At 61.4% G+C, this 230,686-nt stretch carries 202 protein-coding genes, 9 tRNA genes and 1 pseudogene (2 of these 212 running past the window's edge); 120 read left to right on the top strand and 92 right to left on the bottom strand.

Annotated elements, in window-relative coordinates; all coding sequences use genetic code 11:
• The 3 genes from I6L38_RS07795 to I6L38_RS07785 form a co-directional block, all read right to left on the bottom strand.
• On the bottom strand, positions 1-541 hold the 5' end (the start) of the coding sequence (locus tag I6L38_RS07795) for a DUF262 domain-containing protein (protein WP_216989370.1). 1,142 nt of this gene lie to the left of the window's left edge; only the first 541 of its 1,683 coding nucleotides appear in the window; it begins with the start codon at positions 539-541; its stop codon lies beyond the left edge, outside the window.
• A gap of 97 nt (positions 542-638) precedes the next feature.
• Entirely contained in the window at positions 639-860 is a 222-nt protein-coding gene (locus tag I6L38_RS07790; protein ID WP_216989369.1) for a hypothetical protein, read from the bottom strand.
• A 57-nt stretch (positions 861-917) separates the two neighbouring features.
• Positions 918-1,580 (bottom strand): LexA family transcriptional regulator, encoded by a 663-nt coding sequence (locus tag I6L38_RS07785; RefSeq protein WP_216989576.1) that lies wholly within the window; start codon positions 1,578-1,580, stop codon positions 918-920.
• A gap of 118 nt (positions 1,581-1,698) precedes the next feature.
• Here I6L38_RS07785 and I6L38_RS22775 point away from each other — a divergent pair, with 118 nt between their 5' ends.
• The 13 genes from I6L38_RS22775 to I6L38_RS07720 all read left to right on the top strand — a co-directional run bounded on the left by I6L38_RS22775 (position 1,699) and on the right by I6L38_RS07720 (position 9,019).
• Positions 1,699-1,983 (top strand): Cro/CI family transcriptional regulator, encoded by a 285-nt coding sequence (locus tag I6L38_RS22775; protein ID WP_216989368.1) that lies wholly within the window; start codon positions 1,699-1,701, stop codon positions 1,981-1,983.
• Between the two features lie 39 nt (positions 1,984-2,022).
• Positions 2,023-2,292, top strand: coding sequence for a DNA-binding protein (locus I6L38_RS07775; protein ID WP_213387180.1), 270 nt, complete (start codon positions 2,023-2,025; stop codon positions 2,290-2,292).
• A gap of 37 nt (positions 2,293-2,329) precedes the next feature.
• Positions 2,330-2,839 carry a phage regulatory CII family protein gene (locus tag I6L38_RS07770; protein ID WP_216989367.1) on the top strand — a complete coding sequence of 170 codons (510 nt, stop codon included), beginning with the start codon at positions 2,330-2,332 and terminating at the stop codon, positions 2,837-2,839.
• 8 nt (positions 2,840-2,847) lie between these two features.
• Complete coding sequence (locus I6L38_RS07765) at positions 2,848-3,072, top strand: ogr/Delta-like zinc finger family protein (RefSeq protein ID WP_005351998.1); 225 nt, start codon at positions 2,848-2,850, stop codon at positions 3,070-3,072.
• 49 nt (positions 3,073-3,121) lie between these two features.
• Positions 3,122-3,574 carry a hypothetical protein gene (locus I6L38_RS07760; protein ID WP_216989366.1) on the top strand — a complete coding sequence of 151 codons (453 nt, stop codon included), beginning with the start codon at positions 3,122-3,124 and terminating at the stop codon, positions 3,572-3,574.
• Positions 3,575-3,639: 65 nt separating this feature from the next.
• Positions 3,640-3,828 carry a hypothetical protein gene (locus tag I6L38_RS07755; RefSeq protein WP_058056131.1) on the top strand — a complete coding sequence of 63 codons (189 nt, stop codon included), beginning with the start codon at positions 3,640-3,642 and terminating at the stop codon, positions 3,826-3,828.
• Positions 3,829-3,830: 2 nt separating this feature from the next.
• Entirely contained in the window at positions 3,831-4,091 is a 261-nt protein-coding gene (locus I6L38_RS07750; protein WP_005352009.1) for a DNA-binding transcriptional regulator, read from the top strand.
• Positions 4,092-4,284: 193 nt separating this feature from the next.
• Positions 4,285-4,491: a hypothetical protein gene (locus I6L38_RS07745; RefSeq protein ID WP_129503801.1), complete on the top strand. Its 207-nt coding sequence runs from the start codon at positions 4,285-4,287 to the stop codon at positions 4,489-4,491.
• Positions 4,488-4,688 carry a hypothetical protein gene (locus I6L38_RS07740; protein WP_216989365.1) on the top strand — a complete coding sequence of 67 codons (201 nt, stop codon included), beginning with the start codon at positions 4,488-4,490 and terminating at the stop codon, positions 4,686-4,688. The genes I6L38_RS07745 and I6L38_RS07740 overlap by 4 nt, the downstream gene beginning before the upstream one ends.
• Positions 4,666-4,977 carry a hypothetical protein gene (locus tag I6L38_RS07735; RefSeq protein ID WP_201889344.1) on the top strand — a complete coding sequence of 104 codons (312 nt, stop codon included), beginning with the start codon at positions 4,666-4,668 and terminating at the stop codon, positions 4,975-4,977. The genes I6L38_RS07740 and I6L38_RS07735 overlap by 23 nt, the downstream gene beginning before the upstream one ends.
• The gene (locus I6L38_RS07730) at positions 4,974-5,231 is read left to right on the top strand and encodes a hypothetical protein (protein ID WP_019445400.1); all 258 of its coding nucleotides are present in this window, start codon (positions 4,974-4,976) and stop codon (positions 5,229-5,231) included. Before I6L38_RS07735 ends, I6L38_RS07730 begins: the two co-directional genes overlap by 4 nt.
• Entirely contained in the window at positions 5,228-7,531 is a 2,304-nt protein-coding gene (locus I6L38_RS07725; RefSeq protein ID WP_216989364.1) for a replication endonuclease, read from the top strand. The genes I6L38_RS07730 and I6L38_RS07725 overlap by 4 nt, the downstream gene beginning before the upstream one ends.
• Before the next feature lie 591 nt (positions 7,532-8,122).
• On the top strand, positions 8,123-9,019 hold the full coding sequence (locus tag I6L38_RS07720) for an RES domain-containing protein (protein ID WP_216989363.1): 897 nt from the start codon (positions 8,123-8,125) through the stop codon (positions 9,017-9,019).
• 250 nt (positions 9,020-9,269) lie between these two features.
• Here I6L38_RS07720 and I6L38_RS07715 read toward each other — a convergent pair whose 3' ends face one another.
• The 4 genes from I6L38_RS07715 to I6L38_RS07700 all read right to left on the bottom strand — a co-directional run bounded on the left by I6L38_RS07715 (position 9,270) and on the right by I6L38_RS07700 (position 14,288).
• On the bottom strand, positions 9,270-9,677 hold the full coding sequence (locus I6L38_RS07715; RefSeq protein ID WP_302055697.1) for a DUF4113 domain-containing protein: 408 nt from the start codon (positions 9,675-9,677) through the stop codon (positions 9,270-9,272).
• 107 nt (positions 9,678-9,784) lie between these two features.
• Positions 9,785-11,047, bottom strand: a complete 1,263-nt coding sequence (locus tag I6L38_RS07710; RefSeq protein WP_236269737.1) for an acyltransferase — start codon at positions 11,045-11,047, stop codon at positions 9,785-9,787.
• A gap of 470 nt (positions 11,048-11,517) precedes the next feature.
• Positions 11,518-12,522 (bottom strand): phage portal protein, encoded by a 1,005-nt coding sequence (locus I6L38_RS07705; RefSeq protein WP_216989362.1) that lies wholly within the window; start codon positions 12,520-12,522, stop codon positions 11,518-11,520.
• A complete protein-coding gene (locus I6L38_RS07700) occupies positions 12,522-14,288 on the bottom strand; it encodes a terminase ATPase subunit family protein (RefSeq protein ID WP_058056121.1) in 1,767 nt (588 codons plus the stop codon). Before I6L38_RS07700 ends, I6L38_RS07705 begins: the two co-directional genes overlap by 1 nt.
• A 149-nt stretch (positions 14,289-14,437) precedes the next feature.
• Between I6L38_RS07700 and I6L38_RS07695 the strand changes: the two genes are divergently transcribed.
• From I6L38_RS07695 to I6L38_RS07565, 28 genes are all read left to right on the top strand, one after another.
• The gene (locus I6L38_RS07695) at positions 14,438-15,241 is read left to right on the top strand and encodes a GPO family capsid scaffolding protein (protein WP_201889349.1); all 804 of its coding nucleotides are present in this window, start codon (positions 14,438-14,440) and stop codon (positions 15,239-15,241) included.
• A gap of 12 nt (positions 15,242-15,253) precedes the next feature.
• On the top strand, positions 15,254-16,312 hold the full coding sequence (locus tag I6L38_RS07690; protein WP_216988486.1) for a phage major capsid protein, P2 family: 1,059 nt from the start codon (positions 15,254-15,256) through the stop codon (positions 16,310-16,312).
• A gap of 9 nt (positions 16,313-16,321) precedes the next feature.
• Positions 16,322-17,083 carry a phage terminase small subunit gene (gpM, locus tag I6L38_RS07685; protein ID WP_201889351.1) on the top strand — a complete coding sequence of 254 codons (762 nt, stop codon included), beginning with the start codon at positions 16,322-16,324 and terminating at the stop codon, positions 17,081-17,083.
• Between the two features lie 108 nt (positions 17,084-17,191).
• Positions 17,192-17,668, top strand: a complete 477-nt coding sequence (locus I6L38_RS07680) for a head completion/stabilization protein (RefSeq protein WP_201889352.1) — start codon at positions 17,192-17,194, stop codon at positions 17,666-17,668.
• On the top strand, positions 17,668-17,871 hold the full coding sequence (locus tag I6L38_RS07675; RefSeq protein WP_201889353.1) for a tail protein X: 204 nt from the start codon (positions 17,668-17,670) through the stop codon (positions 17,869-17,871). The genes I6L38_RS07680 and I6L38_RS07675 overlap by 1 nt, the downstream gene beginning before the upstream one ends.
• 28 nt (positions 17,872-17,899) lie before the next feature.
• Positions 17,900-18,130, top strand: coding sequence for a TraR/DksA C4-type zinc finger protein (locus I6L38_RS07670; protein ID WP_013723872.1), 231 nt, complete (start codon positions 17,900-17,902; stop codon positions 18,128-18,130).
• 9 nt (positions 18,131-18,139) lie between these two features.
• Entirely contained in the window at positions 18,140-18,511 is a 372-nt protein-coding gene (locus I6L38_RS07665) for a putative holin (RefSeq protein ID WP_071911234.1), read from the top strand.
• Positions 18,508-18,849 (top strand): phage holin family protein, encoded by a 342-nt coding sequence (locus I6L38_RS07660; protein WP_139746580.1) that lies wholly within the window; start codon positions 18,508-18,510, stop codon positions 18,847-18,849. Before I6L38_RS07665 ends, I6L38_RS07660 begins: the two co-directional genes overlap by 4 nt.
• Positions 18,846-19,667 (top strand): N-acetylmuramidase family protein, encoded by an 822-nt coding sequence (locus tag I6L38_RS07655; protein WP_216989361.1) that lies wholly within the window; start codon positions 18,846-18,848, stop codon positions 19,665-19,667. Before I6L38_RS07660 ends, I6L38_RS07655 begins: the two co-directional genes overlap by 4 nt.
• Positions 19,657-20,130, top strand: a complete 474-nt coding sequence (lysB, locus tag I6L38_RS22600; RefSeq protein ID WP_254204194.1) for an Rz-like lysis system protein LysB — start codon at positions 19,657-19,659, stop codon at positions 20,128-20,130. The genes I6L38_RS07655 and lysB overlap by 11 nt, the downstream gene beginning before the upstream one ends.
• Entirely contained in the window at positions 20,015-20,263 is a 249-nt protein-coding gene (lysC, locus tag I6L38_RS07650; protein WP_236269755.1) for an Rz1-like lysis system protein LysC, read from the top strand. Before lysB ends, lysC begins: the two co-directional genes overlap by 116 nt.
• Entirely contained in the window at positions 20,238-20,714 is a 477-nt protein-coding gene (locus tag I6L38_RS07645; RefSeq protein ID WP_213387159.1) for a phage tail protein, read from the top strand. Before lysC ends, I6L38_RS07645 begins: the two co-directional genes overlap by 26 nt.
• The gene (locus tag I6L38_RS07640) at positions 20,690-21,325 is read left to right on the top strand and encodes a phage virion morphogenesis protein (protein WP_213387158.1); all 636 of its coding nucleotides are present in this window, start codon (positions 20,690-20,692) and stop codon (positions 21,323-21,325) included. Before I6L38_RS07645 ends, I6L38_RS07640 begins: the two co-directional genes overlap by 25 nt.
• A 232-nt stretch (positions 21,326-21,557) precedes the next feature.
• Positions 21,558-22,493 (top strand): FkbM family methyltransferase, encoded by a 936-nt coding sequence (locus I6L38_RS07635; RefSeq protein WP_216989359.1) that lies wholly within the window; start codon positions 21,558-21,560, stop codon positions 22,491-22,493.
• A 193-nt stretch (positions 22,494-22,686) separates the two neighbouring features.
• Positions 22,687-23,259 carry a phage baseplate assembly protein V gene (locus I6L38_RS07630; protein WP_213387156.1) on the top strand — a complete coding sequence of 191 codons (573 nt, stop codon included), beginning with the start codon at positions 22,687-22,689 and terminating at the stop codon, positions 23,257-23,259.
• Positions 23,256-23,615, top strand: a complete 360-nt coding sequence (locus I6L38_RS07625) for a GPW/gp25 family protein (protein ID WP_216989358.1) — start codon at positions 23,256-23,258, stop codon at positions 23,613-23,615. Before I6L38_RS07630 ends, I6L38_RS07625 begins: the two co-directional genes overlap by 4 nt.
• The gene (locus tag I6L38_RS07620; RefSeq protein ID WP_216989357.1) at positions 23,612-24,493 is read left to right on the top strand and encodes a baseplate J/gp47 family protein; all 882 of its coding nucleotides are present in this window, start codon (positions 23,612-23,614) and stop codon (positions 24,491-24,493) included. Before I6L38_RS07625 ends, I6L38_RS07620 begins: the two co-directional genes overlap by 4 nt.
• Before the next feature lie 10 nt (positions 24,494-24,503).
• A complete protein-coding gene (locus I6L38_RS07615) occupies positions 24,504-24,905 on the top strand; it encodes a hypothetical protein (protein WP_216989356.1) in 402 nt (133 codons plus the stop codon).
• A 179-nt stretch (positions 24,906-25,084) separates the two neighbouring features.
• Positions 25,085-26,320 (top strand): phage tail protein I, encoded by a 1,236-nt coding sequence (locus tag I6L38_RS07610; RefSeq protein WP_254204193.1) that lies wholly within the window; start codon positions 25,085-25,087, stop codon positions 26,318-26,320.
• A 1-nt stretch (position 26,321) separates the two neighbouring features.
• On the top strand, positions 26,322-27,725 hold the full coding sequence (locus I6L38_RS22595; protein ID WP_254204192.1) for a glycine-rich domain-containing protein: 1,404 nt from the start codon (positions 26,322-26,324) through the stop codon (positions 27,723-27,725).
• 33 nt (positions 27,726-27,758) lie between these two features.
• Complete coding sequence (locus tag I6L38_RS22590; protein ID WP_236660672.1) at positions 27,759-28,115, top strand: tail fiber assembly protein; 357 nt, start codon at positions 27,759-27,761, stop codon at positions 28,113-28,115.
• Between the two features lie 200 nt (positions 28,116-28,315).
• Positions 28,316-29,488, top strand: a complete 1,173-nt coding sequence (locus tag I6L38_RS07595; RefSeq protein WP_367948970.1) for a phage tail sheath protein — start codon at positions 28,316-28,318, stop codon at positions 29,486-29,488.
• 9 nt (positions 29,489-29,497) lie between these two features.
• The gene (locus I6L38_RS07590; RefSeq protein WP_108541146.1) at positions 29,498-30,016 is read left to right on the top strand and encodes a phage major tail tube protein; all 519 of its coding nucleotides are present in this window, start codon (positions 29,498-29,500) and stop codon (positions 30,014-30,016) included.
• Between the two features lie 66 nt (positions 30,017-30,082).
• Positions 30,083-30,367, top strand: coding sequence for a phage tail assembly protein (locus I6L38_RS07585; protein WP_108541147.1), 285 nt, complete (start codon positions 30,083-30,085; stop codon positions 30,365-30,367).
• A gap of 8 nt (positions 30,368-30,375) precedes the next feature.
• Positions 30,376-30,507 (top strand): GpE family phage tail protein, encoded by a 132-nt coding sequence (locus I6L38_RS07580; RefSeq protein WP_108541148.1) that lies wholly within the window; start codon positions 30,376-30,378, stop codon positions 30,505-30,507.
• Positions 30,504-32,939, top strand: a complete 2,436-nt coding sequence (locus I6L38_RS07575) for a phage tail tape measure protein (RefSeq protein ID WP_216989353.1) — start codon at positions 30,504-30,506, stop codon at positions 32,937-32,939. The genes I6L38_RS07580 and I6L38_RS07575 overlap by 4 nt, the downstream gene beginning before the upstream one ends.
• 12 nt (positions 32,940-32,951) lie before the next feature.
• Positions 32,952-33,443 carry a phage tail protein gene (locus I6L38_RS07570; protein WP_216989352.1) on the top strand — a complete coding sequence of 164 codons (492 nt, stop codon included), beginning with the start codon at positions 32,952-32,954 and terminating at the stop codon, positions 33,441-33,443.
• On the top strand, positions 33,443-34,603 hold the full coding sequence (locus I6L38_RS07565; RefSeq protein ID WP_216989351.1) for a phage late control D family protein: 1,161 nt from the start codon (positions 33,443-33,445) through the stop codon (positions 34,601-34,603). The genes I6L38_RS07570 and I6L38_RS07565 overlap by 1 nt, the downstream gene beginning before the upstream one ends.
• Positions 34,604-34,728: 125 nt before the next feature.
• On the opposite strand, the gene rplT is transcribed toward I6L38_RS07565, so the two are convergent.
• From rplT to I6L38_RS07540, 5 genes are all read right to left on the bottom strand, one after another.
• Positions 34,729-35,085, bottom strand: coding sequence for a 50S ribosomal protein L20 (rplT, locus tag I6L38_RS07560; RefSeq protein WP_005300683.1), 357 nt, complete (start codon positions 35,083-35,085; stop codon positions 34,729-34,731).
• Positions 35,086-35,100: 15 nt separating this feature from the next.
• On the bottom strand, positions 35,101-35,298 hold the full coding sequence (gene rpmI, locus I6L38_RS07555; protein WP_005300673.1) for a 50S ribosomal protein L35: 198 nt from the start codon (positions 35,296-35,298) through the stop codon (positions 35,101-35,103).
• Positions 35,299-35,384: 86 nt separating this feature from the next.
• On the bottom strand, positions 35,385-35,915 hold the full coding sequence (gene infC, locus I6L38_RS07550; protein WP_185219337.1) for a translation initiation factor IF-3: 531 nt from the start codon (positions 35,913-35,915) through the stop codon (positions 35,385-35,387).
• A 21-nt stretch (positions 35,916-35,936) separates the two neighbouring features.
• Complete coding sequence (thrS, locus tag I6L38_RS07545; RefSeq protein WP_216989350.1) at positions 35,937-37,865, bottom strand: threonine--tRNA ligase; 1,929 nt, start codon at positions 37,863-37,865, stop codon at positions 35,937-35,939.
• A gap of 236 nt (positions 37,866-38,101) precedes the next feature.
• Complete coding sequence (locus tag I6L38_RS07540; RefSeq protein ID WP_216989349.1) at positions 38,102-38,689, bottom strand: tetratricopeptide repeat protein; 588 nt, start codon at positions 38,687-38,689, stop codon at positions 38,102-38,104.
• 174 nt (positions 38,690-38,863) lie between these two features.
• On the opposite strand from I6L38_RS07540, the gene I6L38_RS07535 reads away from it, so the two are divergent.
• The gene (locus I6L38_RS07535; protein ID WP_216989348.1) at positions 38,864-39,919 is read left to right on the top strand and encodes a PA0069 family radical SAM protein; all 1,056 of its coding nucleotides are present in this window, start codon (positions 38,864-38,866) and stop codon (positions 39,917-39,919) included.
• Here I6L38_RS07535 and I6L38_RS07530 read toward each other — a convergent pair.
• Positions 39,916-40,092, bottom strand: coding sequence for a hypothetical protein (locus I6L38_RS07530; RefSeq protein ID WP_216989347.1), 177 nt, complete (start codon positions 40,090-40,092; stop codon positions 39,916-39,918). The genes I6L38_RS07535 and I6L38_RS07530 overlap by 4 nt on opposite strands.
• 198 nt (positions 40,093-40,290) lie before the next feature.
• The gene (gyrA, locus tag I6L38_RS07525) at positions 40,291-43,038 is read right to left on the bottom strand and encodes a DNA topoisomerase (ATP-hydrolyzing) subunit A (protein ID WP_201899352.1); all 2,748 of its coding nucleotides are present in this window, start codon (positions 43,036-43,038) and stop codon (positions 40,291-40,293) included.
• 201 nt (positions 43,039-43,239) lie between these two features.
• Between gyrA and ubiG the strand changes: the two genes are divergently transcribed.
• The 5 genes from ubiG (at position 43,240) to yfaE (ending at position 49,073) form a co-directional block, all read left to right on the top strand.
• The gene (gene ubiG, locus I6L38_RS07520; RefSeq protein WP_005300640.1) at positions 43,240-43,956 is read left to right on the top strand and encodes a bifunctional 2-polyprenyl-6-hydroxyphenol methylase/3-demethylubiquinol 3-O-methyltransferase UbiG; all 717 of its coding nucleotides are present in this window, start codon (positions 43,240-43,242) and stop codon (positions 43,954-43,956) included.
• On the top strand, positions 43,956-44,642 hold the full coding sequence (locus I6L38_RS07515) for an HAD family hydrolase (protein WP_017782904.1): 687 nt from the start codon (positions 43,956-43,958) through the stop codon (positions 44,640-44,642). The genes ubiG and I6L38_RS07515 overlap by 1 nt, the downstream gene beginning before the upstream one ends.
• A 647-nt stretch (positions 44,643-45,289) precedes the next feature.
• Positions 45,290-47,557 (top strand): class 1a ribonucleoside-diphosphate reductase subunit alpha, encoded by a 2,268-nt coding sequence (gene nrdA / locus I6L38_RS07510; RefSeq protein WP_026139081.1) that lies wholly within the window; start codon positions 45,290-45,292, stop codon positions 47,555-47,557.
• A gap of 65 nt (positions 47,558-47,622) precedes the next feature.
• On the top strand, positions 47,623-48,756 hold the full coding sequence (nrdB, locus tag I6L38_RS07505) for a class Ia ribonucleoside-diphosphate reductase subunit beta (protein WP_010634046.1): 1,134 nt from the start codon (positions 47,623-47,625) through the stop codon (positions 48,754-48,756).
• Positions 48,753-49,073 carry a class I ribonucleotide reductase maintenance protein YfaE gene (gene yfaE, locus I6L38_RS07500; RefSeq protein ID WP_206220006.1) on the top strand — a complete coding sequence of 107 codons (321 nt, stop codon included), beginning with the start codon at positions 48,753-48,755 and terminating at the stop codon, positions 49,071-49,073. Before nrdB ends, yfaE begins: the two co-directional genes overlap by 4 nt.
• Positions 49,074-49,206: 133 nt before the next feature.
• On the opposite strand, the gene mltA is transcribed toward yfaE, so the two are convergent.
• Positions 49,207-50,358: a murein transglycosylase A gene (gene mltA / locus I6L38_RS07495; protein WP_117405863.1), complete on the bottom strand. Its 1,152-nt coding sequence runs from the start codon at positions 50,356-50,358 to the stop codon at positions 49,207-49,209.
• A gap of 150 nt (positions 50,359-50,508) precedes the next feature.
• Here mltA and I6L38_RS07490 point away from each other — a divergent pair, with 150 nt between their 5' ends.
• Positions 50,509-50,760 carry a DUF1289 domain-containing protein gene (locus tag I6L38_RS07490; RefSeq protein WP_005300622.1) on the top strand — a complete coding sequence of 84 codons (252 nt, stop codon included), beginning with the start codon at positions 50,509-50,511 and terminating at the stop codon, positions 50,758-50,760.
• Positions 50,761-50,855: 95 nt separating this feature from the next.
• On the opposite strand, the gene fruA is transcribed toward I6L38_RS07490, so the two are convergent.
• Genes fruA through fruB form a run of 3 tightly spaced genes read right to left on the bottom strand, consistent with a single transcriptional unit; the run spans position 50,856 to position 54,669 of the window.
• A complete protein-coding gene (gene fruA, locus I6L38_RS07485; RefSeq protein ID WP_216989346.1) occupies positions 50,856-52,583 on the bottom strand; it encodes a PTS fructose transporter subunit IIBC in 1,728 nt (575 codons plus the stop codon).
• Positions 52,580-53,569, bottom strand: coding sequence for a 1-phosphofructokinase (gene pfkB, locus I6L38_RS07480; RefSeq protein ID WP_024941831.1), 990 nt, complete (start codon positions 53,567-53,569; stop codon positions 52,580-52,582). Before pfkB ends, fruA begins: the two co-directional genes overlap by 4 nt.
• Entirely contained in the window at positions 53,569-54,669 is a 1,101-nt protein-coding gene (gene fruB, locus I6L38_RS07475) for a fused PTS fructose transporter subunit IIA/HPr protein (RefSeq protein ID WP_024941832.1), read from the bottom strand. Before fruB ends, pfkB begins: the two co-directional genes overlap by 1 nt.
• Before the next feature lie 305 nt (positions 54,670-54,974).
• On the opposite strand from fruB, the gene cra reads away from it, so the two are divergent.
• Together cra and I6L38_RS07465 are read left to right on the top strand one after the other, a co-directional pair.
• The gene (gene cra / locus I6L38_RS07470) at positions 54,975-55,961 is read left to right on the top strand and encodes a catabolite repressor/activator (protein WP_019838764.1); all 987 of its coding nucleotides are present in this window, start codon (positions 54,975-54,977) and stop codon (positions 55,959-55,961) included.
• Positions 55,962-56,267: 306 nt separating this feature from the next.
• Positions 56,268-57,461, top strand: coding sequence for an aromatic amino acid transport family protein (locus I6L38_RS07465; RefSeq protein ID WP_005300609.1), 1,194 nt, complete (start codon positions 56,268-56,270; stop codon positions 57,459-57,461).
• A 238-nt stretch (positions 57,462-57,699) separates the two neighbouring features.
• Here I6L38_RS07465 and I6L38_RS07460 read toward each other — a convergent pair whose 3' ends face one another.
• Positions 57,700-60,801, bottom strand: coding sequence for a hypothetical protein (locus I6L38_RS07460; protein ID WP_216989345.1), 3,102 nt, complete (start codon positions 60,799-60,801; stop codon positions 57,700-57,702).
• Positions 60,802-61,318: 517 nt separating this feature from the next.
• Here I6L38_RS07460 and I6L38_RS07455 point away from each other — a divergent pair.
• Positions 61,319-62,248 (top strand): LysR family transcriptional regulator, encoded by a 930-nt coding sequence (locus tag I6L38_RS07455; RefSeq protein ID WP_126881897.1) that lies wholly within the window; start codon positions 61,319-61,321, stop codon positions 62,246-62,248.
• Between the two features lie 106 nt (positions 62,249-62,354).
• On the opposite strand, the gene I6L38_RS07450 is transcribed toward I6L38_RS07455, so the two are convergent.
• Positions 62,355-63,761 (bottom strand): DEAD/DEAH box helicase, encoded by a 1,407-nt coding sequence (locus tag I6L38_RS07450; RefSeq protein WP_216989344.1) that lies wholly within the window; start codon positions 63,759-63,761, stop codon positions 62,355-62,357.
• Between the two features lie 324 nt (positions 63,762-64,085).
• Here I6L38_RS07450 and I6L38_RS07445 point away from each other — a divergent pair, with 324 nt between their 5' ends.
• Positions 64,086-64,907 carry an ABC transporter substrate-binding protein gene (locus I6L38_RS07445; RefSeq protein WP_216989343.1) on the top strand — a complete coding sequence of 274 codons (822 nt, stop codon included), beginning with the start codon at positions 64,086-64,088 and terminating at the stop codon, positions 64,905-64,907.
• A gap of 87 nt (positions 64,908-64,994) precedes the next feature.
• On the opposite strand, the gene aroC is transcribed toward I6L38_RS07445, so the two are convergent.
• Together aroC and prmB are read right to left on the bottom strand one after the other, a co-directional pair.
• Positions 64,995-66,083 (bottom strand): chorismate synthase, encoded by a 1,089-nt coding sequence (gene aroC / locus I6L38_RS07440; protein WP_010634057.1) that lies wholly within the window; start codon positions 66,081-66,083, stop codon positions 64,995-64,997.
• 12 nt (positions 66,084-66,095) lie between these two features.
• Entirely contained in the window at positions 66,096-67,031 is a 936-nt protein-coding gene (prmB, locus tag I6L38_RS07435) for a 50S ribosomal protein L3 N(5)-glutamine methyltransferase (RefSeq protein WP_005300587.1), read from the bottom strand.
• 65 nt (positions 67,032-67,096) lie between these two features.
• Here prmB and smrB point away from each other — a divergent pair, with 65 nt between their 5' ends.
• Complete coding sequence (gene smrB / locus I6L38_RS07430; protein ID WP_017764564.1) at positions 67,097-67,621, top strand: endonuclease SmrB; 525 nt, start codon at positions 67,097-67,099, stop codon at positions 67,619-67,621.
• Positions 67,622-67,733: 112 nt separating this feature from the next.
• On the opposite strand, the gene I6L38_RS07425 is transcribed toward smrB, so the two are convergent.
• Positions 67,734-68,144, bottom strand: a complete 411-nt coding sequence (locus I6L38_RS07425; protein WP_065017657.1) for an SRPBCC family protein — start codon at positions 68,142-68,144, stop codon at positions 67,734-67,736.
• A 210-nt stretch (positions 68,145-68,354) separates the two neighbouring features.
• Between I6L38_RS07425 and I6L38_RS07420 the strand changes: the two genes are divergently transcribed.
• On the top strand, positions 68,355-69,650 hold the full coding sequence (locus tag I6L38_RS07420) for a diguanylate cyclase (RefSeq protein WP_017780146.1): 1,296 nt from the start codon (positions 68,355-68,357) through the stop codon (positions 69,648-69,650).
• Positions 69,651-69,679: 29 nt separating this feature from the next.
• Here the strand turns inward: I6L38_RS07420 and I6L38_RS07415 are convergent, their stop codons facing one another.
• From I6L38_RS07415 to I6L38_RS07395, 5 genes are all read right to left on the bottom strand, one after another.
• Positions 69,680-70,327 (bottom strand): histidine phosphatase family protein, encoded by a 648-nt coding sequence (locus I6L38_RS07415; RefSeq protein ID WP_216989342.1) that lies wholly within the window; start codon positions 70,325-70,327, stop codon positions 69,680-69,682.
• 49 nt (positions 70,328-70,376) lie between these two features.
• Positions 70,377-70,775, bottom strand: a complete 399-nt coding sequence (locus I6L38_RS07410; protein ID WP_017788011.1) for a GFA family protein — start codon at positions 70,773-70,775, stop codon at positions 70,377-70,379.
• 135 nt (positions 70,776-70,910) lie between these two features.
• Positions 70,911-71,039, bottom strand: a complete 129-nt coding sequence (locus I6L38_RS07405; RefSeq protein WP_216989341.1) for a glyoxalase — start codon at positions 71,037-71,039, stop codon at positions 70,911-70,913.
• Positions 71,040-71,496: 457 nt separating this feature from the next.
• Positions 71,497-72,945, bottom strand: a complete 1,449-nt coding sequence (locus tag I6L38_RS07400; RefSeq protein ID WP_201883137.1) for a chitinase — start codon at positions 72,943-72,945, stop codon at positions 71,497-71,499.
• Between the two features lie 316 nt (positions 72,946-73,261).
• A complete protein-coding gene (locus I6L38_RS07395) occupies positions 73,262-74,491 on the bottom strand; it encodes a methyltransferase (RefSeq protein ID WP_201883135.1) in 1,230 nt (409 codons plus the stop codon).
• A gap of 237 nt (positions 74,492-74,728) precedes the next feature.
• Between I6L38_RS07395 and I6L38_RS07390 the strand changes: the two genes are divergently transcribed.
• Positions 74,729-75,307 carry an alkylphosphonate utilization protein gene (locus tag I6L38_RS07390; RefSeq protein ID WP_216989340.1) on the top strand — a complete coding sequence of 193 codons (579 nt, stop codon included), beginning with the start codon at positions 74,729-74,731 and terminating at the stop codon, positions 75,305-75,307.
• Positions 75,308-75,707: 400 nt separating this feature from the next.
• Here I6L38_RS07390 and I6L38_RS07385 read toward each other — a convergent pair whose 3' ends face one another.
• A complete protein-coding gene (locus I6L38_RS07385) occupies positions 75,708-76,592 on the bottom strand; it encodes a PhzF family phenazine biosynthesis protein (protein ID WP_216989339.1) in 885 nt (294 codons plus the stop codon).
• A 199-nt stretch (positions 76,593-76,791) separates the two neighbouring features.
• On the opposite strand from I6L38_RS07385, the gene I6L38_RS07380 reads away from it, so the two are divergent.
• A complete protein-coding gene (locus I6L38_RS07380) occupies positions 76,792-76,995 on the top strand; it encodes a hypothetical protein (protein WP_005300545.1) in 204 nt (67 codons plus the stop codon).
• A gap of 64 nt (positions 76,996-77,059) precedes the next feature.
• Here the strand turns inward: I6L38_RS07380 and I6L38_RS07375 are convergent, their stop codons facing one another.
• From I6L38_RS07375 to cmoM, 13 genes are all read right to left on the bottom strand, one after another.
• The gene (locus tag I6L38_RS07375) at positions 77,060-77,890 is read right to left on the bottom strand and encodes a hypothetical protein (RefSeq protein WP_216989338.1); all 831 of its coding nucleotides are present in this window, start codon (positions 77,888-77,890) and stop codon (positions 77,060-77,062) included.
• A gap of 46 nt (positions 77,891-77,936) precedes the next feature.
• Complete coding sequence (locus I6L38_RS07370; RefSeq protein WP_216989337.1) at positions 77,937-78,422, bottom strand: GNAT family N-acetyltransferase; 486 nt, start codon at positions 78,420-78,422, stop codon at positions 77,937-77,939.
• Positions 78,423-78,487: 65 nt separating this feature from the next.
• Positions 78,488-79,099 (bottom strand): DJ-1/PfpI family protein, encoded by a 612-nt coding sequence (locus tag I6L38_RS07365; protein WP_216989336.1) that lies wholly within the window; start codon positions 79,097-79,099, stop codon positions 78,488-78,490.
• 64 nt (positions 79,100-79,163) lie between these two features.
• Positions 79,164-79,664 carry a peptide deformylase gene (def, locus tag I6L38_RS07360; RefSeq protein ID WP_024942521.1) on the bottom strand — a complete coding sequence of 167 codons (501 nt, stop codon included), beginning with the start codon at positions 79,662-79,664 and terminating at the stop codon, positions 79,164-79,166.
• A 12-nt stretch (positions 79,665-79,676) separates the two neighbouring features.
• Positions 79,677-80,147 carry an N-acetyltransferase gene (locus I6L38_RS07355; RefSeq protein WP_024942520.1) on the bottom strand — a complete coding sequence of 157 codons (471 nt, stop codon included), beginning with the start codon at positions 80,145-80,147 and terminating at the stop codon, positions 79,677-79,679.
• 288 nt (positions 80,148-80,435) lie between these two features.
• On the bottom strand, positions 80,436-80,747 hold the full coding sequence (locus tag I6L38_RS07350) for a putative quinol monooxygenase (RefSeq protein ID WP_024942519.1): 312 nt from the start codon (positions 80,745-80,747) through the stop codon (positions 80,436-80,438).
• A gap of 252 nt (positions 80,748-80,999) precedes the next feature.
• Positions 81,000-81,485 (bottom strand): GNAT family N-acetyltransferase, encoded by a 486-nt coding sequence (locus I6L38_RS07345; RefSeq protein ID WP_024942518.1) that lies wholly within the window; start codon positions 81,483-81,485, stop codon positions 81,000-81,002.
• A gap of 16 nt (positions 81,486-81,501) precedes the next feature.
• Positions 81,502-81,975 (bottom strand): cupin domain-containing protein, encoded by a 474-nt coding sequence (locus tag I6L38_RS07340; RefSeq protein WP_024942517.1) that lies wholly within the window; start codon positions 81,973-81,975, stop codon positions 81,502-81,504.
• A 419-nt stretch (positions 81,976-82,394) separates the two neighbouring features.
• Positions 82,395-82,793 (bottom strand): septal ring lytic transglycosylase RlpA family protein, encoded by a 399-nt coding sequence (locus tag I6L38_RS07335; protein WP_024942516.1) that lies wholly within the window; start codon positions 82,791-82,793, stop codon positions 82,395-82,397.
• Positions 82,794-82,963: 170 nt separating this feature from the next.
• Entirely contained in the window at positions 82,964-87,391 is a 4,428-nt protein-coding gene (gene mukB, locus I6L38_RS07330) for a chromosome partition protein MukB (RefSeq protein WP_024942515.1), read from the bottom strand.
• 2 nt (positions 87,392-87,393) lie between these two features.
• Positions 87,394-88,113 carry a chromosome partition protein MukE gene (gene mukE / locus I6L38_RS07325; protein ID WP_024942514.1) on the bottom strand — a complete coding sequence of 240 codons (720 nt, stop codon included), beginning with the start codon at positions 88,111-88,113 and terminating at the stop codon, positions 87,394-87,396.
• A complete protein-coding gene (gene mukF / locus I6L38_RS07320; RefSeq protein ID WP_005300519.1) occupies positions 88,094-89,413 on the bottom strand; it encodes a chromosome partition protein MukF in 1,320 nt (439 codons plus the stop codon). The genes mukE and mukF overlap by 20 nt, the downstream gene beginning before the upstream one ends.
• Before the next feature lie 76 nt (positions 89,414-89,489).
• A complete protein-coding gene (gene cmoM, locus I6L38_RS07315; RefSeq protein ID WP_010634083.1) occupies positions 89,490-90,266 on the bottom strand; it encodes a tRNA uridine 5-oxyacetic acid(34) methyltransferase CmoM in 777 nt (258 codons plus the stop codon).
• Between the two features lie 101 nt (positions 90,267-90,367).
• Here cmoM and elyC point away from each other — a divergent pair, with 101 nt between their 5' ends.
• The 4 genes from elyC (at position 90,368) to I6L38_RS07295 (ending at position 95,578) form a co-directional block, all read left to right on the top strand.
• Entirely contained in the window at positions 90,368-91,138 is a 771-nt protein-coding gene (gene elyC / locus I6L38_RS07310) for an envelope biogenesis factor ElyC (RefSeq protein ID WP_005300514.1), read from the top strand.
• 135 nt (positions 91,139-91,273) lie between these two features.
• A complete protein-coding gene (gene tpiA, locus I6L38_RS07305; protein ID WP_005300511.1) occupies positions 91,274-92,029 on the top strand; it encodes a triose-phosphate isomerase in 756 nt (251 codons plus the stop codon).
• Positions 92,030-92,176: 147 nt separating this feature from the next.
• Positions 92,177-93,148 (top strand): 6-phosphofructokinase, encoded by a 972-nt coding sequence (pfkA, locus tag I6L38_RS07300; protein ID WP_005300508.1) that lies wholly within the window; start codon positions 92,177-92,179, stop codon positions 93,146-93,148.
• A gap of 1,173 nt (positions 93,149-94,321) precedes the next feature.
• The gene (locus I6L38_RS07295) at positions 94,322-95,578 is read left to right on the top strand and encodes a M20 family metallo-hydrolase (protein ID WP_024942513.1); all 1,257 of its coding nucleotides are present in this window, start codon (positions 94,322-94,324) and stop codon (positions 95,576-95,578) included.
• An 83-nt stretch (positions 95,579-95,661) separates the two neighbouring features.
• On the opposite strand, the gene yjjG is transcribed toward I6L38_RS07295, so the two are convergent.
• From yjjG to I6L38_RS07245, 10 genes are all read right to left on the bottom strand, one after another.
• Entirely contained in the window at positions 95,662-96,342 is a 681-nt protein-coding gene (gene yjjG, locus I6L38_RS07290; RefSeq protein WP_017764584.1) for a pyrimidine 5'-nucleotidase, read from the bottom strand.
• An 8-nt stretch (positions 96,343-96,350) separates the two neighbouring features.
• Complete coding sequence (locus I6L38_RS07285; protein WP_017787987.1) at positions 96,351-97,847, bottom strand: leucyl aminopeptidase family protein; 1,497 nt, start codon at positions 97,845-97,847, stop codon at positions 96,351-96,353.
• Positions 97,848-98,018: 171 nt separating this feature from the next.
• A tRNA-Met gene (locus I6L38_RS07280) sits at positions 98,019-98,095 on the bottom strand.
• 95 nt (positions 98,096-98,190) lie between these two features.
• Positions 98,191-98,267, bottom strand: a tRNA-Met gene (locus I6L38_RS07275).
• Between the two features lie 95 nt (positions 98,268-98,362).
• Positions 98,363-98,439, bottom strand: a tRNA-Met gene (locus I6L38_RS07270).
• A gap of 95 nt (positions 98,440-98,534) precedes the next feature.
• A tRNA-Met gene (locus I6L38_RS07265) sits at positions 98,535-98,611 on the bottom strand.
• 94 nt (positions 98,612-98,705) lie between these two features.
• Positions 98,706-98,782, bottom strand: a tRNA-Met gene (locus I6L38_RS07260).
• A gap of 94 nt (positions 98,783-98,876) precedes the next feature.
• Positions 98,877-98,953: transfer RNA gene (locus I6L38_RS07255), tRNA-Met, on the bottom strand.
• A 94-nt stretch (positions 98,954-99,047) separates the two neighbouring features.
• A tRNA-Met gene (locus tag I6L38_RS07250) sits at positions 99,048-99,124 on the bottom strand.
• 92 nt (positions 99,125-99,216) lie between these two features.
• Positions 99,217-99,293, bottom strand: a tRNA-Met gene (locus tag I6L38_RS07245).
• 196 nt (positions 99,294-99,489) lie between these two features.
• Between I6L38_RS07245 and glgX the strand changes: the two genes are divergently transcribed.
• Positions 99,490-101,553, top strand: a complete 2,064-nt coding sequence (gene glgX, locus I6L38_RS07240) for a glycogen debranching protein GlgX (protein ID WP_024943379.1) — start codon at positions 99,490-99,492, stop codon at positions 101,551-101,553.
• A gap of 82 nt (positions 101,554-101,635) precedes the next feature.
• On the opposite strand, the gene I6L38_RS07235 is transcribed toward glgX, so the two are convergent.
• From I6L38_RS07235 to I6L38_RS07225, 3 genes are all read right to left on the bottom strand, one after another.
• A complete protein-coding gene (locus I6L38_RS07235) occupies positions 101,636-102,355 on the bottom strand; it encodes a hypothetical protein (protein WP_024943378.1) in 720 nt (239 codons plus the stop codon).
• A gap of 117 nt (positions 102,356-102,472) precedes the next feature.
• Positions 102,473-104,110, bottom strand: coding sequence for an ATP-dependent endonuclease (locus I6L38_RS07230; RefSeq protein WP_017780171.1), 1,638 nt, complete (start codon positions 104,108-104,110; stop codon positions 102,473-102,475).
• A 261-nt stretch (positions 104,111-104,371) separates the two neighbouring features.
• Positions 104,372-105,259: a helix-turn-helix domain-containing protein gene (locus tag I6L38_RS07225; RefSeq protein ID WP_216989335.1), complete on the bottom strand. Its 888-nt coding sequence runs from the start codon at positions 105,257-105,259 to the stop codon at positions 104,372-104,374.
• A gap of 167 nt (positions 105,260-105,426) precedes the next feature.
• Between I6L38_RS07225 and I6L38_RS07220 the strand changes: the two genes are divergently transcribed.
• Together I6L38_RS07220 and I6L38_RS07215 are read left to right on the top strand one after the other, a co-directional pair.
• Complete coding sequence (locus I6L38_RS07220; RefSeq protein WP_216989334.1) at positions 105,427-106,344, top strand: DMT family transporter; 918 nt, start codon at positions 105,427-105,429, stop codon at positions 106,342-106,344.
• 52 nt (positions 106,345-106,396) lie between these two features.
• Positions 106,397-107,260, top strand: a complete 864-nt coding sequence (locus I6L38_RS07215) for a LysR family transcriptional regulator (protein ID WP_216989333.1) — start codon at positions 106,397-106,399, stop codon at positions 107,258-107,260.
• Positions 107,261-107,319: 59 nt separating this feature from the next.
• Here the strand turns inward: I6L38_RS07215 and I6L38_RS07210 are convergent, their stop codons facing one another.
• Both I6L38_RS07210 and I6L38_RS07205 read right to left on the bottom strand, forming a co-directional pair.
• Positions 107,320-108,099, bottom strand: a complete 780-nt coding sequence (locus tag I6L38_RS07210) for a TSUP family transporter (protein WP_216989332.1) — start codon at positions 108,097-108,099, stop codon at positions 107,320-107,322.
• Between the two features lie 207 nt (positions 108,100-108,306).
• Positions 108,307-109,068 carry a tRNA-uridine aminocarboxypropyltransferase gene (locus tag I6L38_RS07205; RefSeq protein WP_216989331.1) on the bottom strand — a complete coding sequence of 254 codons (762 nt, stop codon included), beginning with the start codon at positions 109,066-109,068 and terminating at the stop codon, positions 108,307-108,309.
• A 167-nt stretch (positions 109,069-109,235) separates the two neighbouring features.
• On the opposite strand from I6L38_RS07205, the gene I6L38_RS07200 reads away from it, so the two are divergent.
• A complete protein-coding gene (locus tag I6L38_RS07200) occupies positions 109,236-109,649 on the top strand; it encodes a VOC family protein (protein WP_206865248.1) in 414 nt (137 codons plus the stop codon).
• A gap of 62 nt (positions 109,650-109,711) precedes the next feature.
• On the opposite strand, the gene I6L38_RS07195 is transcribed toward I6L38_RS07200, so the two are convergent.
• Positions 109,712-110,701 (bottom strand): D-alanine--D-alanine ligase, encoded by a 990-nt coding sequence (locus I6L38_RS07195; RefSeq protein WP_216989330.1) that lies wholly within the window; start codon positions 110,699-110,701, stop codon positions 109,712-109,714.
• A gap of 200 nt (positions 110,702-110,901) precedes the next feature.
• The gene (locus tag I6L38_RS07190; RefSeq protein WP_162518857.1) at positions 110,902-111,510 is read right to left on the bottom strand and encodes a 2OG-Fe(II) oxygenase; all 609 of its coding nucleotides are present in this window, start codon (positions 111,508-111,510) and stop codon (positions 110,902-110,904) included.
• Between the two features lie 265 nt (positions 111,511-111,775).
• Between I6L38_RS07190 and I6L38_RS07185 the strand changes: the two genes are divergently transcribed.
• A complete protein-coding gene (locus I6L38_RS07185) occupies positions 111,776-112,252 on the top strand; it encodes a glutathione peroxidase (RefSeq protein ID WP_010634097.1) in 477 nt (158 codons plus the stop codon).
• Positions 112,253-112,412: 160 nt separating this feature from the next.
• Positions 112,413-113,792 (top strand): DEAD/DEAH box helicase, encoded by a 1,380-nt coding sequence (locus I6L38_RS07180; protein WP_216989329.1) that lies wholly within the window; start codon positions 112,413-112,415, stop codon positions 113,790-113,792.
• A gap of 51 nt (positions 113,793-113,843) precedes the next feature.
• Here the strand turns inward: I6L38_RS07180 and I6L38_RS07175 are convergent, their stop codons facing one another.
• The 3 genes from I6L38_RS07175 to I6L38_RS07165 all read right to left on the bottom strand — a co-directional run bounded on the left by I6L38_RS07175 (position 113,844) and on the right by I6L38_RS07165 (position 115,747).
• Entirely contained in the window at positions 113,844-114,308 is a 465-nt protein-coding gene (locus I6L38_RS07175) for an acetyltransferase (protein WP_010634099.1), read from the bottom strand.
• 7 nt (positions 114,309-114,315) lie between these two features.
• Positions 114,316-114,807: a GNAT family N-acetyltransferase gene (locus I6L38_RS07170; RefSeq protein ID WP_139430788.1), complete on the bottom strand. Its 492-nt coding sequence runs from the start codon at positions 114,805-114,807 to the stop codon at positions 114,316-114,318.
• A gap of 94 nt (positions 114,808-114,901) precedes the next feature.
• A complete protein-coding gene (locus tag I6L38_RS07165; RefSeq protein WP_019838804.1) occupies positions 114,902-115,747 on the bottom strand; it encodes a DUF5718 family protein in 846 nt (281 codons plus the stop codon).
• A 358-nt stretch (positions 115,748-116,105) separates the two neighbouring features.
• On the opposite strand from I6L38_RS07165, the pseudogene I6L38_RS07160 reads away from it, so the two are divergent.
• The 5 genes and pseudogenes from I6L38_RS07160 to I6L38_RS07140 all read left to right on the top strand — a co-directional run.
• Positions 116,106-116,663, top strand: a pseudogene (locus tag I6L38_RS07160) (class IV adenylate cyclase); the annotation flags it as partial.
• 18 nt (positions 116,664-116,681) lie between these two features.
• On the top strand, positions 116,682-117,074 hold the full coding sequence (locus tag I6L38_RS07155; protein WP_024943370.1) for an NUDIX domain-containing protein: 393 nt from the start codon (positions 116,682-116,684) through the stop codon (positions 117,072-117,074).
• A gap of 168 nt (positions 117,075-117,242) precedes the next feature.
• Positions 117,243-117,749 carry a GNAT family N-acetyltransferase gene (locus I6L38_RS07150; protein WP_005300445.1) on the top strand — a complete coding sequence of 169 codons (507 nt, stop codon included), beginning with the start codon at positions 117,243-117,245 and terminating at the stop codon, positions 117,747-117,749.
• 238 nt (positions 117,750-117,987) lie between these two features.
• A complete protein-coding gene (locus I6L38_RS07145) occupies positions 117,988-119,106 on the top strand; it encodes a glycerol dehydrogenase (RefSeq protein WP_024943369.1) in 1,119 nt (372 codons plus the stop codon).
• A gap of 116 nt (positions 119,107-119,222) precedes the next feature.
• A complete protein-coding gene (locus I6L38_RS07140) occupies positions 119,223-119,555 on the top strand; it encodes an antibiotic biosynthesis monooxygenase (RefSeq protein WP_024943368.1) in 333 nt (110 codons plus the stop codon).
• Between the two features lie 181 nt (positions 119,556-119,736).
• Here the strand turns inward: I6L38_RS07140 and pdxY are convergent, their stop codons facing one another.
• Positions 119,737-120,600 carry a pyridoxal kinase PdxY gene (gene pdxY / locus I6L38_RS07135; protein WP_024943367.1) on the bottom strand — a complete coding sequence of 288 codons (864 nt, stop codon included), beginning with the start codon at positions 120,598-120,600 and terminating at the stop codon, positions 119,737-119,739.
• 176 nt (positions 120,601-120,776) lie between these two features.
• Between pdxY and I6L38_RS07130 the strand changes: the two genes are divergently transcribed.
• On the top strand, positions 120,777-121,049 hold the full coding sequence (locus tag I6L38_RS07130) for a hypothetical protein (protein WP_216989328.1): 273 nt from the start codon (positions 120,777-120,779) through the stop codon (positions 121,047-121,049).
• 54 nt (positions 121,050-121,103) lie between these two features.
• Here I6L38_RS07130 and I6L38_RS07125 read toward each other — a convergent pair whose 3' ends face one another.
• Together I6L38_RS07125 and I6L38_RS07120 are read right to left on the bottom strand one after the other, a co-directional pair.
• The gene (locus tag I6L38_RS07125; RefSeq protein ID WP_216989327.1) at positions 121,104-121,859 is read right to left on the bottom strand and encodes a DUF429 domain-containing protein; all 756 of its coding nucleotides are present in this window, start codon (positions 121,857-121,859) and stop codon (positions 121,104-121,106) included.
• A gap of 78 nt (positions 121,860-121,937) precedes the next feature.
• Positions 121,938-122,501: a hypothetical protein gene (locus I6L38_RS07120; protein WP_017765419.1), complete on the bottom strand. Its 564-nt coding sequence runs from the start codon at positions 122,499-122,501 to the stop codon at positions 121,938-121,940.
• Positions 122,502-122,816: 315 nt separating this feature from the next.
• Between I6L38_RS07120 and I6L38_RS07115 the strand changes: the two genes are divergently transcribed.
• From I6L38_RS07115 to ybcJ, 4 genes are all read left to right on the top strand, one after another.
• The gene (locus tag I6L38_RS07115; RefSeq protein WP_024942620.1) at positions 122,817-123,167 is read left to right on the top strand and encodes a phasin family protein; all 351 of its coding nucleotides are present in this window, start codon (positions 122,817-122,819) and stop codon (positions 123,165-123,167) included.
• 93 nt (positions 123,168-123,260) lie between these two features.
• Complete coding sequence (locus I6L38_RS07110) at positions 123,261-125,045, top strand: class I poly(R)-hydroxyalkanoic acid synthase (RefSeq protein ID WP_216989326.1); 1,785 nt, start codon at positions 123,261-123,263, stop codon at positions 125,043-125,045.
• On the top strand, positions 125,042-125,446 hold the full coding sequence (locus tag I6L38_RS07105; RefSeq protein WP_216989325.1) for a MaoC family dehydratase: 405 nt from the start codon (positions 125,042-125,044) through the stop codon (positions 125,444-125,446). Before I6L38_RS07110 ends, I6L38_RS07105 begins: the two co-directional genes overlap by 4 nt.
• A gap of 188 nt (positions 125,447-125,634) precedes the next feature.
• Positions 125,635-125,868 (top strand): ribosome-associated protein YbcJ, encoded by a 234-nt coding sequence (ybcJ, locus tag I6L38_RS07100; RefSeq protein WP_005300419.1) that lies wholly within the window; start codon positions 125,635-125,637, stop codon positions 125,866-125,868.
• A 45-nt stretch (positions 125,869-125,913) separates the two neighbouring features.
• Here the strand turns inward: ybcJ and I6L38_RS07095 are convergent, their stop codons facing one another.
• From I6L38_RS07095 to I6L38_RS07080, 4 genes are all read right to left on the bottom strand, one after another.
• Positions 125,914-126,387 (bottom strand): DUF4442 domain-containing protein, encoded by a 474-nt coding sequence (locus tag I6L38_RS07095; protein ID WP_005300417.1) that lies wholly within the window; start codon positions 126,385-126,387, stop codon positions 125,914-125,916.
• A 145-nt stretch (positions 126,388-126,532) separates the two neighbouring features.
• Entirely contained in the window at positions 126,533-128,284 is a 1,752-nt protein-coding gene (locus I6L38_RS07090) for an ABC transporter transmembrane domain-containing protein (RefSeq protein WP_216989324.1), read from the bottom strand.
• Positions 128,281-130,017 carry an ABC transporter transmembrane domain-containing protein gene (locus I6L38_RS07085; protein ID WP_216989323.1) on the bottom strand — a complete coding sequence of 579 codons (1,737 nt, stop codon included), beginning with the start codon at positions 130,015-130,017 and terminating at the stop codon, positions 128,281-128,283. The genes I6L38_RS07090 and I6L38_RS07085 overlap by 4 nt, the downstream gene beginning before the upstream one ends.
• A gap of 139 nt (positions 130,018-130,156) precedes the next feature.
• Positions 130,157-132,958: a response regulator gene (locus tag I6L38_RS07080; protein ID WP_214453836.1), complete on the bottom strand. Its 2,802-nt coding sequence runs from the start codon at positions 132,956-132,958 to the stop codon at positions 130,157-130,159.
• 155 nt (positions 132,959-133,113) lie between these two features.
• Here I6L38_RS07080 and trxC point away from each other — a divergent pair, with 155 nt between their 5' ends.
• Positions 133,114-133,554, top strand: a complete 441-nt coding sequence (trxC, locus tag I6L38_RS07075; protein WP_017782654.1) for a thioredoxin TrxC — start codon at positions 133,114-133,116, stop codon at positions 133,552-133,554.
• Between the two features lie 154 nt (positions 133,555-133,708).
• Positions 133,709-135,097, top strand: a complete 1,389-nt coding sequence (locus I6L38_RS07070; RefSeq protein ID WP_216989322.1) for a DASS family sodium-coupled anion symporter — start codon at positions 133,709-133,711, stop codon at positions 135,095-135,097.
• Between the two features lie 332 nt (positions 135,098-135,429).
• Here the strand turns inward: I6L38_RS07070 and I6L38_RS07065 are convergent, their stop codons facing one another.
• The gene (locus tag I6L38_RS07065) at positions 135,430-137,904 is read right to left on the bottom strand and encodes a glycogen/starch/alpha-glucan phosphorylase (RefSeq protein ID WP_005300394.1); all 2,475 of its coding nucleotides are present in this window, start codon (positions 137,902-137,904) and stop codon (positions 135,430-135,432) included.
• A gap of 384 nt (positions 137,905-138,288) precedes the next feature.
• The gene (locus I6L38_RS07060; RefSeq protein ID WP_005300391.1) at positions 138,289-138,486 is read right to left on the bottom strand and encodes a DUF4250 domain-containing protein; all 198 of its coding nucleotides are present in this window, start codon (positions 138,484-138,486) and stop codon (positions 138,289-138,291) included.
• Between the two features lie 233 nt (positions 138,487-138,719).
• On the opposite strand from I6L38_RS07060, the gene I6L38_RS07055 reads away from it, so the two are divergent.
• The gene (locus tag I6L38_RS07055) at positions 138,720-139,205 is read left to right on the top strand and encodes a cell division inhibitor (protein WP_017765430.1); all 486 of its coding nucleotides are present in this window, start codon (positions 138,720-138,722) and stop codon (positions 139,203-139,205) included.
• 512 nt (positions 139,206-139,717) lie between these two features.
• Here the strand turns inward: I6L38_RS07055 and I6L38_RS07050 are convergent.
• On the bottom strand, positions 139,718-141,241 hold the full coding sequence (locus I6L38_RS07050) for a fumarate hydratase (protein ID WP_010634118.1): 1,524 nt from the start codon (positions 141,239-141,241) through the stop codon (positions 139,718-139,720).
• 247 nt (positions 141,242-141,488) lie between these two features.
• Here I6L38_RS07050 and pabB point away from each other — a divergent pair, with 247 nt between their 5' ends.
• From pabB to I6L38_RS07035, 3 genes are all read left to right on the top strand, one after another.
• Positions 141,489-142,823 carry an aminodeoxychorismate synthase component 1 gene (gene pabB, locus I6L38_RS07045; RefSeq protein WP_181969427.1) on the top strand — a complete coding sequence of 445 codons (1,335 nt, stop codon included), beginning with the start codon at positions 141,489-141,491 and terminating at the stop codon, positions 142,821-142,823.
• Between the two features lie 50 nt (positions 142,824-142,873).
• A complete protein-coding gene (locus I6L38_RS07040) occupies positions 142,874-143,440 on the top strand; it encodes a CoA pyrophosphatase (protein ID WP_005300376.1) in 567 nt (188 codons plus the stop codon).
• A gap of 216 nt (positions 143,441-143,656) precedes the next feature.
• Positions 143,657-144,955: a serine/threonine transporter gene (locus I6L38_RS07035; protein ID WP_017782660.1), complete on the top strand. Its 1,299-nt coding sequence runs from the start codon at positions 143,657-143,659 to the stop codon at positions 144,953-144,955.
• 441 nt (positions 144,956-145,396) lie between these two features.
• On the opposite strand, the gene sstT is transcribed toward I6L38_RS07035, so the two are convergent.
• Entirely contained in the window at positions 145,397-146,647 is a 1,251-nt protein-coding gene (sstT, locus tag I6L38_RS07030; protein WP_010634121.1) for a serine/threonine transporter SstT, read from the bottom strand.
• Positions 146,648-146,986: 339 nt separating this feature from the next.
• Between sstT and I6L38_RS07025 the strand changes: the two genes are divergently transcribed.
• The 4 genes from I6L38_RS07025 (at position 146,987) to I6L38_RS07010 (ending at position 154,227) form a co-directional block, all read left to right on the top strand.
• The gene (locus tag I6L38_RS07025; protein ID WP_024941548.1) at positions 146,987-148,915 is read left to right on the top strand and encodes an ATP-dependent DNA helicase RecQ; all 1,929 of its coding nucleotides are present in this window, start codon (positions 146,987-146,989) and stop codon (positions 148,913-148,915) included.
• A gap of 566 nt (positions 148,916-149,481) precedes the next feature.
• Complete coding sequence (locus I6L38_RS07020; protein WP_005300364.1) at positions 149,482-151,404, top strand: PrkA family serine protein kinase; 1,923 nt, start codon at positions 149,482-149,484, stop codon at positions 151,402-151,404.
• Positions 151,405-151,427: 23 nt separating this feature from the next.
• Positions 151,428-152,699 carry a YeaH/YhbH family protein gene (locus I6L38_RS07015; RefSeq protein WP_010634123.1) on the top strand — a complete coding sequence of 424 codons (1,272 nt, stop codon included), beginning with the start codon at positions 151,428-151,430 and terminating at the stop codon, positions 152,697-152,699.
• Positions 152,700-152,709: 10 nt separating this feature from the next.
• Positions 152,710-154,227: a SpoVR family protein gene (locus I6L38_RS07010; protein WP_010634124.1), complete on the top strand. Its 1,518-nt coding sequence runs from the start codon at positions 152,710-152,712 to the stop codon at positions 154,225-154,227.
• Between the two features lie 65 nt (positions 154,228-154,292).
• Here the strand turns inward: I6L38_RS07010 and fadR are convergent, their stop codons facing one another.
• Complete coding sequence (fadR, locus tag I6L38_RS07005; protein WP_010634125.1) at positions 154,293-155,006, bottom strand: fatty acid metabolism transcriptional regulator FadR; 714 nt, start codon at positions 155,004-155,006, stop codon at positions 154,293-154,295.
• Positions 155,007-155,339: 333 nt separating this feature from the next.
• On the opposite strand from fadR, the gene nhaB reads away from it, so the two are divergent.
• Positions 155,340-156,920: a Na(+)/H(+) antiporter NhaB gene (gene nhaB / locus I6L38_RS07000; RefSeq protein ID WP_005300353.1), complete on the top strand. Its 1,581-nt coding sequence runs from the start codon at positions 155,340-155,342 to the stop codon at positions 156,918-156,920.
• An 86-nt stretch (positions 156,921-157,006) separates the two neighbouring features.
• On the top strand, positions 157,007-157,528 hold the full coding sequence (dsbB, locus tag I6L38_RS06995; RefSeq protein WP_005300350.1) for a disulfide bond formation protein DsbB: 522 nt from the start codon (positions 157,007-157,009) through the stop codon (positions 157,526-157,528).
• A 249-nt stretch (positions 157,529-157,777) separates the two neighbouring features.
• On the opposite strand, the gene I6L38_RS06990 is transcribed toward dsbB, so the two are convergent.
• From I6L38_RS06990 to uvrB, 3 genes are all read right to left on the bottom strand, one after another.
• A complete protein-coding gene (locus tag I6L38_RS06990) occupies positions 157,778-158,431 on the bottom strand; it encodes a DedA family protein (RefSeq protein WP_010634126.1) in 654 nt (217 codons plus the stop codon).
• 166 nt (positions 158,432-158,597) lie between these two features.
• Positions 158,598-158,855 (bottom strand): YkvA family protein, encoded by a 258-nt coding sequence (locus I6L38_RS06985; RefSeq protein ID WP_010634127.1) that lies wholly within the window; start codon positions 158,853-158,855, stop codon positions 158,598-158,600.
• Positions 158,852-160,864 carry an excinuclease ABC subunit UvrB gene (gene uvrB / locus I6L38_RS06980; RefSeq protein WP_216989321.1) on the bottom strand — a complete coding sequence of 671 codons (2,013 nt, stop codon included), beginning with the start codon at positions 160,862-160,864 and terminating at the stop codon, positions 158,852-158,854. Before uvrB ends, I6L38_RS06985 begins: the two co-directional genes overlap by 4 nt.
• A gap of 135 nt (positions 160,865-160,999) precedes the next feature.
• Here uvrB and I6L38_RS06975 point away from each other — a divergent pair.
• The 6 genes from I6L38_RS06975 (at position 161,000) to I6L38_RS06950 (ending at position 168,507) form a co-directional block, all read left to right on the top strand.
• Positions 161,000-161,075 (top strand) — tRNA-Asn (locus I6L38_RS06975).
• A gap of 774 nt (positions 161,076-161,849) precedes the next feature.
• Positions 161,850-163,535 carry an aspartate:alanine antiporter gene (locus I6L38_RS06970; protein WP_010634129.1) on the top strand — a complete coding sequence of 562 codons (1,686 nt, stop codon included), beginning with the start codon at positions 161,850-161,852 and terminating at the stop codon, positions 163,533-163,535.
• 196 nt (positions 163,536-163,731) lie between these two features.
• Positions 163,732-165,249, top strand: a complete 1,518-nt coding sequence (locus I6L38_RS06965; protein ID WP_024941552.1) for a lytic transglycosylase F — start codon at positions 163,732-163,734, stop codon at positions 165,247-165,249.
• A gap of 231 nt (positions 165,250-165,480) precedes the next feature.
• Entirely contained in the window at positions 165,481-166,446 is a 966-nt protein-coding gene (locus I6L38_RS06960; RefSeq protein WP_024941554.1) for a tripartite tricarboxylate transporter substrate binding protein, read from the top strand.
• Between the two features lie 57 nt (positions 166,447-166,503).
• Complete coding sequence (locus I6L38_RS06955) at positions 166,504-166,965, top strand: tripartite tricarboxylate transporter TctB family protein (protein ID WP_024941555.1); 462 nt, start codon at positions 166,504-166,506, stop codon at positions 166,963-166,965.
• Between the two features lie 9 nt (positions 166,966-166,974).
• Positions 166,975-168,507: a tripartite tricarboxylate transporter permease gene (locus I6L38_RS06950; protein ID WP_024941556.1), complete on the top strand. Its 1,533-nt coding sequence runs from the start codon at positions 166,975-166,977 to the stop codon at positions 168,505-168,507.
• A gap of 78 nt (positions 168,508-168,585) precedes the next feature.
• On the opposite strand, the gene I6L38_RS06945 is transcribed toward I6L38_RS06950, so the two are convergent.
• The 4 genes from I6L38_RS06945 to I6L38_RS06930 form a co-directional block, all read right to left on the bottom strand.
• Positions 168,586-169,251 carry a response regulator gene (locus tag I6L38_RS06945; protein WP_017780091.1) on the bottom strand — a complete coding sequence of 222 codons (666 nt, stop codon included), beginning with the start codon at positions 169,249-169,251 and terminating at the stop codon, positions 168,586-168,588.
• A complete protein-coding gene (locus I6L38_RS06940) occupies positions 169,252-170,835 on the bottom strand; it encodes a sensor histidine kinase (protein ID WP_024941557.1) in 1,584 nt (527 codons plus the stop codon). It abuts the gene before it with no gap.
• Positions 170,832-172,043 (bottom strand): ROK family transcriptional regulator, encoded by a 1,212-nt coding sequence (locus I6L38_RS06935; RefSeq protein ID WP_005300317.1) that lies wholly within the window; start codon positions 172,041-172,043, stop codon positions 170,832-170,834. The genes I6L38_RS06940 and I6L38_RS06935 overlap by 4 nt, the downstream gene beginning before the upstream one ends.
• Positions 172,044-172,173: 130 nt before the next feature.
• A complete protein-coding gene (locus I6L38_RS06930) occupies positions 172,174-173,841 on the bottom strand; it encodes a methyl-accepting chemotaxis protein (protein WP_005300314.1) in 1,668 nt (555 codons plus the stop codon).
• A gap of 119 nt (positions 173,842-173,960) precedes the next feature.
• On the opposite strand from I6L38_RS06930, the gene I6L38_RS06925 reads away from it, so the two are divergent.
• From I6L38_RS06925 to glpC, 4 genes are all read left to right on the top strand, one after another.
• Entirely contained in the window at positions 173,961-174,428 is a 468-nt protein-coding gene (locus I6L38_RS06925; RefSeq protein WP_322111627.1) for a YchJ family protein, read from the top strand.
• Positions 174,429-174,615: 187 nt separating this feature from the next.
• Positions 174,616-176,295, top strand: coding sequence for an anaerobic glycerol-3-phosphate dehydrogenase subunit A (gene glpA / locus I6L38_RS06920; RefSeq protein ID WP_206219947.1), 1,680 nt, complete (start codon positions 174,616-174,618; stop codon positions 176,293-176,295).
• Positions 176,285-177,565 carry a glycerol-3-phosphate dehydrogenase subunit GlpB gene (gene glpB / locus I6L38_RS06915; protein WP_216989320.1) on the top strand — a complete coding sequence of 427 codons (1,281 nt, stop codon included), beginning with the start codon at positions 176,285-176,287 and terminating at the stop codon, positions 177,563-177,565. Before glpA ends, glpB begins: the two co-directional genes overlap by 11 nt.
• A 51-nt stretch (positions 177,566-177,616) precedes the next feature.
• A complete protein-coding gene (glpC, locus tag I6L38_RS06910) occupies positions 177,617-178,819 on the top strand; it encodes an anaerobic glycerol-3-phosphate dehydrogenase subunit GlpC (RefSeq protein WP_042049377.1) in 1,203 nt (400 codons plus the stop codon).
• Positions 178,820-178,930: 111 nt separating this feature from the next.
• Here the strand turns inward: glpC and I6L38_RS06905 are convergent, their stop codons facing one another.
• A complete protein-coding gene (locus I6L38_RS06905; protein ID WP_216989319.1) occupies positions 178,931-189,598 on the bottom strand; it encodes a retention module-containing protein in 10,668 nt (3,555 codons plus the stop codon).
• 720 nt (positions 189,599-190,318) lie between these two features.
• On the opposite strand from I6L38_RS06905, the gene nrfA reads away from it, so the two are divergent.
• From nrfA to pbpG, 9 genes are all read left to right on the top strand, one after another.
• Positions 190,319-191,764, top strand: a complete 1,446-nt coding sequence (gene nrfA / locus I6L38_RS06900) for an ammonia-forming nitrite reductase cytochrome c552 subunit (RefSeq protein ID WP_024941562.1) — start codon at positions 190,319-190,321, stop codon at positions 191,762-191,764.
• A 51-nt stretch (positions 191,765-191,815) separates the two neighbouring features.
• Entirely contained in the window at positions 191,816-192,415 is a 600-nt protein-coding gene (gene nrfB / locus I6L38_RS06895; protein WP_216989318.1) for a cytochrome c nitrite reductase pentaheme subunit, read from the top strand.
• Complete coding sequence (gene nrfC / locus I6L38_RS06890; RefSeq protein ID WP_024941564.1) at positions 192,412-193,104, top strand: cytochrome c nitrite reductase Fe-S protein; 693 nt, start codon at positions 192,412-192,414, stop codon at positions 193,102-193,104. Before nrfB ends, nrfC begins: the two co-directional genes overlap by 4 nt.
• A gap of 90 nt (positions 193,105-193,194) precedes the next feature.
• A complete protein-coding gene (gene nrfD / locus I6L38_RS06885; RefSeq protein ID WP_216989317.1) occupies positions 193,195-194,148 on the top strand; it encodes a cytochrome c nitrite reductase subunit NrfD in 954 nt (317 codons plus the stop codon).
• A 162-nt stretch (positions 194,149-194,310) separates the two neighbouring features.
• Entirely contained in the window at positions 194,311-196,272 is a 1,962-nt protein-coding gene (nrfE, locus tag I6L38_RS06880; RefSeq protein WP_024941566.1) for a heme lyase NrfEFG subunit NrfE, read from the top strand.
• Positions 196,269-196,844: a DsbE family thiol:disulfide interchange protein gene (locus tag I6L38_RS06875; RefSeq protein ID WP_024941567.1), complete on the top strand. Its 576-nt coding sequence runs from the start codon at positions 196,269-196,271 to the stop codon at positions 196,842-196,844. Before nrfE ends, I6L38_RS06875 begins: the two co-directional genes overlap by 4 nt.
• Positions 196,841-198,031 carry a heme lyase NrfEFG subunit NrfF gene (gene nrfF, locus I6L38_RS06870; protein WP_041204644.1) on the top strand — a complete coding sequence of 397 codons (1,191 nt, stop codon included), beginning with the start codon at positions 196,841-196,843 and terminating at the stop codon, positions 198,029-198,031. The genes I6L38_RS06875 and nrfF overlap by 4 nt, the downstream gene beginning before the upstream one ends.
• 137 nt (positions 198,032-198,168) lie before the next feature.
• Complete coding sequence (locus I6L38_RS06865; protein WP_024941569.1) at positions 198,169-198,624, top strand: NUDIX pyrophosphatase; 456 nt, start codon at positions 198,169-198,171, stop codon at positions 198,622-198,624.
• A gap of 402 nt (positions 198,625-199,026) precedes the next feature.
• A complete protein-coding gene (gene pbpG / locus I6L38_RS06860) occupies positions 199,027-199,947 on the top strand; it encodes a D-alanyl-D-alanine endopeptidase (RefSeq protein ID WP_017782682.1) in 921 nt (306 codons plus the stop codon).
• Positions 199,948-200,054: 107 nt separating this feature from the next.
• Here the strand turns inward: pbpG and I6L38_RS06855 are convergent, their stop codons facing one another.
• Positions 200,055-201,440, bottom strand: a complete 1,386-nt coding sequence (locus I6L38_RS06855) for a tryptophanase (RefSeq protein WP_024941570.1) — start codon at positions 201,438-201,440, stop codon at positions 200,055-200,057.
• A gap of 470 nt (positions 201,441-201,910) precedes the next feature.
• Between I6L38_RS06855 and I6L38_RS06850 the strand changes: the two genes are divergently transcribed.
• The 3 genes from I6L38_RS06850 (at position 201,911) to I6L38_RS06840 (ending at position 205,000) form a co-directional block, all read left to right on the top strand.
• Positions 201,911-202,075, top strand: a complete 165-nt coding sequence (locus I6L38_RS06850) for a DUF2256 domain-containing protein (protein WP_080689380.1) — start codon at positions 201,911-201,913, stop codon at positions 202,073-202,075.
• On the top strand, positions 202,075-203,595 hold the full coding sequence (locus I6L38_RS06845) for a cryptochrome/photolyase family protein (protein WP_024941571.1): 1,521 nt from the start codon (positions 202,075-202,077) through the stop codon (positions 203,593-203,595). Before I6L38_RS06850 ends, I6L38_RS06845 begins: the two co-directional genes overlap by 1 nt.
• Before the next feature lie 151 nt (positions 203,596-203,746).
• Positions 203,747-205,000, top strand: coding sequence for a D-amino acid dehydrogenase (locus I6L38_RS06840; RefSeq protein WP_017765456.1), 1,254 nt, complete (start codon positions 203,747-203,749; stop codon positions 204,998-205,000).
• Between the two features lie 131 nt (positions 205,001-205,131).
• Here the strand turns inward: I6L38_RS06840 and I6L38_RS06835 are convergent, their stop codons facing one another.
• A complete protein-coding gene (locus tag I6L38_RS06835) occupies positions 205,132-206,253 on the bottom strand; it encodes an HPP family protein (protein WP_216989316.1) in 1,122 nt (373 codons plus the stop codon).
• 284 nt (positions 206,254-206,537) lie between these two features.
• Between I6L38_RS06835 and I6L38_RS06830 the strand changes: the two genes are divergently transcribed.
• A complete protein-coding gene (locus tag I6L38_RS06830; protein ID WP_216989315.1) occupies positions 206,538-207,659 on the top strand; it encodes a glycosyltransferase family 9 protein in 1,122 nt (373 codons plus the stop codon).
• A gap of 72 nt (positions 207,660-207,731) precedes the next feature.
• Here the strand turns inward: I6L38_RS06830 and I6L38_RS06825 are convergent, their stop codons facing one another.
• Both I6L38_RS06825 and metE read right to left on the bottom strand, forming a co-directional pair.
• Positions 207,732-208,397 (bottom strand): ABC transporter substrate-binding protein, encoded by a 666-nt coding sequence (locus I6L38_RS06825; RefSeq protein WP_216989574.1) that lies wholly within the window; start codon positions 208,395-208,397, stop codon positions 207,732-207,734.
• Positions 208,398-208,825: 428 nt separating this feature from the next.
• Positions 208,826-211,090 carry a 5-methyltetrahydropteroyltriglutamate--homocysteine S-methyltransferase gene (metE, locus tag I6L38_RS06820; RefSeq protein ID WP_216989314.1) on the bottom strand — a complete coding sequence of 755 codons (2,265 nt, stop codon included), beginning with the start codon at positions 211,088-211,090 and terminating at the stop codon, positions 208,826-208,828.
• Between the two features lie 182 nt (positions 211,091-211,272).
• Here metE and I6L38_RS06815 point away from each other — a divergent pair, with 182 nt between their 5' ends.
• Positions 211,273-212,193 (top strand): LysR substrate-binding domain-containing protein, encoded by a 921-nt coding sequence (locus tag I6L38_RS06815; protein WP_024941575.1) that lies wholly within the window; start codon positions 211,273-211,275, stop codon positions 212,191-212,193.
• Positions 212,194-212,366: 173 nt separating this feature from the next.
• Here the strand turns inward: I6L38_RS06815 and I6L38_RS06810 are convergent, their stop codons facing one another.
• From I6L38_RS06810 to I6L38_RS06800, 3 genes are all read right to left on the bottom strand, one after another.
• The gene (locus tag I6L38_RS06810) at positions 212,367-213,173 is read right to left on the bottom strand and encodes a siderophore ferric iron reductase (protein ID WP_024941576.1); all 807 of its coding nucleotides are present in this window, start codon (positions 213,171-213,173) and stop codon (positions 212,367-212,369) included.
• 38 nt (positions 213,174-213,211) lie between these two features.
• The gene (locus tag I6L38_RS06805) at positions 213,212-215,356 is read right to left on the bottom strand and encodes a TonB-dependent siderophore receptor (protein ID WP_216989313.1); all 2,145 of its coding nucleotides are present in this window, start codon (positions 215,354-215,356) and stop codon (positions 213,212-213,214) included.
• A gap of 253 nt (positions 215,357-215,609) precedes the next feature.
• Positions 215,610-216,509 (bottom strand): AraC family transcriptional regulator, encoded by a 900-nt coding sequence (locus I6L38_RS06800; RefSeq protein ID WP_216989312.1) that lies wholly within the window; start codon positions 216,507-216,509, stop codon positions 215,610-215,612.
• Positions 216,510-216,773: 264 nt separating this feature from the next.
• Here I6L38_RS06800 and I6L38_RS06795 point away from each other — a divergent pair, with 264 nt between their 5' ends.
• Complete coding sequence (locus I6L38_RS06795; RefSeq protein ID WP_010634159.1) at positions 216,774-217,514, top strand: SDR family oxidoreductase; 741 nt, start codon at positions 216,774-216,776, stop codon at positions 217,512-217,514.
• Between the two features lie 130 nt (positions 217,515-217,644).
• Here the strand turns inward: I6L38_RS06795 and I6L38_RS06790 are convergent, their stop codons facing one another.
• The gene (locus I6L38_RS06790; RefSeq protein ID WP_005300262.1) at positions 217,645-218,550 is read right to left on the bottom strand and encodes a LysR family transcriptional regulator; all 906 of its coding nucleotides are present in this window, start codon (positions 218,548-218,550) and stop codon (positions 217,645-217,647) included.
• Positions 218,551-218,651: 101 nt separating this feature from the next.
• On the opposite strand from I6L38_RS06790, the gene I6L38_RS06785 reads away from it, so the two are divergent.
• From I6L38_RS06785 to I6L38_RS06775, 3 genes are all read left to right on the top strand, one after another.
• The gene (locus I6L38_RS06785; RefSeq protein ID WP_216989311.1) at positions 218,652-219,290 is read left to right on the top strand and encodes an NAD(P)-dependent oxidoreductase; all 639 of its coding nucleotides are present in this window, start codon (positions 218,652-218,654) and stop codon (positions 219,288-219,290) included.
• A 451-nt stretch (positions 219,291-219,741) separates the two neighbouring features.
• Positions 219,742-220,812 (top strand): isopenicillin N synthase family oxygenase, encoded by a 1,071-nt coding sequence (locus I6L38_RS06780; protein ID WP_025201803.1) that lies wholly within the window; start codon positions 219,742-219,744, stop codon positions 220,810-220,812.
• 93 nt (positions 220,813-220,905) lie between these two features.
• Complete coding sequence (locus tag I6L38_RS06775) at positions 220,906-222,069, top strand: PLP-dependent aspartate aminotransferase family protein (RefSeq protein WP_216989310.1); 1,164 nt, start codon at positions 220,906-220,908, stop codon at positions 222,067-222,069.
• A gap of 93 nt (positions 222,070-222,162) precedes the next feature.
• Here the strand turns inward: I6L38_RS06775 and I6L38_RS06770 are convergent, their stop codons facing one another.
• Together I6L38_RS06770 and asd are read right to left on the bottom strand one after the other, a co-directional pair.
• Positions 222,163-224,940 (bottom strand): pitrilysin family protein, encoded by a 2,778-nt coding sequence (locus tag I6L38_RS06770; RefSeq protein ID WP_216989309.1) that lies wholly within the window; start codon positions 224,938-224,940, stop codon positions 222,163-222,165.
• Between the two features lie 569 nt (positions 224,941-225,509).
• Positions 225,510-226,625, bottom strand: coding sequence for an aspartate-semialdehyde dehydrogenase (asd, locus tag I6L38_RS06765; RefSeq protein ID WP_017782697.1), 1,116 nt, complete (start codon positions 226,623-226,625; stop codon positions 225,510-225,512).
• Between the two features lie 339 nt (positions 226,626-226,964).
• Between asd and sugE the strand changes: the two genes are divergently transcribed.
• The 4 genes from sugE to pflB form a co-directional block, all read left to right on the top strand.
• Positions 226,965-227,279, top strand: a complete 315-nt coding sequence (sugE, locus tag I6L38_RS06760) for a quaternary ammonium compound efflux SMR transporter SugE (RefSeq protein WP_010634166.1) — start codon at positions 226,965-226,967, stop codon at positions 227,277-227,279.
• 127 nt (positions 227,280-227,406) lie between these two features.
• Positions 227,407-229,167 carry a 30S ribosomal protein S12 methylthiotransferase accessory factor YcaO gene (ycaO, locus tag I6L38_RS06755; protein WP_024941585.1) on the top strand — a complete coding sequence of 587 codons (1,761 nt, stop codon included), beginning with the start codon at positions 227,407-227,409 and terminating at the stop codon, positions 229,165-229,167.
• A gap of 381 nt (positions 229,168-229,548) precedes the next feature.
• Entirely contained in the window at positions 229,549-230,397 is an 849-nt protein-coding gene (gene focA / locus I6L38_RS06750) for a formate transporter FocA (RefSeq protein WP_005300246.1), read from the top strand.
• 41 nt (positions 230,398-230,438) lie between these two features.
• Positions 230,439-230,686: the start of a formate C-acetyltransferase gene (gene pflB / locus I6L38_RS06745; RefSeq protein WP_005300244.1), read on the top strand. It continues 2,035 nt past the right edge of the window; the window shows 248 of its 2,283 coding nt (coding positions 1-248); its start codon is at positions 230,439-230,441; its stop codon lies beyond the right edge, outside the window.

The following is a 230,686-nucleotide window of genomic DNA, read 5'->3' as shown; positions in this document are numbered from 1 at the left end:
TTTTCCCATAATTCATATCACAAAAATAAGAAAAACATCTTTTTATTAATTTATTTGTTGCTGTTATACCTCTAGAGTTAGAAACCTCTAGCTTTGAACATATTAATTGAAAAAATCTATCATTATTTCTATTTAACTCTAGCTTACTTGTTACCCTTAATGAAATGAGGCTTTTGTTACCAACAAATCTTTTCGTAATCTCATCGAGTCGCTCTTTATTTTGGACCTCATCTTCGCCATTATCTATCAAATTCTTAATAGCCTTCATAGCTGCCAAGACAATGATAGATAAAGTAACTAATCGTTGCTGCCCATCAATTACTTCATATTGGTATTGCTCTTTCTGCTGCAGAACAATATATCCCATATAATGAAAACTTTCACTATTAAGAGAGTTTATGTCATTCCAAAGATCTTCCCACTGCTCAGAATCCCAAGCATAGTCACGCTGAAATCTTGGCACAATATATTTACTAGACCCACCTAATAGCTCATTGAAATTTTCATTCTTAGGCTCCATCAACACAAATTGTTTTGCCATAAAATTTTCTCCTAGGAAAAATCCCACATAAATAATAAAAGGGCGCTGAGAGCCCTTTTATTATTCATGGTTGTATAAGGGATGGTTATGCATAACCTTACTCTTGATGCACCAAGCCATATTCTTCAACCAAGGCATACCATTGAGTATTATCTAGTTCATCACCGAGTGCGGAATAGTCATTTTGACTAGATTCATCTATCAGATTTACAAGGAAAAAATCATCGCCTTCCTCACCAAATATATCTTCGACAACAAGGCGCATCCCTTCCACTTTTTTTGTAGAAATATATAATCCTGTTTTTGGTAAAGTAGCCATCATCATTCTCCATAAAGCTCTAATTAATAAAGCGCGATATCAAACCAAAATCACAACTTAGCGCCCTGTTTGTCTTTTCCTATATGATCTGTGTTCTACCATCACGCCGATGATCTGGATGTGCTGTCGGTCGGAATGCATGGTGGGGTAATCATCATTGAGGGGGACCAGTTCAAACACCTCTTGACCGCTCTCGTCTATACCGCGGGGCCGATACTTTTTGAATGTGGCCTCGTCGCTGCCATTCTTGGCCACAACGTAATCCCCTGGCTGGGGTGACTCGTCAGGGTCAACGATGATGAGATCCCCTTCCTTAAACTGCGGCAACATGGAATCACCACGCAACCACAGGCCAAAGCCGTAAGGGCCGATCTCGCCGCCTACCGATACATATTCGACATTGCCATCAAAGGCGGTGGCCTGCTCACACATCTCACGCCAATTGCCGGCTTGGACATAGCTGAGAATCGGCACTCTATTCCCTTGCGGTATCACCGCAGGCTCTACATTCGATATCTCTGGCGAACCTTTCCCAGTGGAAAGCCAGTGTGCTGAAACGCCAAACACCCTCGCCAGCGCGACCAGATAGTCCGCGCTCGGGGAGACATCTCCACTTTCCCATTGAGATACCGAAGCTCTACTTGCGCCAATGCGCTCACCCACCTGTTGTTGGGTAAGTCCATGCTTTTTACGAAGTTCTTTGATGCGTTCACTTTTCATAGTTGGAAACTTTAACACCGACGCGCGTTGGATCTTTTGCATTTTAGCGTTGACATTCCAAACAAAGGATCGTAAAAACTCCAACACCAATGTTTGAATATCCAACGCAAGGGCTTTCATGAAGAAGCAAGATGTACTTAGCCACTTCGGTGGCGTTACCAAGACGGCTAATGCCTTGGGCATTAACAGAGCAACGGTTTCCTGTTGGGGTGAAGTCATTCCAAAAGGCCGAGCCTACCAGATCGAAGTGATGACCGGCGGTCAGCTTAAGGCTGACGCCACCGCTCTGCCTGGCCAAGAGCGGGACACACAACGCGTCGCAACAACGGCTACCACGGCTGATTTTCCGTGTGTGAAGCGAGCCATTGCCGCGGCAAACGCTCTATCTGGCAACGCTTCCTGACAATCCCCCTGTGTTTGAACCCCCTAAGAAGGATTCATCATGACAACTCGAATCAAACCCATCCGCATCCCCAGTGATGTGAGCCAACTACCGCTTGATTACCCGTTTGGTGATCGGGTCAGCGAAAGCCTAGAGGAGTACGCCAAGCGCCAAGGCTTGACGATTGGAGCCGTTAAAAAGCGTGCCGACCGCGGCCAGTTGCCCATTTTGCAAGACGGCCCGGGCGCACCTCGCGAGGTCAATCTTTACGCCCTGTTCCTGAAAGCCCGTTATCAGGCTGAGCGCTACGTCACCATGACGCTCGCGTGAACCTGCAAACACCATAACGGGTCAAGGAGAACCTCGCATGTTTACCGAATACGCCAGCAAACATCCGCACTGGATCAGCGCCTGCCAACGCTTTGCGGCCAGTCATAACATGGCCGAGATCGCCCAGCGAGTTGGCATGAATCCGCAGATCCTGCGCAACAAGTTAAACCCCGACCAACCCCACGAGCTGACGGTTGCCGAGTTGATTGCCATTACCCAGGCAAGTGAGAGGGATGAAACCCTGTTCGACGGTGCCCTGTTCTGCTGTGGCCTGACGGCCATTGCCATCCCCGAGCGAGAGAAGGGCCCGAGCCTGGCCCATCAGGTGATTGACACCACGGCCAAGGTGGCCGGACTCGGCGCACAGGCGCTGACAGTGGTGGAGAGCGGCCGCGTCACCAAAGGGCAGCGCAATGCGCTGGTCGGTGCTGCAACGGCAGCCATGGGCAACCTCGCCCTGCTGATCACCGAGATCGAGCACAAATACCAAGCCATTCCCTCTCTGTCTTGTGCGCTGGATATGGCGCGCATGGCGGCCGGGGCTTAGGAGAACCCATGAGACTGATTTGCCCCCACTGTGGTGCCCGCGCCAGCACTCGCACATCCATCCGGATGAGCCCGCTTTGCGGCATCGCCACTTATCAATGCAGCAATGTGGATTGCGGCCACACCTTCAAGGCGGGGTTCGAAATCATCGCAACCATCAGCCCCAGTGCCATGCCCAATCCGGCCATTGTGCTGCCCATTGTCCCGCGCAGGGTGAAAGAGGTGGCCCAGTGACCCCCTCACTGGCCGCCAAATTCTGCGCACAGGTGAAGGAGAAACCAGCATGCAACACACCCAGCCAGAGCCCCGCAACATCGCCGGTCTGACCGCCGAGGAGCAGGTGTTGATGAATACCGCAGGCATTGCGCTGTTGCGGGAGCACCTCAACCGGGCTGGTTCAAACCTCGACGGTGATTGGCTTAATGCGCCCAAGACCAAGCGAGTCGCCATTTGCGCCATCGCTCGCCAGCCGTGGGATTCGCTGATGATGGCGACCCTCTCTGCCCTGCCCTATCAGCAGCGTGAGGCGATCCGCCTTGCGGTGATTGCGCTGGATTATCAGTCGCTGTTTCACAGCGGGTGTGATCCGAAGGTGTGGCACCCATCGGTGAAGGTGACCCCGGCTGAAGTGGCCGAGCGGAAGAAGAGAGAACAGGCCAAACGCCGGCAACTGGATCATGCGGTGAATGTCGCTGGCCAGATTGGCCAAGAAGGCCCGAGAGCAATCGGGCACTAAAAAGCCCGCTTAACGGAGCTGCAACTCCAAGCGGGCCTTTATCAACAACGTATGAGGAAGTCGACATGGCAACTTTAGCGATCCCCTGCGCACTGCGCAACCTTCGCATCCAGCAACGCAAGCTGACGGGCCGATATGGCGCCCGTCTGAGCCAACACCCGGACGGTGTGGCGCTGCTCGAGCGTTCCACCGCACTGGCTTGGGCTTCTCTGTTCAGCCGCATCAACCCCTGCACACCTCAACAAGGAGCCTGACCATGACCGCACAACCGACCCAAATCAATCTGCTCAACCACCATGCCGCCAAGCGCCTGCGCCAGTTGCGGGAACAGTTGAAGCTGAGCCGCCCGAAGTTTGCCGATCTGCTGGGTATTCCGCCCACCACGCTCAAGAACTACGAGTTGGGGTACCGCGAGATTGGCGGCGGTTTGTTCCTGCTGATTGCCAACCACCCGGAGCTGAAACGGCACATCGACTGGCTGCTAACCGGTATCGCCACGCCGGAGGTGCAGCCATGAGGCAGATCTTCCACCCCATATCCGAGCAAGAGGCGCTGGCAGAGTTGCCGCGCCTTCAACAACGGCTGACCGCCAAAGCTCGCCCTGCCTCTTTTACCTATCGGGGGTCAGAGGGCAAATCCCTGTTAGTCCAGGCGCAGCAGTCATTGCGCTGGCACCAGCTGTTTCACCATCTCAATCGGAGGGCCCGCCCATGAGTGACGCCATCAAGATTGCCAACCAAGCACCCAAGGTGATCGAGGGTCTGCTAGCCGAGATGTTTGCCGCACGCGCCGAGGATAACCGCATCGCCCTGGGCGCACTCTACTCGGGGAATGAATACATCCAGGTGCAACTGGTGGTGACCAGCAAGCCTGCGGATCTACTCGATGACGATTTGGTGATGGGGGATGAGGCATGAGCACCACGCTGTTCACCCTGGCCAGCCTGAAAGAGTGGCTGGCCCAGAACGAACCGAAACTGCTGCCGACAGCCCCGCTTTGCTGTGGTGGTGAACTCGGTATCTCGATCCGCATCGAGGCAGGCCATATCGCCATCGATGAGCCGGACTTTCAGGCAATAGATGAGGCATGCGATGAGCAACTTCGAACTGTTTGAGCTGGACGCCCAACAAGAGCAGAGCGAAGCCGGCCCTGCTCATATGCAACCCACCACACCGGTCAGCCAACTGACCACCCACTGGTTTGCCGCCCGCGCCGAGTTTATCGCTGCGGGCAGCGATGCCAGAGGCAACCGGGATCAGGTGGCCGAGCTGCTGGCGCTGGGTGCAATGCGCACCGTCTACTGGTTGGCCGCTGCAAATCTGGAGTTGGCACTAGCCCGGGAAATTGCCGAGTGGTGGGCCGAGTGCGCACCACTGCATGGACAGGGGGAGATCATCAAATGAGCCATGGACTGCAATGGGAGCTCACGCTCCTGCAAGATCGCTGGCAAGCCACCTACCGGGAAGACGAGGCACGGCTGCGCCTTTATCAGCGAGAGCTGGCCCATGCGCGCCGGCTACCTGCCCGCCCCCACGCCAGCATCAAACAGTTGCTGCGCCAATGTGCGGCCGCCCGCCGATTAAAAGAGCATGCCCAAATGAGCGTTCGTGGCTGCCAATCCCACATCAAACAGCTATCCGGTTATCTCTCTGCATGACCAGCAAGACCAAACGCCTGCCGCTGTCGAAAAGAACACTGCGGCAGCGCATCGATACCCTTTGCAACTCTCTGCCCGGCGTCAACTTTGACGCCGCTTTTGCTGGTGACCGCGGCCAGTACGATCTGATCTGGGCCATGCAACTGCTCGATGGCCTCTCCACCGAGTTGACCAAGAACCTGTTCAAGCAGTACATCCGCCGCCGCAAGGATTGCAGCTTTGCCCATTGCCGCTCCGCCAATATCTGGTTGAGGGAGCGAACCAAGTGGGTGCGGATGCAGCTCCAGGCCATCCCGGTCGATCCGAAACAGATGCGCGATGACTCCGGCCGCAAACAGATTGCCCACCAGTTCGCCAACCAGACCGCGGCCATTTACAAGAACATTGAACGAGGCATCAAAGAGGGTGCCGAAGCGGATCTGCTGCAGACCTGGAAGCTGATGCGCCAGCCTGCCGACCAGTGGGGATTTATCGGCGAGCTGCCCAAGTTCAAATCCGACGAGGTGCGGGATAACTGGATCCTGAGCGTGCTGGTGCGTCTGCTCTCTGCCAAGTGGTGGGAGAAGCGCGTCAACCGCTGCTGGGACAGGCTGCAAGAGCACATCAATATCCTGCTCGGCAAGGTACGCAAGGGCGTGTCGGCTTATGTATCGAACGCCACCATGAAGGTGGTGCGCGAACGCAAGCGGGCCATGATGCGCTGGCTGGCCGAGTCGGAAGTGGTCAACGAGCAGTATGACCTGGTCGTGTCGATGAAAGATTGCTGGGAGGCCAGCAACGCCAACCCGGTGAACCGCCGCAACGAAATGATGGTGCGTGCTCGGGGGTTCAATGACTATGCCGAGGAGCAGGGTCATGTGGGGGTCTTCTTCACCTGGACAGCCCCTAGCCGCTTTCATGCCTGGACACAAAAGCACAACGGCAAAGCGGTAGAGAACAAACGCTATCAAGGGGCCACGCCGCGGGAAACCTGCGCCTATCTGGCCAGGCTCTGGAGCCGTGCCCGAGCCGCCCTCAAACGGTGGAACGCCCCCGTTTATGGATTTCGTGTTTGCGAGGCTCACCATGACGGCACCCCGCACTGGCACCTGCTGCTATTTATGCGCCCGGAAGATCGCAACCGGGTGATCGGCATCCTGCAACGCTATGCCCTGACCGATGACCACGAAGAGCTGGTACGGGATATCAAGGGCGCCCCACCCTTTACCGACTTTACTCCCCGCTTTGACTGGAAAGAGATAGACCCGGCCAAGGGGGATGCCGCGGGCTATCTCGCCAAATACATTGCCAAGAACATCGACGGCGCCTACCTGGACGATGACGAAGAGGCTGGCACCGCGGCTGATGAAGGCGCCCTGCATGCCGTGGCCTGGGCCAGTTGGTGGGGCATTCGCACATTCCAGCAGATCGGAGGTGCCCCGGTTGGGGTATGGCGCGAGCTGCGCCGCATCAGCAACGCCAAGAAGAATGCCGATCTGGTAGGCCCACCCAAGCCAGTGCTGCAAGACCCGCGCTTTGAGGCGGCCCGCTTTGCCGCAGATAACGGCATCTTTCGCTGCTACCTGCACGCCATGGGTGGCGCACTGGCGACCCGCGCCGAACATCCCATCAAACTGGCCCACCTTATCGAGGAGCAGGCCAACAGCTATGGCGAAGACATCAAACGCCTGATGGGCATTACCTCCGCTCGCCTTGGCATCAAGACCCGCCTGCAAGGGTGGGAAATTGTGCCCGCCGGCACCCATGAAGCCAGGAAAGCCGCCGAGGCTGCAGCGAGGGGGGTTGGGGTTAAGACGGGCGACAGCCCGGCACCTTGGAGCTCTGACAATAACTGTACGCGGCCGGATCCTGCGGCCTTCGCAGACCAGATCATGAGGGAACAATGGGGGTTATCGCCCTTCTCCATCGACCGATTACGGGCTGGTTCCAGCGTCACGATTGACGGTTACACCCTTTGGCTGGAGAACGGGCAGGTACAGTCGAGCCGCTTGACCCCATCGGGCGGTGACGACCCCTTTATCGAGCAGGAATGGCTGCGTGCCATAGTAGGTGTACCAGAGCCGAACGAACAGCCCGACACGATTCCTCCCGATGATGAGCATTGGCCGACGTTGGTGATGGATTGCTACGAGCTGTTCAACGCCTGCGGATTCGCGGTATGCCAGCTGTGGATCGCAGCGCTGCCCAATCCATATCGGTGTGAGCTATGGCGCGTGCTGGATAAGTTGGACCGGGCCGAGCAACACGACGTGCCAAGCCCATTGTTTGATGAACTGATGAGCGAGGTAGTGTGTGACTGATCTCTTTGCCAGGCTGGAAGCCCTGCAGGGCGAACTGCCCGCCACACGTCATGCCTACAGGCCGTTGACGGCGCCGCAGTTCGAGGTACTGGAGGGTCAGATATACCGGATGGGGCCCCAAATTAACGGCAGCCCGGCATGGCCGCCTGAGAAGCTGCTTGAATGGCTGCAACAGCGACCGCCTCATATCAGAGGGGTGGCCATCGCTATGATGCGCCGGGTATACCGTCTGGAACGGGTGGGGATCCCTCCCCTACCTCAAGCCATTCCAGGCCGCCAGAAAGCCCCCAAGCAGAAGGCTAAACTCCCCCCATCCCAGCCGACACTCCCTCTGCTTTCCGCAGATGGCCGCCCCGTGGGCAAGCACCACCTCCATTCCGGAACCATACACCTAGGTGTGAGTGGGAGCGCCACAACTAAAAGACTTTAACGGAACCCACCCAAATGGTAGGCTATAATGATTTGATTTAATAAAAACAACGTTATTATACATAAGCCATCAATTACATGCTCTATAGATATTACATCTTAAATATAGTATTCATAACATGAAAAATAAGAGTTAAACTCTTCAATGACGAGATCTAAAAGATGACGAACCAAGGCATAAAAAAACTGAAGAGAAACATTGATAGGTTTTATGCAGAGCATAAAAAACTGGATAAAGACCAAGTTACAGAACTACTAAATGACATTGTTTTTTATGATAACAGAACTTATGGCATCGGCATTAAAAACAAAAGCAATTACATTTTTGAAGAACCTAGAATGACAGAGATACCGCTAAAAGCTATCACGCTATTAGCTGGGTCATATATCTTTCGAACAAGAAAAGTCGCTCCTGAAACAATCTCAAAATTACAGTATGGTGATTTTTTTGAGCCCCCTAAAGAATATGTAGTTTCTAAAGGAAGACTAAATAAAGAGCGTCAATCATTGCTCTACTCCAGTGAAAGCTTTTACGCTGCAGTAGATGAAACAAAGATAATTAATGGTGATACATTTATATTATCAGTTTTTCATGTAAAAGAGAACATGGACTTTACTGAAATAGGAGCCACAAGCAAAGACAATACCCTCAGCAAGGGCGATTTATATAGGAGTGCTTTTCTTAATAAAATATTCCGAACCCCTCATGAATATATATATGAAATCAGTGCATTAATCGCTAATAAATTCCTGAACTTAGATAGTCTTGATGGATGGGCATATCCATCAATTGCGTCCCAAGGCCATGAGATGAATTACTGCATTCTACCTTCATCAAAACCTAAATTGTCATTACAAACATCTTATGCTTTTCATAAGGACATAAATGGCTTGAATATAACATGCGGCTTCTTGTTTTTAGATGGTAAATTAGAAAAAATAATATCCCAAAGCGATGCAATAGAGAGTTTTGTGAAACTCCAGTCATCATTTAGAGAAATTAAATTCAATACTGATATAGCACCATTGAAAAAACATCATGTTGTAATGGTGGGATGAGTTTGAAAACGAGTTCCTTGTTAAAGAAAGATATGAGCAGTCTAAACGGCGGCTACGTTATAGTTGCTCATTGGAGGTTCGGGGGCACTATTTCGCCCCAATCCTTTCAGTACCATCTGCCGCCCCTCTGGCGTTAGCGAGCCCATTAAGCTCAACTGGTGGTCTTGGCTGAGGTGCTTAGCGACAAGGAGCTCCCCAGCTGTGGCTACATCCGGTATTGGTGCATTGGCAAAGATAGATATCGAATAACTCACTTAACCACTGGCAGCTCGCCAAGTGCGGTGGTATAGCGGGGGCTTAACTGCTCCCGCTTCATCATCCACTCCCGAGTGTCGCGGCCACGGGCCGCGAAGTAGACCTTCCCCAGCCGCCCCTGGTTGATCTTGTCGATGACCTGCATCAGCGCCTCGCTGCGCGGGGATTGCTGCTGTGCGGCGAACAGGTCGCCCTGCTGCATGTTGGTGGGGGTGAAGTCGGCCAGCATGACGCCCCCTTTCTGGTAACGCTGCTCGTCGCGCCAGATGCGGGGGAGCAGCTCCGGGATCAGGGCCAGCAGCGCCCGGGTGTCATGGGTGGGCATGGCCAGCTTGGTACTCACCTGGTTGCCGTAATAGGGCTCCCGGTCGCTGAACGAGATAGTGAGAATGAACAATGTAATATACCGACAAAAACATACTGCTAGCGCTTAGTCCTAGTAATAAAAGAGCAAGGGGTGCGCTCGCCCCCTTGTTCAGTAGTTATATTATACATAACAGCGTAATGAAATTAATTTGAATTACTGACAGCTACATCGGTACTAACTCTGCCCTCATCTTTTTTGATAAAAAAGTAGCCCGCTAACTTTTTACCAACTCGTTGGGATGGTTTTTCTACTAGCTTATGTAAAACCCAAGATAGAAATATACACCCACTGGTCACAATTAAAAGGGAGACCCAAGCTTTCATGCCAAGATCGAGTAAGATTCTAAGTGCTACATAGCCAGCGACGCCATGAATCACATAGAGTGGATAGCTTATATCTGCAAGAAAATCGAAGAATTTGTTTGACTTGAAAAAATCCTGGTATGTAAATGCAAAAATAAAGGTCAGCAATGCAAATGCATAACTCCACGCCACCGTTATTCCGGCAGCAGCGGGGCCAATGTACCAGTGTAAACAGAAAAGGCAAAAAATCACCCCAATTAATAGATATGCTTTATCTCTTTCAATACGACCACGTTGAACATAGTGAAACACCACACCAATGAACATATAAATAATATATTGTGACACTGTCATGAAAGTCATTGCCAGCTGCCATAACCTTGCGTCCGACTTACCCCAATCAGGAATGTACCTATTAATAACAACCGATGCTATAAAAATAAATATAGGAGCCAAAAACACCATGGTTGATTGCTTTCGAAATAGCACTATCAATAGAGCACAGACAAAATAAAACTTCATTTCAATCTCTAGCGTCCACACTATTCCATCAATGCCTCTTGACCATAAAACATCTCTAACGCCAGGTATGTAATGAATCAATACTTCTTGAACAGTAAACGGCCACTCCCTTGAAAAATAATGGGAGCTAATTAAAATAGCACCCAACGTAATACTAAAACCGACAATATATGTTGGCACAATTCGCAACATTCGATTGATAGTAAAACCTAACCAAGTTGTTTTTTGCAAAGAAAATGGAATTACGAAGCCACTAATGATAAAAAATAACGCTACGCCATATGCCCCCCAATTAAATAATGGAAAAAAATTTAACAATGAAACATAAATAGGAATTGCATGCGTTTCAAAGGGAAGCATTGGAGCATTTGTTAAAACCTCAACAGCTGCACGGCTTGACCAAAAAACGCCATAATAATGTGAAATGACTACAGCTAATGCAGCAAAGCCTCTTAGAGTGTTTGCGAAATCAATCCTATTGCTTCTCTGGTTTTGCATATGGTTGAAGTAGGTAGATAGTGAAACATTCGAAAATAGTAACATGAACTTAAGCACAGTCTTTAACTTTTCGTTGACAACCATATGCTTAGCCCCTCTTTCTTTCGTATGACAAGCATTGCAGCCCCACACGTACCCCCAACCTACAACGCTACTGTCAATAACATTTCAACAGCGAAATTTTTTGAACGATAGTGAAGGATCCGAAAAAGGATCCGTTATCCCCCGCGCAGCCAGTGCTGGCGCGGGGAGCCGATACCCGCCCCCAGTCGTTCACCCGCATGATTTTCAACACATAAAGCGCGCAGGCGAGGCGGGGTCCCGATTGCGCGCACTGGGTGTTGAGGGGCCTTTCGAGGCTGCGCTCATGCTCGCAGGTGCGTGTGAAGGATCTTGGGAATATGGTTGCGAAGGGATGGCTGGCGATAGCCTGTAACGCGACAGGTGGGCTCTGGCTGGATGGGATCCCGGCCAAAACAAAGCCCCCATGCAAGTGGGGGCTTTCTCTTAAACACTCAGGAACGAGGAAATCTATTTGAGATTAGCCAAGGTTTTCAGCTTTTCACTGTCAAATCTGACAGTCGATAAGAAGTGAATCGGATTATCTCCTCCCCTGCCCACTCGTTGAACTGCGCAAAGTTCGCCTTCATGCTGTCGATCTCGTTGACGTCAAACACCTGGGCCGCCTTGGTCACATCCCCAAACCCGCCCGTATTGTTCGGCACCACCCCCATCAGTTGAGGTGGTACCCGATGGGCTGCGAGCTGGTCATCCCGGCTCACCCCCTTGATGGACAGGAAGTCATCCTTGGCCGCAATCTCGGCCACCGGGATCAGCTTCACCGAATCCGCCTTGCCACCCGGGGTGTAGAGCAGCAGGTTGCGAAAGTTGCCCGGCCCCTTGCTGTTTTGCAGCGCCGTCTTGAGCGCGGTGATATCGCCCTCGTTCTGCAGGGCATCGCTGATGTGCAGGATGAACCCCGCATGGCTGCCGTTCTCGTAGTAGCGACGGCGAAACAGGGTGGCCGACTCGTTGAGCAGCGCCGAGTTCAGGCTGGCCACATAGTCGGGGATGCCGTAAATCTCCTGGTTAACGTCCGCCTCCATCACATGCCCAACATCACCGGAGGGCAACTCCACTTCATCCCCTGGCCTTGGCACCCACCAGTAGCGATCCAGGTTGAGAGAGCGACGAGTGTACTTGGCCGGCATCTGGTCATAGCGCAGCGTGCCACCCAGCCGGTTACGTACCCGCTGCAGGTGAGCGTTGCCGAAGATCTCGTAGTCCATCACCAGCCCGGTGAAGGCGGCCAGGCTCAGTTTCGGATGAGGGATGAAACAGCCGCGCAAGATATTGCGCTTCACCTGGATGGCCGAGGCATGATGCACCGCTGCCCGATAGACCCGCGCCAGCCCGTGCAGGCTCAGGGGATGCTCATACCAGCGGCCGTTGTGCATCGACTCGAGGTAATCGAACACCTCCCGCTGGGACAACACCGGGATAGCCTCCCCAAACGTAAACGCCTGCACACCGGCAGGCGAGTTGATCTGCTCACTCATCAGTAAATCTCCATAAAGCCGGAATTGGTGCCGGTCTGCCCCTCAAGGGGCTCGTGTAACAGGGCTTGCATGGTTGCCCAGGCAATATCGGCGTGGCTGGTCTCATCGGAGCGGCTGGCCTCGAAGGTGGGCAGCTTGCCGCTTTGGGTCACGGCGCGCCGAATGCTCATGAACGCCTGAGCCAAGTCGGTCCAGCCGCTGTCGAACTCCAGCCGCCCCTTGTTCATCACATCCTGTGCCTTCATCACCATCCGCATCTTCACGTTGGGGTTGTACTGGATGGCGGTCACCGCCGGGTAAAACTGCTTCACCAGCTGATAAACCCCCTCCCCGATCCCGGTGGTATCGATGCCGATATAGGCGACGTTGTAGCGATCGCAGATGGCGCGAATGGATTTGGCCTGGGCGTCAAAGTCCATCCCCTGCCAGCGGTGGCGCTCCAACACCCGAAACTTACCACCCGGCACCAGTGGCGGGGCCAGCACCGCGCAGCCGGCGCTGTCACCTTTGCCCCCCTTGGCCGGGTCATAGCCGATCCACACAGCCCGGTTGGCCAGCGGCCGCAAGGTGTGGGGCTTGTAGTCCTCCCACACCAGCCAGCTGTCGACCATGCAGCGCTGCAGCGTCGCCAGCGGAAACAGGCTCTCGGTGTCATCCATGAATTCGCACATCAGCAGGTTGCGGTATTCATCCTCGGAATACTCACTGCGCAGCTGATCCAGGTCGAACAGGTTGCAACCGCCGCGCACCGCATCTTCCACGGTGACGATCTGCCGCCATTGCCCATCGGCGCACAGCTTGCCGGCAGACAGGTTGGCGTGGCTCAGGTCAATCTCGACCCGGTCGGCCTTGGCCTTGCCGCGGTTAAAGTTGGCGCCAGACCAGAATCCATAAGCGGGATGAGAAAGGCTGGAGGGGGTGGAGATGTAGGTCTGGCGCCACTTCTTGTGCATCGCCATGCCGGAGGCCACCTTGCGGAACTCCAGAAAGCCGTGGATCCAGAAATACTCGTCCATGTAGATATTGCCGTGATAGCTCTGGGCGGTGCGGGCGTTGGTGCCAAGGAAATAAAGGTGCGCCCCGTTCGGCAGCACCATGGGGTCACCTTTGAGCTCAACCCCCTCCTCCTTGGCGAACTGGATGATGTACTGCTTGAACATGTGGGCCTGCGCCTTGCTGGCTGACAGGAAAATCTGATTGCGCCCGGTCACCAGGGCATCAATGAACGCCTCGAAGGCAAAGAAGTAAGTCGCCCCGATCTGGCGCGACTTGAGCAGGTCGCGGATCCGATACTCCTGTCCTGCCTGATACCAGACCCGCTGGTAATCGAACATGGTCGACTCAAACCGCTCGATGAGCCGTTCTTGCTGCTCGGGCTCCACCACGTTGCGCTCGGGCGCCTTCTTCGGCCCCTTGTTGCGGTTGGCCACCTTGGGGTTGAGGTCGGCCTCGTTGCCGCCGTTGCTGTACTTGTTGACCCGGGCAATACGCTCGAGCTGGCGACCCAGCAGGTCAATCTCCTTGAAGTCACCGCCACTCTTGGTCTCCTTCATCACCAGCTGGATCATGCGCGCCTCGATGGCGCTATCCACCCGGTCTATCGGTTTGATGTCCTCCCAGCCGTCGCGTTTCTTCCAGGTCGAGACGGTACCCTCCGGCGTTTGCAGCAACTCGGCAATGGCGCGCAGCGGGTACCCCTGAAAGAACAGGTACATGGCCTGCCGTCTGGGGTCGAGATGAGGAAAGATGATGGGTGCTGTTGTCATGGCGCCAGTCTACCCAGCCGCTACCACCCCAAACGCCCCACTGCCAGTGTGTAGCGCCACCACACACTGGCCCCAGATTGCACGATCCCGCCGCTCACCCAGACCATAACCGCGACATCACTACCCAATTACCAAAGGGATCTCAGCACATGCCTAAGTCCAAATTCTTCCGTGTTGCGGTTGAGGGGGGCACCACCGACGGTCGCGCCATCACCCGCGAATGGATTGAGCAGATGGCCCAGCGCTACAACCAGGCCACCTACGGCGCACGGGTCAATATGGAGCATATCCGGGGCCTCGACCCCAACGGCTTGTTCAAGATGTACGGCGACATCACCGCCGCCAAGACCGAAGAGGTCACCATCGAAGGGGAACAGCGGCTAGCCCTGTTCGTCCAGATTGACCCGACCCCTGAGCTGATCGCGCTGAACAAGAAGCGCCAGAAGGTCTACACCTCCATCGAGATCCACCCCAACCTGAACGAAAAAGGGGCCTACATGATGGGGCTGGCCGTGACCGACAGTCCGGCGAGCCTTGGCACCGAAATGCTGCAGTTCTGCAGCAAGGCCGCAGTCAACCCGCTGGCCGACCGCAAATACCATCCGGAATGCCTGTTTACCGAAGCCCTCGAAACCGTCATCGAGTTTGAAGATGAGCAAGAGAAAGGCCCGGGCCTGCTGGAACGGATCAGCGCCATTTTCACCAGTCACAAGCAGCAATCGACCGCCGATTTCAGCGAGGTGCATCAGGCCATCGAAGCCGTCGCCAAAGAGGTGACCAGCCTCGATACCGACCTGCAAAACAGGTTCAACGAACTGACGGCCCGGCAAACGGCGACCGCCAACGCCCTGGCCGACCTGACCACCCAGCTCGAGCGCCAGGAAGATTTCAGCCACAAGCGCCAGCCTGCCACCGGTGACGATGGCACCAAGCCAACCAACACCGATTTTTAAGGGACCCCGATAATGCGCAACGATACCCGTCAGCAATTCGAGCAGTACACCAGCCAACTGGCGAGCCTGAATGCCGTCAGCTCGGCCATGGTGCAATTCAGTGTCGAGCCCAGCATCCAGCAAAAGCTGGAAACCAAAATGCAGGAGTCCGTCGACTTCCTCGGCATGATCAACATCGTGCCGGTGGATGAACTCAAAGGGGAAAAGGTCGGCATCGGTATCAATGGCACCATCGCCTCTCGCACCGATACCAGTGGCGGCAAGGCCCGCGTCCCGTTCGACCCGACCGGACTGCAAAACACCAAATACGAGTGCGAAAAGACCAACTACGACACCAGCATCGGTTACGCCAAGCTTGATGCCTGGGCCAAGTTCAAAGACTTCCAGATCCGCATTCGCGATGCCATCGTCAAGCGCCAGGGCCTGGACCGCATCATGATCGGCTGGAACGGCAAACTTGCCGCGAAAGACACCGATCGCGTCCAGTTCCCTATGCTGCAAGACGTCAACATCGGCTGGATTGAGCACACCCGCCATGATGCTCCCGCCCAGGTGATGAGCGAAGGGGATGCGGGCACCGGCCATATCTACATCTACCAGCCCAAGAGTGAAGCCGACACCAAAGAGGGTGATTACGGCAACCTCGACGCCCTGGTGTTCGATCTGGTCAACAGCAAGATCAAACCCTGGTACCAGGACGACACCGATCTGGTGGTGATCTGCGGTCGCAAGCTGCTGGCCGACAAATACTTCCCCATCCTCAACGAGACCCGTGACAACCAGAACAAGCTGGCCGGTCAGGTGCTGGTGAGCCAGAAACAGATTGGCGGTCTGCTGGCGATCCGCGTCCCCTTCGTCCCGGAAGACACCCTGATCGTCACCCGCCTCGACAACCTCTCCATCTACTGGCAGATCGGCGGCCGCCGTCGCCACCTGGAAGAGCAGCCGAGCCTCGACCGCATCGTCAACTGGGAATCCTCCAACGATGCCTACGTGGTCGAGGATTACGACTGCATCGCCGTCGCAGAAAACATCACGCTGTGCGCCAAACCTGCGCCTGCAGGCGGTTAAGGAGCCACGATGACACCTGCACAACGACACACCGCCCGCATCATGGCCGCCCTGCAAGGGGCGGCCAACCCCGAGCAGGATCGCGCCGCCGCCAACCAGTACGAACTCCAGCTGATGCAGCTGGCCGAGCACCGCCGCACCCTCAAGGGCATTCAGAGCCTCGAACGCAAGATTGACGCCAAACGCACCATGCTGGCCACCTACACACCGTGGATTGATGGCCTGCTGGCCGCCGATCGCGGTGGTCAGGATGACGTCATGGTGACCGTGATGCTATGGCACCTCGACACCGGCGATCTGGCAGGCGCCCTGCCGATGGCTGATTACGTGATCCGCCACGGCCTCAATACCCCGGACCAGTACGAACGCACCGCCCCCACCCTCATCGCCGAAGAGGTGGCCGACACCGCCATCAAGCTACAAGAGGCGGGCAATGGCCCGTCCCTACCATTGCTCAGCAGCTACATGAACATGCTGGCTGACTGCGACATCTTCGACCAGGTGCGCGCCAAGTTGCACAAGGCGGTGGGCCGCGCCTGTTATGCCGAAGGGCTCAAGGAGCAAGCGGCCGACCACTACCGCCGCGCCATCGAACTGCACGACAAGGTGGGTATCAAGCGAGAGCTGGAAGATCTGCTGCGCGAGATCAAAAAGGAGAAAGCCACCTCCGGCCAGCCGGCCAACGAACCGGCACAGCAGCCGGGCGCTGAGCCCCAATCCGAATCACAGCCACCCGAACAGCCTGACCCCGCCCCCGGCGAGGCCAGCTAACCGAGCGAACCCCGCACCCTGGGCGGCTCGGGCCTGACGAATGCCAGCGGCATACCAGACGGCCCGACCACCGCCCAACATGCGGCGCCACCTCACATCAGGAGCACCATGAGCACCGGATTTTTAGCCACCAACCCGACACCGGCCGCCACAGAAGAGGGCGACATCACCAGCGCCCCCTTCTGGCCGGCCATCTCGCTTTGCGCGCTGCGCGACACCGTCCGGCTCGATGGCACCGTCACCACCGCCCGCCTCACCCATGCGGTGATCGACGCCATCACCAGCGTCAACCGGGATCTGGCCCAGTGGCGCAGCGCCCGAGAAAGTGAAGGTCACGCCACCCTGGCCGCCGTGCCCACAGAGCCCATCAACGGCGAATCGATATACCTGCACAGCTACCGGCGCGCCGTCTACGCCATGACCCGCGCCAACCTGCTGGAGCGCTACACCGACTACAGCGCCACCGGTGACGGCATCAAAGGGGCCGAAGCCAAAGAGCTAAGTTCGGATGACCTCTACCGCGATGCCCGCTTTGCCATCCGCGACATCATCGGCACCACCCACACCACGGTGGAGCTCATCTGATGCAACTGCGCAGCCTGCAGGGCGACACCCTCGATCTCATCCTGTTTCGTCACTACGGCTACACCGCAGGCATCACCGAGCAGGTGCTCAACCTCAACCCCGATCTGGCAGCGCTCGGCCCCATCCTGCCAACCGGCACCCTCATCAACATGCCAGCGGCCCCCACGCAGGCCGAACAGCCGCTGATCCAGCTATGGGACTGACTGTCATGCGACAAAAGAGAACACCGACATGAGCCGCCTCGACGACGAACTCGAACGACTGGCCAGCATCAGCGAGCAGCAACTCGCTGCCCGCATCCATGCCGCCCGCATCGCGGGCACTGGCCCCCACTACTGCATCGACTGCGACGACCCGATCCCGCAGGAGCGCCGCGAGGCGATCCGGGGTTGCGAGCGCTGCGCCGACTGCCAGACCATCCACGAATTCCAACTCGCCCGCCACTGCGGCAGCAAACGATAGGAGAGCACGATGCCAGAACCGATTTCCTCCAGCGCCGCAACCAGCACCCTCACCGGTCTGGCCTTGCTGTTCACCCTGCCCGGGGTGGATCCCTCCGTCGTACTCGGCGCGCTCACCGGCGCGGTGCTGTTTATCTCGGCCGCCGAAGAGCAGGGGCGCCTGCGCCGGATTGCCCTGTTTGTCGCCTCGTTTATCAGCGGCCTGCTGCTGGCCGGCTTTACCTGCCAACTGCTGGAGGTACTGCTGCCCGCCAGCGTCCAGGTCAGCAATGCGATCGGCTCGCTGATCGCCTCCGCCATGATGGTGCGCCTGCTGCAGCTCATCATGCGCAATCAAGATCGGCTACTTGAAGCCTTGTTTAACAAAAGGGGGCAACCATGATCCCGACGACTCCTACCGGTGTGTTTATCTACACCGCCCTTTACGCCCTGATCTGCGCCGCCATCTTCCTGCGGGTCATGCTGTTTGACCGCAAAGGTGGCGAGTATCGCGCCCTGCCCGCCTGGATGGCGTGGCTGCTCTGCGTGCTGTCAGGCTCCATTCCGCTGCGCTTTCTGTTCGGCGGCATTCCAGTGCCAGATCCGGCAGCCTTCGGGCTCGCTCTCTTCCTGCTGTGCGCCGTGCTCAACACCGGCGGCTCTGTGCACCACCTGCTGCCCCGGGGCAAACCATCCAGCACCGACCATGCCCGGGATATTTACCGGAGGTACCAGCCATGAGCCTGAAAAAAGGGGATACCGGCACCGCCGTGGCAGACCTGCAACGCCGCCTCACCGCCGCCGGTTATCCGGTGGCTGTCGATGGCTGGTTTGGTGAGGCAACCGAGCAGGCGCTGATAGCCTTCCAGCGGGATTACATGATTGCCGCCATCGGTCAGGCGGGCCCGCGTACCCTGGCCGCCCTGCTCGGCAGTGAGCGCGGCAACCAGCTGACCATCAACCACATGCAGGCCGGGGCCGATCTGCTGGCAGTGCCGCTGGCCACCATGGCCACCGTTGCCCAGGTCGAGAGCATCGGCGAAGGCTTCACCCAAGCCATGCGCCCGGTGGTGCTGTTCGAGCGGCATGTGTTCTACCAGCAGCTCACCAAACAACTGGGCAAAGCGGCTGCCGACCAACTGGCCGCCCATTACCCCAACCTGGTCAACCCCAAACGCGGCGGCTATGCGGGCGGCGCAGCCGAGTGGGAGCGGCTGCAACTGGCCATCAGCCTGCATCGGGATGCGGCCATCGAGTCGGCCAGCTGGGGCATGTTCCAGATCATGGGTTACCACTGGCAGCCGCTGGGCTTTACCTCCGCCAGCGACTGGCAGGCGGCCATGCAGCGCAGCGAGGTCGAACACCTCACCGCCCTGTGCCGCTTTATCCAGCAAGACCCCGCCATGCACAAGGCGCTGCAGGGCCGAAAGTGGGCAGATTTCGCCCGCCGCTATAACGGCCCGGCATTTAAGGAGAACGACTACGACACCAAGCTGGCCAAGTGGTTTGCGCACTTCACCAAGGTCTATCAGGTGCAGGAGGTAGCCAATGTGGCGTGAGCTGCTGGGCTCGCCCCTCAGCTGGTTGCTGCTTGCGTTGGCTGTCGCCCTTGGTGGCTGGGGCTGGTCAGCCCGCTCGGCGGCCAAGGCCAAAGGGGACGTCACCACCCTGCAAACCAGTCTCAAGGCAGCCGAAGAGAAAACCAAAGAGGCTGAGCGGCGCGAGCAGCTTAAAGAGACCGCCATCGCCACCCTCACACGGGAACTGACCACCCAGGCACAAGCGGCGCAGCAGCTGCAGGGCCAGCTCGACCAGCTGGCTCAGTCAGCCGCCACCCGCGCCGACACCATCAAGAGGCTTAAACGTGAAAATGCCGAACTCAGAGCTTGGGCTGATCGCCCTCTGCCTGACCCTGTTATCAGGCTGCTCCAGCGCCCCGCCCTCACCGGCGCCGCAGATTATCAGGCTCACCTGTCCAGCCCCGAGCCCCTGCCAGCTGCCGCCGGCGGCACCACGCAATAACGGCGACTTGCTCGACCAGCTGAGCCAGACCGAGGCCGCCTGGGCCAGTTGCGCCGCCAAGGTCGATAGCCTCATCTCCTGCCAGACACGACAACAAGGAAGGGAAGATGGAAAAGCCAAAACAGATCCGTGAGGTGCTGCAAAAGTGCATCCCGCTGCTGCGCCAAAACCCTGACCACATGATGATATTCGTCGACAAGGGCAAGCTGGTTGCCACGGGGGCCAAAAGCCTGTCGTTTGAATACCAGTACGAACTGACCATCATCATTGCCGACTTTGCCCAACATGCGAACACCATCATGGTGCCGCTGCTGGCGTGGGTTCGGCAGTATCAACCGGAACTGATGATGAACCCTGACAAGCGTGAAAATAGCGTCAGGTTCGAAGTCGAGATCCAAAACAACGACACCTGTGACATCGAAATCAAGCTACCGCTCACAGAACGGGTAAGGGTATGGCAAGACGAGCAGGGCCTGCATTATGAGCATCTGCCAGAACCACCCGAAGACCCTTATGACGGCATCACCTGGGAATTGTTTATCAACGGGGAATATCAGCCATGGCCGCCGACATCGACAAGCTAACCCGTTTTGCAGAACGGGCAGAGCTGATCCGGGCCAGACTCTCGGACAGGGAGCTGGCCAAGTTCGCTGACAAGATGGCCAAAGAGATGCGGGAAAGCAACGCCAACCGCATCAAGGCCAACGTCACCCCGGAAGGTGACAAGATGGATCCGCGCAAGTCACAGCGGGGCAACCGCGAAATCAAATTTATCTACACCACCAGTGACAAAGAAGTACGTCACCTCAAAAGCTGGCGTGGCACCCGTAGCTATATCATTGGGTTCGATATCATGCGCGGCGGCATTCGCACCTTCAAACGCTCCCGCATCAAGCGTTTTATCAAGCTCGATACCAGCAAGGGCGACTCCATCAACAAAAACTCACTCAAGCGTAAGATGTTCTCTCGTCTGATCAAATCAAAATGGCTCAAAGCCAAGGGATACCGCGATCGCGCCGAGGTCTCGTTTGCCAGCACCGCCGACAAGGTGGCCAACATTCACCACCACGGCCTGAAAGACAAAGGTAGCAAAGGGCAGGATATCCAGTATCCCAAACGCCACCTGTTAGGAATGGATGAAAAAGATATCGATAGGTTAGAAACAATGCTACTTCATTCGTTACTCTGTGAATAACTGATGAGCAATCTGTCACAATAATCTATCTGCAAATGACTTGTAAACAGTTAAATAATTGCAGCTGTACAACTGTGATCTGAGGTCGATTTTGGGGGGGAACTATGCAATTTATATATAGACGAAGGTCAATATCTAACTTACATTATCGTTGTGATTTACAACCGTTACTCATTAAAAACAGTCAATATAGTCAAGATAACTTACCATATTAAACGCCAAAGGAATTAAAATGGAAAAGTTTTACGGTCAATTCGACCCACCCTTGGATAAATTTATATTTGAACGATATTTCCCAAACAAGGACACTCTAGGTGTCTTTATAGAGTGTGGTGCTTTTGATGGCTTAACGGAAAACTCATGTAAGTTTTTTGAAGAAACTATGAATTGGAAAGGTTATAATATTGAACCTGTCCCTTGGATTTATGAAAAATTATGTAAAAATCGCCCTGAATCAAAGAACTTCAACTTTGCACTGTCCAATAAAAATGGTGAAGCCATTTTTAAAGCCGTAGATCACCCAACATTCGGGGTGGATTGTACAAATGGCTCATTAAACCATACTCAAGCTCACAGTTCGCTCCTCAAAGAAATTGGTTGCCAAATTGTTGAAACAAAAGTGCAAGTTAAAACTTGGCACGACTTCATTGCACAAGAAAACATAACCCACATAGACCTACTAGTTCTAGATGTTGAAGGACATGAATTATCTGTAATTGAGGGGATGAGAGGCTCTGCTGTACTTCCCGATATTATATGCATTGAAGTAGGTCATTTATGCTTCGATGACATTCGCAGAGAGTTACATGGGATTGGGTATACATACGATGTATCTTCGCATGTAAACGCATTTTTCATAAAAAATGACAAGTTACCTTTATTCTGTATTCGTAGGACCGATTACATACTACAACAAACAAGTCCTTTGAATGACATTAAAAAAAGATTGTCTGATTTGTCATTATCCATTGAAGAATTTAAGAGCGAGCAAGCTAGTATTTACTCTATACCTAAAGAAGATGACATTGATATCTGTGCATTAAAAGAAGAAAATTTAAAGCTTAATGAGCATTTATTGTCTCTTCAAAAGATACACCATGACATTACAAATTCAAAAGGGTGGAAGTTTGTCGAAACAATAAGAAAAGCCAAGCAACTATTTAAATAAGCTCCAAGCTTAATTAAAAGGCTTTAAGTTTTAAATAACTTACAGTATGGGGCTAATTATTAGCCTCATATCTCCGATACAGGTCCAACAAGAAGCTAACCTAATATCAATTTTAGCTTTGATTGAATTGTGCAAACTCTCCACACACTAACACTTTCTCGTTTTCCCCGCCATTGCCCAAAACAATGGCCTCATGCAACCGACCCCAACCGAACTCAAACGCCTGATCGACAACCTGATCCGCATTGGCACCGTCACCGCCGTGCGCTCCGGAGAGTGTCGCGTCAAAACTGGCGATATCACCACCAACTGGCGGCCCTACACCACGGACAGGGCCGGGGCTAACCGTACCCGCCATCGCCTGAGCCAGGGCGAGCAGGTGATCCTGCTCTCCGTCAGTGGCGATCTGCGCAATGCCTATATCGTCGGACGCCTCAATGCTGACCAGTACCCCGAACCGCTGGCCGAAGATGACAACCCGGATCTCGACCGCACCGAATACAGCGATGGCGCCGTCATCGAATACAACCCTGAAACCGGAGCACTCAACGCCACCGGCATCAAGTCCGCCACTATCTCGGCATCGGTAACCGTCAAGCTGATCACCCCGCTGGTCGAATGCACCAAGGCGCTCAAGGTTGGCACCACCATCAGCGCAGGGGGCAAGATTACCGCCCCCAGCGCAACCATCGGCGGTATAGAAGTCACGACCCACAAACACAAAGACACCATGCCGGGCAGCGGCACATCAGGGGGCCCGGTATGAACTGGCTCGGCATGAATGCCGCCAATGGCTGCGCCATCAGTGCCACCGACCACATCATCCAGTCGGTGCGCGACATCCTGCTCACCCCGGTGGGTTCGCGGGTGATGCGCCGCGACTACGGCAGTGAGCTCTTTTACCTCATCGACATGCCCCAGCATCAGGCCACCCGCCTGCGCCTGATGGCCGCCACCGTGCAAGCCCTTATCAACTGGGAGCCCCGCATCACCGTCACCCGCGTCGATGTGCTGGGCAGCGGCATGGATGGCGCCTTAACCATCGAGCTCACTTGGCAGCGCAAAGATGGCGGCGTGTTGGAGTCTGCAACCATCCCCATTCCGACAGGAGCCACCCAGTGAGCACTGTAGACCTGACCCAGCTCCCGCCACCTGAAGTCGAGGAAACCCTCGACTTCGAGGCCATCCTGGCCAAGCGCAAAGCCATCCTGATCAGCTACTACCCGGCAGACCAGCAGGCGGCTATCGCTGCCACGCTGGAACTGGAATCCGAACCGCTCAACAAGCTGCTACAGGAGAATGCATACAACGAAATGATCCTGCGGGCCCGCATCAACGATGCCGCCAAGCAGACCCTGCTCGCCTTTGCCAGTGGCACCACCCTGGACCATGTGGCCGGTGAGTACGAACTCGAACGCCTGCTGGTCACCCCAGGCAATCCATCAGCAACCCCGCCCATCGAGCCGGTGTATGAATCTGATGACCGCCTGCGCATGCGCTGCCAAATGGCTTATGAGGGCATGGCCACAGCGGGCCCGGTCAATGCCTACAAGTTTCACGCCCTCTCGGCCAGTGCCGAGGTGGCCGATGTCGCCGTCGATAGCCCCACCCCGGGCACCGTCAGAGTGACCATCCTCTCACCGGCAGGCCAGCCGAGCGCCGACACCCTCAATCTGGTCGAGCTGGCGCTATCTGCCGAAGACGTGCGCCCGCTCTGCGATCTGGTGGCGGTCGAACCCGCCCAGATCAAGCCCTATGCCGTCGATGCCACCCTCAACGCCATCGGTCTGGGTAAAGAGCAGGCCATTGCCGCCGCGAAAGATGCCATGACCAAGACGGCAGCCGCTTACTACCGGGTCGGGACCACCGTCCCGCTTTCCGCCATCTATGCCGCCCTGCACCAACCGGGGATCGACAGCGTCACCCTGCGCGCGCCGCTGACCGATGTCACCTGCAGCGCGCAGCAGGCCGCCAAACTCACCGCCCTCCACCTCGACTAAGGACACCACCATGGCAAACGCCCTCTATGACAAAGGCCGCGAGAAGTTTCTCACCGGCACCATCAATGCCAGTGCCGACACCCTCAAGTGTGCCCTGCTCAAAAGCACCTATTCGCCGACCCTCGCCAGCGACGAGTTCTACAGCGGGATCTCGGCCCATGTAGTCGGCACACCGCAAACCCTCACCAGCAAAACCGTGGCTGCTGGCGTGCTCGATGCGGCCGATGTCACCTTCACCGCCGTGCCAACCGCCAACGTGAACTACTGCGCCATCTACAAAGACACCGGCAACGCCGCGACCAGCCCGCTGATCGCCCTGTTCGATACGGCGGCGGGCCTGCCGGTCAGCACCAACGGCGGCGACATCATCATCGCCTGGGATAACGGCCCCAATAAGATCTTCAAGCTCTGATGGCAACCCTCTATCCCGTCTGGCGCGGGTCACTCACCTATCACGACGGCACCCTGTCACATGACGGGGCAGCTCTCTATCGGGGCACAGTGCAAGGCCCGGATGATCCGGTGCCCGACGCCATTGCCGGGGTCAGAGTTGGCTTGACAGTGGCAGGGATAGAAGCAGGCCAAGTCGGGATGGCATCGCTCATTCAACGCGCCAAGCCAACCGGGATCAGCCAGTTTGCAGCCGGGGCCAACAAGCTGACCAGCCGCACCAAAGCCATCGCTATCAGCGATGGCGCACAGGGCGCTCCGGCAACGACCATCCGGGCCACGGTTGCAACAATGGGCGACCTGCTCGCCATGGGGGCGGCTGACATGTCAACACAGATAACCCTTGTCGGGCTTGATGCCGGAATTGTCGGCACGGCGGGAGTCAGAACCCGGCTCGGTACTGGCGGATTACAACCTGATGCCATCGAGGTGCCGACCATTCAGCAACGGCTGGCTCCTGCAGGATTCGCTCTCGGCGTCATCGGCAGCCACAAAGCCAAGGTACGACAGACCATCGGTGATCTGGCTGACGGTCAGCAAGGTGCGCTATTGCTGAAAACCAAACTGGCGCAGGCGGCAACCGCCTTTACCGGCGCCATGGGCACACCGATCGCCAAGTACGCCCAGATCATCTACCCGATAGCGCCAGCCCTGCCAACAGCAACCCAGCCAGCCCTGACCATCACCCTGGCACACGATGGACTAGCTCCCCCATTGGTAGGCCCGTTCACCACCATCACTCGCTTGGCGAGCCAAGGGGTCGATGCCGGTGGCATGGGGTCGCACAAGGTGCATCGCCTGCCACTGGCAATCCCGGCAACCCGGGATCTGTTGCCACCCTCTGCAACCCGTCTGGAGCACCTGACCGCCGCCGCGCTGGCCTACAACCTGACACCAGAAGTCATTACCTCCACCCGCTTTGCCGACACCTGCCCGACGCCGTTGCTGCCCTGGCTGGCATGGGCCCGCTCGGTGGACTGGTGGGAACTGGCGGAATCGGAAGACCAGCAGCGGGCGCTGATCAAAGCCTCGTTCAGGTTGCATCAGCGCAAGGGAACCCCATGGGCCATCAAGGAAGCGCTGAACGTGCTGGGCTTTGGTGACAGCACCATCATCGAGCGCGCCACCGGCCGCCGCTATGACGGCACCCTCAGCTACAACGGCAACGAACCCCATGGCGACCCGACCCGCTGGGCAGTCTATCGGGTCATCCTGACTCGCCCGGTCACCACCGAACAGGCCAACCGCATCAAGCGCCTGTTGGCAGAGATGGCCCCAGCCCGCTGCCACCTCTCTGCGCTCGATTACACCCGGGCGCCCGTTACCTACAACGGCGCCGCAACCTACAACGGCAACTACAACCACGGAGCCTCGTGATATGGCGAATTTACAAGAGGTCGTCAGCTGGGAGGCTGGCATCTACCAACTCGAAACCGGTGATCCGGTGCTGGGCGGCCCGGGCGGCATCTCCAACAAGCAAGCACAAGCGCTTGCCAATCGTACCGCCTACCTGAAAAAACACGTCGATGATATCGAAGGGGGCAACACGGCGGCGGGCAAGGCCAACAAGCTCAGCACCGCCCGCAATATCGCCCTGGCTGGTGATGTGACCGGTCAGGCGGCATTTGATGGCAGCGGCAACATCACCATCACCGCCACCTATAAAAACTCGGGGGTGGTGGCGGGCACCTATCGCTCGGTCACCGTCGATGCCAAGGGCAACATCACCGCCGGCAGCAACCCCACCACCCTGGCGGGCTATGGCATCACCGATGCGGTTCCCATCGCACAAAAAGGCGCAGCCAATGGGGTGGCGACGCTCGATGGCAGTGGCAAGGTCCCCGTTAACCAAATCCCGGCCACGGCCATCACCGACACCTTTGTGGTCAACACCCAGGCCGCCATGCTGGCCCTGACCGCCGAAGTCGGGGATATAGCCGTACGTACCGACCTCAACAAGAGCTTCATCCTGCGGATTGCGGGCGCCGCCACTCTGGCCAACTGGCAAGAACTGCTCACCCCGACCGACTCGGTGCAATCGGTGGATGGCATGACCGGGGCGGTAACCATCGCCACCGCCAGTGAAGCCGTGAAGGGTAAGGCACAGATCGCCACCCAGGCAGAGGTGAACGCCGGTACCGATGACGCCAAATTCGTCACTGCCTTGAAACTGGCAAAGATGGGCATTCAAAAACAGATTGCAACCTTCAAACAGGTGGGCGTGACCCACTGGGTGGTTCCAACCGGCGTGTATAAAGTCCTGGTCACAGTGGTCGGAGCCGGCGGCGGTGGGGGGGGAGCAAACTCATCGACCAATTACAACGCCAGTGGTGGCGGGGGTGGCGCAGGGGGATATGCCAAAAAGTTGGTCAATGTGTCACCTGGAGACAGCATTCCTATCACTGTCGGAAGCGGTGGAATAGGGGCAACAAATGGATTGAATATCGCTTTACCGGGACAAACCAGCTCGTTTGGGTCGTTTTGTAGTGCAACCGGCGGTAACCCGGGGAACTCCGCCATAGGCGGAACAACCTCTTCGATGTGTGGAGCTGGAGGCAGTGGTGGATTAGGTTCTGGCGGCGATATTGATGGCTATGGTGGCCATGGTTCTGCCGGAATTGCTGCAACACCGACCACAGCAGGAGGCTCGGTGGGACGGGGACTAGGAGGGGCAACTATCACTTCATTAGGTAGCGGTGGCAATGGTGGCGCAACAGTCACAGGAAATCAGGTTTCCGCCGGTCAACATGGGTTAAACGGTATGGTCATTGTGGAGTGGTAAATTATGTGGGCACGAATCGAAAAGAATGTCGTCATGGAAACCACCGAGGTTGACCCCTCTGGCCGCTATTATGAAGCGCTTGACTGGATGGCATGCAGCGATGATGTGATGCCTGGATGGGTCGTCTCAGGTAACAACATCACACCACCCTCAGTAACGGAAGTCTCTCCTGAAAATAGCGCGCAAGCGCGCCTGTCAGACTGCCTCACGTTGGCAAATCAGACCATTGCTACCCTTCAGCCCGCAGTCGATGGCGGCTATGCCAAGCCAGAGCACACCCAGTTGCTGGCCGACTGGCAGCGTTACCGCTACGAGCTGACGCTGGTGTCGGAGCAAGCCGGCTGGCCAGAGTCGCCGCAGTGGCCAACCGAACCGGACAAAATCATCTAACGAAACACCCCGCCTTGTGCGGGGTGTTTCGTTACTGCCGTCCGTTACCCCGTTGTCACCGCCCATCCAGTGTATCCACGCCAGATACACTGGCCGCCGCTCGCCTGCGATCCCCTGCCCCTGCATCCTGACCCTGTTCACATCACCTGCATTACCTACGCAAAGAATGCTCCGTCCGGACAACAGGAGAACCTATGGCACTGGACCAATTCCACCACGGCGTGCGCGTCGTCGAAGCGACCGAGGGTACCCGTACCATCCGCACCGTCGCCACGGCGGTGATCGGCATGGTCTGCACCAGCGAAGACGCCGACGCCACCTATTTCCCCCTCGACAAGCCTGTGCTGATCGCCAACCTGCCAGCGGCCATCGCCAAGGCGGGCAGCGAGGGGAACCTGAAACGCTCACTGCAAACCATCTATGACACCGTCAACACCATCGTTATCGCCGTGCGTGTGGCCAAAGGCGCGGATGCGGCAGCGCTGACCAGCAACATCATCGGCACCATCAAGCCCGATGGCAGCTATACCGGCCTCAAGGCGCTGGAGCGGGCCACCCCGGCTACCGGCGTCAAGCCACGCATCCTCTGCGTGCCGGACAACTGCACCCTGCCGGTATCCACTGCGCTGGCGGGCATGGCCAAGAAGCTGCGCGCCTTTGCCTACGTGCCGACCATCGCCGAGACCGTCGAAGCCGCGCTGGCCTACCGTGAAAACTTCTCCAGCCGTGAGTTGATGCTGGTGCATGCCGACTGGATCGCGTGGGACGTTGCCACCAATGCCAGCATCAAGCTCGATGCCTGCCTCAAGGCTGCCGCCATGCGGGCACTGATCGACAAAGAGATTGGCTGGCACAAGACCCTGTCGAACGTCGGCGTGACCGGGGTCGATGGCATGACCAAAAACCTGTTCTGGGATCTGCAAGACCCCGACACCGAGGTCGGCCTGCTCAACGCCAACGAGGTCACCGCACTGATCCGCTCTGACGGCTTTCGCTACTGGGGCAACCGCACCTGCTCAGATGATCCCCTGTTCGCCTTCGAGAACTACACCCGCACCGCCCAGATTCTGGCTGACACCATGGCCGAGGCGCACATGTGGGCCAACGACAAGCCGCTGCACCCGTCCCTGGTCAAAGACATCGTCGAAGGGATCAAGGCCAAGGGCCGCGAGCTGGTGAACGGCGGATATTTGCTCGGGTTTGACTGCTGGTACAACGAGGAGCTCAACGACAAGGACACCCTCAAGGCGGGCAAGCTGCGCATTGATTACAACTACACCCCGGTGCCGCCACTCGAAGACCTCGGTTTCATCCAGCGCATCACCGATTCCTACCTCATCGACTTCGGCGCCCGCGTCGCGGCCGCAGCATAAGGAGCCACCATGGCACTGCCAAGAAAAGTCAAACAGCTCAACATGTTCACCGACGGCACTAACTGGGTGGGTGAAGCGGAAGACTTCACCTTTGCAAAACTCTCCCGCAAGTTCGAAGCCTATCGCGGCGGCGGCATGGGCGGCGCCGTCAACATCGACATGGGGCTGGATGACAGCGCTCTCGATACCTCTTTCACCATGGGCGGCTACAGCGCCGAGATCCTGGGCAAGATGGGCAATGGCAAGATCGACGGCATCGCCCTTCGCTTTGCCGGTTCCATCCAACGTGATGATGTCGTCGGTGTGCAGGCCGTAGAAGTATTCACCCGAGGCCGCTTCAAAGAGATCGACTGGGGCACCGCCAAGGTCGGCGATAACAGCCAGGCCAAGGTCACCATGGTTAACACCTACTACAAAGTGACCATTGACGGGGCCGTCATCCACGAAATCGACTTGCTCAACATGATCGAGATCGGCCCCGATGGCGTCGACCGCATGGCCGAGCACCGCAAAGCCATCGGCCTCTAACCCATTCACCCATCCAACGGGTGGCACACTGCCGCCCTCACCACATCAACAACAGGAACCTACACCATGGAACAGAAAGAAATCACCCTCGACACCCCGATCCAGCGCGGCGAGAGCACCCTCAATAGTCTGACCATCCGCAGCCCCAAAAAGGCAGGCCACCTGCGCGGGCTCAACACCATGGACATCGTCCAGATGAACGTCGATACCCTCATCAAACTGCTGCCCCGCATCACTGACCTGACCGAAAAAGAAGTGAACGACATGGATCCGGCTGACCTGCTCAAAGCCGGAGTCGTGGTGGTCGGTTTTTTGATGGGCTCGCAGCAGGAGGCTTACCTCACTGCATAGATGACCTGATGGCCGAGATTGCCATCATCGCCCACTGGCCGCCGTCCGAGATGGCGGCCATGGAGATCAGCGAGCTGATGGGCTGGCACCAACGCCTCGTTGAGACTCACAACCGCATCAACGGGGCAGAACAACAATGAACCCTCTCAAACTGCAAATCCTGCTTAACGGGATCGACAAACTCACCGCCCCCCTCAAGGCAGCCAGCGGCCAGAGCCGCATCACCGCCAAAGACCTGGTCGACACGAAGAAGCGCATCAAGGAGCTGGAAGCCCAGAGCGGCCAGATTGATGGCTATCGCACCCTCGGCCAGCAGATTGGCGCAACCCGCGCCCAGCTGACCCAAGCCCAGCGCGACGCCCAGCAGATGGCCCAGCAGTTTGCCAAGGTCGAGCAACCGACCAAGGCCATGTCCCGTGCCATGGAGCAAGCCAAGCAGAAAGTGCGCGACCTCTCCCAGCAAGAGCGGGAAATGGTCGCCCGCCACGGCAGCCTGAAACGGGCCATGAGCGAGGCAGGCATCAACACAAAACAGCTGGGCCAGCACCAGCGCCAGCTCAAGAGCGATCTGGCCTCCGCCAACAGCCAGCTCGACCAGCAGCGGGCCAAGCTGGGGCAACTGGCCGACCAGCAAAAGCGCCTTAACCAGATCAAAGCCAACTACGACAAAACCATGTCCATGCGCGGCACGCTGGCAGGCTATGGCGCTGCAGGGATGGCCACCGGGGCCGCCGCCATCTACAAGGGCACCAATATCGCGGGCAAGGCGATGGGCTTTGATGTCGATATGTCCAAGGTGCAGGCGATCACCCGGCTGAGCAAAGAGAGCAGCGAACTGGCCGCCCTGCGGGCTCAGGCACGGGAGCTCGGCGCCAATACCGCCTTCACGGCGGGCGAAGCGGCGCAGGGTCAGGGCTTTCTGGCCATGGCCGGTTTCACCCCCAAGGCAATCCGTGACGCCATGCCCGGGGTGCTCGATATCGCCAAGGCGGGCGGCGTCGAGATTGCTGCCGCCGCTGACATCGGGTCCAACATCCTGACCGGCTTCAAGCTGCCGGCCAACCAGATGACCCGCTTGGGGGATGTGATGGTCGGCACCTTCACCCGCGCCAACGTCGACTTGCAGATGCTGGGTGAAACCATGAAATACGTGGGGCCGGTGGCGGCAGGGCTCGGGGTTGACCTTGAAACTGCCTCCGCCATGGCGGGCAAGCTGGGGGATGCGGGTATTCAGGGCAGCATGGGCGGGACTGCCATCCGCGCCATTCTCGGCCGCTTGGCCTCCCCGCCCAAGGCGGCGAACGATGCGCTGGCCGCCCTCAACGTCAAGACCGCCGATGCGGCGGGCAACCTGCGCTCGCTGCCAGATATCCTGGACGAGCTCTATAAGAAAACCAGCAAGATGGGGGACGCCACCCGCTCGGGCTACTTCAAGGCCATCGCCGGCGAAGAGGCATTTGCCGCCCTGACCGTGCTGACCGAGCAGGCTGGTTCCGGCAAGCTGCAGGAGCTAATCGCCACGTTGAAACAAACTCAAGGGGAAGCGGGCAAGGTTGCCAAGGTGATGGCCGATAACGCCATCGGCGATCTGGACAACCTCACCTCCGCCTGGGATGACGTAGGGATCCAGATGATGGAGACCGAGAACGGCCCACTACGCGGCATTATCCAGCGCGTCACCGAGATCATCCAGGTCACTGGCGACTGGATGCGGGCCAACCCAGAGCTGACCTCGACCCTGACCCGTATCGCGGCGGTCACCGCCGTAACGGCTGCTGCTGGCGGATCGCTGCTGCTGATTGTGGCCGGTCTGCTGGGGCCACTGGCCGCCATCAAAATGGGGCTTTCCACCCTGCTGGTCTATGGCGGCCCGCTGCTGACCTTCATCAAGGCGCTGACCATGGGCATGGTCAGGCTCGGCATTGCCATGCTTACCACCCCGATCGGCTGGTTCATCATGGGGATTGTGGCAATCGCGGCCGGGGCCTACCTGCTCTACAAAAATTGGGATGGGGTCACCAAGTGGTTCAGCGACCTATGGGCCCAGTGCAAGGCCTCTGCTCTCGCCTTCTGGGAACTCCTGAAAGAGCTCTTCTCATGGACCCCCATCGGCATGCTGATCATGCACTGGAACGAGATCTGGACCTTCTTCGATACCCTGCCTGCGGGCGCCGCCAACAAGGGTAAGGCCATCATCGATGGCCTGATTGGCGGCATCAGTGCCAAGTGGGAGAGTTTGAAGAACAAGATCAAAGCCCTCACCGACCTGCTGCCGGATTGGATGAAGGGGGGCGACTCGGTCACCGCCAACGTCAATCCGTCCGGCTACCTCACCGGCAACTACAACACCCCGGCCATGGCGGGCGGTTCGGGATACGGCCCGCGCATCGTCACCCCGGTGCGACCAGTGGCCCGAGGCAACAGCATCACCCAGATCCACGCCCCGATCAGTATCACCCAGCAGCCGGGACAATCAGCCACCGATGTGGCGCAAGAGGTGCGCCGCGAACTGGACCGACGCGAACGGCAGGCAGCTGCCAGTGGCCGCGCCTCCCTGACCGACCGCAACTAAGGAGCAACCACCATGATGATGACCCTGGGCTGGTTCGTGTTTATGCGCTCGACCGTGGCCCCGCAATCTCAACAAGACGAAAAAACATGGCGCCACCCGGGCAATAACCGGGTCGGCGCCCGCCCCTCATATCAGTACCTCGGGCCAGATGACGAGCTCAGTCACTTAAGCGGGGTGCTCTATCCAGAGCTCACCGGCGGCCCAGTCTCCCTCGATATGCTCAATAGCATGGGTGACAGCGGCCAAGCCTTCCCCTTAATCCAAGGCGATGGCGTGATGCGCGGCTCGTTCGTGATAGAGGGGATCAGCACCACCCGCAGCGAGTTCTTCCTGGATGGCAGCGCCAGAAAAATCGAGTTCAGCATCAAGCTCAAGCGGGTCGATGACAACGACAACTCCCTCGGCAATACCTTGCTCGGGCGCACCGCGGGCAACCTGCTCGGTAGATTGGGCGTTGGCAAGCTGCTGAACACGGTGGGCGGCAAACTCGGGGGGCTGCTCTGATGGGAGCATTCGACCTGTTCGGTACCCGCTTGACTGAAAACCTTGGCATCACCAGCCAGCTGGATGCCCTGAGCCAACAACATCCGGCGCCCGCCTATCAGGTGCGGGTCGATGGCAGCGATGTCTCGGGCACTCTGCGCCCACGCTTGATGCACATGACCATCACCGATAACCGGGGCTTTTCGGCCGACACCATCGAGATCGCCCTCGATGACAGCGATGGCAAGCTGGCCATGCCGCGCCGTGGGGCCACCCTCCAAGCCAGCATCGGGTGGCAAGGCGGCCCCCTGGTCGATAAAGGCACCTTCAAAATTGACGAGGTGGAACACGGCGGCGCACCGGATTTACTCACCATCAGGGGAAAGTCGGCTGATCTGCGCGGGGGCATGAATAAACTGCGCGAGCGCAGCTGGCACTTCGAAACCATTAGCGCCATCGTCGAACAGCTTGCCGCCCGCTATGGCCTAACACCGAGCGTTGGCGACGCTTTCAAGGGGATGGTGATCGACCACATCGACCAGACCAACGAGAGCGATCTGGCCTTTCTCACCCGCTTGGCCACCGAGCAGGATGCCATCGCCACCGTCAAATCTGGCCGCCTGATGTTTATCAAGGCGGGCAACGGCACCACCGCAAGCGGCAAGCCACTGCCAGCTGTCACCATCACCCGCCAGGACGGCGATCAACACCAGTTCTCGGTGGCAGACCGCGACGCCTACACCGGCGTCATCGCCTACTGGCAAGACAACAAGGCCGCCGAGAAGAAGAAAATCGAGGTGAAGCGCAAGTGGAAGACCAAACCGAAAGAGGAACGGCCGCTACCACCGGGGGTGGTAGTCAACAAGAAGGAGAACGAGCTGCTGGTTGGCGACAGTGAGAACGTCAAAGAGCTGCGCCACGTTTACGCCAACCAGAGCAACGCCATGCGCGCCGCCCGGGCTGAGTGGGAAAAGCTGCAGCGCGGCGTGGCCGAGTTTCAGATCACCCTGGCCAAAGGCCGACCAGAGCTCTACCCGGAGCAACCCACCACGGTCAGGGGCTTCAAACCGCAAATCGACGAAGCAGACTGGCTACTCACCCAGGTCGTCCACGACCTCACCGATCAGGGCTACACCAACCGCTTGCAACTCGAAGTAAAACTGGCAGAGCTGCCGGAGTGACCACATAGATAAAAAAGCGTGGACAGAATGTGGACATAAGAAATGAAAAACTGATGTAAAACAGATGGTTATAGATACAAAAAAGGAGGCCTAGGCCTCCTTTTAGCATTTATAACAGAACCGGATTAAACCAGAGCTGCTTTGGCCTTTTCAACCAGGGCGGTGAAAGCCAGCTTGTCGTGAACGGCGATATCGGACAGGATCTTGCGATCGATCTCGATGGAAGCCTTCTTCAGACCGTTGATCAGACGGCTGTAGGACAGACCGTTCTGACGGGCTGCTGCGTTGATACGAGCAATCCACAGTTGACGGAACTGACGCTTTTTCTGGCGACGGTCACGGTAGGCATACTGACCAGCTTTGGTTACCGCTTGTACCGCTACGCGGTAGACACGGGAACGGGCGCCGTAGTAACCCTTGGCGGCTTTCATTACTTTCTTGTGACGAGCGCGAGCGGTCACACCACGTTTAACTCTTGGCATTTTTCACATCCCCCCTTATGCGTACGGCAGACAAGCGACAACACGTTTGTGGTCGGCAGCGGAAACAAAGAACTTCGGTCCCAGCTGACGCTTACGCTTACTACTCTTCTTGGTCAGGATGTGACGCAGGTGGTTGTGCTTGCACTTGAAGCGACCTGAGCCAGTCTTCTTGAAGCGCTTTGCGGCGCCCCGGTTGGTTTTCATCTTCGGCATTTCATACTCCGCATTGTGAGTGACAACAAAATCGCAAGGCGAACCGACTCATGGGGCTGGCCCCATGAGTCAATTTCTTGTGGGCCTTAAGATTTCTTCTTGGGTGCGAGGACCATCACAGCTTGACGGCCTTCGACTTTCGGGAACGATTCGACTACGGCCAGCTCTTCCAGGTCGTTCTTGACACGCTCCAGAACCTTGATACCAAGATCCTGGTGGGCCATTTCACGACCACGGAAGCGCAGGGTGACCTTTGCCTTGTCCCCGTCTTCCAGAAAGCGAACCAGGTTGCGTAGTTTTACCTGATAGTCGCCTTCGTCGGTGCCAGGACGGAATTTGATTTCCTTGACCTGGACGACTTTCTGCTTTTTCTTCTGTTCTTTGGTGGTTTTGCTCTTTTCGTAGAGGAATTTGCCGTAATCCATGATCCGGCAAACGGGCGGCTCAGCGTTCGGACTGATCTCGACCAGATCCACTCCGGCCTCAAGGGCCAAGTTCAGAGCATCCTGGATGGAGGTGATGCCAATGGCTTCACCATCCAGGCCAGTCAGACGAACTTCTTTCAGACGGATCTCTTCGTTGATCCGGTGAGCGCGGGCTTGCGGTTGCTTGCCCAGTTTTTTTCCGCCTTTTATAGCTTATTCCTCCACTTTCTTTTGTCCGCGGGTCTGAACTTCCTGGGTCAACAGAGCAATCAGCTCTTCAACAGGATAAGAGCCCAGGTCAGCCCCTTTACGGGTACGTACTGCAATCTTGCCGGCTTCTACTTCTTTATCGCCGCAGACCAGCATAAAAGGTACCCGCTTCAAAGTATGCTCGCGGATTTTAAAGCCAATCTTCTCATTTCTCAAGTCCGCTTTTGCGCGAAGGCCCGCATCATTCAATGCTTTGGCTACTTTCACCGCATAATCGGCCTGATTGTCGGTAATATTCATGACCACGGCCTGGCTAGGTGCCAACCAGGTCGGGAACAGTCCGGCGTACTCTTCGGTCAGGATCCCGATGAAACGCTCCAGCGAGCCCAGAATGGCGCGGTGGATCATCACGGGGACGTGACGCTCGTTGTCTTCGCCCACATAAGTGGCACCCAGACGGCCCGGCAGGGCAAAATCGAGCTGCACGGTACCACATTGCCAGGCACGGTCAAGGCAGTCATGCAGGGTGAATTCGATCTTGGGACCGTAGAAGGCCCCCTCGCCCGGCTGCAGGTCGTACTTCAGACCGTTCAGCACCAGCGCTTCGGCCAGCGCGGCCTCGGCGCGATCCCAGGCTTCATCGGAGCCGATACGCTGTTCCGGACGAGTGGAGAGCTTGACCACGATATTCTCGAAACCGAAGGTGCCGTAGACGTCGTAGACCATGCGGATGCACGCAGACACCTCTTCCATGATCTGCTCTTCGGTACAGAAGATGTGAGCATCATCCTGAGTGAAACCCCGTACCCGCATCAGGCCGTGCAAGGAGCCTGACGGCTCGTTGCGGTGGCAGGAGCCGAACTCGGCCATGCGCAGCGGCAGGTCGCGGTAGGATTTCAGGCCCTGGTTGAAGATCTGCACGTGACCCGGGCAGTTCATCGGCTTGATGGCGTACTCGCGGTTCTCGGACTGGGTGGTAAACATGGCCTGGGCGTACTTCTCCCAGTGACCTGAACGCTCCCACAGCACGCGATCCATCATGAAGGGACCCTTCACTTCCTGATAGTCGTACTCTTTGAGCTTGCCGCGGATGAAGGTTTCCAGCTCGCGGAAGATGGTCCAGCCGTCGTTGTGCCAGAACACCATGCCAGGCGCTTCTTCCTGCATGTGGTACAGGTCGAGCTGCTTGCCGATCTTGCGGTGGTCGCGCTTGGCGGCCTCTTCCAGACGCTGCAGATAGGCCTTGAGCTGCTTCTTGTCGGCCCAGGCGGTACCGTAGATACGCTGCAGCATCTTGTTGTTGGAGTCGCCGCGCCAGTAGGCGCCGGACATTTTCTGCAACTTGAAGTGGTGGCAGTGACGCATGTTGGGCACGTGCGGGCCGCGACACATGTCGATGTACTCTTCGTGATGATAAAGACCGGGCTGGTCATCACGGGCAATGTTCTGATCCAGGATCTCGACCTTGTAGGTCTCGCCACGGGCTTCGAACACATCGCGTGCTTCCTGCCAGGAGACCTTCTTCTTGACGACGTCGTAATCCTTGGCGGCCAGCGCCAGCATGCGCTCTTCCAGGGCAGCCAGATCTTCATCGGTCAGGGTGCGGTCGAGATCGATGTCGTAGTAGAAACCGTTGTCGATGACGGGACCGATGGCCATCTTGGTCTGGGGCCAGAGTTGCTTGATGGCATGACCCAGCAGGTGAGCACAGGAGTGGCGCAGAATGTCCAGACCTTCTTCGTCTTTGGCGGTGATGATGGCCAGGGAGGCATCGGCTTCGATCAGCTCGCAGGCATCCACCAGTTCACCGTTTACCCGACCGGCAATGCACGCCTTGGCGAGACCGGGACCGATGTCCGCGGCCACATCCATGACGGAAACGGCGTGGGCAAATTGACGTTGGCTGCCATCAGGCAGAGTAATGATTGGCATTGTGTGTTTCCTTATACAGTGGTGCCCCCTACCAAAGGGCACATGCGGGATGGAAAGATTCATTCAAAAATGGGTGATGTTCTGGCTCTCCACAGCACTTTGCGAAGACGCCCCGTGACGCAAACAACCCGTTCAACGTCGCAAGACAAACCAAAAACCGGACCATGCTACCAGAAGTAGGCGGAGCTGTATCGGGTTTGCTGAGATTTTCTACAACCAGATGAACCGCTTGGAGGTTATTCCCCTAGCAGAGGTTGCCAGTTGAAATCGAACGTGGAGCTCCCCTCCTGGGCCAGTTCCAGCTCCTGCAGCACCTTGAGCGCCAGCTGGTTGCCCTGCCTGGCGGCCTGATAGAGCCACGCTTTGGCACGGGGCAGATCGACCCGCCCGCTGCCCCCCATCAGATGCAGCACCCCCACCTTCAACATGGCGGGCACATCGCCGTTCCTGGCTGCCAGCTCCATCCAGTGAAACGCCTCGCGCAGATCCCGCTTCACCCCGGTGCCACGCAAATAGAGCTCCCCCAGCCGGTATTGGCCGAAGGCGTCCCCCGCCTGCGCCGCCTGACGATAGAGGCTGATGGCGCGATCCATATCCTGCTCGCTCCCCTGCCCCATTTCATGGCTCCAACCCATCAGCGCCTGCGCCCGTGGCTGGCCCTGATCCGCCAGCGGCGACCAGATCCGGGTTGCCTCATCGAAGTGGCCGGTGCGCCAGGCGCGGTTGGCCGAGGCCAGCTCCTGCTCGGTGGAGAGCGGGATCAGGCGCCAGATAACCAGCGCAATGACAGCGATGAAGAGCCAGCGGGAGGTGATGGGTGCCATGATGATTTCCGTGATCCAGTTCGCATTTCGTCTATGTAAACGAAATGTAGCGCCGCGATCAAGCAAGAGATCCCTTTGACATGCTTTTTATGGCCGGCTGGGTCGGCAGGGCTTGCATTCGGCAATGAGGGTCAGCATGATAACTGTATATATAAACAGTATTGGTGCGGCACCATGGCAGGACGAGGCAGTTCCCACAACGTTGATCACCGTTTCAGCGGCCCGCAGGTCGATGCGGTCGACGACGGCTGGTCCCAACCCGAGTGGGAAGCGGCATTTGCCGCCAGCGATCCCCGCACCGAGGTGACGGAGATCAGCGCCCGCAGCATCATCAGTTACAACAGCTCTCCCGACGTTCCCTTCGGCCGCTCCATCAATCCCTATCAGGGGTGCGAACACGGTTGCATTTACTGTTATGCCAGACCGAGCCACGCCTATCTCGAGCTCTCCCCCGGCCTCGACTTCGAAACCAGGCTGTTTGCCAAACTCAACGCCGCCGAGCTGCTGCGCCGGGAGTTTGCCAGACCCGCCTATCAGCCGCAGACCATAGTGCTGGGGGCCAATACCGACCCCTATCAACCTATCGAGCACCACTATCGCCTCACCCGCCAGTTGCTGGAAGTGATGCTGGCCCACCGCCATCCGGTGGGGATCATCACCAAGAGTGCCATGATATTGCGCGACCTCGATCTGCTGACGGAGCTGGCCCAAGAGGGCCTCTGCCAGGTGATGGTGTCGGTCACCACCTTGAATGAAACCCTGCGGCGACAACTGGAGCCAAGAGCAAGCACGGGGGCCGGCCGGCTCAAGGTGGTGGAGAGACTGGCCCGCGCCGGCGTGCCGGTCGGCGTGCTGGCGGCCCCCATGATCCCGCGGCTCAACGAACCCGAGCTCGAGCAGATCATCAAGAGCGCCGCCGAGGCCGGCGCCCACTGCGCCGACTATATCCTGCTGCGACTGCCCCACGAGCTGGCACCGCTGTTCAGTGACTGGCTGGAACAATACTACCCAGGCCAGAAGGAGGCGATCCTCAACCAGCTGCGAGCCAGCCGGGACGGCGCCCTCAACAGTCCCGCCTTCGGGACCCGGATGCGGGGAGAAGGCCAGTTTGCCGATCTGCTGGCCCAGCGCTTTCGCTTGATCGCCAAGCGGCTCGGGCTCGGCAAGCGCCACTTTCAACTGCGCCAGGATGCCTTCATCCGCCCGGGCGAGCAGCTGCGGCTGTTTTAATTCCCGTCATGACGCCAGTCAGCCTCTGGGACGCGCTCGCGGGCAATCAGCTCGACCGGCAGCCTCGCCGGTTCATGGGCCACTTCCAGCTCCTGTTCGTGCTGCGCCTCGTCCCTCCCGGCTTCGCCCCATACCCGGCTCCACCAGATCTCCCACATCACCCAGCTGGTCATAAGATGCTCCTGTGCGGCAGAGGCCGCCGTTGTGATCGCCGACGCAGGCAAGATGCCCTGCCCCCATGACAGAGGCATGACGCCCCGATGACATCTCGGTTGCCGCTCTGGCGGCAGCCTGGCTGGGGCGGCCAACGGCAGGCATAAAAAAAGAGCGACCTGAAGGTCGCTCTTTCGTATCGGGCAAAGGGGGAACGCTTACTCGTCGCCCGCCTCCCCTGCATCGACAGCACCTGTGTCTGCGGCGGTATCGGTGCCTTCAGACACCTCACCCTCGACGGCCAGTGCCTCGGTTTCCTCTTCGTCGCTCTCGGCAACGCGCTGCAGACCGACCACGGTTTCGTCTTCACCGGTACGGATCAGACGCACACCGCCGGTGTTGCGGCCGATGACGCTCACCTCGGCAACGCGAGTACGTACCAGGGTACCGCCGTTGGTGATCAGCATGATCTGGTCGGTATCCTCGACCTGGATCGCATCGATCACCTTGCCGTTGCGCTCATCCACCTTGATGGAGATGACGCCCTGGGTGCCACGGCTCTTGGTCGGGTATTCGTCCAGCGCGGTACGCTTGCCGTAACCGTTCTCGGTTGCGGTGAGGATGGCACCATCGCCACGCGGCACGATGAGGGAGACCACCTTGTCACCGGCGCCCAGCTTGATGCCGCGCACACCGGCAGCGGTACGACCCATGGGACGCACGCCCTTGAAGGTGCCCTTGCTTTCGGTGCCTTCGCCGTTGTCGCTGCCATCATCGTCGTTGCCGGCGTCGTCGTCGGTGTCGACCTCGTCAGTGGCATCGGCATCGGCGCGACCGCTGCCTTCCGCGAAGCGAACAACCTTGCCCGCATCGGAGAACAGCATGATCTCGTTGCTGCCATCGGTGATGTCCACCCCGATCAGCTCATCACCCTCTTTGAGGTTGATGGCACGAATACCGGAGGAGAGCGGACGGCTGAAGTCGGACAGGCTGGTCTTCTTCACGGTGCCGTTGGCGGTGGCAAAGAACACATACTTGTCGGCGTCATACTCTTTAACCGGCAGAATGGCGGTGATGCGCTCACCCTCATCCAGCGGCAGCAGGTTGATGATCGGACGACCGCGGGCGCCACGGGACGCCTCCGGCAGTTGATACACCTTGAGCCAGTAGACCTTGCCACGGGTGGAGAAGCACAGAATGGTGTCGTGGGTGTTGGCCACCAGCAGACGCTCCACAAAGTCCTCTTCCTTGATCCGGGTGGCCGACTTGCCACGACCACCGCGGCGCTGGGCCTCGTAGTCGGAGAGCGGCTGATACTTCACGTAACCCTGGTGAGACAGGGTAACGACCACGTCTTCCGGGGTGATCAGATCTTCGATGTTGATCTCGGCGCTGGACATGCTGATCTCGGTACGACGCTCGTCGCCATACTGTTCGCGCACGGCCAGCAGTTCGTCGCGGATCACTTCCATCAACCGCACCGGGCTTGCCAGGATGAACAGCAGCTCGGCGATGAGATCCAGCAGAGATTGGTACTCTTCCAGGATCTTCTCGTGCTCGAGGCCGGTCAGCTTGTGCAGACGCAGGTCAAGGATGGCCTGGGCCTGCTGCTCGGTCAGGTAGTAGTGACCCTCGCGAATACCGAACTCGGGCTCCAGCCACTCGGGGCGGGCCGCGTCGTCGCCGGCTTTTTCCAGCATGGCAGCCACGTTACCGAGCTCCCAGCCTTTGGCAACCAGGCCCGCTTTCGCGTCGGCCGGGGTCGCGCTATGGCGAATGAGCTCGATCACCGGATCGATGTTGGCCAGCGCTACCGCCAGACCTTCCAGGATGTGGGCCCGATCCCGCGCCTTGCGCAGTTCGAACACAGTCCGGCGGGTCACCACTTCGCGGCGGTGCAGCAGGAATGCATCCAGGATCTCTTTGAGGTTCATCACCTTGGGCTGGTTGTTGTCCAGCGCCACCATGTTGATGCCGAAGGTGGTCTGCATCTGGGTGTGCTTGTAGAGATTGTTCAGCACAATCTCGCCGGACTCGCCGCGCTTGATCTCGATGACGATGCGCATGCCGTCCTTGTCGGACTCATCGCGCAGGGCGCTGATGCCCTCGATCTTCTTCTCTTTGACCAGCTCGGCAATCTTCTCGATCAGGCGAGCCTTGTTCACCTGATAGGGGATCTCGTGGACGATGATGGTCTCGCGACTGGTCTTCTCGTCTACTTCCACCTCGGCCTTGGCACGCACGTAGATGGAGCCACGACCGGTACGGTATGCCTGCACGATGCCGGAACGACCGTTGATGATGCCACCGGTGGGGAAATCCGGGCCAGTGATGTAGGTCATCAGCTCGTCGATGGTGAGGTCGCCGTTCTCGATCAACGCCAGACAGCCGTTGACTATCTCGGTGAGGTTGTGAGGCGGAATGTTGGTCGCCATGCCCACCGCAATACCGGAGGAGCCGTTGACCAGCAGGTTGGGAACCTTGGTGGGCATGACAGCCGGGATCATCTCGGTGCCGTCATAGTTCGGCACCCAGTCCACGGTCTCTTTGTCCAGATCGGCCAGCAGCTCGTGGGAGATGCGGGCCATCCGCACTTCGGTATAACGCATGGCCGCGGCGCTGTCGCCATCGACCGAACCGAAGTTGCCCTGACCGTCGACCAGCATGTAACGCATGGAGAAATCCTGCGCCATGCGGACGATGGTGTCATACACGGCAATGTCGCCGTGCGGGTGATATTTACCGATTACGTCACCGACCACACGGGCCGATTTTTTATAGGGCTTGTTCCAGTCGTTCCCCAGCTCGTTCATTGCATACAGAACGCGGCGGTGAACCGGTTTCAAGCCATCACGCACATCCGGCAGAGCTCGTCCTACGATCACGCTCATGGCGTAATCAAGATAGGAACTCTTGAGCTCTTCTTCGATGTTGACCGGCGTGATCTCTCTGGCCAGATCGCTCATAGAAAGCCTTAATCCCTAATTAGTTGTTCTTTGGCTTAAACAGCGCGACATGGTAACACACTGAGCCAAATATCTTAAGCCACAAATCCGGTAACAAGTCGGGCTGGTGTGACAAAGTCCGTCCGTTATAATGCCCGCCAGGACAATAGATTGCGCGCGCACTCCCCTGCCTGCGCGCCCTTGCCACAGGATCATCAAAAAATGCACAGTGATGCCAATGTCGATCTGACAGAAATCGCCAAATTCGAAGCCATCGCCTCCCGCTGGTGGGACATGGAGGGAGAGTTCAAGCCGCTGCATCAAATCAACCCGGTGCGCCTTGACTGGATCACCGACAAGAGCGGCGGCCTGTTTGGCAAGCGCATCCTCGACATCGGTTGCGGCGGCGGCATCCTCGCCGAGAGCATGGCCCGCCGGGGTGCCCAGGTCACCGGCATCGACATGGGCAAGGAGCCCCTGGGCGTCGCTCGCCTGCATGCGCTGGAAGCGGGGGTGGAGCTCGAGTATCGCCAGATCACCGCCGAGGCTCACGCCGATGAAGCCCCGGGCCAGTATGACGTGGTCACCTGCATGGAGATGCTGGAACACGTGCCGGACCCCGCCTCCGTGCTGCGCGCCATCGCCACCCTGGTGCGCCCGGGCGGCAAGGTGTTCGTCTCCACCATCAACCGCAACCCGAAAGCCTATCTGATGATGATCCTCGGCGCCGAGTACCTGATGAAGATGGTCCCCAAGGGTACCCACGACCACAAGAAGTTCATCACCCCGGCCGAACTGTGTCGCATGGGTGAGGCGGCAGGCCTGCTGGTACGGGACATGAGCGGCGTCCACTACGCACCGCTCTCCAACAGCTTCAAGCTTGGTCGCAACGTAGACGTCAACTACATGGTGGCGTTCGAGCGCCCGGAGCAAGGCTGATGACGACTCACCCTGCTGCGCCCCTTGGCTGCGTGCTGTTTGATCTGGACGGTACCCTGCTCGACACCGCGCCGGATCTCGGCGCTGCCGTCAACCATGTGCTGATAAGCGAAGGCTTTGCACCGCTCTCTGACGACATCATCCGTCAGACCACCTCTCACGGGGCCCTGGGGCTGCTCAGGGCCGGTCTTGGTGACGAGCTGCTGGAGGAGCTGGGCGCCACCCGCCTTCGCACCGCCCTGCTCGACTACTACGCGGCCAACCTCTGTGTCGGCACCCGCCCCTATGAAGGCATGGTGGATCTCATCGAGTGGCTCGACGAGAAAAAGCTGCCTTGGGGCATCGTCACCAACAAGCCGGGCTTTCTCACCGAGCCGCTGCTGGCTGCGCTGCCGGCGCTTGCCAGTTGCGGCGTCACCGTCAGCGCCGACACTCTGCCGGTGCGCAAGCCCGACCCCGCCCCCATGTTCTTTGCCTGCGAGCAACTTGGCGTCGCGGCCAGCCACTGCCTCTATGTGGGGGATCATGTGCGCGACATCGAGGCCGGACGCAACGCCGGCATGCGTACCGCCGTCGCCGGTTGGGGTTATCTCAATGACGACGAGGATCCCGCCCAGTGGGGCGCCGATCTTCACTTTGATACCGTGCAGGCTCTGCATCACTGGCTGCGCTACGAGCTGGATTAGCGGCCGCCGCCTGCCTGAGCAGTCGGGCAAGACTGCCGTGGATACATATAAAAGTGGATGATCAGGGGGAGCTCCACGCCTGGGTTCTCTTGGATAACGCAGCAGGTGGATAACACAAGAGATGGATATCAGACGCAGCTTTGCGACCATCCCTTGAGCTGAGCGGTGAAAATGACGCCCATCTGGTCACTCGCGCAGCAAAACGGAGGATCGGCAATTGATCCCCCGTTTTGCCGGTTTGACAAGCAGCGCGGCAGCGGGATCGGACACCTTTTGACCCTTGCTGCACAAGGGATAATCAGGCTGAATTTGCTAGTAAAAACACCCCGTTTTCGCAAGCAAAAAAAGTTATTTAAATTTTCCATGTTCGATCATCAGACTTGCATTTACCGGATCGGACGGATGAAAACCCGTTCGCTGTGAGCGTCCACTAACTCCATCGACAACACCCACAATTTATCCACAGCAATTGCCTTATCCACAGATTGCAAAGCCGGGCAGACCTCACTATCTTGTAGCTCGAATTCAAAATAACACTATATCTTGTGATTCATCGCACAATAGGTACCCACCTCCATCGCCCTTCCCGGGCCGGAGGCCAACGCCGTGCGATGGTTTTTCGGGAATCAACTAAAGGTCATCAGCCAATGAACTTGTTTGTGACGAAGCGTAACGGCCACAAAGAACCCATCGATCTGGATAAAATTCACCGCGTGCTCGACTGGGCTGCCGAGGGTCTCGACAACGTGTCGGTCTCCCAGGTGGAACTCAAGTCCCACATCCAGTTCTATGACGGCATCCGTACCGCCGATATCCACGAAACCGTCATCAAGGCCGCTGCTGACCTGATCTCCGAGCAAAGCCCGGACTACCAGTACATGGCAGCCCGTCTGGCCATCTTCCACCTGCGCAAGAAGGCCTACGGCCAGTTCGAGCCGCCCCACCTCTACCAGCACGTCGCCAAGCTGGTGGACATGGGCAAGTACGACAAGCACCTGCTGGAAGACTACAGCCAGGCCGAGTTCGAGGAGCTGAACGCCCACCTCGACCACTGGCGCGACATGGACTTCTCCTACGCCGCGGTCAAGCAGCTGGAAGGCAAGTACCTGGTCCAGAACCGCGTCACCGGCGAAATTTACGAGAGCCCGCAGTTCCTCTACATCCTGGTAGCGGCCTGCCTCTTCTCCAAGTATCCGAAAGATACCCGTCTGGACTACATCAAGCGCTTCTATGATGCGGTCTCGACCTTCAAGATCTCGCTGCCGACTCCGATCATGAGCGGCGTGCGCACCCCGACCCGCCAGTTCAGCTCCTGCGTGCTGATCGAGTGCGACGACAGCCTGGATTCCATCAATGCTACCGCCAGCGCCATCGTGCGTTACGTCTCCCAGCGCGCCGGCATCGGCATCAACGCCGGTCGCATCCGGGGTCTGGGCAGCCCCATCCGTGGCGGTGAAGCGTTCCACACCGGCTGCATCCCCTTCTACAAGTACTTCCAGACTGCCGTGAAGTGCTGCTCCCAGGGCGGCGTGCGCGGCGGGGCGGCCACCCTGTTCTACCCGCTGTGGCACACCGAGGTGGAGAGCCTGCTGGTACTGAAGAACAACCGCGGCGTGGAAGAGAACCGGGTCCGTCACATGGACTACGGCGTGCAGATCAACAAGCTGATGTACCAGCGCCTGATCAAGGGTGGCGACATCACCCTGTTCTCCCCGTCCGATGCGCCGGGTCTGTACGATGCCTTCTTCGCGGATCAGGACAAGTTCGAAGAGCTCTACGTCAAGTACGAGCAGGATCCGAGCATTCGCAAGAAGACCCTCAAGGCGGTGGATCTCTTCTCCCTGATGATGCAGGAGCGCGCCGGCACCGGTCGCATCTACATCCAGAACGTGGACCACTGCAACACCCATAGCCCGTTCGATCCGAGCGTGGCGCCGGTGCGCCAGTCCAACCTCTGCCTCGAGATTGCGCTGCCCACCAAGCCGCTCAACAACGTGGATGACGAGGATGGCGAGATCGCCCTGTGCACCCTCTCGGCCTTCAACCTGGGCGCCATCGAGAAGCTGGAAGATCTGGAAGAGATGGCCGAGCTGGCCGTGCGCGCCCTGGATGCCCTGCTCGACTATCAGGACTACCCGCTCAAGGCCGCCAAAAAGGGCAGCATGAACCGTCGCACCCTGGGGATCGGCGTCATCAACTACGCCTACTACCTGGCGAAGAACGGTGCCCGCTACTCCGACGGCTCTGGTCTCGCGCTGACTCACCGCACCTTCGAGGCGATCCAGTACTACCTGCTGAAGGCCTCCGTGCAGCTGGCCCGCGAGTTCGGCCCCTGCCCGGCCTTCAACGAAACCACCTATGCCCAGGGGATCCTGCCCATCGATACCTATAAAAAGGATCTGGACAACCTGTGCAACGAGCCGCTGCACCTGGACTGGGAAGCGCTGCGCGAAGAGATCCGCACCGTGGGTCTGCGCAACTCCACCCTGACCGCCCTGATGCCGAGCGAGACCTCCAGCCAGATCTCCAACGCCACCAACGGCATCGAGCCGCCGCGCGGTCTGGTCTCTGTCAAGGCCTCCAAGGACGGCATCCTCAAGCAGGTGGTGCCCGAGTATGACCGTCTGAAGGATCAATACGAACTGCTCTGGAAGCAACCGAGCGTCGATGGTTACCTGCAGCTGGTCGGTATCATGCAGAAGTTCGTGGATCAGGCGATCTCCGCCAACACCAACTATGATCCCGCCCGTTTCGAAGGCAACAAGGTACCGATGAAGCAGCTGCTCAAGGACTTGCTGACCGCCTACAAATACGGCCTCAAGACCCTGTACTATCACAACACCCGTGATGGTGCGGACGATGCCCAGACCGATCTGCAAGATGACGGTTGTGCCGGCGGCGCCTGCAAGATCTGATGAACCGGGCGGGAGCGACAAGCTCCCGCCCTCCTGTTTCCCCTACTTCGCGATATTCGACAACCATGGCCTATTCAACTTTCTGCCAGACCCAAAACGACCAGCTCAAGGAGCCGATGTTCTTCGGCCAGTCGGTCAACGTGGCCCGTTATGACCAGCAAAAACACGAAGTGTTCGAGCGCCTGATCGAGAAGCAGCTCTCCTTCTTCTGGCGCCCGGAAGAGGTGGACGTCTCCCACGACCGCATCGACTTCCAGGCGCTGCCGCCCCACGAGCAGCACATCTTCATCTCCAACCTGAAGTACCAGACCCTGCTGGACTCCATCCAGGGTCGCAGCCCCAACGTGGCGCTGCTGCCTCTGGTCTCCATTCCGGAGCTGGAAACCTGGATCGAGACCTGGGCCTTCTCCGAGACCATTCACTCGCGCTCCTACACCCACATCATCCGCAACATCGTCAACACCCCTGCCCAGGTGTTCGACGACATCGTCACCAACGAGCAGATCCTGAAGCGCGCCGGCTCCATCAGCCACTTCTACGACGATCTGATTGAAGCGACCGCGCTCTACCACCTGCACGGTGAAGGTACCCATCAGGTGGCCGGCCGCGAGGTGACCATCACATTGCGCGAGCTGAAGAAGAAACTCTACCTGTGCCTGATGAGCGTCAACGCACTGGAAGCGATCCGCTTCTACGTCAGCTTCGCCTGCTCCTTCGCCTTCGCCGAGCGCGAGCTGATGGAGGGCAACGCCAAGATCATCAAGATGATCGCCCGCGACGAAGCGCTACACCTGACCGGTACCCAGCACATGCTGAACCTGATGCGCAGCGGCCAGGACGACCCCGAGATGGCCGAGATCGCCCGCGAGTGCGAGCAGGCCTGCTTCGATCTGTTCAAGGAAGCCGCCATCCAGGAGAAGGAGTGGGCCGAGTACCTGTTCCAGGACGGCTCCATGATCGGCCTGAACAAGGACATCCTCTGCCAGTACGTGGAGTACATCACCAACCTGCGGATGGCCGCCGTTGGCCTGCAACCGGCCTTTGCCGGCGCCAAGCAGAACCCGATCCCCTGGATCAACACCTGGCTCTCCTCCGACAACGTGCAGGTCGCCCCGCAGGAAGTGGAAGTGAGCTCCTACCTGGTGGGTCAGATCGACAGCGAAGTGAACGCCGAAGACCTGGGTGATTTCGAGCTGTGAGTGACGCCACCGGCACGCTGACCGAGCCCCTGCACACCGCCCCCGCCAAGAGCGAGACGGGCGCACCGCAGGTACACACCCGGGATGGCGTGCTGCACGCTCACCCCGGCGAGAGCGTGCTGGAGACCCTGGAGCGTCACGGTCATCACGTGGAGTTCCAGTGCCGCAGCGGCTATTGCGGCGCCTGCCGTACGCCGCTGCTGGCAGGCAAGGTGCACTATGCCGCCGTGCCGCTCGCCTTTGTCTCCCAGGGAGAGTGCCTGCCCTGCTGCTGCAAACCGGTGGGCGCCATCCGGCTCGACATCAAGAAGCGCTGAGACCTCCCTCTCTTGATATGTCCAAGCTCACCTCGCCAAACAAAAAGCCGCCGGATTGCTCCGGCGGCTTTTTTACATCCATCTTTATGCCTCATGGGCTGCTGGCTGATACGCCACCCGCCCCCACAAGGCATTACAGCCAGGGCGCGGCGGTCGGCCCATGGTGCAGGCCCAGCTTCCAGACCCGGCCAAAGTGCTTGTAGTGACCGGCCGCGACACCGGCCTTCTCGCCCATGCCGTGGTAGAGGTCGAGGTGGCCCTTCTTCACCGCCCCGCCCACATCCAACGCAATCAACAGCCGCAGCTGATGCTTGCCGGTCCAGTTGCCCTCTTTGTCCAGCAGAGGTACCTCCGCCAGGATCGGCGTGCCCATCGGCAGCAGGGTCTTGTCGGCGGCCACCGCAGCCATCGGCAACAGCGGGATGCCGGCGGCCCCGATCACATCGTTGGTGGGGCGACGCTCGAAGAAGACATAGGAGGGGTTCTGCTCCACCAGCTCCTTGACGCTCTCCTCCGGCTGACGGTTCGCCCACTCCTTGATGGCCTTCATGGACATCTGCTCCCTGGGCACCTCGCCGCGGTCGATCAGCACCCGGCCTATGCTCACATAGCCGTGACCGTTCTTGCCGCTGTAACCCAGATACTGCAGCCTGTCGTCATCACCATAGTGAACAAAGCCCGAGCCCTGCACGTCCATCAGGAAGTTGTCGATGAGAGACTTGCTGTAGCCAAGCTCCAGCCCGCGGTTGGCCAGCGCCCCCTGATGGATCTGGGCCCGGGTCGGACAACGGCTGCCGCAGTTGGGCATGGCGTAGATGGGGTACTTGTATTTCGCATCCGGGCGGTGGCGCACCTCCAGCACCGGCGAGTAGTAACCGGTGAACAGCACGTTGCCCATCCGATCCGAGCCCCCCAGCTGGGCCAGGCTGATGCCGTAGCGGGTAATGTCGGCGGGATTGCCGCCGTTCGCCACCCAGCGGGAGAGCTGGTGATAGAGTTCGCCATAGCGGCGGGTCATCTTGCCGGAGCGTTCCAGCACCAGCCGGCTCTGGGGGCCGAACTTGCTGTAGTCGGCGCGGGCGCGACTGTTGACGCGCTCAACCCGCACCAGATCGTCGGGCAGCATGCCGTCCAGATACTGCTTGCCCAGATTTTCCGGCACCTCGCAGTTGAGAAAACATCTGGCATCGGGTTTGTTTTTGGGCACCTGGGCTTGCTCAGAGTTGCCCGCACAACCGGCCAACCCCAGCACAGCGGCGGTCAGCCAGTACGCGTGTTTATTCATATGTCCTCATATAACACCAAGCGTCATGTTCGGCGGGGAAGATGCCAAATTTGCAGGGGGAAAGCAAACGCCTTCAAGCCTGCGACGACGGATTTCTCCAAAGGGGATCTTCTGGGTTATAACAAGGTAACAAGGTGTGAGGGGCCATGGATGGAACAGCTCGAGATCTTCCCGCTGCAGAGCCCCTGCATCGGGGTCTGTGAAGTGAACAACAAGGGCTACTGCAAGGGGTGCCTGCGCAGCCGCGAAGAGCGTTTCAACTGGCTCACCATGACCCCGGCCCAGCAGCAGGAAGTAATGCGCCTGTGCCGGGGCCGCAAGGCGCGGGTGGAAGCCGCCCGCCGCAAAGCGCTGGAGGGGGCCCAGAACGAGCCGCAAGAGCAACCGGGTTGGGATTTCTAGTTTCTCCCCCTCCTCCTTTCACGACAAACATAAAAAAGCGGCCCGCAGGCCGCTTTTCTTTTATGACACTATGAGATGTTGCCGGATGGCAAGGCTTATGCCGTGGCCAGCTTGGCCTGCTCTTCACCGCGTTTGAGCATGGCGTAAGCCACCCCGGTCAGCAGCGACCCTGCCGCAATCGCCACGATATACATCATGACGTTGCTGATGGCGTTCGGGATAAACAGCACGAACAGACCACCGTGGGGGGCCATCAGCTCGCAGCCGAACAGCATGGAGAGAGCACCGGTCAGGGCGCCGCCCGCCATGCAGGCCGGGATGACGCGCATCGGATCCTTGGCGGCAAACGGAATGGCCCCCTCGGAGATGAAGCACAGACCCAGCACGAAGGAGGCCTTGCCCGCTTCCTGCTCCGCCTTGATGAACTTGGTGCGGGCCAGGAAGGTGGCAATCCCCATCCCCAGTGCCGGCACCATGCCGGCGGCCATCACGGCTGCCATGGGGGCGTAGGTCTTGGAGGCCAGCAGGCCGACCCCGAAGGCGTAGGCCGCCTTGTTGACCGGGCCACCCATGTCAAAGCACATCATGGCGCCGATGATGACACCCAGCAGCACGGCGTTGGCAGAGCCCATGTTGTTGAGGAACTCGGTCATGGCATTCATGATGCCGGCCACCGGGCCGCCCACCACGTAGATCATCACCAGGCCGGTAAACAGGCTGGCAAAGAGCGGAATGATCAGGATGGGCTTGAGCGCTTCCAGGGTCACCGGCAGGCGCACCTTGTCGCTCAGGTACTTGGCGCTGTAACCGGCCAGGAAACCGGCCACGATGCCGCCAAGGAAACCGGCGCCCAGCGAGCTTGCCAGCATGCCGCCGATCATGCCGGGGGCGAGGCCAGGACGGTCAGCGATAGAGTAGGCAATGTAGCCGGCCAGCACCGGGATCATCAGGGCAAAGGCGGAGCCGCCACCGATCTTCATCAGGGCCGCGGCCAGGGTGCCTTCCACCTTGAACGCCTCGATGCCGAACACGAACGAGAGCGCGATGATGAGGCCGCCCGCCACCACCATGGGCAGCATGAAGGAGACCCCGGTCAGCAGATGCTTGTAGGGGCCCGCTTTCTCCTCTTTCTTGGGTTGGCTGGCGCCGCTGTGACGATAGGTTTTCGCCTCGTTCCAGGCCTTGTCGAGCTCGGCACGGGTCTTCTTGAGGGCAGCCCCTGTGCTGGTGCGATAGACCGGCTTGCCGTCGAAGCGAGCCATGTCCACTTCGATGTCGGTGGCGAGGAATACCAGATCGGCGGATGCAATCTCCTCGGCAGTCAGGGCGTTCTGGGCACCGACCGAGCCTTGGGTCTCGACGCGGATCTGATGACCCAGCTGTTTGGCCATGGTCTCCAGCGCTTCTGCCGACATGAAGGTGTGAGCCACCCCGGTCGGGCAGGCGGTCACCGCGACGATGCGCTTACCAGCGGCGGCCGGTTTGGCGGCAGCAGCGGGCGCGGCTTGATGGCGATAGACGCTGGCGCCGCTGGCGGCGGCTTCCAGCAAGGCTGCCGGATCCTGCAGGGCGAGATCCATGCTGCCCTGATAGACCCGCTTGCCGTCATAGGCGGCGAGATCTACCGGGGCGCTGGCGACAACCAGCACCAAGTCGGCCGCGGCAATCTGCTCCTTGCTTGGTACCTGGCGGGGCTGCACGCTGGAGCCGACGTCGAGGGTGAGCTCCCAACCTGCCAGTTTGGCCTGCTGTTCTATCCGTTTTGCAGCGAGAAAGCTGGTGGCAATGCCCGCCGGGCAAGCCGTAACCAAGATTGCTTTCATTGGGCATCTCCTGAGTTTTCCATTGAGGGGGTATGGCATTGAACCGGTGCCAGCGCATCCAGACGCTGTACGCGCACCTGTTCGAGCAAGGGGTCGAGGACCTTGATATCGTCAAAGCCGACCGCCACCTGGCTGACCGCCAGCGCCGAGACGGCGGTGGCGAGGCGCAGGGTCTGCTCCGGCGTCCAGCCGAGGCTGAGACCATGGGCGAGACCTGCCACCAGAGAGTCGCCGGCACCGACCGTGCTGACCACCTGCATGCGCGGCGGAATGGCCTGCCAGACGGCATCGGGTGCAAACCAGATGAGACCGTCGGCGCCGTTGGAGATCACCACGTTGGGGATCCCGCTGGCCTGCAGCGCGCGGGCACACTCGGCCTGCTCGCTCAGGGTCTTGATGGGGCGGCCGGCCCACTGGCCGAGCTCCTCCAGATTGGGTTTGACCAGGGTCGGTGCCGCTTTGATCCCTTCGCTCAAGGCCGCGCCGCTGCAATCGAAGATCACCTGCTTGCCTTTGGCCTTGAGCAGGCGAATGAGGCGGGCGCAGTAATCGGGGGCCACCCCTTTGGGCAGGCTGCCCGCCAGCACAAACCAGTCGGCGTGAGGGGTCAACTGGTCGATGGCCTGCTCCAACGCGCCCACTTCCCCTTGGTGGATGGTGAGCCCCGGCAGATTGAGATCGCTGACCCGGCCGGATTGCTCGGAGATTTTGACGTTGATGCGGGTGCTGCCCGCCACGCGCACGAAGTGATCGGCCAGAGCACGCTCCGTAAACAGGGAGACGAAGCTCTGCTGGTTATCGGCGCCAAGCCAGCCGGTGACGCCTACGTCGCGGCCCAAGTCCTTGAGCACCATGGCCACGTTGATGCCCTTGCCCGCCGCACGCAGGTTGGCCTCGTTCACCAGGTTCACCTCGCCCAGGCTCATCGTCTCCAGACGGGCGGTGAGATCGAGCGCCGGGTTGAGGGTGATGGTCACTATGTCCATCAGTGCGCCCCCTCGCCCAGCCCGGCCGCAATGGCGGCGCCTATGCCCTTGAGGGCCGCTTCGGCGTCAGCCCCTTCGGCGCGAAACGCCAGACGATGGCCACACTTGACGCCCAGACCGATCACCTTCATCAGGCTCTTGGCGGAGACCGCCTCGCCGCTGCCATCCAGGTTCGCTACCCGGATGTCGGATTCATACTCCTTGGCCACCTTGACCAGCATGGCGCCCGGACGGGCGTGCAACCCGTGGGGGTTGATGATGGTGAAGGTTTCACTAAGACCGCTCGCCGGGCCCGCTTGCAGCATGGCCAGCCCCTCGCTACCTGCCAAGGTGGCGAGCTGACCGGCAGCCGCCAGTTTGGCCAGATTCTCCAGTTGCGCCAGATGGCCGCTATCTGCGGCGCACAGCAGCAGCAGGGCGCTGACCGGTTGCTCCCCGGCGTTCAGTGCAGTGCTAGGCGTGGCCAGCACCCAGCCGGTCTGGGCAGCTTGCGCGCGGGCCAGCCAGATGCCCTCGCCCAGATAGGCGGGTTCGCTTGCCAGCAGGGCGCTTACCATGGCGGCATCGCCCCAGCCGGCGGATTTGGCGCGGGCGGCGGCGCCCAGCAGCAGCTGGTCGCGATCGTCCGCCGGGAAGTCGGCCAGGGCCAGGAACTGCACCTCTTTGGGCGCCGTGGCACCGGTCAGGATATTGATGATGGTGTCGGCATCGGTGGCCTCTTTCAATTGCGCTGCCGCCTGCTCGTCACCCAGCACGTGGGTGAGTTGGCGCAAAATGCCCAGATGTTCGTCTGATTTGGCGGCGATGCCGATGGCGACGTAGGCGATCTGCCCCTCATCCCATTCGATGCCATTGGGGAACTGGGCCACTATGACGCCAGTGCTCTTCACCAGATGCCGGGTGTCAGTGGTACCGTGGGGAATGGCGATGCCGCTGCCAAGATAGGTGGCGTGCTGCGCTTCGCGGGCTAGCATGCCATCTACATATCCCGCCTCCACCAGACCGGCTTCGGCCAGTTTGCCTGCCAACAGGGCGATGGCTTCGGCCTTGGTCGCCACCGACTGCCCCAGCAGGATCTGCTGTCGCGCCAACTTCAACATAGAGATTCTCCATCAGGTGCCGGGCGGCCTGACCGTACCGGCGCATCAAACATAACCATTCGTGCCACTCGCCTGCTGACAATAGACCGGATTGCATCCCTTCGGGAGCCATGCCGGGTTTTTATGCCCGGCCATCGATTGTCTGCTGACAAGCTGAATCGTTTCACCTACACTCAGACTGAATCGTTTCAGCGAATTGATCAAGTACCCACAAAGAGTGGTTTTCAATGATATGATCCCGCGCACACTTTTCGGTGCCCTCACCAGGCAGTGCCCGTGGGCCTAGCAACTCAAACAGAGCCAATATGATGAAACTGGATGAAATCGCCGCCCTCGCCGGTGTCTCGCGCACCACGGCCAGCTATGTGATCAACGGCAAGGCCGACCAATACCGCATCAGCCAGGCTACCCGCGACAAGGTGATGGCGGTGGTCACCGCCCACAACTACCAGCCGGACAGCCGCGCCGCTTCCCTGCGCGGTGGCCAGACCAGGACCCTGGGCTTCATCCTGCCCGACCTTGAGAACGCCAGTTACGCCAAGCTCGCCAAACGGCTGGAGCAAGGGGCGCGGGTACAGGGTTATCAGCTGCTGATCGTCTGCTCGGAAGATGACCCCGCCACCGAGAAGGAGCTGGCCGAGATGCTGGCCAGCCGCCACGTGGATGCGCTGCTGGTGGCCAGTTGCCTGCCGCCCGAAGATCCCTTCTACCTCGGCCTGCAGACGCGCGGCATCCAGGTGCTCGCCATCGACCGGGCCATGGCGGCCGACAAGTTCGTCACCGTCGCCAGTGAAAACCAGAAGGCGAGCTTTGATCTCACCGCCTCCCTGCTCTCGCCGGCAATCACGCACATCGCTTTGATCACCGCGCTGCCGGTGCTCACGATCAGCCGTGAACGCAAAGCGGGCTTCGAGCAGGCTGTTGCCAGCCACAGCACGGCTTGCCATCTGTGTGAAGGGGCCCACTTCTCCCGCGCCGAAGGCTATCGCCTGATCAAGACGCTGCATCAACAGCTCGGCCAGCTGCCCCAGGCACTGGTGGCCACCTCCTACATCCTTATGGAGGGGGTGCTCGACTATCTGCTTGAGCAGGAGACCGACATGAGCCGGCTCGCCATGGCCACCTTCGGCGATGATCGTCTGCTCGATTTCCTCCCCTTTGGCATCAACTCCCTGCCCCAGCAGCACGATGCCCTCGCCAGCCAGGCGCTGGAGCTGGCCCTCAAGGCGATTGGCGGCGAATACCAGTGCGGCCTCCACTATGTGAGCCGCACCCTCAAACGCCGCCGCTGATCCCCTCTCCATGGCGCACCGCTGCGGCCCAGTTCGCAGCGGCGCGTTTTTTTCACTAGCCTAAAACCATATCTGTCATCATTTATTTCCACATATTCTGCCAACCCAGTACAAAATCCGCTTTTTCAGGCTTGTTTCCACCATTTTGATCCGTTAACTTGGCAACCAACTTTTACAACCACAGGTTTTTCGTAACGATGGGTTCACTCCGATATTGCTAGCCTCCGGTCTCGACCCCGGAGGCGCCTTGCCAACACCTCATATGCCTGCTGTGCACCGCGCAGTTTCTCGATTCGGATGGACACCATGAACACCAAAACCCTGGGATGTACCCTGTTGATTGCCGGCACCACCATAGGCGCCGGCATGCTGGCCCTGCCGCTGGCCTCTTCGTCGCTCGGCGGCCCCGCCACCCTGCTGCTGATGATCGGCCTCTGGGCCCTGATGGCCTTTACCGCCATGCTGCAGGTGGAAGCCAGCCTCAACACCGGCAAGTGGTACCTGCACCAGCTGGCGGATCACTTGCTCGGCCCCTGGGGCAAGCGCATCGCCTCCTTCTGCATCCTGATGCTGTTCTACTCGCTGGCCTCCGCCTACATCAGCGGCGGCAGCAGCCTGCTGGCTCAGGCGCTGGCCGATGCCGGCCTCCCCCTCAGCCAGGAGCAGGCGGCCTGGGCCTTTACCCTGTTGTTTGGCGGCATGGTCTGTGTCGGCACCAAGCAGGTGGATTACCTCAACCGGCTGATGTTCACCGTCAAGCTGGTGATCATGGTGGCGGTGCTGGCGCTGCTGCTGCCGCGCACCGAAGGGCAGCACCTGCTCTCCCTGCCACTGGGTCAGGGGCTGCTGCTGGCAGGTCTGCCGGTCATCTTCACCTCGTTCGGTTTTCACGGCTCCATCCCGAGCGTGATGCTCTACCTGGGGGACTGCCCCAAGCAGCTGCGCCGGGTCTTCGTGTGGGGCTCTGCCCTGCCGCTCATCCTCTACGTGCTGTGGCAGGTCGCCATCCTGGGTCTGCTGGGTCAACAGGCCCTGCTGCAGAGCGGTGGCGCGCTAGACACCCTGCTGGCCAACGTCGGCAAGCTGGTGAGCTGGCCCGCTTTCAACCAGGCCATGCACCTGTTTGCCGATCTGGCGCTGGCCACCTCCTTCCTCGGGGTGACCCTGGGGCTGTTTGACTTCATGGCCAAGGTGACCCGTCGCAAGGACAACTGGCAGGGTCGCACCCAGACCGGCCTCATCACCTTCGTACCGCCCCTGCTGTTTGCCCTCTACTTCCCGCAGGGCTTCATCATGGCGCTCGGCTACGCCGCCATTGCGCTGGCGATACTGGCGGTACTGCTGCCGGTGGCCCTGGTGTGGCAGAGCCGCAAGCAGGCCGAGACGCACCACTACCGCGCCCCGGGTGGCGTGCTGGCCCTGGGCCTTGCCGGTGCCATGGGCGTGCTGATCGTCGGGGTGCAGGTGAGCGTCAGCATGGGACTGCTGCCGGCGCTCTAAGCCATAGCCGGTATTGAATCCCCCAATGACAAGGCCCCGCCAACGGATGTTGACGGGGCCTTGTCATTTCCGCTGCGGCCATCGCAGTGGCGCCTTCTCCCCGCAACAGTCAGGGCACGTTCCAGGCTTGGGCTGAGCCACCACCAATACAGCAAAGCCCTGCCAGAGTGGCAGGGCTTTTTGCACTCTTCAGCGGGACAAGTCCGGGCCACAAGCCCGGCTTGTCCGCTGAGTTGGCTTAACGAGCCGAGACAGTGATGCTGGCCAGATCGATCAGGTTGACCGGCCCGCCCCGCCCGCCGGCATCGTTGTAGGTATCGTTCGCCTTCAGATAGCTCATGTTATAGAAGTCGCTCACCAGGATGTCGTACTGCCCTGCCGGCACGTTAACGATGACAGGGGTCGAGTCTCGCAGCGGTTTGATCTCTCCCTCCTTCATTACATGGGGCATCTGCACAGTGCCACCTGCGACCACCTGGCCCTTGCTGAGCACGGATATCCGCTTCACCCCGTTGGTCACCCCCAGATTGATGGCGTGCTGGGCATTGCTGTACTGCAGGCGAATGGCACGCTGACCATCCAGTGTGACATTGCGCACCAGGACGGTATCTTCCGGGCGGCCCCAATCTTTCAGATAGGGCATGGAGATGGCCGCATCGGCCGCCGTGAGGGTGCCGGTATGCGACACCGTGACAGCATCGACCGCGATGCGCCGGGTCTCTGGCTGGTAGCACACCGGCTTGGCATGATGGGAGCGGTTACCGGACTCGGGATAGATGGCCTCCGCGCTGTAGCAATAGGCCATGCCAGGTTGCAGCCGCAGGTCGTCGACCCACTCCCCCGCCGTCTCGAGTCCCTTGGCGACCAGCTTGCCATCGCGATACAGGTTGTAACTGAGCGCCCCTTTATTGACGCTGTCCTGCCATGTGACGACCAGCTTGCCAGCTTGCTCGGTCACTCCCAGCAGGGTGGGCTCGGTCGGTGCGAATACCTTGCGGTTTTCCACGTCCAGCGGTGCCACGTCCTCGATCAGGCGGATCCCCTGTTCATCGGCGATGCCGGCCCCCAACTGGACCTCGATCTGGTTGTTGGCAGCCAGCATATCCTCGCTGATCAACTCCCCTACGGGGGCACCGTTGAGCATGATGCCGCGCACCGGGTAGTAACTGCCCTCCTCCCCGACATCCGGAAGCAGCAGCTTGATCTCGATCTGCTTGCCACGGTAATTCAGCCCCTTGAGCACGGCCTCGGGTCTGGCGCCCATCAGCCTGTGCAGGTGACTAGTGACAAAGGGCAAGACACGGATCCCCTGCTCTTCCACGTTGTAGCCAAACAGGGTGTTGGTCACCATGCCGAGATAGCCACCAACGGACCAGAGCTGGCGCTGGGAGTTGATGACAGGCCCCGTCAAGTCGGGTTGAGCCAGATCCATCAGAGAGGGTTGGCCCGAGAGCCATTCCAGATTCTCCATGTTGGAGAGGTTGAGCGCGGCCCCGCGCATCATGGAGTCGACATGGCGATCGGCCACGGCCACGTTCTGCACCCTGGCCGCCGCCTTCAGCCCGTAGGCGGAGACAAAGGGCCAGATGGCACGGTTATGGTAGACCGGCATATCGGGCTGCTGCGGGAAATAGACAGGGGCACCATAAGGCCCAATGGGATAGCGGCTGACGATCTCCCTGGCCTGCGCCTCATCGGCAATGCCCGCCAGAATGGCAAGGGACTCCCCCAGCAGATCGAACTTGTAGGCCGGGCTCGGATCCGTGGCGGTATTGATCAGGCTGGCATACATCTTCTCATCTACCAGCCAGAAGGCCCGATTGATGGCCTGCTTGAGCGCGGCGGCCCATTGGCTGTAGCGAGTCACCAGTTCATCCTGGCCCAGCTCGGCGGCCAGGTGTGCTGCCAGCATCAGACCCTGGTAGTGGAGGACATTGGTGGAGAGGGATTTACTCATGCCGATGTGGGCGATATCGGTCTTGATCCACTTGGCATAGGTCTGGTCACGCCAGTCAAGGAAGGATTGCTCCCCGCCATAGAGGCCATCGCCATTATCGAAGGCCGCCAGGCGATCGCTCTCAATGGTATTGCGCAGCCCCTCAAACGCCTCGGGCAGGAAGGCGCTGCGCTCCTCGGTGGGCAATGCCGCCAACACCTGCTCGGCCGCCAGCGCCCACCCCATGCGATCGGTGCTGATGGGCCAGCTGCCCCCCGTGCCCGTATCCTGAATGATCTGGCGCCCCTGCGGGATCAGGCCGTCGAGACCCTGCTTCAGCTCGGTTCTGAAATCGGAGAGCTTGAACTGCAGGGAGTTACGCGCCCGCTGCGGATCCAGCACCCCCAGCCCCAGATCGGTGGCGTAAGAGAGATCCCGCGTCCAGACATAATGCCACTTGGCCCCCGTTTCGAAGCAGTCGCAGGGGATCGCCTGACCGCCGCCGTAACTGCCATCCTTGACCTGGGACACGCTGTTTTGCCGCATCTCGTGTGTCGCCAGCGTAAACAAGGCGTCAAACACCATGTTGCCCGAACGCAGCCGGGGCAGATCGGCCTGCTCCTGATAGGTGGTGAAGCTATCCCCCGGATCCCGCAGCTCCTGGGTCGTCGACTGGGCATAGCTGCGATAGTCGGCCCCGGCCTGCTTGACCGAGAAGGTGGCAACCTCCTTGACCCCGGGTATATGGGTCTGGTATTCCCGCTTCTCGATAAGCTCATGCCCCTCATGAGGATTGATCAAGCGCAGATCCTCGTCCGTCGCGGCATTGATCAGCAACACAGGGGCCTTTTCATCCTCACTGGCATCGAGGACAAACTTGTAATATCCCGCCTGTGACACCGACAGGGATGCCAGCTGGCAACTGCTGTCACAGCGCTGCATCCTGGCGGGATCATTCAATGACAGGGTGCCGCTGGTACCAAAGCCGATCCCGTCCTGGGCAGAGGCCATCTTAATCTTGTGCTCTCCGGGAGCCAGCCTGGCCACCACCACATAGCGTTTGTCGCCCTGGTAGATCATCTGCAAGAGCGGTTCGAGATTGCCGTCTATGCCCTTCAGATAGAGGTTTTCAGCGTAATTGGGGTCATCACGCACCATGGTAAATTCGACGACGGGGGCCGCCAGATCGGCATTGGTCACCTTGACCTGAATATCGAGCAGCCCTTTTTCGGTCACCACCAAGCGATTGTTCTGTCCGTTATTCTGGTAGTACATGGGATAGCGCCGTTCGGGGAAGATGCTGGTCTCGTTGCGGCTATCGGCAGAAAAGTCAGGATATTTCGTCCATTCGGGGCCCGCGACCTTGAACGGTGACATGCCTGAATTCATCTTCAGGTTGTCCAATCGATATATTCCATCTTTGAAGACCAGTTTGAACTTCTCTTCACGATCCCAACCGCTGAACTCCCCGACCAGATAGAGATCAAAATCCCAGGGGGCTTTCGCCTCAATAGTATTATCACTTGCAGATGAACTATTATCGTTGCAACCGGACAAGAGCATTCCGCCGCACAACAATGACACGGATAAAGCCAATGGATGGATTTTCATATATTCCCTTCGTTACTTTATTTATTATTTCGTTATTCTAATGACAGCCATAAGCTGTATTTTCTAGCCTACACCAGCAGGCCTTGAAAAACACATAGACGACCATAATGGCGGGATAGCCATCATCTATAACCAGGCTGTATTGCGTGATCCCATTCACAAAATAAACTCGGTTACCGGTCAACTCGAATAGAAAACAACGTGAGGAGACACACACAAAAACTGTTGCGGCGACACGGAGGCGATTGACAGTCACCCATGCTTGCACTAGCGTGGCGCTCCGCTTGATCCTGAACGTACGTTATTTCCCGTGGACAAACACCTCAGACAATTCATTGAAGTCGCGACCCACAAAAGCGTGAGTCTCGCCGCCAGGCACATGGGGCTGAGCCAGCCAACGCTGACCCACAACATGAAGAAACTGGAAGAGAGTCTGGGTACGCCCCTGCTCATCAGACAGGCTGGCGGTGTGGCGCTGACGGCAGCCGGCGAGTTGTTGCTGACCCAGGCCCGCATGATGCAACGGATCTACGATGACACCCTCAGACGACTCGCCATCCTGCGCGAGCGAGCAGCCCAGCCCCTGAGAGTGGGAACCGGTCACGCCTGGTGGCAGCATGTGCTGCAACCTGTCACCCTGCATTACCGCGCAGCCAACCCGTCTTGCGCCATCAATATCGAAGTCGGTAATCATCTGCGACTGCTGGACTTGCTCCTGGGCAATCATATCGACCTGTTCTTGGGGCATGAAATCCATGGTCTGGATAAACATTACAGCCTGATATTCATCCCGCTCTTTACCGCCAGCGATGCCGTATTTGTCAGAGCTGGACATCCCCTCTCAGGGAAAATTTGCAGCAAGCAGGATCTGGTTTATTACCCCAGCCTGTTGATTACCACGGATGAACCTAAATATCTTCATCTGGTCGAGGATATGGCAATCAAAAAGCAAGAGCATGAAGAGATGCAGCTCAATGACAAAATCATTTACAGCTCCAATTCGTTGATGGCCGCCATCGATCTGGTGAATACCAGCAATGCGGTCATGCCGTATCCAGGCAGCATGGGAGAATACTTCTCAAAATTCGGTATCGTCCCACTCGAGATGGCGGAGGAATATAACAGAGGCACGGTTGGCATCTATATTTCCCGTGAGAAAATGGATGAACCGAATATTCAAACGCTATGTCAACAGATCCAGACGCAGGTCGGCAAGCGTCGCCATTTGCTTGCAGCCTGAGCCACCTCTTTTCATCCTGCTGCAAACCGCAGGCACAAAAAACCCCGCCAACTTGGCAGGGTTTTCTATTCAACCGTTGAGCGTGGGAGAGAAGCTCCCTAACCGCTTACTGGTTATGGGTAGAACGGCGCGGACGACGAGCCTGGGCCGGTTTGCCGGCACCATCGGCCGGACGCTGACCGCCCTGGGGCTTGGGCTTGCCGCCGTTGCCAGGGCGATTGCCACCACCGTTACCACCGGCGCCATTGCCGGAGCGACCGGCTCCCTGACGCTGGCCTTGACCTTGCGGACGTGGCGCACGGCGCTGCTCGCTCGGATCGCGCGGCTCTTTGCGCAGCGGCGCACCGATACCACGGGCGATGTTATCGAGCGTCTCGCGGGAGGCTTCGAAGCCCGCCACCTGCTCGCAGGGGATGCTCTGCTTGGTCAGCCGCTCGATGGCCTTGATGAGCTTGCCCTCGTCTGCCGCCACCAGGGAGATGGCGTGACCGGCGGCGCCGGCACGGCCGGTACGGCCGATACGGTGCACGTAATCTTCCGCCACGTTCGGCAGCTCGAAGTTCACTACCTGGGGCAGCTTGTCGATGTCGAGGCCGCGGGCAGCGATGTCGGTCGCCACCATGACGCGCACGCTGCCGTCCTTGAAGCCGGACAGGGCGCGAGTACGGGCCCCCTGGCTCTTGTTGCCATGGATGGCGGCGGCGCTGATGCCGTCTTTCTCAAGCTTCTCGGCAACCCGGTTGGCGATGTGCTTGGTGCGGGTAAACACCAGCACCTGCTGCCAGTTGTTGCTGGAGATGAGGTGGCTCAGCAGGGCAATCTTGTTGGCCTTGTCGCACGGGTGCACCAGCTGCTCGATGCGCTCGGCGGTGCTGTTGCGCGGGGTCACTTCGATCACCGCCGGGTTGTCCAGGAGGCCAGTGGCCAGCTCGCGAATTTCGTCGGCGAAAGTGGCGGAGAAGAGCAGGTTCTGACGCTTTTTCGGCAACAAAGCCAGGATGCGGCGGATGTCGCGGATAAAGCCCATGTCGAGCATGCGGTCCGCTTCGTCCAGCACCAGAATTTCCACTTCGTCAAACTTGACGGCGTTCTGGTTGTAGAGATCCATCAGGCGGCCCGGGCAGGCCACCAGCACGTCCAGACCACGGCGGGTCGCCATCATCTGTGGGTTGATGCTCACGCCGCCAAATACCACGTGGCTGCGGATCGGCAGGTGCTTGCCGTAGTTGCGCACGCTCTCGCCCACCTGGGCGGCCAGCTCGCGGGTCGGGGTCAGCACCAGGGCACGGATGCGATTCGGGGAGACCTTGCGCTTGCTCTCGGTCAAGCGTTGCAGCATCGGCAGGGTGAAACCTGCGGTCTTGCCGGTCCCGGTCTGGGCTGCCGCCATCAGATCACGGCCAGCCAGTACCGCCGGGATCGCTTGTTGCTGAATGGGGGACGGGGTGTCGTAGCCTTGCTCGGCAACGGCACGCAACAAGGGTTCGGCCAGACCGAGGGAAGTAAAACTCATAGTTACCTGCTAGGGATAGGGGCGCCGGGGATCCGTGATGGGGCTCCTCTGCTGAGCCGATGCCATCTCGCCAGATCCGGGCCTGTTGAGAACACAACGATTTCCCCGGGGAGCAGAGCAAAGGGGAAAGAATAGGGGCGCAGTCTAACGGAGTTATTGAAGAGAAACGAGAAAAATGTGATGTTCATCCCAGCATGTTTGCCAAAAGCCGGTCACCGTCCCGCCGAGAAAAGCCGTTCAAGAACTCATTCGAATCAGGCTATGCTTGATGCCAGACCATGGCGACGCCGCCGCGGCGATCCTGCAACAAGGAGGTTCAGATTCATGCGTGTTCATTTTCTGCCTGCCGGCCGCTACTGGCTGTTTCTGCTGATGCTTGCCCTCACTCTGCCGCTGCAGGCCAACCCCAGGTTGTCCGTCGCCTGGGGCCACTGGCCACCGTTCAGCTACATCAATGCCCAGGGGACGCTGGATGGGCTGGACGTGAGCCTGACCCGCCAGATCCTGGCCCAGGCGGGGCTCACGCCCCGCTTTCGCAACCTGCCCTGGGCCCGGGCCCTTCATCTAATAGAGCAGCAGCAACTCGATCTCGCCATGGGGGCGCTCGATACACCGGAGCGGCGCGCCTTCGCCCGTTTCTCGGCCCCCTATCGGCGCAGCACCTTCGTTCTGCTGAGCAGCGATCCCATCCCGGGCCAGCGCGAGCCCTGGCAGGATGTGCAGAGCCTGCAGGGGCTCTGCCAGCAAAGCCAGCTGCGCCTTGGCAAGCTGCGCGGCACCCGGCCGACCCAGCTGATGGCATCCTGCCCGGCCCTGAAACAGGCGAGTGAATACAACAGCGACGATCGGTTGATCGATCTGCTGCTGGCCCGCCGCCTCGACGGCATCATCGTCGAGTGGCAATACGCCCGTTATCGCTTGCAGCAACTGGGGGCCGACGGTTTTATCCACTGCCAGCTGCTGCTCCACCACCAGCCGGTCAGCCTGATGTTTGCCAACAGCACCATCGATGACGACACCCTGGCCCGGGTCGATGCGGCGATCGCCAACCTGCCGCCGGCAAGCGGCAACCCCACCCCGCCCACCTGCCGGCTCGACAACCCGGCGGCCGACATGTCCCCCGGCCCAATCGCCAAGAGGGGGTGAATGGCCATCAAAAAGGCGACCCTGAGGTCGCCTTTTCATTGTGTCTGCGGTAGCGCCACTCGATCAGCCGAGTGGTGAACAGGCCGATCAGCGCAGCTGCGGAGTATGCGTCAGCACACCCTGGTTCTGGGCACGGTGGCGCAGCAGGTGATCCATCAACACCAAGGCCAGCATCGCCTCGGCGATGGGCACGGCGCGAATGCCAACGCAAGGATCGTGGCGACCCTTGGTGATCATCTCGATGGCCTCGCCTTCGGTATTGATCGTTTTGCCCGGCACCGTGATGCTGGAGGTCGGTTTGAGCGCCATGCTCACCACGATATCCTGACCCGACGAGATGCCGCCCAGAATGCCGCCCGCATGGTTGCTGGCAAAGCCGGCCGGGGTCATCTCGTCGCGATGCTCGGAGCCTTTTTGTTCCACCACCGCAAACCCGTCACCGATCTCCACCCCTTTCACCGCATTGATGCCCATCATGGCGTGAGCGATGTCGGCGTCGAGACGATCGAACACCGGCTCCCCCAGGCCCACTGGCACATTGCTGGCGATGACCTGTACCTTGGCACCGATACTGTTGCCCTCTTTCTTCAGATCGCGCATGTATTGATCGAGCGCTTCCAGCTTGCCCGCATCGGGGAAGAAGAAGGGATTCTGCTCGATCTGCGCGGCGTCGAAAGCTTCGGCCTTGATGGGACCAAGCTGGGAGAGAAAGCCGGTGATCTCGATGCCGTGCACCTGTTTCAGGTACTTCTTGGCAATGGCCCCCGCCGCCACCCGCATCGCGGTTTCACGGGCGGAGGAGCGACCGCCGCCACGATAGTCGCGCTGGCCGTACTTCTGGTGATAGGTGTAATCGGCGTGGCCCGGACGGAACAAGTCCTTGATGTCGGAGTAGTCCTTGGAGCGCTGATCGGTGTTCTCGATGAGCAGTCCGATGGAAGTGCCTGTGGTCTTGCCCTCGAACACCCCGGAGAGGATCTTCACCTCGTCCGGCTCGCGGCGCGGCGTGGTGTAGCGGGAGGTGCCGGGCTTGCGCCGGTCCAGATCCCCCTGCAGATCCGCCTCGCTTATCTCAAGCCCCGGCGGGCAGCCGTCGACCACGGCGCCCAGCGCCAGGCCGTGGCTCTCGCCGAAGGTGGTAACCCGAAAGAGTTGGCCGAAACTGTTCCCTGCCATGCTTGCTCCTGCTTAGCTCTTGTAAATCGCGAAATGGTCCTGGTACTGCACCAGCTCGGCACGGGTCATCACGAACACGCCGTGACCACCGTTCTCGAACTCCACCCAGGTGAAGGGCACGTCAGGGAACTGGGCTTCCAGATGGATCATGCTGTTGCCCACCTCGACCACCAGCACGCCATCGTCTTTCAGGAAATCGGCGGCATTGGCCAGCAGGCGCTTGGTGAGCTTGAGGCCGTCGGAGCCGGAGGCCAGTGCCAGCTCGGGTTCGTGGCGAAACTCGTCCGGCAGATCCGACATGTCTTCGGAATCCACGTAGGGCGGGTTGGAGACGATGAGATCGTACTTGTCGCCGACCGGCAGATCGCGGAACAGATCGGAGCGGATCGGAATGACCTGCTGCTCCAGTCCGTGATCGTTGATGTTGCGCTCGGCCACGTTGAGGGCGTCGACGCTGATGTCGATGGCATCCACTTCCGCTTCCGGGAACTCGTGGGCCATGATGATGGCGATGCAGCCGGAGCCGGTGCAGAGATCCATGATCCGGGTCGGTTCATCTTTCAGGAAGGGGGCGAAGCGGTTGGCCACCATCTCGGCGATGGGGGAGCGGGGAATGAGCACCCGCTCGTCCACGTAGAACTCCCAACCGGCATACCAGGCCTTGTTGGTCAGGTAGGGGGCGGGAATGCGCTCCTGCACGCGGCGGATGATGAGCTCGGCGATACGGTGCCGTTCGCTGGTGGTCAGGCGGGAGTGGCGCATGGCCGGATCCACGTCCGGCGGCAGATGTAGCGCGGGCAGTACCAGCTGCACGGCCTCATCCCAGGCGTTGTCGGTACCATGTCCGTAGAAGATCCCGGCGTCGTTGAAACGACTCATGGCCCAGCGCAACATGTCCTGGATGGTGTGCATCTCGGCAACCACCTCATCGATAAATATCTTGTCCAAATCCACCTCCAAGTCGAGTAATATCCGGCCCGAGAATTCTATACAGCGAGCAAGACGAGTACCTGATGAAAAAAACGCCCTCACCGACAGACGAGGAAACCCTGCTGTTCCGCGATGCGATAAAAGGTACCCGGAAAATCAAGCAAGATACCATAAGGGCCGAGTTACGCCCGGTCAAGCAGAAACGCGAAATGCGTGAGAGCCGCGAATCCCTTGGGGTTGACCACTATTTCAGCGATGAATACCAGCCCCATCTGGAAGAGGATGGACCGACCCGTTACGTGCGCGAAGATGTGTCGAAATTCGAGCTGAAAAAGCTCAAGCGCGGCAGCTATCCGCCGGAGATCTACCTGGACCTGCACGGCATGAACCAGCAGCAGGCCAAACAGGAGCTGGCGGCCCTGCTGACCCTCTGCCGACGCGAGAACATTCACGTCGCCTCGGTGATGCACGGCATCGGCAAACACATCCTCAAGCAGCGCATCCCGAGCTGGCTGGCCCAGCATCCCAATGTGCAGGCGTTCCATCAGGCCCCCCGCGAGTGGGGCGGTGACAGCGCCATCCTGGTGCTGCTGGATATCGAGGAGTAACGCCTTCGCACCACCCGCCGGCAACGCCAGCGATATCAGCCCCGCAATCAAGGCGCAATAAAAAACCACCGACGTCTGGTGGTGGTTTTTTATTGGTACTGGCACCTCTCCCCTAGCCTGCCGCCTCCACGTAGCGCTTGAAGTTATCGAGGATCCCCTGCCAGCCCGCCTGCTGCTGGGCCGGGGTGTGGCTCGACTCGGCATCGAAGGTCTCCTGCACCCGGGTGCCGCCCGCCTCGCTCGCAAACCGCACATCCACCTCGCGCCCGTCATCCATCAAGAACGAGAGGCGGGTCGGCGCCTCCACCCGGGTAAAGGTACCGGTAAAATCAAAACCGGCGCTGCCATCCTTGGCGGCCATGTGATGGCAAAAACGCCCACCCACCACCAGATCGACCCGGCTGCTGGTGGTGTGCCAGTCGCTGGAGGCCGCATTCCACCTGGCAATGCAGTCCGGATCGTTCCAGGCCCACCAGACCGCCTCTATCTCCTGCTCGATATGAGCCTCGATGCTGATCTTCATCTCGCCCTCCCTGCTTCATTGCGCTGACCAGACCGCTGCGCCGGATCCGGTGCCGTTTGTAGATGCCCGCAAGTAAAGCCCAATCCGGGCCGACCGGCCAGTTTGCCAGAGCGGACGCTCTGTGGCCGGCCCCTGCCCGGCTCCGTCAACCGGGCATCAAAGCGGCCGCACTATACTGAATATCAATATGTTATTCGCCATGGAGGTTGCATGTTCACACAGGGTTCCCACGCCGATATCAAGTCCTCTCTCGATGCCATCGGTGCCGCCGTCGCGGTGTTTTCCCTCGACAAGGACGATCGCTTTACCCTCATCTCCGCCAACGACACCTTTGCCCAGGCTTTCGAGCTGGATGTGCTGGGCTGCATCGGCAAGCGCCTGGGCGAGATGTTTCCCCGCTACATCACCGGCAGCATAGAGCAGCCGATGCACGAGTGTGTGAGCCAGCAGACGGGGCTTGAGAGCGAGCTGCCCATCGATACCCTGTCGCGCACCAGCTGGTGGCGCTTTGTCATCTCCCCCATCATTCCCGAGCAGTCCCGCATCACCCGCATCATGGTCACCGCCATCGACATCACCGCCAAAAAACAGCTGGAGGAGGCGCTCAAAATGAGCCGCAAGCGCTTCGAGGCGGTGGTCAACTCCGCCTATGACGGCATCATCAGCGTCAGCAGCGAGTCGCGCATCGAACTTATCAACACCGCCGCCTGCGAGATGTTCGGGGTGGACGAAAGCTACCTCGGCAAGCGGCTGGAGACCCTGCTGCCCCAGCGCTTTCGGGCCAACCACGACGGCTATTTCAAGGCGTTCAGCAACTCCCCCATCAACTCGCGCCCCATGCACGCCCGCGCCTCCGTGATGGGGCTGCGCCGCGACGGCAGCGAATTTCCGCTGGAGGTGACCATCGCCAAGATCAACCTGGGTCAGACCACCGAGATGACCGCCATCCTGCGGGACATCTCGGAGCGGGCCAAGCTGGTGGAGGAGCTCAAGGTGGCGGCCACCACGGATCCCCTCACCGGGATCGCCAACCGACGCCGCTTCGATGAACTGGTCAAGCTGGAGATGCAGCGCTGCCAGCGTTTCAGTCACACCATGAGCCTGCTGCTGATCGACATCGATCACTTCAAGCAGATCAACGACACCTATGGCCATCAACAGGGCGATCAGGCCATCCTCAGCCTGGTCAAGCGGGTTGCCAAACAGCTGCGGGAGGTGGACATGCTGGGCCGCTGGGGCGGCGAGGAGTTCATCGTGCTGCTGCCGGAAACCTCGCTGGAGCTGGCCTGGGCCAGTGCGGAGCGGATCCGCCTCGCCGTCGAGTCGCAGCTGCATCAGCTGGGCGCAGGCACCGAGGTACCGCTCACCATCAGCGTCGGCATCAGTGCCAGTCTGGGCCCGCAGGATACGGTGGAGCGCATGGTGCGCCGGGCCGATACCGCCCTCTATCTGGCCAAGAAACAAGGGCGCAACTGCTCAAGGAAGGCGCTGCCAGATTCCCCCTGATAGGCGACGCCAAGCCTGATAGACAATCATCAGGCCTGGCGCCTTCCTTCATTCAAGGTAGCGAGACCATGTTCACTGCCCGGCCGGGCAAAGAGACTCAACGGCCCGCCAGCGTCGTCACATGCCAGCGACACCTCCAGCACGGCCCCGTTGGCCAGCTGCCACTCGAAGAAGTCGTCAAATCCCGCCACGGTCAGCGCCCGGATCACCTTGGCCACCACGCCGTGCGCCACCAGCAACACCCGCTCCTGATGGCCGCTCTGCGCCAGTTCTGTCAGTCCCTGCCCGACCCGGGCAATGACTTCGTCCAGCGATTCGCCGCCGGGCGGCGCCTCGGCCCAGCGCCGGGTGATGTTGCGGGCCCACAGCGCAGGGTAGCTCTCCCTCGCCTCTTGCTGGGTCAGCCCCTCGAACACCCCGACATGGCGCTCGCGAAACGCGGGGGCGAGCGTCACCGGCAGCGCCAGCTCGTCCGCCACCAGGGCCGCGCTCTGCCGTGCCCGCAGCAAGGGGGAGCTCAGCAGCCGCTGAAACGGAGCCTGCGCCAAGGCTAGCGCCCTTGCCTGGGCGCTGATCTGGGCCACGCCGGTGTCGCTCAGACCGATATCCAGCGCCCCCTGATAGCGCTCCTCGGCATTGGCCGGGGTTTGCCCGTGGCGCATCACTACCAATTGCATGGTCTGTTCCTTTCATGTTGCCAGCCGCGCTCGCGGCCTCCCTTCGCGTTCACGGTTTGGGCGCAAACTGTTCGAACACCTGCTGACCGGTCAGGGTAGGTGTCTCGTTTTTCAGCTCGTAGAAATCAGGTTTCTCGTCGATGAAGATCTGGCTCGCCAATTGGAAAGATTCGTTTTGAAACAGACCGGCCGGCACTATGTACTCATCCGTCGGCAACAGGTGATAGAAAAGGTGGGTGCCGCAGGTGGGACAAAAGCCCCGCTCCGCCCACTCCGAGGAGCGATAGGCCACCGGGGTGAGTCCGCTAAAGTGCACCTCCTTGCCGCAGTGCACCGCAAACAGCGGGCCGCCCGACCAGCGCCGACAGGTGCTGCAGTGGCACAACCCCACCTCCTTATGATCGCCGGCCGAGACCTCAACCCCGCCACACAGACAATGTCCCTTCATCACTGCTCCTTGCATCTTGTTGTCGCTTGTCGTCGCTGACCTGACCGAGTCATTGCAGCCACTGCCGGATCAGATGAGTACCATGTTGCGCCCTCGTCGGCCACCATCCCCATCACAAAACCGGCTGCGAGATGACTAACAAAGCCGCCGGCCAGCGCTCCTTAATGCAATCCGGCTGCCTTCCGGGTCCTGAAATTTGGCCACCTTGATGCCCTCCCCAACCTCTGTCAGCGGGATTTCGAAATGCACGGCAATAGTGAACATGGGGTTGCTCCCTGATGTTGACTCATTTACGCATACGCAGTGATGCCTTATGACGGGATGGCGGCCAATCCTTTTAACTCTTGCATGTGATCGCCCGATAAAATATCGGCTGGGTGAGGCATGCCTGATGGATTAAATAAGGGGCATTTCAATAAGGCAACACATCATCAATGCCAAACTGAATAAATCTCAGCTGACGGCTCCCCAAGATAAAAAACTGAGTCAGTCCGATATAGATGACTGACTTACTGCATCAGCATCGGCAGCTGTCGGCTATTACCCCCCCTCATTGGGCCCTCATATAAGTGATAAGGGCCGGAGTATCACCCTCTCTTGCCAAATTAAATGCAAGCTCAATTTTTCCATATCGGATATGGAACAAGGGGGACAATATGTCCCCCGAATGGGCTGTAAAAATGTATCAACCGCCTAGCGAATTGATACAGGCCGCTTTGCTTTATTTCGCCGGCACCAGCACCCAGGGATCCCCCTTGCCCGGTTCATTGCCCTGGGTCCACCACTTGGCCTGATAGATGGCCCCCTTGTAGCTCACCTGATTGCCTGCGGTATAGACCTTGCTGGCACTCCAGGCAGGTACATCGCCCACCGAGGGATCGGTCGGGTCAACCGGCGCAGGATCCAGCTTGGCCACCACTCTCACCTTGGGCCAGTTGGCGTGGGAGCCGTAGAAGTTGGTCACGCACTTCTCGTAATCTCCTGGCACCAGCGCCGAGTAGGCGGTCTGGAACCCCACCAGCTCACACTCGAACGAGTAGCCACCTGGCCGATCCGGGTAGTATTTCCAGTTGCCGTCCCAGTTGGTGTAGAGCACGTCGGTGGCGCCGTTGAGGTTGAGGCTGCCATAGGGAGTCTGCTGCCAGCAGGTGTTCTTCTCGTCGGCCTTGAGCGGGATCTCGTAATGCTTGGCCAGCCCTTCCCAGTAGCGGATGCGGTTGACCGGCTGACCCTTGTCCTTGTTCTGCTCGCCGCACTCGATGCCGCCGTTGATGACGTTGATGGTGGTGCCAAAGCCGTAGCCGATGCCGGCGGCGATCTCGCGCTGGGAGGGCACCCAGGTGCGGTCAATCACGTGCAGCATGGCGGGCTTGGGAGCCTGCGGGGTCAGGAAGAACCAGATGGCGGAGGCGAGGTTGAGCCAGGAGTCCGCCACCAGCCCTGGGTTGTTGAGCAGCACGGACGCATCGCCGTCAAACATCGCCTCGGAGAAGGCGCCGTAGTTGAAGTGGTAAGAGAGCTGCTTGGCGCCGCGGCCGAAATAACCCTGCCCTGTGCTGCAGGGCCACTTCTTGTTCTGCCAGTCGTTCTGGCCGCAGCCTGTGGTGTAGCCGGTCTGCCCCTCCGACCAGCCCATCTCGCGCACGTGCACCAGCGCCTGTTGCCACTCCTCCAGTGCCAGCGGGTTGTCGGAGATATTCTCCTTGGCTATGTGGCCACCGGTCTCCTGGGCAAAATGGGCAAAGGCGGTGATGATGGATTTTTTGCAGATGGCATCGGCATCGCGACCATCGGTATATTCACCGCAAAAAGCTGGGAATTTACCGACCGCCCGCAAGAAACGCTCGTAGGTATATTCCGGCGCCGCCATCTGGGTTAAATAATCCCAGTCCGATTCGGTGAATACCCGCTCGACCCGTTTGACGTTATCCGGATTGCTCGCTGCCCTCGGTTTGATGGCATCGACAATGGTATTGGAACGGGTCGCCAACGCCTTTGCCCAAATCCCGTACATGGGATTGGCCGTCTTGGTTTTTTCAACCGCGGCCAGATCCGGTGCGGCGATCACATATCCACCGGCATTTTGTGGGTCGGGTTGAATATTCATGGCATGACTTGGCAATGCGCAGGCAGCCGCAACCAGCCAGGCACAATGTGTAGGCTTGAACATAACAGACAGTCCTTATGTCAGAATAACGTCGGGATAAGAGTCGCCTCGAGAGTAATATTATTGGCCACTAAATTCACGATGAAAATTAAGAATGTTATCGGAACTGTGAGCCAATTCACTCTGTCGGTCGGCCGCCATAAAATGCATTGTGAACCGATGTTTTGACGCGGCGGCCTGATATATGTAAATAAACCGAAGAAAAATGAAAAAATAGCGATAAAGCCGCTCTTTCAACGAAACAAACGCCCCAATCGGCGACCTCGAAGGGTAAACAGCAAGCCGCTGCAACAGACCCCGCAACGACGGGGCCCGCCGCTTATTTTTCTGGCGTTCGCACCGCACGGATCAGGATATTGCGGGGGGTCATGGGTTTGTCGCAAAACTCGCCCACCTCCACCCGGTAGCCCTGCTCCTGCAGGAAGAGGGCGCGATCCAGCACCAGCCAGAGCTCCAGCGGACGGCGAAACAGGTGACGCACCAGCTCCATGCGGGCGACATCGCCATAACGCGCCTCCCCTTTTGCCAGAAACCCGGCGTAGTCGAGGCCGGCCGGCAACAACAGTCCCTTTCGCTCGGCCGCCCAGCCACAGAAATCCTCGAAGGTGCCGGTCAGCAGGCTCTTTTGCATGTTGGGCACCGGCAGATACTCATCTACCCCGCGCACCTGGCGCTGCAGGCAGTCAAAGGCCAGCCGCCAGGCTACCTCCTGCTCGCGCAGGCGAGCGATGCGGGCGCCGCCGGTGACCGTCTCCTGCAACGGCAGCTTCAGATCGCTCTTGGCAAGCTGCAGCGCACTGGCCTTGGCCGGGCCGGAGAGCGGGCGGTAGTGGCTGGTGCGGATCAGGTGATAACAGCAGGGGGAGAGGGTCACCCCCTCGGCACCGCGCGCCGCCACCTGTTCAATCAGATGGGTGTGCAGCTCGCCGCAGGCGTGCAGCGCCATGGCGTGATGGGCCGGTGCAATCAGCTGGGCGGTCTCATCGGCGAAGGCATCTGCACAGACAAATGCCATCCGGGCACCGTCGCGGGCGGCCAGCAGGCGCCCCTCTTCGCACAGGGGCGCCTGCAGCTCCAGGCTCAGCACCTCGGCCTGACGGTGCAGGGAGACCAGCCGCCCCAGGTGGCCCTTGCCCGCACACCATTCCAGATAGGGGCCACGATGGGCGGGTAGGCAGGCGGTGAAGGCTTCAATCTGGGCCTGCTTGCGCCCCGGCATGTACATCGCCATGGTCCGCTCGCACGGGATGGGCTCGCCCGTCAGGGTCGGCAACGCGCTCAGGGCATGCAGCGCCGAGCCCTGCGGGATCCAGGGGGCCAGCAGCTCGCACAGGGCTGGCATGTCGCCATCGAGCCGCTCAATCTCGACCAGCGACAAGGCATTGAGCCGCTCAGCCAGCGCCGGCGCCGTCTTGGCAAAGGCGAGGTCAAGGTGATGATAGGGTTGGTATTGCCACCAGTGCCGGGCTTCGCTCAGCAGTCGATCCAGTTGTTGAAAACGTTGAGCCAGCACGCGCGCCCCTGTTCTGCCGTCAAAATGGAGGCTCATTCTAGCGATCCCGCGCCAAAAAGCACTCTCATCCATGCTGCGCCGGCGTGGTTGTGCCACCATCACCGGGCTTCAGCACGGGCAAAGAGAGTCCCTTAGGTCAATCCCTCCGGCCCGCCATAGGCCTGCGGCGGGGCTTAGCCTGACAAAGAGCGGGGTTTTGTGGTATATTCCGCCCCTTCATTATCTTGGCCTGCCCAGCGCGGGCCATTTTACCAACGTGAATGGAACCAAAACATGACCATCAATGCCATCCTGCAAGCGCGCGCGGGCGCCAAGTGTGAACTGTGCGGTGCCGAGCAGGCGCTGACTGCCTTCGCGGTCCCCCACTCTCCGGCCAGCGATGATGATCACAGCGTTGCCCTGTGCGACACCTGCCGTGGCCAGCTGGAGCAGCCAGAAACCACAGTGGTCAACCACTGGCGCTGCCTGGGTGACAGCATGTGGAGCCAGGTCCCTGCGGTACAGGTCATGGCGTGGCGCCAGCTGAAAAACCTCTCCACCCAGGGCGAGGTGTGGGCCCAGGACATGCTGGACATGATGTACATGGAAGACGAGACCAAGGCCTGGGCCGAAGCGGGCATGGCCAGCGACGATGACGACAGCGTACCGACCGTCGACTCCAACGGCGCCGTACTGGTCGAAGGTGACTCGGTAACCCTGATCAAGGATCTGGACGTCAAGGGGGCGGGCTTCACCGCCAAGCGCGGCACCCTGGTGAAGGGCATCCGCCTCACCAACAACCCACTGCACATCGAAGGCAAGGTCAACGGCGTGCAGATCGTGCTGGTCGCCGCCTACCTGAAAAAGGCCTGATCGTCCTCACGCACCGATAGCAAGAGCGCCCCGCGGGGCGCTTTTTTTATGGCTGCCAATTGCCCTGCAGCGACCCTGTTCTGGCTTCGTAGCGTCGCAGCACAAGGCCCTACGCCGGCATGCTGTCTGCCGTTATTTTGAGCGAAAGGTTGGTGTCATCAGCTACCCTGTGGCACTCTGGGGGTTCATGGACTGACCTACCCCGACACCGCGAGTGTCATCATTGCAAAAGGAGCACGCCAGATGGCCAAAGTCAGCAAGAAAGAGATCAAGAAGAAGATCGCCACCCGCCTCGAGAAAATTGCCAAGCACGAGAGCAAGATCAAGAAGCTGAAGAAAGCCCTGAAATAAGGGCCGACACAATAAAAAACCGCCAGTTGGCGGTTTTTTATTGGCTGGGTTACATCAGACGGGCCCGACCAAATACCCGGATTGAACTGCCGGGCTCGGGGGGGATCTCGGCGTGCAAGTGCGATGCCATCCCCATCTCCTCCCCCTGCAAGAGATCGATGATGCCACCGTGGGGCCAGTGCAGGTCCCGCAGGTAACCGGCAAAGGCCGCGGTGGCCGCACCGGTGGCGGGATCTTCATAGACGCCGCCATAAGCAAAGGGGTTGCGGGTATGAAACAGCTGCTCGCGGGCGGCATGAACCAGCAAGATGGTGACCAGCCCCTCTTGCTGCATCAGGGCGCGCCCCTCGGCCATCTCGTAGTGCATGGCCGCCAGGGCGGCGCGACTGTTGAGCGCCAGCACCAGGTGATCGGCGCCGCCATGGATAAAGGCCGGCGGAATGCGGGGATCCAGATCTGCCTGGGTATAACCAAACAGCGCCAACGCGGCGCTCACCAGTTCGGCAGGGGCTGGCTTGCTGCTGGTGGGGGGCGATTGCAGCGCCGCCTGCCACTCCCCTTCCCCATCCAGCCAGCTCGATACCGAAATGGTGGCCTGATTGAGCTGCAACCCATACTCACCGGGACCAACCCGGCGACCCAGCGCCACCCCAAGGGCAATGGTGGCATGGCCGCAAAAAGGCACTTCGGCCAGTGGAGAGAAGTAACGCACCCGCCACTGCGGTGCCGTCCCGGCCGGCCCATCGGCAACGGCGAGCGGCGCGGCAAAGGCCGTCTCCGAAAAGCCCACCTCGGCGGCGATGCGCTGCATCTCCTCGGTAGCGGGCAGCTGAGCTCCAAGCCAGACCCCGGCCGGATTGCCTCCCGTCTCTCCAGAAGAGAAGGCGGCAATACGCACCAACTCGGGTTTCCACTGTGCTGCTGGCTCTGTCATGACTTGCTCCTGACGATGGCTGATAACCCTGGTCTGCCGACTGTGCTTGCACATGCCGCAGGCCGCTTTCCATAAGATAGCGAGCCCGCCGTGGCCGGTAAATTAAATGGTACACGGGTGCCGCTTGGGCGCCGCAGAGCCGGGCGGCAGCAACTACCTTTGAGGCGTGTCTGTATAAGGTCCTGCAGTGGAGCACCCTATGTATTCTTACACCCTCACCTTCAAGGAGGAGGTCGACAAGCTGACCGCCCCCGAACATGAGATCAGCCTGCACAGCCCCGCCCAGGCCGGTGATTTCATCATCCTCTCCGATGGCAGCCGTCATCAGGTGATGTTCGTCACCCATCGCGCTCACTACAGCAGCCTCTACCTCGACAAGGGGGTCAGGATGCCGCAGGGCTAATACCGTCAGCCCGTTGAAGATGACCACCGCACAGGGCCGGGCTGCGCGTTGAACGCTCGGAATCTCAGAGCACCTTGATCACCGGCTGGTGCATGATGGCGATCTCGTTCTGATAGACCACCAGCTCGCCCGGCGGCATGCCCTGCTCACCCAAAACGGTCACGGCGCACTCGTAGCGGTAAGGGCCGCTGGTGAATTGAAAGGTGTGGTTGCCTCCAGAGCCCTCCATCCTGACGGTACCATTTTTCAGCACCAGATCCGGCTTGTCGCTGAGTGCCTTGCCCTTGGCCCAAGAGGCGTAGCGATAGCGGCCATCCCCCAGCTCGTCGATGCGGATGGTAAATTTCTCGGTCAGCCACATCAGCTCGGGGCGTTTGTACTCCCGCAGGCCGGGATAAAGATCGCTTGTCTGTTTGGCGACAAGCTCAGCCTTGCGTTTTGCTGCCTGCGCCGTCTGATGATTGATGCCGCTCACCTTGCCATCGAAATCCAGCCACACCTCGCCACTGCCCAGCATGATGCCGCGCCAGCCCATGGCCTGCCAATCCTGCCCGGCCCGGGAGCTGGCGATTCGCTTTAAAATGACCTCATCAAACACCTCGTCGAAACGGGCCACCATCTCGGCCGGGCTCTTGATGGCGGGGATGGGATACTCCCGCTTGAAGGGATACTTGATCTGGCGGGCCAGCGCTTGCTGATCCCGCGCCTTGGCGGCATCGATCACCTTTTGTACCAAGGGTTGATACTCGGCGGCGAGCAGCGGCTCCTCGGCGTGGGCCGGCATCATAGCCAGCAGCCAGCCCAGCATCGACACCTGCACCAGACTCCCCCAGCGAAACACCATTTTCCCCGGCGCTTTGCCTTTCCCACCAACAGCCCACTGCACCTTGTTCATCTCATCTCCTTCAGTGGCTTGCAGCCTGCCCTGTTCATATCGTCATTCAGGGCGCATCCGGTAACCAATATTCATAGAAATCTGTTTCAGCATGCTTGGGGTTTGGCCCAAGATAGTGCCACCCGCAGCGTCGATAGAAACGCAGCGCACGCAGGTTGAGGCGGCTGACCGACAGCACTGCCCGCCGGCAACCGGCCTGCAGCATTGTGTGGGCAACGTGCTGGAGCAGCAATACGGCCAGGCCCTGTCCGCGCGCCTGCGGCGTCAAATAGATCAGGTGAACGTAGCCGCTATCCGGCTCGGATGAAGAGGTACGAAATTCCAGCTGCCCTACTATTTCGCCACCGCGCCATACATGCAGATAATGCCACTCCCGGCTGGTCAGCCTCGTCGTCATCCGCTCCCGATAGCCCGCCAGGAACGCGTCAAATCCATCGTCGCGATGGAAGCTGCACACATAGGCGTCCCGGCGCGCTGCTACACAAAACTCATAGTCACGGGCCAGATTGACCCTGTTGAACGCGAGGTTCATTCACCATCCTTGTCATAGCGCTTGCTTATCATGGTCTGAACCGAGCTCAGGAGCATTGGATGACATCAGTCAAATGCATTCTCAGCATCTCTGATGGTGGAAGATATCAGTTCTTCGAAGATTTCCATTTGTCCGGCAGGAATAAGTTGAGACTGGATCAACCTGCGCTTCTCCGGACCAAAACACCGTTCGGCCACCCAGCCAATCAAATAAACCAAGGAGAGGCAGCCGCCTGCCGTTGCAATATTTTCTTGCACTACCAGGGGAGAGTCTTGAACATCTCCCCCCATCTCCAGCAACCGGGCTTTGGCTGCAGGGTTGGTTGTCAATTTCTTTCCCTTCAGCAAACCCAGTTCATGCAATATGAATGAACCTGCGCATATTGAGCCAATCAGCTGCCGCTGCGGCTCCAGTCGCAACGCGGACATGAACTCATGGTCCTGCAACGCGGCAGGGATGCCACGCTGCCCGCTGGTGATCAGCACCACATCCTGATCACGGGCTTCCGTCACATGTCCATCCGTCTTTACGTTGATACCCAGTGCAGAGCCATGCTCCGGTTTGGTTCCCAGTATTTTCACCGACCAGCTCTCTTTGCTTCTCCCAAGCAGGTCATACATCAAGAAAAAATCCACATCGGTGAAATCATCAAATAAAACAATACCAACCTTGTACATGGTTACCCCGTCATCCTGTGCAGATAATCAAATGGTTATGTAACGTGCCGCATGAAATATCGCGTCATGTCGCCTTGAGGTGCTTTTTTACCTTCTTCAACGCCATAGTGCGCTTGAGCGGCGAGAGATAATCGATAAACAGATTTCCCAGCAGGTGATCGATCTCATGCTGCATCACGATGGCCAGGAAATCGCTGCTCTTTACCGTGATCGGGGCGCCATGACGATCCACTGCCGACACCACCACTGTGCTGTAACGTTCGACGTCGGCGTAATAATCGGGAACGGACAGACACCCCTCTTGCCCAAGCGCTGGGTCAGTGCCGCTTATCACTTGCGGATTGATCAATACCAGCGGCTGATCCCTGTTCTTTGACAGGTCGATGATGACGATGGCCTCCTTGCGCCCCACTTGCGTGGCGGCGAGACCAATACCATTGTCGGTGGCATAGAGGGTCTCCAGCATGTCATCGATCAGGCCTTGCACGGCCGCAATATCCTCAACCCGCTCGGCCTTGACTCTCAACCTGGGGTCGGGAACCGTTAAAATATCCAGCCTTGCCATCAATACGCTCCCTCAACCATGGGCACCCCATGACTCTTCCCTCGTCACCGGTCGGGACAAGGAGACGAACGCCGGCTCCTCCGCCACCACCTGATAACCGAGGCGCCGATAAAACCGCAGCGCCCCCTGATTGGCGGTAAAACTCGACAGGGTCACCCGCACCCTCCCCTCACATGCCGCTTCCCGTTGCAGCCGCGCCATGACGGCAGAACCAAGCTGCCGGCCCTGATGGCGAGGGAAGATGATCAGCAGATGGACGTGCAGCGCATCCTCGTATGGCTTGCAGCAGAGCAGGCCGACTCGCTCACCCTCTACCAGGATCCACGAAAACCAGTGCGGCTCATATTCGCTGGTCAACCGCTCACGCTGCATCTCGTCATCCCAGCCAAACACAGCCTCGACATAGGGAAAGATCCCCTCTTTGACGGCCGCAAAGCGCTGTTCAAACTCACTTGGCGGGATCCCTGCCAGTGTTATCTCCATTTCATCCCTCTGATCTGTTCGGCGCCATGACGGCCAATACCCACATCACAGCCCCCGCGATGGTGACGATGCTGCGGGGTTTGGCCCCAATATTGATTTTCATTTGGGTATCTTACTAAACAATCTGGAGATGAAAAGGTTGCAGGTACAAACAGGTGGCATAAGTGTGATGAGACGTCCCTCGTCGGAGGATGGAGGAAAGCAAATCAAGGGGAAGATGACGGGGGATAGCGTCTGGTGCGGCACCGGGCATGGGAAGAAATCGGGCCGACCTTGGGCCCGATGGGTTTAAGGGAGGCTCACCTCCTCCATAAAAATCAGCCGCAGCGGCTCTGCCAGCAGCACCTCGGCCTGGGCGGCAAAGGCCTGGAAATAGTCCGTCTGGCAGTGGCTGTCCAGCGCGGCCTGATTGACGAACGCTTCGCGCATGTAGAAGGTGCCCGGCTCCTCCTGCAATTCAAACAACACGTAATCCAGGTTGCCCGGCTCGCGCCGCGTCGGCGCAATGAGCTTGAGCAGCTCGCGGCGCAGTTGCTCTCTCATACCGGTGCGGGCCTTCAGCACGGCGATCGACACCAGTTTGTCTGTCTCTTTTTTCATCCATCCTTCTCCGTTTTACATCGTCAACACACTAGAGAGTGCAGCCTGGACAGCTATTTATAGTGCCGGATGCCCCCCATCAGAAGTTGCCCAGTGTAGGCAGGACGGTGGGTGCCATATAGGGGAGCAGAATGAACACAGTGTTCACCACGCCGTGCACAGAGGAACAAACGAGCGGGAGGGATCATTGTGCAAAGGGTGGCAACGTGACCCGCCAGGAGGCGGCACGGCTTGCAACCCCCTGGCTAAGGGCTAAGGGTCTGCAGACCAGGATTCAACATCAAGGCAATAGGTGGTGAAAGGGTGTTCGCCCAGACGTGTTTTCCTCACCCAGATGGCCCGTCTGGCGAGGGAGCGGTAAGGCGGGCGGGTATCCAGCAGGTGAAAGAGGATAGACCGATGGCCAAGCTCCCTCGCCCACCCCATCATCTCGTTGAAAATCGCCACGCCGCTTCCCCAGCCGGCCCTGGCGAGCACAATGGCAAGCTCCACCCCCTCGTCATCGGGCTGGATGCCGCACCACCCAACCAGGGTGCCGTCGAGGAAGATAGCGCGCACGCGGCAACCTGGCCGGGCGTCGACTCTCAGCTTGTGCGCCATCCAGTCGCGCACCCCGGCAACATCGAAAAGCGGGTGAGGGATCAGGTGCTTTCGCAGCGTCTCGTCGTTGAGCAGCGGCAGAAAATCCTCTGCCCTGACAGCAGAGAAGGGGCTGAACACCATGGAAGTCTCTCTCATTGCGCGAAAAGGCACTCTAGTAGGGGCTGCCATCCTTGTGTCTGGCTGACCAGGCGCCATCGGCACCCTGTATCAGGGCCAGATCGTCATCGGGATAGTCGACGGTGTCCCCTGGTAGCCTGTCCCCCACCTCGAGATAGACGGCGTCCACTTCACCGTGGTTGAGCAACTGGTGGGCCAGGCCGCTGCCACCCTTGAAGCCGATGCACTCCCCTGGCGACATCCGGTACTCCTCCTCCCCGTGGCGCAGGGTGGGATTGCCCGAGAGCACATAGACGAACTCGTCCTGCAGGCCGTGATGGTGCTTGAGCGCCGAGATGGCCCCCGGTGCCAGGGTCGTCAGATTGACCCCGAAATTGGCGAGGCCGAAATGATCCCCCAGCCTGCGCCGGGTGCGGTGCTTGACCAAGGAGGCAAAGGGCTCCGGATAAAGGGACTTTGCCTTGTGCTCGGGGATGGCCGCTGCCTGAATGGCGCGCTTGTCAGTCATGTTCTGATCCTCCCTGTGAATGACGTCTCTCTTTATAGCCTGCTCCTTAGCGGAGAAACATGGGCAGTGGGTTGAAGGGGTGTCTCACACACCATGCCATGCCCGGTTGCAGCAAACGCCAGTGAAATCCTCCCCTGTCACCCCTTTGAAGGGAGACATGATCGCCTCCACCCACGGCAAGGGGTGTTCCATATGCATTCAACCTCCCCTGCTCCTGCCCGATACCCGCCTGACCGATTGCCGCCAGATGGCAAAGACTCCCTGATTTTCGTTTGGCTATCTTAATGGCACACCGGAAAATGGGAAGTCGTGTTGGCAACATCACCAATGGAATGAAGAAGATGGCCCGCGATCACTGGGAAGCGCCCTCTTCCAGCGGCCCGGGTATGGAGGGGTACCAGTACATGCAGACCCGGTGACTAGAGCACCTCAATCCTGACCTTGATAAGCCCGGATCGGGGATTGCCGATGGCGCTGAAGGCCGCCTTGGAGAGATCGATGATGCGCCCGCGCGGGAAATTCCCCCTGTCGTTGACCCTGACCACCACGCTCTTGCCGTTGGCAAGGTTGGTGACCTGCACCATGGCGCCGAAGGGCAACTCCATGTGGGCGGCGGTGTTGGCGTGGCGCTGATAAGGCTCGCCGCTGGCGGTGCGCTTGTTGTGGTAGCGATCGGCGTAGTAGGAGGCGAGCCCCGTCTCGCTATAGCCGCGCCAGCTACCGCCGTGGCTCTCGTCATAGCGACTGCTGCAGGCGGCCAGCAGCACGGTGAGCGACAGCAGCAGCCCCTTTCGCAAAAATTGCCCCTTTTCAACCATGTGCCTTGTCCTTGCTCCCCTGCGGGGTTGTCGTGCCAATGAAGCGGTAGTGGGCGTGAGCAAACCGGCGTGGTGCCGGCCTGCCATGGCCGCGCCGCTACTTTGCCATAGTTTCCAAACAAAACGGGAGGCCAAGCCTCCCGTTTTCATACCTCGTCCGTCAGCCTCTGTCAGGCGATGAGCTTGTCGTCGGCGAAGCCAAAGCCGCGCAGACCCACCACATGCACGTGTTCGTGCTTGCCCTGCACCTTGCGGATGAGCTTGTAGGTGGTGCCCTTCTCGGGGCTGATGTTCTCGGGCGCGGCGATAAGCAGCTGCATGTCCTGCCGCTCGCACAGCTCGAACAGGGTGGCGATGGATTTGCCATCAAGCCGCGCCGCTTCGTCGAGGAACAGCAGGCGGCAGGGGGCGATGTCCTTGCCGCGCAGACGGCGGGACTCCTCCTCCCAGCTGATCAGCACCATCAACAGGATGGCCTGACCGGTACCGATCGCCTCGCCGGTGGAGAGCGCGCCGCTCTCGGCCCGCAGCCAGCCATCGGCGCCGCGCTGCACCTCGATCTCCAGCTCCAGATAGTTGCGATAGTCGAGCAGCACGTCGCCCATCACCTGATAGCTGCGATCCCCCTGCTCCACTTGCGGGTTGAGGCGCTGGAACAGCTTGGCCATCGCCTCGGAGAAGCTGAGCTCCTTGTCGGCGAACAGATCGTTGTGCATGGCGGTTTGATCGGCCAGCGCGGTCAGCAGACGGGTGTGGGCCTCGCGGATATTGACGTTGAGGCGCACCCCGCGCACCAGACCGAAGGCAATGTTCTGCAAGCCCTGGTTGAGCACCCGGATGCGGTTCTGCTCGCGGCGGATGATGTTGGTGATCTTGGCCGCCACCTCGTGGGAGGAGAGCGACAGATGGGTTTCCCGCTGCTTGAGCTCGTCGGCCAGACGGGCCAGCTCGATCTCCATCTCCTCGATGGCCTCCACCGGATCATCGGAGCGGATGATGTCGTTGCGGATGCGATCTTTCAGGTAACGGTAGACCTGCACGTAGAAGGCCACCTTCTGCTCGGTGCTGCGGTTGCCTTCCGACAGTCGCAGCGCATCGCGCAGGGCCTCGTCATGGGCCACCGCCACCCGCAGGGCGCCGAGGGCCTTGTCTGACATGGAGCGCAGCTCATCGCTGTCAAGGTAGGCCAGCTCGCGCTTGTTGAGGCGCTTCTCGACGTCGGTCTCCCGCGCCAGCCGCACCACCCGCGACCAGCTCGCCTTGTGACCCACCAGGGATTTGCGAGCGCCGTAGTAATCCTTGCCCTCCAGCTTGAGACGGCCGCCAAGGGATTCGATCTCGCGCTTGGTCACCTGCAGCTGGGCCTCGGCGCTGGTGCGACGGGAGCGGGTACGGATCAGCAGCTCTTCGATCTCTTTCTTGTGGGCGCGCGCCTTCTCTTCCATGTCGTCAGAGAGGGTCAGCCCCATGGCCGCCAGCTCCTGCTCGAACTCGGTCAGGGTCTGGCGCTTGGCCTCGACGCTGGAGTTGAGCGCGGTGCGCAGCTGCAACGCCTCGGTGTGACGCTGGGCAATCTGCTTGTGCTGCTCGCCAGCGGTGCGGGCGGCAAGCTCGGCCGCCTTGAGCTTCTCTTTGAGTCGCTCGCTCATCTCGGAGGCCTTGCCCAGCAGGTCTTGTGCATCCTGATAGGCAAAGTGCGGCAGGCGGGCCACCAGCTGATCGAGGGCGTAGCAACGGCGCTTCTGCTCGGCCAGCAATTCGTTGGCCTCGTCAAACGCCGCCTGTAGGGCAGAGAGATCCTGCGGATCCTGACGCAGCACCTGCACCATGGTTTCCAGCTTCTCGAGCGACTTGCCGTGCTTGGCGATAAAGGCTTCGGCCTGTTTCAACGCTTCCACATCGGCGTGAGCCGCCTCGAGGCGGGCAGCCAGCTCTGTCTCGGCAAACAGGTGGGCAAAGGGCAGCATCCCCTGCACCAGCTGGATATGGCGGGTCAGCTGGGCGGCGGCCGCTTTGGCCTCGGTCAGCTGCTTGTTGCATTCGGCGATGGTCTCTTGCAGCTTGCGCTGCTCGGCCTGTTTGGCCTGCACTTCCGCTTCCGGGTCGGGGCGGAAGGCGATATCCAGATGCTGGCCGATAAAGTCGCGGAAGTGACCGTAGAGGCGGTGGTACTTCTGCTGCTCGAAGGCGGCCTTGGCGTAACCCTCGATCAGCTCTTCGCGCTCAAGGTCGAGTTGTTCGATCCGCTTTTCCCGGGCGGCGCGGCCAAACAGCGGCAGCTCGGGGTAGCGGGAGAAACGCACCTGACGCTTGCTGGTGCGCACCAGCACGGCGTCACCCAGCTCGTCGGCCTCCACCAGATCCTCGTCAAAGGAGTCGGGGTTGCCCTGGATGAGGTAGATATCCTCCGGGCAATCTTCCAGCTTTTTCAGCCGCTCGATGGCGCCTTCGAGATCGAGCACCACCAGGGCGCTGCGAGCCGGGCCATAGAGTGCGGAGTAGTAAGGGGCATCGTCGATGGAGATGTCGTCGTAGACATCGGAGAGCAGCACGCCCCCCACCTGTTCGGCGATGCGGGCAAGACGGGGATCCGCCTCACCGGCCCCCAGCTGCAGGTTGCGAATTTGCAGCTCCAGCGCCTGTTTCTGCGCCGCGATGCGGTTGCTCTCCTGCTCGAACTCGCGCTCCTTGTCGAGCACGCTCTGCATGCCGGAAGAAAGTTCTTCGGCGGTGGCGAGCGCCAGCCCACTCTGCTCGCGCAGCTGCTCAAGTTTTTCTAAGGATTTCAGCCAGCGCGGGGCCAGCTTGGTGAGCTCCGCGATATCGCGGCCAAGCTGAGTGCCCTGATGCTCGAGGCTGGCACGGCGCTGATTGACCTCGGCCTGTTGCTCGGCCAGCTCCTCCTGACGGGTGCGCTGGGCTTCGAGGAAGATCTCCAGCTCATCGCTGCTGGCAATCAGCTGGCCAGAGGCCTGCTGCAGCTCGTCACGCAGCTTGAAGAGACTCTTCTGGCTTTCGCTCTCTTTCTCGAGGCGAGCCAGCGCGGCGCGCAGCCCCTGCCCCTGGGCGATGCGAGCCTTGTCTTCGATGTGACGCTTGAGCAGCGCCTGTGCGGTGGGCCAGGCGGCCTCGCGCACTGTCTCGGGGGCGATGCTCAAAAGCAGCGCCAGCGCAGCTTCGTGCTCGGCCACCGCCGCCTTGGCCAGCGCCAGCTGCTGCTCGGCCCCCAGCACCCGGCTGGTGAGGCTCTGCTCGGCGGCGCGGAACTGGTGCAGGGTGTCGCTCGCCTGTTCGGCGGTCAGCCCCGGCAGCTCGCACTGCTCGCGGGCGTTTTCCAGGGCCTGCACCGCCTGACGGTACTGGATGGCGCGGGTCTGCTGGATATCCAGCGCCTGCTGGTAGTCGGCCAGCTGGGTCTTGAGGCTGTCTACTTCTGCCTGGGCCAGCTCCTTGCGCTCTTCCACCTCCAGCAACTGGCCGTGGATCTCCTCCACCACCGCCTGTTGCTGTTCGAGTTTGTCAGAGAGATCCGCCAGATCGGCGCGATACATCTCGATCTTCTTTTGCAGTGCCACGGCAGCCAGCACCTTGGCCAGGTGCTCGGCGGCTGACTCCAGCTCGTCGGTCAGCAGCTTCTCGCGGTTGGTGAGCTGCTCCACCTCGTCGGCCAGATAGATGGCACGCTGCTTCTCTTCGGCCAGCAGGCGACGCTTGCCTGCCAGCTCCTGGCGGGCCTTGAGGGCCAGCTCGGAGAGACGGTTCTTCTCGGCGGCGTTGCGCACATAATCCGCCGCCACATAGTGGGTGGTCTCGGTAATGAGGTTCTTGAACAGATCCCGCTGGCCCTGAGTCTCTTTAATAGCCTCAAGGGTGCGGCGGTTCTCGTAGATGGCCGCCTCCATGTCCTGGAACGCCTTGCGCACCCCGGAGTTTTCCGGCAGCAGGTATTCGCGCAAGGAGCGGCTGATGGACGAAGAGATACCGCCGTAGAGGGAGGCCTCGATCAGACGGTAGAACTTGCCGCGATCTTTTTGATCACGCAGCTTCTTCGGGGTGATGCCGAACTCGAACATGAAGTTGTGATAGTCGGTCACCGTATTGAACTTGGCGACCTTGATGGCGCCAAGCTCGGCCGCCGCCCCTTTCAGATCGGCGAAGGCACGTACCCGGCCCTTGCCGTCGTCGAGCTTCTCCAGCAGCAGATCGGTGGGCGCCAGATTCTCCGGCACATCCACCAGTGCAAACGGGGTGATGTTGACCTTGTTGTCACGGTTGGCCACCTGCTCCAGGTGCACGCCGACCCAGATCCGCTGCTCGCGGCTGTTCATCACTTCCAGCACCGAGTAGCAGTGACCGCGCTGCAGCTTGCCGTAGAGCCCCTTGTCACGGGACGCGCTGGATGAGCCTGCCTCCGTGGTGTTGCGAAAGTGAAGCAGGGACTGGTCGGGGATGAGGGCAGCGATAAAGGCCGCCATGGTGGTGGACTTGCCCGCACCGTTGCCGCCGGAGAGGGTGGTGACCAGCTGGTCGAGATCGAAGGTCCGGGCGAAGAAGCCGTTCCAGTTGACCATGGTCAGGGATTTGAACTTGCCTCGCACCTTTATACCTCCAGATCCAGTTGTTCTTCATCGAGGTCCGCCTCGATGTCATCAAACAGCGAGTCGCTGCTCGGCATTTCGTCGTCGTGGAAGATGGCCTCCCCCTCCTGGATCATCCGCAGCTGCACCGCGCGCGGATCCTCATCGGAGCGCACGTCCGCGGCGAAGCGGAACACTGACTCGTTGACCCGGAATTTGTCGCTGTTGCCAAGGGCGGTGATCATGCCAAGGCGACGCAGGCGGCGCATGGAGGTACGGATCTTCTCCAGCAGTTTCTTCTTGTCCAGATCGGTGCCACCGGAGCGGCTGTTGACCATCCGCAGCAGCTGCTTCTCGTCGGCCAGGCTCAGCACCTCCTCCTGCAGCTCGCCCATGGCGAACACTCCTTCCGAGGCGAGCCGATCCGGGCTCAGGTAGAGGTAGCAGAGTACCTTGCCCACCAGCATGTCGAGCTCGGAGAGGACTGTGGTGCCAATGTCGGCGCTCGGGCGCGGGCGCAGGTAGAAGAAGCCTTCCGGCGCCTTGATGAGTTCCACCTGATAGCGGCCGTAGAAGATCTCCAGCTCCTGGTGGTATTCCACCAGCGCCGAGTGCTGCTCGAACTCGTCGGCACTGATGTGGCGGCCGGAGCGCAAGGCAGTGTCGATGCGCGGAAACAAGGGGTTGGCAATCGCCTCTGCGAGCCGCTGCGGCAAGGGAAATTCAGTATTGATCAATGACATAGGCCTGAACCTTGGATCCAGCTTGGTTAATGGGTTTCCATGCGGGCTGACGATGCAGCTGGTGCTCGCCGCTGGCATGGCCCAGGCGCACGGCCTGGTCGATCAGAAGACGCGCCACATCGAAGTGGGCATGGGCCGGGTAGTCCAGCAGGTATTCGCGCAGCACATCGGCCAAGTCCAGCTGCTGGCCCTGCTCGGGGTAGCGGGCCAGATAGCGCTCGATCCGCTCGGCCAGCTCCTGGTTGATGTCCACCATCTCCATGTACTCCATCTCGAGGGGCACCTCGCCGGTCACCTCCTCGTCGTGGATGGCGATGGTCTCGTCGCGCAGCTCCAGCAGGCGGGGCTCTTCGGCCACCCGCAGCTGCCAGTTGTGCTGATCGAAATTGCGGATGGATTCCCGCAGCCGCTGGCTGAAGGCGCGGTTCTTGTCCATGTCGATGGCGTTGCGGATGAACTTGTGGACGTGCCTGTCGTAGCGGGCCCACAGCTCGATACACTGCTGGCCCCAGCTGGTGATGACGTCAAGGCGCCCCTGCAGGGCGTGAGTCAGCTCCTCGACGTGGAACAGATCCTCGCGCCCCTGGGCTGCTTCCTGAATGTTGAGCAGGCCCGCCTGCAGACGGTGGCCGGCGGCGTCCAGGGTATCCTGCAGCTCGCGCAGGGTCTGGCCGGTCTCGTGCAGCAGTTTTTCGCAGCTGTGGATGGCATCGACCCAGTTCTGGGTCAGCAGGGCCGCGATCTCGCTTTTGACCTGATTCTGCTGCTCATCCATGGCGCGCTGGGTGAGATCGATGCGTCCCAGCGTCTCTTCCAGGGAGAAGGTGAGCCGTGGCAGCACCTCGGCATCCCACTGCTCGCGGGTATTGGTCTCGAGCGCCGCCTTGCGGGCGGTGTCGAGCTCGGCCGCCAGGTGCTCGAGCAGGATGGAGAGCTTGATGGAGTCGACCTGGCGCTGATCCATGAAGAAGTCGACGATGCTCATGCCAAGACGCGACAGGCGATAGAGGCTCTCCCCCGCCACCATGTCGGTGTTGAAACGCGACAGCAGCTGCTGGCGAATGAGATCGTTGATGGCGTTGTTGGCGCGACCGGTGAGGGTCTCGTCCATCTGGCCGAAGGCGTTGCTGACGTAGCCGAAGGCATCGTGCAGGGCCGCTTCCGACAAGTCCGACTCATCTTCGGACAGGGTCTTGATTGCAATCAGAAAGGCCAGCCGGTCGGTGGGCAGGCTCAACGCCAGCCCCTCCTGCCTGACCCATCCCACCATCTCTGGCAGGGTACGGGATGTACTCATCATGACGTTGTCATCTCGTTGTTGTATTGGGCGCAAAGCCTTGCGCGCGGCTACATCCGGTAGCATCGAAAAAAGGGGCTCAGCCAGCGGGTTTCTGCGCCATCACGTGGATATAGCGCCCCAGGGAGATAAACGGCTCCTGCCGGCAATATTGCTGCTCCATGGCCAGCAGATCGTCGAACTTCTCCAGCTGATCCTGCTTGTGGCGCATGTAATCGTGGATCACCCGCACCCCGGTCTTGCCGATTATCTTGAGCCCGCCCCGGCCAATCCAGTCATACACCTGCTCCGGCAGCTGGGGATTGGTGGGGGTCAGCGCCGTCTGCCGTTTCTTGCGAAGACCCAGGCGCACATAATCGAAATTGCCCACCACCAGGCTCTGGAACAGCAGGCCGTGGCGGTTGTAGAAAAGCAGCGACAGTATGCCCCCGGCATTGACGAAAGGGAACAGACCGAGCAAGGTCTGGCGCGGCTCGGCGAGCCACTCCAGCACCGCGTGACAGAGCACCAGATCGAAGGTGCCGGTCACGTGTGCTTTAAGATCCTGAATGGGGCAATGGATGAGACGAATTCTGTCTTCCAGCCCCTTCTCGGCGATCTGGCTGCGGGCCAGTGCCAGCATCTCGGCGGAGAGATCGCACAGCTCCACCTGATGGCCCATGGCCGCCAGCTTCTGGGCAAAGTAGCCAAAGCCGCCGCCCGCATCCAGGATGCGCAGGGGCCGGTTGCCAAGGCGGGCCAGGCAGGCTTCGATGTCGCTCCACACCACTGTGGTGCGGATGCGCCCCTTGGTGGAGTCATAAATGTTGCGGGCGAACTTGTCGGCCCGCCCGTCGAAACTCTGATCGTGCTTCAAGGAGAAACTCAACTTTTGCGCCACAGGCTTGTGGCCATCCCAAAAAAGAGAGGTATTCTGTCACATCCCGAATTTGCTGAAAACTCAAGGAACTCTCTGCCGTGTTTGTGCTTAAAAAGTGGCTAGGTCAGCTGCTGATGCCGCTCCCCTTCTCCGTCACCCTGCTGTTGCTGGCGCTGCTGCTGCTCTGGTTCACCCGTTTTCAGAAAACCGGCAAGCTGCTGGCGACCCTGGCCCTGCTCATCGTCGCCCTGATGGGGATGCGGCCAGTGAGCTACCAGCTGGCCCGCCCTCTGGAGCAGACCTTCCCCCCCTTCGAGGTGAGCCAGCATCCGGACATCCAGGCCATCGTCGTGCTCGGCAACGGCCATGTGAGCGACCCGGCCGTCCCTGAGCGCAGCTGGCAAAACAACATCGCCCTGGCCCGCACCCTGGAGGGGGTACGGCTGGCCCAGGCCTATCCCCAAGCGGAGCTCATCTTCTCGGGCTATGTGTCGGGGGATCCCCTCTCGAACGCCGAGGTCAACGCCCGCATGGCGGCAAGCCTCGGCATCCCTCGCTCGCGGATGACGTTGTTTGAAAACAACAAAGACACCCACGACGAGGCGGTCAGCATCAGCCGCCACCTGCAGGGCAAGCGGGTGGCGCTGGTGAGTTCGGCCACCCACCTGCCGCGGGCCATGGCGCTCTATCAGGGTCAGGGACTCAATGCCGTACCGGCTCCCACCGACTACACCGCCAAGCAGAGCCAGGTGGTGCAACCCCTCTACAGCTACCTACCCAAGGGGCGCTATCTGATGTATTCCGAGGCTGCCATTCACGAATGGATTGGGGTATGGTGGGCCCGTCTGCGGGGTCAGGTCACCGATTGAGCGATCGAGCCTTTCATTCCTGATTTGGATCAGGAAAGCGAAAAAAAATTACGTCATTTGCCGCCGGGTCAGCTATCTTGGGCTCGGTTCAATTCATATAATGTCGCGCAATCAAATGCCTAGGAGATATAGAAGATGAGACAGCACCTGGTAATGGGTAACTGGAAACTGAACGGCACCAAGGCTTCCGTCGAAGCACTGATCAAAGGACTGACCCCGGCGGCTGCCGCTCATCCTTCTGTACAAGTCGCCGTCTGCCCGCCGGTTATCTTTTTGGGTCTGGTTGAGCAGCTGACCGCCGGCAGCAAGATTGCCTACGGTGCCCAGAACGCCGACGTTCACGAGTCTGGCGCCTTCACCGGCGAAAACGCTCCGTCCATGCTCAAAGCCTTCGGTTGCACCTACTCCCTGGTCGGCCACAGCGAGCGTCGTACCCTGCACGCAGAGACCGACGAGGTGGTTGCTGCCAAGTACGAAGCCATCCAGAAAGGCGGCCTGATCCCCGTGCTGTGCATCGGTGAGACTCTGGCCCAGTTCGAAGCCGGCACCACCAACTCCGTGGTCGAAACCCAGCTCAAAGCCGTGATCGATCGTTGCGGTATCGCCTCCTTCGAGAACGCCGTCGTGGCTTACGAACCGGTATGGGCCATCGGCACCGGCAAGACCGCTACCCCGGAAATCGCACAGGCCGTGCACGCTCACATCCGCCAGTACCTGGCTGGGTTTGATGCCGCCGTGGCTGCCAAGGTACAGATCCTGTACGGCGGCTCCGTGACCGGTGCTACCGCTGCCGACCTGTTCGGTCAGCCGGACATCGACGGCGGCCTGGTGGGCGGTGCGTCCCTGAAAGTGGACGACTTCTCCCAGATCATCGCTGGCGCGGCCAAGTAATCGGCTGCCTTGGAGGGGGCGCTTGCCCCCTCCTGCGTATCGCTTTTCCTATGGCAGCCAGCGCATCCCATATGAAAGCCGATATAGTAAAAGTGGCTTGTCTCATTTAACCCTTTCGTATTCGACAACTCAGATCCAGAGGCACTCATGACCAAACAAATCAAACGTATTGGTGTTTTGACCAGTGGTGGCGACGCACCGGGTATGAACGCAGCCATTCGCGCCGTGGTGCGCGCCGGCCTGCATCATGGCCTGGAAGTCTACGGCATCTATGATGGCTACCTCGGTCTGCACCAGGACCGTATCGTCAAGCTGGAGCGCCACAGTGTCTCCGACGTGGTCAACCGTGGCGGTACCTTCCTCGGCTCCGCCCGTTTCCCGGCCTTCAAAGATCCGAAAGTGCGCGCCGAAGCGATCGAGAACCTGAAAAAGCACGGCATCGACGCCCTGGTGGTGATCGGCGGTGACGGCTCCTACATGGGCGCCAAGAAGCTGACCGAAGAGGGTTTCCCCTGCATCGGCCTGCCGGGCACCATCGACAACGACATCGCCGGTACCGACTTCACCATCGGCTTTGACACCGCCCTCAACGTGGTAGTGGATGCCATCGACCGTCTGCGCGACACCTGCAGCTCCCACCACCGCATCTCAGTGGTCGAGATCATGGGTCGCCACTGCGGCGACCTGGCCATGTCTGCCGCCGTCGCCGGCGGTGCCGAGTACGTGATCGTGCCGGAAGTGGCCTTCGACAAAGAGAAGCTGCTGCAACAGATCAAGGAAGGGGAAGCCAAAGGCAAGCGCCACGCCATCATCACCATCTGTGAGCATGTCACCGACGTGAACGCCCTGGCCAAGGACATCGAGGCCATGACAGGTCGCGAAACCCGCGCCACCATCCTGGGCCACATCCAGCGCGGTGGCTCCCCGACCGCCCGCGATCGCATCATGTCCAGCCGCATGGGCGCCTTCGCCGTCGAACAGCTGCTGGCCGGTCAGGGTGGCCGCTGCGTCGGTATTCAAGGCAACGAGATGGTGCACCACGACATCATCGACTGCATCGAGAACCTGAAGCGTCCCTTCAACCAGGAGCTCTACGATCTCTCCACCACCCTGTTCTAAGCCCCGCTTGTTCAGGCTGTTGTGACAAAAAACCCTCCGATGGAGGGTTTTTTATTGGCGCGGGCTACCTGCCGGCACGCCCGCTCCCATTCCACCCTCTGGCATGTCTGCCGTTATCCCCTCCCATGGCTCCCTGCCTTCCCCTCGCCTCTTCAGGCAGCCCGGTCAGGGCGATGCAGCCAGCAAGCCTCCCCACCTGCCATTGACTCACAGCGAAACCAGGGCTATCGCGCTGTGCAGTCAGCTCACCCTCCTTGTCATCAAGTGGTCATGTACCTGCCATCAGCAGCCCCCATCGAGCCGCCAACATGCCGTGAAAAGAGTCGAACAGGATCGGTTAAATGGTTGCACGACTGTCATCAATCACAGGATTTCTGCAAATTTGCGAGCGTGCTGCCGCCAGAAGGTGGCGTCACGACAGGGAAAAATCCCCGGAGCACGACAAGAAATGCTGGGGGTAGGGAAAATGGGGCTGACAGCAGTCCAAACCATGCCAGACTCACTCCATCGCCAGCAAAACTGTCTGCTTTTGCCGACAAAATTTTAAAAAACCAAAAAAGCCTCATATAAGACCCTGAGTGGGACACAACAAGAATAAAGATAATGCATTGATTTAATTAAATAAAAACAACATCAAATCCTAGTGCATGCCCAACACCCATCTTGAAGCTGATAAAACAGCCTTAGATTTATAAAAATGACGCTTTCGAGCGCTACGCGACAACTATGGCCACATAAATACACTTTACTATTGTTTTACTGCGCAATTGTGGTATCTTGGTTCCATCATCAGTCAGCCAAGGGAGACAATAATATGAAAGAGTTTGTGGTTACTGCCGTTTTCACCGTGTTTTTCACTCTGGTTGCCGTCTCTCTGCCGTCGCTGTCACAGCTTTGAGCCGGTTGGTTGCCCACTTCGTGATCCGCATGGGCAACGATAGGCACCAGTGCGCTGGTTAATTCACCGCATTCAGTCATTTTTGGTCGTTTCATCGAAAATGAGTGCAGACAAGGTGGTTAGCACCAGTCGGTGTATATAAACAGAGCTGTCGTGCCACGGCAGCGTAAACAGGGGGAGCCAGTGGCTCCCCCTGTTGCATTTGTGTCTGCGGGATTTACTCTTGCCCCCCTGCCCGTCACAATATCCGCTGGATTCGCCATGCAGGAATTACCATGACACAGGATGCGCTAAGCCATTGGCGTCGTGATCTTCATCGTCTGCCCGAAGCGGCCTGGTGTGAATTTCGTACCAGCTCCCTCATCGCTCACCACCTCAATGAACTCGGTTTCTCCATCATGCTGGGTGACAAGCTGCTGGCCAGCAACCTCATCATGGGACGCAACATAGACGTGCAAGCCCAGAAGGAGCGAGCCCTGCGCCAGGGCGCCCATCCGGACTGGCTGGGCCGGATCGAAGAGATAACGGGGGTGATGGGACTGTGGGACAGCGGCCGACCGGGCCCGACCCTGGCCTTTCGCTTCGACATCGATGCGGTGGAGGTCGAGGAGAGCCAGGATGAACTGCATCCCCCCAGCCAAGAGGGGTGGCACTCGCGCAACCCCGGCTGGATGCACGCCTGCGCCCATGACGGCCATACCGCCATCGGGCTGGTGCTGGCCGAGCGGATCGCCGCCCTCGCCGATCGACTGAACGGCCGTATCAAGCTCTTCTTCCAGCCCGCCGAAGAGGGGTGTCGCGGCGGCAAGGCGCTGGCCGCCGGTGGCCAGCTCGACGACGTGGATGCCCTGCTGGCGCTGCACATCGGCATTCATGCCAACAGCGGCGAGCTGGTGGTCAATCCTACCGAGTTTCTCTGCTCCACCAAGTTCGACGTGGAGTTCATGGGACGCGCCGCCCATGCGGGGCTCGAGCCCAACGCCGGCAGCAATGCGCTGGCGGCGGCCTGCATGGCCACTACCGCCATGCTCGGCATCGCCCGCCACCGCGACGGCATGACCCGCATCAACGTCGGCCAGCTCCATGCGGGCAGTGGCCGCAACGTGATCCCGGGCCATGCCCTGCTGCAGGGAGAGACCCGGGGCGCCACACCGGCCCTCAACGACTACATGTTCAGCCAGGTGCAGCAGATGGTGGAAGGGGCGGCCATGATGCAGGGTGCCACCTACCTCATTCGCAAGCAGGGCGAGGCCATCGGCATCGACAACAGCCCGGCCCTGCTCGAGGAGATCATCCCGCTCGCCCAGGCGCTCAAGCTGGAGACCATTCACACCCGCCGCTTCGGCGCCAGCGAGGATGCCGGTTTTCTCATCGAGCGGGTGCAACGTAACGGCGGCCAAGCGGCCTACCTGATCCTGGGGGCCAATCTGGCGGCGCCCCATCATCACCCGGAGTTCGACTTCGACGAGGCCGTGCTGACGCCCGGCGTGGCCCTGCTGGAGTCCTGGTTGCTGGCCCGCCTCGGCCGCTAGCAAGAGCCGGATACAGACAAGGCAGCCCGCGGGCTGCCTTGTTTTTTTTCACTTCCCCTGTGCAGCAGAGGCAAATGGCGTTCCTATTCGCCCAGCACGATGGCCGAGAGGTGGGCGAAGTGGTGGATCTCGTGGGTCGCCTCGCTCGGACCATCCTGACGGGCCGGGTTGTACCAGCAGGTCGCCAGCCCCTGGGCCGCGGCGCCGGCGATATCGGTCTTGGGGTTGTCTCCCACCATCAGCACCCGCGCCGGACTCGGCTGTCCCATCAGTGCCAGCGCGTGCTGGAAGATGGCCGGCGCCGGCTTGGTCACCTGCACCTCGTCCGAGATCACCAGCGGTTCGAACCAGGCCTGCCAGCCCAGCTTGTCGAGGCGCCCGCGCTGGGGCAGGCTGAAACCGTTGGTGATGATCCCCATCTTCACCTTGCTCTTCAGCGCCTGCAGAGTCTCCTCTACCCCCTCCAGCGGCACGCTCAGGGCGATGATCTGCTGCAGGAAGGTGTCGTTCATCGCCATCGGCGCCACGTCCACCTGCTCGGCAAAGAGGGAGAAACGGGTCTGCTGCAGGTGGACGGCATCGATCTCGCCGGAGTTGTACTGCTGCCAGAGCCGGTGGTTGAGGGCATGGTACTCCGCCATCTTGGGCGGAGTCGGCGTCACGCCGTAAATGTGCAGTGTCTGCTCCAGCGCCTGAGCGACCGGGAAATCGACCAGGGTTTCATCCAGATCGAACAACACCCAGTCATAACTTGGTTCTTTCACGGGATCCCTTACTGTTCTGGTTGATCAAGTTCATTGCGCCGCCCCAGCGGGCCGGCCAGCAGTTCCAGCGTCAATCTGACCCCGAAACCGGTCACCTCGCTGCTGACTACGCCATTGCCGCCCTTGTTGCGAAAACCACTCAAGTCGAGGTGCAGCCAGGGGGTCTGGGCAGGCACGAAGCGGCTGAGGAAGCGGGCCGCATCGATGTGATCCGGCGAGGCGCCGGGCGCACACTGTAACAGATCGGCCCACTCGCTATCGAGGTTGTCGTCGTAATCCTCATCCAGCGGGAAGGGCCAGACTCGCTCACCGCTGCGCTGACCCAGGCTGATCAGCTCGCTCAGCCACTGGGGCCGGTTGGTGAAGGCGCCACTGTAGCGGCTGCCGAGCGCCCGCTTGCAGGCCCCGGTCAGGGTGGCGTAGTCGATCAGCAGATCCGGGTTGTCCTGCACCGCCATGCTGAGGGTGTCAGCCAGCACCATGCGTCCCTCGGCATCGGTATCCACCACCTCAATGGTGGTGCCATTGAGGGCGGTCACCACCTCCCCCGGCCGGTAGGCGAGCGGGCCTATGTGGTTCTCGGCGATGGCGAGCCAGCAGTGCACCTCGTAGGGCAGCCTGGCCCGGCTGATGGCGTGAAGCGTGCCCAGCGCCACCGCACTGCCCCCCATGTCCAGATGCATGCCGTACATGCTGCCGGAGACCTTGAGGTTGTAGCCGCCCGAGTCGTGACAGATCCCCTTGCCCACCAGGGCCACTCGCCGCACCGCATTGGGTGGGCAGTAGCTCAACTTGACCATGGCGGCCTGGTTGTCTTCCGAGCCGCGTGCCACCGCGATGAAGGCACCGGCCCCCTGCTCGGCCAGCTGGGCCTGATCGTACTCATGCCACTGCCACCCCTCGCTCTGGGCCAGCTGACGTACCCATTCGCGGTAGCTGCGGGCGGTCAGATCGGAAGCGGGCGACACCGCCAGATGGCGGGCGATGCCGTTGCCCTCGGCCTCGGCATAGATCCGCGCCAGATCCAGCACGCAATTGGGAGAGAGCGCAATCTGCTGATAGCGCCAGGGATCTTCGCTGCGATGCTTGTGGCTTGGCAGCGGCACGTTGGCCGCCAGCAGGGTGGCCAGCGCCAGTTCAGCCAGGAGAGTGGTGTCGGCCTCGTCAAACCCCTCCAGGTGCAGCCCCAGGCGCTCAATCTTGAGGCCGGCCAGCGGCGCAACCCAGCTGCGCACCTGCTTGTAGAGGGCATGATCGCGAGAGGGACGAGCCGGCAGGAAGACCAGCAGTTGCAGGGTATTGTGCAGCACCAGGCTGTAGGGGGCTTTCTGCCCCAGTGCGATCTGGGCGCTGACGGCGGCAAGCTCGGGCAGGGCCAGCAAGCTCTCGCGCCGCTCTTCGGCACAGATCAGCAGGTTGGCGGCCAGGCCATTGGTGAGGACGGCAGCAAGGCTGGCGTCGTGAATGTCAATCTGCGGCGGCAGATAAGTAAATGGTTGCATCATCGGGCAAGGCCCTCGTCCATGAAGAGATACCAGAGATGATACCCAACAAAGCGGGGTCACAGCCAGATTGCACTTGAAAATCAATATCAAGCGTGAAGGCGACACGAAGCAAAAAGACCGCGAAGGCGGCTGGATGACAAGCTGGGGATTGGCGTAATAGAGAAAGGAAGTTGGTTGCGGGGGCCGGATTTGAACCGACGACCTTCGGGTTATGAGCCCGACGAGCTACCGAGCTGCTCCACCCCGCGTCCGAATTGTACTGCCACCACAAGAGACAGAGCAGTTGTCCCTTGCTGTCTTCGTCTCCACCGCAGGGCGCTGCCTTGCCATGGACACAAATAGTTGGTTGCGGGGGCCGGATTTGAACCGACGACCTTCGGGTTATGAGCCCGACGAGCTACCGAGCTGCTCCACCCCGCGTCCGAATTGTACTGCCACCACAAGAGACAGAGCAGATGCCCCTTGTTGTCTTTGTCTCCACCGCAGGGCGCTGCCTTGCCATGGATACAAATAGTTGGTTGCGGGGGCCGGATTTGAACCGACGACCTTCGGGTTATGAGCCCGACGAGCTACCGAGCTGCTCCACCCCGCGTCCGAATTGTACTGCCACCACAAGAGACAGAGCAGATGCCCCTTGTTGTCTTTGTCTCCACCGCAGGGCGCTGCCTTGCCATGGATACAAATAGTTGGTTGCGGGGGCCGGATTTGAACCGACGACCTTCGGGTTATGAGCCCGACGAGCTACCGAGCTGCTCCACCCCGCGTCCGAATTGTACTGCCACCACAAGAAGCAGAGCAGACGCCTCTTGCTGTCTTCGTCTCCACCGCAGAGCATTGCCTGCCATGGATACAAATAGTTGGTTGCGGGGGCCGGATTTGAACCGACGACCTTCGGGTTATGAGCCCGACGAGCTACCGAGCTGCTCCACCCCGCGTCCGAATTGTATTGCCACCACAAAAGGCAGAGCAGTTGCCCCTTGCTGTCTTCGTCTCCACCGCGCGGCATTGCCTGCCATGGACACAAATAGTTGGTTGCGGGGGCCGGATTTGAACCGACGACCTTCGGGTTATGAGCCCGACGAGCTACCGAGCTGCTCCACCCCGCGTCCGAATTGTACTGCCATCACAAGAGACAGAGCAGTTGCCCCTTGCTGTCTTCGTCTCCACCGCAGAGCATTGCCTGCCATGGACACAAATAGTTGGTTGCGGGGGCCGGATTTGAACCGACGACCTTCGGGTTATGAGCCCGACGAGCTACCGAGCTGCTCCACCCCGCGTCCGTATTTTTTCGTTCAGGCTGAGCAGTAGCCTGTTCGAATTCTCTTGTTTATCAACACATTGTGAAACAAGGTTGATGCAAGAACTCAGATGGTTGCGGGGGCCAGATTTGAACTGACGACCTTCGGGTTATGAGCCCGACGAGCTACCGGGCTGCTCCACCCCGCGTCTGAGGTCGCCAATAATAGGCGCCGGCGCTCAGATTGCAAGTAAATATCCTAAAAAAACTTCATTCGTAGATTAAACCGGCATAAATCGCAGGAATTTGCAACAGAGCGCGGTTTTTTCAGGCAGGCAGCTTGTGGGCCAAGCTGGCGCACTACACTCAGATGGTTTGTAACTCCTCGTTTTGGGTAGGTTTATCATGCGCATCTCCGCCGGTCATTGCCGTCAATTGGGGGCCACACCCGAGCACGACGGCGTCAACTTCGCCATCTGGGCCCGTCTTGCCAGCCGGGTCGAACTGCTGCTGTTTGCCAGCGCCGACGATGCCACGCCGGAAGTGATCCCCCTCTCCCCCCGCCTCAACCGCACCGCCTACTACTGGCACATCCATATAGAGGGGATCGGGCTGGGTCAGCGCTACGCCTATCGCATCCAGGGCCCCTGGCGCCCCTACTACGGCACCCGCTTCGATGCCGACAAGGTGCTGCTGGACCCTTATGGTCGCAGCATCGAGCTGGGCGCCAACTACGATCGCTGGGCGGCGGCCCGCCCCGGCAGCAACCTGGCCTGCTGCGCCAAGAACCGGGTAGTGGATACCCGAAACTACGACTGGGAGGGGGACAAGCTGCCTGCCCACTCCCTCTCCCGCTCGGTGATCTACGAGCTGCACCTGGGGGGCTTTACCAAGTCACCGGACTCGGGGGTCGACCCCGCCCTGCGTGGCACCTACCTCGGCCTTATCGAGAAGATCCCCTACCTGCAATCCCTCGGCGTCACCGCAGTCGAGCTGCTGCCGGTGTTCCAGTTCGATCCCCAGGATGCCCCCAGGGGGCTCTCCAACTACTGGGGCTACAGCCCCATGTCGTTCTTCGCCCCCCACGCCCAGTACGCCAGCGGCGAGGATCCCCTCACCGAGTTTCGCGACATGGTCAAAGCGCTGCACCGCGCCAACATCGAGGTGATCCTGGACGTGGTCTACAACCACACCGCCGAGGGGGGCGACGATGGCCCCACCTTCTCGTTTCGCGGCATCGACAACGAGGCTTACTACATTCTCGATGCCAATCAGAAGGACACCAACTACTCGGGCTGCGGCAACACCTTCAACGGTGCCCACCCGGTGGTGCTGCGCATGATCATGGACAGCCTCCACTTCTGGCGACAGGAGATGCACGTGGACGGTTTTCGTTTCGACCTGGCGGCCATCCTGTCGCGGGACGAATCGGGCCAGCCCCAGGCCAATGCGCCGACCCTGCGCACCATCGATACGGATCCCCGCATCGCCGACATCAAGCTCATCGCCGAGGCCTGGGATGCGGGGGGCCTCTATCAGGTGGGCAGCCTGGCCGGCGCCCGCTGGCGCGAGTGGAACGGCCAGTTCAGGGACGACGTGCGCCGCTTCCTGCGCGGGGATGACAACGCAGTGATGGCGTTCGTGGAGCGGCTGTGCGGCAGCCCGGACATCTACCACTATCACCACGCCGATCCGGAGAAGAGCATCAACTTCGTCACCTGCCACGACGGCTTCACCCTGTGGGACTGGACCAGCTACAACGGCAAACACAACGAGGCCAACGGCGAGCAGAACCGGGATGGCTGCGATCACAACTTCAGCTGGAACCACGGCCAGGAGGGGCCGAGCGAGGATCCCCAGATCAACGCCCTGCGCACTCGTCAGGCCAAGAACATGATGGTGGCCACCCTGCTCTCGGTGGGATCCCCCATGCTGCTGATGGGGGACGAGGTGCTGCGCAGCCAGCACGGCAACAACAACGGTTACTGCCAGGACAACGACACCTGCTGGATGCACTGGCAGCCCGATGCCAGGGGGCAGGAGATGTTCCGCTTCATGAAGGAGCTGATCCAATATCGCAAGCACCTGTTCCAGCGCCCGGAGCAGGAGAGCATGCCGCTGTCGCTGACCGAGATCCTGCGCCACAGCGAGATCTGCTGGCACGGGGTCAACGCCGCCCAGCCGGACTTCGGCCCCCACTCCCACGCCATCGCCATGTCAGCCCTGTCGAGCGAAACCCGGCTGGCCCTCTACGTGCTGTTCAACGCCTACTGGGAGCCGCTCACCTTCAACCTGCCAAGCCCCCCCAAGGGGGTCGGTGGCTACTGGCGCCGGATCCTGGATACCGCCCTGCCCTCGCCCGAGGACATCAGCACCTTCGGCATGCCGCTCGAAGGGTTGACCCGGGAGTACCTGGCCCAGCCGCGCAGCAGCTGCCTCTTCATCTGCGGCGCCGACGACTTCTACTAGAGGCCGCACACCAGGGCCGCAAACAGCCAGCAAAAAGCCCACCCCGGTTGCCCGGGGTGGGCTTTTTCATGATGCCGGTCGGTCAGGCCAGCTGGTGCAGCACGCTGGTCGCCGCGATCTGGGCGATGATGAGGCCGCACAGGGCGGTGGAGACCACCACCGGCGCCGTCTCCTGCTGGCGATAGAGCGGGCTGAACCAGAGCAGCAGGGCGGCGATCAGCAGGGCCGCCTGGGTCAGTACGCCGGGGATCAGGGCGTCGAGGCCGGCGCCGCTCCCCTGCCAGCCCACCAGCACCGCCAGCCAGAGCAGGCTCAGGATGGCGGCCACCAGCCCGGCCAGCGGCAACAGGGTGTTGAACGCCTGCAGACGGTGACGGGCCCGCAGCAGCATCAGATGGGCGAAGGCCGCCCCCAGCAGCACCATCTGCAGCAGGCCGCCAAGCCAGCCCTGGATCTGCAGCAAACCGATGCCATAGACCAGCAGCGGCACCGCCGGCAGCCAGAACAGAGTGGCCGGGATGGCGCGCTTGCCCTCCAGCCTGGACTGGGCCAGCGACAGCACCACTCCCAGGATCAGGGCTGCGCCGCCACTCCAGATCAGCCAGTCGGCCGCCTTGGCCTCCACCGCCAGCATCAGGGAGAGGCCGGTGATCACCCAGACCGAGAAGATCTGGGTGGTGATCCGCGAGCGCTGGCCCGGGCAGAGATCACCGCGCCAGAGCACCAGGCCCAGGGCGATGAGGGCCCCCAGCGCCATCAGGCCGGTCAGGGGAAAGAGCCAAAAAGAGAGTTGGACGAACATGACGCCTCCAGCAGCAAGAATTCAGAACGCGCCGATGGCGCCGGATGAAGGGGCCGAGTATACCCAAAGCCGCCGTCATCCCCAATCCCTGCCGCGCATCAGCCTACGACGAAGGGCTCAGCTCTGGCCGCGGGCCAGCGCCACCACCCGGGCGAACATCTGGCGCAGCACCGGCGGGATGTGCTCGCCGCCGAGCCGCTCCGCCTCCTCCACCACCGCCAGCGCCATGCCAGGCTTGCTGCGATGATGAATCGCCTTGTTGATAATGCGCCCGGCGTTGAGGGTCGAGCGCCCCCCGACGCCAGCTTCACGCCGGAATACCGCCTCGAAGCCGTTGTGGTAGAGGTAGTGCTCTATGTCCGCCGCCGGCAACTGGGTCAGCCTGTCCCGCTCCCGCTCCCCCTTGAGCAGGGAGCGCGCCGAGGTGGCGTATTTGACCCCCGCCTCGTCGCCGTCGGTGAGCAGATGCCACTCGATGCCAAAGTCGCGCGCCACCTTGATAAGGGGTGACTGACCACACTGGGCGAACTCGATGATCCGCACCCCCTCCGCCCGCAGGCTGTAGCCGCAGATCTGGGCGAGCTCGGAGAGCAGCCAGATCTCGGTCTCCCCCTCCACCAGCAGCCAGCAGCGGGCAAACATCGACATGGGGCGGTTGATGCGCACGTGGAAGGCAATCTTGCGCAGATCGTCGCTGCTGTAGCGCTCGCCCCCCAATTGATGACAGAGGATGTCCTGCTGGCGGCGCACCAGCCGGCGGATCTGGTTGAGGGGCAGCGAGGAGAGCAGATCCCCCGAATTGGTGGTGAGCAGCTTCTGCCCCGGCAGCTGTTCCAGCAGGCCCCAGGCCAGCGCCAGCATGGTGGGGTGCAGGCGGCTCTCCGGATCTTCCAGGATCATGATGGGGCGCGCCCCCTGCTCCAGCTCCCGGTTGCCCCGCGCCTGCAGCAGGGTGGCCGCCATGCCCGCCATCGCCAGTTGCAGCGCCCGGTTGTCGGCATTGCGCAGCAGCGCCTGCAGATTGCCGGGATTGCGCAGGGTCATGGGGCGGTTGACGATCTCCCGCTGGCTGCGCGGCTTGTTCTTGATGGGGGCCAGCGCGTTGAAGTAGTGATCCATCAGCTGGCGTACCGCCTGCAGCGCCTCCTTGAGCTCGGGCTCGCCGATGCGCTGGGGCTCATCGATCAGCTTGTCGGCCAGCTCGCTCAGCCGCAGCTCGGAGAGATCCCCCCACTGCAGGGTCTCCACCCCGTTGCGGGCGGTACGGGCATCTCGCAGCCGGAACACCGGGTTCATGGTGATGAGCAGACAGACCAGCTCGTGGGCATTGTCGATGGCCAGGCTCTTGCCGATGCCATCGAGAAAGTCGTGGGTGGTGGTGACGGAGCCGTCGCTCTGCAGCTCGGCGCTGGCGCGGTAGTGAATGCGGTGAAACTTGTCCTTGTGCTTGATCCAGGCGGCGCCGAGGCGGGCCAGTCGCTGGGAATGCAGGCACATCTGGGGCCTGTGCTCGCTGAAGGTGAGCACCAGTTGCAGGTGGCGGGCCGGCTCGAGCTCGGGATCTTCGGGCTGATGGAAGTCATCGCTGCTGAACTGGTAGGGCTCGGCATCCTGGCCTAGCAGACACCAGAGGGCGCGCAACAGGCTGGACTTGCCCCAGGCGTTCTCGCCGATGAGCACTGTGGTGTGGTCCAGCCCGAGCGAGAGGCGATTTATTCCGCGAAAACCTTTGACTTCAATGCGTTCCAGAAACATGCGGCCATATCCAGTCCATCCTGATGGCGCAATAGTGGCAAAGTTGTCGGGAAAATCCTATCGGGTCGTGGCGATTTTCAGCGGGAACTGTGAGGAACGAGCGGTTCGGGGACGGGGGCGCCGGCAAGTCGGCCCTGGGGGGCGTTCCAGTGGCTGAACCAGAGGTGGCGGGTGCGAGTCTGACGTTTGCGATGATTCAAGGGCATCTCCTGTGCGGGTTGAAGGAACGAGGCTCCCCCTCGTTGCCAACCAATCTGCCGCTTATCTGTGACAGGAGGATGACAGCTGGCTGCGCCACTGACCCGGGGTGAGACCAAACGCCTCGCGAAAGCGGTTGCCAAGGTGGGCCTGGGACGAGAAACCGCACTGGATGGCGATGCTGGCCAGGGAGTCGGCGCCGGCCAGCAGCTGCTTGGCCCGCTTGAGCCGCAGCCCCAGCAGGTAGCGGTGGGGCGGGCAGCCCAGGCTCTGGCCGAACATGCGGGCGAAGTGGTATTCGCTGAGACCCGCCTCCTGCGCCAACTCGGCCAGGGTGACAGGCTCCGCCAGATGGGCCAGCAGGTACTCCTGCACCCGCCGGATCACCGCCGGTGCCAGCCCGCCGCGCACCTCGGGCAGCGGCGGCGCCTCCCGGGTGTGGTGGCGATAGGCGTGCAGCATCAGCATCCAAGCGCCGTGAGAGAGCGCCATCCTGTCCACCTGGTGCTGCCAGTCCAGCTGCATCAGCTGGCCCTGCACCAGGCTGGCGGCCAGCGGATCGTCGATGAAGGTCTTGTCCTCCAGCAGCAGGTGGCGCCCCTCCTTGTCGCACACCTCTTCGGCGATGCGGGTCAGGTGGGCCGGGGTGAAGTAGAGGTGGAAGAAGCGAAACTCCTCGCGCACCAGCCACTCGGATCTGTGGAGATCCGGCATGATGCACACCTTGCCGGTGCCGCCGTGACCACCCGGGCCGTCCAGCCGCTCGGTCTGCTCGCCCCCCTGCAGGTAAACGCTCAGGGTATGGTGGCCCGGTTTGTGATAGCGGGTCTGATCGTAACAGTTGCGCCAGCTGGCGACGCCAAGGCCAGGTTCCAGCCAGCAGGCGTTCTCCAGTCGCGCGCCCGTGCTGACCAGTGCATCGAATACTCCCGCCGGCTTAGTCTGCAGCACCCGCTCTGTTCCTCTTGTTGCTTGCCTGATGGCCCCTGTGCGCCATCTTAACGCGGCGCGGCGGCAAAGGCTGCGGCTGCCCGTAAAAAACCGCAAGATGGTGTAAGCCCGCCGCCACCGCCCGCTGCATGCTGATCCCATGTCGTACTCATCTCACCGGATACCCCATGAACCTGATGCTCTATCTTGCCACCGTCCTTATCTGGGGCAGCACCTGGATCGCCATCGCCTGGCAGCTCGGCCCCATTCCCATCGAGGTCTCGGTGTTCTATCGCTTCGCCCTGGCGGCGCTGGCGCTGTTTGCCCTGCTCACGGTGAGCGGCAAGTTCCCGCGCCTGCCCTGGGCGGGCCAGCGTTACGCCGCCCTGCTCGGCGCCCTGCTCTTTTCCACCAACTTTCTCTGCTTCTACCACGCCACCCTCTATATCCCGAGCGGCATGTCAGCGGTGATCTTCGCCAGCGCCAGCATCTTCAACGGCCTCAACCTCTGGCTGTTCGAGGGTAAAAGACCCGGCCTGCGCTGGTTGCAAGGATCCTTGCTGGGGCTCGTCGGCACCCTGTTGCTGTTCTGGCCCGTGCTGGCGGATGCGCAACTGGGTGCAAACGGCTGGAAGGGGCTGCTGTTTGCCTGCGGTGGCACCCTCTGCTTCTCGCTCGGTAACCTGGTGTCGGCCCGCGGCCAGCGCCAGGGCTATCACGTGCTGCAGATGGTGCCCTGGGGCATGGTCTACGGCGTGGGGCTGCTGCTGGGCTGGGTCACCCTGCTCGGTCAGTCGCTGACGCTGCCCACCGATCCGCGCTACCTGGCGGCCATGGTCTATCTGGCCATCTTCGGCTCCGTCATCGCCTTCACCGCCTACCTCACCCTGGTGGGGCGCATCGGCCCCAGCAAGGCGGCCTACGCCACCGTGCTGTTTCCTCTGGTGGCGCTGACGCTCTCCACCTTCTACGAGGGGTTCGTCTGGCAGCCGGTGTCGGTGGTCGGCGTGGTGGTGAGCCTCATCGGCAACCTGGTGATCTTCGCCCCGCCCGTCAAGGCGTGGCGCTGGCCGCTGGCACGGGCTACAAACGGTACTTGCCCCTGATGCCACCAGCCCCTAAGGTAACCGCTTTCAACAGACGAGGACGGGAGAGAGCATGTTACTGGAAGGGCTGGAGACACTCTGCCTGCTGGCGAGCGAGGGCACCATGGCCAAGGTCGCAAGCCGCCTCTACATCAGCCAGTCGGCGGTCAGCAAGCGCATTGCCCAGCTGGAGCAGCGCCTTGGCAAGAAGCTCATCGAGCCGGATGGGCGCCACACCCGCCTCACCCCCCAGGCCAGGGAGCTGCTCACCCGGGTGGCCCCGAGCCTGGCCGAGATGAAGGGGGTGCTGACGGACAGCCAGATCCTCACCGACCAGACCCCTCTGCCCGTCGCCTGCTCCGAGACCCTGCTGGCGGGCTACCTCGCCCGCTTCATGCACGACTATCTCGAGCGTGATCCCCATATCGCCCTCTCCACCCACCACACGCCGGTGATCCTGGCCCGGGTGCGCGGCGGCGATGCCCTGCTCGGCATCTGCGCCGGGCGTCTGCCCCCCGGCCACGGCCTGTGCACCGAACGGCTGCTGGAGGAGCCCTTCTATCTGGTGGGGAACGCAGCGTCCGAGCACCAAGAAGAGAGTGCCGAGCGGCTGCAACCCATCCTCACCATGGATCTGGACAACCCCTCCAACCGCTACCTGCGCGAGCCGCTGGCTGCCCTCGGCCTGACCCCGGCCATGGAGCTCGACTCCTACCTGGCGCTGATCGAGCTGGCCAAGGCGGGCATTGGCCCCGTGCTGCTGCCGGCCGGCCTGCTGGCCCTGGTGGGCGAGCAAGGGGCGCAGGCCCGTCCCCTGCCGGGGCTGGGACGCCCGCTCCACCTGGTCTACCGGCCAAACAGCCTCAAGCGCGAGCGCATTGCCCGCCTGGTGCAGGCCCTGCAGGCCCATTTCCGGCAGCTGACCGCTCAGAGCTGAAAAACAAGAGGGCCCGATCCAGCGGATCGGGCCCTCTCTATGATCCCTTGTACAAGGCGTCAGCCCAGCCAGGCAAAGAGCTCGGGATACTGGCTCCACATCAGCTTGACGGACATCAAGAGGGAGACGGTCACCAGCAGCGGCTTGATGAGCTTGACCCCCTTCTTGAGCACCAGCTTGGAGCCCATGCGGGCCCCGATGAACTGCCCCAGCGCCATGCACAGGCCGACGCTCCACACCACCTTGCCACCCAGGGTGAAGAACAGCAAGGAGGCGATGTTGGAGGTGAAGTTGAGCAGCTTGGTGTGAGCGGTGGCCCGCGCCATGCCAAAACCCGCCAGGGCCACGAAGCCGATGGCAAAAAATGACCCAGTCCCCGGCCCGAAGAAGCCGTCATAGAAACCCACGCCACCGCCCACCAGCAGGGCGAACGCCATGGGAGTGAGGCGGCGCTGGCTCTCCGCATCGCTCACCCTGGGGGAGAAGTAGAAGTAGCAGGCAAACGCCATCAGCAGGAAGGGCAGCAGCCGCTCCAGGATGGCGGCATCTATGGTCTGCACCGCCAGGGTGCCGATGGCCGCGCCGATGAAGGTGCAGATGACCGCCGGCCAGATGATGGCCCACTCCAGCAGCCCCTTGCGGGCATAGAACCAGGTGGCGGAGAAGGAGCCGAAACTGCTCTGCAGCTTGTTGGTGCCAAGCACCAGGGCCGGCGGCATGCCGGTGGCGAGCAGGGCGGGCACCGTCAGCAGCCCCCCGCCGCCGGCAATGGCATCGATGAAGCCGGCCACCAGGGCCACGCCAAACAGGGCAAGCAGGGTAAAGAGTTCCAGTTCCATCCATCGCCTCGCGAAATTGACCGGGGCCCGCAAGGGCCCGCACAGCGCAGGCTCGCCATGAGCCTGATAAACACCGCAGGTCGCTATCCTAATGGGGCTTGGCTCATGACGCCAACGAAACGGTGGCAGGCAATTGATTCCTGATTTTCATCAATCAAGTGCACCATGGCGTGGCTGGCACGCGTGCGGTCCCCTCGCCCGCCTTGATCAGGCCGCGTCGGGCGCGCAGGTCACCCCATCGGCCTTGAGGTCGGCCAGCGCCTGCTGCAGATGGGCTTCATCCTCGCCGGGAGCCCGGCTGACCCGGCCCGCCATGTAACGACTGCTGAAGAGATTGAACCACAGCTGCAGCGCCTGCCCCGCCGCCAGCTCGCCGGCCACCTCCAGCACGCAGGCCGCCACCTCGGCGGTGCAGAGGTGTTCGTCGCAGTGGGCCACTCGCATGCCATAGGTGGAGAGCGCATCCGGCTTGATGGAGAGCACCGGAAAACCGTCCAGATAGGGGCTCTTGTTGAACATCTTGCGCGCCTCGGGCCAGGTGCCGTCCAACAGGATGAAGAGCGGCTTCTTGCCGGCAACCGGGGTCACCACCGAAGTGAGCCGGGCCGGCTCCTTCTCGCAGGCGGGAAACACCACATAGGGTTGCCAGGCGGGATCCGCCAGCAGGGCCAGCAACTCGGGATGGGGCTGGGTGCGCGACCAGAGAAATGCCCAGGTAGTATCCGGCAGCACATCGGCGATGAGGCGGCCGGTGTTGGAGGGCTTCATCGGCTCGCTGTCATACATCAGCAGGCAGAAGCCGGCCTCGGCTTTGAGCTCGGGGCGCCACTCGCAGGCACACCAGTCGTGGCGCAGCTGGCAGGCTTCGCAGCGCGGCACGCTGCCGCCACGGGCGAGAAAGGGTCGGGTCGAGACGCTCTTGCGCCAGATGCGCAGGCGATTGACGGCGTGATCGGGAATTGGCTTCATGGAACGCGGCTCTGACGGTGCCTGTGGCAGGACAAAAAGGGGGCAGATTGTAACGGCGCGCCCTCTGCGCAGCAAGGCCCCCCATCTGGGGCAAGCCGGGATGCCACGCCTCTTTGATACTTGGTCGTCAATCCATGCACCCACGCATGGGACACAGGAGGACGACGATGGCAGAACAAGACATTGCCCGCGAGCACGCCCTGGCCGAAGGCACTACCTTCACCTGGCACGAGCTCTATCTCCCCGATGCCGAGGCCGGGATCCGTTTCTACACCGAGGTGCTCGGCTGGGAGAGCCAGACCATGGCGATGGAAGGCGGCGACTACCCCATGCTGGTTGCCAATGGCAGGCCGATCGCCGGCGTGCAGTCTACCCGGGGCAATCCCGAGATGGCCGGCGTACCACCCCACTGGGCAACCTATATCGCGGTGGATGACGTAGATGCCAGGGTGCTCAGGGTCAACCAGCACGGCGGCACCGTGGTGGTGCCCGCCATGAACATCCCGGGGGTCGGGCGCATGGCCCTGATTGCGGATCCGCAAGGGGCGCACATCTGGCTGTTCACAGCTGACCCCATGTGACATCGCCAACCGCGACAACGACAGAGGGGCCCGCGGGCCCCTCTGTTACGTTCGGCAAGCCGTCAGACCGCCTTGCGCAGGATCTGCTCCAGATAGTGCGCGAAGTTGTGGCCGTGATGCTCCAGCAGTTTCGGGAACATGGAGATGGAGGTCATGCCCGGGAAGGTGTTGATTTCGTTCAGCAGGATCTCCCCCTCTTCGGTCAGGAAGAAGTCGATGCGCGACAGGTGGGTCAGTTTGAGCTGACGGAACGCCTTGAGGGCGTACTCGTGAATGGCATCGGCCTGGGCCTGGGTCAGCCCCTCGGCACGCAGCGCGGTCTCGGTGTGGCTGGCGCTGCTGTACTTCTCTTCATAGGTGTAGAACTTGTCCTGCGGCACGCAGATCTCGCCCGGGTAGGTAGCCACCAGCTCGTCGCCGTACTGGTAGACCGCCACTTCCAGCTCGCGCGGCTTGACCGCTTTTTCGATCAGTACCTGCTCGGAGTAACCGAAGGCATCGGCAATGCCCTTCACCAGATCCGCTTCGTTGCTGGCGGAGTAGCAGCCGACGGAAGAACCCTGGGATGCCGCCTTGATGAAGACCTTGCCCCACTTGGCCAGCGCCGCTTTCGCCTCGCTCAGCGCCGCGTCGTTCTGCTCGGTCAGGAACAGATAAGGGGTGTTGGGGATGCCGAGGGCGGTGAGCCACAGCTTGGTGGTGATCTTGTTGAAGCACACCTTGCTCGCCTCGGCGTCGCAGCCCAGGTAAGGCAGGCCGGCCAGCTCGAGGAAGGATTGCAGATCGCCGGTCTCACCCGGGTAGCCGTGGATGCAGGGCACCACGTAATCCACCGGACGGGCCACGCTGTCGAAAGAGAGCAGCTTGTCCAGCCCCAGCTTGCACTCGCGGCCGTCGGCGCTGAGCCAGCGGTCGGCAAACATCTCGACCCGGGTCACTTCCACGCCGGGCAGGAGAGAGAGCTGTTTTTCGAGGAAATTGGCACTGCGCAGCGAGACTTCGTGTTCGGAGCCACCGCCGCCACACAGCAGCAAGACATGGATGTTCTTCATTAGATGTGATCCCTTGGGAAAAGCGGCTTCGCCATCACCATTTAAAACCCAACCGCATTAAAACCGGACGAAGCCAGATACGAAGATAAGTGCGGGCCAGTGTAGCAAGGGAGATCGAGCCTTGTCAGCCGATGGGCGCCCCATCCGCCGACAAGAGCCATAAAAACTCCCGCCTGTGTCAGAAATTGGATGAAAAGAGCTCAGCGCGGCGGATCGAGCCGGCCATTGCCGCTGCCGTTGACCCGAAACCAGCCGGCGATGCTGTAGCGCTCCTGGTTGGCGGGCAGCACCTCGTGGGGGAACTCTTCGGATAAAAACAGCACCAGTCGCCCGCCCCGTGGGGAGACGTCCATCAGAAACTGCTCGTCGTCACCGTACATGCGCAGCACCCCGCCCGCCTCTGGCTGCCAGTCGTTGTTCAAGTAAAACACCGAGGTGAGGCGGCGGTTGGAGCGCCCGGCGAAAGCGTCGCGATGGGTGGCATAGAAGTCACCGCTGCGGTAGCGGGCAAAGTGGGCCTCGTAGTCGAACAACCCGAGCATCAGCATCCGGTTGGCGGCCAGCCGCAGCGCCTCCATCCGGGCCATGTAGTCGGCCACCGGCGCGCCGAGGGAAGCGTCGAGCCAGTGGATCTGATCCCGGCGAATGTCGCGGTTGTCCTGATGCAGGGTATCGCGGCCGATCCCCGCCGGTCGCCACTCGTCCGGCAGACAGGCCCTGAGGGCATCCACCTCGGCGGCGGTTAAAAAATCATCCACTATCACCCATCCCCGGGTGTATATGGCGTCCATGACGGCTTGATAGTCCAAGATTGACTCGCAACAAGTGGAAAGAGGGCGCTTTTTAGCGACTTCCCGGCCAAGACACAAACCGGTTTGCTTCTCTTGAGAAGTCCCACCATCAATACGCCATCCGGGCCGCCAAGACCCCCATTATCTCGACCCGATCGCCACTCTGTGATCCGGCGCACTCAATCTGCTCCCAGCAAGGGAACACTCCGGCTTGCTCCCCGCCGTCGCCCCCGTTAACGTGGTGCAATGTGCCCTGAATGGGCCCCACTCAAAGGAGTCTTTCATGTCTTTGCCCGAACTCACCCTGCAACGCCTCGACGGCAGTGAACTGCCGCTCGCCTCCCTCGCGGGCCAGGTCATTCTGGTGGTCAACGTGGCCAGCCGCTGCGGCTTTACCCCTCAATACACGGGACTGGAGGCACTCTATCGGGAGCTGGGACCCGAGGGACTGGTCATCCTGGGCTTCCCCTGCGATCAGTTCGGCCACCAGGAGCCGGGCGATGCCGAGGAGATCGCCCGTTTCTGCTCCCTCGACTATCCGGTCAGCTTCCCCATCATGGCCAAGTGCGAAGTCAACGGCGAACAGGCCCACCCCTTCTATCAGTGGCTCAAGAAAGAGAAGCCGGGTCTGCTGGGGCTGGAGAACGTCAAGTGGAACTTCACCAAGTTCCTGATCGACCGGGACGGTCAGGTGGTGGACCGCTTTGCCCCCACCACCAAACCGGAAAACCTGGTCGCCCCCATCCGCGATCTGCTCTGATTGCCTGAACCTGCCTAATTGAGCGGCCGGTGCGACAGCTACTGCGCAGCGGCCGCGCTTTTGCTATATTACGCCCCCGTTATCACTTTCATCCCGTGGCCGGCCCCGTGCGCCGGTCACCCGCTGAGCCCAAGGCTCACCAGAGGAGTCTCTCTCGAACATGTCATTCAACGAACTGGGTCTGTCCCCGCACATCCTGCGGGCCGTCAAGGAGCTGGGTTACGAACAGCCAACCCCCATCCAGCAGCAAGCCATCCCCGCCATTCTGGTCGGGCAGGACGTGCTCGGCGGCGCCCAGACAGGCACAGGCAAGACGGCCGGCTTCACCCTGCCCATGCTGCAGCGGCTGCTGGCCAACCATGGCCGCGGCCGTCGTCAGGTGCGCGCCCTGGTGCTCACCCCGACCCGCGAGCTGGCCGCCCAGGTGGGCGAGAGCATCATCAAATATGCCCACCACCTGCCGTTTCGCACCCTGATCGCCTACGGCGGTGTCAGCATCAAACCCAATCTGGACGCCATCAAGCTCGGCATCGACATCCTGGTGGCCACCCCGGGCCGCTTGCTGGACCTGCTGACCCAGGGCGCCCTGACCCTGACCGAGCTGGAAGTGCTGGTGCTGGATGAGGCGGATCGCATGCTCGACATGGGCTTCATCCACGACATCCGCCGCATCATGAAGGCCCTGCCCGCCGAGCGGCAGACCCTGCTCTTCTCCGCCACCTTCTCGGACGACATCAAGGCGCTGGCGGATGACCTGCTGAGCGACCCGACCCTGATCGAGGTCGACCCCAGCAACACCGCCGCCGAACAGGTGACCCAGCGCATCATCCAGGTCGACCGGGAACGGCGTCGCGAGCTGCTCTCCCACATGATCGGTCGCGGCAACTGGCAGCGGGTGCTGGTGTTCGTACGCACCAAGCAGATTGCCGACAGGCTCGCCCAGCAGATGCAAAAGGATGGCCTGGATACCGTCGCCATTCACGGCGACAAGAGCCAGGGTGCCCGCAACCGGGCGCTGGCGGATTTTCGCGAGGGCAAGGTGCGAGTGCTGGTGGCGACCGACATCGCCGCCCGCGGCCTCGACATCGATCAGCTGCCCCACGTGATCAACTTCGAGCTGCCCCAGATGGCGGAGGATTACATCCACCGCATCGGCCGCACCGGCCGCGCCGGTCGTGGCGGCGAGGCCATCTCGCTGGTGAGCCAGGACGAGCTGGGTCAGCTCAAGGCCATCGAAGCGCTGATCGGCCAATCCCTCTCCGTCGAGATCCTGGACGGCTATGAACCCAGCGGCAAACCGAGCCGGCAGACCCTGCCCGGCAGCAAGCCGGTACAAAACCCGCCGCGCGCCCGTGGCGCCGCCAATGCCAAGGGTGGCAAGGGCAAGCCCGCCGCCGGCAAAGGCAAGGGGGATGGTGCCAAGAAACCCGCCCCGGCGCGCAAGCGGGAAGTGGTGGGCGAGGATATCGGCTTTGCCCCCATGCGCCGCCTGCCGAAGGCCCAGCGCGGCGACTATCAGGACAACTCCAATGAGGAGTAACAGGCCGTCCTGATCCCGTCATAAACAAAAAACCGCCCGAGGGCGGTTTTTTCATGATGGCGTCACTGGCCTGTCAGTGCCCTCTGTCGCAATGGACATGTGCAACAGCGGATAGGGCCTGCCCTGCCCGTCCAGCGCCGAGCGGCCCACTACCGCGAAGCCCAGGTGGCGATAAAAACCGAGCGCCTGCTCATTTTGCTCATTGACGTCCACCCGGGTCGCCCCCAGCCGGGCGATGGCATCGGCCACCAGCAGGCGACCCACCCCGCCCCCGCGCAGGGCGGGGTCGATGAAGAGCATCTCGATATTGCCCTCGTGCACCCCGCAAAAGCCGGCGATCCCCTGCTCGCTGCGGGCGCAGGTGAGGGCCACGGCGTCAAAGTAATGTTCCAGGATGAGCTCGCGCAGAGGGGCTATCTCCTCCTCCGGCAAAAAATGGTGAGTGGCGCGCACCGACGCCTCCCACAGCGCGATCAGGACCTGATAATCCCCGCGCTCTGCCTGCTCCAGTCTCATATCGTGCTCACTCAATCGCTTGATTGTTCGGGGCCTGTCCAGCCGACGCCATGGCGTCGATCTGCTTGAGGACAAACCCCTTCTCGATGCCGGCCTTGAAGCCCAGCTTTTCATAGAGGCGGTGGGCTTCATCGCGCCCCTCCCCCGACAGCAGCATCACCTTGTAGCAATCCTGCTGCCAGGCAAGCTCAAGCGCATGGGTCAGCAACCGCCGGCTGATGCCCCGGCGCCGAAACGCAGAGGCCGTCACCACGTGCTCTATGATGCCAAACGGCCGACCACCATTGGTCAGGGTCGCGACCACGCCAAGCTGGCAGGTGGCCGCCAGCTGGCCATCCACCTCCGCCACCAGCAGGTGAAGGTGCGGCTGGGTCAGCAGGGCCGTCAGTGCCGTGCGGGCAGCGTCCGGCGCAAGCGCGGGGTCATGGGGGCGCAACTCCCGATAGAGCGCCAGCAGGCCGGCCATATCCTGCAGGGTACAGCGCCTTATGAGCGTCATCCTTCCTTCTCCTTGAACCATGGCGACACACCGCCACCCTGGACGAGGGTCGCAAACCTCGGGGGCACCATCCCTGCAAATCGGCAAACGCGCCTCAGCGGGTCTTGACCGCTTGCAGCAGCACCGACAGATCCGGCCCAAACTGACGGGTGCGAATGGCCTCACGGATATCACTTTCGCTATAACGGCTGGCCGGATAGAGCAGCACGCAAGCGGTGTCGCCGGGCTTGAGAAAGTGGGTTTCGCCAAACGGGGTATAGCGGGTGGCCCCGATGCTGATGAGGGCATGGGCCGGGCGCCCGGCCTGAGCCAGCAGCCCCTGGATGTGCTCTGCCGGCCCCTCGTCCTGCTGATGGTTGAACTTGTCGATGGCCCACGTCAGCAGCTGGCCGTGGAAGTAGCTGTAATCCACCGCCGCGCTGTCGACCCCGTAGGGGTGCAGCTCACCGTCCCGCTCCAGATAGCAGGCGATGCGGTAGTCATCGAGCTCGCAGCCGGCGGCGAAATGGGACAGGGGCAGCAACGCGGGGGCCAGCCCCTTGCTCTCTTCACCCCAGTTCTTCTTCTCGCTGATCTTTTTGGCGTTGGGACGGCGGATGGAGCAGTCGTTGTAGGCGCCAAAGGCGCGCGGATGGATGGCCACCACCTGCTCCCCCGCGTACTCCAGCTCGCACCAGAGCGCCACTTCCGGCTCGATCTGCACTTTCTCATCGCCGCTCACCGCCGCTTCCGGCAAGAAGATGGCATCGCCGCTCAAGGGGAAGACGCCGAGCTGGCCGGGGTGGCCCGGCACGTAGAAGGGGAACAGCGCCTTGGGAGCGCTGGTGTCGCGCACCACCACCGCCACGAAATCCGAGGCCTCGCCGGCCTGCTCCAGATGACCGGCGAAATTGCCCGCCACCCCGAGTCCGATAAACTTGCTCTCTGCTGTCACTTGCATCTTGCTCACCTGCATCTTGCCAAAGCGAAGGCAGCGGCCCGGCACGGGGCGGCTGCCGCAAACGTGGCGAGGATTAAAACACAAGGGTCTGCCATCGCCCAGCCTGCACGCCCCATCCTGTGCGCCAGCGCGAACTTTTGCCGGCCGCTCGGCGAGCTTGTGAGCAACCGCCATGCCCGAACTGGCTCGACCATGTGCGGCGCCCACCCTTGATCACGGCAATATGCGGCGCATTGATCAACCCTGCGCCCCGGAAACAGATCGTTTCCACATCCTGCCGCCTTGCCCCTTGGGCCAGCCCACCAACTTTGCTAGGCTGCCCGCCATGCCAATCCGCAACACTCAAGGATGCCTGTCGATGTCAGCGCAGCACTTTCAGGGCCGCTTCGAGGTCGAGTTCAAATACAGGCTCAGCGATGTCGCGGCCTTCACCACGGCCCTCGCCGCCCTCAATCCCGAGGTGATGCTGGAGCGCAACCAGGAGCAGGACACCTACTTCGACACCCCGGACCGCAGCCTGAGCGCGGCGGGCAAGAGCCTGCTGATCCGCGCCATGCAGCCCTCCGGCATCCGGCTCTGGATCGTGAAGGGGCCCGAACCCGATCGCTGTGAGGCGGTCAACATCACCGACGCCGGCAAGGCCATCAGCATGCTGCACACCCTGGGTTACCAGCCGATACTGACCCTTCGCAAAGTGCGCAGCATCTATTTCGTCGGCCCCTTCCATGTCACCCTGGATCACCTGGCAGAACTCGGCGATTTTGCCGAGCTGGCCATCATGACCGATGACGAGGCCCTGCTGCCGGGCTATCGCCAGCAACTGCTGGCCCTAGCCGCCCAGCTCGGGCTGGATCCAGAACGGCTGGAAACCCGCTCCTACCGCACCCTGTGCGAACAAGCCACCACCCCATCACCAATCACCAGAGAGACGTTCATGATCGACAAACTCGCCTGGCTGACCTTCAAGGATCAGCAACTGCTCTGTGCCCGCTCCCACGGCAAACACATCTACTACATTCCCGGCGGCAAGCGCGAAGCGGGAGAGAGCGACGAGGCGGCGCTGATGCGCGAAATCGAGGAGGAGCTGGCCGTGGCCCTCAAGCCCGACACCCTGGCGTTTGCCTGCGAGTTCAGCGCCCAGGCCGACGGCAAGCCAGAGGGGGTCAACGTCAGGCTGCGCTGCTACACCGGCGAGGCTGACGGCAAGCCCGTCGCCTCGGCGGAGATCGCCGAGCTGCGCTGGCTCGACAGCCGCCATCTGGCCGAGATCTCCCCGGTTTCCCGGCTGCTGTTTGCCTGGCTGGTCGAACAGAAGCTTATGCGCTAGGGGAAACTGCCCGGGTGGCGTGATCGGGCGCACCCGACGAATGGCAACGACTTGAAAGTGGCGGCGGAAACGGCGAGTCTAGCCAGTCATCCTGCCGCCGGTCCCGTTGGCGGCAGGCGCCGCGGCAGACCGGGCCGGCGGCGTGAACTTCGTTGACAAGGACTTCTGATGGACATAGTTGAGGTTGATACCACCCAGGGCATCAAGCCTGCCCTCATCACTTTGCTGCAAGACAGCGTGGCCAGTGGGGCCTCGGTGGGCTTCCTGCCGCCGCTGACCGAAGAGCAGGGGCTCGTCTATTGGCAGGGCATAGAGACGGAGCTGGCCGCGGGCAGCCGCCGGCTCTGGGTCGCTTTTGAGCAACACCAGCTGGTCGGTGCCCTCCAGCTCTCGCTGTGCACCAAGGCCAATGGCCGTCACCGCGCCGAGGTGGAAAAACTGATGGTGCACAGTCTCCACCGTGGCAAGGGGGTCGGCCGTGCCCTGATGGCCAGCATGGAGCAAGGGGCCAGAGAGGCCGGCCGTAGCCTGCTGGTGCTCGACACCCGGGTGGGTGATGCCGCCTCCCGCCTCTATCGCCAGCTGGGCTATCAGGAGGCGGGCCAGATCCCCGCCTTTGCCCGCAGTGCCGATGGCACCCTGGCGGCCACCCTCTTCTTCTACAAGCAGCTCTGAGGCTCGCACCACACCTCCACTGAACTGCCGCGCCCTCCCTATGGAGGGCGTGCAGTTTTTCCCTGCATTTTGCCCTTCCAAAACAATCAAATCGGTCAGATGGATTAATTCCGATCCAACTTCAGCCCCATTTGAGCGCCATTTTTCCTTCACCTCACGCCAGGCGAGGCGTATGGTGTGGCAGGAAGACCCGTTTGCATACCAATCGGGTGCCACTTACTGCCTTGAGGAATATTGCATGTCTATCCTGCCTCGTACCGTCACCTCCCCCAAAAAGTTCATCATCGGCCACGATCTGCTGCCCCAACTCCATGATCACGTGAAAGATTTCGGCGACAACGCCCTGCTTGTCAGCGACGAGTTCATTCTGGAGCGGGTGCGGGAAGAGGCGCTGGCCGGCCTGCTGCAGGCGGGCCTGAAAGGAGCGGTCGAGAAGTTCAACTACGAGTGCACCGACATCGAGATCCGCCGCCTGTGCGATCTGGCCGAACAGCAGGGGGCCAACATCATCGTCGGCATCGGCGGCGGCAAGACCCTGGACGTCGCCAAGGCGGTGGCCTTCTACCTGCGCCGCCCGGTGGTGCTGTTTCCCACCATCGCCTCCACCGATGCCCCCTGCACCGCCCTCGCGGTGATCTACAACCCGGCGGGCGAGTTCGAGCGCTATCTGTTCCTGCCACAAAACCCGGACGTGGTGATCGCCGACACCGCCATCATAGCGGCGGCCCCCGCCCGCTTCTTTGCCGCCGGCGTGGGCGATGCACTCGCCACCTATTTCGAGGCCCGCGCCTGTTACCGGGCCGACGGCATCAATCTGGTGGGCAAGCGCCCCTCCCGCACCGGCCTCGGGCTGGCCCGGCTCTGCTACGAGCTGCTGGGGGAGAACATCGAGCTGGCGATGGACGCGGTGCGCCACCATGTCACCACCCCGGCGCTGGAGCAGACCATCGAGGCCACCATCTATCTGAGTGGCGTAGGCGCCGAGGCGGGCGGCCTGGCGGCGGCCCATGCGGTCAACAACGGCATGTCGGTGGTGCCAGATCTGCACCGGGCCCAGCATGGTGAGAAAGTGGTGTTCGGCCTGCTCACCCAGCTGGTGCTCGAGCGCGCGCCCCAGGCCGAGCTCGACGAGGTGATGCGCATCATCCAGCTGGCCGGCCTGCCCATGACCCTGCAGGAGATGGGACTGAGCCAGTTTGTGGAGAGCGAGTGGCGCCAGGTTGCCAAGCTTGCCTGCGATCCCCTCGACACCATGGGCAACATGCCGATGAGCGTCAACGAACAGGATGTCTACCACGCCATGATCGCGGCCAATGCCATGGCCGAGCGCTACAGGGCCCGTCACCCACGCGCCTGATCAGCACCCAAGTAACGTCGTGATCAAACCGGCAAGGTCGGCCCCTGTGGCCGGCCTTGTCATTCCCCGTCCGACCTGCTGCAATGGCCCTTTTCCCCTTGGGACAAGGAGTCACCATGATATTGGAAGTCGCCCATCTGCAGGTCATCCCCGGTCAGGCTGCCGCCTTCGAGCTGGCATTTTCCCAGGCCCAACGGATCATCAGCACCATGCCCGGTTACAGCGGACACCAGCTCCAGCGCTCGCTGACCGATCCTCACCGCTATCTGCTGCTGGTCAACTGGCAGCGCCTCGAAGATCACACCCAGGGCTTTCGTGGCTCACCCCAATACCAGCAGTGGAAGGCCCTGCTCCATCACTTCTACGATCCCTTTCCCACGGTCGAGCACTACCGGCAAGTCACGCTGGATGAAGAAGAGTTGCGGGAACAGGCACACAGCCAGCGCTAAGCCGAATACCTAGTGCCAGAGACTAGGTGGCGGCAGATTTGGGGCATGACATCGTTTGGCGTGCCATCACCTAAGCGGTACCGGGGATTAGCTGTTAACTGAGAGAGAAGTGATGAGGGTGATCAGGAGGCTGTGCTGAGCGCGGATCATCCGCGCTCAGACTTAGCCAATGGTGGGAAGATCAGGCCAGCCGCTCGGCCCGCGCCCTGATCTCGGGGGCGGCAAAGGCCTCCTGGGCCGCGATCAGCTGCAACTCGTAGGCATCGGCCTGCCAGGTGTGCAGCAGTACCGCATCCACCGCCGCGTTGGTGCGCTCGAACGCGCTGACCGCATCGTAACCCGCCTGCAGATTCGCCAGCATCAGCGCACTGATGAGATCCCCCACGCCCACCGGCTGGCGAGCAAACTCGTAGAGCGGACGAGCAATCAGATAATCCCCCTCGGGGGTAGCCAGCAGCATCTCGAAGCGGCCCGGCTCGCGAGCGGCACGTCCAAGGTGCTTGACCAGCACCATCTTCACCCCGCGCGCCAGCAGCTGATGGGCCGCGGCCCGCGTCTGCGCCAGATCCGTCAGATGGACGTCGCACAGGGTCTCCAGCTCCAGCAGATTGGGGGCCATGACATCGGCCACCGGCAGCGCCTTCTCGGTCAAAAAGCGGGTCACCCCAGGCGCGACTATGCACCCTTTCTCCGGGTGGCCCATCACGGGATCGCAAAAATAGATGGCGGCAGGATTGGCGGCCTTGACCGCGGCCACCACCGTCAGGATCTCGTCCCCCTGCTCCGCCGAGCCGAGATAACCGCTCAGCACCGCATCGCAGTGTCCCAGCACCCCGATGTCCGAGAGCCCCATGCACAGGGCGCTGATATGCCCTGCAGGCATGGCCATCCCCTGCCAACCGGCCGCATATTGGGTATGGTTGGAGAACTGCACCGTGTTGATGGGCCATACCTCCATGCCGAGACGGCGCATGGGGAATACGGCAGCGCTGTTGCCGGCACAGCCGAACACCACGTGGGACTGGATAGAGAGAATGCGTTTCATCGACATCACCGCAGAGAAGAGTCAGGGGAAAGGCGCAATATATCGGATGAAGATATTGAACTTCCACCCTTGATCAGCACAAACCCTTATTTGATCTGCTCCAGCCTCGAGGAGACACGCGTTGTCACCCACATCCCTCTCCCTCTTTACTGCCATGCCAGAGTCCGAGACAGTGGATGACACCGGCGTGGTTTGAAATGGTGATGAAACATTCTTGCTTGATGGCATATGAGCTTAATAAATCCGCTCTTTTTGTTGAACCGTGCGATGGCCGGGTGCAGCCCTGGCCTCAACAAGGCAGCAAGGCAGCAAGGCAGCAAGGCAGCAAGGCAGCAAGGCAGCAAGGCAGCAAGGCAGCAAGGCAGCAAGGCAGCAAGGCAGCAAGGCAGCAAGGCAGCAAGGCAGCAAGGCAGCGTAGTGAAAGGAAGAAACTACGTCAGCGCAAGTGAGGATCTCACGGCCGACCAAAGGCCGGATCGGGCTGGTCGGCCCGATCCGGTTTATCAGGGGCGAGCGAAGTGGTAGACCCAACCCTCGTCCAAAGCCATCTCGGCAGGCGGCGCCACCAGAGCCGGCAACAGGGAGACGCTCCCCTTGGCGGCATATTGCAGCGCCATCAAGGCGCAGATGGCGGCGTCGTAGCGATCGGTCCCCGCCGTCACATCGGCCGGCAGATGCGGCAGCAACTCGGCACGCACCGCCGATGCCTTGCCCCCCGTCTTGGCAAGGGCGGGATAGACCTCCAGCACGGCGCGATCGGCCTCAGCCTGCTGCTTGGGCACCAGTCGCAAGTCGGCCAACCTCGGCAGCATGGCCAGCGCCAGGGTTGCATTGTTGCCGAGCCTGTCGAAGGTGGCCGAGAGCGGCTTCTTGCCGTATTGCTCATGGAGCCAGCGTTCGCAGTCCCGGTAGGCATAAGGGTTGTCTATTTCGCGCTGGGGCACGGCGCACTCGGTCGCCCTCCCCGCCAGCAGCTCGCCAAAGGCGCGAGGAAACGCCAGCGGCGCGTCTATCCCCAGCGCCAGCTGCGGACAGGCCAGCACCTGCAGCAGGTGGATCTCGTCATGCAGCGCCGGGCGCAGCAAGGCATCCAGATCCGGCGCAACCCTCGAGCTCAGCCGAAACAGGGGCGATACGCCAAACCAGTGCAGCCGCTGCTCACGCGCCTGCCACCCCACCACGGCCACGGCCTGGGCACTGCCCTGCCAGCCTCTTACGTCCCAGCCGATGCCGATGGCATCCATGTGTTCCATTGTCATGCCAGTGTCACCTCTGCACGCTATCAATGCAGCACAGGGTAATGGCTGGCGCCCCTAAAGCAAGGTTGGCGGCGCTGCTTAAAAGGATTTCTTGAAATTGATCAGCGGCAAGATGGGGAAAACCCCGTTCTCGGCGTAGTTGGCGAGACCGATCTGCAGACCGTCCAGGTGTTTGGTGGCGTTGATGAAGCCCAGCTGGAAGGTGGTGCGCTCGGCATAGTTGACGAAGCCGACGTTGGCCAGGGCATTGCCCTTGGCGATGTTGACGGCCCCCCAGTTGAGACCCTGTACATTGTTGGTCAGGTTGACGAAGCCAAGGTTGACCCCCTTGTCCTGACCCTCGTGCCAGTTGAGTGCGTTGATCGCCACCCCGCCAAACTGGTGGCGTACCCGGCCGGCACCGAAAAAAACGCCAAGCTGCAGACCGGTGAATTGATCCACGTCGGAGAGGGCGAAAACGGGCAGATCGATCCCCTTCACCTGACCGGTGCGACCATAGAGAACAGAGGCTCTGGCCCCCTCGACCTGGTGAGACGCGGGCAGATTGACGCCGGGCAGGGAAAGCTGGACAGGGGTACTGGCGTGGGCAACGCCGCCAAGGGCAACAGACCCCAGGGCAAGTAGCAGGCGGGCAGGTTTCATCGGTGCATTCCTCGAGGCTCAGGGAGTCCATCAGCCTACCAGCCCTGTGGCCCGGTAACGAGGTCGAAGCGAACTGGCTGCGTCACCCCTCGTCTGAATCCGGCCAAGCAGACTGGACAAACCAGAGCCAACATTTCGCCAAAAATTAACATTTATATTATTTACATCAAGCCTCATTTGATAACACAATGCTTAAACGTACGTTTGAACAGAGCAAACGATACGCAACGACTTGAGGATGTAGTCGCACAGTTGTAACCCAACCCGGGCCATAGGCCCTTTTGCAATACCTTCTGCCAACCACGGAGACGCGCGATGAATATGGACGTAATCAAGACCTTTACCGAGCAGGTGCAAGGCTTTGCCGCCCCCCTCACCCGTTACAACCAGCTGCTGGCCAGCAACATCGAACAGTTGACCCGGCTGCAGCTGGCCTCCGCCAACGCCTATGCCGAGCTGGGGCTGAACCAGCTGCAGGCTGCCGGCAAGGTGCAGGATGCCCAGAGCCTGGCAGCCCTCGGCACCGTCCAGCTGGAGACCGCCAGCCAGCTCTCCCGCCAGATGCTGGACGACATCCAGAAGCTCAACGCCCTCGGCCAGCAGTTCAAGGACGATCTGGACGCCCTGACTGCCGACGGCATCAAAAAGAGCACGGGCAAGGCCTGATATCCCCCTGGCTGCCCGTTGCGGGCAGCCACATCTCCCCATGCTCCGTCACGACAGGCTCGCCCTGCGCCGGGGATGGGTGAAGGAGAGAACATGAGCCAATCATCTTACGGCCCGCTGTTCGAGGCCCTGGCCCACTACAACGACAAGCTGCTGGACATGGCCAAGGCGCAGACCGAGCGTACCGCCCAGGCCCTGCTGCAAACCAATCTAGACGATCTCGGCCAGGTGCTGGAACAGGGCAGCCAGCAGCCCTGGCAACTGATCAATGCCCAGATGAACTGGTGGCAGGATCAGCTCAAGCTGATGCAACACACCCTGCTCAAGAGCGCAGGCCAGCAGAGCGAGCCGGTCATCGCCCCGGAGCGCAGCGATCGCCGCTTCAAGGCCGATGCCTGGAGCGAGCAGCCCATTTATGACTACCTCAAGCAATCCTATCTGCTGACCGCCAGACACCTACTGGACTCGGTGGATGCCCTCGAAGGGGTGCCCCAGAAGAGCCGGGAGCGGCTGCGTTTCTTTACCCGCCAGTACATCAACGCCATGGCACCCAGCAACTTTCTGGCTACCAATCCGGAGCTGCTCAAGCTCACCCTGGAGTCAGACGGCCAGAATCTGGTGCGCGGGCTGACCCTGCTGGCCGAAGATCTCGAGCGCAGCGCCGATCACCTCAACATCCGCCTGACCGACGAATCCGCCTTCGAGCTGGGTCGTGATCTCGCACTGACCCCGGGCCGGGTGGTGCAACGCACCGAGCTGTATGAGCTCATCCAGTACAGCCCGACCACGGAGACGGTGGCCAGAACGCCGGTGCTGATCGTGCCGCCCTTCATCAACAAGTACTACATCATGGACATGCGGCCCCAGAACTCCCTGGTGGCCTGGCTGGTCGCCCAGGGCCAGACGGTGTTCATGATCTCCTGGCGCAACCCGGGGCCGGCCCAGGCCCACATCGATCTCGACGACTACGTGGTAGACGGCGTCATCGCCGCGCTGGATGGCGTGGAAGCGGCCACCGGCGAGCGGGAAGTGCACGGCATCGGTTACTGTATCGGCGGTACCGCCCTCTCCCTGGCCATGGGCTGGCTGGCCGCCCGGCGCCAGAAGCAGCGGGTTCGCTCCGCCACCCTGTTCACCACTTTGCTCGACTTCTCCCAGCCGGGAGAGCTTGGCATCTTCATCCACGAGCCCATCATTGCGGCGCTGGAGGCCCAGAACGAGGCCAAAGGCATCATGGATGGACGCCAGCTGGCGGTCTCCTTCAGCCTGCTACGGGAGAACAGCCTCTACTGGAATTACTACATCGACAGCTACCTCAAGGGGCAGAGCCCGGTGGCGTTCGATCTGCTGCACTGGAACAGCGACAGCACCAACGTGGCGGGCAAGACCCACAACAGCCTGCTGCGCCGGCTCTATCTGGAAAACCAGCTGGTGAAGGGGGAGCTCAAGATCCGCCACACCCGCATCGATCTCGCCAAGGTGAAGACCCCGGTGCTGCTGGTCTCTGCCATGGACGATCACATCGCCCTCTGGCAGGGCACCTGGCAGGGCATGAAGCTGTTCGGTGGCGAGCAGCGCTTCATCCTGGCCGAATCGGGTCACATCGCCGGCATCATCAATCCGCCGGATGCCAACAAGTACGGCTTCTGGCAGAACGACGCCGAAGCCGCCAGCCCCGAGGCGTGGCTCGCCGGCGCGACCCACACCCCGGGTTCCTGGTGGCCGCAGATGGCAGCCTTCATCCAGAGCCGGGAAGAGGATCCCGCCCCCATCCCCGCCCGCATTCCGAGCGAAGGGCTGGAGGCGGCCCCCGGAGGCTACGTCAAGGTACGGCTCAACCCGGTCTTTGTGCCGACACCCGAGGAGGAGCCCGCATGAGCATTCTTCCCTTCGAGGTGGGCCAGCAGGCCAGTCTGACCAAGCGGTTCGGGGCGGCAGAGGTCGCGGCCTTTGCCGGGCTGTCGGAGGATTTCAATCCGCTGCACCTGGATCCCGCCTTCGCCGCCACCACGCCGTTCGAGCGCCCCATCGTGCACGGCATGCTGCTGGCCAGCCTCTTCTCGGGGCTGCTGGGTCAGCAACTGCCGGGCAAGGGCACCGTCTATCTCGGTCAAAACCTCGCCTTCAAGCAGCCGGTGTTTGTGGGAGATGAGGTGACGGCAGAGGTGGAGATCATCGCCCTGCGCAGCGACAAGCCCATCATCACCCTGGCCACCCGCATTCTGACGGCAACCGGCGCCATCGCCGTCAGCGGGGAAGCCGTGGTGAAGTTTGGCTGAACGCGGTTTGCTCCATGATCTCAGTCAGCCCGGCCACTGCCGGGCTGACTGCTATGGCGCGTTCCCCCAAAATGCTCTTGTAAGCCACTATTGCCCGCAGACAGCGCCCTTGCCCTTTCCTTGACGGCCCGAACTGCCTAGAATAATCGCCCTGCTGTTTCAGCCATTTATCTACGAGAGGATTTTCCATGGAGACGTTTCTGCTCGAAGGGCACCCCTTTATTGCCCTGTGTGACCTTATCAAACATCAGGGGTGGGCTGATTGTGGCGGCGCAGCCAAGGCGCTGATCGCCGACGGTCTGGTCGAGGTAAACGGTCAGGTGGAGACCCGCAAGCGCTGCAAGATAGTGGCCGGCCAGGTAGTCAACTTCAACGGCATGAAGGTGGTAGTGAAAGAGGGCGTCAGCCCCGAGATCCTCTGACCTCGCTTGAATCTTGAATAAGGGCGCCGACGCGCCCTTTGGCATTCAGCTGGCCTTGATGGAGAGGGTCAGCACAAAGCGCGCCATCGCCTCATCCCCGTTCAGTGACGGACAGGTTGCCACCACCTGGATGGGGCGGTTGATGCGTTGACCACTCGCCAACGACTCGTCGATCATGGCGTCGATCTCCTCCCCGGCCGCGCAGTCAAACTGCACATCCCCCTCGGGCCGTTTCAGAAACTCCCCCTGCACATCCTTGAAGGCGAAGTGCACCTTCTTGCGCCGCTGCCGCCCCTTCTCCATCACCAGCAAACCGCCCACCAGATCGGCGCCGGTGGCCAGCGCACCGAAATACATGCTGCCTAGGTGGTTGCGGGTGCGCCAGCCGAGCGGAATGCGGATGCGCAGCGCCTTGGCACTCATCTCTTCGATGACGGGGGCACAAAAACCGATGACGGGAATGTAGCGCCAGGCAAAGAGCCGCAGCGCCAGGTTGGCCTTCAAACGTTGCAAATCCATATGCGAACTGATCCGATGAGTTAATGTAAACAACATGTTGCCAGCATGGCTGGCGTTCGACAAGGACGCGGATCACGCTGCCGCCATTTCTCCAGCCTAAAAAAGAGGGAACCGCAATGGTTCCCTCTGCTCGTTTCTGTGGCTGTCAGGCCCGCTTCTCCTCGAGCCAGGCTCCCTGGCTCTGCATCTCGAACAGCTGGGCATAGTGGCCGCCCAGCGCCATCAGCTCGCCATGGGTACCCCGCTCGTTCACCTGACCGCGGGAGAGCAGCAGGATCTCGTCTGCGTCGACGATGGTCGAGAGGCGGTGGGCGATGGCGATGGTAGTGCGGCCACGGCGCGCCGCCGCCAGCGCCGAAGAGAGGGCCAGCTCGGTCTGGGAGTCCACGCTGGCGGTCGCCTCGTCCAGAATGAGGATGCGCGGATCTCCCACCAGGGCGCGGGCAAAGGAGAGCAGCTGACGCTGACCGGCGGAGAGGTTCTTGCCCCCCTCCTCCATCAGGGTGTTCAAGCCCTCCGGCAGGCTCAGCACGAACTCGGCCAGCTGCACCTCGGTCAGCGCCTGCCACAGGCGCGCCTCGTCGATCCCGTCACGGCCGAGGCGCAGGTTTTCGGCCAAGGTGCCGACGAAGATGAAGGGATCCTGCTGTACCAAGCCGATGCTGCGGCGCACCGCCGAGAGCGACAGACTCGCCATCGGGTGATCATCGAAACGGATGGTGCCCTGATCCAGCGGGTAGAAGCCCATCAACAGGCTGATGATGGTGGACTTGCCGCTCCCGGTGTGGCCCACCAGTGCCAGCATCTGGCCAGGACGGGCAGCAAAGCTCACATCCCGCAGCACCAGCTGCTCGCCATCGTAGGAGAAGCTCACCCGCTCGAAGCTCACCTGCCCCTTGAGCGGGCGCATCTCGCCCGCGGTGCTCTCGCGCGCTTCATCAAGCAGGGCAAAGACCCGCTCCCCCGCCACCATGGCTTGCTGCAACTGGTTGAGCTGGTTGGTCATCTCGATGAGCGGCTCGATCATCCGCCCCAGATAGCTGATGAAGGCGTAGAGCACCCCCACCTGGATGGCACCCTCCGCACTCAGTCCCTCGCGGGCAAACAGCGCCAACAGGCCGATCAGCACCATCATGTAGAAGAGATCGATGAGCGGGCGCAGCAAAATACCGTTGATCTTGAGGCTCTTGAGGCGCGCCGCCCAGTGCTGCTGATTCACCTCGGCAAAGGCGTTGGCAAAATGGCGCTCCTGCACCATGGCCTGAATGACCGGCATCCCCTGCAGCGACTCGTTGAGGCGGCTGTTGATGTCGGAGAGCAGGCTGCGGGTCGCTCGCACCACGGGCACGCTCAAGCGTTGATAGAGCCACATCACCCCGCCCACCGCCGGCAACAGACAGGCACACACCAGCATCAGCCGCAGATCCAGCAGCGCCATGGAGATGAGGATGCCGCACAGCAGCACCACCTTCTGCACCAAGAGCCCTATCACCTGCACATAGAGGTTCATGATCGCCTCGGTGTCGTTGGTGATGCGGGAGATGAGCGAGCCGGAGCGATGCTGGTCAAAGTAGCGGGCCGGCAACCGGATGGCTGTGGCAAATACCTGCTCGCGCAGGCGCTGCACCACCGCCTGGGCGATGCGGTTGAAGCGCAGGGACTGCAGGTAGAAACCGGCCGCAGACAGTACCTGCAGGCCGAGATAACCGGCGGCAATGGCCGCGATGGCGGGCCACACCAACTGGCGCGGCGCCAGATAGTCGTCGATGAATAGTTTGATGAGCAGGGGGCCGGCCACTTCGGCGCCGGTGGCCAGCAGCAGGCAGATCCCCGCCTGAATGAGCCAGCGCGGGTAACGGGCACAGTACCCGAGCAGTCGTTTGATGGTCGGGTTCACAGGCGCTCCTCCACGTCTTGCTCGAGACGCTGATAACGGACCATGTCCGCATACCAGCCGTTGTGGGCCATCAGGGCGCCGTGGCGACCCCGCTCACTGACATGGCCCTGCTCCAGCACCAGGATCTCGTCGGCCTGCTCCACCGCCGTCATCCGGTGGCTGACCAGGATCAGGGTCCGTTTGTGGGCCTTGAGGGCGTGCAGGATCTGCTGCTCGGTGTGGGCATCCACCGCCGAGAGGGCATCGTCCAGCACCAGGATGGGAGCCTCCAGCAGCAGGGCGCGGGCGATGGCGAGCCGCTGTTTCTGGCCGCCGGAGAGGGTCACCCCCTTCTCCCCCACTTCGGTCTCATAACCCTTGGGAAAGCGGCTGATGTCATCGTGCACGCAGGCGATGCGCGCCACCCGCTCAATCTCCTCCCGGCTGGCATCGGGGCGGCCGAGGGCGATGTTGGCGGCGATGGTGGTGGAGAAGAGAAACGGCTCCTGCGGCACATAGGCAAACTGGCTGCGCAGCTCACCCAGCGCCAGTTGCGAAATGGGTGTCTCCCCCATGCGGATCTCCCCCGCGGTGGGGTTGGCCAGCCGCATCAACAGCTTGAGCAGGGAACTCTTGCCCGCCCCGGTGCGCCCGACGATCCCCAGCATGCCGCCGGCTTGCAGGGTGAACTCCACATTGCGCAGCAGGGTGCGTTGCTCGAGCTGGTAGCTGAGCGTCACGGCGCGCAGCGGAAAGGCCGAGGCCAGCGCCACCGGGTGAACCGGCTCTTCGATGTCGCTGCGCTCGGCCAGCAGGCTCTCGATCCGCGAATAGGCGGCGCTGCCGCGCTCGATGATGTTGAACAGCCAGGCGATGGCAAACATGGGCCAGATCAGCTGACCGAGGTACATGGTGAAGCTGGTGAGCTCCCCCAGGGTCAGCTCGTCACGCAGCACCAGGGCGCTGCCGCCGGCCACTGCGAGGAAGTAGGAGCAGCCGATGCACAGGTAAATCACGGGGTCGAACTTGGCATCGATACGGGCCACCGCCATGTTGCAGGCGCCCGCCTCCCGGGTCAGTTCGGCAAAACCGCGATCTTCAAGCGACTCCACCGCGTAGGACTTGAGCACCCGCACGCCGGAGAGCGCCTCCTGGGTCTTGTTGTTGAGCCGGGAAAAGGCCCCCTGCGCCGCCTTGAACTCCTTGTAGATCTGGGTGCCGAAGCGGTTCATGAAGAACGCCATCACCGGCAGCGGCAACAGGGAGAGCAAGGTCAGCTGCCAGGAGTACTGGCTGCACATGATGGAGAGCACCAGAATGCCGACGATCATGGAGTCCACCAGGGTCAGCACCCCTTCCCCGGCGGTCATCTCCACCGCCTGGATGTCGTTGGTGGCGTGGGCCATCAGATCGCCGGTGCGGTGTCGCTGGTAAAAATCCGGGCTCATGCGGGTAAAGTGGCCAAAGAGCCGGTTGCGCAGCACATAGGCCAGCCGGTAGGAGGCACCAAACAGCATGACCCGCCACACGTAGCGCAGCAGATAGATAAGCAGACCCAGCCCAAACAAGCCGGCCAGATAACCGGTCAGGGTGGCGCTGTCCAGCGACCCTTTGGCGATGCCATCCACCACCCAGCCCACCACCTTGGGCGGGATCACGGTCAACAGGGCCACCATCATCAACAGCGAGATGGCGACCAGGTAACGCTGCCACTGCTCCTTGAAGAACCAGCCCAGCCTTGCAAATACGCTCACGTAGATATCCTTTGTCGCGGCAGGCCGAGGCTGCCGCCCGTCATGGAAAGCCCAATGCAATCGCCCCCGGCTGGGGGCGATACGAGGAGGTCATGATAGCCTGAAGCAGAAGGCTTGAGAATTATTGCTATTTCACTTGTTACAACAAACGATCATCGCGCTGTCCAAAGGCGCCATATGATGCTTCATGCTGCTCTCCGGTCAGCAGGAAGTGAGACACCTCCTCCCGGGTCAGACTGAAGACCTGCTGCAACTGCTCCAGATCCTGCTCGGTGAGCTCTTCCTGCTGGCGCAGTCGCCACTCCAGCTCGCCGGCGAGGATCTGCAGGCGGGAGGCGGAGATGTTGGCGGAAACCCCCTTGAGGGTATGCAGCAACCGGCAGGCGATGTCGGGCTGCTGGCGACGCAGGGCGGAGCGGATCTCCCACAGGTCATCCTTGTGCTCCGACATGAACAGCTTGAACAGGATCTGCAGCGCCTCCTTGTCCTGCTCCAGCCGTCTGAGGGCATCCTCCAGATCCAGCACCCCCATCAGGTCGGGCGGCTTCACCTCCAGCGGCACCAGCCGCTCGCCGTTGGCGCTCTTCACCCACTGCAACAGGTTGTTGTAGAGATCGAGCTTGCTGACCGGCTTGGTGACGTAGCCGTTCATCCCCACGCCGAGACAGCGTTCCCTGTCTCCCGGCATGGCGCTGGCCGTCAGGGCGATGATGGGCACATCGTGCTTGTCCACCATCTTGCGGATTTGACGAGTGGCATCCAGCCCGTCCAGCACCGGCATCTGCAAGTCCATCAGGATCACGTCAAACGGCTGCTCGGCCACCCGCTCGACCGCCTCCCGGCCGTTGCCCACCACGGTCACCAGGGCATCGACCCGGCGCAGATATTCGATGATGAGCTGCTGGTTGACCCGGTTGTCCTCCGCCAGCAGCACCCGGATGCCTTGCAGCAGCTCGCGAAAATGCTGCTGATCGCCCTGCACCTCGGCCTGGCGGAACTGCTGATCGTGTGAACTGCCGTTGAGCAGCTCGTCCACCTTGGCCAGCAGGGCATTTTCGGTCATCGGCTTGGGCAGAAAATGGGTCAGCCCCATGCTCTCCATCCGCCCGTGCAACCCCTCCTTGGCCCAGGCACTGGTCATCAGGATGGGCAGCCGGCGCCACTGGCTGTGCTGATACATCTCGAGCGCCAGATCCAGTCCATCCTCTTGCCCCATGCGCCAGTCCAGAATGGCCAGCCGGACGTTCTGCCCCTCTTCCCGCAGCACCTGACGCGCCCGCGAGAGGCTGTTGACCGCCATCACCCTGGCCCCGGCCCGGCCCAGGATATCCTTGGCCAGGTCAAGCACCAGCTCGTTGTCATCCATCACCAGCACCAGCGGCTGATTCTCAAAGAAGACCCGCCGCCCGGAAACGCCGTACACCGCCTTGGTCATGGGGATCTCGAACTGGAACACCGAGCCCGCACCCGGTTTGCTCTGCACCGTGATCCGTCCTCCCATCAGCTCCACCAGCCGCTGAGAGATGTTGAGGCCAAGCCCGGAGCCGCCATATTTGCGAGTGTTGCCCGCCTCCAGCTGGGTGAAGGGCTGGAACAGCTGGGCCTGTTTCTCCTCGGCAATGCCGATGCCGGTGTCACGCACGCTAAAACGCACCTGCATGGGATGGGGGTTGACCAGGGTGATGGACACCTCCACCTCGCCCCGCTCGGTGAACTTGATGGCGTTGTTGACCAGATTGACCAGCACCTGACCGAGGCGCAGCGGGTCGCCACGCAGAAAGTCGGGCACCGCCGGCGACTTGTTGATGATCACCTCGACGTGCTTGCGCTCGGCCAGATCGGCGAACATGCCCGCCAGCGAGTCGATCTGCTCGCTGAGATCGAAGTCGATCTCCTCCAGCGTCAGCTTGCCGGACTCCACCTTGGTCAGGTCCAGGATGTCGTTGATGAGCAGCAGCAAGGTATCCGATGAGGATTTGATCTTGCTGAGATAATCGCGCTGCTGTTGATCCAGCTCGGTCTGCAGCGCCAGCGAGCTGAAGCCGATGATGGCGTTCATGGGGGTGCGGATCTCGTGGCTCATGTTGGCCAGAAAGTCGCTCTTGGCCTGGGCCAGCAAACCAGTCTGACGCGACAGCTCGCTCAACTTCTGGTTGCGCCGCCACAGGGTCACCGCCACCAGACCGAAGCAGAGCATGGCGCCCCCCAGCACCATCAGGTAGAAGCGGCTCTTGAGGGAGGAGGCCTGCTCCATCTTGCTCTGTTTCCAGCGCGACAGCCCCTCCAGCTCGTGCATGTCGATGACCTGGTTGCGCAGCACGTGATACGCCACGACCTGATGACTGACATCCTCGCTCAGCTGGGCCAACCCGACTACCTCGGGATAAGCGGGATAGGCTGTCTTGAGACGGCGCTGCAGGGCCTGCAACTGCTGTTGCTCGCCCTTGTCCCAGCTGCGTTTGAGGTAATTGCTGAGCTGGGCCAGCTCGGTCAGATCGATGGCCAGCGGAGCGTCCGCCGGCAGGGTTGCCAGCAAGCCGTTCAGCTGCTTTTGAAAGGGCTGCTCTATGTACTCGATCGCCATCTCCATGGAGTAGAGCTTGGCGAGATCAAGCAGATAGCTGTCGATATCGTGCAACAGCGATTGAGAGTGAGGATTGTCGGCCGAGTCGGGGTCGTTGCGCACCTGGCGCACGAAACTGTCGAGGTTGCTCGACAGCTGATTGAGACGCTGCTGTACATTGCCGTCGTTGGCCTTCTCGCGCCCCAGCAGATAGACGGTATCGGTATTGACCCGGTTGAGGATCAACTCCGCCGCCACGCTGAGCTCCGAGGCTTTCTGCTGCTGGCTGAGCAGTTGCCAGCAATAGCCGGAAAACGCCAGCAGCGATACGATGATCAGGCTAAGTACAACACGATTGACCCGTGTCACATTATTCATCCCGTCTCGATTCTCATGTCATGGCCATGCATCCACCGACATCACGTCGCTACGGGATCACTGGCTGTGAAAGATAATTGACTGCTATGTTACCGTTACTCTGCCCTGACAGTGCAATAAAGATGTTGCAGGGCTTATGCATACAGGAATCAATTATGTCATTTATCACTACCTATTGTAGCCATTGCTTCACCAGGAACCGCCTGCCCGAGGAGAAGGTGGATTCAAATGCGAAGTGTGGTCGCTGCAAGAGCGGACTGTTCGCCACCACCCCGGTCACTGGCCAGGAGCAGCAATTCGATACCCTGATCCAGTCCGACATCCCGGTCGTGGTCGACTTCTGGGCCAGCTGGTGTGGACCATGCCTTCAATTTTCACCTGTTTTTCAACAAGTTGCCAGTGAACTTGAGCCAAAAATCCGCTTCGTCAAGGTCGATACCGAGCAACAGGCCGCCATCGCGGCCCGCTACGCCATTCGCAGTATCCCCACCCTGATGGTATTCAAGCAGGGCAAGATGCTGGCTCAGCGCAGCGGCTCCCTGCCCCCCAGTCTGTTCAAGGAGTGGCTTGCCTCCTTCCTGAACAGCCACAAATGATACCAATTTGTTTAATTTGTGTTTTATTTATGTTTTAACTTGTCTTGACTCTGTGAGTCTCGGCATGCTTTGACCAGATCCCCCTGTTTCAAACGGGGGGATGAATGTAATCTCGGCAACACAACAACAACCATAAATTAACCGAGAGAACGATATGCACACATCTGCAGTACCCTCTACTACCCCATCACGCTGGCTGGACGTCAAATCCGGGATCGTCATCCTGGATGTCCTGCTGCTCTGTGCCATGCTCGCCTGGCTGCCGTTTGACCCCAACGTCAACAAGGGGCTGGGGATACTGGTCTTCATCGCCATTCTCTGGCTGACCGAAGCAGTCAACATCACCATCACGGCCCTCTCCATCCCGGTACTTGCCACCCTGCTCGGGGTGTTTGACATGAGCAAGTCCCTGACGGATTTCGCCAACCCGGTGCTGTTTCTCTTCTTCGGCGGCTTCGCACTGGCTGCAGCCCTCTCCAAACAAGGGCTGGATACCCAGATCGCCGCCAAGGTGATGCAGCTTGCCAAGGGTCACCTCGGCTGGGCCGCCATCGTGCTCTTCACCATCACGGCCGCCCTCTCCATGTGGATCAGCAACACCGCCACCGCCGCCATGATGATGCCGCTGGCCCTCGGCATGCTCAAAGGCATCGACGCCCACAAGGAGCGCCGCACCCTGGTCTTCGTCCTGCTGGGGGTCGCCTACAGCGCCAGCATCGGCGGTATCGGCACCCTGGTGGGCAGCCCGCCCAACGCCATCGCGGCCGCCCAGATGGGGCTGGGTTTCACCGACTGGATGAAGTTTGGCATCCCGGTGGTGCTTATCTTCATGCCGGTGGGCATCGGCCTGCTGTATCTGGTGACGCGCCCCGACCTCTCCCATCAGGTCAGCACCGAGAAGGTGACCATCCAGTGGACCGGTCAACGCAAGATCACCCTGCTCATCTTCCTGACCACGGTACTGCTGTGGATCGGCTCCCAACCCATCGCCAAGGCAATGGGGGGCATTCCCCAGTTCGATACCCTGATCGCCATGTGCGCCATCGTGGCCATTGCCATCAGCCGGGTGGCCAGCTGGGATGACATCAACCAGAACACCGACTGGGGCGTGCTGATGCTGTTCGGCGGTGGCCTCACCCTAAGCGCCATCCTGAAGCAGACTGGCGCCAACGCCTTCCTGGCGGAGCACCTCTCCAACGGTCTGGCCACCATGCCTATCTTCATCATCCTGCTCTGCCTGGCTGCATTCGTGGTGTTCCTGACCGAACTGGTCTCCAACACCGCCACCGCCGCCCTGTTGGTGCCGCTGTTTGCCGGGGTCGCTGAGGCGCTGGGGGTCTCCCCCATCGTTGTCTCCGTGCTGATCGCCGTCGGTGCCTCCTGCGCCTTCATGCTGCCGGTGGCCACCCCGCCCAACGCCATCGTGTTCGCCAGCGGTTACATCAAACAACGTGAGATGATGCGAGCCGGCCTGGTGCTGAACCTGGTCTTCACCGTCATTCTGACCATGCTCGCCTACTTCATGGGCGACATACTGCACTGAGACATATTCACTGATATGCCGAATACCAAGGCCCCTGACGGGGCCTTTTTTATTGTCTCACTTGCCTGCCGATTCTCGAGTGCACACCTTTTTCTCCCGCCCTCAGCCCCCCCTCATTCGACGTCACACGTCCTCAAATAGCAGAACTGTATGCAGAGGGTGGCAATGGGCAGTCAGGCAGTCAGGCAGTCAGGCAGTCAGGCAGTCAGGCAGTCAGGCAGTCAGGCAGTCAGGCAGTCAGGCAGTTTGCTTTTGTCCCGCATTCACACAACCAACACCGCCCACGCCCAATAAAAAACCCCCGCATGGCGGGGGTTTGGTTTGCTCTCTGGTCAGCCGATGCTGCAGGGCTTCAGGTTCCAGATCCGATCCACATAGTCCTGGATGGAGCGGTCGGAGTTGAACTTGCCCATGGTGGCCGAGTTGATGATGGCCTTCTTGGCCCACAGTGCAGGATCCCGATACCAGGTATCGATCAGCTTGTGTGCTTCCGAGTAGGAGGCAAAATCGGCCAGCGTCAGGTAGGGATCCCCCCCTTCCAGCAAGGAGCGCTTGATGGAGGAGAGCTCGCCCGGACGACCCGGCGTGAAGTAGTCGGTATCAAACCAGTCCAGCACGGCTTTGAGCTCGGAGTTGGCGTAGTAGAAGTCATAAGGGTTGTAACCACGCCCCTTCAGTGCCTTCACCTCGTCCACGTTCAGACCGAAGATGGCGCAGTTCTCGGCCCCCGCCTCTTCGGCGATCTCGATGTTGGCGCCGTCCAGGGTACCGATGGTGATGGCACCGTTCAGGGCCATCTTCATGTTGCCAGTACCGGAGGCTTCATAACCGGCAGTGGAGATCTGCTCGGAGACGTCGGCCGCCGGGATCAGCTTCTCGGCCAGGCTCACCCGGTAGTTCGGCATGAACACCACTTTCAGCTTGCCCTGAATGCGGGTGTCATTGTTGACCCGCTCCGCCAGCTTGTTGATGGCGTAGATGATGTCCTTGGCCAGCTTGTAACCGGGCGCCGCCTTGGAGCCGAAGATGAATACCCGCGGATGCATGTCGTAGTCGGGGTTGGCCAGCAGACGACGATAGAGCGCCATGATGTGGATGAGGTTCAGTTGCTGGCGCTTGTACTCGTGCAGACGCTTGATCTGGACGTCGAAGATCGCCTCGGCACTGACCTCGATACCGGTTTCCGCCTTGATGACCTTGACCAGCTTCTCCTTGTTGTGGCGCTTGATGGTCATGAACTGCTTCTGGAAGGCCTTGTCGTCGGCAAACTTGGTGACGCTGCGCAGCTTGTCCAGTTGCAGCGGCCACTCCTTGCCCACCACTTCGTTGTAGAGCTCGGCCAGTTCCGGGTTGCAGGCCAGCAGCCAGCGACGGGGGGTCACGCCGTTGGTGACGTTGCACATCTTCTCGGGCCACAGCTCGGCATACTCGGGGAAGAGATCTTCCTTCACCAGCTTGGAGTGGATCTCGGCCACGCCGTTCACCTTGGAGGAGCCGATGACACACAGGTTGCCCATGCGCACCTTGCGCACCGCTCCCTCTTCGATGATGGAGAGCTTGGCCTTGATGGCGTCGTTGCCCGGCCACTTGGGCTCCACCAGCTCGCCCAGGAAACGGGCGTTGATTTCGTAAATGATCTCGAGATGGCGCGGCAACACCTTCTCGAACAGGCTGACCGACCACTTCTCCAGCGCTTCCGGCAGCAGGGTGTGGTTGGTGTAGGAGAACACCTGGTAGCTGATGGCCCAGGCCGCTTCCCAGGTCAGCCCCTCTTCATCCACCAGCACCCGCATCAGTTCGGGGATGGCGACGGTGGGGTGGGTATCGTTGAGCTGAATGGCGATCTGGGCGGCAAAGTTGCTGAAATCGGCGCCATGCACCCGCTTGTAGCGACGCATGATGTCCTTGATGGAGCAGGCACAGAAGAAGTACTGCTGGATCAGGCGCAGCTCTTTGCCCGCATCGGTCTCGTCATTCGGATAGAGCACCTTGGAGATGGTCTCGGCCTGGGCTTTTTCCGCCTGGGAGTCGATATAACCACCAGCGTTGAACACGTCCCAGTCAAAAAACTCGGAGGCGCGAGACTCCCACAGGCGCAGGATGTTGACGGTATGACCGCCAAAACCGACTACCGGAATATCCCAGGGCACCCCTTTGATCTTGCGACCGGCGTGCCACACCTTCTTGAGGCCGCCGTTGTCACCAAAGACGGTCTCCACGTAACCGTAGAGCGGGATCTCCTGCACCGATTCCGGGCGGCAGATCTCCCAAGGGTTGCCATATTCGCGCCAGGAGTCCGGACGCTCAATCTGACGGCCATCCTGAATTTCCTGACGGAACAGACCGTGCTCGTAGTGGATGCCATAGCCGACCGCCGGGTAGTTCAGGGTCGCCAGCGAATCGATGAAGCAGGCGGCCAGACGGCCCAGGCCGCCGTTGCCGAGTGCCATGTCGGGCTCTTGTTCACACAGATCGGTCAGTTCCAGACCAAGTTCGCCCAACGCCTCTTCGCAAATCTTGTACAGGGAGAGGTTGTGCAGGTTGTTGGAGGTCAGGCGCCCCATCAGGAATTCAGCAGAGAGATAGTGAATTGCACGAGTATCTTTCTTGAAGTGAGTCTGCTGAGTGCGGGTCAGGCGCTCGTACACCTGTTCGTTGACGGCGGCTGCGGTCGCTTTCCACCACGCTTCTGGCGAGGCTTTCTGTTCGCTTGTACCCAAGGTAGAACGCAGGTGACGCACGATACTCGCCTTGAGCTGATCTTTATCCAGTTGGAGATCCTGGTCTGTCTTCTTCTTGGTAGCCATAAACCATTTCCTTCGTTACAGAATAATAAATTGTTATCCCATCAGGGACCGGTGCTGTTGTTATCTGAGAATATGTTCCGGCGTGGGCATACTAGCTAAAGCCGCAGCTTGAAAAGTTAACGCAAGTCACACTTTAACGTATAAAAATGACAGTTCAAGTTTGAAAACCCTTTCCTGAAACCTGCAAATAAAAACCCATCATTTTCTTTAAAATCAAGGCCTTAAATCCATGACTAAAATATAAATTCATGAATAGGTTTTCAATGATTGCCAAGCGCTGAAAATCCATGAAAATAGCTGAAAATTCAGCGCACATTGAAAACGATTTCAATGTGCGCCATTCATGAAAAAATAGAACAGTGCCATTCGGGGAGTGTTCGCCGCTCAACCGTGGGCCTTGAACTGGTTGCTCATGGGATCGTAGTGGTAGCCAATCTGCAACAGGCGAGTGGCAAGCTGGTCTTCCGTCATGTCGTAATAGGCCAGCAATTCCTCCAGCCCGTCGCACTCCAGCCGCAGCTTCTCATTGATGATCCCGAGCAGGATATTGGCATCCAGTCGTTGCAAGGTGCTGACGTCCATCCTCATCTCTCCTCTGTACAGGACATACTGTATAACCATGGGCGCCCCTGCCCGCTTTGTCCATAGCCTGAAAAACACCCACTTAAAGATTGAAGTTTATATACTTTAAAATCAATTGGTTAACTTCTTTCATTACCGTTCAGATCACATTTTTGGCCACAAACGGCTTGTCACTGCTGCGAACAACAACTACTGTATACACATACAGCATGGTTATTCATACAGGAAAGCATATGAGCCAGCCCATGAGCCACACCCTTGTCTCCGTCGCCAGCATGAGCAGCCCCTGGCCCACCCGCCATCAGGGCAAGCAGGACGAATATCGCCACTCTGCGAGCCTCACCCGGGAGCCGCCGCTGCTCGATGAGCTGGTGCGCTTGAGCCAGGGTGACACGGGCTGGATCCTGCTCATTGCGCCACCCGGTCTGCCCGTGGCCAAGCAGTTGCAGGCACAGGGGATCAATCCGGCTCGGGTACTGGTGGTACACAGCCCCAAGATCAAGAACTGGCAATCCACGCTGGAGCAGAGTCTGGGCAACGGCCGCTGCGCCGCCGTGCTGACCTGGCTGCCGGAACAGGTCACGCTGGATCGGGCCAAGCTGAGCACGCTGGGGCAACGCTGTGGTGTATTGACCCGTTTCTTCGAGCCAGTCGCCTCCTCTCCCGCTCATGGTGGCTCGCTGGTCTATGGCGGACAGGATGTTTATCTCAATCACTGACCCCCAACCGTGTGAGGAGATGGGTTGTTCAGGTAGATTGATGATGACTTTTTAATTGGGTGATGAATCGTTTGCCAATCACCGATTAATAAAAGCCCTTGCTACCAGACAACAGTGGCAAGGGTGAATAGGCGCCAGCCAACTGGCGGACGTGGGATCCAGCGTTGACAGCCTTGTGCACCACGCACAGAGAGCGTCAGTTGGCAGTTGGCAGTTGGCAGTTGGCAGTTGGCAGTTGGCAGTTGGCAGTTGGCAGTTGGCAGTTGGCAGTTGGCAGTTGGCAGTTGGCAGTTGGCAGTTGGCAGTTGGCAGTTGGCAGTTGGCAGTTAAAATTCGCACGACAGACACGCAGACGAAAAGAAAAGGCGACCCTGGGGTCGCCTTCGTTTTGTTTGTTATGGCTGAGGCTGCATGACGGCCACATCCATGGCAGTCGCGCATCGCGCCCATGCACTCAGGGCATAATGACCCGGCTCCATACCGTAGGTGAACAGCCCTCAGGCATCTTCAACTCACGCCAGCTTGCCATCGAGCTCGGCAATCTTGGCAGACCAGTAGGCCGGCCCAGTCTCGTGGATATTGTTGCCCTGGGAGTCGACCGCCACGGTCACCGGCATGTCCTCGACTTCGAACTCATAGATGGCTTCCATGCCCAGATCGGCGAAGGCCACCACCCGCGCCTTCTTGATGGCCTTGGCCACCAGATAGGCGGCACCACCGACGGCCATCAGATAGACGGCCTGGTGCTGCTTGATGCTCTCGACCGTCTTGGGGCCCCGCTCAGACTTGCCGATCATGCCGATGAGACCGGTTTCCCCCAGCATCATGTCGGTAAACTTGTCCATCCGGGTGGAGGTGGTCGGGCCGGCCGGGCCGACCACTTCGTCACGCACGGCATCGACCGGGCCCACGTAATAGATGAAGCGGTTGGTGAAATCGACCCCTTCCGGCAGCCCCTCACCTTTTTTCAGCATGTCGGCAATGCGCTTGTGAGCGGCATCGCGACCGGTGAGGATCTTGCCGGAGAGCAACACGGTATCCCCGCTCTTCCAGCTGGCGAGCTCTGCCTTGGTGATGCCGTCGACATTGACCCGGCGCACGTTGCCGCCGGCCGAACGGGTGATCTCCGGCCAATCTTCCAGTTTCGGCGGGGTCAGCTCGGCCGGGCCGGAACCATCCAGCTCGAAGTGGACATGGCGGGTAGCCGCGCAGTTGGGGATCATCACCACCGGTTTGGAGGCGGCATGGGTCGGGGCGGACTTCACCTTCACGTCCAGCACGGTCGTGAGGCCGCCGAGGCCCTGGGCACCGATGCCGAGCTTGTTGACCTTGTCGTAGAGCTCGACCCGCAGCTTCTCCTCTGTGGTCTCGGGACCACGGGCGATAAGCTCCTGGATGTCGATGTGCTCCATCAGCGCTTCCTTGGCCAGCACGGCCGCCTTCTCGGCAGTACCGCCGATGCCGATGCCCAGCATGCCGGGCGGACACCAGCCTGCCCCCATGGTCGGCACTGTCTTGAGCACCCACTCGACGACGTCGTCGGAGGGGTTGAGCATCACCATCTTGGATTTGTTCTCGGAGCCGCCGCCCTTGGCCGCGATGCTCACTTCCACCTTGTTGCCCGGGATCATGTCGATGTGCACCACGGCCGGGGCGTTGTCTTTGGTGTTCTTGCGGCTGCCGGCGGGGTCGGCCAGCACGGAGGCACGCAGCGGGTTGTCCGGGTTGGTGTAGGCACGGCGCGTCCCTTCATCCACCATCTCCTGCACAGTCATGTCGCTGTCCCACTGCACCTGCATGCCGATCTTGACGAAGCAGGTGACGATGCCGGTATCCTGGCAGAGCGGACGATGGCCTTCGGCGGACATGCGGGAGTTGATCAGGATCTGGGCCAGGGCATCCTTGGCGGCCGGGTTGATCTCCCGGTCATAGGCAGCCTTGGCGGCATGCACGAAATCGAGGGGGTGGTAGTAGGAGATGTACTGCAGGGCGTCGGCGATGGAATCGATAAAATCCTGTTTTTTAATGATGCTCATATCATCCTCACTGGTCCTTGTCTCCCGTGTGGGTTGGAGCAAGGGCTTCCATATGAGCCGTGCTTCGGTGGGGTGGTGCCAGGCGGTCTGCCTGTCTGCCCGATAAGACAACGGCGCGTTTTTTCTAAAAATTCCGGCGCCTATGATACGCTTGCCACCCCGTACCGGCTAGGGAGCAGGCTGCAAACTGTTGCCTGTGTAACAAAAAATGAAACCAACGCTGCATATCCACCATTTTGAACACCAGATGGCGCTCCATGCGCTGTTCGCCCGCCTTCACCACCTGCCCTGGGCCATGTTGCTGGGATCCGCCGGCCCGCTGGGTGCGGACAACCGCTTTGACATCATCACCGCCGATCCGCTGGCCACCCTGCAGACCGACGGGGCGCTGACCCGCATCGAGCAGGGAGAGCAACACGAGTCCAGTGAAGATGATCCGCTGACCCTGCTGGCCCGGTGCCAGCGCGACCTGCTGGGAGAGATCACCACTCAAGCGCCCCCCCTGCCCTTCATCGGCGGGGCGCTCGGCCTGTTTGGCTATGATCTGGGCCGCCGCTTCGAGCGTCTGCCGAACCTGGCCACCCGCGACGTCACCATTCCTGACATGGCGGTCGGCATCTATGACTGGGCCCTGCTGCGGGAGGTGGCAACGGGCAAATGGCAGCTGGTGCACTGGGGCGACGAGGCCGGCCTTGCCCGCCGGCTGCAGTGGCTGGAGGCACAACACGAGCTTGCCGCAGACCCCTTCGCTCTTGCAGGCGCTTGGCGCAGCAACATGAGCCGCACCGAATATGGCGACAAATTTGCCCGGGTGCAGGCCTATCTGGCGGCAGGGGATTGCTATCAAATCAACCTGACCCAGCGTTTCAGCGCCCCCTATCGAGGTGACGAGTGGCAGGCCTACCAGGCGTTGTCACGGGCCAACCGCGCCCCCTTCTCGGCCTTCCTGCGCTTGCCGCAAGGGGCCATCCTGAGCCTCTCCCCCGAGCGTTTCCTGCTGCTCGACCAGCGCCACATCGAGACCAAGCCCATCAAGGGCACTCGCCCGCGGCTGGCCGACCCTGCGCTGGATCAAGCCAGTGCCCGCGAGCTGGCGGAGGCCGACAAGGACAGATCGGAAAATCTGATGATCGTGGATCTGCTGCGCAACGACATCGGCCGGGTGAGCCGGCCCGGTTCGGTCAGCGTGCCCAGCCTGTTTGCGGTGGAATCCTTTCCGGCGGTGCACCACCTGGTTTCCACCATTCACGGCGAACTGGATGCCCGCTGGCAGGGCGTGGATCTGCTGCGCGCGTGCTTCCCCGGTGGCTCCATCACAGGCGCCCCCAAGATCCGGGCCATGGAGATCATCGAGGAGCTGGAGCCCCAGCGGCGCAACGCCTACTGCGGCAGCATCGGCTACCTCAGCCAGCACGGCCGAATGGACACCAGCATCTGCATCCGCACCCTGATCGCCGCACAGGGCCAGCTCCACTGCTGGGCTGGCGGTGGCGTCATCGCCGACTCCGACGTGGACGACGAATATCAGGAAACCTATGACAAGGTGGCCCGCATCCTGCCACTGCTGGACGCACTGCGTTGAAAACCTGACAAAATGATCTCAGCGACTTGAAGGAGTGAAGAAGAATCGAGATGGAACGAGCAGAACTGCTGACCCGCTTTTTGTTGCAACGCCCCGCCCCCGCTCACCGGCTGACGGTGGCCGGGCTCAAGCCCGCCGCCGTGCTGCTGCCGCTGGTTGAACGGGCCGACGGCCTGCAATTGCTGCTGACCCGGCGCAGCCCGCACCTGCGCCACCATGCGGGACAGATAAGCTTCCCCGGTGGCAGGCAGGATCCGGATGACCGGGATCTGATCCACACGGCGCTGCGGGAAACCCAGGAAGAGCTGGGCATAGTCCCGGCCCAGATAGAGGTGCTTGGCACCCTCGCCCCCCTCAACACCGTCTCGCAATATGACGTGCTGCCGGTGCTGGGACTGGTAGCGGCCGACTATCAGCTCACCCTGAGCCGGGACGAGGTCGACCAGGCCTTCGAAGTGCCGCTCAACCACCTGCTGGATCCGCGCCACCATATCGCCCTGACCATTCCCAGAGCCGATCACCTGCACACCATCTATTGGATCCCCTGGCAGGATCATTTTATCTGGGGTGCAACCGCCAGCATGATCCGCCAGCTGTCACGGCAACTCTCCAGATAACATATTACCAACAAATGCCTGTGCAATATTCATGCGTTAACACTAAAATAACGTGGTATTTTATAAAAAATAATTGATTAATTCTTCTTTCGATCACATTTCCATAAAAGAGTGCGGTTTTCAGTCCCATAAAGGTGAATTTGATCAACATTTTTGATTAAAAAACCCGTATCCTTGCGCCGATTCTATAAAAACCACAATTCAGGGGTGAGACACATGTCTAATACTGTCACCGGCGCACAGGATGTTGCGACCTCACAGGAGCAAGGAACCCGCTCAGTCCAATCGCGTGGTTGGACCAAACAAGACACTCGCTGGGTAATCAGCCTGTTCGGCACCGCCGTCGGCGCCGGCATCCTGTTCCTGCCCATCAACGCCGGCATGGGCGGCTTCTGGCCGCTGGTGGTCATGGCGCTGCTGGTCGGCCCCATGACCTATCTGGCACACCGCGGCCTCGCCCGCTTCGTGCTCTCGTCAAGCAAACCCAATGCAGACATCACGGAAGTGGTGGAAGAGCACTTCGGCGTGGGTGCCGGCAAATTAATCACCCTGCTCTACTTCTTCGCCATCTACCCCATCGTGCTGATCTACGGGGTGGGCATCACCAATACGGTGGAAAGCTTCATGGTCAACCAGCTGCAGATGACGGCGCCGCCGCGCTGGATCCTCTCCATCGTGCTGATCATGGGCATGATGTCGGTGATGCTGGCTGGCGAGAAGCTGATGCTCAAAGTGACCGAGTTCCTGGTCTACCCGCTCATCGCCATCCTGGTGGGGATCTCCTTCTACCTGATCCCGGACTGGACCGGTGCCGCCCTCTCCCAGGTACCGTCCGGCAAGGACTTTGCCATCACCCTGTGGCTGACCATCCCGGTGCTGGTGTTCTCCTTCAACCACAGCCCGGCGATCTCCAGCTTCTCCCTGGCCCAGCGCCGCGATCACGGCGAGCAGGCGGTCGAGAAGTCTGACGCCATCCTCAAGCGCACCGCGACCATCCTGCTCGGTTTCGTGATGTTCTTCGTCTTCTCCTGCGTGATGAGCCTGACCCCGGCACAGCTGGCCGAGGCCAAGTCCCAGAACATTGCCGTGCTCTCCTACCTGGCCAACCAGCACTCAAGCCCCATCATCTCCTACTTCGGTCCGCTGGTGGCGTTCGTGGCCATCGTCTCCTCCTTCTTCGGCCACTACCTGGGTGCCCGTGAAGGCCTGAAGGGGATGATCGTCCAGAACCTGCGCAAGTCCGGCAAGGAGCCGAACCACAAGAAGGTCGAGATCTTCATCATCGCCTTCTTCATCCTGACCCTGTGGGGCACCGCGGTGATCAACCCCTCCATCCTCGGCATGATCGAGTCGATGGGCGGCCCCATCATCGCCACCATCCTGTTCATCATGCCGATGTACGCCATCAAGCGCGTGCCGGCCATGGCGAAGTATCAGGGCCACATCAGCAACGTCTTCGTGGCCCTGATGGGGATGACCGCCATCTCCGCCATTCTTTACCAGCTGATCGGCTGACGCTGACAGAGACCAGCAACAATGCCAGCCGGGTAACCGGCTGGCATTTTTTTATGGTGCAGGGCTGATTGCAGTTCTTCGCGAGGCAAAAAGAGAGGAACCCTTGAGAGCGAGTTGGCTGGCAAGCCACAACAACCCGGCCATGCCTGCTCACGTTTTCGCTCTGACGACCCACCCTGCTCGGGCTGGTGTATCGAGCCGCCGTCAAGCCGATCAACTCCTGCCCGCATCATCCGAGACGGCAAAGCCCTCCCTCTTCCACGCTCGCACACCCCTTCATCCCGACCCAGTGACGGCTGCCGGGTTTCAGGTCGTGAAGCCTTCTTCTCTGTTTGCCGGGAGGATTGCCAGGAGTCACGACAGCTACCCGCCCCATCCGGGCGGCAATAAAAAACGCCCTCAAATGAGGGCGTTGTCGTTGTGAATAGAAAGATACGGCTATCAGGCTTCGCTGTTGGGCACCGGCGAGATGTCCAGCAGGGTCTCATCTTCGGCCATGCAGGCCGCGGCGGTGAACAGCACGTCGGTGGAGCTGTTGAGGGCCGTCTCTGCGGAGTCCTGCAGCACGCCGATGATGAAGCCGACCGCCACCACCTGCATGGCGATGTCGTTGCTGATACCAAACAGGCTGCATGCCAGCGGGATCAGCAGCAGGGAGCCGCCGGCCACACCGGAGGCGCCGCAGGCACTGACGGTCGCAACCACGGAGAGCAGAATGGCCGTCGCCGGATCCACGTCCATCCCCAGGGTGTGGACCGCCGCCATGGAGAGCACGGTAATGGTGATGGCCGCACCGGCCATGTTGATGGTGGCCCCCAGCGGGATGGAGACCGCGTAGGTATCCTCTGGGAGACGCAGTTTTTCGCACAGCGTCATGTTGACCGGAATGTTGGCGGCTGAGCTGCGGGTGAAGAAGGCGGTGACGCCGCTCTCTTTCAGGCAGGTCAGCACCAGCGGATAGGGGTTGCGGCGGATCTTCCAGAACACGATGAGCGGGTTGACCACGAAGGCGATGAACAGCATGCAGCCGATCAGCACCACCAGCAGTTGGGCATAGCCAAACAGGGCCTCAAAACCGGTTTCCGCCAGGGTGGAGGCTACCAGACCCAGAATGCCGAGCGGTGCGCAGCGGATCACCGCTTTCACAATGGTGGAGACGCCGTGGGACAGGTCGGTGATCACCGCTTTGGTCCCTTCGCTGGCGTGGCGCATGGCGATGCCAAGGCCGATGGCCCAGGCCAGAATGCCGATGTAGTTGGCGTCCAGCAGCGCCTTGACCGGGTTGGTCACCACGTTGAACAGCAGGGTCTGCAGTACCTCGGTGATGCCGCCCGGCGGGGTGATCTCGGCACTGTTGGCCACCAGGTGCAGGTTGGTGGGGAACAGGAAGCTTGCAACCACGGCCACCGCAGCCGCCAGGAAAGTTCCCAGCAGATAGAGCAGCAGGATCGGCTTCATGTTGGTTTTTTGACCCTGCTTGTGGCCGATGATCGCCGCCATCACCAGTACGAAGACCAGCAGCGGCGCCACCGCCTTCAAGGCGCCGACGAACAGGCTGCCGAGCAGACCCGCCGCTTTGGCCCATTCCGGCATGAACATAGCAAGGAGGATACCGAAGACCAGACCGACCAGGATCTGGCTAACCAGGCTGGTGCTGTTGACCAGTCTTATGAGGGGGTGTTGTTGTGTCATCAAATAGTCCCTGAGCACCTAAGTGCGTGAATCATTAGTCCTGTTGGCAACCGCTACACCAGGCGACACCCATGTCACGGGCTGGCGTCGTCTGCCCCGGCAAGCCTTCTGTCGAGCCTGTCCGGAAACACACGGGGTTGCGGACAAGGAATATCCCATCTGCAGCCGCTTTTTTCCACAGAATCACTGAAAAATATCCGCTTCGCCTCACAAAAAATCTACAACACCGAGATAACACAATATCAACAACGCTCAAATGGATGCCATTTTCCCTCCCGATTGGCCGCCAGCCTCCACCCGGCGGTGGTATCATGACGGTTTTGCCGCGGAGCCTTTGCCATGATCTCATCCCTGTTGACCCGTCACTTTGGCTTCGATCGGTTGAGGCCAGGACAGGAAGAGGTGATCAGCCGGCTGCTGGCGGGCAAGAACGCCGCCGCCATCTTCCCCACCGGTTCAGGCAAATCCCTCTGCTATCAGTTGCCGGCACTGGCCCTGCCCCACCTGACCCTGGTGATCTCCCCCCTGATCGCACTGATGCACGATCAGCTCGCCTTTTTGCGCAGCAAGGGGATCGCCGCCGCCACCCTCGACTCCAGCCTGACAGCGGAGGAGAGCCGCCGGGTGATGCAGCAGGCCAACGACGGCCAGCTCAAGATCCTGATGATCTCGGTGGAGCGCCTCAAGAACGAGCGCTTTCGCCGCTTCATCCAGCAGGTGCCGCTGTCAATGCTGGTGGTGGACGAGGCTCACTGCATTTCGGAATGGGGCCACAACTTTCGCCCCGACTACCTCAAGCTGCCTGACTATCGCCGCGAACTTGCCATTCCCCAGGTGCTGCTGCTGACGGCAACCGCCACCCCGGCCGTGATGGCCGACATGCAGGCCAAATTCGACATCGAGGATGACGGGCTCATCGTCACCGGCTTTTATCGCGCCAACCTGGACCTGGCCGTCGTCCCCCTGCCCACCGAGGCGCGCGATAGCTGGCTGCATGGGGAACTGGCGCGCGATCCCGCCGCCCCTACCATCATCTACGTCACCCTGCAACACACTGCCGAAATCTGTGCCGCCCAGTTGCAGCAGCGCGGGATCAGGGCCCGAGCCTATCATGCCGGGCTCGACGCCACCTTGCGCAGCCAGATCCAGCACGACTTCATGACCGGCAAGCTGGATTGCATCGTGGCCACCATCGCCTTTGGCATGGGCATCGACAAGGCCGATATTCGCCGGGTGATCCATTACGATCTGCCCAAGTCCATCGAAAACTACAGCCAGGAGATAGGCCGTGCCGGCCGCGACGGCCAGCCTTCCCGCTGCATCGTGCTGGCCAATCGCAGCCAGTTGCCGGTGCTGGAGAATTTCGTCTATGGCGACACTCCGGATCGCTCGGCCATCGTCGCGCTGCTCGAGATCCTGCTGCAAAGCGGCAGCGAGTGGGAATTCAGCCTGCTGCGTCTGTCCAATGAGACCAACATCCGCCAACTGCCTCTCAAGACCCTGCTGGTCTATCTGGAGATGGCGGGCATCACAGCCCCGGCCTACAGCTACTTTGCCGAGTACCGTTTCAAATTCGTGCTGGAGAAAGCGGAGATCCTGGCCCGCTTCAATCCGGAGCGACGCCTGTTCCTGGAGCAGCTGTTCGCCTGCGCCCCGCAGGCCCGCAGCTGGTGCACCATGGACTTCGATGCGCTCTGGCAAGGCTATCAGGGGGAGCGGCACCGCGCGGCGGCGGCCTTGGACTATCTGCAGCAGCAGGGCTGGATCGAACTGGAAAGCAAGCAGATGACCGAGGTTTACCGGGTGCTGCGCCAGGAGATTGACGTAACTCCCCTGGCCGATGAGCTGCACAACTTGTTTGAAAAGAAAGAACACAGCGAGCTGGCCCGTCTGCAGGCATTGCTGGGTTTCTTTACCTCAAGCAGTTGCCTGAGCCATGAACTGGCGCGCTACTTTGCCGATCAGGCAGCCCCCACTCATTGCGGGCACTGCTCGGTCTGTCGGGGCGAGGTGGCAGAGCTCCCTCCCTTGCCTGGCCGGACACTGCCCAATGAACAGGGGCTAAAAGCCTGGTGCGATCCCCTGGTTGCCCTGTGTCACACCCGGCATCCGCGCGTCCTGACCCGCTTTCTGTGCGGCATCGCCACGCCGCTCACCACCCGGGTCAAGGCGAAAAGCCTGGCCGGATTTGGCCAGCTGGCATCCCACCCCTTCGCCGACGTCCTGGCGGCGGTTTCCCGCATTTATCCGGTCCACCACGATCACTAGCTCACCAAGCAGCGCCGATTGCGCTGAAAAAATAAGACCCTCGCATTTGCGAGGGTCAAGCCAACGGAAACGTGCTTAAACAGAGCTTTGTATCGGCAACCAGCCACTCTCTTGCTAAAGCGCTGACTGCCCGACACAAGGCCAATCTAGAGCAGTCGCAATGTAGCGTCAATGTAAAAATTAGAGCTAAAACACCAAACAATTAACTTTACGTGCACGTAAACGTAATGCCATTTCTGCTGCGTGGCGCGCTCCCCCTTGCCCTGACTGCGCTTGCGGCAGCCGGCCAGGAACAATGCGGTGCAGTTTCCATTTTTTGACAAACATTTATTTTTTATGTCTTTGACATTTGCCTCACTATCATGGCAAAAATAATTTAACAGTCAGTAACATAGGTGTGTCACTGATTGCGCCTTCCCGCATCGGGTCGGGAAGTACCCTTGCAAATTTAAACCAATAGTTGGTGATGGATTACTGGGGGCTGTTGACTAGGCTTAATGAGGTAAACAGAACAAAAGTAGTGATCCACTCTTTTCAGGGTAAGCGACTATAACGAGGGCAAAGTTATGGGCATCTTCGAGCATTATCAACAGCGATATGAGAAAGCCAGGGAAGAGGAATACAGCATCCAGGAGTTCCTGGATATGTGTAAACAGGACAAGTCCTGCTACGCCTCTGCCGCCGAACGTCTGCTGACCGCCATCGGTGAGCCTGAGATGGTCGACACCTCTGCCAATCCCAGACTCAGTCGTCTTTTTTCCAACCGCGTCGTGGCACGCTATCCCGCCTTCAAAGACTTCTACGGCATGGAAGAGGCCATCGAGCAGATCGTCTCCTATCTCAAACACTCCGCCCAGGGGCTGGAAGAGAAGAAACAGATCCTCTATCTGCTGGGCCCGGTCGGCGGCGGTAAATCCTCGCTGGCAGAAAAACTCAAATCCCTGATGCAGAAGGTGCCTATCTATCGCATCAAGGGGTCACCGGTCAACGATCACCCCTTCTGCCTGTTCGACATTGAGGAAGATGGCGAGCTGCTGGAAAAAGAGTACGGCATCCCGCGCCGCTACCTGCGCCCCATCATGTCCCCCTGGGTCGCCAAGCGGCTGCACGAATTTGGTGGCGACATCACCAAGTTCAAGGTGGAGAAGGTCAACCCCTCCATCCTCGACCAGATTGCCATCGCCAAGACAGAACCGGGCGATGACAACAACCAGGACATCTCCTCTCTGGTCGGCAAGGTGGACATCCGTATGCTGGAGCACTTCGCCCAGGATGACGCCGACGCCTACTCCTACTCGGGCGCGCTGTGCAAGGCGAACCAGGGGATCATGGAGTTCGTCGAGATGTTCAAGGCGCCCATCAAGGTGCTGCACCCGCTGCTGACCGCCACTCAGGAGGGGAACTACAACGGGACCGAGGGGCTCTCCGCCCTCCCCTTCGACGGCATCCTGCTGGCTCACTCCAACGAATCCGAGTGGCAGCAGTTCCGCAACAACAAGAACAACGAGGCCTTCCTCGACCGGGTCTACATCGTCAAGGTGCCTTACTGCCTGCGGGTGTCGGAAGAGGTGAAGATCTACGAGAAGCTGTTGGTCAACAGTGAGCTGACCGATGCCAAGTGCGCGCCGGGAACCCTGGAGCTGCTGGGTCAGTTCTCCGTGCTGTCGCGCCTCAAGGAGCCGGAAAACTCCAGCATCTACTCCAAGATGCGGGTCTATGATGGCGAGAGTCTCAAAGACACCGATCCCAAGGCGAAGAGCTATCAGGAGTACCGCGATTACGCCGGCGTCGACGAGGGGATGAATGGCCTCTCCACCCGCTTCGCGTTCAAGATCCTCTCCCGCGTCTTCAACTTCGACCACGCGGAAGTGGCGGCCAACCCGGTACACCTCTTCTATGTGCTGGAGCAGCAGATCGAGCGCGAGCAGTTCCCGCAGGAGCTGCACGACCGCTACCTTGAGTTCATCAAGGGCTATCTGACCCCGCGCTACGTGGAGTTCATCGGCAAGGAGATCCAGACCGCCTACCTCGAGTCCTACTCCGAGTACGGTCAGAACATCTTCGATCGCTATGTCACCTACGCCGACTTCTGGATCCAGGATCAGGAGTACCGTGACCCCGAGACCGGCCAGCTGTTTGACCGCGCCTCCCTCAACAGCGAGCTGGAGAAAATTGAAAAACCCGCCGGGATCAGCAATCCGAAGGATTTCCGCAACGAAATCGTCAACTTCGTGCTGCGTGCCCGCGCCAACAATGCAGGCCGTAACCCCAACTGGACCAGTTACGAGAAGCTGCGCACCGTGATCGAGAAGAAGATGTTCTCCAACACGGAAGAGCTGCTGCCGGTTATCTCCTTCAACAGCAAAACCTCGGCCGAGGAGCAGAAGAAGCACGATAACTTTGTCGAACGGATGATGGAGAAAGGCTACACCCGCAAACAGGTGCGCCTGCTCTCCGAGTGGTATCTCAGGGTACGCAAGTCATCCTGACCCTGACTGTTCAAGGGGGAGTTATGGCGCATTTTATCGACCGCAGGCTCAACGGCAAAAACAAAAGCGCTGTCAATCGGCAGCGCTTCATCCGCCGCTACAAGAAGCAGATCAAACAAGCGGTCTCTGATGCTGTCTCCAAGCGCAGCATTCAGGACGTGGATACCGGCGAGAGCATCAGCATCCCGACCAAGGACATCGGCGAGCCCCATTTCCATCAGGGGCAAGGCGGTAAACGGGAGATGGTGCACCCCGGCAACGATCAATTTGTCTCCGGCGACAAGATTGACCGCCCCAAGGGAGGAGGTGGTGGTCAGGGCTCCGGCGAGGGGCAGGCTTCCAATCAGGGAGAGGGGGCGGACGACTTCGTCTTCCAGATTTCCAAGGATGAGTATTTGGACCTGCTGTTTGAAGATCTGGAACTGCCGAGGCTGCAAAAAACCCAGCTCAATCAGCTGATGGAAGTCAAAACCTACCGGGCGGGTTACACCTCCAACGGGGTGCCCGCCAACATCAACGTGGTGCGTTCACTGCAAAACTCGCTGGCCCGCCGCATGGCGCTGCAGGCGGGCAAGAAACGCCAACTGCACGAACTGGAGGATCGTCTCGCCCTGTTGGCCGCCGATCCTACCGAACACTTTGCGGAGATGGCCCAGCTCGAAAAAGAGATCCGTGAGCTGAAGAGACGGATCGATGCGGTGCCCTTTATCGACACCTTCGATCTCAAGTTCAACAACTTCGTCAAGCGGCCCGTGCCTTCCAGCCAGGCGGTGATGTTCTGCCTGATGGACGTGTCAGGCTCCATGGATCAGGCCACCAAGGAGATGGCCAAGCGTTTCTATATCCTGCTCTATCTGTTCCTGAGCCGGACCTACAAGAACGTCGAAGTGGTCTACATCCGTCACCACACCCAGGCCAAGGAAGTGGACGAGCACGAATTTTTCTACTCCCAGGAGACGGGCGGCACCATCGTCTCCAGTGCGCTCAAGATGATGAACGACATCATTAACGAACGTTACCCCGCCAACCAGTGGAACATCTACGCGGCACAGGCGTCAGATGGTGACAACTGGGCCGACGACTCGCCGCAGTGCCGGGAGATCCTGGTGCGGGACATCATGCCGCGGGTGCGGTACTACTCCTACATCGAGATCACCACCCGCGCCCACCAGACCCTGTGGCACGAGTATGAGTCGGTCGCCAGCCAGTTCCCCCACTTTGCGATGGAGCATATTCGCAAGGTCGAGGATATCTATCCGGTATTCCGGGAGCTGTTCAAGAAGCAAGCGGCTTGAGGGAGGTCATATGGTAGAAACCGCAAGAAAAGTAGCGCCGCTGGACGATGGCCCGGACTGGAACTTCGACCTGCTGGACATTTACCATCAAGAAATAGCCCGGGTCGCCAAATTCTATCGACTGGACACCTACCCCAACCAGATAGAGGTGATCACGGCGGAGCAGATGATGGATGCCTACTCCAGCGTCGGCATGCCCATCGGTTATCAGCACTGGTCATTCGGCAAGCGCTTCATCCACACCGAGCGCAACTACAAGCGTGGCCAGATGGGGCTGGCCTACGAGATCGTCATCAACTCCGATCCCTGCATCGCCTATCTGATGGAGGAGAACACCATGCCGATGCAGGCCCTGGTGATGGCCCACGCCTGCTACGGCCACAACTCCTTCTTCAAGAACAACTACCTGTTCAAGGCCTGGACCGATGCCTCTTCCATCATCGACTATCTGCTGTTTGCCAAGAACTACATCACCGAATGCGAAGAGAAGCACGGCATCGACGCGGTGGAGAAACTGCTCGACTCCTGCCATGCGCTGATGAACTTCGGGGTGGATCGTTACAAGCGGCCTCAGAAGATCTCCATGGCCGAAGAGAAGCGACGCCAGAAGGCACGGGAAGACTATCTGCAAACCCAGGTCAACGAACTGTGGCGCACCCTGCCCAAACAGCACAAGGCCTCCGGGGTGGAAGACCGCCGCTACCCTGCCGAGCCACAGGAGAACATTCTCTATTTCATCGAGAAGAATGCCCCCCTGCTGGAGCCCTGGCAGCGCGAGATAGTGCGCATTGTGCGCAAGATCAGCCAGTACTTCTACCCCCAGAAACAGACCCAGGTGATGAACGAAGGGTGGGCCACCTTCTGGCACTACACCATCCTCAACCACCTCTATGACGAGGGCAAGATAAGCGATCGCTTCATGATCGAGGTGCTGCACAGCCACACCAACGTGGTCTATCAGCCCCCCTACAACAGTCGCTACTACTCGGGGATCAACCCCTACGCCCTCGGTTTTGCCATGTTCACCGATCTGCGCCGCATCTGCGAGCACCCGACCGAGGAGGACAGATACTGGTTCCCCGACTACGCCGGCAGCAACTGGGTGGAGACGCTGCATTTCGCCATGCAGAACTTCAAGGACGAGAGCTTCATCAGCCAGTTCCTGAGTCCCAAGGTGATGCGCGACATGAAGCTGTTCGCTATCGATGACGACGACCTGAAGAACTACCTGAAGGTCTCGGCCATCCACAATGATGAAGGCTATCGTCAGGTGCGCAATACCCTGTCAGCCCAGTATAACCTGAGCAATCTGGAGCCCAACATCCAGGTCTACAACGTGGCGGTGAAGGGGGATCGCTCCCTCACCCTGCGCTATGTGCCACACAACCGGATCCCGCTAGGGGACTCCCGTCACGAGGTGCTCAAGCATCTGCACCAGCTGTGGGGTTTCGACGTAATACTGGAGCAGGACAATGGCGAACTGCCTCCCGACATCATCGGGCGCTGCCCGGAGAAGAAGCCGCTCTGATCCCCCTCACCTTGCAGCCATAAAAAACGCGCCAATCGGCGCGTTTTTCTTGCATCAGAGCAGGCTCAGTTGTCGCACAGATTGCTCGGCATGTCCTGGCGCAGGCGGGTCCAGAGTCTGCCGGACTCGATGCCGTATTGGCGCACCGTCATGAACACGGCCTCGTGATTCTTGGTCTCGGCCAGGTTAAGCAGGGTCTTGTAGTAGGCATCCGCGGTTTCACGCGCCTGCTTGTCGGAGAAGTAGTAGCGGCCAACCCGGCTGTACAGCCCTTTGAAACCGTTCAGGATCAAGGCGTAGATGGGGTTGCCCGAGGCGAACGACAGCTGATGGTGCAACCGGTAATCAAAGTCGGCATAGGCTTCGGCGCTGTTCTCCACCTCGGCGGCGCCGCGCAGGATCTCGGCGGCCTGCTCCGGGTTGTTGCGGATCGCGCCACGAATGAAGATGGTGCAGATGTTGGTACGCGCCGACAGCAGCTGAGCCACCAGATCCGGTACCTTGTCCTGATCGAGGCGAGCCAGGGTCTCCAGAATGTTGAGTCCCGAGGTCTCCCAGAAGTTGTTCACCTTGGTCGGTTTGCCATGCTGGATGGTGAGCCAGCCATCGCGGGCCAGACGCTGCAGCACTTCACGCAAGGTGGTTCGGGTCACGCCAATCAGCTCGGACAGCTCGCGCTCGGCCGGCAAGATGGATCCTGGAGGAAAGCGATTGTTCCAGATGGACTCGATGATGTATTCCTCGGCAAACCCTGCGGGGCTCTGCGCTTTTATGACCATGTAGTGACTCTGTTGTAGTACGTAAAAAAGGCTCACGAATAATAGCAAAGCAGGGAGGGCTGGCAAGCAGAAGGTCAGTCCTCTGCTCACATCAGCGGGTGATTTTGTTAAAAAAATGTATTTAAGCCGGCAATAGGTGCCAGCCAACCCCTGGATTGCCCATAAAACCACCATACTCATGGGCAAGCGCGACTATGTTATTTATAGTTAATGCTCTTTTTGATTAAAATCATGAGGAATCAATCTGATAAGGGACAACATCCGGATGTTCTGGTCGAGCCTGTCTTGACTGCATAGACGCAGATACCAACCACAAAACAGAGACCCATTATTATGCCAATCAGCTTAGGGCAAGCCTTTGCCAGGAACTTTCTGGGCAACGCCCCCCAGTGGTACAAGGCCGCTATTCTTCTATTCCTGCTGATCAACCCGATCGCCTTTTATCTCGATCCCTTCATGGCCGGCTGGCTGCTGGTCGTCGAGTTCATTTTCACCCTGGCCATGGCCCTCAAGTGCTATCCGCTGCAACCCGGCGGCCTGTTGGCCATTGAGGCAGTGCTGATCGGCATGACCTCGGCACAGCAGGTAAAACACGAACTGGTCGCCAATATCGAAGTGCTGCTGCTGCTTGTCTTCATGGTGGCCGGCATCTACTTCATGAAGCAGCTGTTGCTCTACGTGTTCACCAAGCTGCTGATCCGGATCCGCTCCAAAACGATGCTATCCCTGGCGTTTTGTCTGGTCTCCGCCTTCCTGTCAGCCTTCCTCGATGCCCTCACCGTGATTGCCGTGGTGATCAGCGTCGCCACCGGCTTCTACGCCATCTATCACAAGGTCTCCTCCGGCAAGGAGTTTGGCCACTCCCACGATTACACCGATGATGGCACCGTCAACGAGCTCAATCGTCAGCACCTGGATGACTTTCGCGCCTTCCTGCGCAGCCTGATGATGCATGCCGCCATCGGTACTGCCCTCGGTGGCGTCTGCACCCTGGTGGGAGAGCCCCAGAACCTGATCATCGGTGAACAGGCCGGCTGGAATTTCGTCGAATTCGCCATTCGCATGTCTCCGGTCACGGTTCCGGTGTTTATCTGCGGTCTGCTGACCTGCGTCCTGGTCGAAAAGTGTCGCTGGTTTGGCTATGGCGCCAAATTGCCGGACGCGGTACGTCGCATCATGGAGGATTACAACCGTTATGAAGAGGCCGAGCGCACCGCTCAGGACAAGGCCAAGCTGATCGTGCAGGCGGTGATCGCCCTCTGGCTCATTCTGGGGCTTGCCCTGCACCTGGCGGCGGTGGGTCTCATCGGTCTGTCGGTCATCGTACTGGCCACCTCCCTCACCGGCATCACCGAAGAACACTCCCTCGGCAAGGCATTCCAGGAGGCACTGCCCTTTACCGCCCTGCTGGCCGTCTTCTTCAGCGTGGTCGCCGTTATCATCGATCAGCAGCTGTTCAAGCCGGTGATCCAATGGGTACTGGCGGCCGAGCCGGACGCCCAGCTCGCGCTCTTCTATCTGGCCAACGGCCTGCTCTCCATGGTCAGTGACAACGTCTTCGTCGGCACCGTCTACATCAACGAGGTGAAGACCGCCCTGCTCAACAATGCCATCAGCCGCGAGCAGTTTGAGCTGCTGGCGGTGGCCATCAACACCGGTACCAACCTGCCGTCGGTAGCCACCCCCAACGGCCAGGCCGCCTTCCTGTTCATGCTGACGTCGGCACTGGCGCCGCTGCTGCGCCTCTCCTACGGCCGGATGGTGTGGATGGCGCTGCCCTATACCCTGGTGCTGGGTCTGGTGGGTTTCTTCTCGGTGGAGTTTCTGCTCGGCCCGCTCACCGACTGGTACTATCAGGCCGGCTGGCTGACGCTCGACAACGCCGCGCCTGCGGTACTGTCCGCACTCTACTGAGTGCCATGAGGGCCCGCCAGGGCCCTTTCTTTTTGGCCCCTGCTCTGCTCTAATTCAGCCACTGTTTTTTCTGTGAGATCAACCAGATGATAGAGTTTCTGCGACGTATAGCCGCCCATCGCCTGGCATGGGGCCTGCTTGCAGCCTCCGCCCTGTTCCTCGAGTTGAGCGCCCTCTTCTTCCAGCACGTGCTGGGTCTGCATCCCTGCGTCATGTGTATCTATGAGCGGCTTGCCACCCTCGGGGTCCTCATGGCGGCGCTGCTCGGCATGGTGGCTCCGCAGAAATGGTATGTGCGCTGGAGCGCCCTGCTGATGTGGGGCGCCAGTGCCTTCTGGGGCCTAAAACTGGCGCTCAAGCATGTGGATTATCAGGTAAACCCCTCTCCCTTCAATGTCTGCGAAGGGTTTGTCGACTTCCCGAGCTGGGCACCGCTGGATCAGTGGATCCCCTGGATGTTCTTCCCGGATGGCGACTGCAGCGAGGTCAGCTGGCAGTTCCTGAGCTTCTCCATGCCCCAGTGGCTGGTGGCCATCTTCGCCGCCTACCTGCTGGTGTTCGTGGTGGTGGCCATCGGCAACCTGGTCAAGGGGCGCTGCTGCAACTAGGTCGGAGCAACATCATCCGTCGCGAAAAGGGAGCCAGTGGCTCCCTTTTTCATGAAGATAGCGGGTGGCACCTTGCCCCCTGATATCGTTCTTCAATGTCTCGCTCCCCTGCCAGCCATCCTGGTGACCGCTTGCTCGCCTACTAGCCTTTTCTCCTGGCTCATCAGTGAGAAATCAGCAATCAGAACCATGCTCAAACAAAAAAGGGAGCCTGCGGCTCCCTCTCATGACACGGCCAACAAGGCTGACTCAGGAAGCCACCTTGCCGGCGTTGAGCTTGGCTTTCACCATGCCGATCACCATGGGCAGCAGCGAGATGCCGATGATGCCGAAGATGAGCAGGGTAAAGTTCTGCCGCACCACCGGCAGGTTGCCGAAAAAGTGGCCGGCGTAGACGAAGGAGATCACCCACAAGAGCCCCCCCACCAGATTGAACGCCAGGAAGCGCGGATAGGTCATGGCCCCCATGCCCGCCACGAAGGGGGCGAAGGTGCGCACTATGGGCAGGAAGCGGGTGATGATGATGGTCTTGCCGCCGTGTCTGGCGTAGAAGGCGTGGGTCTTGTCCAGATAGTCCCGCCGGAAGATCTTGGAGTCCGGGTTGTGAAACAGCTGCTCACCGAAGAAGTGGCCTATGGTGTAGTTCACCACGTTGCCGAGCACGGCGGCGATGATCAACACGGCCGCCAGGGTGTGCACGTCCAGCACGCTGCCCACGGTGAGGGCACCGGCGGCAAACAGCAGGGAGTCACCCGGCAGGAAGGGGGTGACCACCAGTCCGGTCTCGCAGAAGATGATAAGAAACAGGATGGCGTAAACCCAGATACCGTAGTTTTCAAACAGCTCTTTCAGATGCACGTCAACGTGCAGGATAAAGTCGATTGCAAAGAGGATCAGATCCATTTTTCCATACTCATGATGTGAACGGCGTGGAGTCTACGCCAATGCCAGGCAAGCCACAATCGCTGTGGACTGCCTCCTGTACTCGCCGCTTGGCGTCGCTCGAATGAAACCGTTTATCCCGCCTCGGCCTCCCCCCGACATCGCAAACCTGTCGTGCCCTGACCGCTCAGGAGACGCTCTCCAGATCCTTGCGCACCGGCGCCGGCAGACAGCGCTCCCAGCCCCACAGGAGGAGCAACAACAGGGTGGCATCATCGAGCCAACCGACCAGCGGCACCAGGTCGGGCACCAGATCCGCCGGGCTGATGCCGTAGAGCAGCACCAGGATCACCAACCCCCTGGCCCACCAGGGAGTGGCAGGATGGCGAAAACCCTGATAGAGGCGACGCAGGCGCCGCCAGATGAGCCAGCGTCGGGCGCTCATGACTCGATCAGCTCGCCGCGCAGCCGCTGGATCTGATCCCGCAGCGCCGCCGCCTGTTCGAACTCCAGATCTCGCGCATGCTGGAACATCTGCTCTTCCATCCGTTTGATCTCCTTGGCGATCTCGCTGGCGGAGCGGGCGTGGTACTCCCCTTGCGGCTCGGCGGCCTTGCGACTCCCCTTGCCGGCCTTGCCCGCCGTGCGGCTGCCCCCCATGTCCATCACATCGCCGACGGACTTGTTGAGCCCCTTCGGCGTGATGCCGTGCTCTAGGTTATGGGCGTGCTGCAGGGCGCGGCGCCGTTCAGTCTCTTCAATCGCCACCTTCATGGAGTTGGTGATGGTATCCCCGTAGAGGATCACCTTGCCGTTGAGGTTGCGCGCCGCCCGGCCTATGGTCTGGATAAGCGAACGGGTGGAGCGCAGAAAGCCCTCTTTATCAGCATCCAGGATGGCCACCAGGGAGACCTCCGGCATGTCGAGGCCTTCGCGCAGCAGGTTGATGCCCACCAGCACGTCGAATTTGCCCAGACGCAGGTCGCGGATGATCTCCACCCGCTCCACGGTATCGATGTCCGAGTGCAGATAGCGCACCCGCACCTCGTGATCCGCCAGGTATTCGGTCAAGTCCTCCGCCATCCGCTTGGTGAGAGTGGTGACCAGCACCCGCTCCTCCACCGCCACCCGCTTGCGGATCTCGGAGAGCAGATCGTCCACCTGGGTGCTGACCGGCCGCACTTCCACCTCGGGGTCAAGCAGACCGGTGGGGCGCACCACCTGCTGCACCACATCGCCGCCGGATTTGTCCCGCTCGTAGGGGCCCGGGGTCGCCGAGACGAACACCGTCTGCGGCATCAGGGCCTCGAACTCGTCGAACTTGAGCGGCCGGTTGTCCAGCGCCGACGGCAGCCGGAAGCCGTACTCCACCAGGGTCTCCTTGCGGGACCTGTCCCCTTTGAACATGGCGCCGATCTGCGGAACGGTAACGTGGGATTCGTCGATGATCAGCAGACCGTCCCCCGGCAGATAGTCGAACAGGGTGGGCGGCGGCTCCCCCGGCGCGCGGCCGGAGAGGTAGCGGCTGTAGTTCTCGATGCCGGAGCAGTAGCCCAGCTCCTGCATCATCTCCATGTCGAACTGGGTGCGCTGGCTGATGCGCTGCTCCTCCACCAGCTTGTTGAGGGACAACAGCTGCTCGCGCCGCCCCTTGAGCTCCTCCTTGATGTGCTCGATGGCCCCCAGGATGGTCTCGCGCGGGGTGGCGTAGTGGGTCTTGGGGTAGATGGTGTAGCGCACCACCGTCTGCTCGATGGCGCCGGTCAGCGGATCGAACAGGGAGAGCCGCTCCACCTCTTCGTCAAACAGCTCTACCCGCAGGGCCAGCTTGTCCGACTCGGCGGGATAGATGTCCATCACCTCCCCCCTTACCCGGAAGGTGCCGCGCTGGAAGGCCATGTCGTTGCGGGTGTACTGCAGCTCGGCGAGGCGGCGCAATATGTCCCGCTGGTTGATCACATCCCCCACTTTGAGGTGCAGCATCATGCTGAGGTAGGCTTGCGGATCCCCCAGGCCGTAGATGGCCGACACCGAGGCAACGATCACCACGTCACGCCGCTCCAGCAGCGCCTTGGTGGCCGACAGCCGCATCTGCTCGATGTGATCGTTGATGGAGGCATCCTTCTCGATGAAGGTGTCGGTGGTCGGCACATAGGCCTCGGGCTGGTAGTAGTCGTAATAAGAGACGAAATACTCCACCGCGTTGTCGGGGAAGAACTCCTTCATTTCCCCATAGAGCTGGGCCGCCAGGGTCTTGTTGGGAGCCAGGATCATGGTGGGACGATTGAGGGTCGCGATGACGTTGGCCATGGTGAAGGTCTTGCCCGAGCCGGTCACCCCGAGCAGGGTCTGATGGGCGAGGCCAGACTCGATACCGTCGAGCAGCTGGGCGATGGCCCTCGGCTGATCCCCGGCGGGTTGAAACTGGCTGGCCAGCTTGAATAACTTGCTCATGACGACTCCCGGCAAAAATACGCAAGAGCAGAAGTGTACTCCGAGATGGGGTGGCCTGGGTATCCACTCTGGCAGCAGAAGCGGCTATTGACCTCGAAATGCGACCTCTGTATGATGCTCCTCCTTGCCTGATGTTCCCCCGTAGTTCAGTCGGTAGAACGGCGGACTGTTAATCCGTATGTCACTGGTTCAAGTCCAGTCGGGGGAGCCAATTCCTCACCATCTCGGTGCAAGTTATCCACTTTAGTGCTTTCCTCTACCAATTTTAATGCACAAGCCGCACCCTGCGGTGACCTCTCCCTTTTTGTCCCCCGTCCGCCTCGACAGCGTTTTGTTCTGCTGCGCGTAACTATTTGATTTTTATAGAAACAATCTTTATCCGGTATTTTTTGAACAGCCCTTGCAGCCCAGTATTGGCGCGGGCTACAGCCTGATCACCAAGTTTCATGAACAGGGTTATCCACAGTTTCTGTGGGTAAGTAGGCCAAAGCCAATGACGGCCTAGGCTGGCAGGCCATTGCCGGCAAGGCCGGCACGTTTGACTCGCCCACCTCATTTTCTGCTGTTTTTGCCGCGCCCCCCGAATGGGTCGCCAGTGCTCCCATCAGATGCTTTTTACAGATATCTTTTCGCCATCCCGCCACAGATGGGTCACCCTGCACGGGCGGGCCGCGACCAACCGCCAGACTCATCCCATCCCCATTAGTCAAAAATGCTGCCAGAGAGCCAAATCGACCGACCAAACAGCAGAGCGTAAAATTTCAAGCAGCCCCCAAAGACGAGGATCACAGATAGCAGGAATCACTAATTGACAGCGGGGCTGGCAGAGGGAAATAGAGGTCATTGCCGCAGGTGCCCCCCAGTTACCCTCATGACCCCGAGGGCGGTGGCGGGTTAGTACCGATTAATGCGCCTTTGACGCTTCTTTATTGGTGAGGGATCCGGCACAATGTCGGCCCCACTTTTTTCCTCGGTTTTTCCGGGCATGACCATAGATTTCGTGACACTGCTACATCAAAGCGACTCCCTGCTGCTGTTCGTGGTACTGGCCTTCGGCCTGCTGCTCGGCAAAGTCAGGGTCGGCAACTTCCAGATAGGCAACACCATAGGCGTGTTGTTCACCGCCCTGCTGTTCGGCCAGATGGGCTTCGAATTCAGCACCACCACGGAGAACGTCGGCTTCATGCTGTTCATCTTCTGCGTGGGGATCGAAGCGGGGCCGCACTTCTTCAGCGTCTTCCTGCGCGACGGCATCCACTACATCACCCTGACCCTGGTGATCCTGCTGACCGCCCTCTTCCTCACCGTGGGACTGGCCAAGTTCTTCAACCTGGGGCCGGGCATGGCCGCCGGCATCCTGGCCGGTTCGCTCACCTCGACCCCGGCGCTGGTGGGGGCCCAGGATGCCCTGCGCAGCGGCCTGCTCAACCTCCCCCATCAAACCGACATGCAGTCGGTGCTCGACAATATGGGCATCGGCTATGCCCTGACTTACCTGGTAGGACTGGTGGGCCTGATGATGGTGGTGCGCTACCTCCCCTCGCTGGCACGGCTCGACCTCAACACCGAGGCGCAGAAGATCGCCCGCGAGCGCGGTCTCTCCGACAACGAGAGCCGCAAGACCTACCTGCCCATCATCCGCGCCTACCGGGTCGGCCCCGAGCTGGCGGCCTGGATCGGCGGCCGCACCCTGCGCGAGACCGGCATCTATCCTCACACCGGCTGCTACGTGGAGCGGATCCGCCGCAACGGCATCCTGGCGAGTCCGGATGGTGACGCCGTCATCCAGGAAGGGGACGAGATCGCCCTGGTGGGCTACCCCGAGAGTCACGAGAAGCTCGACGTCAACTACCGCAACGGCAAGGAGGTGTTCGACCGCAACCTGCTTGACCTGCAGATCGTCACCGAAGAGATCGTGGTGAAGAACGACGCTGTGGTGGGCCGCCACCTGGTGGAGCTCAACCTCACCGAGAAGGGCTGCTTCCTCAATCGGGTGGTGCGCTCCCAGATCGAGATGCCGTTCGATCGCAACATCATGCTGCAAAAGGGCGACGTGCTGCAGATCAGCGGCGAGAAGCAGCGGGTCAAGCTGCTGGCCAACAAGATCGGCTTCATCAGCATTCACAGCCAGACCACGGATCTGGTGGCCTTCACCACCTTCTTCGTGCTGGGCCTGCTGATTGGCTCCGTCTCCCTGGTGTTCGGCCAGCTGGAGTTTGGCCTCGGCAACGCCGTCGGCCTGCTGCTGGCGGGGATCCTGATGGGCTACCTGCGCGCCAACCACCCCACAGTGGGTTATGTGCCGCCGGGCGCCCTGCGACTGGCCAAGGATCTCGGCCTTGCCGTCTTCATGGTGAGCACCGGCCTCAAGGCGGGGGGCGGCATCCTGGATCACCTGAGCGAAGTGGGGATGGTGGTGCTCTTCTCCGGCATGCTGGTGACTACCTTGCCGGTGCTGGTGGGCTACCTGTTCGGCGTCTGGGTGCTGAAGATGAACCCGGCCCTGTTGCTCGGCGCCATCACCGGGGCCCGTACCTGCGCCCCGGCCATGGACGTGGTGAACGAGGCGGCCAACAGCTCCATCCCGGCGCTCGGCTATGCCGGCACCTATGCGGTGGCCAACGTCATGCTGACCCTGGCAGGCTCCTTCATCATCGGCTTCTGGTTCTAGCGCCGACCAAGTACCCTCAAAGGGGAGCCACTGAGGCTCCCCTTTTTATTCTCTGCTCTGTTCCCCACTTCCCCGCTGCCTGCCCTCTCATCGGATAGGGCCTATGGTGCTATCCACCCCCCGCCGAGCAAACCCAATGAGCTAAAGCGCCCGCCCCATGCCGCTTACACTCAATGAAACAGACGAGGGCAGTATCATGACGCGGTTATGGATCCTCCTCCTGTGCGGACTGCTGTGCGGCCCGCTGCAGGCCGCAACGCCAGCGCAGGCCGACGCTGAACCGGCCGCACTGACGTTCAACAGCGACCAGCTGGCCCAGCCCCAGCTTGGCGATCTCGATGCCATGCTGGCACGGCGCTCCATCCGGGTGCTCACCACCTACAACAAGACAGGTTACTTCATCGACAAGGGGATACAGCGGGGCGTCACCTACGACGCCTTCATGTTGCTGGAGAAGCGGCTCAACGAGCAGTTGCGCAAGCAAAAGAACCTCAAGCGCCATCTCAAGCTGCACCTGATCTTCATCCCGGTGGCGCGCGAAGCCCTGCTGGATGCCCTCATCGCGGGCAAGGGTGACATCGCCGCCGCCAACCTCACCATCACGGACAAGCGCAAGGAGCAGGGCGTGGCATTCACCGCCCCCCTGCTCGACAACGTGCGGGAGCTGCTCATCTCCGGCCCCCTCTCCCCCAAGGTGGAAAGTGCCGCCGACCTGGCCGGCCAGCGCATTTACGTGCGCCCCTCCTCCAGCTACTTCGAGAGCCTCATGGCCTACAACCAGGCACTCAAGGCGGCGGGAGAGCCGCTCATCGACATTCAGCCGGCCCCCGAGGCACTGGAGGACGAAGATCTGGTGGAGATGGTCAACGCCGGCCTGCTCCCTTTCATCGTCATGGACGAGCACAAGGCCCGGTTCTGGCAGAAGATCTTCCCCAAGGTCACCATCCACGACGACCCCGTGTTCCGGGAGGGGGGCATCATCGCCTGGGCGGTGCGCAAGGAGAGCCCGCAACTGCTGGCCATGCTCAACGAACAGATCAAGGCGCTGCGCGGCAAGGCGACCGGGGACGAGCTCCTCGCCCGTTATCTCAAGCAGAACAAGTTCGTCAAGAGCGCCGCCGCCGAGGCCGAGCGCAAGAAGTTTCTGCAGGTGGTGGATCTGTTTCGCGCGTATGGCGAGAAATACGAGGTGGACTGGCTGCTGATGGCAGCCCAGGGTTACCAGGAGTCGGCCCTCAACCATCAGGCGCGCAGCCACGTCGGCGCCATCGGCATCATGCAGATCATGCCCGCCACCGGCAAGGGCCTGAAGGTGGGCGACATCCGCCAGCTTGAGCCCAATATCCATGGCGGCGTCAAATACATGCGCTGGATGATCGACCACTACTATGCGGACGAGCCCATGACCGCCCTCGACAAGGCGCTCTTCTCGTTCGCCTCCTACAATGCCGGTCCCGCCCGGGTGGCACGGCTGCGCACCGAGGCCAAGAAACGAGGACTGGATCCCAACGTCTGGTTTCACAACGTCGAGTACGTGGCGGCGGAGAAGATAGGGCCCGAGACCGTGACCTACGTGGGCAACATCTACAAGTACTACATCGCCTACAAGCTGGTAGTGGAGCAGTTGCAGCGCAAGCAGCAGGCGAGCGAGGCCCTCAAGCAGCAGGGAGCCAGCGGCGACCAGGTCTCCGCCGCCCCCGCATCACAGGGATAAGTCAGCCCCCTCTTTCGCGAGGCTCCCCTTCTGACGGGGAACCTCGCGCCTTTTCAGCCGGAGGCGCAGTGCAACCTGCCCCCTTCCGGCCTGCCATGAGCGAGCAGTACTCCCTGTCGTGACCAGAATGAACAAAATGGCCACAACAGCCTTAATAGCCATTACGGTCAGATTGTTTTCCAGCCAGACATGATTAATTAACCTTCCTGCAACAATCACAAGGAGAGCACCATGTTGCAAGGAACCTTCAAGCGCCCCCTGATCGGTAGCCTGCTCGCACTGAGCTTCGGCGCCCAGGCCCAGATCAACGAAGTCCACTTCCTGATCCCGGGTGGCGCCGGCGGCGGCTGGGATACCACGGCCCGCGGCACCGGTGAAGTGCTGGCCAAGTCCGGTCTGGTCAAGACCGTCTCCTATCAGAACATGTCCGCCGGTGGCGGCGCCAAGGCCATCGCCCACCTCATCGAGACCTCGGCCCAGTCCGACAAGACTCTGATGGTCAACTCCACCCCCATCATCGTCAAATCCCTCTCCAAGGAGCTGCCCCAGTCCTTCCGTGATCTGACCCCGGTGGCCGCCATCATCGCCGACTACCAGGCGCTGGCGGTCAAGGCGGACTCCCCTTATCAGAACTGGGCCCAGCTGCTGGCCGCCTACGAGGAGAACCCGGCCAAGGTGAAGATCGCCGGTGGCTCGGCCCGTGGCAGCCTGGATCACCTGGTCGCCGCCCTGACCTTCAAGAACGCCGGTGCCGACGCCAGCAAGCTGCGCTACGTCGCCTACGATGCCGGCGGCAGCGCCATGGCCGCCGTGCTGGCCGGGGAGACCCAGGCCATCTCCACCGGCTTTGGCGAGGCGATGGAAGCGGTCAAGTCGGGCCAGATGCGGATCCTCGGGGTCACCTCGGACAAGCGCCTGCCAGGGGCGGAGCAGATCCCCACCTTCAGCGAGCAGAACAACCCCACCGTCTTCGCCAACTGGCGCGGTTACTTCGCCTCCCCCACCATCAGCCCGGAAAAGTCCGCCGAGTTTGCCGCCCTGCTCAAGCAGATGTACGACAAGCCGGAGTGGGAAGTGGTCCGCAGCCGCAACAGCTGGACCAACCTCTACAAGTCCGGTCCCGAGTTCACCGCCTTCCTCGACGGCCAGGAACAGCAGATCGGCGGCCTGATGCGCGAGCTCGGCTTCATCAAGTAACCCTCGTTGTCACATCGCAGGCGGGCGCAGGCCCGCCGCTCATGTTGGAGTCAAGAGATGAACATCACCAAGGAGCGACTGGGGGGCCTGCTGTTTCTGCTGCTCTCCCTCGCCTATGGCTATTACGCCACCGAGATACCGGGCTACCCCGGCGACGAATACGAACCCTTCACCGCCAGTACCCTGCCCTATGCCCTGGCCGGGATCGGGGCGCTGCTCTCCCTGCTGCTGGTGCTCTTTCCCGGGGGTGAGCCCCTGCGCCGGGAAGAGGGGGATTGGCGCCGGGTCTTTATCCTGCTCGGGCTCATGGTCATTTACGGACTGGGGCTCACCTGGTTTGGCTTCGTGCTCTCGACCATCGCCTTCCTGAGCGTGGGCATCCGGGTACTGGGTGAGCCCAGCCTGCGCTACGGCCTGATGATCAGCGTCCCCTTCTCCATCGGTTTCTGGACCCTGCTCACCAAGGGGCTCAACGTCTATCTGGAGCCGGGTCGCCTGTTTACCCTGCTCGGTTTCTAAGGAGTCACCATGTTAGACGGAATCTTGCAAGGACTCGGCACCGCACTGCTGCCGGTCAACCTGATGATGGTGGTGCTTGGCTGCTTCATCGGCACCTTTATCGGCATGCTGCCGGGCCTTGGCCCCGTCACCGCCATCGCCCTGATGATCCCCATCACCTATGGCCTGGATCCCTCCTCCGGCATCATCCTGATGGCCGGCGTCTATTACGGCGCCATCTTTGGTGGCTCCACCTCCTCCATCCTGATCAACGCCCCCGGCTGCTCCGCCACCGTGGTCACCGCCTTCGACGGCTACCCCCTGGCCTGCAAGGGACAGGCGGGCAAGGCGCTGGCCATCGCCGCCTACGCCTCCTTCACCGGCGGTACCCTCTCCGCCATCATGCTGATGGTGGCAGCGCCCCTGCTGGCCAAGGTCTCCCTCTCCTTCCAGTCGGCGGACTACTTCGCCCTCATGGTGCTGGGGCTCTCCGCCGTGGCAGCCTTTGCCGGCAAGGGGCAGGTGCTCAAGGCGCTGATCATGGCGCTGTTTGGCATCATGATCTCCACCATCGGCATCGACCGCAGCGTCGGGGTGGACAGGTTCACCTTCGGCCTGCCGGACCTGCGTGACGGCTTCTCCTTCCTGCTGCTGGCCATGGCCACCTTTGCTCTGGCGGAGATCCTGATGGCGGTATTGCGCCCCGGCAAGGACAACAGCGAGGAAGAAGCCAGGCAGATGCAGCAGCTCGGCAGCCTCAAGCTCAGCAAGGAGGAGGTCAGGGAGATAGCGCCCCCCATCGCCCGCTCCTCGGTGCTGGGCTTTCTCATCGGCGTGCTGCCGGGGGCCGGCGCCACCATCGCCGCCTTCATGGCCTACGGCGCCGAGCGCAACATCGCCGGCAAGCAGCGCCAGGAGCAGTTCGGCCAAGGCAGCCTGCGCGGTCTAGCCGCGCCGGAAGCGGCCAACAACGCCGCCTCCACCGGCTCCTTCGTGCCCCTGCTGACCCTGGGGATCCCGGGATCCGGCACCACGGCCCTCATCCTGGGCGCCCTGGTGGCCTACGGCATCCAGCCGGGCCCGCGCCTCTTCATGGAGCATCCAGACGTCTTCTGGTCGGTGATCATCTCCATGTACCTGGGCAACGTGGTGCTGTTGATCCTGAACCTCCCCCTCATCCCCTATCTGGCCAAGGTACTGGCGGTGCCGCGCCCCGTGCTGATCCCCATGGTGCTGCTGTTCTCCCTGACCGGGGTCTATCTGGTCTCCTTCAACACCATGGACATCCATGTGATGACCCTGGTGGCGCTGATCGCCATCGGCCTGCGCCTGCTCACCTTCCCCATGGCCCCCATGCTGCTCGGCTTTATCCTGGGGGGCATGCTGGAGGACAACCTGCGCCGCGCCCTGGTGATCAACGACGGCTCCCTGAGCTTCCTGTGGGAGCGCCCCATCACCCTGGCCTTCACGCTGATCACCCTGGTGATGCTGCTGTTGCCGCTCTGGCAGTGGTGGCAGGCACGCCGCGCACCGGCTGCCACCCTGCAATCCGAGCCAAGCTGAGTTGGCGGATCTCACACAGCAAAAGAGCGCCGACAGGCGCTCTTTTTATTGGCAAGACAGGATGGGGAGTTACGCCAGTCAGGGCTGGCGATAACGCCGCTCCGGCCGGCCGACGGTGCCGTACTCCAGCTCCGGACTCGCCAGTTGCTGGCCCACCAGAAACTCCAGATAGCGGCGCGCCGTGGTGCGGCTCACCCCGACCCGGCCGCCGATCTCCTCGGCGCTGGCTCCTTGCTGGGTCAAGGCCGCCAGCACCCGCTGCAGGGTGAGGCCGTCGATCCCCTTGGGCAGGCCACCCGCCGCCACCTGCTGCAACGGCGTGCCAAACAGGGCGTCCACCGCCTGCTGATCGATGTCCGCCAGGGCCGCCAGGGCGGCGCGGCTCTGGCAATATTTGTCGAGGGTGTCGCGCAGCCGCTCGAACACCACGGGCTTCAAGATGAAATCCACCACCCCGAGCCGCATCGCCTCCTGCAGGGCACCGGCCTCCCGCGCCGCGGTGAGCAGGATGACGTCCAGACTCGCCCCGGCCTGGCGCAGCTCGCGCAACAGGGCAAACCCCTCGCCATCGGGCAGCCAGACATCCAGCAGCACCAGATCGGGCTTGAGGATGGCGATCTGCTCCCTGGCATCAAACAGGGTGAGCGCCACCCCCAATACTTCGAAACCTGCCAGCCGCTGCACGAAGCGGCGGTGGATCTCGGCGATGGCCGGATCGTCCTCGACGATCAGGATCTTGATCACTCACACCTCCTTGGGAATGTAACAGACGACGCAACTTCCCTGCGCCGTGGCTTCGATGGTGATCTGCCCCTGCAGGGCATCCAGGGTCTTGCGCACCAGAGAGAGGCCGATGCCGTGATCCGGCTCCGCCTTGCTGCTCACCCCCCGCTCGAACAGCCGATCCGCCAGCGCAGGATCGATGCCGCCGGCCCCGTCTTCCACCTCCAGAATGAGATCCTGGCCGAGATCGCTCAGGGCCACCCGCACCGGCTGGTAGGGGGCGCCGTGGCGGCGGGTCGCCTCGAAGGCATTGTCGATGAGGTTGCCGAGCACAGTCACCAGCTGGGAGCCGCTGACGCGAAGGGGGATGTCGTGCAGGCGAGAATCCGGGTCCACCTCCAGCACCAGCCCCAGCTCGTGGGCCCTGTGGTACTTGCCGAGCAGCAGGCCGGCCACCTTGGGCTTGGCGATGGCAGTCAGCAGGAAGTTGAGCAGGCTCTGCTCGGTGGCCGCCTCCCGTCCGATGAAGGCGAGCGCCTCGCTGGTGGCGCCCAGCTCGATGAGCCCGGCGATGGTGCCGAGCTGGTTGTGGTGTTCGTGGGTCTGCACCCGCAGCAGATCGCTGTAGGCCTGCACCTGGGAGAGCTGGGCACTGAGTTCGGCCAGCTCGTCCTTGCGCCGAAAGCTCGACACCGCGCCGATCAGCTTGCCGTCCCGCACCAGCGGCAGCCGGTTGACGATGAGGGACTGGCCGTTGAGCACAATTTCTTCATCAAACTGGGGGCGCGGATCCTGAATGAGGGAGAGCATGCGGCTCTCCGGCAGCAGCCGGGTGACCGGCTGGCCGATGGCGGCCCGGGCGGTGGCTTCATCCAGACGCAGCAAGCGGATGCCATTGGGGTTGAGGGAGGTGAGCCGCCCCTGCTCGTCGATGGTGAGGATCCCCTCGCGCACGGTGCGCAGGGTGCAGTCGAGTTCGGTGTAGAGACGCCCCATCTGTTCGGGCTCGAAGCCGAGCAGCGCCCGTTTGTAGCGGCGTGCCAACCAGGTGGCGGCCAGGCTGTTGAGCAGCACGATGAGCAAGGTCATGGCGAGACCGAAATGCAGAAAACCCTGCAGATCCGCCTCGATATCCCGCACCAGATAACCGACCGAGACCACCCCGATGATCTGGCCGAGCTCATCGCGGATGGGGCTCTTGCCACGCACCGAGACCCCGAGGGATCCTTGAGCGCGGGAGATGTAGGACTCCCCCTGCAAGGCCCGTTGCGGGTCATCCCCCATCATGGGCTGGCCGATGCGATCCGCATTGGGGTGCACCAACCGGCGCGCCTCCTTATCGCCGACGACGATGTAGCTGGCACCGACCTCGGCGCGGATCCGCTCCACCAACACGTTAAGGCGGGCGGTGTCGGCCCGTTTCACCCCGGCGATGACGCCGGACTCTCGCGCCACCAGTCGCGCCACGTCGAGGGCCTGATCCCCTACCTCTCGGTAGCGCTGCTCGGACACATAGTAGTAACTGGCCCCGCTCAGCAGCACCAGTTGCAGCAGACTGACCAGACAGAGCATGAGCAGGATGCGTCCTTGCAACCCCAGCCTCATGCCTCCTTGTCGCCTCGCAACAAGTCGAGCAGCAGGCTGCCGTCGCGCAGGGCCTTGTGCACCTGTACCGAGGTGGGCTTGGTGGGATCTTCGTAGAAGTGGGTGGATTCGATCTGCAGGCGCACCAGGTATTCGGCCGGCAACTGGCTGGCCAGCGACTGGTGCAGCATGGGGAACAGCAGCCGATCGGCGCGGGTGATCTCCCCCCCCAGCAGCAACTTGCCCGGATTGAGCAGACAGATGAGGTTGGAGAGCACCCGGGAGAGCCGCCCCGCCGCCTGATGGAGGATGTCCTGACAGAGGCTGTTGCCCGCCAGCGCCAGCTCGCACAGCTCGCGAATGGTGACGCTCTCGGGCAAATCGTGCTCCTGCATCCGCTCGCGCAGATCCCGGTATTGCGCCTCCAGCGCCTGATTGGTCACCAGGGTGCAGGCACAGCCGAAGCCGCCGCAGTAGCAGCGCTGACCGTAGGGCTCGAGCTGCAGGTGGCTGAGATCGCCGAGCAGTGCGTTCTCGCTCTCGATGAGCTGGCCGTTGACCACCATGCCGACCCCGATGTCGTTGTGTACGAACACCAGCACCGCATCGGCGCAGTTCTTGGCGGCTCCCCACTCACGCTCGGCCTGGATCCAGGTGCGCACGTCGCCGCTCACCAGCACCGGCACCGCGAAAGCCTCCTGCAGGGTCGGGCCGAGCGGCCAGTTTCGCAGATCGTAGAAGGGAAAGTGCTTGACCATGCCGGAGTGGCGCTCCACCTGCCCCGGCAGGCAGAGGGCGATGCAGGCGAGACGCAGCGCTTTTTTGGGCAAGAAGCCCTCGATGGCCCGCACCAGGCTGGCCAGCAGGTCGGCGCGCTCCCCTTCGCTGAACACATGGCGATGGCGAGCGAGGGAGCGACCGGCCAGGTCGAACAGCGCCATGTCCACATAACCGCGCCCAAGGCGCATGGAGAGAAACTGGAAGCGGCGCTCGTTGATGCGCAGCAGGGTCTGGCGGCGACCGCGCCCCACCGAACTCTCGCCGCAGGTGACCACCAGACCGCCGTCCAGCAGCTCGCGGGTGATCTTGGTGATGCTGGCAGGCGAGAGACCGGTCAGGCGGGAGAGATCGGTACGGGACAGCTCCTTGTGCTCCTCCAGGCTGGCGTAGACCAGGCCATAGTTGAGCTGACGGATCAAATCGATACTGCCTTTCACGATCTCATTCATAGGGTAAGGGGCAACAGCTGACACAGAGGGCGACAATTTTCACACATTATTGATCAATCCCCAAATAAAGTGCGGTCTGAACCGGGGGTCAGGCCGCATCTTGTGAGGGATATTCCCTCTTGTCATCCCATCAGTAGCGGAACTGGGAGACCAGCTTGCGTAGCTTGTCCCCGGTGCTGGCGAGATCGCGGGTGGTGCTGTTGGATTCGACCGCCGCATCGGTCAGCTCGCTGACGATCTGCTGAATGGCCACCAGGTTCTTGTTGATCTCCTCGGAGACCGCATGCTGCTCCTCGGCGGCGGTGGCGATCTGGATGTTCATGTCGTTGATGGTGCTGACCGCCATCACCATGCTGTCGAGGGAGGTGGCGATGTGGCTCGCCTCCTGCACCGTTTCCTGGCTGCGATCCTCGCTGGCCTGCATCACGTCAACCGCCTGTTTCACCCCGCCCTGCAGACGCTGCAGCATCTCGTTGATCTCCTTGGTGCTCTGCTGGGTGCGACCGGCCAGCGAACGGACTTCATCCGCCACCACCGCGAAGCCGCGTCCCTGCTCGCCGGCCCGGGCCGCCTCGATGGCCGCGTTGAGCGCCAGCAGGTTGGTCTGCTCGGCAATGCCGCGAATGACCTCAACCACGGATCCTATCTTGGCGGTCTCCTGCGCCAGCTGCTCGATGACGCCGGAGGCGGTGTGCACCTCGCCCACCAGCCGGTTGATGCTGTTGATGGCGGTGCCCACCACGCCGCGGGCAGCATCGGATTCGCGCGCCGCATCGCTGGTGGCGGTAGCGGCGTTGGAGGCGCTGGCCGCCACTTCCTGGGCGGTGGAGCTCATCTCGGTCACCGCGGTAACCACCTGATCCGTCTCCCGGCTGTGGCCGTGCATCTGATGGTCATAGTGCTCGCTCAGGTGGTGCAGCTTCTCCACCGCGCTGAACAGGTGATTGCTGGTCTCCCCCACCTGGCTCACTACCGACTGGATCCGTGCCACGAAACGGTTGAAGGCGGTGGCCAGCTGACCAATCTCGTCGTGGCTCTGTACCTTGAGGCGCTGGGTCAGATCCCCCTCCCCGTCGGCGATGTCGTTGAGGGCCGATACCGCGTCCGCCAGCGGCCGGGTGACCCGGTTGCCGATCACCACGGTGGCGGCCAGGGTCACCCCCAGAATGACCAGAATGAGCAGCACGCTGCTCTGCAGCGAGTCACGCATGTTGCTCTCGCGTACGGTACGCAGCGCCGCCAGCTCGTTGTCGATGTCGTCGATATAGAAACCGGTGCCGATGATCCACTGGTATTTGTCGAGTACCAGGTTGAAGGAGAGTTTGGGGGCGTCCCGACCGATGGAGGGCTTGGCGGTCCAGTATTCGGAGAAACCATCCCCCTGGCGCGCCGCCTTGACGATCTCCTGGATCAGCAGCTTGCCCTTGGCATCCTTGTCTTGCCAGCGGTTCTTGCCCTCCATCTCGGGACGGGGAGGCAAGAGTATCGCCGTGCCCTGAAAGTCATAGACGAAGAAGTAGCCGTCGCTGCTGTAGCGCAGTGGACGCAGCATCTCGATCACCTGCTTGCGCACCGCCGGGCTGTCCGGCTGGCTGTAGACGGCATCGATGGCCGTCTTGGCCAGCATCAGATAGCTGCTGAGTAGTTCCTTGCGATCCTTGATCGCATTCTCCCGCGCCACCACCAGATCGGCTTCCAGATCACTCTTTGCAATCATGTAGTTGCTGAGATTGACCACCAGGGCCATCAGGAGCACGGGGACGGCTCCCAACAACAGGATTTTCTGCTTTAGCGTCATCTTTTACATCCTTGCAGCTGTTTTTATGAGTGTTCCGTTCCTACCAGACCAGTATAGGATGCTGGTCGACGGGGACCCGCTTTCGCTACAATCCCCGCCCTCTATCTCTATCGACTCAGATGGCCAGTCACATGAACAAATGCCCTTGCAGTTCAACTCTTTCTCTCGATTTGTGCTGTGGATCACTGCACCAGGGGGCCGCCCCCCAGACCCCGGAGCAGCTGATGCGCTCGCGCTACAGCGCCTTCGTGCTGGGACTGGGGGAGTATCTGGTACACAGCTGGCACCCTGACTATCTGAACGGGCTGACCGCGGAGCAGCTCTCCCAGACCGACACCCAATGGGACGGGCTCGAGATCCTCGCCAGCCAGGGCGGCCCCGCTGACACCCTTGGCATGGTGGAGTTCAAGGCCTGGTTCATGGAGGGTGAAGAGCGCCACTGCCTCCATGAGCGATCCCGTTTCGTACGCCATCAGGGGCGCTGGGTCTATACCGATGGCGAACAGGATCCGGCACCGCTGCGGGTGGGGCGCAACGATCCCTGTCCCTGTGGCAGCGGCAAGAAGTTCAAGAAGTGCTGCGGCTGAGTGCCATGTCGACAGAGGGGGCCCCGGTGGCCCCCTCTGCTGTTATGAGAGTGTGACAACAATCACGATTTGCTCATTAACACCCCTTTCAATGAGCGTTTGCGAACATTAACTTGGCCCATATCAAACATTTTTGCCCAGAGACAGGCCACACTGGCACCATCTGGAAGAGATGAGACGGGCAAGAATGAAAAGAATAACCACACAAGTCGTCATCATAGGGGGTGGCGCCACCGGAGCCGGCATCATGCGCGATTGCGCACTGCGCGGCATCGACTGCATCCTGCTTGAGCGGGACGATATCGCCGCCGGCACCACCGGCCGCAACCATGGCCTGCTTCACTCCGGCGCCCGCTACGCGGTGACGGATCAGGAGTCCGCCCGCGAGTGCATTCAGGAGAACCGCATCCTCAAGCGGATCGCCAGCCACTGCGTCGAGGACACCGGCGGCCTCTTCATCACCCTGCCGGAAGATGACATCAATTTTCAAACTACCTTCATGGACGCCTGCGCCCTGGCGGGCATCGACGCCCGCCAGCTGGATCCCGCCGATGCGCTGCGCCTCGAACCCAACGTCAACCCGGCGCTGATCGGTGCCATCCAGGTGCCGGACGGCACGGTCGACCCCTTCCGCCTGGCCGCCGCCAACGTACTGGATGCCAAGGAGCACGGCGCCCGCATCTTCACCCACAGCAAGGTGCTGGGGCTCTTGCGCACCCAGGACAGAGTGCACGGGGTCAAGGCCATCAACACCCGCACCGGTGAAGCATTCGAGGTAGAGTGCCAGGAGGTGATCAACGCCGCCGGTATCTGGGGCCAGCAGATCTGCGAGTACGCCGATCTCGGCATCCGCATGTTCCCGGCCAAGGGTTCCCTGCTCATCATGGATTACCGCATCAACCAGCTGGTGCTCAACCGCTGCCGCAAACCGGCGGACGCGGACATCCTGGTGCCGGGCGATACCATCTCCCTCATCGGCACCACCTCGAGCCGCATCGATTACCACAAGATTGACCAGCTCACCGTCGAGCCCGAAGAGGTGGAGGTGCTGCTGCGCGAGGGGATCAAGCTCGCCCCTATCATGGCCCGCACCCGTCTGCTGCGCGCCTACGCCGGCGTTCGCCCGCTGGTGGCGGTGGATGGCGACGAGTCGGGCCGCAACATCAGCCGTGGCATAGTGCTGCTGGATCACGCCGAGCGTGACGGCCTCAAGGGGTTCAACACCATCACCGGCGGCAAGCTGATGACCTACCGGCTGATGGCCGAATGGGCCACCGATCTGCTGGCCAAGAAGCTTGGCAACAGCAAGCCCTGCCGCACCGCCGAACTGAGCCTGCCCGGCTCGCGGGATCCGGAGAAGGTCTCCGCCCCCGGCCTCTCGGTGCCTGCCGAAGGCTCGGCCCAATACCGCCACGGCGAGCGGGTCATCGCCTTTTTCCGCGACAATCCCAAGGCCAACGCCCTCATCTGCGAGTGCGAGATGGTGACCGCGGGTGAAATCGAATACGCCCTGCGCGAGCTCGACGTGGACAACCTGGTGGATCTGCGCCGCCGTACTCGCCTCGGCATGGGCCCCTGTCAGGGGGAGCTGTGCGCCTATCGCGCCGCCGGCCTGATGCAGGAGTACGGCAAGGCCGACGGCCGCCAGGCTTGCGTCATGCTGCGCCAGTTCCTGGAGGAGCGCTACAAGGGCACCCGCCCCGTGCTGTGGGGCGATGCCCTGCGCGAAGCTGAATTTACCTACTGGATCTACGAGGGGCTGTTCGGCCTTGGCGAGTGGACGGCCCCCCACCTGGTGGCCGAGCCCCCCTTCCCGCAAGACGCCAGCACCGCCAATCCCACCAAGGAGCGCAGCCATGAAATTTGACAGCATCGTTATCGGCGGCGGCATGGCGGGCCTCTCCGCGGCCCTGCGTCTGGCCGAGGCCGGCCAGAAGACCCTGCTGATGGCCTCCGGCCAGAGCGCCCTGCACTTCTCCTCCGGCTCGGTGGATCTGCTGGAGAGCGAAGGGGATCCCCGCGCCGCCCTGCCCGCCTTTATGGCCGCCAACCCCGAGCACCCCTACAGCAAGGTGGGACTGGCCCATATCGCGGCGAGCCTCGATGATCTGCAGCGCCACTGCGCCGCCCTGGGCTTGCCGCTGTTTCGCCAGGAGCGCAACCACCAGCGGCTGACCCCCATCGGCACCCTCAAAGCCACCTGGCTCTCCCCCGACACCTGTGCCTGCGTGACCGATGCACCGGCCCCCGACGCCATCCTGCTGGCCACCCTGGAGGGATTTCGCGACTTTCACCCCGAGCTCGCGGCGGCGAATCTCGCGACCCACGCGCGCTTCGCCCACTGCCGCATCCTGACCGGGGAGATTCGCCTGCCCCAGCTGGCCGAGTTCAGCCGCAATCCCCACGAGTTTCGCTCCGCCGACATCGCCCGCCTGTTTGACAAGCAGGGCAATGGCCAGCATGACCTGCTGACAGATCTGGCCCGCGAGATCAGCCGCATGGTGCAGGAGAGCGGCGAGCCGCGATGCCGCCACCTGGTGCTGCCCGCCTGCCTGTCACTGGGGCTGGTCGGCCCGCGCCTGACGGAGCTGGAGCAGCGCACTGGCTGCATCATCAAGGAGGTGGCCACCATGCCGCCGTCGCTTATCGGCATGCGGATGCAGGAAGCCCTCAAGCGCCGCTTCATGGCCCTTGGCGGCACCTTCCTCACCAGCGAGCGGGTGCTGGGAGCCCGTTACGACGGCGATCGGGTCATCGGCGTGCACAGCCAGAATGGCGACGATCAACTCTTTGAAGCGGATAACTTTGTACTCGCCTCCGGCAGCTTCTTCAGCCGCGGGCTGGAGTCACGCCTGCGCGGCATTCGTGAGCCCATCTTCAACGCCGACGTGCTGAGCCTGCCCGAGCGCGACGCCTGGGCCGGCCGCCGCCTGTTCGACCACCACCCCTTCATGGGTTTCGGGGTCAAGACCGACGACAAACTCAGAGTGCTGCGTGGCGGCAAACCGCTCGCCAACCTCTACGGCGCCGGCAGCGTGCTGGCGCACTATGACCCCATAAAAGAAGGGTCAGGGTCAGGCGTGGCCGTTGCCACCGGCTGGCAGGCTGCCGGTCATATTTTGAGTTCAGCCCAATGATGATTTCGACCCATATCCCGTGCCTTCACACCCAACGGGAGGAGAACTGACATGCTACTGGATCATGCCAACCAAACCTTCGATCAGTGCATCAAATGCACCGTCTGTACCGCCTACTGCCCGGTGGCCAAGGCCAACCCGGCCTACCCAGGCCCCAAGCAGGCGGGCCCGGATGGGGAGCGGCTGCGCATCAAGAGCCCGGAGCTCTTTGACAGCGCCCTCAAGTACTGCACCAACTGCAAGCGCTGCGAGGTGGCCTGCCCGAGCGGGGTGCGCATCGGCGACATCATCGCCAAGGCCAAGCACCAGTACAGCGGCTTCAAGCCGGGGATCCGCGAGTTCGTGCTCTCCCACACCGACCTGATGGGCAGCATGTCCACCCTGATGGCCCCTGTGGTCAACTTCACCACCGGCCTCAAGCCGATGAAGCTGGTGCTGGACAAGGCGCTGGGGGTCTCCTCCCACCGGGATCTGCCCAAGTACTCCCAGGGCACCTTCCGCGGCTGGTACAAGAAACAGAAAGCGAGTCAGGCCCGCTTTGCGCGCCAAATCGCCTACTTCCACGGCTGCTACGTCAACTACAACCACCCGCAGCTCGGCAAGGAGCTGGTGCAGGTGCTCAACGCCATGAACATCGGCGTCCAGTTGCTGGAGCGGGAGAAGTGCTGCGGCGTGCCGTTGATTGCCAACGGCTTCATGGACAAGGCCAAGCAGCAGGCGGCCTTCAACATCCAGCAGCTGGAGAACACCCTGCTCGGCAACGAGATGCCGCTACTGGCCACCTCCTCCACCTGCGGCTTCACCCTGCGCGACGAATATCCCCACCTGCTGGAGCAGGACAACCACAAGGTGCGCGATCGCATCTCGCTGGTGACCCGCTTCCTGTGGAACGAGTTCTACCAGGGCAACAAGCCGGCGATGAAGCCGCTCAATCTGCACATCGCCTACCACACCCCCTGCCACATGGAGAAGATGGGGGGCGTCATCTATACCCTCGAGCTGCTGCGCGCCATCCCCGGGGTCAAGGTGACGGTGCTGGACTCCCAGTGCTGCGGCATCGCCGGTACCTACGGCTTCAAGTCGGAGAACTACCAGACCAGCCAGGCCATCGGCGAGGGGCTGTTTGATCAGATAAACCGGCTCAAGCCCGATCTGGTGATCACCGACTGCGAAACCTGCAAATGGCAGATCGAGATGAGCACAGCGTTCCCCTGCGAGCACCCCATCCACCTGCTGGCCCAGGCTCTGGCTTGATCCCCTTGCCACGCCCGGCCAGACGGCCCGCTCGGCAAAAAAGCCGACAAGCAAACATCAAATGGAAAAAGAGCCGGCAAGCGCCGGCTCTTTTTATTCACATCCGCCCCATCAAGGGTGCTGGACGATCAGGCTGTGCTGATCCAGCATGCTCTGCAGGATGTCGTGGGACGAGGTGCCGCCAAGCTGCCAGCTGCTCAAGTCCACTCCCTTCAGGGTGATCTGCTGGGTCACCTGGCCATCCCCCGCCGGCGACACCGAGAGGTTCACATCGCTCAGGCCGTTGCTCGCGCTGGTCACCGACGCCTGCAGGTGGCCCAGCAGGCCGTCCACGCTGCTGTCGGTCACCCCCTTGAGCAGGTCCGCCAGATCGATCCTGTCACCCGCCTGCGGGCTGAAATCGGTGATGGTGTCGATGGCGGGCTGGCCTGCACTCCCCGCATCCCCCTGCTGCCAGACGAAGAGATCGCTGCCGGCGCCGCCGGTCAGGATGTCATCGCCCTTGCCGCCCAGCAGGCGATCATCACCCGTGCTGCCAAACAGCCAATCCCCCTGATCCGACCCCATCAGCGTATGACCGGCCTGGGTATGGATGGTCACGGTATCGAGGGGGGAGCTGATGGTGGTGCCCCCCACGCTCGACTCTGCGCTCAGTCCCAGCACATGGTCTCCCGCCGTCAGGCCGTCCAGATAGAGCGGCAGCGAGTGGCCACCCGGAATGAGCCAGTCGCCGTTGCTATCGGCATGGCCGACCTGCTGCCCCAGTTCATCCAGCACCTGGGCCCCCGCCAGACCGCTGATGCGCAGCGACAGCTCGCCCGGTGCCGGATTGACCACGCTGGCGGTCAGATTGAGCGGCACCATGGCCCCCTGCAGGGCATGGATCTCGTGGGGCCCCACCGTCAGGCTCGGCAGATCCGGTTCGGCCGTCACCGTGATGATCACTTGATCGGTGTCGCTCAAGGGCCCGCCCGCACCGCTGTTGCCCTGATCCGAGGTGGTGATGGTGAGGTTGTCCTCGCCCCAGAAATCCCTGGCCGGTTCATAGTGCAGGTTGCCGGCCAGCAGTTGGTTGAGATCGGCAAGCGACCCCACCAGGGTCATCTCGTTGCTGCCCGCCCCCTGTACCGAGACCGCGCCCGCCGCTCCCAGCAGGGTCAACACCCCGTGCTCGACCCTCAGTACCATGGCCATGGGCGCACTGCCGGCATCCACATCCTTCACGCTGATGCCGGATAGCGACAGAGAGCCATCCTCTTTCACCGTCATGCTGCCCGGCAGCTGATTGACCGGCGCATCGTTGACCGCCAGCACCTCGATGGGCACTACGTCGGTGTCGCTCAAGGGGCCGCCGCTGCCGGTGTTGCCCCGATCATCGGTCACCATGGTGAGCCGATCCTGGCCGTTGAAGTCCTGCTCACCCAGATAGGTCACGCCGCCCGCCAGCAATGCATTGATGGCATCGAGCGACCCGCTCAGCACCAGGGTTCCCGTACCGTTGCCGGTCAGGGTCACGCCGCTGCCATCCGCCAGGGTGAGGGTGCCGTGCTCCACCGAGAGGCGTACCTCTATGGTGCTGTTGCCCGCATCCACGTCTTTGACCTGCAGACCGTCAATGCGATAGGGCACATCCTCTTCGGCCACCAGCGGCGTCGTGGGCAAAATGTTCTCGGGCGCGTCGTTGACCGCCGCTATGGTGACATCGATGCTGCCATTCACCTCTGGTCCCAGCGCGCCGTTGTCCAGGCTCTGGGCGATCACCTCGAGGTTCAGGGTGCCATTGACGTCGTTGGTCACCAACAGCAGGCTCGCCAGGTTGCTGCCCACCGTGGTCACCTGCCAGTCGCCGTTCGGCAGTCTGATGGCCTCACCGGCCACCCCGTCTGGCAGGGCGATGGCGGCCCCTTCCGGCACGTTGCGAATGGTCACCCGCACCTGCTCGGCGCCATTTTCATGCACATTGCTCGCACTGCCGCCGGTGGCCTGGGTATCGCGGGTCTCCAGCCCCAGATTGAGCTGGATCCTGTCGCCCTCCACCCCGCTGGCGGTGGGCACCAGATCGCTGATGAGCGCATCCCCCACCGGATTGACGGTCACGGTGAAGCTCCCACTGGTTTCGAGCGGCAAGGTCAACCCCTGGTCGAGGGTAAAGGCGCTCAGGGTGAGATCCACGGTGCCGCTGAAATCGGCCGGCGGGATCAGGGTCAGCTTGGCAAAGTCGGTGCCTACCGGTACCTGCCAGACACCGCCCCCATTGTTGACCGCCGGGGCCGAGAGGGTGAAACCGTCCGGCACTCCTTTTATCTGCAGCGCCACTATCTGCTCGGAGCCATCGGTGTCGATGAGGGCAGCCCCGAGGCCCGCCAGGCTGATGACGCCATCCTCGTCGCCCGCCACATCGTGCAGCGTAAGCACGGCCGGATCGTTGACCGGTCGCACCTCAAAGCCGACCTGCCCGCTCCAGCTGCCGCGATCCGTACCCGTGGTGGCGGTGTCGAGAATATCCACCGTCACGTCGAGCGGCACCTGACCGCTGAAGTGCTCTTTGGGCACGAACACCAGATCCTTGAGATCCGCCGGGTCGTTCACCGTGAGGGTGGAGACCGGCTGGCCGTGCTTGTCGAGGAAGTGACCATATTGGGGATCCACGGTCACGACCACCCGCTCCACCGTTTCCAGACCGCCGTTGGCGACCGAGGGGCTGATATCGGCCAGTTTCACCGACAGATCGAGGTGGATCTCGGTGTCTTCCAGGTTGTCCGGCTGGCCGTCGCCGTTCATATCCTTCACGTTCAGTTGCAGCTCGGGCAGGCCATCCGCCCCGCCATTGATGTCCACCTCCGGGGTGATGGAGAGGGTGATCTCTTTCTCTACCATCCTGGAGTCACCGCTGACGGTGTCGGTGTTGACCAGACGCACGTTGAAGTGCAGGCCGTCGCCGGCGTAATCCTCAGGCAAGGTCAGGGTGAGCCGGTCGAGATCATCGAGGCCACCCGGCAACTTGATCAGGTACTCGCCGTTGACGAAGTCGAAGGTGAGCCCCTGCACGTTGACGCCCGGGGGCAGACCTGTGATGACGATGCTGAGCTCGTCGTCACCGCTATCTGCCGTACCTAGGGTCACCATCTGCTTGAGCTGACTGCCGAAATTGACGCTCTGATCCTCCACCCCTGTGATGGGGGCACTGTTGTCGAAATCGACGTCGGCGGCCACCTGGCCTGAGTGGGTCGCGCCATTAAAGTCGGCGCTGGCGGTGAGCTCCCGATAGGTCGGTGTGCTCACATCCCCCTCGTTGTTGTCACCAAGATCGATCACCCTGGCGCTGACCTTGAAGGTGACGGTGCCGGTGAAGCCATCCGGCGAGCGCAGGGCATAGCTGTCGAGGGCGTCGTGGGGGACGGTCCAGTTGCCCTGACCGTCGTTGATCCCGCCCACCACCACGAAGCCCGGCGGCAGGTCGCTGATCACCAGATAATCGATGGTCTCGACGCTGCTGGGGTCCAGATCCTCGAACACGAAGACACCGTCCAGCGGGATATCGTGCCCGTCCGGGCTCTCCAGCTGGCCGGTCTGCACCAGATTGCCATCGGGCTCCACCACCGCCTGGATATCCAGATGCAGAGTGCCCTCGATCACCTTCTGGGCGGTGGCGCTGGAGTCCACATCCACCTGTGTCACCGTGACATGGCTATGGAGTGTGGTGTCCTTGTCGCTGTCTTCGGGCCCTTTCACCAGCAGCTGGCCGCCGCCGAGCAGGCTCTGCAGCTCGCCGTCGCTCAACTCCACGGCGCCGCCGCTCACGGTCAGCTGGGTCTCGACCCCGCCCGCACGGATCCAGACTTCATACCCGGGCTCGATACCGGAGAGGCCGAGGTGCGTCACCTGCTCGGCGCCGTCGGTCAGGTCAGGCTGCCAGTCGAGGACGATGAACTGATCCTCCAGGCCATGGCTGGTCTTGGCATAGTCGGTGGCGTCGATGGCCGGCTCCACCTTGATGGTGAGCGGCACCTCGAAGCTCTTGCTGTCGCCGTCGTTCTCGGTCACCACAACATGACCAATGAGGTGCAGATCGGCGGTGCTGTTGGCCGGCGGCTGGATCTGCAGGTTGCCAAGGCTCGACACATCCACCTGATAGAGGGGGTTGCCCTTGCCGTCTAGCCCGGCGAAGGTGAGGGTCAGCGCCTTGCCATTGCCGTCGAACACCTTGGCCCCTGCCGGCAGCCCTTCCAGCACCAGGTTCAAGGTTTCCGAGTGATCCAGCGGGGTGTCGGTCCACTCCCCGGAGGTGAGCTTGAAGTCCAGCGGTGCCCGACCATCCTCCTGGATGGTGATGGTGTAGCCGTTGCCATCCTGGCTCCAGCCGGAGGTATTGAGGTCGAAATGGGGCTCGTCCACCACCCCCACCAGATCCACATGCAGGGTCTGGGCGCCGGTCTCATTCTCGTTCACCACCGTGTGGGGCTGGCCGTTGGCATCGGTCAGGGTGGCCGTGTCCTTCACTACCCCCTTGATGGTGAGATCGAAGTCGACGTTGCTGTTTTTTGGCGGCAGCAGCTTGAGGTCATTGATGCGATCGAAGGGCACCTCGTAGTAGCCGTTGGCATCCAGGGTGACCGCCACCCCGCCGAGCCACAGGGTCGCCCCGGCAGGCAGGCCGCCGATGCGCACGAACAGCTGCTCGGAGCCATCTGTGGTGTCCCCCAGGTGGGCCAGGCCAATCTTGCTGCCCAGATCGATCAGGGTGTCCTCCTTGCCCTGAATGTCGCGCACGGTCAGCTTGGCGTCATCCGCCAGCGGATTGACATTGATCACCAGCTCGATGGCATCCCCAAACGCCTTGTTCTGGCCGCTGGCGACCGGCGCCTTCTCGGTACTGACCGGGGTGATGGAGAGCTTGATGTCGCCGCTGAAATCCTTGGCAGGGGCCACGCTCACCTTGTTGATGTTGCCGGCCGAGACGCTGTAGAGGCCGCTGGCGTTTGGCTTGAGCTCGGCCCCGTTGAGCATGAGGGTGCCCTGACCTGCCTCCCACCGGATCTGGTAGCTCAGGGTCTCTGAGCCATCCGTATCGGTGAGGCCCGCCTGCACATTGAGCCTGATGCCGCTGCTGTCCTCATGGGTGTCGTAGTGCTGGCTGGTATGGTCGGTATCCCACAGCGGCTTGTCGGCCACGCCGCGTACCGTGATGGCGAGATCGCCGGTGACCGGCGCAGGGGCATCCCCCTCGGCCACCCCCACCTGCAATTGCACCTGGAAGTGGAGCGGCTGGCCCTGATTGCTCCAGCTGGACCAGTCGGCCGCCGGCACAAAGGTCACCCCCTGGGTGCGGTAGTGCACGTTATCGCTGGTGACCATGGCCTCGGGCGGCACGATAAACCACTTGCCATCGGCCGTGGTGGTGAGTGCCACTCCGTTGTAATAGAAGCTGCCGTGGGTATTGGCGGGTGCCTGAACAAGGAGCTGCTCCACATGCTCGCCCCGGTCGAAATCGCCGATGTCGAGCTGTATCTGGATGGGGATACCGGCGCTCGGATCCTGCGCCCCCTGATCTTCGTTGCCCAGGGCCGCAGTGACGGTAAAGCTCACCGGCTCATCCTGCAGATGGAGAGTCAGGGTGCTGTCGGCACGGTCACCGTCGCCATCCACCAGATGGGCGGTGATGACCTGGCTCAGCTGTGCATTGTCGTGATCAAACCCGGCCGCCGGGGTGAAACAGTAGCTGCCATCGGCCGAAATGGTGAGAGAGCCCATCACCTGCTTGCCATCCGGGCTCATCACCTCCTGAGTGAGGGAGTCATTGACGGCATGGGTCTGGCCGTTGATGGTGATCGACTCGACCCGGGCACCATCGGCGCCTTCGTTGGCTGCCGGCAGCAGATCGCCGCTGACGGGGGAACTCCCCTCGTTCAGGGTATGCGCCAGCACGGTACCGATGGGCATGTCATCCTCTACCGTCACGGTCACGCTCACATTGGGGCTGCGATCGCCATCGTGATCGGTGACAAAGAGCGGCACCTCGATGGCAAGATCATCTTTACCCTGCACGCCGTGATCGAGCTGCCCCACCAGATAGACGCTGTAGCTGCCGGTGACGTCGAGGTGAACCCAGAAGACCGGTTTGCCACCCTCTGCCGTGGCCAGATACCAGCCCGGGCTGTGGGCCGCCAGGGTTACCTCCTTGCCACCCGAGGTGAGGTGGTTTGCCTGATTGAAGACCGCCACGTCAAGCTCGAGGGAGGCGACCCGATCCGAGCCAGCGCTGATGGTCACCTTGCCGCTGGCCACCTCGCCCTGATCCGCCGGTGTGGTGCCGGGATGCTGGCTGGCGGAGCCATCGAGGGCAGACTCCTTCACCGCGACCGCGTCGATGGCCGAAATGAGGGGATCCACGCCGTCCGTCACCCTGATGGTGGCAGACCCCTGGCTCTGGCTGCCGTCGCTGTCGGTGACCTGCACCGGCAGTGTCAGCTCAAGCTGGTCATCGGCGCCGTGATCCAGGTTGGTATGCACCGTCACCTGATAGTCGAGGGTCGCAGTGGTGTGAGCGCCGATAGTCGCCGGCACCTGCATCAGGGTCACCGTCATCACCACCAGTCCGTCGGCCGTGATCGCCTGGAAGCGGTGGCCGTCGCTGCCCACCGCCTGCCAGGTCAAGGCTTCGCCATTATGGGTGATGGGGTTGCCATTGGAATCCACTACCTGGCCCGCCAAGGTCAGACGCACATCGACCACGGGGTCGGAGTCGGCGGTGATGGTGATCTTGCCGGTGGCCTGCTGATCGTCCGCACTCTGGTTATTGGCGGCGCCATCGAAGCGCCCTTCACCGAGGGTCACGCCGGTCAGCGTCAGCGTCGGTTTATCCCCCTCGCCAATCCGGATGGTGAGGGTGCCGCTGGTGCTGTCGTTGCTGCCGCCCGCCTTGTCGTAGTCGTTGACGATCACCTTGATGGGCAGCTCGGTCACGGCGTTGACGCCCTGATGGAGCCCCTGATAGAGGGTCACCTGATAGTCAAAGCCGTTCTTGCCCGCCTGATCCAGCGTGCCGACCAGCCGCACCTCAAACACCTCGACCCGCTGGCCATCCACCATCACGAAGCCCTTGAGCAGCTGGCTGCCCGGGATCTTCGGATCCCCATCCACCAGCTGATATTGCACCGGCTGACCGAGCGCGGTGAGCGCCGGCTGCTGGCCGGCATCGGCAAAGGCCACTTCGACCACCCGATCTGACCCTGCCTGCACATCGAAATGGCCGGTTTGGCTCAGGCTGTTGCTGCCGGTCAGCTCCCCTTCATTCAGGGTGACGCCGCTACCAGCCACAAAGGTGGGGGCGCGGCCATCGTGAATGGTGAGCGGCAACGTGGTGCCGATCTCGTCGCCATCCTGGTCGGCCAGTGTCACCGCCAGCGGCAGCGAGAGGGCATCGCTCCCCAGATGATCCAGCTCACCCGCGAGGGTGACCCTGGCGCTCACGCTCCAGTTGCCGCTTTGCTCGACCAGGCTCAACTCGGCGCGCAGGATCTCGCGTCCATCCGCCGTGATGCCCACCAGCTGGCCATCGGCCGCGAGGGAGAAGCTTACCGGACTGCCCTGGCTGGTGAGCCCGATCAGGGTGCGCTGGATGGTGGCAATGTGAAAACCGAGGGAGGCAGGATCGAGTGCATCGCTGCCGTGGGTCACCACGAAACTCATGGTGCTGACCGCTGCCGCCTCCCCTTGCGCCATCTCGGTGATGGCGGTACCGGTGACGGCGGAGATGGTCGGGTTGGCGCCATCACCTACCGCCACCGTGATGGTCGTGGCCACCTTGTCACCGTCGCTGTCGGTCAGGGTCAGCCCCGCCGTCAGCAGTGCATCCGCACTGCCCTGGTCCAGCGGCTGATGGAGGGTAAAGCTGTACTTGCCGTCGTTACCCAGAGTCAGGGTAAAGACCAGCTCGCCATCTGGGGTACGCCCCTCGATAAGGTGATCGGCCACCATGACCGTGACGCTCTGCTGGCCCGAGCTGAGCCCCTGCAGGCCCGGCTGATTGACATCAAACACGATGCTCACCAGCGGGTCGCTGCCCGCCGTGATGGCAAGCTCGCCGCCAAGGGTCTGACCCAGCTGCCAGTCGCTGTCCTCGGTGAGGGTCAGGGAAACAGGGTCAACCTGCGGTAAGGCGCCGTCGGTGATGGTGATGTTGAGGGTGCCGAGGTTGCTCCGATCGCCGTCAAAGTCGCGGCCCACCACCTGCAGCCCCAGATTGACGCTGTCGGTGGCCACCGGCTGATCCAGCACGCCGTCGAGTTCAAGATGGTACTTGCCATCGAGATCCAGGGTAACGGTCAGAATGCCCTTGCCGTCTGCGTCCAGCAGGGTGATGAGGTTGCCGTTCACCTGATAGCTGGTCGGCTTGCCACCGCTGGTGAGGCCCGCCAGAGCCGGCTGGCTCGCCTCAAAGCTGAGGGAGACCAGGCGATCGCTGCCCACCGTGACCGGCAGCTGACCATCGATGCTCTGCTGGCCCCCCTCTTGCAGCGAGATCCCCTTGTCCAGACCGAGCGAAGGATCGCGGCCGTCGTCGATGGTCAGGGTCAGGTTGGCACTGGTGGTGTCACCATCAATCTCGCTGGCGCTCACCTGCAACCCCAGCGAGAGGCTGTCGCAGCTCTGATGATCGAGCGGACCTGTGAGGGTGACCACCACCCGGCCGCCCACATCGCTCCCCTGCTGGTCGGCCAGCAGTTGGGCACGCAATACTTCAACCCGTTGACCATTGCTGCCCGGGTAGTAACCCAGCAGGGTACGATCATCGGCAAATTCGAAGGCAAGCGGATGACCATCGCTGGCAAGGCCTGCACTGTTGAGACTGGCCAGGGTGTCACTCTGGTTGCTGAACACCAGCGAGTCGACCAGCAGGGGATCGGCGGTGTGGCCAACCACGAAACGGCTCTCCCCGACTACGGCGGCGCCATTGGTGAAATCATCCTCGTTGAGGGTAATGGCCGGGATCTCGAAGCTCGGCGGGTTGCTGTCCAGCAGAGTGATCACCAGCGGCGCTTTGACCAGATCACCGTCGCCATCGCGGTATTCGAGGTTGAACGGCAGACGCAGGGCATCATCCTGAGTGTGATCCAAACTCTGGTGCCAGACGATGCGATAGCTGCCGTCATTGCCAAGGGTCAGGGTAAAGACGGTGACGCCAGCGGCGCTGGCGGTCAGGGTCTGGCCACCCCAGACATAATCCAGTGCCACCCCCTGACTGGTGAGTCCCAACCCCTCGAAAGCACTCTGGTCGGCGGCGAAGGTGACCTGCAGGTTGCCATCGATGCCGGCGCCGGTGTTGAGGCTGCCGGTCGCGCCGATCGGGCCATCGGCCAGTCCGGCTTCGGAGAGCGTGAGCGTCTCGCTCTGGCCGATCAGCGGCGCCCCGTCCAAGGCCGAGTTGCCTGCCAGATCGGTAACGCTGGCGCGCACCTCAAAAGGTTGCGTGACACCAGAGAGATCAAGATCTGATACCTGCCAGCGGCCATCGGCCCCCACCAGTACGGAGGTTGTGAGCAGCGCCTGCCCGTTGCTGCCAACCAGGGTGATGGTCACGCTCTGGCCTGCTTCCACATTGGTGGTGGTGCCGCTCAGGGTGGCATTGCCGTTGCCAAAGAGGGTGGCGGCGTCGAGATCATCGATATCGATGGCGGCCTGGGTATCGACCTCGATGGTGAGAATGTCGCTGGCCCGGTTGCCGGCGATATCCACCGAATCGACCCGAAAATCATGCGCCCCGTCAGCCAGCGCATCGGGCAGCTGATATTGCCAGTTGCCGTTGCCATCGACGGTGAGAGTGGCGAGCACCTTGCCGCCAAGGGACAGGGTGACGGTGGCGCCGGGCTCCCCCTTGCCCTGCAGCAGCGGGGTATTGTCGCGGGTCAGGTCATCGGTCTGGCTGGCGCCGGTGTCGCTCTCATCGGCGAGATCCAGGGTAATGGTGGTGATGGTGTCGAGCAGGGTCTGACCCAGATCGCTGGCGCGGTTGCCGGCGGCATCCTGGGTATCGGCCTGAATGATGAGGGGGCCATCCACCAGCTTGCCGGTAAGGTCGCCAAAGTTTGCCTCCCAGACCCGGCCGGGCAGCACCACAGTAGTGACGGTGAGCCGGTTGCCATCCTGATCCAGCAGGGTAACGGTGACCGGCTGGCCAACCTCCACATCCTCCACGGTGCCGCGGATGATGACGCCGGTCACCTCGTCGGCATTGATGATGTTGTCGTCGGTCTGCGGCTCGGTGATGGTGATGGCGGCAAACAGATCCCGCTCGCCTTCCAGCAGCGGCTCGTCGCCCCGCGGCATATCGGCGTGATCCGTATCGAAGCCGGCCTCGGCCAGGGTGGCGTCATTGGTGCGATCGACCACCACGAAGCCCCCCGAACTGGAACCGGCCACGCCGCCGATGGTGCCGCCTGCCGCCGGGTTGCCGGCAGCGCTCGCCTCGAACTGGGCGGTGGGATCGGTGCCTGCGCGGATCGCCGCCTGCAGGGCGGCCAGCTCGCCGTCAGCCGCTGCTGCGGGATCGGCGGGCGGCGCGGTGGGCGCCGCCGCCTCACCAGCCGCAGCCTCCTCCTGATGGAAGAGCTCGATGGCGTCGGTCAGCTGGTAGCTGCCTTCACCACTGAGGATCCGGTCGCCCGGTTGCAACAAGACGCCGGCCCTGGCGCGCACCACAGTGCCATCGTCATGAATGACGAAGACGGTTCCCTCCAATTGGGTCATGATGGTGGGTTTTTCGATACGCAGCTCGGCCATACAACCTCCAGCAAATAGTGAGCGGGCCCCGGATGCCAATTCGAGTCAAATTTTGAGCGCTTATTTTATAAGCATGTTACTTGCGGATCTCCCCATAATTTCGATAGAAAATGCGCTCACGTAGCGGATCCATCCGCTTTTTTGCACGTAAAACGTTTCAATACCGAAACAAGATCCCAATTGAAGACCACTAGGCAGGATCTGCCTCTCTCCTGCCGGATCCAGTATGGCAAAGGCTGACGCATCTTCCCCCACACCCCCTGATTGAATCGGACTGCCAACGGGAACCTTGACGCCCTCTTCCGCGCCGCTCATACAGCATATTTATTCACATGGATTTTATTATCCCCAAATGGATAGAAAACCGGCCGCGTTGAAGACGTCCCCTTGCCTGACGCGGGCTGGCGGGCAACTGTGCCCACTGTCGCCAGACAGCGGCGTTAACAATGGTGCAATAAGTTGAGTTTCCTCATAATTTAACCGGGATCTCATTTCCGCTTGTTGCTGGCTCCGCCAATTGATCTAGCGCAATCCCGCCCCCGATAAATCATCATTCGTTTTACCCATTTGGTAATATCCAACTCGAGCAATCGCATAAATACATGGGTTTTATTCACTAATAACAATTAATCGGCCTGCCTGCTCCTGCCTTGCGCGGGGGCTGATGCCCAGCTCCAGGATGGAACGGTCAGGCTTGGCAATGAGATCGATTTGGGAGTGATGATCGTGAGTTCACACAACAGACAGACCAGGCTGGGCCTCGCCGCCCTGCTGCTTACCACCTGCCTTGGCACCAGCGGCTGGGCACAAGCGGCCGACGAAGCTCAGCCCAAGGGCAAAGTAGAGGCGCGCAGCGAGCTGTTCGCCAAGGATCACGCCGATCAGTTCAGCAGCTGGAAGGCGACCGGCGAGAGCCGCGAGCGCACCGATGCCCTGGCCGAGGACCCCAACATGGTGGTGCTCTGGGCCGGCTACGCCTTCGCCAAGGATTACAACAAGCCGCGTGGCCACTTCTATGCGCTGACCGACGTGCGGGAAACCCTGCGCACCGGCGCCCCCAAGAGCGCCGAGGATGGCCCCCTGCCCATGGCCTGCTGGAGCTGCAAAGGCCCGGACGTGGCCCGCGTCATCGACGAGAAGGGTGAGGATGGCTACTTCAAGGGGATGTGGGCAAAAGGTGGACCCGAGATCGTCAACACCATCGGCTGCGCCGACTGCCACGACACCGCCTCGAAAGAGTTCAAGGAGGGCAAACCCGCCCTGCACCTCTCCCGTCCCTATGCCGATCGGGCCATGACCGCCATCGGCAAGCCGTTCAAGGAGCAGGGCCGCTTCGATCAGCAGTCCCAGGTGTGCGGCCAGTGCCACGTGGAGTACTACTTCACCGGCCCCACCAAGGCGGTGAAATTCCCCTGGGATGATGGCACCTCGGTCGAGCAGATGGAGGCCTACTACGACGAGCAGGGCTTCGCCGACTGGACCCACGCCGTCTCCAGGACCCCCATGCTCAAAGCCCAGCACCCCGAGTACGAAACCTGGCGCGCCGGCATTCACGGCCAGAACAACGTGGCCTGCGTCGACTGCCACATGCCCAAGGTGCAAAACGAACAGGGCAAGGTCTATACGGATCACAAGATTGGCAACCCGTTTGATCGCTTCGAGCAGACCTGCCGCAACTGCCACACCCAGAGCAAGGAGATGCTGCAAGGCATCGTCAAGCAGCGCAAAGACGCCGTTGTCGAGACCAAGCTCAAGGTCGAGAAGCAGCTGGTGCGCGCCCACTTTGAAGCCAAGGCTGCCTGGGATGCCGGTGCGACCGACGCCGAGATGAAAGATATCCTGCAAGACATCCGGCACGCCCAGTGGCGCTGGGACTATGCCATCGCCTCCCACGGGGTACAGATGCATGCCCCGGAAGTAGCCCTCAAGGTCCTGGGCAGTGCCCTCGACAAGGCCGCCGACGCCCGCACCAAGCTGGCACGCCTCCTGGCCGCCAAGGGGATCAGCCAGGAGATCGCCATTCCTGATATCTCCACCAAGGAGAAGGCCCAGGCCGCCCTTGGCATGGACATGAAGCAGTTCAACAGCGACAAGGCCCAGTTCCTCAAGACCACTGTTCCCGCCTGGGATGCCGAGGCCAAAGCGGCCGGCCGGCTGGCACAGTAACCGATGCTTGTGGGCCCGCCGGTCGGGCCCGCAGCAGGATGGAGGCTTCATATGGGTGATTTGACGATGGATTTCTTACGACTGATGCTGATGGCGGCCATGCTGCTGACCAGCGTACAGGGCCAGGCCGCCGAGCAGACAACCGCTCCCGCCGCCGTGCCCCCCACCCACGAGGTGGAATTCTTGCGCAGCGCCGACAAGGCCTGTACCGACTGCCATAAGGATCAGGACGACGTCATGCACGGCAAGCATGGCCAGGCGACCAATCCCAACAACCTCAAACCGGTGACCTGCACCAACTGTCACGGCCAGCCCTCGCCCAAACACCGGGAAGGGGTCAAGGATGTGATGCGCTTTAGCGACAGCTTCAACAACAAACAGAGTACCGAGCGCTACCCCATCGCCGAGCAGAACGGGGTCTGCATGAGCTGTCACGAGCCCAAAGTGCTGCGCGAAGCGCTCTGGGCCCACGATGTGCACGCCACCAAGCTCACCTGCACCAGCTGCCACGCTCTGCACCCGGCCAAGGAGCCCATGGAGTCGATTCAGGAAAAGTCCCGCATCAAGCTTTGCGTCGACTGCCACAGCAAGCAGCATGAGACCGTCAAGGCGGCCAAGGCGAACACAACCTCGGGCAAGGAGGCACAATGAGCTGCTCTCGCCGTCAATTCATGGCGGGGATGAGTGCGGGGGCCCTCATCATGATGACGGGGGCTGCTCGTGCCAACACCCGCTCCCTTGCCACCACCCTCGCCCACAGCCAGACCATCGACGGGATCCGCTACGGCATGATCCACGACGAGACGGCCTGCATCGGCTGTACTGCCTGCATGGACGCCTGCCGGGAAGTGAACCAGGTGCCGGAGGGGGTCTCGCGCCTCGAGATCATCCGCTCCGGCCCCGTCGGCGAGTATCCCGACGCCGAGTACCACTTCTTTCGGAAGTCCTGCCAACACTGCGACAACGCCCCCTGCGTGCACGTCTGCCCGACCGGTGCCTCCCATATCCGCAAGGAGGATGGCATCGTCGACGTCAACCCGGATCTCTGCGTTGGCTGCATGTACTGTCTGGCCGCCTGCCCCTATCAGGTGCGCTTTATCAACCCTGTGACCAAGGTTGCCGACAAGTGCGACTTTTGCCGCAAGACCAATCTGGCCCAAGGCAAGGAGCCGGCCTGCGTGGAATCCTGCCCCACCAAGGCGCTGGTGTTTGGCAATCTGGATGACCCGGACAGTCCCATCGCCAAACGGCTGGTGAAGGAGACCACCTATCGCTACAAGCAGGCACTCGGCACTTCGCCCAAGATGTACCGCGTGCCCAAAGGGGAGATAAAGTCATGACCATGCAAGCGGCGTTTCACTTCCCCTCCCTGGTGTGGGGATTTGCCCCATCGCCATCTACCACAGCAATAACCGATGGAGGGAATGACCATGTGGCATGACGCATTTCACTTCCCCTCTCTGGTGTGGGACTGGCCGATCGCCATCTATCTGTTCCTGCTCGGCATCTCCGCCGGGGCCACCACCCTCTCGGTGCTGTTGCGCCGCAAGGGGGCCGGCAGCGAGAGCGGCATCATCAAGGCGACCGCCATCCTGGCGCCGGTGAGCGTGGTGCTGGGGTTACTGATCCTCATCTTCCACCTGGCCCGCCCCTGGACCTTCTGGAAGCTGATGTTCCACTACCAGTTCGACTCCGTGATGTCGATGGGGGTCATGCTGTTTCAGGTCTACATGGCGGTGCTGTTCGCCTGGCTGGCGGTGGTGTTTCGCTCCGAGATCGAGACCTTGCGCAGTCACCTGCTGCAAGAGAAGTTCGCCTTTGTGGATGGCCTCATTGGCTGGCTCGCCCGCATCGAGCGGCTGTTGGCACCGCTCTTGCTGCTGCTTGCCGTGCTCTTGGGTGCCTACACCGGCTTTCTGCTGTCGGCGCTCAAGACCTATCCGCTGTTGAACAACCCGGTGCTGCCGGTGCTGTTCCTCATCTCCGGCGTCAGCTCTGGCATCGCCTCCACCATCTTGCTGGCGGTCACCCTGTTCAAGGAGAACCATCACAGCCAGGGGGTGAGCTTCGTCCATCGCTTCGAGCGGCCGGTGCTGGCGGTGGAGGTGTTGCTGCTGGTCTGCTTCTTTACCGGCCTCTACTTCGGTGGCGGCCAGAAGGAGGCAGCCATGTGGGCCGCCATCGGCAGCGGCTTCTGGGCTCAGGTATTCTGGCTCGGGGTGGTGGGCATCGGCATGCTGCTGCCCCAGTTGCTGGCCCTGCTGGCCCCCGCACCGCTGCGGGCCAAAAACGGCTATCTGGTGCTGGTCTGCAGCCTGACCCTGGTGGGGATCCTGCTGCTGCGCTACTTCGTGCTATACGCCGGCCAGATGACAGTAATTTAAAGGCATGATCACCAGCGCCAGCCGCCCTCGGGTGACTGGCGCTTGTTTGTGGCGATGAGTTGTTGCGATTGGTTGTTGCCAGGAATGTGGATGTTATCCCCCAGCGCCGGTACGGTGCAGACGCTGCGGCATAACATAGACGAATGATTGACTGGAGGTTGTGTGCTGGCGGAGCTCGGCTATCTCTCACTGTTGCTGGCGACCGGGCTCGCCCTGCTGCAAGGGCTGCTGCCCTGGCTGGGGCTGCGGCTCGCCTCACGCCCGCTGCTCGGCTGCGCAACACCGCTGGCCCTTCTGGTCGCGCTCCTGCTCGGGGCCGCCCTGCTGCTGCTTGCCAGCTGTTTTGGCCAGGATGACTTTACCCTGGTCTATGTGGCCCAGCACGCCAACAGCGCCCTGCCTCTGGGCTTCAAGCTGGCGGCTGTGTGGGGCGGCCACGAGGGCTCCATGCTGTTCTTCGTCTTTGCGCTGGGGCTGTGGGGCGCTTTGGTAGCTCTTTGCTCCAAGCGGGTCGATCCGCTGATCCGCACCCGGGTATTGGCCATCATGGGGCTGATCGTCGGGCTGTTCGGCCTCTATACCCTGATCTTCTCCAGCCCGTTTGACCGCCAGTTCCCGGGGCCGCTGGAGGGGCGCGATCTCAACCCCATGCTGCAGGATATCGGCCTTATCCTCCACCCGCCCCTGCTCTATCTCGGTTACGTCGGTTTTGCGGTCAACTTCGCCTTCGCCATGGCGGCGCTGCATTCGGGCCGGCTCGATGGCGCCGTGGCCCACTGGAGCCGCCCCTGGGCGCTCGGCTCCTGGGTCTTTCTCACCGCCGGCATCGTGCTGGGTTCCTGGTGGGCCTATTACGAGCTCGGCTGGGGCGGCTGGTGGTTCTGGGATCCGGTAGAAAACGCCTCCCTCTTGCCCTGGCTGCTCGGCACCGCCCTGCTGCACGCCCTGGTGGTGTGCGAGAAGCGCGGCGCTTACGGCCACGCCGTGTTGCTGCTCTCCATCTTTACCTTCTCCTTGAGCCTGCTCGGCACCTTCGTGGTGCGCTCCGGGGTGCTCACCTCGGTACACGCCTTTGCGGTGGACCCCAGCCGCGGCCTCACCCTGCTGTTGCTGCTCGGCTTGCTATTGACCTGCGCCCTCACCCTGTTTGCCCTGCGGGCGGACATTCGCGCCCCCTATGCCCGCTTTGGCCTGCTGTCAAAAGAGGGGCTGCTCGGCGCCGCCATCCTGCTGCTCAGCGTGGCCTGCGCCAGCGTGCTGCTCGGCACCTTCTACCCCATGGTGTTCCAGTCGCTCCATCTGGGTTCACTCTCGGTGGGCGCCCCCTATTTCAATACCATCTTCGTGCCGCTGGCCCTCTGCCTGATGGCGCTGATGACCCAGCTGCCGCGCCTGCGCTGGCAGCATCTGGCAGCCCAGCGCCGCATCAAGGTGCTGCTCCCATGCCTGTTCGGCCTGCTGGGGGGCGCCTTGCTGAGCCTCGCCTATCCAGAGCCGCTGCGGGCAAGCTGGCTGGGGCTCGCGGCCAACGTGCTGAGCCTCTGGCTGATGGCCAGCCTGCTGCTCCCGCTCTTGCAACCGACGTCGCTGCGCGAGCTCACCCTCAATCGGTTCGGCAGCCTGCTGGCCCACCTCGGGGTGGCGGTGTGCGCCCTCGGCATCGCGCAGGTGAGTCACCACAGCCAGGAGGGGGGCGCCGTACTCGCCGCAGGCCAGCCCTATCGGCTCGGCGCCTTCGAGTTTCGCTATGATGGGAGCGAGCCCATCATCGGCCCCAACTACACCGCCGAGCGCATCACTCTCAGCGTGCATAAGAACGGTAAAGAGGTGGCCAGGCTCACCCCGGAGCGGCGCCACTACAGCGTGCGCACCATGAACATGAACGAGCCCGGCATCGCGTGGGGGCTGTTTGGCGACCTCTACGTGGTGCTTGGCGAGAAGATGGGGCCCGGCGCCTATGCCATGCGGCTGCACCATAAGCCGCTGGTGCGCTGGATCTGGCTCGGCGGCCTGTTGATGATGGCGGGCGGCGCCCTGCGTCTGCTCGCCCGCCGACCGCTGCTGGCTAGCCATCTTGCGCCAGCGACCGCCCCTTACCCTCGGCTTGAACAGGAGTCCTTATGAACGCCCGTCTGCGCCTGTTCGTGCCGCTCGTGCTCACCCTGGTGCTCGGTGCTCTGCTCTGGCTCGGCCTTGGCAACAATCCCTACAGCCAGGATGAGGCCGTCGCCGGGCGTACCCTGCCCGCCTGGCAGAGTGACGATCTGCTTGGTGGCCCCTCCATCCACACTGCTGCGCTCAAGGGGGAGCCCTTCGTGCTCAACGTCTGGGCCAGCTGGTGCCCCAACTGCCGCGCCGAGCATCCGCTGCTGGGTGAGCTGGCTAGCGCCGTGCCCCTCTACGGCCTCAACTACCGGGACAAGGGGAACGCCGCCCGCGCCTGGCTCACCGAGGCGGGCAACCCCTATCGCGCCGTGCTGGCCGACCCCGACGGCCGACTCGCGCTGGAGCTCGGCGTCTACGGCACGCCGGAGACCTATCTCTTTGCCGGCGACGGCACCCTGCTGACCCGCCACACGGGTGAGCTCACCCGGGAAGTCTGGCAACGCCAGTTTGCTCCCTTGCTGGCAAAGGCCCGCAGCAACACCGCCAGCCAGCCCGAAGTGGAGAAAGAAGTGCAGGAGAGCAAGCAATGAGCCGTCTCGGCCACGCCCTGATCGCACCACTCTTGCTGACATTGAGCCTCGGGGCCCTTGCCAGTGGGGTCGACACCTATGAGTTTCGCCACCCAGAGCGGCAGACCCGTGCTCAGGAATTGGCTCGCGCCCTGCGCTGCCCCCAGTGCCAGAACCAGAACCTGGTGGAGTCCAACTCCCCCATTGCCCGGGATCTGCGGCTCGAGGTCTATCGCTGGGTGGACGAAGGACAGTCTGATGAGCAGGTGATCGCCCGCATGACGGAGCGCTTCGGCGATTTCGTGCGCTACGATCCCCCCTTCAAGCGCAGCACGGCCCTGCTGTGGGGCGGCCCCGCCCTCTTGCTGTTGTTGGCGCTCAGTCGCCTGCGCAGGAGCCTGCATCGCCGGCAACCGGCGTGGGTGCCGCTTGTCGGCGACAGAGCCGAGGGGACCCGTCTCCACGACCCCAGGGCTGAGCTGAACCGCCTCATCATGGCTGAGCAGCAGGCGGGTCTTGCCCCCCACAGCCGCCTCTACCGGGAGCTGGAGCTGGCCCGCCTCGCCAACGCCACCCCACCTGCCGAGCAGGCCCTGCGCGAGCGGCTGGCCAAGGACCGCACCGCTCGTCCGCAGCGTAGGCTGCGGTCATGGATACTGCTTGGGGCCCTGTTGCTGGCGCTGATGGCCGGCATTTATGCCGGCACCGGCCGCTATCAGGCGTGGCAGGCTTATCAGTCACGCCCCGATCCGCTGGCGGGATTGAGCCCGCGGGATCTGCAGGACAAGGAGCTGGGCGCCCTGCACCAGCGCCTGCAAACCAACCCCGCCGATCTCGACGGCTGGGCGGCGCTCGGTCAGCTCTATCTCTACCGGGACGAGTACGACAACGCCTTGCTCGCCTACCAGCGCCTCGCCCTGCAAGAAGGGGGCGCCAGCGCCGCGACCCAGGCCGCGCAAGCCACCGTGCTCTACTACCAGGCAGGCCAGCAGCTGACCCCGGAGGCGCAGCGCCTGCTGGGTAGCGCGCTCAAGCAGGACAAGGGCGAGGTGAGCGCCCTGATGCTGCTCGCCTCCGATCACTTCCTGCACGGCCGCTACTCCCAGGCCATCGCCCTCTGGCAGCAGTTGCTGGACGAGGAGCGCCCCCGCATCAACCGGGCCGCGCTGATCGAGGCGATCCAGACCGCCCGCATGATGGGAGGCTGACCGCACGCGTGACCGGGGCTGAATGCCCCTGTCACGTTTGGCCAGCACCGGTGGTATCGGCAAGGAAATCACTTGCCAGCCTCCCGTCGGTGGCCGAACAATAGGCGTCCATTGAACCTGTTATTAGAGCCTATCCCATGATCCCCATTCGCTGTAAAACCGTCTCCGGTGTCGCCCTCTCAACGATTGATGGTGAAACAAAGCTGCTGGTGATGAAACGCGTAAAGGGTGGTTTCTGGTGCCATGTGGCGGGCACGGTCGAGGCGGGGGAAACCGGCTGGCAGACCATTATTCGCGAATTTGGCGAGGAGACGGGTATCAGAGTTTGCGAGTTATACACAGCCCATTATCTGGAACAATTTTACGAAAGCGTTTCAAATACGGTGGAGGTAGTGCCGGTCTTTGTGGTCTATTGCCCGCCCAATCAGGTGGTCACCCTCAATGATGAGCACACCGAATATCGCTGGTGCACCTTGGCCGAGGCCAAGGCACTGGTGAGTTTCCCCGGCCAGCAGGCACTCTATGATCACCTCTGGCACTACTTTGTCGAAAACAGCCCCTCGGCGCTGATGCGGGTAGCCATGACGCCATAGCGTGCAAATGCCAGGAGCCCTCTCGTTATCTTCTTGATCCTGTGGTGATCCGTCGCCGGCCATGGCCGCCATCAGCACATGTAGCCGCCCCTGATCAGGCCGTTTTCAACAGAGATGATCACCAGGAATGAGTGAAGATAGGGACGCAGGCAATAGAGACAGCTAAAAGATCGATCATCTGACGGCAAGAGGGCGCCACCAGCCGCACACTGCAGCCATGTTTCTCACGCCGACCACCCCTATCATTACTCGTATGAAGCCGCCCATAGCGCTCATTACCGTTATTTCAAGGTGCGCCATCCCATAAAATTGAAATATCGGGCCATTAGACGTTGTGAAGCGTCAATTACCGTCATATAACTTAGCCAAATATCCCTGTCAGCCGTACGGTAGCGTCAAATCATGATTACTCGCCCTTTTCTTACCCTGTTGCTCGGTGCCTTCCTCGTTCCCGTCAGCATGGAGAGCGCCCAGGCCAATCCGTTTTCAGCCCAGTCCCACTCCCCCAACAGCTTTCTGGAGCAGCGCAACGATCTGGCGCTGAGCTCCGCCGCCTTCGTGGTGGCCAACCCGCGCACCGGTGAAGTGCTGTCGGAGCGCAACGCCAACCGGGTGATGCCGATAGCCTCCATCACCAAGCTGATGACGGCGCTGGTGGTGCTCGATGCCAACCAGCGTCTCTCCGAGATGCTGACCGTTACCATGGCCGACGTGGACAGACTCAAGGGCACCGGGTCGCGGCTGGCGGTGGGCTCGCGCCTGAGCCGGGCCGACATGCTGCACATCGCCCTGATGTCGTCGGAAAACCGCGCCGCGTCGGCGCTGGCCAGAAACTACCCGGGTGGCCAGCGCGCCTTCATCGAGGCGATGAATGCCAAGGCCCGCATGCTAGGCATGTGGAGCACCCAGTTCTCCGACAGTACCGGCCTCACCCCTCGCAATGTCTCCAGCGCCCACGATCTCGCCAAACTGGTAGCGGCGGCATCCACCTATCCGCTCATTCGCCAGTACTCCTCCACCGAGGAGCGCATGGTGCGCAACGGCAAGCGTCAGCTGCACTACCTCAACTCCAACCGACTGGTACGCGAAGGGAGCTGGCCCATCTCCCTCTCCAAGACCGGCTACATCCGCGAGGCGGGGCGCTGCCTGGTGATGGCCACCCAGATCAACCGCGAGCCGGTGATCATGGTGCTGCTCAACGCCGACACCCCCAACGCCCGGGTGGCCGATGCCAAGCGGATCAAATCCTGGCTGGAGACTTCCGGTCGCATGAGCCTGACCGCCCAGTCCAGCCCCCGGACCAAGCTGTTCAGCAGCCAGTAAGGCTCCCGGCGATCATCCTCAAAAAAGCCCCCGCACCAAGGTGCGGGGGCTTTTGTTGTTGAGCCTTGTGGTCAAGCCTGCTGGCTACGGCGCCGAAGTGCTGGCGATCAGATCGGCTTGAGCCGCGCGGTGAAGTGGCGCAGCAGCGGCGGCTCGTAGTCGAAGGTGAGCCCGCGAATGTCGCTGGCCCGCGCCTTGACCGCGATCAGGCAGTCGGCCACATAGTCCATGTGATCCCGGGTGTAGACCCGACGCGGAATGGTGAGTCGCAACAGCTCAAAGTCCGCCGCCTCCTGCTTGCCGGTGACGGGATCGCGCCCCAGCAGCAGGGAGCCTATCTCCACCCCGCGCACACCCCCTTCCAGATAGAGCTCGCAGGCGAGCGCATGGGCCGGGAACTGCTCGGCCGGAATATGGGGCAGCAGCTTCTTGGCGTCCACAAACACCGCATGACCGCCGGTGGGAGTCTGGATGGGGATGCCTGCCTCGGCCAGCCGTTCGCCCAGATAAGCCACCTGACTGATGCGATAGGTCAGATACTCTTCATCCATCCCCTCGCGCAGGCCGATGGCGAGCGCCGCCATGTCCCGCCCGGCAAGGCCGCCATAGGTGACAAACCCCTCCATCGCCACGCAGCGCACCTGCACCGCGCGAAACAGCTCGAGATCCTCTTTAAAGCAGCAGAGCCCGCCGATATTGACCAGCCCGTCCTTCTTGGCCGACATGGTGAAGATGTCCCCCAGCGCAAACATCTGGCGCACTATCTCCTGGATGCTGCACTTGGCATAGGCCGGGTCCCGCTCCTTGATAAACCAGGCGTTCTCGGCAAAACGGGCGGCATCGATCACCACCGGAATATAGTGGCGACGGGCCAGCTCGGCGACCGCCTCCATATTGGCCATGGAGACCGGCTGGCCACCGGCGCTGTTGCAGGTGACCGTGATGATGATGCCGGCCACGTTGTCGGCCCCCAGGGTTTCGATGGTGTCGCTCAGGCGAGGGAGATCAAAATCCCCCTTCCAAGCGTAGGGGGCCGTGGTGTCGAGGGCTTTCGGGGTGAGCAGGTTGATGGCCCGCGCGCCGGCCAACTCCACGTGGGCCTTGGTGGTGTCGAAGTGGTAGTTGGAGATAAAGACCGGCGCCTTGCCCTTGCAACGCTTGACCAGTTCGGGGAAGAGGATCTGCTCGGCCCCGCGCCCCTGGTGGGTGGGCATCACATGCTGGTAACCAAAGATCTCGCGCACCGTGCGCTCCAGCTCGACGAAGTTGCGGCTGCCCGCATAGGCCTCATCCCCCATCATGATGCCCGCCCACTGACGATCGGACATGGCACCTGTGCCACTGTCGGTCAGCAGATCGATGTAGACATCCTCGGCCAGCAGCAGGAAGGGGTTCCAGCCAGCGGCCTCGAGGGCGGCGCGGCGCTCGGCGCCAGTGGTCTGTTTGATGGGCTCGACCATCTTGATACGAAACGGTTCGGGTATACGACGCATAAAAGACTCCTCACCGGCGCAAGGCCAGTGTGTTTGAAATTGGAATTGGCAAAAAGACCGGTACGCTCAGGGTCGTCCGGCTGGCAAATTCAAACGGCGGGTGCAGCCAATCAGCGGTGAGGAAAGTCGAGGGTCAGAATGGGATCCCGGGTGTACCAGTGGGCGAGCAGGCAAGCTGCCCGGGGCGTAGCTGTCACGATTGGCATCACTCCCCTCCATGTCGGTTGTAACCAGTCGGTGGCCAATAAGATCCATTGATGGATGCTGCTAGCAGGCAGCCTCGCCAAGTTAACAACTGGTTGCCATGCAAACAATCCGAGTGTCAACGGGTTGTGCGTCTGCTCACAAAGCGCCCACTCAGCGGACTCGATACCGGCGACAGTGATCCCCCCTGTGCCCCGCTTCGTTAAGCTGTTATCCCGGTGACTTGATCCTGTTCACGCCGCTCCTTGCCAACCATCGGAAGTTCCATGCATCGCAAAACCCATCTGCCCGAGAAGATCTGCCCCGTCTGCCAGCGCCCCTTCAGCTGGCGGCGCAAGTGGGCACACAGCTGGGAGGAGGTTCGTTACTGCAGCGAGCGCTGTCGCCGCGCTCGTCACCGCAGTCATCAAGATAATGGGGAGCCAGCCTGATGGAAGTGCGCCTGGTGCTCGGCGATCAGCTGAACGCCGCACACAGCTGGTTTCGCACCCCGGATCCGGCGGTCTGCTACCTGATGGCGGAGCTGCGCCAGGAGACCGACTACTGCCGCCACCATCGCCAGAAGGTGCTGGCCTTCTTTGCCGCCATGCGCGCCTTCGCGGCGGCCCTCGGCAAGGCGGGCCATCGCATCTGTTACCTGACTCTCGATGAGAGCGCCCGCTGGCCCGACTTGCCCAGCTTGCTGGCTGCCCAGCTCGAAGCGCATCAGGCTGACAGCTTCGCCTGGCAGAGCCCGGATGAGTGGCGCCTCGCCAGCCAGCTGAAAAGCTGGGCGGCGGGCCTGACCATCCCTGCCACCGAGGTGGAGAGCGAGCATTTTCTCACCCCCCGCGATGGCTGGCAGCGCTACCCCCACAGCCGGATGGAGTTCTTCTACCGCGCCCTGCGCAAACAATACAGGGTGCTGCTCGATGAGCACGGCCAGCCCCTTGGCGGACACTGGAACTTCGATGCCGAGAACCGCGCCAGGCTGCCGGAGCGTCAGCCCATCCCGGCGCCCCTCACCTTTGCCAATGAGGTGAGCGACATCGATGCCATGCTGACCCGTCACGGCGTCAGCACCATCGGCGAGGCAGATGCCAGCAGACTGCCCTGGCCCATCAGCCGGCGCCAGAGTCGCGAGCTGCTGGCCCATTTTCTGGCCCACTGCCTGCCCCACTTTGGCCGCTATCAGGATGCCCTGAGCGAGCGGGGCTGGAGCCTGTTTCATAGCCGCCTGTCGTTTTCCCTCAACAGCAAGATGCTCCACCCCCTCGAGGTGATCCGCGCAGCCGAGGCCCACTGGCAGGCCAATCAGGCCACTATCACCCTGGCGCAGGTGGAGGGCTTTATTCGCCAGATCCTCGGCTGGCGCGAGTTCGTGCGCGCCCTCTACTGGGAGCAGATGCCCGACTATCAGCGCAGCAATTTTCTCGAGGCCGAGCGGCCGCTGCCCGGTTTTTTCTGGAGCGGCGAAACAAACATGGCCTGCGTGCGTCACGCCATTCGCCAGTCTCTGGATCACGCCTACGCCCACCATATCCAGCGGCTGATGGTGACCGGCAACTTTGCCCTGCTGGCGGGGATCCATCCTGACGAGGTGGATGCCTGGTATCTCGGTATCTATGTGGATGCCATCGAGTGGGTGGAGCTGCCCAACACCCGCGGCATGAGCCAGTTTGCCGATGGCGGCCTGATGGGCAGCAAGCCCTACACCAGCAGTGGCGCCTATCTCGAGCGGATGGGCCACTACTGCAAGGGGTGTCACTATCAGGTGAAGGCCCGCAGCGGCGACGGGAGTTGCCCCTTCAACAGCCTCTACTGGCATTTTTTATGGCGCAACCGGGACAAACTTGGCAGCAATCCTCGCCTCGCCCTGCCCTATGCCAACTGGGATGGCCAGGCCGCCGACCAGCAGCACGCCATCCTGGCGACGGCGGAGCAGTACCTGATCCGGCTGGAGCAGCTCTGACTGCCACATCTAATGCCAGCAAGTCCACAAATTTCAACATTGAAAACCAGTTAAATAATTGTAAATAGATATATATCCCAATTATATCTACACCAGTTGAATATCCTGTGGCGGCTGATTAATGTGAGGGCCCCAGTCAAGGAGAGACAAGATGGACATAGTGGTACTCGGTGGTGGCGTGGTCGGCGTGACTAGCGCCTGGTATCTGGCCAAGGCGGGTCACAAGGTGACCCTGCTGGAGCGGCGTGACGGGGTGGCCCTTGAAACCAGCCACGCCAATGCCGGCCAGATCTCCCCCGGTTACGCGGCCCCCTGGGCGGCTCCCGGCATTCCCCTCAAGGCCGCCAAGTGGCTGCTGCAAAAACACGCCCCCTTCACGGTGCGGCCGACCTCGGATCCCTTCCAGCTGCGCTGGATGCTGAAGATGTTTGCCAACTGCACCCCGGCGGCCTATGCGGTCAACAAGGGGCGCATGGTACGTCTGGCCGAATACAGCCGCGACTGCATGAAGCTGCTGCGCGACGAGTTGGCACTGGACTACGAGGGGCGCCAGCTCGGCACCCTGCAACTGTTCCGCAGTCAGGCCCAGCTCGATGCCAGCAAGCGCGACATCGAGGTGCTGGAAGAGTACGGTGTGCCCTATCAGTCCCTCGATGCCGATGGCTGTGAAGGGGCAGAGCCGGCGCTGGCCCGGGTACGCGGCAAGATAGTGGGCGGTCTGCGCCTGCCGGGGGACGAGACCGGCGACTGCTTCCGCTTCACCAAGGCCATGGCAGCAGAAGCGCAGCGACTGGGGGTCAAGTTCGTGTTCAACTGCGCCATCGACGAGATCGAGCTGGCGCAGGGACGCGCCGTGGCGGTGCGGGCCGGCGAGCAGCGCTTCAAGGCCGACGCCATCGTCTGTGCCCTTGGCAGCTATGCCACCGGCTTCCTGCGCCCGCTCGGGCTCGATCTGCCGGTCTACCCGGTCAAGGGCTACTCCCTCACCCTGCCGATGATCAACGCCGAGGCCGCGCCGCGCAGCACTGTGCTGGACGAAACCTACAAGGTGGCCATCACCCGTTTCGATGAGCGGATCCGGGTCGGAGGCATGGCGGAGCTGTCGGGCTACAACCTGGCCCTCAACCCGAAACGGCACGACACCCTGGCCATGGTGGTCGGTGATCTCTTCCCCGAGGGGGGCGACATCAGCCGCGCCGACTTCTGGACCGGGCTGCGCCCCATGACGCCGGACGGCACCCCGCTGGTGGGCCCAAGCCCTATCCCCGGCCTCTGGCTCAACACCGGCCACGGCACCCTGGGCTGGACCATGGCGGCAGGCTCGGGCCAGCTGCTGTGCGATCTCATCAGTGGCAGTGACACCGCCATCAGCGATGAAGGGCTCACCCTGGCCCGCTACGGCTGAGCCTAGTCCCCCGTCTCTCTTATCCCAACGAGGGAGTGCCTAGCACTCCCTCTTGTTTTGACCTTGTTCGGTTTGTTCAGCCATGCAGTGCCAAGGCACAGACAACAAAAAGGCCCCGCGAGGGGCCTTTCTTATGTACTGACCGGTACACCGGTTTCACCCTGCGCCGGGTGCAGCGCCAGGTTGAACAGCGCAGCGACCATGTCTGACTGGGTCAGGATCCCCACCAGCTGCTCGCCATCCACCACCGGCATGTGGTGCAGGCCGCCATCAGAGAAGGCACCCACCAGATCGTAGAGCTGCTGATCGTGGCGGGCGGTCGACAGCTTGCGGGTCATCAGGTCTGCGACCCGCAGCTCAGCCAACTCTGCCACGCCTCGCGGCTGTTGCAGTGCCCGGTCGATCATCAGGTCGTGCAGGGTGATGATGCCGGTCAGCCGGCCGGCCCCGTCCACCACCGGTAGCGCCTTGACCTGATGGTGAGAGAGCCGTTGCCAGGCCGCCATGGCCGGCTGCTGCGCCGCTATCAGGATCAGATCCCGCGACATCACGTCCTGCACCCGCACCGTGCCCACCCTGGCCCGCAGGGCGTGCAGCTGGGCCTCCTGCAGCAGCGCCTGCAGATCCTGGCGGCTGATGTCGAGCAGCTCGCCGTGCTTCTCCAGCGCAAAGTCGATGTCCGCCGACTGGGTCGCCACCCGCTCGCTCGGCTGGGGATCGGCGGTCTGATGGCGGTTGGGCCGGGCCTGACCGCTGTTGGGATAACGGCGCCCCAGCAGCCGGTTGTAGCAGAGCGCCAGTAGCAGCAACAGCAGCGAATTGAGCAACACCGGCAGCAGCACATAGCCGACCCCGAGCTGGCGGATCCCCTCACCGCCGATGACAGCGGTCAAGGCCACGGCGCCACCGGGCGGATGCAGGCTGCGGGTGAGCAACATGGCGGCGATGGCCAGCATCACGGCAAGGGCCGCCGCCAGCGCCGGATCCGCCACCAGGCTGGCACTCAGCACTCCCATCAGCGCCGACACCCCGTTGCCCACCAGGATGGACCAGGGCTGGGCCAACGGACTGGCTGGCGCTGCAAACAGCAGCACGGCGGAGGCCCCCATGGGGGCGATCAGCCAATGGGCCTCGAGCCCCCAGCGGCACAAGAGGGCGGTTCCCAACAGCCCGACGAAGGCGCCAAGGGCACCGTAACAACTCTCTTTGAGACTGGTATTGGTGGATACCGGAAAGAAATCCCTGAACTGCATGGGGCTCCTGCGAGGATAACATTCATTTCAAATGCGCGATTTTAACGACATACCGCTGGCAAATGCCACCAGGAGATGCGGTCTACTCCGCTCAGCCATCCCGCCCCAGGAAAACAGGAATCATACGGAAACAACCCTGTTCCATCCGAGCAATCTGAAACTGTGATTCAGCAACAAATTCTTACAAAAAATGGCGTACCCCCCTCATTTTTCTCTTTTCTTAACCTCGGCTTAAGAAATGTCGTGTCACCTTGAGGCCATATTCATGCACGGAGCCACTACTTATGAGCACTATCAGAGATGCCCTGCGCCGCTTCGACGGTCAGCGCCGCTGCTGGACCGCCGGGCTGGAGCGGGCCGCCCTCGCCTGGCTCGCGCGTCAAGGCCGACTGCCGGCCGGCAGCCAGCCTCCCCAGCGGATCCTGGTCATTCGCAGCACCTGCCGCATCGGCAACAACCTGTTTCTGCTGCCCTTCTTGCAAAAGGTACGCAGTGCCCACCCCCATGCCGAGATAGAGCTGGTGTGCATCGGCGGCCAGCTGCTCCCCTTCCTGGCCGATCTGCAGCTGCAGCGCATTCACCCGGTCAGATTGCAGGGCAAGCGGCTGCTGGCCTCCCTGTCGGTGCTGTGGCAACTGCGCCGTCAGCACTACGATCGGGTCTATGTGCCCTTTGCCTCCAGCACCGATCACCTCATCGCCGGCTGGGTAAAGGCCCGCGAGAAGCTGGGCTTTGACGATGCCAAGGGGGATGCCCTGTTCCCCCAGCCCCTCACTCCCAACGATCACTGCCACTACGCCCACCAGCCGCTGCAACTGCTCGGCATGCACGGTCATCTCGCCGATCAGATTGAGCTCGGCAGCTTGTTGCACAGCGCCAGCCCACGGCTGCTGGCGCTCAGGCAGGACTACCCGGAACGGCCGCTCATCGGCTTTTTCACCGGTGCCCGTAAGGGCAAGGGGCTCTCCCAGCCCCAGTGGCAGCGGCTGCTCGGGGATCTGCGCCGCCACTATCCCGCCGCCCTGCTGATCCAGCTCGAGGATCCCGCCGATCCCCAGCCACAGCTCGGCGACGTGCAGGTCTCCCTCTCCAGCCTGAGCGAGCTGGCCCGCTTTGCCGGCGGCCTCTCCCTCTTCGTCAGCGGTGACACCGGGCCATTGCACCTGGCCGCCGCCAGCGGCGTGCCCTGCCTCGGTCTCTTTACCCAGACCGATCCCGCCCGCTACGGCTGCCTCGGTGCCCAGCACCTCAATCTGGTGATCGGCGATCGCAATGCCATCCCCCTCGATCACCACTGGCTGGCCGGGGTCATGGCACGCACCCCGCTCAATCAGGAGAGGTTACCTGCGCCAACCCCGGCCCCTTGCTTGTCAGGTGCGCCCTTGCCAATCCCTGCTGCGGGCTGATCCAGCCAGCGCCCACACCGGCAGGGCGATTCAGCTCGTCCTGCCGGTCCACTCCTCTTCTCATCATCAGCGTCAACGATAGCGAGCCTCCATCCTGGCCAGCTCGCCACTTTGCCGCAATCGCGCCAAGATGCGAGTCAACTCGTCCACCCTGGCGGCGAAGGGGGATGAGTTGGCAATACAGAGGTGGAGCGGCGTCAGCTCCAGTTGCAGGGGGACTTCCGTGATCATCCCCGCCAATCCCAGCTGAGCCAGCTTGAAGCGCGCCACCAGAGGATCCGTGATCATCAGCTCCCCCCGACCGGCCGCCAGCAACTTGAAGACATTGTCCACATTGCTGGTGAGATGCACCTTGAAACCGACCAGGTTCTCCTTGCCCCAGCCATTGCCGATGTAGTCGAGAATGGTGAACGCCTTGAGATCGCTCAAGGCGCGGGCCTGGTTGAGACGGGCCAGGGCCGGATGCCCGGTTTGCGTGAACAGGGTCAAGGGGGAGAAGGCCACCGGGGCCTCGACCACCCGGGTATAGGCTCGCCGCTCCCGGGTCGGCACGGTGACGAAGCCGTCGGCTTGACCGGCACGGACCAGTTTCTGCGCCCGCAACCAGGGATATCCCTCATGATGCACCTGAACCCCAAGCTCGAGCCCGACCCTGTCCATCACATCCACCATGAGTCCACGCATCTTGCCCTCCTCGTCACGCCATGAGTAGGGGGCAAAATCATCGAAATAGACCATGTTGAGCGAAGAGACGGCAACCGCCTGGGGAGATGCCGCCAACAGCAGCCCCCATAAACACCCGAACCAGAGACCCGCTTTCATCATGTCAGCCCCACCGTCATCACCCTGCCCTGAGCCTAGCGCAAGCGCATCGAATGAAAAAATGGGCGAGAGCTCGCCGGCGCAGGCGGGGTGATATCGTCAAGCGGCCACACTTGCTGGTCGGGGAACCAGCCTTGCAAAACAGGAGGAACATGGCGGGGGTTATGGAGGATTGCGTCCAGTATTCCTGGACCGACGTGCCACCCAGCCTGCCCGCGCCGTCATTGCTACAGACCCTCCCCAGGCCAACATCAACGGCTGATCCGGCATAAAAAGAGAGAGGGAAGGCTTGCGCCTTCCCTCGTTCGTTATGCCCGTACTCTCTTGTTGTTTGCAGATGGTCTTCAGGCCAGCTCGGCACGCAGCGCCTTGGTGGCATCGACCATCACCTTGAGGGCGGCCTCGGTCTCTTCCCAGCCGCGGGTCTTGAGGCCGCAATCCGGGTTGACCCAGAGCCGCTCTGCCGGGATCTGCTTGGCGGCCTTGCGGATCAGATCCTCAATCCAGCCCTGGCTCGGCACGTTCGGCGAGTGGATGTCATAGACGCCCGGGCCGATTTCGTTGGGGTAGTTGAAGCGCTCGAACGCCCCCAGCAGCTGCATCTGGCTACGGCTGGTCTCGATGGTGATCACGTCCGCATCGAGCGCCGCCACCGCCTCTATGATGAGGTTGAAGTCGCTGTAACACATGTGGGTGTGGATCTGGGTGCTGTCCACCACCGGGCTCGCGCTCAGACGGAAGGCGCGCACCGCCCAGTCGAGATAAGCCTGGTGATCCTGCTTGCGCAGGGGCAAGCCTTCGCGGATCGCCGGCTCGTCGATCTGGATGATCTTGATGCCGGCGGCTTCCAAGTCAGCCACCTCGTCGCGAATGGCCAGGCCAATCTGCAGGGCGGACTGTTCGCGGCTCACATCTTCGCGCGGGAAGGACCAGCAGAGGATGGTCACAGGGCCGGTCAGCATGCCCTTGACCGGCTTGTCGGTCAGGCTCTGGGCAAACTGGGTCCACGCCAGGGTCATGGGGGTCGGCCGGTCGATGTCGCGGGTGATCACCGGCGGCTTGACGCAGCGGGAGCCATAGCTCTGTACCCAGCCGAAGCGGGTGATGGCAAAGCCATCCAGCAATTCACCGAAATACTCCACCATGTCGTTGCGCTCGGCTTCACCGTGCACCAACACGTCCAGCCCGATGGCCTCCTGACGCTCGATGGCATCCTTGATCTGGGCCTGAATGCCCGCCTCGTAGGCGCCATCGTCGATGCGACCGGCCCGCCAATCCTGGCGCAGCACCCGAATTTCCGAGGTCTGCGGGAAGGAGCCGATGGTGGTGGTCGGCAGCAGCGGCAACTTGAGATCCGCGCGCTGTGCCTCGGCCCGCACCGAGTAGGCGCTGTGGCGCTCGAAATCGCTGTTGGTGAGGCTGGCGAGGCGCGACTGCACCGCCTTCTTGTGCACCCGGCTGTCGGACTCCCGATCCACGATGGGCTGGCTGTAGGCATTGATCTTGTCCAGCTCCCCGCCATTGAGATGGTCGGCCAGCAGGCCCAGCTCATAGCATTTTTGCAGGGCAAAGGCGAACCAGCTGCGGGTCTGGGGATCCAGCTCGTGCTCCAGGGTCAAGTCCACCGGGCTGTGCAGCAAGGAGCAGGAGGAGCCGACCCAGAGCCGCTCGCCAAGCTTGGCTTTCAGTGCTTTCAGGGTCGGTACCAGCTTGGCCAGGTTGGCACGCCAGACGTTGCGACCGTTGATGACCCCGGCCGAGATGACCCACTGGGCCGGCAGGTACGGGACTAGCGTCTCCAGCTGCTCGGGGGCCGCCACCAGATCCAGGTGCAGGCCATCCACCTTCAGGCTGGTGATGATGTCGCGCTGATGGGCCACGGAGCCGAAGTAGGTGGTGAGCAGCAGCTTGCAGGGGCCGGCCAAACGCTCATAGGCATTGAGATAGGCGAGGCGCCACTCGTCCGGCAGGTCCAGCGCCAGCGCCGGCTCGTCGATCTGCACCCACTCCACCCCCTGGGCGGCCAGTTTCGCCAGGATCTCCTGATAGACGATGAGCAGGCGATCGAGCAGCTCGAGGCGGGAGAAGCCGCTCTCTTTCTCCTTGCCAAGCCAGAGGTAGGAGACGGGGCCCAGCAGCACCGCCTTGACCGGCAGCCCCAGCGCCTTGGCCTCTTCCACTTCGTCAAACAGCTGGCTCCAGCCCAGTTTGAAACGCTGGTCGCGGCTGAACTCGGGCACTAGGTAGTGGTAGTTGGTGTTGAACCACTTGGTCATCTCGGCGGCGGCGGCGGCCGGACCGGTCGGCGCACGGCCACGGGCGACCCGGAACAGGGTATCGAGATCGGTGTCGCCATGGCGGTGACGGGCAGGGATGGCATCCACCAGCAGGCTGGTGCCGAGCACCTGATCGTACCAGGCGAAGTCACCCACCGGCAGCAGGGTCACGCCGGCCTGTTGCTGGGCCTGCCAGTGACGCTCACGCAGGCTCTTGCCGGTGGCGATGAGTTCGGCCTGGCAGGTCTCGCCGCGCCAGTAGGATTCGAGGGCAAATTTCAGCTCGCGCTTGGCGCCGATACGGGGAAAGCCCAGGGTGTGTGCGCAGGTCATAGGTTCCATTCCTTATGCTCATTCATCTGATGGTGAACTGGATGATTTAGCCATCCAGATGTTTACACATCCAAAATGACAAGATAAGGTGGCGTTGGCTATTGAATCCTTTTCAACTGGCTCTCAAGAAATTCTCAAGGCGGGCAACAAGCCGCCGCCCAGGCATAACAAGGAGGGATACCATGGCGGTGTCAAACAACCCGGGGATCGACATCAAGCACCTGAAAACGGTGAGCGCGCTGGCCGAGCAGGGCTCGCTGGCCGGGGCGGCGCTCTGCCTTAACCTCACCCAGTCCGCCCTCTCCCACCAGCTCAAGGAGCTGGAGACCCGCCTCAACCTGGAGCTCTATCTGCGCAAGAGCCGGCCGCTGGTGCTGACCGCGGCCGGCAACCAGCTGCTGGGGCTGGCCCGCCAGGTGCTGCCGGCGCTGGCGCAGACCGAGAAACAGCTGCAGGCCCTGCACAGCGGCGACGCCGGTCGCCTGCACCTGGCGCTCGATTGCCACAGCTGCATCCAGTGGCTGCTGCCGCTGTTGCCAGATTTTCGCCGTCAGTGGCCGGGGGTTGACCTGGAAGTGGAGTCGGTGCCGGGCTTTGATGCCATCAGCGCCCTGCTCGGCGGCCAGCTCGACCTGCTGCTCACCTCGGACGTGCAGGCGCGCGGCGATCTCCACTTCGAGCCGCTGTTCGCCTTCGAGCTGGTGCTGGTGATGGCGCCGGACCACCCCCTCTGTGGCCAGCAGACCATCAAGCCTGAGGATCTGCGCCCCGAGGTGCTGCTGGTCTACCCGGTGGAGCGGGCACGGATGGACGTGTTCAGCCGCTTCCTGCAGCCGGCCGGCATCGAGCCCGCCCGCTGCAAGCCAGTGGACAACACTTCCGTGATGCTGCAGATGGCCGCCGCCGGCCTGGGCGTCGCCGCCCTGCCGCGCTGGGCTTGCGAGGAGTTTGTCCGTCAGGGGCTACTCGAAGCGCGCCCGCTCGCAGAAGGGGTGCGCCGCCACATGTATGGCGCGGTGCGCGCCGCCGACCGGGATCAAGCCTGTCTGCAGAGCCTGTTTGAACGTATTCGCAGCAAGATGGGCGACGCAAAAGCACAGTGACTTGCAAGAGAAGGCCGCTGCGCCGACCAGGATCAGCTGTAGCTGCAGACAGCAGAGCCTGTTCGAGCGGATTCGTATCAAGAATGGGCGACGTAAGAGCGCAGTCATCCACACGGCAAGGCGCAGTAAAAAGCCGCCTGAGGGCGGCTTGTCATCACGCAAGTCTTCTTTGCTCAAGCCCCCTCTTCACAGCTCGCCGCCCCATGCCGCCGCGGGCAGTTGGCGCATAGCTCACCATCGCGACGCTTGTAGTGCAGGCAGCAGCGCTGGCGCACATAACCGACCAAGCCGGCCGCTGGCGGCCAGGGCGCCGGCTGCCAACCCGCCAGATGCTCGGCCGACAGGCCGCAGGCGGCAAGCCAGTGCGGCGCATGGGCCGCCACCTCGGCGGGGCTTATCTCGTCAAAGAACGCGGGCACCCGCACCAGCGCCGCCAGCAGATCGTCCGCCAAGAGTGGCCGCACGAAGCCGGGTCGCAGCCGCTGCACCTGCCCGAGCGCAGTGAACAGCGCCTGCCAATGGGCCTGCAGCCGCTCGCCCGCCGTCTTGATCAAGAGCTCCAGCTCCCCCTTGATCATGGGTTCGGCCGGCAGGGTAAAGCCCGATACCAGCCCATCCTGATAACCCTGGCCCAGCCTCTCCAGTGCCGGCACGGCCCGCAGCCGGTAGACGGCCACCATAGCCAGATAGATGGATTGCCAGCAGAGCATGCCCCAGCTGCGGGTGAGCCAGTAGGCGGGGCCCGCCTCCGGATGGGCCAGCCGCCAATGCTCGTGCAATGCGGCCGCCACCTCGGCCGGCGTGGCCTGCTTGGCCGCCGTCAACAGCGCCGCAGCCGAGCCGGTCGCCACCAGCCGCCCCTTGAGGGACGGGATAAGCCCGGCAGCGGCGGCAAACAGGGCGCCGTGATCCGCCAGTGCCTGCAGATCCGGCTCGCGCTGCGCCACCGAAGTGCGGGCACGACGGCCGGCGCCGCTCATGGGATGAGAGAGTCCCGGGCGCGGCCCGGGACGCAGGGTCAGAATGCGTATTTGAGTCGCGCCTCCACGCTGCGCTCTGCGCCGAACCAGCAGTTGTTCTGGTCGTAGCAGGAGTAGTAGGTCTTGTTGAACAGGTTGCTGGCGCTGAGTGACACCTCCACTCCTTGCAAGCGCTGGCTGAGCCGGGCCAGATCGTAGGAGGCGGCCATGTCCATCAGCAGGTAATCCGGCACCGTATCGGTGTTGGCGGCATCAAGCTGGGCCTCCCCCACGTAGCGCAGGCCAGCCCCCAGGCGCGTCCCTTCCAGCGGGCCGGCCGGCAGGTAGTTGCTCCACAGCGAAGCCATTTGCTTGGGCACCCAGACCGGGGTCTTGCCCTGCAGGCTGGTGGTGTCGCGGGTGATCTCCATCTCCTGACGGGTATAGCTCAGCGCCAGATCCCAGCGGCTGGTGAGATCGAGTCGTCCCTCCAGCTCGACCCCCTTGGAGACCATCTCGCCGGTCTGCAGCTTGGGCCCGTAGACGTTGGCCGGATCCGTCACCAGGGCATTTTGCTTGGTGATGTGGAACGCCGAGAGAGTGGCGGACTTGCTCATGTCTTCGGAGAGGAACTTGAGCCCCCCCTCCCACTGCCGGCCGGTGGCCGGTTTGAACGCCTGGCCCTGCTTGTCTGCCCCCGCCACCGGCTCGAAACTCTCGGCATAACTCACATAGGGCGAGAGGCCGTGATCCAGCTCGTAGAGGGCGCCGAGGCGCAGCGAGAGGTTGTCCTGATCGATCTGGGCCAGGCTGTTGCTCGCCGCCCCCTGATAGAGGGTCCGGCTGTCGGTGTCCATCCGGTAGCGGTCGTAGCGGGCGCCGCCGATGGCCACCAGCCGATCGAGGCGCACCTGATCCTGCAGGTAGAGGCCACTCTGATACTGGCGGATGGTGCGGTTGTCCTGATAGTTGAAGGCCAGATCTGCCGGCACTATCTGCTGGTGGTTCGGGTTGAAGATGTCGATGGCGGGGGCAGAGTAGTCGAGGGTATCCCGGTAGAGAATACGCGCATCCAGATACTGGTAATCCACCCCCAGCAGCAGATTGTGCTGGGCCTTGCCGGTCTGCACCTTGCCCGCCAGCTGGTTGTCGATGACAAAGCCGCGGGACTCTTCATCGGTCAGATAGGCGTTGCGGGCCAGGGTGCGGTGGTCGGCCGCCAGCGCCGCGTTGTAGGTGTTCTGCTGGTTGGCTGAGGCATCCATGTAGCGGGCGTTTTGCAGCAGCTGCCAGTTGGCGTTGAAGTCGTGGCTCAGCTTGTAGCCGAGCAGGGTCACCTCCCGGCTGTAGTGGTTCCAGTTTTCATCGCCAAGGAAGGTATCGCTGCCCAGCTGGCCCAGCGGGTTGGATTTGACCGAACCGCTGGCCGGCACAGTAGTGTAGATGCCGGCTTGCGGGTCTTTCTGGTAATAGAGGTTGAGGTTTAGCAGGGTGCGGTCACTCAACTGCCAGTCGAGAGAGGGCGCCAGCACGTAGCGCTCCTCCTCTGAGGTCACCGCCTGGCCCTCTTTCTGACGGGCCAGCCCCACCAGCCGATAGGCAAACTGATCGTTGAGGGCGCCGGTGCTGTCGAGGGTCAGCTCCTTGAGGGTGCCCGTCCCGCTCGCCACGCTGACGCTGTGCCTGCTCTCCCGCTGGGGACGCTTGGCGATGAGGTTGACCATGCCGCCGGGGGGCATGCTGCCGTAGAGCACGGAGGTGGGCCCCTTGAACACTTCCAGCTGCTCGATGGCCACCGGATCGATCTGGGGCTGCAGGTTCCAGTCGTTGTACTGCAGCAGCAGGCCGTCGTAGAAGTTCTGGTAGTTGTCAAAGCCGCGGATGTTGAACAGATCCAGCCGGTTGACCGCCCCGCCCCGCAGCTCGGTGTTGACGCCGGGCACGTAGCGCAGCGCCTCGCTCACCGAGCTGACGCCGCGCTGTTCCAGGGTGTCCCCCTCCACCACCGAGATGGCCTGGGGCGTCTCCAGGGGGTCGAGCCGGGTCTTGGTCGCGGTGTTGCGATAGGTCTCGCCGAGCACGGTCAGGGTCTCGTCGGCCCGGGTCTGTGTCGGGTGCTCGGTGGCGGCTGCCTGCACGGGGCCAGCCAACAGGGCGGAGATAGTCGCGGCGACCAGGGTCAAAGGGGGGTGAGTGGCGTACATCTGATCCTCGAATGCAATGAGTGAATAGTAACAAATCTCATTTGCATTTTATTGGGTCATTTTGCCCTTGAATTAACAATTTGGGGCATGTTGGCACTGAAAAGGGAGAAAATGCGGCCAGCTTGGCCCCATCCGGCAACCTGATATGACGACAGCAACGCAGGCGATGTCGAATGGATAACAAAGCCTGGCGCAGTCAAAAGGGAAAGAGGGATAGCAGCGCCCGGCATCCGCCGGGCAAGAGGTGGCCAGCTCAGAGAGGGGCGACGGGCAGCCAATACTCCATGCGGGCATCCGGCTGGTTGCCGTCAAAATCGGGGGCGTAGCGCTCCAGCTCGAAACCGTCCAGCCCGCGATAGCCGGAGCTCGGCAGCCAGTGCAGGATGAACCAGTTGAGGGTCTGCCCCAGCTGACTGACCGGGCCCACGTGACTCAGCACCGCGTAGGTCTGGGCCAGCACCGGGAGGCGCGCCAGAGCGGCGGGCAGGCTGGCCCCCTCCTCCATCACGCTGCCCGCCCAGTAGGGGAGCGACTCGCCAGCGCCAGAAACATCCACCACCCCCACCCGCTCCTGCCCGGGTGGCAAACCGCCCGCAGTGCGCAGGGCACGCCAGATGGCGGGCACCGTCTGCTGAAAGTCGGGGGCGGCGGCAAACAGCCCGCGGATCTGCCCCTTCACTCCCTGCAGGATAAAGCCAGGCTGGCTCTCGATCCGTACCTGTACCAACCTGGTAGGCATGGGCTGCGGCAAAGTCGCCCGCACCAGGGGGGTACGCAGTCCCAGCCGCAGACCCCGCTTGCGATAGGCCAGCGGCGAGCAACCGAACTGCTGCTTGAAGGCGCGGCTGAAGCTCACCTCGGAGCCAAAACCGTAACAGAGCGCCAGATCCAGCACCCGCTGGCGGCCAGAGAGCAGCGCCTCTGCCGCCTGGCTCAGCTTGAGCTCGCGCACATAGTGGGCCACCGTCAGCCCCGTCTCATGGAGGAACACCCGTTGCAGCTGCCAGCGCGACCAGCAGCTCTGCTCCGCCAGCTCGGCCAGCGCCAGCGGCTGATCCAGGTTGGCGTGGATGTAGTCGAGCACCCGTTCGATGCGGGTCAGCTGGCTGTGCGGTTGGGGCACGGCGTCGGGAATGGTGGGCAAGATGGTCATGACGAGATCGGATCTGGGCTGTCGGCAAGGCGCTGCGCGCAAGGGCTCCATTAAACATGGCCGTCACCTTGGCGGCAAGGGCTGGCGATATGGTCGCATCCGCCCTCTTGCCAGGTGGCTCGAGTGCTGGTCCGTCAAGCCAGCTTGGCAGGCTGTCACAAAAGTGACGCGTTTCCCTGTCAGATTGTTTGAAAACAAATATATCAATTACCCCAAAAAGCCCATAAAGTCCTCGTTCGAATCTTTTATGCAGGGAGAGCCTAGATGAAGAAAGTTGCCTTGATCACCGGAGCCCGTGGCGGCATCGGATCCGCCATCACCACCGCCTTGCTGGCCCAGGGGTATCGCATCATCGCCACCCACTCCAGCGCCAACGGGGCGGCGGCGCACGACTGGTATGCAGAGCAGGGTTTTCGGCCGGATCAGGTGCGGCTGCTGGCGCTGGACGTGGCCGACACCGCCATGTGCCGCGAGGCCCTGGGCCGCTTGCTGCAGGATGAAGGACGGGTGGACGTGCTGGTCAACAATGCCGGCATCACCCGGGACGGGGCCTTCAAGCGGATGACCCCGGAGCAGTGGTTCGAGGTGATCCACACCAACCTGTGCAGCCTCTACAACGTCACCCAGCCGCTGTTTGACGCCATGTGCGAGCAGCGCGATGCCCGCATCATCAACATCTCCTCGGTCAATGGCCAGAAGGGGCAGTTCGGCCAGGTCAACTACTCGGCGGCCAAGGCGGGCATGCTGGGCTTCACCAAGGCGCTGGCGGCGGAAGGGGCCCGCTTCGGGGTGACGGTCAACGCCATCGCCCCCGGCTACACCGCCACCCCCATGGTGGAGGCGATCCGCACCGACATCCTCGACAGCATCAAGGCCGACATACCGATGCGCCGGCTGGCCAAGCCGGAAGAGATCGCCGCCGCAGTGGTGTTTCTTGCCAGCGAGGCGGGTGCCTATATCACCGGCGAGACCCTGGCCATCAACGGCGGCCTCTACATGAAGTGAGGCCTGGCCTTGTCTCATCGGCCTTGTCTAATCGACATAGCGCATCGACAGAGGGCAGCCCGCGGGCTGCCCTCTTTGTTTGCACCCTGTTTGCTCCGGCCAACCGGGACGGCCTTCTTCCTTGCCCGGACTACGGGCGTGTCGCCGCGGCCCCCACCGGCTCGGCGAAGTGGCTGCGCAGGGCGGCGATCACCCGGCGCACCTTCTCCGGGATCTCCCGCTGCGGAGTGATGGCGTGGATTTCCATGGGCGGCACCCGAAAGCCCGGCAGCAATTCCAGCAGGCGACCCGAGGCGAGATCTTCGGCGATCTCCCCCTCCGGCTGCAGCGACACCCCCTGCCCCGCCAGGGTGAACTGGCGCAGCGGCAGCACGTTGTTGCACACCACCCGCGGCTTGGGCTTGACCCTGTGCCCCTGCCCCTTCTCGTCGAAGAAGGTCAGGCCGCCGCTCAGCATGTCGGCGGCCAGCCAGTCATGATCCAGCAGCGCCTCCGGGCTGCGCGGGGTGCCCTTGCGCGCCAGATAGGCGGGCGAGGCGCACAGCAGCATCCGGGTCTGACCCAGCTTGCGCGCCACCAGGGTGGAGTCCGAGAGCGTGCCGACCCGCAGCGCCACGTCGATGCGCTCGGCAATGAGATCCCGCTTCTCGTCGTCGGCGATGATCTGGATGCACAGGCCGGGGTGGGCCTGCAGCAGCGGCGACAGTGCCCGTGCCAGCGGCTGGCCAGCCATCCCCACCGGCGCGGTGATCCGCACCTCCCCCAGCAGGCTGTCACGCACCTCCGAGAGGCGCAGCTCGGTCTGGTTGAGGGTCTGCTGCAGGGACTGGCACCCCTGCCACACCACCTCCCCCGCCTCGGTCAGGTTGAGGCGGCGGGTGGAGCGGTGCAGCAGGGTGAGGCCGAGCAGGCTCTCCAGCTGGCTGATATGCTGACTGACGGCGGAGGGTGTCATGCCGAGGGCCTTGGCGGCACCGGTCATGCTGCCCGCCTCGACCACGGCGGCGAAGATGGCGTAACGCTTGAGCTGTTCCATTATTAAATCCAGCTTATAAGTGAATGCAATTTACAACGGATTATTAAATCACATTCGGGGGCGTAGGATAGCCCCATTCCAACAGTGAAGGAGAATCTCCCATGAAAATTGCCCTGATCGGTGCCAGCGGTTTTGTCGGTACAGCCATCCTCAATGAAGCCGTCAGCCGCGGCCATCACGTCACCGCCATCGTGCGTGACGTGAGCAAGGTAGCCGCTCACCCGCAGGTCACCGCCGTGGCGGTGGATGCCCAGGACAGCCAGGCGCTGGCCAAGGTGCTCAAGGGGCACGATCGGGTGATCAGCGCCTACAACCCGGGCTGGACCACCCCGGACATCTACGACCAGTACCTCAAGGGGGCCAGCGCCATCGTGGCCGCCGCCGTCGCGGCCAACAGCTGGCTGCTGGTGATCGGCGGGGCCGGCAGTCTGGAAATTGCCCCGGGCGTGCAACTGGTGGATACCCCGGAGTTCCCGGACGAGTGGAAACAGGGGGCCCTGGCCGCCCGCGACGGCCTCACCGCCCTGCGCCGTGAAACCGCCCTCGACTGGCGTTTCGTCTCCCCCCCCGTGTTCCTGGAACCCGGCGAGAAGCGTGGCGGCTACCGGCTCGGTGCCGATCAGGTGCTGTTCAGCGGTGAACAACCGGCCGGGATCACGGTCGGCGATCTGGCCGATGGCGTGCTCAACGAAGCGGAAAAACCGGCCCACCTGCGCCAGCGCTTCACCCTGGGTTACTGAGCCTGACCTCGGCACCACACAGGGCTGCGCGCCCGTCACACAAAGGGAGGCATCAGCCTCCCTTTTTGCATCTCTGTATTTGGGAATCTCTGTGCTGGCAGCGATGCTCGCCTCTCTATTTGCCCAACTTGCCCAACTCGCACTCACATTGCGCTCAAGCCGGTACATGCCGAGTCAGGCCAACATGGGTGCCAAGCGCGCCGGTATATTGCCATTATCGCCGCTCAATCCGCAGCCACCCGGATGGGTGGCGAATTCTATTTCGATTTTTGTATATAACTAAGAATAATTTGTTGTTTCCGTCTTATAACTCCGAACAGTAGCATCTCCCTCAATCCAAATGGCGCCATCCCTGGCAACAGGGCGTTGGCCGGTTTATCGGTCAGGGCGTCGTCGTTTTCATGTCAGGTGTGCGGGTAGCCTCCCGCCCCTGGTCAGTGAGGAGGTGCACATGGAACATTCACCACTGCCGATCATCGATCTCGCCGCCCTCGATGGCGCCCCAGAGACCCGTCGCCAGATGCTGGCCACCCTTGGCCGGGCGGCCCGTGAGGTGGGCTTTTTCTATCTGATCGGCCATGGCCTGAGCGAGCAAGAGCAGCAGGAAACCCTGGCGCTGGCGGCCCGCTTCTTCGCCCTGCCACAGCAGGAGAAACTGGCGGTGCAGATGGTGCACTCCCCCCACTTTCGCGGCTACAACCAGGTGGGGGCCGAGCTCACCCGGGCGCGGCCGGATCTGCGCGAGCAGTTCGATATCATGAATGAGGCGCAGGCCCTGCCTTCAGCGCAGATACGTGAACCCTGGCAGCGACTCATCGGCCCCAACCAATGGCCTATCGCCCTGCCCGACATGCAGGCGCAACTGCTGGCGTGGCAGGAGAGGTTGAGCGCCATCAGCCTCACCCTGCTGGCCGCCTTCGCCGAGGTGCTGGAGCAGCCAGCCGGGGTGTTTGACGAGAGCATTCGCGGTGCCCCCTATCAGCACATGAAGCTCATTCACTACCCGGGGCAAGCCGAGGGGGGCAGCGGTCAGGGGGTGGGTGCCCACAAGGATCCCGGCTACCTGACCCTGGTGATGCAGGATCATCACTCCGGGCTCGAGGTGGAGACAGCGAATGGCTGGATCTCGGCGCCGCCCCTGCAGGGCGCCCTGGTGGTCAACATCGGCGAGCTGCTGGAGCTCGCCTCCAACGGCTACCTCAAGGCCACTCTGCACCGGGTGGCAAGCCCGCCGCCCGGCGTCTCGCGCCTCTCCTGCGCCTTCTTCATGGCGGCGCGGCTGGATGCCACCGTGCCGCTGCTCAGCCTCTCCCCCGCGCTGGCAGCCCAGGCGCTGGGGCCCGAGAGCGACCCGACCAACCCGCTCTTTTATCAGGTGGGGGAGAACGTACTCAAAGGGAGGCTGCGCTCCCACCCGGATGTGGCGGTCCGCCACTATGGCGTCGCCCCGGCGTCGGCCAACCCGCAGATGACAAACGGGCAAACTACAAAGCGCGATCGGCGCGAGCCACAACTCGCCTGACGCTGTCATACCTAATAGACGGGGGGCGCCGCGGCGCGCCCTTCAAACGACACAAGCAGTTGGGCCACAGCCTGGCAATGACGGAGCAATACAATGAAATTCAAAACCATGAGCGTGCACAGCGGCCAGCGGATCGATCCCCAGACCGGTGCCCTCACCACCCCACTCTACCAGAGCAGCACCTTCAGCTACTTCAACGCCCAGGCGGGCAAGGAGCGCTTCGCAGGTCAAGCCCCCGGCTTTATCTACAGCCGCTTTGGCAACCCCACCACCGCCGAGCTGGAGCAGAAGCTGGCGGCGCTGGAAGGGGCCGACGAGGCGCTGGTGGTGGCGAGCGGCATGGCGGCGGTGAGCGCCATCATGTATGCCCTGGCCGACAGCGGCGATGAAGTGGCCTATATCGGCCCGCTCTACGGCGGCACCGATGCGTTTCTCAAGCAGACCTTCAGCCGCGCCGGCATCAAGGTCACCGCCTACGAGAGCGATCAGGATCTGCTGACCAACATCCGCCCCGCCACCAAGGTGGTACTGTTCGAAACCCTGACCAACCCCACCCTCAAGGTGGTAGATCCGCGGGTGGTAGTGGAAGCGGCCCGCAAGGTGGGCGCCATTACTGTGTGTGACAACACCTTCCTCACCCCCTATCTGCTGCGCCCGCTCGAGCTTGGCATCGACATCGTCATGCACAGCGGCACCAAATACCTGGGCGGTCACGGCGACATCATCGCCGGGGTGGTGGCGGGCTCTCACACGCTGATGAAGTCGATCCGTACCGTGGCCCTCAAGCACATCGGCTCCCCCATAGGCCCGCAGGAGGCCTACCTGCTGCAGCGCGGGGTCAAGACCCTGCCCCTGCGCATGGATGCCCACCTGCACAACGCCCAGAAGGTGGCCGACTTCCTGGCCGCCCATCCGGCGGTGAAGAAGGTGATCTACCCGGGGCTTGCCAACCATCCGGGCCACGATGCCCTCGGCGCCTTCGCCAGCGGTTTTGGCGGCATGGTGAGCATCGAGCTGGAAGGTGGGTTTGAGCGCTGCGCCACCCTGCTCGACAACCTGCAGCTGTTCGTGCAGGCGGTGAGTTTGGGGGATCTCGAGAGCCTGGCCTGCCATCCGGCCAGCACCACTCACGCCGCCATGGACGAGGCGAGCCGCCTCGCCGCCGGGGTCAATGACGATCTCATCCGCTTCAGCATCGGGGTGGAAGATGCCGACGATCTGATCGCCGATCTGGCCGCCGCCCTGGCCCTGATCTGACTGTCAGCCGCTTTTGAACGCAAAAAAACAGCCCGCCCCCTGCCAGGGGGCGGGCTGTTTTGCTTGCGGCCGTCGCCCAATAGGGGCAACCCGCTAGGGTGTGACGGAGAGGCGCTGCACCGGCCAGCCCAACGCGGCCAGCTCGGGAGCCAGCGTCTTGGCATCCCCCACCACCAGGATCACCATGTCGTCGGGATCGAGCCAGCGGCGGGCCAGCTCGCGCAGGGTAAAGGGGGAAAGCTGGCTCACCTGCTTCACCTGCTGCTCCACATAATCCTGCGGCCACCCTTTGAGCAGGATGGGTTGCATGTAGGCCACCTCCTGCGGCAGCGTCTCGTAGTCGAGCGCCTGGCCATTGAGCACCCGATCCCGCAGGGTACGCACCTCCAGCCGGGTCGGCCCCAGCCGCTGATACTTGTCGAGCTCCTGCAGGATCTGCCGCAGCGCCGCCCCGGTCACTGCGCTGCGTACGCTGCTTTGCAGCAGGAAATAACCCGCATCGACGTTGCCCTCGAAGGTGGCGCCGATAAAGTAGGTGTAACCCAGCTCCTCACGCAGCCGGATGTTCAACCGCTCGGCGAGGGAGACATTCATCAGCCGGGTCAGGTACTGCTCGCCGAAGGCATCCTCTGCCATGGCGCGCCGCCCCACCCGGATCTGGCTGAGCGCAGCCCCGGGATTGTCCAGCAGATAGATGGCCCGTTTGGCCTGCTGCCCACGCCACTCCAGAGAGCGCAGGGCCGCCGGCTGACCCGCTGGCTCGACCAGAAAGCCGAGGGCTTTCATCACCCGCTCCTGGGCCAGATCCCCGCTCACCACCACCTGGGCTTCCCCGCTGCGATGGACCGACTGATAAAAATGGCGCACATCGTCCAGGGTCAGCGCCCGCAGGCTGGCCACGGGATCCAGCGGCTTGCTCCCCTTGAGCAGGGCACCGAACTGCCAGTCCGCCTGCCACTGGGGATCGCGAGCCAGCTGTTGCAGCCACTGGCTGTAGTCAAACTGGCTGCGCTCGAAATCGGCGCTGCGCATGGCGGGCTGCAGCACCAATTCCCGTACCAGCGCCAGCACCTCCTCGAAATGGGAGGTGAGCCCCTGGACCTCGATGGAGCTGCGCTCCTCACCATGTTCGAATCTGATGCTGGCTCCCAGCTGGCGCGCCCGCTCCTCGATGCTCGCCTCCTGCAGCTGTTCGCTGCCAAGGGAGAGCATGGCATCGGTCAGGGTGGCGACCCCGCCCTTGCCCTGCGGCTCGGCCCGCTCACCGCCCGGCCAGTTGATGCTCATGGCAAAGGCCGGCACTTCATCGCTGTAGTGGCCGAGCAGAGAGACCCGCTCACCCAGCTTGGCATGCCACAGGGTCGGCATGGGCACCGGCAAGGCACCACCACTGGCCGGCTCCTGGCGTCGATCTAGGGTCTCCTTGATCTGCCTGGGAGCCAGCGTCTGCAGCGGCCGGGCCAGCGGCAAGGGGGGTGGCTCGACGAAGTTGGGGTTGCCCGCCTGCCACTCGGGATGCTCGGCCGGCACCACGCTCAGCACCACCCTGGGCTTGTTCAACACATAGCGCGTCAATGCCCGCTGCAGATCGGCCGGCGTCACCCGGGCAAGGCGCTTGAGGTTGCGGTACTGGAAGTTGGGATCCTGAAACAGGGTATAACCTGTGCCCAGCTGCTCCACCTTGCCGGCCACGCTGTCCAGCGGCCAAATCCGTTTGGCGCGCAGGGCATTGACCGAGTGGGCCAGCTGCTCGCGGGTGACCCCGTCGCTGGCGAGCTGGCCGATGACCCGATCGATCTCCGCCTTGATGGGGCCAAGCTCGGCCCCTTTGGCCAGATTAGGAATGGCATGGATCATCAACTTGCATGCCAGCACATTGCATTCATGGCTGGCAAAGACGGAGACCAGCCTGCCGCTTTGCTGCAGCTCTCGCTGCAGAAGGCCGCTGGCCGAGCCCCCCAGCTGATCCGCCAGCAGATCGAGAGCCTCGACCCCGGGATCACTGGCAGAGACGGTCGGATAGGCCAGCACCAGCAGGGGTTCGGCCACCCGATCGGTCAGGGTGCGATAGCGGCTCTTCTTCAGCGTCACCGGACGCACCAGCGGCCGAGTCTGGGCCGGTGTGGCGGGCAAGGCCCCGAAATAGCGCTCTACCCAGGCCAGGGTCTGGGCCGGTTGAATGTCACCGCCGATCACCAAGGTGGCGTTGTTGGGCCCATACCAGCGCAGGAAGAATTGGCGCACATCCTCCAGGGTGAGGCGATCCAGATCCGCAGCCCGGCCAAACGGCGTGTTGAAGTAGGGATGATTGGGCGGGTAAAGCGTGCGATTCAGCGCCTCATAGAAGCGCCCATAGGGTTGATCTTCGACCAGGTTGGCGCGCTCGTTCTTGATGATGTCGCGCTGCACGTCCAGCTTCTGCTGATAGAGAGTATCGAGCAGAAACCCCATGCGATCCGCCTCCAGCCAGAGCATCTTCTCCAGCTGATTGGCCGGCAGCGTCTGGAAATAGCGGGTCTGATCCTCCTGGGTCCAGCCGTTCACATCCTTTGATCCCATCTGTTGCAGCAGGCGGTTATGGCCCTCCTCCCCCACGTGAGCCGAGCCCTGAAACATCATGTGCTCGAACAGGTGGGCCAGCCCGGACTGGCCCGGAGCCTCTTCTTCCAGCCCCACCCGGTAGTGGACCGCCACGTGCACCAGGGGATCGGAGTGATCCTGGGTCAGGATCACCGTCAGGCCATTGTCGAGCCGATATTGCTGATAGGGCACGATCAGTGGATCGGCCACTCTTTTCTGCTCCTTGACCAGCACCGGGCCGGCCAAGGCCAAGACACTGAAGAAATAGAGCAAACTCCACACGACTCTCATGTAATTTCCCAATTCTCGAACCTGAACATTATTATGGGTCACCGTTGCTGCCCTTCATTGGTCTCGCAGCAAGGAGAAAACGGTGACGGCACGCCATGGGCGTAACGCGCACTATTGAGCATATAAATATTATTTTCGCCCCCCACGGGGCTGCCGCGAGCCGGCCGCCACGCCGCGTCGGATCACCTGCTGCCACGGCCTCGTGGTATCGGCCTGGCCAGGCGGTCAGTGTAATCAATCAGGCTCGCACTGGATATCTTGAATGGATATTCATTTGTAACAAGGCATATATCCCGCCCATCCCGCGAGCCCACCGCCCCCTATTTTGTGGTACAGATGGAATAGGACGAGTCGGCTACCAGGGCGGCGGCGGGAATATATTTCCGGCACTGATTGATCAGTCAGGAAATAATCGATGCGCAGCAGTTAATATCTATTTAGTTAATAACAGTGCCGCTGCATTACAAAACGAAGACCCCATGCCTTGCAGCGTCAATGGCATCGAGCCTGCCCTGTTCCTGCCAAAAAAACAGGGGGCCTGAGCCCCCTGTCGTCGTTCCCGATTGCCATCACCCGCGGTCCAGCAGGATGTTGAGCATGCGGCGCAGCGGCTCGGCGGCGCCCCACAACAGCTGGTCGCCCACGGTGAAGGCGGCCAGGTATTCCGGGCCCATGTTGAGCTTGCGCAGACGACCGACCGGGATACTGAGGGTGCCGGTGACGGCGGCCGGGGTCAGCTCGCGGGCGGTGATGTCGCGATCGTTGGGGATCACCTTGACCCAGTCGTTGTGGGCGGCCAGCAGGGCTTCGATCTCGGCCAGCGGCACGTCTTTTTTCAGCTTGATGGTGAAGGCCTGGCTGTGGCAGCGCAGGGCGCCGATGCGCACACACAGACCATCCACCGGAATGGCGGCGTTTTCGATACCCAGGATCTTGTTGGTCTCGGCCTGGCCCTTCCACTCTTCGCGGCTCTGGCCGTTGTCGAGCTTGGTGTCGATCCAGGGGATGAGGCCACCGGCCAGCGGTACGCCGAAGTTGTCCACCGGCAGGGTGCCGGAGCGGGTCTTCTCGGTGATCTTGCGCTCGATGTCGAGGATGGCGGAGGCGGGATCCGCCAGCTCCACCGCCACTTCATCACGCAGCAGCCCCATCTGGGTGACCAGCTCACGCATGTGGCGCGCACCGCCGCCGGAGGCGGCTTGATAGGTGGCCACGCTCACCCACTCCACCAGATCGGCCTTGAACAGGCCACCCAGGGCCAGCAGCATCAGGCTGACGGTGCAGTTGCCGCCGACGAAGGTCTTGATGCCGTCGTTCAGGGCATGCTCGATGACGTCGCCGTTGACCGGATCCAGGATGATGACCGCGTCCTTCTCCATGCGCAGGGAGGAGGCGGCATCAATCCAGTAACCCTGCCAGCCGGCGGCTTTCAGGCGCGGATAGACATCCTTGGTGTAGTCGCCGCCTTGGGCGGTGATGATGATGTCCTGTGCGGCCAGCGCCTCGATGTCGAAGGCATCCTGCAGGGTGCCGGCATCGACGCCGAAATTGGGGGCGGCCTCACCGGCCTGGGAGGTGGTGAAGAAGGTGGGCTGAATGCGGGCAAAATCCTTCTCTTCCTGCATCCGGCTCATCAATACCGAACCCACCATGCCACGCCAACCGACCAAACCTACTTTTTTCATAATGTCCTACCCTGGATAGCTGCTTATAGAAACCGAGTGTGATAACCGTAATCCCTTGTCCGGCGCGGGCCGTTTACAAGCGATTCACAAAATATGGGTTGCGAAAAATGCGTCTGTCCACATTACGGATTGTGACGGCGGGCGCAAGTCGAATTGCGCAATATTCTGTGCCGTTCGCTGCAATATCCGTCAGCCTGGCCGACCTGCGGGCAGCCGGTTGGCATCCCGCCACGACTTGGGGCATCATTGAGACCGACCGGCAGCCCCGCTGCCCCTCGGGGACGACCCCGAGGCCTCCTGATGCGCAGGGACGACCCTGCTTCCTGCGGAATCTGCCTTATGTCCTGGTTGCTCCTGCTGCTGGCCGGCCTGTTCGAGGTCGCCTGGGCCATCGGCCTCAAATACACCGACGGTTTCAGCCGTCCCCTGCCCACCCTGCTGACCCTGCTCGCCATGGGAGTGAGCGTGCTGCTGCTCGCCATGGCGGTCAAACAGCTGCCCCTTGGCACCGCCTACGCAGTCTGGACCGGCATCGGCGCGGTCGGCACCGTGCTGATGGGGATCTGGCTGTTCAACGAACCGGCCACCCTCGCCCGGGTGCTCTGCCTGCTGCTGATCATCGGCGGGATCCTGGGTCTGAAATTCATCGGCTGAGCCGTGACCGACCTCGGTTGAATGGAGAGCAAAACGGGGCATGGGCCCCGTTTTTTGCCTGCCAAACGCGCCGACCCCTGCTATTATCTGCGGCCAAACATGAGCCAATAAAAATCAGGATATCGTGATGACCGACCACACTTTTATTCCCGGCAAGGACGCGGCGCTGGAAGACTCCATCGAACGCTTCCAGACCAAGCTGCAAGCCCTGGGGTTTGATATCGAAGAGGCCTCCTGGCTCAACCCCGTGCCCAACGTCTGGTCCGTGCACATCCGGGACAAGGAGTGCTCCCTCTGTTTCACCAACGGCAAGGGTGCCAGCAAGAAGGCGGCGCTCGCCTCCGCCCTTGGCGAATATTTCGAGCGCCTCTCCACCAACTACTTCTTCGCCGACTTCTATCTGGGCGAGCAGGTTGCCAATGGCGACTTCGTTCACTACCCGAACGAGAAGTGGTTCCCCATCGAGGGGGATCAGCTGCCCGCCGGTCTGCTCGACAGCTTCACCCGCAAGTTCTACAACCCGGACGGTGAAGTGACCGCCGACATGCTGGTGGACCTGCAATCCGGCAACGAGGAGCGCGGCATCGTCGCCTTGCCCTTCGAGCGCCAGTCTGATCACCAGACCGTCTACATCCCGATGAACATCATCGGCAACCTCTATGTCTCCAACGGCATGAGCGCCGGCAACACCAAGACCGAGGCCCGCACCCAGGGCTTGTCCGAGGTGTTCGAGCGCCACGTCAAAAACAAGATCATCGCAGAAGCTCTGAGCCTGCCGGAGATCCCGGCCGAGGTCATTGCCCGTTACCCCGGCATCAAGGCCTCCATCGAGGCGCTGGAAGCCGAAGGCTTCCCCATCTACAGCTTCGATGCGTCGCTCGGCGGTCGCTACCCGGTCATCTGCGTGGTGCTGCTCAACCCGAGCAACGGTACCTGCTTTGCCTCCTTCGGCGCCCACCCGCGCTTCGAAGTGGCGTTCGAGCGTACCGTCACCGAGCTGCTGCAAGGCCGCAGCCTCAAGGATCTGGATGTGTTCGTACCGCCCTCGTTTGACAACGAGCAGGTGGCGGATCACCACAACCTGGAGACACACTTCATCGACTCCTCAGGCCTCATCAGCTGGGACCTGTTCAAGCAGGATGCGGACTTCGAGTTTGCCGACTGGGACTTCCGCGGCACCTCGCAGGAGGAGTTCGACCACCTGATCGGCATCTTCCACGAGCTGGAGCAGCCGGTCTACATCGCCGACTACGAGCACCTGGGCGTCTACGCCTGCCGCATCCTGGTGCCAGGCATGTCCGACATCTATCCGGCCGAAGATCTGCTGCTGGCCAACAACACCATGGGTGCCCACCTGCGGGAAACCATCCTGGCGCTGCCGGCGCTGGAGTGGGACGCGGAGCAATACATGGCGCTGTTTGACCAGCTGGATGAAGAGGGTCACGACGAGCGCACCCGGGTGCGCGAGCTGCTCGGCATCGCCGCCGCCAAGGGCACCGCCCTGCACACCCTGCGGGTGGGCGAGCTCAAAGCCATGCTGGCGCTGGCCGCCGGAGAACTCGACACAGCGCTCGATCTCATCGACTGGACCATGGAGTTCAACCAGTCGGTGTTCCCGGCCGATCGCGCCAACTACTATCGTGCCCTGCGCGCCTGCGTCGAGCTGTTCCTGGACGAGGATCGTGACCCCGAGCAGTACCGCGCCGTGTTTGCCCGCATGTATGGCGAAGAGACGCTGGCGCAGGCTTGGGCCCACGCCAGCGGTGAAGCGCGCTTCCACGGACTGGCTGCCGCCGATCTCTCCCTCAGCCAGTTCCCGCTGCATCAGAAGCTGCTGGCTGCCTACGAGAAGCTGCAGAAGGCCAAACGAGCCCATTCATGGGGTTGATGTGGTAACATTCCGAAGGGGCCCTGATGGCCCCTTCTCTTTTATGGTCTGCCAAGTGGCCATTTGTTATTCAAAGATGAAATAAAAAACAAAAAATACCTCTTAGGGGGTTGCCAACAAGGAGTAGCAAGTGCTGGGGAGACGCAAAGATGCCTTGCTGGCACACTTTTTCAGGGATGAAAAATAAATTGTTTAAAATCATGATATTAAAAAAACCACGTTTCTGTTTCAGCTGAAACCTGGTGTAAAGAATCGCTGCCGGGGGACTCAAATATTTGTAGTAAAATTACATTCACAATCTGCAATTCTTGATCGGAGTCAATTTTGACGATCTGGCCCTTTGTTATGATTTCCACAGGCAAAACATCAGGTACATGAGAATTGAAAGCAGAATCTCCCTTTGATTGTCTCAAGCCAGAAGCCATCGCTGCACTGGCAGAAGATATAACCTATGCCAAGGCCACCAAGCCCGCATACAAGGTCATCCCCCTGGCCATCACAGCTGGCGCCTTCATCGCCATCGCTTTCGTCTTCTACATCACAGTCACCACGGGTGCCGGCAATGTGGCCTGGGGCCTCAGCAAGCTGGTCGGCGGTCTCTGTTTCGCTCTTGGCCTGATCCTCTGCGTGCTGCTCGGCGCCGAGCTGTTCACCTCCACCACACTCACCCTGGTGGCCAAGGCGGCGAATCGCATCACCTGGGCCCAACTGTTCAAGAACTGGGGACTGGTCTACTTCGGCAACCTCATCGGCGGTCTTATCATCGTCGGGCTCATCATCATGTCGGCCGAATACATGGCGGCAGATGGTCAGTGGGGCCTAAACGCCCTCAAGGTGGCCCAGCATAAGATCCACCACACCTTCTTCGAAGCCGTGGCGCTTGGCATCCTCTGCAACCTCATGGTGTGTCTCGCCGTGTGGATGGCGTTCGGCGCCCGCAGTGCCACCGACAAGGTGATGGTCATGCTGCTCCCCGTCGCCATGTTCGTGGCCTCCGGTTTTGAGCACAGCATCGCAAACATGTTTATGATCCCGGTCGGCATCGCCATTCACAGCGTCGCAGGCCCGGAATTCTGGCAGGCCATCGGCCAGGACCCGGCGACCTTTGCCGACCTGACCGTATCCAACTTCGTCCTGCACAACCTCATTCCTGTCACCATAGGTAATATCATTGGTGGTGGCGTCATGGTTGGGCTGACTTACTGGTTTATCTTCCGTCGCCATCATTAAGGATGGCGGCAGACACATAAATACCTTGAGAGGTAATGAAAATGGCAGAACTTAACGAACAGTTCCAAAAAGCATGGGAAGGCTTCGCGGCCGGTGAATGGCAGACCTCTGTCAACACCCGTGACTTCATCCAGAAGAACTACACCCCGTATGAAGGTGACGAGTCCTTCCTGGCTGGCGCGACCGAAGCTACCACCAAGCTGTGGGACAAGGTCATGGAAGGCATCAAGATCGAGAACCGCACCCACGCGCCGGTCGATTTTGATACCGACCTGCCCTCCACCATTAC

It is taken from the genome of Aeromonas sp. FDAARGOS 1408 (assembly GCF_019048665.1).
Taxonomy (GTDB): Bacteria; Pseudomonadota; Gammaproteobacteria; order Enterobacterales; family Aeromonadaceae; genus Aeromonas; species Aeromonas dhakensis.
The sequence above is the reverse complement of the archived record's forward strand: the minus strand, read 5'-3'. Positions and strand labels throughout refer to the sequence as shown.

Coding starts and splice junctions, on each gene's coding strand:
- I6L38_RS07790 (WP_216989369.1), bottom strand. CDS start 860: ATGGCTACTTTACCAAAAACAGGATTATATATTTCTACAAAAAAAGTG.
- I6L38_RS07785 (WP_216989576.1), bottom strand. CDS start 1,580: ATGAAAAGTGAACGCATCAAAGAACTTCGTAAAAAGCATGGACTTACC.
- I6L38_RS22775 (WP_216989368.1), top strand. CDS start 1,699: ATGAAGAAGCAAGATGTACTTAGCCACTTCGGTGGCGTTACCAAGACG.
- I6L38_RS07775 (WP_213387180.1), top strand. CDS start 2,023: ATGACAACTCGAATCAAACCCATCCGCATCCCCAGTGATGTGAGCCAA.
- I6L38_RS07770 (WP_216989367.1), top strand. CDS start 2,330: ATGTTTACCGAATACGCCAGCAAACATCCGCACTGGATCAGCGCCTGC.
- I6L38_RS07765 (WP_005351998.1), top strand. CDS start 2,848: ATGAGACTGATTTGCCCCCACTGTGGTGCCCGCGCCAGCACTCGCACA.
- I6L38_RS07760 (WP_216989366.1), top strand. CDS start 3,122: ATGCAACACACCCAGCCAGAGCCCCGCAACATCGCCGGTCTGACCGCC.
- I6L38_RS07755 (WP_058056131.1), top strand. CDS start 3,640: ATGGCAACTTTAGCGATCCCCTGCGCACTGCGCAACCTTCGCATCCAG.
- I6L38_RS07750 (WP_005352009.1), top strand. CDS start 3,831: ATGACCGCACAACCGACCCAAATCAATCTGCTCAACCACCATGCCGCC.
- I6L38_RS07745 (WP_129503801.1), top strand. CDS start 4,285: ATGAGTGACGCCATCAAGATTGCCAACCAAGCACCCAAGGTGATCGAG.
- I6L38_RS07740 (WP_216989365.1), top strand. CDS start 4,488: ATGAGCACCACGCTGTTCACCCTGGCCAGCCTGAAAGAGTGGCTGGCC.
- I6L38_RS07735 (WP_201889344.1), top strand. CDS start 4,666: ATGAGCAACTTCGAACTGTTTGAGCTGGACGCCCAACAAGAGCAGAGC.
- I6L38_RS07730 (WP_019445400.1), top strand. CDS start 4,974: ATGAGCCATGGACTGCAATGGGAGCTCACGCTCCTGCAAGATCGCTGG.
- I6L38_RS07725 (WP_216989364.1), top strand. CDS start 5,228: ATGACCAGCAAGACCAAACGCCTGCCGCTGTCGAAAAGAACACTGCGG.
- I6L38_RS07720 (WP_216989363.1), top strand. CDS start 8,123: ATGACGAACCAAGGCATAAAAAAACTGAAGAGAAACATTGATAGGTTT.
- I6L38_RS07710 (WP_236269737.1), bottom strand. CDS start 11,047: ATGGTTGTCAACGAAAAGTTAAAGACTGTGCTTAAGTTCATGTTACTA.
- I6L38_RS07705 (WP_216989362.1), bottom strand. CDS start 12,522: ATGAGTGAGCAGATCAACTCGCCTGCCGGTGTGCAGGCGTTTACGTTT.
- I6L38_RS07700 (WP_058056121.1), bottom strand. CDS start 14,288: ATGACAACAGCACCCATCATCTTTCCTCATCTCGACCCCAGACGGCAG.
- I6L38_RS07695 (WP_201889349.1), top strand. CDS start 14,438: ATGCCTAAGTCCAAATTCTTCCGTGTTGCGGTTGAGGGGGGCACCACC.
- I6L38_RS07690 (WP_216988486.1), top strand. CDS start 15,254: ATGCGCAACGATACCCGTCAGCAATTCGAGCAGTACACCAGCCAACTG.
- gpM (WP_201889351.1), top strand. CDS start 16,322: ATGACACCTGCACAACGACACACCGCCCGCATCATGGCCGCCCTGCAA.
- I6L38_RS07680 (WP_201889352.1), top strand. CDS start 17,192: ATGAGCACCGGATTTTTAGCCACCAACCCGACACCGGCCGCCACAGAA.
- I6L38_RS07675 (WP_201889353.1), top strand. CDS start 17,668: ATGCAACTGCGCAGCCTGCAGGGCGACACCCTCGATCTCATCCTGTTT.
- I6L38_RS07670 (WP_013723872.1), top strand. CDS start 17,900: ATGAGCCGCCTCGACGACGAACTCGAACGACTGGCCAGCATCAGCGAG.
- I6L38_RS07665 (WP_071911234.1), top strand. CDS start 18,140: ATGCCAGAACCGATTTCCTCCAGCGCCGCAACCAGCACCCTCACCGGT.
- I6L38_RS07660 (WP_139746580.1), top strand. CDS start 18,508: ATGATCCCGACGACTCCTACCGGTGTGTTTATCTACACCGCCCTTTAC.
- I6L38_RS07655 (WP_216989361.1), top strand. CDS start 18,846: ATGAGCCTGAAAAAAGGGGATACCGGCACCGCCGTGGCAGACCTGCAA.
- lysB (WP_254204194.1), top strand. CDS start 19,657: ATGTGGCGTGAGCTGCTGGGCTCGCCCCTCAGCTGGTTGCTGCTTGCG.
- I6L38_RS07645 (WP_213387159.1), top strand. CDS start 20,238: ATGGAAAAGCCAAAACAGATCCGTGAGGTGCTGCAAAAGTGCATCCCG.
- I6L38_RS07640 (WP_213387158.1), top strand. CDS start 20,690: ATGGCCGCCGACATCGACAAGCTAACCCGTTTTGCAGAACGGGCAGAG.
- I6L38_RS07635 (WP_216989359.1), top strand. CDS start 21,558: ATGGAAAAGTTTTACGGTCAATTCGACCCACCCTTGGATAAATTTATA.
- I6L38_RS07630 (WP_213387156.1), top strand. CDS start 22,687: ATGCAACCGACCCCAACCGAACTCAAACGCCTGATCGACAACCTGATC.
- I6L38_RS07625 (WP_216989358.1), top strand. CDS start 23,256: ATGAACTGGCTCGGCATGAATGCCGCCAATGGCTGCGCCATCAGTGCC.
- I6L38_RS07615 (WP_216989356.1), top strand. CDS start 24,504: ATGGCAAACGCCCTCTATGACAAAGGCCGCGAGAAGTTTCTCACCGGC.
- I6L38_RS07610 (WP_254204193.1), top strand. CDS start 25,085: ATGGCATCGCTCATTCAACGCGCCAAGCCAACCGGGATCAGCCAGTTT.
- I6L38_RS22595 (WP_254204192.1), top strand. CDS start 26,322: ATGGCGAATTTACAAGAGGTCGTCAGCTGGGAGGCTGGCATCTACCAA.
- I6L38_RS22590 (WP_236660672.1), top strand. CDS start 27,759: ATGGAAACCACCGAGGTTGACCCCTCTGGCCGCTATTATGAAGCGCTT.
- I6L38_RS07590 (WP_108541146.1), top strand. CDS start 29,498: ATGGCACTGCCAAGAAAAGTCAAACAGCTCAACATGTTCACCGACGGC.
- I6L38_RS07585 (WP_108541147.1), top strand. CDS start 30,083: ATGGAACAGAAAGAAATCACCCTCGACACCCCGATCCAGCGCGGCGAG.
- I6L38_RS07580 (WP_108541148.1), top strand. CDS start 30,376: ATGGCCGAGATTGCCATCATCGCCCACTGGCCGCCGTCCGAGATGGCG.
- I6L38_RS07575 (WP_216989353.1), top strand. CDS start 30,504: ATGAACCCTCTCAAACTGCAAATCCTGCTTAACGGGATCGACAAACTC.
- I6L38_RS07570 (WP_216989352.1), top strand. CDS start 32,952: ATGATGATGACCCTGGGCTGGTTCGTGTTTATGCGCTCGACCGTGGCC.
- I6L38_RS07565 (WP_216989351.1), top strand. CDS start 33,443: ATGGGAGCATTCGACCTGTTCGGTACCCGCTTGACTGAAAACCTTGGC.
- rplT (WP_005300683.1), bottom strand. CDS start 35,085: ATGCCAAGAGTTAAACGTGGTGTGACCGCTCGCGCTCGTCACAAGAAA.
- rpmI (WP_005300673.1), bottom strand. CDS start 35,298: ATGCCGAAGATGAAAACCAACCGGGGCGCCGCAAAGCGCTTCAAGAAG.
- thrS (WP_216989350.1), bottom strand. CDS start 37,865: ATGCCAATCATTACTCTGCCTGATGGCAGCCAACGTCAATTTGCCCAC.
- I6L38_RS07540 (WP_216989349.1), bottom strand. CDS start 38,689: ATGGCACCCATCACCTCCCGCTGGCTCTTCATCGCTGTCATTGCGCTG.
- I6L38_RS07535 (WP_216989348.1), top strand. CDS start 38,864: ATGGCAGGACGAGGCAGTTCCCACAACGTTGATCACCGTTTCAGCGGC.
- I6L38_RS07530 (WP_216989347.1), bottom strand. CDS start 40,092: ATGACCAGCTGGGTGATGTGGGAGATCTGGTGGAGCCGGGTATGGGGC.
- gyrA (WP_201899352.1), bottom strand. CDS start 43,038: ATGAGCGATCTGGCCAGAGAGATCACGCCGGTCAACATCGAAGAAGAG.
- ubiG (WP_005300640.1), top strand. CDS start 43,240: ATGCACAGTGATGCCAATGTCGATCTGACAGAAATCGCCAAATTCGAA.
- I6L38_RS07515 (WP_017782904.1), top strand. CDS start 43,956: ATGACGACTCACCCTGCTGCGCCCCTTGGCTGCGTGCTGTTTGATCTG.
- nrdA (WP_026139081.1), top strand. CDS start 45,290: ATGAACTTGTTTGTGACGAAGCGTAACGGCCACAAAGAACCCATCGAT.
- nrdB (WP_010634046.1), top strand. CDS start 47,623: ATGGCCTATTCAACTTTCTGCCAGACCCAAAACGACCAGCTCAAGGAG.
- mltA (WP_117405863.1), bottom strand. CDS start 50,358: ATGAATAAACACGCGTACTGGCTGACCGCCGCTGTGCTGGGGTTGGCC.
- I6L38_RS07490 (WP_005300622.1), top strand. CDS start 50,509: ATGGAACAGCTCGAGATCTTCCCGCTGCAGAGCCCCTGCATCGGGGTC.
- fruA (WP_216989346.1), bottom strand. CDS start 52,583: ATGAAAGCAATCTTGGTTACGGCTTGCCCGGCGGGCATTGCCACCAGC.
- pfkB (WP_024941831.1), bottom strand. CDS start 53,569: ATGGACATAGTGACCATCACCCTCAACCCGGCGCTCGATCTCACCGCC.
- fruB (WP_024941832.1), bottom strand. CDS start 54,669: ATGTTGAAGTTGGCGCGACAGCAGATCCTGCTGGGGCAGTCGGTGGCG.
- cra (WP_019838764.1), top strand. CDS start 54,975: ATGATGAAACTGGATGAAATCGCCGCCCTCGCCGGTGTCTCGCGCACC.
- I6L38_RS07465 (WP_005300609.1), top strand. CDS start 56,268: ATGAACACCAAAACCCTGGGATGTACCCTGTTGATTGCCGGCACCACC.
- I6L38_RS07450 (WP_216989344.1), bottom strand. CDS start 63,761: ATGAGTTTTACTTCCCTCGGTCTGGCCGAACCCTTGTTGCGTGCCGTT.
- I6L38_RS07445 (WP_216989343.1), top strand. CDS start 64,086: ATGCGTGTTCATTTTCTGCCTGCCGGCCGCTACTGGCTGTTTCTGCTG.
- aroC (WP_010634057.1), bottom strand. CDS start 66,083: ATGGCAGGGAACAGTTTCGGCCAACTCTTTCGGGTTACCACCTTCGGC.
- smrB (WP_017764564.1), top strand. CDS start 67,097: ATGAAAAAAACGCCCTCACCGACAGACGAGGAAACCCTGCTGTTCCGC.
- I6L38_RS07425 (WP_065017657.1), bottom strand. CDS start 68,144: ATGAAGATCAGCATCGAGGCTCATATCGAGCAGGAGATAGAGGCGGTC.
- I6L38_RS07420 (WP_017780146.1), top strand. CDS start 68,355: ATGTTCACACAGGGTTCCCACGCCGATATCAAGTCCTCTCTCGATGCC.
- I6L38_RS07415 (WP_216989342.1), bottom strand. CDS start 70,327: ATGCAATTGGTAGTGATGCGCCACGGGCAAACCCCGGCCAATGCCGAG.
- I6L38_RS07410 (WP_017788011.1), bottom strand. CDS start 70,775: ATGAAGGGACATTGTCTGTGTGGCGGGGTTGAGGTCTCGGCCGGCGAT.
- I6L38_RS07405 (WP_216989341.1), bottom strand. CDS start 71,039: ATGTTCACTATTGCCGTGCATTTCGAAATCCCGCTGACAGAGGTTGGG.
- I6L38_RS07400 (WP_201883137.1), bottom strand. CDS start 72,945: ATGTTCAAGCCTACACATTGTGCCTGGCTGGTTGCGGCTGCCTGCGCA.
- I6L38_RS07395 (WP_201883135.1), bottom strand. CDS start 74,491: ATGAGCCTCCATTTTGACGGCAGAACAGGGGCGCGCGTGCTGGCTCAA.
- I6L38_RS07390 (WP_216989340.1), top strand. CDS start 74,729: ATGACCATCAATGCCATCCTGCAAGCGCGCGCGGGCGCCAAGTGTGAA.
- I6L38_RS07385 (WP_216989339.1), bottom strand. CDS start 76,592: ATGACAGAGCCAGCAGCACAGTGGAAACCCGAGTTGGTGCGTATTGCC.
- I6L38_RS07380 (WP_005300545.1), top strand. CDS start 76,792: ATGTATTCTTACACCCTCACCTTCAAGGAGGAGGTCGACAAGCTGACC.
- I6L38_RS07375 (WP_216989338.1), bottom strand. CDS start 77,890: ATGAACAAGGTGCAGTGGGCTGTTGGTGGGAAAGGCAAAGCGCCGGGG.
- I6L38_RS07370 (WP_216989337.1), bottom strand. CDS start 78,422: ATGAACCTCGCGTTCAACAGGGTCAATCTGGCCCGTGACTATGAGTTT.
- I6L38_RS07365 (WP_216989336.1), bottom strand. CDS start 79,099: ATGTACAAGGTTGGTATTGTTTTATTTGATGATTTCACCGATGTGGAT.
- def (WP_024942521.1), bottom strand. CDS start 79,664: ATGGCAAGGCTGGATATTTTAACGGTTCCCGACCCCAGGTTGAGAGTC.
- I6L38_RS07355 (WP_024942520.1), bottom strand. CDS start 80,147: ATGGAGATAACACTGGCAGGGATCCCGCCAAGTGAGTTTGAACAGCGC.
- I6L38_RS07350 (WP_024942519.1), bottom strand. CDS start 80,747: ATGAAAAAAGAGACAGACAAACTGGTGTCGATCGCCGTGCTGAAGGCC.
- I6L38_RS07345 (WP_024942518.1), bottom strand. CDS start 81,485: ATGAGAGAGACTTCCATGGTGTTCAGCCCCTTCTCTGCTGTCAGGGCA.
- I6L38_RS07340 (WP_024942517.1), bottom strand. CDS start 81,975: ATGACTGACAAGCGCGCCATTCAGGCAGCGGCCATCCCCGAGCACAAG.
- I6L38_RS07335 (WP_024942516.1), bottom strand. CDS start 82,793: ATGGTTGAAAAGGGGCAATTTTTGCGAAAGGGGCTGCTGCTGTCGCTC.
- mukE (WP_024942514.1), bottom strand. CDS start 88,113: ATGTCATTGATCAATACTGAATTTCCCTTGCCGCAGCGGCTCGCAGAG.
- mukF (WP_005300519.1), bottom strand. CDS start 89,413: ATGATGAGTACATCCCGTACCCTGCCAGAGATGGTGGGATGGGTCAGG.
- tpiA (WP_005300511.1), top strand. CDS start 91,274: ATGAGACAGCACCTGGTAATGGGTAACTGGAAACTGAACGGCACCAAG.
- pfkA (WP_005300508.1), top strand. CDS start 92,177: ATGACCAAACAAATCAAACGTATTGGTGTTTTGACCAGTGGTGGCGAC.
- I6L38_RS07295 (WP_024942513.1), top strand. CDS start 94,322: ATGACACAGGATGCGCTAAGCCATTGGCGTCGTGATCTTCATCGTCTG.
- I6L38_RS07285 (WP_017787987.1), bottom strand. CDS start 97,847: ATGATGCAACCATTTACTTATCTGCCGCCGCAGATTGACATTCACGAC.
- glgX (WP_024943379.1), top strand. CDS start 99,490: ATGCGCATCTCCGCCGGTCATTGCCGTCAATTGGGGGCCACACCCGAG.
- I6L38_RS07235 (WP_024943378.1), bottom strand. CDS start 102,355: ATGTTCGTCCAACTCTCTTTTTGGCTCTTTCCCCTGACCGGCCTGATG.
- I6L38_RS07230 (WP_017780171.1), bottom strand. CDS start 104,110: ATGTTTCTGGAACGCATTGAAGTCAAAGGTTTTCGCGGAATAAATCGC.
- I6L38_RS07220 (WP_216989334.1), top strand. CDS start 105,427: ATGAACCTGATGCTCTATCTTGCCACCGTCCTTATCTGGGGCAGCACC.
- I6L38_RS07215 (WP_216989333.1), top strand. CDS start 106,397: ATGTTACTGGAAGGGCTGGAGACACTCTGCCTGCTGGCGAGCGAGGGC.
- I6L38_RS07210 (WP_216989332.1), bottom strand. CDS start 108,099: ATGGAACTGGAACTCTTTACCCTGCTTGCCCTGTTTGGCGTGGCCCTG.
- I6L38_RS07205 (WP_216989331.1), bottom strand. CDS start 109,068: ATGAAGCCAATTCCCGATCACGCCGTCAATCGCCTGCGCATCTGGCGC.
- I6L38_RS07200 (WP_206865248.1), top strand. CDS start 109,236: ATGGCAGAACAAGACATTGCCCGCGAGCACGCCCTGGCCGAAGGCACT.
- I6L38_RS07195 (WP_216989330.1), bottom strand. CDS start 110,701: ATGAAGAACATCCATGTCTTGCTGCTGTGTGGCGGCGGTGGCTCCGAA.
- I6L38_RS07185 (WP_010634097.1), top strand. CDS start 111,776: ATGTCTTTGCCCGAACTCACCCTGCAACGCCTCGACGGCAGTGAACTG.
- I6L38_RS07180 (WP_216989329.1), top strand. CDS start 112,413: ATGTCATTCAACGAACTGGGTCTGTCCCCGCACATCCTGCGGGCCGTC.
- I6L38_RS07175 (WP_010634099.1), bottom strand. CDS start 114,308: ATGAGACTGGAGCAGGCAGAGCGCGGGGATTATCAGGTCCTGATCGCG.
- I6L38_RS07170 (WP_139430788.1), bottom strand. CDS start 114,807: ATGACGCTCATAAGGCGCTGTACCCTGCAGGATATGGCCGGCCTGCTG.
- I6L38_RS07165 (WP_019838804.1), bottom strand. CDS start 115,747: ATGCAAGTGACAGCAGAGAGCAAGTTTATCGGACTCGGGGTGGCGGGC.
- I6L38_RS07155 (WP_024943370.1), top strand. CDS start 116,682: ATGATCGACAAACTCGCCTGGCTGACCTTCAAGGATCAGCAACTGCTC.
- I6L38_RS07150 (WP_005300445.1), top strand. CDS start 117,243: ATGGACATAGTTGAGGTTGATACCACCCAGGGCATCAAGCCTGCCCTC.
- I6L38_RS07145 (WP_024943369.1), top strand. CDS start 117,988: ATGTCTATCCTGCCTCGTACCGTCACCTCCCCCAAAAAGTTCATCATC.
- I6L38_RS07140 (WP_024943368.1), top strand. CDS start 119,223: ATGATATTGGAAGTCGCCCATCTGCAGGTCATCCCCGGTCAGGCTGCC.
- pdxY (WP_024943367.1), bottom strand. CDS start 120,600: ATGAAACGCATTCTCTCTATCCAGTCCCACGTGGTGTTCGGCTGTGCC.
- I6L38_RS07130 (WP_216989328.1), top strand. CDS start 120,777: ATGACACCGGCGTGGTTTGAAATGGTGATGAAACATTCTTGCTTGATG.
- I6L38_RS07125 (WP_216989327.1), bottom strand. CDS start 121,859: ATGACAATGGAACACATGGATGCCATCGGCATCGGCTGGGACGTAAGA.
- I6L38_RS07120 (WP_017765419.1), bottom strand. CDS start 122,501: ATGAAACCTGCCCGCCTGCTACTTGCCCTGGGGTCTGTTGCCCTTGGC.
- I6L38_RS07115 (WP_024942620.1), top strand. CDS start 122,817: ATGAATATGGACGTAATCAAGACCTTTACCGAGCAGGTGCAAGGCTTT.
- I6L38_RS07110 (WP_216989326.1), top strand. CDS start 123,261: ATGAGCCAATCATCTTACGGCCCGCTGTTCGAGGCCCTGGCCCACTAC.
- I6L38_RS07105 (WP_216989325.1), top strand. CDS start 125,042: ATGAGCATTCTTCCCTTCGAGGTGGGCCAGCAGGCCAGTCTGACCAAG.
- ybcJ (WP_005300419.1), top strand. CDS start 125,635: ATGGAGACGTTTCTGCTCGAAGGGCACCCCTTTATTGCCCTGTGTGAC.
- I6L38_RS07095 (WP_005300417.1), bottom strand. CDS start 126,387: ATGGATTTGCAACGTTTGAAGGCCAACCTGGCGCTGCGGCTCTTTGCC.
- I6L38_RS07080 (WP_214453836.1), bottom strand. CDS start 132,958: ATGAATAATGTGACACGGGTCAATCGTGTTGTACTTAGCCTGATCATC.
- trxC (WP_017782654.1), top strand. CDS start 133,114: ATGTCATTTATCACTACCTATTGTAGCCATTGCTTCACCAGGAACCGC.
- I6L38_RS07070 (WP_216989322.1), top strand. CDS start 133,709: ATGCACACATCTGCAGTACCCTCTACTACCCCATCACGCTGGCTGGAC.
- I6L38_RS07065 (WP_005300394.1), bottom strand. CDS start 137,904: ATGGCTACCAAGAAGAAGACAGACCAGGATCTCCAACTGGATAAAGAT.
- I6L38_RS07060 (WP_005300391.1), bottom strand. CDS start 138,486: ATGGACGTCAGCACCTTGCAACGACTGGATGCCAATATCCTGCTCGGG.
- I6L38_RS07055 (WP_017765430.1), top strand. CDS start 138,720: ATGAGCCAGCCCATGAGCCACACCCTTGTCTCCGTCGCCAGCATGAGC.
- I6L38_RS07050 (WP_010634118.1), bottom strand. CDS start 141,241: ATGAGCATCATTAAAAAACAGGATTTTATCGATTCCATCGCCGACGCC.
- pabB (WP_181969427.1), top strand. CDS start 141,489: ATGGCGCTCCATGCGCTGTTCGCCCGCCTTCACCACCTGCCCTGGGCC.
- I6L38_RS07040 (WP_005300376.1), top strand. CDS start 142,874: ATGGAACGAGCAGAACTGCTGACCCGCTTTTTGTTGCAACGCCCCGCC.
- I6L38_RS07035 (WP_017782660.1), top strand. CDS start 143,657: ATGTCTAATACTGTCACCGGCGCACAGGATGTTGCGACCTCACAGGAG.
- sstT (WP_010634121.1), bottom strand. CDS start 146,647: ATGACACAACAACACCCCCTCATAAGACTGGTCAACAGCACCAGCCTG.
- I6L38_RS07025 (WP_024941548.1), top strand. CDS start 146,987: ATGATCTCATCCCTGTTGACCCGTCACTTTGGCTTCGATCGGTTGAGG.
- I6L38_RS07020 (WP_005300364.1), top strand. CDS start 149,482: ATGGGCATCTTCGAGCATTATCAACAGCGATATGAGAAAGCCAGGGAA.
- I6L38_RS07015 (WP_010634123.1), top strand. CDS start 151,428: ATGGCGCATTTTATCGACCGCAGGCTCAACGGCAAAAACAAAAGCGCT.
- I6L38_RS07010 (WP_010634124.1), top strand. CDS start 152,710: ATGGTAGAAACCGCAAGAAAAGTAGCGCCGCTGGACGATGGCCCGGAC.
- fadR (WP_010634125.1), bottom strand. CDS start 155,006: ATGGTCATAAAAGCGCAGAGCCCCGCAGGGTTTGCCGAGGAATACATC.
- nhaB (WP_005300353.1), top strand. CDS start 155,340: ATGCCAATCAGCTTAGGGCAAGCCTTTGCCAGGAACTTTCTGGGCAAC.
- dsbB (WP_005300350.1), top strand. CDS start 157,007: ATGATAGAGTTTCTGCGACGTATAGCCGCCCATCGCCTGGCATGGGGC.
- I6L38_RS06990 (WP_010634126.1), bottom strand. CDS start 158,431: ATGGATCTGATCCTCTTTGCAATCGACTTTATCCTGCACGTTGACGTG.
- I6L38_RS06985 (WP_010634127.1), bottom strand. CDS start 158,855: ATGAGCGCCCGACGCTGGCTCATCTGGCGGCGCCTGCGTCGCCTCTAT.
- uvrB (WP_216989321.1), bottom strand. CDS start 160,864: ATGAGCAAGTTATTCAAGCTGGCCAGCCAGTTTCAACCCGCCGGGGAT.
- I6L38_RS06970 (WP_010634129.1), top strand. CDS start 161,850: ATGACCATAGATTTCGTGACACTGCTACATCAAAGCGACTCCCTGCTG.
- I6L38_RS06965 (WP_024941552.1), top strand. CDS start 163,732: ATGACGCGGTTATGGATCCTCCTCCTGTGCGGACTGCTGTGCGGCCCG.
- I6L38_RS06960 (WP_024941554.1), top strand. CDS start 165,481: ATGTTGCAAGGAACCTTCAAGCGCCCCCTGATCGGTAGCCTGCTCGCA.
- I6L38_RS06955 (WP_024941555.1), top strand. CDS start 166,504: ATGAACATCACCAAGGAGCGACTGGGGGGCCTGCTGTTTCTGCTGCTC.
- I6L38_RS06950 (WP_024941556.1), top strand. CDS start 166,975: ATGTTAGACGGAATCTTGCAAGGACTCGGCACCGCACTGCTGCCGGTC.
- I6L38_RS06940 (WP_024941557.1), bottom strand. CDS start 170,835: ATGAGGCTGGGGTTGCAAGGACGCATCCTGCTCATGCTCTGTCTGGTC.
- I6L38_RS06935 (WP_005300317.1), bottom strand. CDS start 172,043: ATGAATGAGATCGTGAAAGGCAGTATCGATTTGATCCGTCAGCTCAAC.
- I6L38_RS06930 (WP_005300314.1), bottom strand. CDS start 173,841: ATGACGCTAAAGCAGAAAATCCTGTTGTTGGGAGCCGTCCCCGTGCTC.
- I6L38_RS06925 (WP_322111627.1), top strand. CDS start 173,961: ATGGCCAGTCACATGAACAAATGCCCTTGCAGTTCAACTCTTTCTCTC.
- glpA (WP_206219947.1), top strand. CDS start 174,616: ATGAAAAGAATAACCACACAAGTCGTCATCATAGGGGGTGGCGCCACC.
- glpB (WP_216989320.1), top strand. CDS start 176,285: ATGAAATTTGACAGCATCGTTATCGGCGGCGGCATGGCGGGCCTCTCC.
- glpC (WP_042049377.1), top strand. CDS start 177,617: ATGCTACTGGATCATGCCAACCAAACCTTCGATCAGTGCATCAAATGC.
- I6L38_RS06905 (WP_216989319.1), bottom strand. CDS start 189,598: ATGGCCGAGCTGCGTATCGAAAAACCCACCATCATGACCCAATTGGAG.
- nrfA (WP_024941562.1), top strand. CDS start 190,319: ATGATCGTGAGTTCACACAACAGACAGACCAGGCTGGGCCTCGCCGCC.
- nrfB (WP_216989318.1), top strand. CDS start 191,816: ATGGGTGATTTGACGATGGATTTCTTACGACTGATGCTGATGGCGGCC.
- nrfC (WP_024941564.1), top strand. CDS start 192,412: ATGAGCTGCTCTCGCCGTCAATTCATGGCGGGGATGAGTGCGGGGGCC.
- nrfD (WP_216989317.1), top strand. CDS start 193,195: ATGTGGCATGACGCATTTCACTTCCCCTCTCTGGTGTGGGACTGGCCG.
- I6L38_RS06875 (WP_024941567.1), top strand. CDS start 196,269: ATGAACGCCCGTCTGCGCCTGTTCGTGCCGCTCGTGCTCACCCTGGTG.
- nrfF (WP_041204644.1), top strand. CDS start 196,841: ATGAGCCGTCTCGGCCACGCCCTGATCGCACCACTCTTGCTGACATTG.
- I6L38_RS06865 (WP_024941569.1), top strand. CDS start 198,169: ATGATCCCCATTCGCTGTAAAACCGTCTCCGGTGTCGCCCTCTCAACG.
- pbpG (WP_017782682.1), top strand. CDS start 199,027: ATGATTACTCGCCCTTTTCTTACCCTGTTGCTCGGTGCCTTCCTCGTT.
- I6L38_RS06855 (WP_024941570.1), bottom strand. CDS start 201,440: ATGCGTCGTATACCCGAACCGTTTCGTATCAAGATGGTCGAGCCCATC.
- I6L38_RS06850 (WP_080689380.1), top strand. CDS start 201,911: ATGCATCGCAAAACCCATCTGCCCGAGAAGATCTGCCCCGTCTGCCAG.
- I6L38_RS06845 (WP_024941571.1), top strand. CDS start 202,075: ATGGAAGTGCGCCTGGTGCTCGGCGATCAGCTGAACGCCGCACACAGC.
- I6L38_RS06840 (WP_017765456.1), top strand. CDS start 203,747: ATGGACATAGTGGTACTCGGTGGTGGCGTGGTCGGCGTGACTAGCGCC.
- I6L38_RS06835 (WP_216989316.1), bottom strand. CDS start 206,253: ATGCAGTTCAGGGATTTCTTTCCGGTATCCACCAATACCAGTCTCAAA.
- I6L38_RS06830 (WP_216989315.1), top strand. CDS start 206,538: ATGAGCACTATCAGAGATGCCCTGCGCCGCTTCGACGGTCAGCGCCGC.
- I6L38_RS06825 (WP_216989574.1), bottom strand. CDS start 208,397: ATGGTCTATTTCGATGATTTTGCCCCCTACTCATGGCGTGACGAGGAG.
- metE (WP_216989314.1), bottom strand. CDS start 211,090: ATGACCTGCGCACACACCCTGGGCTTTCCCCGTATCGGCGCCAAGCGC.
- I6L38_RS06815 (WP_024941575.1), top strand. CDS start 211,273: ATGGCGGTGTCAAACAACCCGGGGATCGACATCAAGCACCTGAAAACG.
- I6L38_RS06810 (WP_024941576.1), bottom strand. CDS start 213,173: ATGAGCGGCGCCGGCCGTCGTGCCCGCACTTCGGTGGCGCAGCGCGAG.
- I6L38_RS06805 (WP_216989313.1), bottom strand. CDS start 215,356: ATGTACGCCACTCACCCCCCTTTGACCCTGGTCGCCGCGACTATCTCC.
- I6L38_RS06800 (WP_216989312.1), bottom strand. CDS start 216,509: ATGACCATCTTGCCCACCATTCCCGACGCCGTGCCCCAACCGCACAGC.
- I6L38_RS06795 (WP_010634159.1), top strand. CDS start 216,774: ATGAAGAAAGTTGCCTTGATCACCGGAGCCCGTGGCGGCATCGGATCC.
- I6L38_RS06790 (WP_005300262.1), bottom strand. CDS start 218,550: ATGGAACAGCTCAAGCGTTACGCCATCTTCGCCGCCGTGGTCGAGGCG.
- I6L38_RS06785 (WP_216989311.1), top strand. CDS start 218,652: ATGAAAATTGCCCTGATCGGTGCCAGCGGTTTTGTCGGTACAGCCATC.
- I6L38_RS06780 (WP_025201803.1), top strand. CDS start 219,742: ATGGAACATTCACCACTGCCGATCATCGATCTCGCCGCCCTCGATGGC.
- I6L38_RS06775 (WP_216989310.1), top strand. CDS start 220,906: ATGAAATTCAAAACCATGAGCGTGCACAGCGGCCAGCGGATCGATCCC.
- I6L38_RS06770 (WP_216989309.1), bottom strand. CDS start 224,940: ATGAGAGTCGTGTGGAGTTTGCTCTATTTCTTCAGTGTCTTGGCCTTG.
- asd (WP_017782697.1), bottom strand. CDS start 226,625: ATGAAAAAAGTAGGTTTGGTCGGTTGGCGTGGCATGGTGGGTTCGGTA.
- sugE (WP_010634166.1), top strand. CDS start 226,965: ATGTCCTGGTTGCTCCTGCTGCTGGCCGGCCTGTTCGAGGTCGCCTGG.
- ycaO (WP_024941585.1), top strand. CDS start 227,407: ATGACCGACCACACTTTTATTCCCGGCAAGGACGCGGCGCTGGAAGAC.